The sequence below is a fragment of the Streptomyces sp. NPDC005808 genome (assembly GCF_042871385.1).
Taxonomy (GTDB): Bacteria; Actinomycetota; Actinomycetes; order Streptomycetales; family Streptomycetaceae; genus Streptomyces.
On the sequence record NZ_JBIAIK010000005.1, the window covers coordinates 56,163 to 283,583 of the forward strand.

Annotated in this window: 200 protein-coding genes, 5 tRNA genes and 3 pseudogenes (2 of these 208 running past the window's edge); 110 read left to right on the top strand and 98 right to left on the bottom strand. The window is 69.8% G+C overall.

The features are described from left to right. A protein-coding gene (locus ACFYPC_RS13080; RefSeq protein ID WP_388674444.1) for a helix-turn-helix domain-containing protein crosses the window boundary here: on the top strand, positions 1-816 show its 3' portion. Its footprint begins 336 nt before the window's first position; 816 of the gene's 1,152 nt are visible here — the last part of the coding sequence; its start codon lies off the left edge, out of view; the stop codon is at positions 814-816. A gap of 86 nt (positions 817-902) precedes the next feature. On the opposite strand, the gene ACFYPC_RS13085 is transcribed toward ACFYPC_RS13080, so the two are convergent. Both ACFYPC_RS13085 and ACFYPC_RS13090 read right to left on the bottom strand, forming a co-directional pair. Next, positions 903-1,877, bottom strand: a complete 975-nt coding sequence (locus ACFYPC_RS13085; RefSeq protein WP_388674446.1) for a tyrosine-type recombinase/integrase — start codon at positions 1,875-1,877, stop codon at positions 903-905. Positions 1,878-2,150: 273 nt separating this feature from the next. Beyond that, positions 2,151-2,223, bottom strand: a tRNA-Arg gene (locus ACFYPC_RS13090). A gap of 310 nt (positions 2,224-2,533) precedes the next feature. On the opposite strand from ACFYPC_RS13090, the gene ACFYPC_RS13095 reads away from it, so the two are divergent. The 4 genes from ACFYPC_RS13095 to ACFYPC_RS13110 all read left to right on the top strand — a co-directional run bounded on the left by ACFYPC_RS13095 (position 2,534) and on the right by ACFYPC_RS13110 (position 8,572). Continuing rightward, entirely contained in the window at positions 2,534-4,141 is a 1,608-nt protein-coding gene (locus ACFYPC_RS13095) for a dynamin family protein (protein ID WP_388674448.1), read from the top strand. 5 nt (positions 4,142-4,146) lie between these two features. Further along, on the top strand, positions 4,147-6,201 hold the full coding sequence (locus ACFYPC_RS13100) for a GTPase (RefSeq protein WP_388674450.1): 2,055 nt from the start codon (positions 4,147-4,149) through the stop codon (positions 6,199-6,201). Positions 6,202-6,450: 249 nt separating this feature from the next. Then, entirely contained in the window at positions 6,451-6,897 is a 447-nt protein-coding gene (locus ACFYPC_RS13105) for a single-stranded DNA-binding protein (protein ID WP_388674452.1), read from the top strand. 361 nt (positions 6,898-7,258) lie between these two features. Next, positions 7,259-8,572, top strand: coding sequence for a Cys-Gln thioester bond-forming surface protein (locus ACFYPC_RS13110; protein ID WP_388674454.1), 1,314 nt, complete (start codon positions 7,259-7,261; stop codon positions 8,570-8,572). Positions 8,573-8,737: 165 nt separating this feature from the next. Here the strand turns inward: ACFYPC_RS13110 and ACFYPC_RS13115 are convergent, their stop codons facing one another. Both ACFYPC_RS13115 and ACFYPC_RS13120 read right to left on the bottom strand, forming a co-directional pair. Next, positions 8,738-9,469: a YcnI family protein gene (locus ACFYPC_RS13115; protein WP_388674456.1), complete on the bottom strand. Its 732-nt coding sequence runs from the start codon at positions 9,467-9,469 to the stop codon at positions 8,738-8,740. A gap of 30 nt (positions 9,470-9,499) precedes the next feature. Next, positions 9,500-10,081, bottom strand: a complete 582-nt coding sequence (locus ACFYPC_RS13120) for a hypothetical protein (RefSeq protein WP_388674458.1) — start codon at positions 10,079-10,081, stop codon at positions 9,500-9,502. 127 nt (positions 10,082-10,208) lie between these two features. Between ACFYPC_RS13120 and ACFYPC_RS13125 the strand changes: the two genes are divergently transcribed. Then, positions 10,209-11,168: a D-2-hydroxyacid dehydrogenase family protein gene (locus ACFYPC_RS13125; RefSeq protein ID WP_388674460.1), complete on the top strand. Its 960-nt coding sequence runs from the start codon at positions 10,209-10,211 to the stop codon at positions 11,166-11,168. A gap of 29 nt (positions 11,169-11,197) precedes the next feature. Here ACFYPC_RS13125 and ACFYPC_RS13130 read toward each other — a convergent pair whose 3' ends face one another. Then, the gene (locus tag ACFYPC_RS13130) at positions 11,198-11,740 is read right to left on the bottom strand and encodes a DUF2087 domain-containing protein (RefSeq protein WP_388674462.1); all 543 of its coding nucleotides are present in this window, start codon (positions 11,738-11,740) and stop codon (positions 11,198-11,200) included. Positions 11,741-11,927: 187 nt separating this feature from the next. Here ACFYPC_RS13130 and ACFYPC_RS13135 point away from each other — a divergent pair, with 187 nt between their 5' ends. After that, complete coding sequence (locus ACFYPC_RS13135; protein ID WP_388674464.1) at positions 11,928-12,215, top strand: chaplin; 288 nt, start codon at positions 11,928-11,930, stop codon at positions 12,213-12,215. A 72-nt stretch (positions 12,216-12,287) separates the two neighbouring features. Here the strand turns inward: ACFYPC_RS13135 and ACFYPC_RS13140 are convergent, their stop codons facing one another. The 9 genes from ACFYPC_RS13140 to chpG form a co-directional block, all read right to left on the bottom strand. Then, on the bottom strand, positions 12,288-13,154 hold the full coding sequence (locus ACFYPC_RS13140) for a tyrosinase family protein (RefSeq protein WP_388674466.1): 867 nt from the start codon (positions 13,152-13,154) through the stop codon (positions 12,288-12,290). Then, the gene (locus ACFYPC_RS13145; protein ID WP_388674468.1) at positions 13,138-13,686 is read right to left on the bottom strand and encodes a tyrosinase family oxidase copper chaperone; all 549 of its coding nucleotides are present in this window, start codon (positions 13,684-13,686) and stop codon (positions 13,138-13,140) included. The genes ACFYPC_RS13140 and ACFYPC_RS13145 overlap by 17 nt, the downstream gene beginning before the upstream one ends. Before the next feature lie 124 nt (positions 13,687-13,810). Further along, on the bottom strand, positions 13,811-14,329 hold the full coding sequence (locus ACFYPC_RS13150; RefSeq protein ID WP_388674470.1) for a hypothetical protein: 519 nt from the start codon (positions 14,327-14,329) through the stop codon (positions 13,811-13,813). Between the two features lie 101 nt (positions 14,330-14,430). Further along, positions 14,431-15,015: a vitamin K epoxide reductase family protein gene (locus tag ACFYPC_RS13155; protein WP_388674472.1), complete on the bottom strand. Its 585-nt coding sequence runs from the start codon at positions 15,013-15,015 to the stop codon at positions 14,431-14,433. Positions 15,016-15,040: 25 nt separating this feature from the next. Beyond that, positions 15,041-15,538, bottom strand: a complete 498-nt coding sequence (locus ACFYPC_RS13160; protein WP_388674474.1) for a DUF5949 family protein — start codon at positions 15,536-15,538, stop codon at positions 15,041-15,043. Between the two features lie 311 nt (positions 15,539-15,849). Beyond that, on the bottom strand, positions 15,850-16,089 hold the full coding sequence (locus ACFYPC_RS13165) for a chaplin (RefSeq protein WP_385732572.1): 240 nt from the start codon (positions 16,087-16,089) through the stop codon (positions 15,850-15,852). Positions 16,090-16,184: 95 nt separating this feature from the next. Further along, complete coding sequence (locus tag ACFYPC_RS13170; protein WP_388674476.1) at positions 16,185-16,487, bottom strand: hypothetical protein; 303 nt, start codon at positions 16,485-16,487, stop codon at positions 16,185-16,187. 415 nt (positions 16,488-16,902) lie between these two features. After that, positions 16,903-17,670, bottom strand: a complete 768-nt coding sequence (locus ACFYPC_RS13175; RefSeq protein WP_388674478.1) for a hypothetical protein — start codon at positions 17,668-17,670, stop codon at positions 16,903-16,905. Between the two features lie 228 nt (positions 17,671-17,898). Next, entirely contained in the window at positions 17,899-18,138 is a 240-nt protein-coding gene (chpG, locus tag ACFYPC_RS13180; RefSeq protein ID WP_384373680.1) for a chaplin ChpG, read from the bottom strand. Between the two features lie 345 nt (positions 18,139-18,483). Here chpG and ACFYPC_RS13185 point away from each other — a divergent pair, with 345 nt between their 5' ends. From ACFYPC_RS13185 to ACFYPC_RS13225, 9 genes are read left to right on the top strand one after another with little or no spacing between them, the layout of a single operon-like run. Beyond that, positions 18,484-19,578 (top strand): DUF3344 domain-containing protein, encoded by a 1,095-nt coding sequence (locus ACFYPC_RS13185; RefSeq protein ID WP_388674480.1) that lies wholly within the window; start codon positions 18,484-18,486, stop codon positions 19,576-19,578. A gap of 40 nt (positions 19,579-19,618) precedes the next feature. Beyond that, complete coding sequence (locus ACFYPC_RS13190; RefSeq protein ID WP_388674482.1) at positions 19,619-20,815, top strand: glycosyltransferase family 4 protein; 1,197 nt, start codon at positions 19,619-19,621, stop codon at positions 20,813-20,815. Then, the gene (locus ACFYPC_RS13195) at positions 20,812-22,248 is read left to right on the top strand and encodes an exopolysaccharide biosynthesis polyprenyl glycosylphosphotransferase (RefSeq protein WP_388674484.1); all 1,437 of its coding nucleotides are present in this window, start codon (positions 20,812-20,814) and stop codon (positions 22,246-22,248) included. Before ACFYPC_RS13190 ends, ACFYPC_RS13195 begins: the two co-directional genes overlap by 4 nt. 40 nt (positions 22,249-22,288) lie before the next feature. Beyond that, positions 22,289-23,644 (top strand): O-antigen ligase family protein, encoded by a 1,356-nt coding sequence (locus tag ACFYPC_RS13200; RefSeq protein ID WP_388675226.1) that lies wholly within the window; start codon positions 22,289-22,291, stop codon positions 23,642-23,644. Continuing rightward, positions 23,641-25,395 carry a murein biosynthesis integral membrane protein MurJ gene (gene murJ, locus ACFYPC_RS13205; RefSeq protein WP_388674486.1) on the top strand — a complete coding sequence of 585 codons (1,755 nt, stop codon included), beginning with the start codon at positions 23,641-23,643 and terminating at the stop codon, positions 25,393-25,395. The genes ACFYPC_RS13200 and murJ overlap by 4 nt, the downstream gene beginning before the upstream one ends. Further along, positions 25,379-26,137 carry a polysaccharide deacetylase family protein gene (locus tag ACFYPC_RS13210; RefSeq protein ID WP_388674488.1) on the top strand — a complete coding sequence of 253 codons (759 nt, stop codon included), beginning with the start codon at positions 25,379-25,381 and terminating at the stop codon, positions 26,135-26,137. Before murJ ends, ACFYPC_RS13210 begins: the two co-directional genes overlap by 17 nt. Beyond that, positions 26,137-27,249: a glycosyltransferase gene (locus tag ACFYPC_RS13215; protein WP_388674490.1), complete on the top strand. Its 1,113-nt coding sequence runs from the start codon at positions 26,137-26,139 to the stop codon at positions 27,247-27,249. The genes ACFYPC_RS13210 and ACFYPC_RS13215 overlap by 1 nt, the downstream gene beginning before the upstream one ends. A gap of 17 nt (positions 27,250-27,266) precedes the next feature. Then, positions 27,267-27,923, top strand: coding sequence for a lipopolysaccharide biosynthesis protein (locus ACFYPC_RS13220; protein WP_388674492.1), 657 nt, complete (start codon positions 27,267-27,269; stop codon positions 27,921-27,923). Further along, positions 27,920-29,047 (top strand): GNAT family N-acetyltransferase, encoded by a 1,128-nt coding sequence (locus tag ACFYPC_RS13225; RefSeq protein ID WP_388674494.1) that lies wholly within the window; start codon positions 27,920-27,922, stop codon positions 29,045-29,047. Before ACFYPC_RS13220 ends, ACFYPC_RS13225 begins: the two co-directional genes overlap by 4 nt. Before the next feature lie 31 nt (positions 29,048-29,078). Here the strand turns inward: ACFYPC_RS13225 and ACFYPC_RS13230 are convergent, their stop codons facing one another. Then, positions 29,079-30,377, bottom strand: a complete 1,299-nt coding sequence (locus ACFYPC_RS13230) for a glycoside hydrolase family 26 protein (protein WP_388674496.1) — start codon at positions 30,375-30,377, stop codon at positions 29,079-29,081. A gap of 182 nt (positions 30,378-30,559) precedes the next feature. Here ACFYPC_RS13230 and ACFYPC_RS13235 point away from each other — a divergent pair, with 182 nt between their 5' ends. Both ACFYPC_RS13235 and ACFYPC_RS13240 read left to right on the top strand, forming a co-directional pair. Beyond that, positions 30,560-31,822, top strand: coding sequence for an ATP-grasp domain-containing protein (locus ACFYPC_RS13235; protein WP_388674498.1), 1,263 nt, complete (start codon positions 30,560-30,562; stop codon positions 31,820-31,822). Further along, positions 31,822-33,069 (top strand): NAD(P)/FAD-dependent oxidoreductase, encoded by a 1,248-nt coding sequence (locus tag ACFYPC_RS13240; protein WP_388674500.1) that lies wholly within the window; start codon positions 31,822-31,824, stop codon positions 33,067-33,069. Before ACFYPC_RS13235 ends, ACFYPC_RS13240 begins: the two co-directional genes overlap by 1 nt. A 49-nt stretch (positions 33,070-33,118) precedes the next feature. On the opposite strand, the gene ACFYPC_RS13245 is transcribed toward ACFYPC_RS13240, so the two are convergent. From ACFYPC_RS13245 to ACFYPC_RS13255, 3 genes are all read right to left on the bottom strand, one after another. Continuing rightward, positions 33,119-34,009: a chaplin gene (locus ACFYPC_RS13245; RefSeq protein WP_388674502.1), complete on the bottom strand. Its 891-nt coding sequence runs from the start codon at positions 34,007-34,009 to the stop codon at positions 33,119-33,121. Between the two features lie 105 nt (positions 34,010-34,114). Beyond that, the gene (locus ACFYPC_RS13250) at positions 34,115-34,372 is read right to left on the bottom strand and encodes a chaplin (RefSeq protein ID WP_388674504.1); all 258 of its coding nucleotides are present in this window, start codon (positions 34,370-34,372) and stop codon (positions 34,115-34,117) included. A gap of 215 nt (positions 34,373-34,587) precedes the next feature. Beyond that, the gene (locus ACFYPC_RS13255; RefSeq protein ID WP_388674506.1) at positions 34,588-35,001 is read right to left on the bottom strand and encodes a rodlin; all 414 of its coding nucleotides are present in this window, start codon (positions 34,999-35,001) and stop codon (positions 34,588-34,590) included. 255 nt (positions 35,002-35,256) lie between these two features. Between ACFYPC_RS13255 and ACFYPC_RS13260 the strand changes: the two genes are divergently transcribed. Next, the gene (locus ACFYPC_RS13260) at positions 35,257-35,670 is read left to right on the top strand and encodes a rodlin (protein ID WP_388674508.1); all 414 of its coding nucleotides are present in this window, start codon (positions 35,257-35,259) and stop codon (positions 35,668-35,670) included. Positions 35,671-35,866: 196 nt separating this feature from the next. After that, positions 35,867-36,277 (top strand): rodlin, encoded by a 411-nt coding sequence (locus tag ACFYPC_RS13265; protein ID WP_388674510.1) that lies wholly within the window; start codon positions 35,867-35,869, stop codon positions 36,275-36,277. A gap of 54 nt (positions 36,278-36,331) precedes the next feature. Here ACFYPC_RS13265 and ACFYPC_RS13270 read toward each other — a convergent pair whose 3' ends face one another. Together ACFYPC_RS13270 and ACFYPC_RS13275 are read right to left on the bottom strand one after the other, a co-directional pair. Next, positions 36,332-38,284 carry an AMP-dependent synthetase/ligase gene (locus ACFYPC_RS13270; RefSeq protein ID WP_388674512.1) on the bottom strand — a complete coding sequence of 651 codons (1,953 nt, stop codon included), beginning with the start codon at positions 38,282-38,284 and terminating at the stop codon, positions 36,332-36,334. 82 nt (positions 38,285-38,366) lie between these two features. After that, complete coding sequence (locus tag ACFYPC_RS13275; RefSeq protein ID WP_388674514.1) at positions 38,367-39,185, bottom strand: SDR family NAD(P)-dependent oxidoreductase; 819 nt, start codon at positions 39,183-39,185, stop codon at positions 38,367-38,369. Between the two features lie 179 nt (positions 39,186-39,364). Here ACFYPC_RS13275 and ACFYPC_RS13280 point away from each other — a divergent pair, with 179 nt between their 5' ends. After that, positions 39,365-39,940 (top strand): TetR/AcrR family transcriptional regulator, encoded by a 576-nt coding sequence (locus ACFYPC_RS13280; RefSeq protein WP_388674516.1) that lies wholly within the window; start codon positions 39,365-39,367, stop codon positions 39,938-39,940. A 1-nt stretch (position 39,941) separates the two neighbouring features. On the opposite strand, the gene ACFYPC_RS13285 is transcribed toward ACFYPC_RS13280, so the two are convergent. From ACFYPC_RS13285 to ACFYPC_RS13300, 4 genes are all read right to left on the bottom strand, one after another. After that, entirely contained in the window at positions 39,942-41,525 is a 1,584-nt protein-coding gene (locus ACFYPC_RS13285) for a von Willebrand factor type A domain-containing protein (protein WP_388674518.1), read from the bottom strand. A 153-nt stretch (positions 41,526-41,678) separates the two neighbouring features. Then, positions 41,679-42,542, bottom strand: a complete 864-nt coding sequence (locus ACFYPC_RS13290; protein WP_388674520.1) for an ABC transporter permease — start codon at positions 42,540-42,542, stop codon at positions 41,679-41,681. Beyond that, positions 42,539-45,196, bottom strand: a complete 2,658-nt coding sequence (locus ACFYPC_RS13295; RefSeq protein WP_388674522.1) for an alpha/beta fold hydrolase — start codon at positions 45,194-45,196, stop codon at positions 42,539-42,541. The genes ACFYPC_RS13290 and ACFYPC_RS13295 overlap by 4 nt, the downstream gene beginning before the upstream one ends. 130 nt (positions 45,197-45,326) lie before the next feature. Beyond that, positions 45,327-46,736 (bottom strand): APC family permease, encoded by a 1,410-nt coding sequence (locus ACFYPC_RS13300; RefSeq protein WP_388674524.1) that lies wholly within the window; start codon positions 46,734-46,736, stop codon positions 45,327-45,329. 412 nt (positions 46,737-47,148) lie between these two features. Here ACFYPC_RS13300 and ACFYPC_RS13305 point away from each other — a divergent pair, with 412 nt between their 5' ends. Further along, positions 47,149-47,988 carry a hypothetical protein gene (locus tag ACFYPC_RS13305; RefSeq protein ID WP_388674526.1) on the top strand — a complete coding sequence of 280 codons (840 nt, stop codon included), beginning with the start codon at positions 47,149-47,151 and terminating at the stop codon, positions 47,986-47,988. A 60-nt stretch (positions 47,989-48,048) separates the two neighbouring features. Here the strand turns inward: ACFYPC_RS13305 and mmsA are convergent, their stop codons facing one another. From mmsA to iolC, 5 genes are read right to left on the bottom strand one after another with little or no spacing between them, the layout of a single operon-like run. Further along, positions 48,049-49,551 (bottom strand): CoA-acylating methylmalonate-semialdehyde dehydrogenase, encoded by a 1,503-nt coding sequence (mmsA, locus tag ACFYPC_RS13310; RefSeq protein WP_388674528.1) that lies wholly within the window; start codon positions 49,549-49,551, stop codon positions 48,049-48,051. Positions 49,552-49,565: 14 nt separating this feature from the next. Beyond that, positions 49,566-51,500: a 3D-(3,5/4)-trihydroxycyclohexane-1,2-dione acylhydrolase (decyclizing) gene (gene iolD / locus ACFYPC_RS13315; RefSeq protein ID WP_388674530.1), complete on the bottom strand. Its 1,935-nt coding sequence runs from the start codon at positions 51,498-51,500 to the stop codon at positions 49,566-49,568. After that, the gene (iolB, locus tag ACFYPC_RS13320; protein ID WP_388674532.1) at positions 51,497-52,312 is read right to left on the bottom strand and encodes a 5-deoxy-glucuronate isomerase; all 816 of its coding nucleotides are present in this window, start codon (positions 52,310-52,312) and stop codon (positions 51,497-51,499) included. The genes iolD and iolB overlap by 4 nt, the downstream gene beginning before the upstream one ends. A gap of 7 nt (positions 52,313-52,319) precedes the next feature. Next, positions 52,320-53,282: a deoxyribose-phosphate aldolase gene (locus ACFYPC_RS13325; protein WP_388674534.1), complete on the bottom strand. Its 963-nt coding sequence runs from the start codon at positions 53,280-53,282 to the stop codon at positions 52,320-52,322. Further along, positions 53,279-54,244: a 5-dehydro-2-deoxygluconokinase gene (gene iolC / locus ACFYPC_RS13330; RefSeq protein ID WP_388674536.1), complete on the bottom strand. Its 966-nt coding sequence runs from the start codon at positions 54,242-54,244 to the stop codon at positions 53,279-53,281. Before iolC ends, ACFYPC_RS13325 begins: the two co-directional genes overlap by 4 nt. Before the next feature lie 124 nt (positions 54,245-54,368). Here iolC and ACFYPC_RS13335 point away from each other — a divergent pair, with 124 nt between their 5' ends. Together ACFYPC_RS13335 and ACFYPC_RS13340 are read left to right on the top strand one after the other, a co-directional pair. Then, entirely contained in the window at positions 54,369-55,298 is a 930-nt protein-coding gene (locus tag ACFYPC_RS13335; RefSeq protein ID WP_388674538.1) for a sugar phosphate isomerase/epimerase family protein, read from the top strand. Between the two features lie 295 nt (positions 55,299-55,593). Next, positions 55,594-55,794 (top strand): helix-turn-helix transcriptional regulator, encoded by a 201-nt coding sequence (locus ACFYPC_RS13340; RefSeq protein ID WP_388674540.1) that lies wholly within the window; start codon positions 55,594-55,596, stop codon positions 55,792-55,794. A gap of 127 nt (positions 55,795-55,921) precedes the next feature. Here the strand turns inward: ACFYPC_RS13340 and ACFYPC_RS13345 are convergent, their stop codons facing one another. The 3 genes from ACFYPC_RS13345 to ACFYPC_RS13355 all read right to left on the bottom strand — a co-directional run bounded on the left by ACFYPC_RS13345 (position 55,922) and on the right by ACFYPC_RS13355 (position 58,008). Beyond that, complete coding sequence (locus ACFYPC_RS13345; protein WP_388674542.1) at positions 55,922-56,956, bottom strand: zinc-dependent alcohol dehydrogenase family protein; 1,035 nt, start codon at positions 56,954-56,956, stop codon at positions 55,922-55,924. 30 nt (positions 56,957-56,986) lie between these two features. Next, positions 56,987-57,586: a hypothetical protein gene (locus tag ACFYPC_RS13350; protein ID WP_388674544.1), complete on the bottom strand. Its 600-nt coding sequence runs from the start codon at positions 57,584-57,586 to the stop codon at positions 56,987-56,989. Between the two features lie 272 nt (positions 57,587-57,858). Next, a complete protein-coding gene (locus ACFYPC_RS13355) occupies positions 57,859-58,008 on the bottom strand; it encodes a hypothetical protein (protein ID WP_388674546.1) in 150 nt (49 codons plus the stop codon). A gap of 45 nt (positions 58,009-58,053) precedes the next feature. Between ACFYPC_RS13355 and ACFYPC_RS13360 the strand changes: the two genes are divergently transcribed. Beyond that, positions 58,054-58,527 (top strand): hypothetical protein, encoded by a 474-nt coding sequence (locus ACFYPC_RS13360; protein WP_388674548.1) that lies wholly within the window; start codon positions 58,054-58,056, stop codon positions 58,525-58,527. Further along, the gene (locus ACFYPC_RS13365; protein ID WP_388674550.1) at positions 58,524-58,877 is read left to right on the top strand and encodes a hypothetical protein; all 354 of its coding nucleotides are present in this window, start codon (positions 58,524-58,526) and stop codon (positions 58,875-58,877) included. Before ACFYPC_RS13360 ends, ACFYPC_RS13365 begins: the two co-directional genes overlap by 4 nt. A 455-nt stretch (positions 58,878-59,332) precedes the next feature. Here ACFYPC_RS13365 and ACFYPC_RS13370 read toward each other — a convergent pair whose 3' ends face one another. The 3 genes from ACFYPC_RS13370 to ACFYPC_RS13380 all read right to left on the bottom strand — a co-directional run bounded on the left by ACFYPC_RS13370 (position 59,333) and on the right by ACFYPC_RS13380 (position 68,795). Beyond that, positions 59,333-60,118 (bottom strand): hypothetical protein, encoded by a 786-nt coding sequence (locus ACFYPC_RS13370; protein WP_388674552.1) that lies wholly within the window; start codon positions 60,116-60,118, stop codon positions 59,333-59,335. Positions 60,119-60,299: 181 nt separating this feature from the next. Beyond that, on the bottom strand, positions 60,300-60,758 hold the full coding sequence (locus ACFYPC_RS13375) for a hypothetical protein (RefSeq protein WP_388674554.1): 459 nt from the start codon (positions 60,756-60,758) through the stop codon (positions 60,300-60,302). Continuing rightward, a complete protein-coding gene (locus ACFYPC_RS13380; protein WP_388674556.1) occupies positions 60,759-68,795 on the bottom strand; it encodes a ricin-type beta-trefoil lectin domain protein in 8,037 nt (2,678 codons plus the stop codon). A 597-nt stretch (positions 68,796-69,392) separates the two neighbouring features. Here ACFYPC_RS13380 and ACFYPC_RS13385 point away from each other — a divergent pair. From ACFYPC_RS13385 to ACFYPC_RS13400, 4 genes are all read left to right on the top strand, one after another. Continuing rightward, complete coding sequence (locus ACFYPC_RS13385; RefSeq protein WP_388674558.1) at positions 69,393-72,959, top strand: DNRLRE domain-containing protein; 3,567 nt, start codon at positions 69,393-69,395, stop codon at positions 72,957-72,959. Positions 72,960-73,243: 284 nt separating this feature from the next. Further along, positions 73,244-74,194, top strand: a complete 951-nt coding sequence (locus tag ACFYPC_RS13390; protein ID WP_388674560.1) for a PrsW family intramembrane metalloprotease — start codon at positions 73,244-73,246, stop codon at positions 74,192-74,194. 97 nt (positions 74,195-74,291) lie between these two features. Beyond that, positions 74,292-74,531, top strand: a complete 240-nt coding sequence (locus tag ACFYPC_RS13395) for a heavy-metal-associated domain-containing protein (RefSeq protein ID WP_388674562.1) — start codon at positions 74,292-74,294, stop codon at positions 74,529-74,531. A 96-nt stretch (positions 74,532-74,627) separates the two neighbouring features. Continuing rightward, a complete protein-coding gene (locus tag ACFYPC_RS13400; RefSeq protein WP_388674564.1) occupies positions 74,628-76,901 on the top strand; it encodes a heavy metal translocating P-type ATPase in 2,274 nt (757 codons plus the stop codon). A 573-nt stretch (positions 76,902-77,474) separates the two neighbouring features. Here the strand turns inward: ACFYPC_RS13400 and ACFYPC_RS13405 are convergent. Beyond that, positions 77,475-78,764 carry a citrate synthase gene (locus tag ACFYPC_RS13405; RefSeq protein WP_388674566.1) on the bottom strand — a complete coding sequence of 430 codons (1,290 nt, stop codon included), beginning with the start codon at positions 78,762-78,764 and terminating at the stop codon, positions 77,475-77,477. A gap of 260 nt (positions 78,765-79,024) precedes the next feature. Next, a complete protein-coding gene (locus ACFYPC_RS13410; protein ID WP_388674568.1) occupies positions 79,025-81,253 on the bottom strand; it encodes an ATP-dependent RecD-like DNA helicase in 2,229 nt (742 codons plus the stop codon). A 169-nt stretch (positions 81,254-81,422) separates the two neighbouring features. Here ACFYPC_RS13410 and ACFYPC_RS13415 point away from each other — a divergent pair, with 169 nt between their 5' ends. The 5 genes and pseudogenes from ACFYPC_RS13415 to rbsD all read left to right on the top strand — a co-directional run bounded on the left by ACFYPC_RS13415 (position 81,423) and on the right by rbsD (position 87,295). After that, entirely contained in the window at positions 81,423-82,439 is a 1,017-nt protein-coding gene (locus ACFYPC_RS13415) for a LacI family DNA-binding transcriptional regulator (protein ID WP_388674570.1), read from the top strand. A gap of 107 nt (positions 82,440-82,546) precedes the next feature. After that, a pseudogene (locus ACFYPC_RS13420) lies at positions 82,547-84,039 on the top strand (sugar ABC transporter ATP-binding protein). After that, positions 84,029-85,972 (top strand): substrate-binding domain-containing protein, encoded by a 1,944-nt coding sequence (locus ACFYPC_RS13425; RefSeq protein WP_388674572.1) that lies wholly within the window; start codon positions 84,029-84,031, stop codon positions 85,970-85,972. Before ACFYPC_RS13420 ends, ACFYPC_RS13425 begins: the two are co-directional and overlap by 11 nt. Positions 85,973-86,006: 34 nt before the next feature. Continuing rightward, complete coding sequence (locus ACFYPC_RS13430; RefSeq protein ID WP_388674574.1) at positions 86,007-86,909, top strand: ribokinase; 903 nt, start codon at positions 86,007-86,009, stop codon at positions 86,907-86,909. Beyond that, on the top strand, positions 86,906-87,295 hold the full coding sequence (gene rbsD / locus ACFYPC_RS13435; RefSeq protein WP_388674576.1) for a D-ribose pyranase: 390 nt from the start codon (positions 86,906-86,908) through the stop codon (positions 87,293-87,295). Before ACFYPC_RS13430 ends, rbsD begins: the two co-directional genes overlap by 4 nt. Before the next feature lie 396 nt (positions 87,296-87,691). Here rbsD and ACFYPC_RS13440 read toward each other — a convergent pair whose 3' ends face one another. After that, a complete protein-coding gene (locus ACFYPC_RS13440; RefSeq protein WP_388674578.1) occupies positions 87,692-88,555 on the bottom strand; it encodes an aldo/keto reductase in 864 nt (287 codons plus the stop codon). A gap of 105 nt (positions 88,556-88,660) precedes the next feature. Here ACFYPC_RS13440 and ACFYPC_RS13445 point away from each other — a divergent pair, with 105 nt between their 5' ends. Continuing rightward, entirely contained in the window at positions 88,661-89,563 is a 903-nt protein-coding gene (locus ACFYPC_RS13445; RefSeq protein ID WP_388674580.1) for a LysR family transcriptional regulator, read from the top strand. Positions 89,564-89,650: 87 nt separating this feature from the next. Beyond that, a complete protein-coding gene (locus ACFYPC_RS13450) occupies positions 89,651-90,388 on the top strand; it encodes a dienelactone hydrolase family protein (protein WP_388674582.1) in 738 nt (245 codons plus the stop codon). Between the two features lie 326 nt (positions 90,389-90,714). Here the strand turns inward: ACFYPC_RS13450 and ACFYPC_RS13455 are convergent, their stop codons facing one another. Both ACFYPC_RS13455 and ACFYPC_RS13460 read right to left on the bottom strand, forming a co-directional pair. Next, entirely contained in the window at positions 90,715-91,074 is a 360-nt protein-coding gene (locus tag ACFYPC_RS13455; protein WP_388674584.1) for a DUF4369 domain-containing protein, read from the bottom strand. A gap of 311 nt (positions 91,075-91,385) precedes the next feature. Then, entirely contained in the window at positions 91,386-92,186 is an 801-nt protein-coding gene (locus ACFYPC_RS13460; protein ID WP_388674586.1) for a sugar phosphate isomerase/epimerase family protein, read from the bottom strand. On the opposite strand from ACFYPC_RS13460, the gene ACFYPC_RS13465 reads away from it, so the two are divergent. Beyond that, a complete protein-coding gene (locus tag ACFYPC_RS13465) occupies positions 92,176-92,370 on the top strand; it encodes a hypothetical protein (protein WP_388674588.1) in 195 nt (64 codons plus the stop codon). The two genes, ACFYPC_RS13460 and ACFYPC_RS13465, sit on opposite strands and share 11 nt — an antisense overlap. On the opposite strand, the gene ACFYPC_RS13470 is transcribed toward ACFYPC_RS13465, so the two are convergent. Together ACFYPC_RS13470 and ACFYPC_RS13475 are read right to left on the bottom strand one after the other, a co-directional pair. Beyond that, entirely contained in the window at positions 92,345-93,499 is a 1,155-nt protein-coding gene (locus ACFYPC_RS13470) for a dihydrodipicolinate synthase family protein (RefSeq protein ID WP_388674590.1), read from the bottom strand. The two genes, ACFYPC_RS13465 and ACFYPC_RS13470, sit on opposite strands and share 26 nt — an antisense overlap. Further along, positions 93,496-94,647, bottom strand: coding sequence for a Gfo/Idh/MocA family protein (locus ACFYPC_RS13475; RefSeq protein WP_388674592.1), 1,152 nt, complete (start codon positions 94,645-94,647; stop codon positions 93,496-93,498). Before ACFYPC_RS13475 ends, ACFYPC_RS13470 begins: the two co-directional genes overlap by 4 nt. 333 nt (positions 94,648-94,980) lie before the next feature. Here ACFYPC_RS13475 and ACFYPC_RS13480 point away from each other — a divergent pair, with 333 nt between their 5' ends. After that, positions 94,981-96,030 (top strand): LacI family DNA-binding transcriptional regulator, encoded by a 1,050-nt coding sequence (locus tag ACFYPC_RS13480; protein WP_388674594.1) that lies wholly within the window; start codon positions 94,981-94,983, stop codon positions 96,028-96,030. Between the two features lie 88 nt (positions 96,031-96,118). Here the strand turns inward: ACFYPC_RS13480 and ACFYPC_RS13485 are convergent, their stop codons facing one another. Beyond that, a complete protein-coding gene (locus tag ACFYPC_RS13485) occupies positions 96,119-96,709 on the bottom strand; it encodes a helix-turn-helix domain-containing protein (RefSeq protein WP_388674596.1) in 591 nt (196 codons plus the stop codon). A 76-nt stretch (positions 96,710-96,785) separates the two neighbouring features. Here ACFYPC_RS13485 and ACFYPC_RS13490 point away from each other — a divergent pair, with 76 nt between their 5' ends. From ACFYPC_RS13490 to ACFYPC_RS13505, 4 genes are all read left to right on the top strand, one after another. Next, a complete protein-coding gene (locus tag ACFYPC_RS13490) occupies positions 96,786-98,297 on the top strand; it encodes an MFS transporter (protein ID WP_388674598.1) in 1,512 nt (503 codons plus the stop codon). A 108-nt stretch (positions 98,298-98,405) separates the two neighbouring features. Next, on the top strand, positions 98,406-99,452 hold the full coding sequence (locus ACFYPC_RS13495) for an alpha/beta hydrolase family protein (RefSeq protein ID WP_388674600.1): 1,047 nt from the start codon (positions 98,406-98,408) through the stop codon (positions 99,450-99,452). A gap of 267 nt (positions 99,453-99,719) precedes the next feature. Continuing rightward, positions 99,720-100,658 carry a GNAT family N-acetyltransferase gene (locus tag ACFYPC_RS13500; RefSeq protein ID WP_388674602.1) on the top strand — a complete coding sequence of 313 codons (939 nt, stop codon included), beginning with the start codon at positions 99,720-99,722 and terminating at the stop codon, positions 100,656-100,658. A gap of 17 nt (positions 100,659-100,675) precedes the next feature. Next, on the top strand, positions 100,676-101,476 hold the full coding sequence (locus ACFYPC_RS13505; RefSeq protein WP_388674604.1) for a sugar phosphate isomerase/epimerase family protein: 801 nt from the start codon (positions 100,676-100,678) through the stop codon (positions 101,474-101,476). 170 nt (positions 101,477-101,646) lie between these two features. Here ACFYPC_RS13505 and ACFYPC_RS13510 read toward each other — a convergent pair whose 3' ends face one another. Then, on the bottom strand, positions 101,647-102,066 hold the full coding sequence (locus ACFYPC_RS13510; RefSeq protein WP_388674606.1) for an ATP-binding protein: 420 nt from the start codon (positions 102,064-102,066) through the stop codon (positions 101,647-101,649). 120 nt (positions 102,067-102,186) lie between these two features. Between ACFYPC_RS13510 and ACFYPC_RS13515 the strand changes: the two genes are divergently transcribed. Both ACFYPC_RS13515 and ACFYPC_RS13520 read left to right on the top strand, forming a co-directional pair. After that, positions 102,187-103,005 (top strand): Scr1 family TA system antitoxin-like transcriptional regulator, encoded by an 819-nt coding sequence (locus ACFYPC_RS13515; RefSeq protein WP_388674608.1) that lies wholly within the window; start codon positions 102,187-102,189, stop codon positions 103,003-103,005. Then, a complete protein-coding gene (locus ACFYPC_RS13520) occupies positions 103,002-103,235 on the top strand; it encodes a DUF397 domain-containing protein (protein WP_388674610.1) in 234 nt (77 codons plus the stop codon). The genes ACFYPC_RS13515 and ACFYPC_RS13520 overlap by 4 nt, the downstream gene beginning before the upstream one ends. Here the strand turns inward: ACFYPC_RS13520 and ACFYPC_RS13525 are convergent. Together ACFYPC_RS13525 and ACFYPC_RS13530 are read right to left on the bottom strand one after the other, a co-directional pair. Further along, the gene (locus ACFYPC_RS13525; RefSeq protein WP_388674612.1) at positions 103,216-103,857 is read right to left on the bottom strand and encodes a GNAT family N-acetyltransferase; all 642 of its coding nucleotides are present in this window, start codon (positions 103,855-103,857) and stop codon (positions 103,216-103,218) included. The genes ACFYPC_RS13520 and ACFYPC_RS13525 overlap by 20 nt on opposite strands. A gap of 114 nt (positions 103,858-103,971) precedes the next feature. Next, the gene (locus tag ACFYPC_RS13530) at positions 103,972-104,556 is read right to left on the bottom strand and encodes an RBBP9/YdeN family alpha/beta hydrolase (RefSeq protein ID WP_388674614.1); all 585 of its coding nucleotides are present in this window, start codon (positions 104,554-104,556) and stop codon (positions 103,972-103,974) included. A 50-nt stretch (positions 104,557-104,606) separates the two neighbouring features. Here ACFYPC_RS13530 and ACFYPC_RS13535 point away from each other — a divergent pair, with 50 nt between their 5' ends. Then, on the top strand, positions 104,607-105,608 hold the full coding sequence (locus ACFYPC_RS13535; RefSeq protein ID WP_388674616.1) for a LysR family transcriptional regulator: 1,002 nt from the start codon (positions 104,607-104,609) through the stop codon (positions 105,606-105,608). On the opposite strand, the gene ACFYPC_RS13540 is transcribed toward ACFYPC_RS13535, so the two are convergent. Next, entirely contained in the window at positions 105,583-106,104 is a 522-nt protein-coding gene (locus ACFYPC_RS13540) for an AAA family ATPase (protein ID WP_388675228.1), read from the bottom strand. The two genes, ACFYPC_RS13535 and ACFYPC_RS13540, sit on opposite strands and share 26 nt — an antisense overlap. 55 nt (positions 106,105-106,159) lie before the next feature. Between ACFYPC_RS13540 and hemC the strand changes: the two genes are divergently transcribed. The 4 genes from hemC to ACFYPC_RS13560 all read left to right on the top strand — a co-directional run bounded on the left by hemC (position 106,160) and on the right by ACFYPC_RS13560 (position 111,979). After that, positions 106,160-107,095 (top strand): hydroxymethylbilane synthase, encoded by a 936-nt coding sequence (gene hemC / locus ACFYPC_RS13545; RefSeq protein ID WP_388674618.1) that lies wholly within the window; start codon positions 106,160-106,162, stop codon positions 107,093-107,095. Positions 107,096-107,358: 263 nt separating this feature from the next. After that, on the top strand, positions 107,359-108,585 hold the full coding sequence (locus ACFYPC_RS13550; protein WP_388674620.1) for a glycoside hydrolase family 18 protein: 1,227 nt from the start codon (positions 107,359-107,361) through the stop codon (positions 108,583-108,585). Between the two features lie 709 nt (positions 108,586-109,294). Further along, a complete protein-coding gene (locus ACFYPC_RS13555) occupies positions 109,295-111,139 on the top strand; it encodes a glycoside hydrolase family 3 protein (RefSeq protein ID WP_388674622.1) in 1,845 nt (614 codons plus the stop codon). 171 nt (positions 111,140-111,310) lie between these two features. Then, a complete protein-coding gene (locus tag ACFYPC_RS13560) occupies positions 111,311-111,979 on the top strand; it encodes a hypothetical protein (RefSeq protein WP_388674624.1) in 669 nt (222 codons plus the stop codon). A gap of 46 nt (positions 111,980-112,025) precedes the next feature. On the opposite strand, the gene ACFYPC_RS13565 is transcribed toward ACFYPC_RS13560, so the two are convergent. The 5 genes from ACFYPC_RS13565 to ACFYPC_RS13585 form a co-directional block, all read right to left on the bottom strand. Beyond that, on the bottom strand, positions 112,026-113,486 hold the full coding sequence (locus ACFYPC_RS13565) for a S28 family serine protease (protein ID WP_388674626.1): 1,461 nt from the start codon (positions 113,484-113,486) through the stop codon (positions 112,026-112,028). A gap of 166 nt (positions 113,487-113,652) precedes the next feature. Beyond that, the gene (locus ACFYPC_RS13570) at positions 113,653-114,042 is read right to left on the bottom strand and encodes a hypothetical protein (RefSeq protein ID WP_388675231.1); all 390 of its coding nucleotides are present in this window, start codon (positions 114,040-114,042) and stop codon (positions 113,653-113,655) included. Between the two features lie 92 nt (positions 114,043-114,134). Next, positions 114,135-117,854: an ABC transporter ATP-binding protein gene (locus ACFYPC_RS13575; protein WP_388674629.1), complete on the bottom strand. Its 3,720-nt coding sequence runs from the start codon at positions 117,852-117,854 to the stop codon at positions 114,135-114,137. Positions 117,855-117,996: 142 nt separating this feature from the next. After that, positions 117,997-119,040 carry an esterase-like activity of phytase family protein gene (locus ACFYPC_RS13580; RefSeq protein ID WP_388674631.1) on the bottom strand — a complete coding sequence of 348 codons (1,044 nt, stop codon included), beginning with the start codon at positions 119,038-119,040 and terminating at the stop codon, positions 117,997-117,999. Positions 119,041-119,122: 82 nt separating this feature from the next. Continuing rightward, the gene (locus ACFYPC_RS13585; RefSeq protein WP_388674633.1) at positions 119,123-119,974 is read right to left on the bottom strand and encodes a serine hydrolase; all 852 of its coding nucleotides are present in this window, start codon (positions 119,972-119,974) and stop codon (positions 119,123-119,125) included. Between the two features lie 524 nt (positions 119,975-120,498). On the opposite strand from ACFYPC_RS13585, the gene ACFYPC_RS13590 reads away from it, so the two are divergent. The 5 genes from ACFYPC_RS13590 (at position 120,499) to ACFYPC_RS13610 (ending at position 126,060) form a co-directional block, all read left to right on the top strand. Continuing rightward, a complete protein-coding gene (locus ACFYPC_RS13590) occupies positions 120,499-121,008 on the top strand; it encodes a lytic polysaccharide monooxygenase auxiliary activity family 9 protein (RefSeq protein ID WP_388674635.1) in 510 nt (169 codons plus the stop codon). A gap of 146 nt (positions 121,009-121,154) precedes the next feature. Beyond that, positions 121,155-121,880: a chitinase gene (locus ACFYPC_RS13595; protein ID WP_388674637.1), complete on the top strand. Its 726-nt coding sequence runs from the start codon at positions 121,155-121,157 to the stop codon at positions 121,878-121,880. 379 nt (positions 121,881-122,259) lie between these two features. Beyond that, a complete protein-coding gene (locus ACFYPC_RS13600) occupies positions 122,260-124,509 on the top strand; it encodes an ArnT family glycosyltransferase (RefSeq protein WP_388674639.1) in 2,250 nt (749 codons plus the stop codon). Positions 124,510-124,748: 239 nt separating this feature from the next. Then, complete coding sequence (locus ACFYPC_RS13605) at positions 124,749-125,552, top strand: endonuclease I family protein (RefSeq protein WP_388674641.1); 804 nt, start codon at positions 124,749-124,751, stop codon at positions 125,550-125,552. Positions 125,553-125,637: 85 nt separating this feature from the next. Beyond that, complete coding sequence (locus tag ACFYPC_RS13610; RefSeq protein ID WP_388674643.1) at positions 125,638-126,060, top strand: ATP-binding protein; 423 nt, start codon at positions 125,638-125,640, stop codon at positions 126,058-126,060. Between the two features lie 75 nt (positions 126,061-126,135). Here ACFYPC_RS13610 and ACFYPC_RS13615 read toward each other — a convergent pair whose 3' ends face one another. From ACFYPC_RS13615 to ACFYPC_RS13625, 3 genes are all read right to left on the bottom strand, one after another. Then, positions 126,136-127,821, bottom strand: a complete 1,686-nt coding sequence (locus ACFYPC_RS13615; RefSeq protein WP_388674645.1) for a thiamine pyrophosphate-binding protein — start codon at positions 127,819-127,821, stop codon at positions 126,136-126,138. Positions 127,822-127,826: 5 nt separating this feature from the next. Then, a complete protein-coding gene (speB, locus tag ACFYPC_RS13620) occupies positions 127,827-128,798 on the bottom strand; it encodes an agmatinase (protein ID WP_388674647.1) in 972 nt (323 codons plus the stop codon). A gap of 63 nt (positions 128,799-128,861) precedes the next feature. Beyond that, positions 128,862-130,325, bottom strand: a complete 1,464-nt coding sequence (locus ACFYPC_RS13625) for a sodium:solute symporter (protein WP_388674649.1) — start codon at positions 130,323-130,325, stop codon at positions 128,862-128,864. A gap of 189 nt (positions 130,326-130,514) precedes the next feature. Here ACFYPC_RS13625 and ACFYPC_RS13630 point away from each other — a divergent pair, with 189 nt between their 5' ends. Then, positions 130,515-132,101 carry a helix-turn-helix domain-containing protein gene (locus tag ACFYPC_RS13630; RefSeq protein WP_388674651.1) on the top strand — a complete coding sequence of 529 codons (1,587 nt, stop codon included), beginning with the start codon at positions 130,515-130,517 and terminating at the stop codon, positions 132,099-132,101. A gap of 35 nt (positions 132,102-132,136) precedes the next feature. On the opposite strand, the gene ACFYPC_RS13635 is transcribed toward ACFYPC_RS13630, so the two are convergent. From ACFYPC_RS13635 to ACFYPC_RS13645, 3 genes are all read right to left on the bottom strand, one after another. Continuing rightward, positions 132,137-132,589 carry a type II toxin-antitoxin system VapC family toxin gene (locus ACFYPC_RS13635; RefSeq protein WP_388674653.1) on the bottom strand — a complete coding sequence of 151 codons (453 nt, stop codon included), beginning with the start codon at positions 132,587-132,589 and terminating at the stop codon, positions 132,137-132,139. Next, positions 132,586-132,885 carry a hypothetical protein gene (locus ACFYPC_RS13640; protein WP_388674655.1) on the bottom strand — a complete coding sequence of 100 codons (300 nt, stop codon included), beginning with the start codon at positions 132,883-132,885 and terminating at the stop codon, positions 132,586-132,588. Before ACFYPC_RS13640 ends, ACFYPC_RS13635 begins: the two co-directional genes overlap by 4 nt. Positions 132,886-133,171: 286 nt before the next feature. Next, positions 133,172-133,513: a DUF5713 family protein gene (locus ACFYPC_RS13645; RefSeq protein WP_388674657.1), complete on the bottom strand. Its 342-nt coding sequence runs from the start codon at positions 133,511-133,513 to the stop codon at positions 133,172-133,174. Between the two features lie 141 nt (positions 133,514-133,654). On the opposite strand from ACFYPC_RS13645, the gene ACFYPC_RS13650 reads away from it, so the two are divergent. Then, complete coding sequence (locus ACFYPC_RS13650; protein ID WP_388674659.1) at positions 133,655-134,443, top strand: phosphatase; 789 nt, start codon at positions 133,655-133,657, stop codon at positions 134,441-134,443. An 85-nt stretch (positions 134,444-134,528) separates the two neighbouring features. On the opposite strand, the gene ACFYPC_RS13655 is transcribed toward ACFYPC_RS13650, so the two are convergent. Continuing rightward, complete coding sequence (locus ACFYPC_RS13655) at positions 134,529-135,506, bottom strand: cation diffusion facilitator family transporter (protein WP_388674661.1); 978 nt, start codon at positions 135,504-135,506, stop codon at positions 134,529-134,531. Positions 135,507-135,531: 25 nt separating this feature from the next. Then, positions 135,532-135,624 (bottom strand): annotated as a pseudogene (locus tag ACFYPC_RS13660) (acyl-CoA thioesterase II); the annotation flags it as partial. A gap of 229 nt (positions 135,625-135,853) precedes the next feature. Here ACFYPC_RS13660 and ACFYPC_RS13665 point away from each other — a divergent pair. Continuing rightward, positions 135,854-136,396, top strand: a complete 543-nt coding sequence (locus ACFYPC_RS13665; RefSeq protein WP_388674663.1) for a hypothetical protein — start codon at positions 135,854-135,856, stop codon at positions 136,394-136,396. Between the two features lie 200 nt (positions 136,397-136,596). Here ACFYPC_RS13665 and ACFYPC_RS13670 read toward each other — a convergent pair whose 3' ends face one another. The 3 genes from ACFYPC_RS13670 to ACFYPC_RS13680 form a co-directional block, all read right to left on the bottom strand. After that, positions 136,597-137,037, bottom strand: a complete 441-nt coding sequence (locus tag ACFYPC_RS13670; protein WP_388674665.1) for an OsmC family protein — start codon at positions 137,035-137,037, stop codon at positions 136,597-136,599. Positions 137,038-137,235: 198 nt separating this feature from the next. Beyond that, positions 137,236-138,393: an acyl-CoA dehydrogenase family protein gene (locus tag ACFYPC_RS13675; protein WP_388674667.1), complete on the bottom strand. Its 1,158-nt coding sequence runs from the start codon at positions 138,391-138,393 to the stop codon at positions 137,236-137,238. 166 nt (positions 138,394-138,559) lie between these two features. Next, positions 138,560-139,216: a TetR/AcrR family transcriptional regulator gene (locus ACFYPC_RS13680; RefSeq protein WP_388674669.1), complete on the bottom strand. Its 657-nt coding sequence runs from the start codon at positions 139,214-139,216 to the stop codon at positions 138,560-138,562. Positions 139,217-139,302: 86 nt separating this feature from the next. Between ACFYPC_RS13680 and ACFYPC_RS13685 the strand changes: the two genes are divergently transcribed. The 4 genes from ACFYPC_RS13685 to ACFYPC_RS13700 are packed head-to-tail and all read left to right on the top strand — an operon-like array spanning position 139,303 to position 145,089. Next, positions 139,303-140,922 carry a carboxyl transferase domain-containing protein gene (locus ACFYPC_RS13685; protein WP_388674671.1) on the top strand — a complete coding sequence of 540 codons (1,620 nt, stop codon included), beginning with the start codon at positions 139,303-139,305 and terminating at the stop codon, positions 140,920-140,922. 8 nt (positions 140,923-140,930) lie between these two features. Further along, positions 140,931-142,973, top strand: a complete 2,043-nt coding sequence (locus ACFYPC_RS13690) for an acetyl/propionyl/methylcrotonyl-CoA carboxylase subunit alpha (RefSeq protein WP_388674673.1) — start codon at positions 140,931-140,933, stop codon at positions 142,971-142,973. Further along, positions 142,970-143,917 (top strand): hydroxymethylglutaryl-CoA lyase, encoded by a 948-nt coding sequence (locus ACFYPC_RS13695; RefSeq protein WP_388674675.1) that lies wholly within the window; start codon positions 142,970-142,972, stop codon positions 143,915-143,917. Before ACFYPC_RS13690 ends, ACFYPC_RS13695 begins: the two co-directional genes overlap by 4 nt. An 11-nt stretch (positions 143,918-143,928) precedes the next feature. Next, positions 143,929-145,089, top strand: a complete 1,161-nt coding sequence (locus tag ACFYPC_RS13700; protein WP_388675234.1) for an acyl-CoA dehydrogenase family protein — start codon at positions 143,929-143,931, stop codon at positions 145,087-145,089. Positions 145,090-145,143: 54 nt separating this feature from the next. On the opposite strand, the gene ACFYPC_RS13705 is transcribed toward ACFYPC_RS13700, so the two are convergent. Next, positions 145,144-145,566, bottom strand: a complete 423-nt coding sequence (locus ACFYPC_RS13705) for an ATP-binding protein (RefSeq protein ID WP_388674677.1) — start codon at positions 145,564-145,566, stop codon at positions 145,144-145,146. Positions 145,567-145,788: 222 nt separating this feature from the next. Between ACFYPC_RS13705 and ACFYPC_RS13710 the strand changes: the two genes are divergently transcribed. The 6 genes from ACFYPC_RS13710 to ACFYPC_RS13735 all read left to right on the top strand — a co-directional run bounded on the left by ACFYPC_RS13710 (position 145,789) and on the right by ACFYPC_RS13735 (position 148,861). Beyond that, positions 145,789-146,643 carry a helix-turn-helix domain-containing protein gene (locus ACFYPC_RS13710; protein ID WP_388674679.1) on the top strand — a complete coding sequence of 285 codons (855 nt, stop codon included), beginning with the start codon at positions 145,789-145,791 and terminating at the stop codon, positions 146,641-146,643. An 11-nt stretch (positions 146,644-146,654) separates the two neighbouring features. Further along, positions 146,655-146,840, top strand: coding sequence for a DUF397 domain-containing protein (locus tag ACFYPC_RS13715; protein WP_388674681.1), 186 nt, complete (start codon positions 146,655-146,657; stop codon positions 146,838-146,840). A gap of 108 nt (positions 146,841-146,948) precedes the next feature. After that, on the top strand, positions 146,949-147,224 hold the full coding sequence (locus tag ACFYPC_RS13720; RefSeq protein WP_388674683.1) for a hypothetical protein: 276 nt from the start codon (positions 146,949-146,951) through the stop codon (positions 147,222-147,224). After that, positions 147,205-147,723, top strand: coding sequence for a DUF6879 family protein (locus ACFYPC_RS13725; RefSeq protein WP_388674685.1), 519 nt, complete (start codon positions 147,205-147,207; stop codon positions 147,721-147,723). Before ACFYPC_RS13720 ends, ACFYPC_RS13725 begins: the two co-directional genes overlap by 20 nt. A 12-nt stretch (positions 147,724-147,735) precedes the next feature. Next, on the top strand, positions 147,736-148,584 hold the full coding sequence (locus ACFYPC_RS13730; protein ID WP_388674687.1) for a helix-turn-helix domain-containing protein: 849 nt from the start codon (positions 147,736-147,738) through the stop codon (positions 148,582-148,584). A 91-nt stretch (positions 148,585-148,675) separates the two neighbouring features. After that, positions 148,676-148,861 carry a hypothetical protein gene (locus ACFYPC_RS13735; RefSeq protein WP_388674689.1) on the top strand — a complete coding sequence of 62 codons (186 nt, stop codon included), beginning with the start codon at positions 148,676-148,678 and terminating at the stop codon, positions 148,859-148,861. Between the two features lie 92 nt (positions 148,862-148,953). On the opposite strand, the gene ACFYPC_RS13740 is transcribed toward ACFYPC_RS13735, so the two are convergent. Next, positions 148,954-149,100, bottom strand: coding sequence for a hypothetical protein (locus ACFYPC_RS13740; RefSeq protein WP_388674690.1), 147 nt, complete (start codon positions 149,098-149,100; stop codon positions 148,954-148,956). A gap of 124 nt (positions 149,101-149,224) precedes the next feature. On the opposite strand from ACFYPC_RS13740, the gene ACFYPC_RS13745 reads away from it, so the two are divergent. Further along, a complete protein-coding gene (locus tag ACFYPC_RS13745; RefSeq protein WP_388674692.1) occupies positions 149,225-149,449 on the top strand; it encodes a DUF397 domain-containing protein in 225 nt (74 codons plus the stop codon). Positions 149,450-149,539: 90 nt separating this feature from the next. Beyond that, the gene (locus ACFYPC_RS13750; protein WP_388674694.1) at positions 149,540-150,022 is read left to right on the top strand and encodes a hypothetical protein; all 483 of its coding nucleotides are present in this window, start codon (positions 149,540-149,542) and stop codon (positions 150,020-150,022) included. 78 nt (positions 150,023-150,100) lie between these two features. Here the strand turns inward: ACFYPC_RS13750 and ACFYPC_RS13755 are convergent, their stop codons facing one another. Beyond that, the gene (locus ACFYPC_RS13755) at positions 150,101-150,295 is read right to left on the bottom strand and encodes an acyl-CoA dehydrogenase family protein (RefSeq protein ID WP_388675236.1); all 195 of its coding nucleotides are present in this window, start codon (positions 150,293-150,295) and stop codon (positions 150,101-150,103) included. Positions 150,296-150,347: 52 nt separating this feature from the next. Between ACFYPC_RS13755 and ACFYPC_RS13760 the strand changes: the two genes are divergently transcribed. Beyond that, positions 150,348-150,713, top strand: a complete 366-nt coding sequence (locus tag ACFYPC_RS13760) for a DUF4440 domain-containing protein (protein ID WP_388674696.1) — start codon at positions 150,348-150,350, stop codon at positions 150,711-150,713. A 66-nt stretch (positions 150,714-150,779) separates the two neighbouring features. Here the strand turns inward: ACFYPC_RS13760 and ACFYPC_RS13765 are convergent, their stop codons facing one another. Then, on the bottom strand, positions 150,780-151,175 hold the full coding sequence (locus ACFYPC_RS13765; protein WP_388674698.1) for a hypothetical protein: 396 nt from the start codon (positions 151,173-151,175) through the stop codon (positions 150,780-150,782). A gap of 170 nt (positions 151,176-151,345) precedes the next feature. Beyond that, positions 151,346-152,794, bottom strand: coding sequence for an argininosuccinate synthase (argG, locus tag ACFYPC_RS13770; RefSeq protein WP_388674700.1), 1,449 nt, complete (start codon positions 152,792-152,794; stop codon positions 151,346-151,348). Between the two features lie 273 nt (positions 152,795-153,067). On the opposite strand from argG, the gene ACFYPC_RS13775 reads away from it, so the two are divergent. From ACFYPC_RS13775 to ACFYPC_RS13800, 6 genes are all read left to right on the top strand, one after another. Continuing rightward, positions 153,068-154,111 (top strand): ABC transporter substrate-binding protein, encoded by a 1,044-nt coding sequence (locus ACFYPC_RS13775; protein WP_388674702.1) that lies wholly within the window; start codon positions 153,068-153,070, stop codon positions 154,109-154,111. 42 nt (positions 154,112-154,153) lie between these two features. Next, the gene (locus ACFYPC_RS13780; protein ID WP_388674704.1) at positions 154,154-154,996 is read left to right on the top strand and encodes a siderophore-interacting protein; all 843 of its coding nucleotides are present in this window, start codon (positions 154,154-154,156) and stop codon (positions 154,994-154,996) included. A 252-nt stretch (positions 154,997-155,248) separates the two neighbouring features. Beyond that, a complete protein-coding gene (desA, locus tag ACFYPC_RS13785; protein WP_388674706.1) occupies positions 155,249-156,691 on the top strand; it encodes a lysine decarboxylase DesA in 1,443 nt (480 codons plus the stop codon). Then, positions 156,675-157,970, top strand: a complete 1,296-nt coding sequence (locus ACFYPC_RS13790; RefSeq protein WP_388674708.1) for a lysine N(6)-hydroxylase/L-ornithine N(5)-oxygenase family protein — start codon at positions 156,675-156,677, stop codon at positions 157,968-157,970. Before desA ends, ACFYPC_RS13790 begins: the two co-directional genes overlap by 17 nt. A gap of 32 nt (positions 157,971-158,002) precedes the next feature. Continuing rightward, the gene (locus tag ACFYPC_RS13795) at positions 158,003-158,581 is read left to right on the top strand and encodes a GNAT family N-acetyltransferase (protein ID WP_388675239.1); all 579 of its coding nucleotides are present in this window, start codon (positions 158,003-158,005) and stop codon (positions 158,579-158,581) included. Next, positions 158,578-160,350: an IucA/IucC family protein gene (locus ACFYPC_RS13800; RefSeq protein WP_388674710.1), complete on the top strand. Its 1,773-nt coding sequence runs from the start codon at positions 158,578-158,580 to the stop codon at positions 160,348-160,350. The genes ACFYPC_RS13795 and ACFYPC_RS13800 overlap by 4 nt, the downstream gene beginning before the upstream one ends. Before the next feature lie 53 nt (positions 160,351-160,403). Here the strand turns inward: ACFYPC_RS13800 and ACFYPC_RS13805 are convergent, their stop codons facing one another. Next, positions 160,404-161,996, bottom strand: coding sequence for a beta-N-acetylhexosaminidase (locus ACFYPC_RS13805; RefSeq protein WP_388674712.1), 1,593 nt, complete (start codon positions 161,994-161,996; stop codon positions 160,404-160,406). A 62-nt stretch (positions 161,997-162,058) separates the two neighbouring features. On the opposite strand from ACFYPC_RS13805, the gene ACFYPC_RS13810 reads away from it, so the two are divergent. Further along, positions 162,059-162,925 (top strand): DUF4429 domain-containing protein, encoded by an 867-nt coding sequence (locus tag ACFYPC_RS13810; protein WP_388674714.1) that lies wholly within the window; start codon positions 162,059-162,061, stop codon positions 162,923-162,925. A 129-nt stretch (positions 162,926-163,054) separates the two neighbouring features. On the opposite strand, the gene ACFYPC_RS13815 is transcribed toward ACFYPC_RS13810, so the two are convergent. Next, positions 163,055-164,629, bottom strand: a complete 1,575-nt coding sequence (locus ACFYPC_RS13815; protein WP_388675241.1) for a purple acid phosphatase family protein — start codon at positions 164,627-164,629, stop codon at positions 163,055-163,057. A gap of 164 nt (positions 164,630-164,793) precedes the next feature. On the opposite strand from ACFYPC_RS13815, the gene ACFYPC_RS13820 reads away from it, so the two are divergent. Together ACFYPC_RS13820 and glmS are read left to right on the top strand one after the other, a co-directional pair. Continuing rightward, a complete protein-coding gene (locus tag ACFYPC_RS13820; protein ID WP_266461726.1) occupies positions 164,794-165,051 on the top strand; it encodes a hypothetical protein in 258 nt (85 codons plus the stop codon). A 27-nt stretch (positions 165,052-165,078) separates the two neighbouring features. Continuing rightward, complete coding sequence (gene glmS / locus ACFYPC_RS13825; RefSeq protein WP_388674716.1) at positions 165,079-166,896, top strand: glutamine--fructose-6-phosphate transaminase (isomerizing); 1,818 nt, start codon at positions 165,079-165,081, stop codon at positions 166,894-166,896. Between the two features lie 173 nt (positions 166,897-167,069). Here the strand turns inward: glmS and ACFYPC_RS13830 are convergent, their stop codons facing one another. After that, entirely contained in the window at positions 167,070-167,639 is a 570-nt protein-coding gene (locus ACFYPC_RS13830; RefSeq protein ID WP_388674718.1) for a GPR1/FUN34/YaaH family transporter, read from the bottom strand. A 197-nt stretch (positions 167,640-167,836) separates the two neighbouring features. Further along, positions 167,837-168,364, bottom strand: coding sequence for a universal stress protein (locus tag ACFYPC_RS13835; protein ID WP_365436699.1), 528 nt, complete (start codon positions 168,362-168,364; stop codon positions 167,837-167,839). A gap of 325 nt (positions 168,365-168,689) precedes the next feature. Between ACFYPC_RS13835 and ACFYPC_RS13840 the strand changes: the two genes are divergently transcribed. From ACFYPC_RS13840 to ACFYPC_RS13855, 4 genes are all read left to right on the top strand, one after another. After that, positions 168,690-169,115: a hypothetical protein gene (locus tag ACFYPC_RS13840; RefSeq protein ID WP_388674720.1), complete on the top strand. Its 426-nt coding sequence runs from the start codon at positions 168,690-168,692 to the stop codon at positions 169,113-169,115. Positions 169,116-169,492: 377 nt separating this feature from the next. Beyond that, a complete protein-coding gene (locus ACFYPC_RS13845) occupies positions 169,493-170,731 on the top strand; it encodes a helix-turn-helix domain-containing protein (RefSeq protein WP_388674722.1) in 1,239 nt (412 codons plus the stop codon). A gap of 114 nt (positions 170,732-170,845) precedes the next feature. Next, positions 170,846-171,448 carry an oligoribonuclease gene (gene orn, locus ACFYPC_RS13850; RefSeq protein ID WP_388674724.1) on the top strand — a complete coding sequence of 201 codons (603 nt, stop codon included), beginning with the start codon at positions 170,846-170,848 and terminating at the stop codon, positions 171,446-171,448. Between the two features lie 160 nt (positions 171,449-171,608). Further along, positions 171,609-171,681 (top strand) — tRNA-His (locus tag ACFYPC_RS13855). 80 nt (positions 171,682-171,761) lie between these two features. Here the strand turns inward: ACFYPC_RS13855 and ACFYPC_RS13860 are convergent. Together ACFYPC_RS13860 and ACFYPC_RS13865 are read right to left on the bottom strand one after the other, a co-directional pair. Beyond that, positions 171,762-172,589, bottom strand: coding sequence for a serine/threonine protein kinase (locus ACFYPC_RS13860; RefSeq protein WP_388674726.1), 828 nt, complete (start codon positions 172,587-172,589; stop codon positions 171,762-171,764). Positions 172,590-172,677: 88 nt separating this feature from the next. Then, positions 172,678-173,733, bottom strand: a complete 1,056-nt coding sequence (locus tag ACFYPC_RS13865; RefSeq protein WP_388674728.1) for a LacI family DNA-binding transcriptional regulator — start codon at positions 173,731-173,733, stop codon at positions 172,678-172,680. Positions 173,734-174,112: 379 nt separating this feature from the next. Here ACFYPC_RS13865 and ACFYPC_RS13870 point away from each other — a divergent pair, with 379 nt between their 5' ends. The 4 genes from ACFYPC_RS13870 to ACFYPC_RS13885 all read left to right on the top strand — a co-directional run bounded on the left by ACFYPC_RS13870 (position 174,113) and on the right by ACFYPC_RS13885 (position 178,941). After that, positions 174,113-175,432, top strand: coding sequence for an extracellular solute-binding protein (locus tag ACFYPC_RS13870; protein ID WP_388674730.1), 1,320 nt, complete (start codon positions 174,113-174,115; stop codon positions 175,430-175,432). 5 nt (positions 175,433-175,437) lie between these two features. Continuing rightward, positions 175,438-176,454 carry a carbohydrate ABC transporter permease gene (locus tag ACFYPC_RS13875; protein WP_388675244.1) on the top strand — a complete coding sequence of 339 codons (1,017 nt, stop codon included), beginning with the start codon at positions 175,438-175,440 and terminating at the stop codon, positions 176,452-176,454. A gap of 35 nt (positions 176,455-176,489) precedes the next feature. Further along, a complete protein-coding gene (locus ACFYPC_RS13880; RefSeq protein WP_388674732.1) occupies positions 176,490-177,398 on the top strand; it encodes a carbohydrate ABC transporter permease in 909 nt (302 codons plus the stop codon). A 115-nt stretch (positions 177,399-177,513) separates the two neighbouring features. Continuing rightward, a complete protein-coding gene (locus ACFYPC_RS13885) occupies positions 177,514-178,941 on the top strand; it encodes a GH1 family beta-glucosidase (RefSeq protein WP_388674734.1) in 1,428 nt (475 codons plus the stop codon). Positions 178,942-179,267: 326 nt separating this feature from the next. On the opposite strand, the gene ACFYPC_RS13890 is transcribed toward ACFYPC_RS13885, so the two are convergent. The 3 genes from ACFYPC_RS13890 to ACFYPC_RS13900 form a co-directional block, all read right to left on the bottom strand. Then, on the bottom strand, positions 179,268-180,047 hold the full coding sequence (locus tag ACFYPC_RS13890; RefSeq protein WP_388674736.1) for an NAD(P)H-dependent oxidoreductase: 780 nt from the start codon (positions 180,045-180,047) through the stop codon (positions 179,268-179,270). Between the two features lie 206 nt (positions 180,048-180,253). After that, on the bottom strand, positions 180,254-181,648 hold the full coding sequence (locus tag ACFYPC_RS13895) for a sensor histidine kinase (RefSeq protein ID WP_388674738.1): 1,395 nt from the start codon (positions 181,646-181,648) through the stop codon (positions 180,254-180,256). A 28-nt stretch (positions 181,649-181,676) separates the two neighbouring features. Continuing rightward, positions 181,677-182,366: a response regulator transcription factor gene (locus tag ACFYPC_RS13900; RefSeq protein WP_388674740.1), complete on the bottom strand. Its 690-nt coding sequence runs from the start codon at positions 182,364-182,366 to the stop codon at positions 181,677-181,679. A 258-nt stretch (positions 182,367-182,624) separates the two neighbouring features. On the opposite strand from ACFYPC_RS13900, the gene ACFYPC_RS13905 reads away from it, so the two are divergent. Then, positions 182,625-183,140, top strand: a complete 516-nt coding sequence (locus ACFYPC_RS13905) for a hypothetical protein (protein WP_388674742.1) — start codon at positions 182,625-182,627, stop codon at positions 183,138-183,140. An 18-nt stretch (positions 183,141-183,158) separates the two neighbouring features. On the opposite strand, the gene ACFYPC_RS13910 is transcribed toward ACFYPC_RS13905, so the two are convergent. Next, complete coding sequence (locus ACFYPC_RS13910; protein WP_388674744.1) at positions 183,159-184,079, bottom strand: spermidine synthase; 921 nt, start codon at positions 184,077-184,079, stop codon at positions 183,159-183,161. Between the two features lie 166 nt (positions 184,080-184,245). Then, positions 184,246-184,683, bottom strand: coding sequence for a hypothetical protein (locus ACFYPC_RS13915; protein ID WP_385732836.1), 438 nt, complete (start codon positions 184,681-184,683; stop codon positions 184,246-184,248). 299 nt (positions 184,684-184,982) lie between these two features. On the opposite strand from ACFYPC_RS13915, the gene ACFYPC_RS13920 reads away from it, so the two are divergent. After that, positions 184,983-186,548 carry a hypothetical protein gene (locus ACFYPC_RS13920; RefSeq protein ID WP_388674746.1) on the top strand — a complete coding sequence of 522 codons (1,566 nt, stop codon included), beginning with the start codon at positions 184,983-184,985 and terminating at the stop codon, positions 186,546-186,548. 37 nt (positions 186,549-186,585) lie between these two features. Here the strand turns inward: ACFYPC_RS13920 and ACFYPC_RS13925 are convergent, their stop codons facing one another. Then, positions 186,586-187,182: a histidine phosphatase family protein gene (locus tag ACFYPC_RS13925; RefSeq protein WP_388674748.1), complete on the bottom strand. Its 597-nt coding sequence runs from the start codon at positions 187,180-187,182 to the stop codon at positions 186,586-186,588. Positions 187,183-187,470: 288 nt separating this feature from the next. Between ACFYPC_RS13925 and ACFYPC_RS13930 the strand changes: the two genes are divergently transcribed. The 7 genes from ACFYPC_RS13930 (at position 187,471) to ACFYPC_RS13960 (ending at position 194,132) form a co-directional block, all read left to right on the top strand. After that, positions 187,471-188,520 (top strand): phosphatase PAP2 family protein, encoded by a 1,050-nt coding sequence (locus ACFYPC_RS13930; RefSeq protein WP_388674750.1) that lies wholly within the window; start codon positions 187,471-187,473, stop codon positions 188,518-188,520. Beyond that, complete coding sequence (locus tag ACFYPC_RS13935) at positions 188,471-189,676, top strand: hypothetical protein (protein ID WP_388675246.1); 1,206 nt, start codon at positions 188,471-188,473, stop codon at positions 189,674-189,676. The genes ACFYPC_RS13930 and ACFYPC_RS13935 overlap by 50 nt, the downstream gene beginning before the upstream one ends. Continuing rightward, the gene (locus tag ACFYPC_RS13940) at positions 189,667-191,262 is read left to right on the top strand and encodes a hypothetical protein (protein WP_388674752.1); all 1,596 of its coding nucleotides are present in this window, start codon (positions 189,667-189,669) and stop codon (positions 191,260-191,262) included. Before ACFYPC_RS13935 ends, ACFYPC_RS13940 begins: the two co-directional genes overlap by 10 nt. 5 nt (positions 191,263-191,267) lie before the next feature. Continuing rightward, positions 191,268-192,605 carry an AAA domain-containing protein gene (locus tag ACFYPC_RS13945; protein ID WP_388675249.1) on the top strand — a complete coding sequence of 446 codons (1,338 nt, stop codon included), beginning with the start codon at positions 191,268-191,270 and terminating at the stop codon, positions 192,603-192,605. Positions 192,606-192,757: 152 nt separating this feature from the next. Then, the gene (locus ACFYPC_RS13950) at positions 192,758-193,147 is read left to right on the top strand and encodes a hypothetical protein (RefSeq protein ID WP_385732846.1); all 390 of its coding nucleotides are present in this window, start codon (positions 192,758-192,760) and stop codon (positions 193,145-193,147) included. Between the two features lie 303 nt (positions 193,148-193,450). Then, entirely contained in the window at positions 193,451-194,068 is a 618-nt protein-coding gene (locus ACFYPC_RS13955; RefSeq protein WP_388674754.1) for a bifunctional DNA primase/polymerase, read from the top strand. Continuing rightward, a tRNA-Lys gene (locus ACFYPC_RS13960) sits at positions 194,059-194,132 on the top strand. The genes ACFYPC_RS13955 and ACFYPC_RS13960 overlap by 10 nt, the downstream gene beginning before the upstream one ends. A 173-nt stretch (positions 194,133-194,305) precedes the next feature. Here ACFYPC_RS13960 and ACFYPC_RS13965 read toward each other — a convergent pair. Then, positions 194,306-195,742, bottom strand: coding sequence for a M6 family metalloprotease domain-containing protein (locus ACFYPC_RS13965; protein ID WP_388674756.1), 1,437 nt, complete (start codon positions 195,740-195,742; stop codon positions 194,306-194,308). Positions 195,743-196,096: 354 nt separating this feature from the next. On the opposite strand from ACFYPC_RS13965, the gene ACFYPC_RS13970 reads away from it, so the two are divergent. Next, the gene (locus ACFYPC_RS13970) at positions 196,097-198,073 is read left to right on the top strand and encodes an EAL domain-containing protein (RefSeq protein ID WP_388674758.1); all 1,977 of its coding nucleotides are present in this window, start codon (positions 196,097-196,099) and stop codon (positions 198,071-198,073) included. 9 nt (positions 198,074-198,082) lie between these two features. Here ACFYPC_RS13970 and ACFYPC_RS13975 read toward each other — a convergent pair whose 3' ends face one another. The 3 genes from ACFYPC_RS13975 to ACFYPC_RS13985 form a co-directional block, all read right to left on the bottom strand. Continuing rightward, the gene (locus ACFYPC_RS13975) at positions 198,083-199,174 is read right to left on the bottom strand and encodes an LLM class flavin-dependent oxidoreductase (RefSeq protein ID WP_388674760.1); all 1,092 of its coding nucleotides are present in this window, start codon (positions 199,172-199,174) and stop codon (positions 198,083-198,085) included. A gap of 241 nt (positions 199,175-199,415) precedes the next feature. Then, a complete protein-coding gene (locus ACFYPC_RS13980; protein ID WP_388674762.1) occupies positions 199,416-200,147 on the bottom strand; it encodes a decarboxylase in 732 nt (243 codons plus the stop codon). After that, positions 200,144-200,932, bottom strand: a complete 789-nt coding sequence (locus ACFYPC_RS13985; RefSeq protein ID WP_388674765.1) for an aspartate/glutamate racemase family protein — start codon at positions 200,930-200,932, stop codon at positions 200,144-200,146. The genes ACFYPC_RS13980 and ACFYPC_RS13985 overlap by 4 nt, the downstream gene beginning before the upstream one ends. Positions 200,933-201,221: 289 nt before the next feature. Between ACFYPC_RS13985 and ACFYPC_RS13990 the strand changes: the two genes are divergently transcribed. Continuing rightward, on the top strand, positions 201,222-202,169 hold the full coding sequence (locus ACFYPC_RS13990) for a D-2-hydroxyacid dehydrogenase (RefSeq protein ID WP_388674768.1): 948 nt from the start codon (positions 201,222-201,224) through the stop codon (positions 202,167-202,169). Between the two features lie 45 nt (positions 202,170-202,214). After that, positions 202,215-203,639, top strand: a complete 1,425-nt coding sequence (locus ACFYPC_RS13995) for an amidase (protein WP_388674770.1) — start codon at positions 202,215-202,217, stop codon at positions 203,637-203,639. On the opposite strand, the gene ACFYPC_RS14000 is transcribed toward ACFYPC_RS13995, so the two are convergent. Next, positions 203,614-204,126, bottom strand: a complete 513-nt coding sequence (locus ACFYPC_RS14000) for a DUF3830 family protein (protein ID WP_388674772.1) — start codon at positions 204,124-204,126, stop codon at positions 203,614-203,616. The genes ACFYPC_RS13995 and ACFYPC_RS14000 overlap by 26 nt on opposite strands. A 119-nt stretch (positions 204,127-204,245) precedes the next feature. Here ACFYPC_RS14000 and ehuB point away from each other — a divergent pair, with 119 nt between their 5' ends. The 6 genes from ehuB to ACFYPC_RS14030 all read left to right on the top strand — a co-directional run bounded on the left by ehuB (position 204,246) and on the right by ACFYPC_RS14030 (position 208,534). Next, on the top strand, positions 204,246-205,202 hold the full coding sequence (gene ehuB, locus ACFYPC_RS14005; protein ID WP_388674774.1) for an ectoine/hydroxyectoine ABC transporter substrate-binding protein EhuB: 957 nt from the start codon (positions 204,246-204,248) through the stop codon (positions 205,200-205,202). Then, entirely contained in the window at positions 205,199-205,918 is a 720-nt protein-coding gene (gene ehuC, locus ACFYPC_RS14010) for an ectoine/hydroxyectoine ABC transporter permease subunit EhuC (protein ID WP_388674777.1), read from the top strand. The genes ehuB and ehuC overlap by 4 nt, the downstream gene beginning before the upstream one ends. Continuing rightward, positions 205,915-206,565 (top strand): ectoine/hydroxyectoine ABC transporter permease subunit EhuD, encoded by a 651-nt coding sequence (gene ehuD, locus ACFYPC_RS14015; RefSeq protein WP_388674779.1) that lies wholly within the window; start codon positions 205,915-205,917, stop codon positions 206,563-206,565. Before ehuC ends, ehuD begins: the two co-directional genes overlap by 4 nt. Continuing rightward, entirely contained in the window at positions 206,555-207,379 is an 825-nt protein-coding gene (gene ehuA / locus ACFYPC_RS14020; protein WP_388674782.1) for an ectoine/hydroxyectoine ABC transporter ATP-binding protein EhuA, read from the top strand. Before ehuD ends, ehuA begins: the two co-directional genes overlap by 11 nt. Positions 207,380-207,602: 223 nt before the next feature. Then, the gene (locus ACFYPC_RS14025; protein ID WP_388674786.1) at positions 207,603-208,361 is read left to right on the top strand and encodes an IclR family transcriptional regulator; all 759 of its coding nucleotides are present in this window, start codon (positions 207,603-207,605) and stop codon (positions 208,359-208,361) included. Between the two features lie 99 nt (positions 208,362-208,460). Further along, a tRNA-Lys gene (locus ACFYPC_RS14030) sits at positions 208,461-208,534 on the top strand. Between the two features lie 142 nt (positions 208,535-208,676). Here the strand turns inward: ACFYPC_RS14030 and ACFYPC_RS14035 are convergent. The 7 genes and pseudogenes from ACFYPC_RS14035 to ACFYPC_RS14065 all read right to left on the bottom strand — a co-directional run bounded on the left by ACFYPC_RS14035 (position 208,677) and on the right by ACFYPC_RS14065 (position 215,495). Further along, a complete protein-coding gene (locus tag ACFYPC_RS14035) occupies positions 208,677-209,321 on the bottom strand; it encodes a response regulator (protein WP_388674789.1) in 645 nt (214 codons plus the stop codon). Next, the gene (locus ACFYPC_RS14040) at positions 209,315-210,505 is read right to left on the bottom strand and encodes a sensor histidine kinase (RefSeq protein ID WP_388674792.1); all 1,191 of its coding nucleotides are present in this window, start codon (positions 210,503-210,505) and stop codon (positions 209,315-209,317) included. The genes ACFYPC_RS14035 and ACFYPC_RS14040 overlap by 7 nt, the downstream gene beginning before the upstream one ends. Positions 210,506-210,576: 71 nt before the next feature. Beyond that, positions 210,577-211,038: pseudogene (locus tag ACFYPC_RS14045) on the bottom strand (acyl-CoA synthetase); the annotation flags it as partial. Between the two features lie 322 nt (positions 211,039-211,360). Further along, positions 211,361-211,831: a DUF3592 domain-containing protein gene (locus tag ACFYPC_RS14050; protein WP_388674795.1), complete on the bottom strand. Its 471-nt coding sequence runs from the start codon at positions 211,829-211,831 to the stop codon at positions 211,361-211,363. Positions 211,832-211,987: 156 nt separating this feature from the next. Beyond that, on the bottom strand, positions 211,988-212,605 hold the full coding sequence (locus tag ACFYPC_RS14055) for a lytic polysaccharide monooxygenase (protein WP_388674798.1): 618 nt from the start codon (positions 212,603-212,605) through the stop codon (positions 211,988-211,990). Positions 212,606-212,760: 155 nt separating this feature from the next. Further along, on the bottom strand, positions 212,761-213,972 hold the full coding sequence (locus tag ACFYPC_RS14060; protein WP_388674801.1) for an SPFH domain-containing protein: 1,212 nt from the start codon (positions 213,970-213,972) through the stop codon (positions 212,761-212,763). Positions 213,973-214,046: 74 nt separating this feature from the next. After that, the gene (locus tag ACFYPC_RS14065) at positions 214,047-215,495 is read right to left on the bottom strand and encodes a peptidoglycan-binding protein (RefSeq protein ID WP_388674804.1); all 1,449 of its coding nucleotides are present in this window, start codon (positions 215,493-215,495) and stop codon (positions 214,047-214,049) included. A 183-nt stretch (positions 215,496-215,678) separates the two neighbouring features. On the opposite strand from ACFYPC_RS14065, the gene ACFYPC_RS14070 reads away from it, so the two are divergent. The 3 genes from ACFYPC_RS14070 (at position 215,679) to ACFYPC_RS14080 (ending at position 220,042) form a co-directional block, all read left to right on the top strand. Continuing rightward, positions 215,679-215,752 (top strand) — tRNA-Lys (locus ACFYPC_RS14070). Positions 215,753-216,155: 403 nt separating this feature from the next. Further along, a complete protein-coding gene (locus ACFYPC_RS14075; RefSeq protein ID WP_388674807.1) occupies positions 216,156-218,108 on the top strand; it encodes a glycosyltransferase family 2 protein in 1,953 nt (650 codons plus the stop codon). Then, the gene (locus ACFYPC_RS14080; RefSeq protein ID WP_388674809.1) at positions 218,105-220,042 is read left to right on the top strand and encodes a galactose oxidase-like domain-containing protein; all 1,938 of its coding nucleotides are present in this window, start codon (positions 218,105-218,107) and stop codon (positions 220,040-220,042) included. Before ACFYPC_RS14075 ends, ACFYPC_RS14080 begins: the two co-directional genes overlap by 4 nt. A gap of 61 nt (positions 220,043-220,103) precedes the next feature. Here the strand turns inward: ACFYPC_RS14080 and ACFYPC_RS14085 are convergent, their stop codons facing one another. Then, positions 220,104-221,081 carry a glycoside hydrolase family 6 protein gene (locus ACFYPC_RS14085; RefSeq protein WP_388675252.1) on the bottom strand — a complete coding sequence of 326 codons (978 nt, stop codon included), beginning with the start codon at positions 221,079-221,081 and terminating at the stop codon, positions 220,104-220,106. A 319-nt stretch (positions 221,082-221,400) separates the two neighbouring features. On the opposite strand from ACFYPC_RS14085, the gene ACFYPC_RS14090 reads away from it, so the two are divergent. Then, positions 221,401-222,171, top strand: coding sequence for a GAF and ANTAR domain-containing protein (locus ACFYPC_RS14090; protein ID WP_388674812.1), 771 nt, complete (start codon positions 221,401-221,403; stop codon positions 222,169-222,171). A 394-nt stretch (positions 222,172-222,565) separates the two neighbouring features. Here the strand turns inward: ACFYPC_RS14090 and ACFYPC_RS14095 are convergent, their stop codons facing one another. The 5 genes from ACFYPC_RS14095 to ACFYPC_RS14115 all read right to left on the bottom strand — a co-directional run. Beyond that, complete coding sequence (locus ACFYPC_RS14095) at positions 222,566-223,231, bottom strand: class F sortase (RefSeq protein ID WP_388674815.1); 666 nt, start codon at positions 223,229-223,231, stop codon at positions 222,566-222,568. Between the two features lies 1 nt (position 223,232). After that, complete coding sequence (locus ACFYPC_RS14100; protein ID WP_388674817.1) at positions 223,233-223,823, bottom strand: hypothetical protein; 591 nt, start codon at positions 223,821-223,823, stop codon at positions 223,233-223,235. 160 nt (positions 223,824-223,983) lie between these two features. Beyond that, positions 223,984-224,763, bottom strand: a complete 780-nt coding sequence (locus ACFYPC_RS14105; protein ID WP_388674820.1) for an HAD-IIA family hydrolase — start codon at positions 224,761-224,763, stop codon at positions 223,984-223,986. Positions 224,764-225,182: 419 nt separating this feature from the next. After that, positions 225,183-226,010: a hypothetical protein gene (locus tag ACFYPC_RS14110; RefSeq protein WP_388674823.1), complete on the bottom strand. Its 828-nt coding sequence runs from the start codon at positions 226,008-226,010 to the stop codon at positions 225,183-225,185. Between the two features lie 326 nt (positions 226,011-226,336). Next, positions 226,337-227,421: the 3' portion of an ROK family protein gene (locus ACFYPC_RS14115; protein WP_388674825.1), read on the bottom strand. Its footprint extends 142 nt past the window's final position; only the last 1,085 of its 1,227 coding nucleotides appear in the window; its start codon lies beyond the right edge, outside the window; the stop codon is at positions 226,337-226,339.

A 227,421-nucleotide genomic window follows, 5' to 3' on the forward strand; every position in this document is an offset into this window, starting at 1 on the left:
TTGCGCCAGGTGCGGAAGCACTCCGCTTATGTGGTCAAGCTCCTGGATGCGAGGAAGACCCTGGCCGAGCACCGCCGTCTGCTGGTGATCGGCGGCTGGCTCTCTCTGCTGGGTGCCACGGTCCACATCGACCTCATGCAGGACGACGCCGCTACGGCTCGACTGGAGACAGCGGCCACGCTCGCCAGGGAAGCCGGGTATCCCGAGATTGAAGCCTGGTGTTACGAGACCGAGGCGTGGCGCGTGCTCACGGACGGGGACTACGTCCAGGCCGTTGACCTCTCCCGCGCCGCTCAGGAGATAGCTCCCGCTGGAACCTCTGCCCTGATCCAGGCAACCGCGCAAGAGGGCAGAGCACACGCGCGGCTGGGCAATGGGTCTGAGACCTACTCGGCCATCGAGCGGGTACAGGGTTTGTCGTCTGCACTCGGCACCCCTGACACCCCCGAGCACCACTACCGGTACGACCCCGCCAAGGCACTGTCCTACACGGCAACGACCCTCGCATGGCTCGGAGACGCGGCGGCCGAGCCGTACGCGCGGGAACTGATTAAGCGGATGAGCCCGAGCGAGGACGTCACCCAGTGGCCCCGCCGCGTGGCCTCCGCGAACATCGACCTGGCTTTAGTCCTCCTCAAGGGGAACCGGCTGGATGAAGCCTGCGACTCAGCGCAGAAGGCCATCCTGTCCGGGCGAGTGGTCCCGTCGAACCACTGGCGAGCCCTGGAAGTCGTCAAGGCCGTGGAGGCTCGACAACTCCCAGAGAGCGCGGATCTTCGCGAGGCGTACCAGGGACTCAAGGCCATCGAGCAATGACCAGACGACGGCGGCGGGTGTGGAACATGAGTCGGGACGTTCCACACCCACCGTGTGTCACTCAGGGTTCCGCCGGCTGTCGACGGTCAGTAACGGTCCCCCAGGTTGTGGACAGCGTTGACTGCCCGCTGGCTCGCTTGGTCGTGAGCGTAGCGGCGCAACATAGCCGCGCTCTTCCACCCGCGTACGGCCATGACGTTCTCGCCTGAGACGCCGCTGGAGAGTAGGTCGTCCGTCCACGTATGGCAGTAGGAGTGCGGCGACACCTCGGACGAGTCGTACCCGGCTTCCTCGGCTCGGCGCTTCACCATGCGGTACAGACCCGAGTAACGGAGACGGTTCCTGTTCCTCGTGCCGAGCCAGAGCCACGGGCCCTGAGAGAGGCTGTGCTCTTCCCGCGCCCGTAGATACCGCTGGAGAGCCTTCACCGTCTTGGGCTGGAGCGGGATGGTGCGGCCGTCCTGGCTGTTCCTGTCGCCCTTCAGAGGGACGACGACCAGGGTGTGACCGTGGAGGTCCAGGTCTTGGACCCGGAGGTTCAACAGTTCCTCGGCTCGTAGACCCTCCGTCAGAACCCTGATGATGGCGTGGTCTCGGGTCGTCTCGAAGTCTCGGACGCGAGGGTTGCCATTACCCGTGACTTTGAGACAGTCCGTCACGAACTCAGAGGAGAGGGTCTTTGGCTTCCCCTGCGGCGGCGCTGAGTAGCGGTGGAGCTTCTTGTCACGCCACGGGTTCGGATGCTCGTACTCCTCTTCCAGCCAGGCGAACAGCACGCGCACGTTCCGCTGGAGGGTGGACGTACCGCCTGTGTACCCGCCTTTCCCGTCCTGGCTCTTGGGCACGTCGTGGGTCTCGTAGTGATGGCGGAAGAACTGATTGAGGGCCTGCACGTCACAGGCGGTGAAGTCTTCTTCCACACCAGCCTGCGTCATCCATCGGTGCAGCGTGCGCGCGCCGGTCATGTACGCCCGGATGGTGCCCTGCTGATACGGGCGACCGAGTCGATTGGTGGTCGTGCTGAGATGTAGCTCTAGCTCATCGAGCATTGCAGCGCGCACGTCCTGAGCGTCCCTGAGGACGCGTACGGACGAGCCGGAGTGTGCCCCTGTGCTCTCGTGATCTGTCGGCGTAGACGTGCGCCGAGCGCTGCGCAGCGGGCTCCGTCGAATCGTCTCGCCCACTGTCTTGCGTGGTGATGCTGGCACGCTGTGTGACCCTCCTGCGGGAGGGAGCTAAGCAAGATCAATCTCCTGAGACTTCTTGCCTAGCTCCGCTGGACATGAGTGTCACAGCGGTATGGATCAGCGTTTGCGCAGCTCAGGCAGTGTTTGCGCCCCCGGCAGGACTCGAACCTGCGGCCAAGCGCTTAGAAGGCGCCTGCTCTATCCACTGAGCTACGGGGGCCGGGTGTGGTGGCCTGTGTCCTGGTGCCCGGATGTGGGCTGATCCCTGACCTTGCCGGGGACAAGGATAAAGCTCCTGAATCCCTGTCCCTCGCGCTTCGCCTCCGTGGCTCGATGTGGAGGTTCAGTGAAGCGGTCCTGATAATCGCAGGTAGGTACGAAACGTGCACCGCTTTTGGCGTCTCACGCATCGGGTGTTGTGCACTCGTTATGCCTGCGCCCCAGTCGTCCCTTCCGCCCCGTATGCCCTGTCGGCGCGCAGGCATACTCATATGCTTCAGAAATACTCCAAAATTGGGCATTCTTCGCATGTGGTGACCTTGGACGTACGGCCTCAGCTGCTCGACGCACTCTCCGCCCTGCGCGACCGTGTCGCCGCCGCACGCTTCCCGCTGCCCCTGGCGGGGGCTCCACGCGCGCGCGCCAACCGCGACGAACTACTCGCACAGCTCGACGACTATTTGGTGCCCCGGTTGAGAGAACCCGAAGCACCCCTTCTCGCCGTCATCGGAGGTTCGACCGGTGCCGGGAAGTCCACACTGGTCAACTCCCTTGTGGGGCGCCGGGTCAGCGAGGCGGGCGTGCTGCGGCCGACGACCCGTACTCCGGTCCTGGTGTGCCATCCGGAGGACCATCACTGGTTCAGCGGAATGCGGGTGCTGCCCGACCTCGCGCGTGTGTGGGTGCCCCACAAGGAGCCCGGTGACGAGCTGCCCGCGCTGGGCGAGCGCGGCGAACGGGTGCTGCGGATCGAGACCGCGGACACCCTCCCCCGCGGCCTCGCCCTCCTCGACGCGCCCGACATCGACTCCTTGGTCGCCGACAACCGGGTACTCGCCGCCGAACTGATCTGCTCGGCCGACATCTGGGTCATGGTCACCACCGCCGCCCGGTACGCCGACGCCGTGCCGTGGCATCTGCTGCGTACGGCCAAGGAGCACAAGGCGACCCTGGTCACCGTGCTCGACCGAGTGCCCCACCAGGTGGTGTCCGAGGTCTCGCGGCAGTACGGCGCCCTCCTCACCAAGGCGGGACTCGGCGAGGTGCCGCGCTTCACGGTGCCCGAGCTGCCGGAGTCCGCCTGGGGCGGCGGCCTGTTGCCCGCCACCGCCGTCGCTCCGCTGCGTACGTGGCTCACGCACCAGGTGCAGGACCCGGCAGCCCGGCATGACGCGATGGCCCGTACCGCCTACGGCGTCCTCGACTCACTGAAGTCGCGGATGCCGGAGCTGGCCGGCGCGGCCGCCGCGCAGTACGCAGCCGCGCTGCGGCTCACCGCGTCCGTCGACGGGGCGTACGACAGCGAGCACGCGCGCGTGAGGGGGCGTTTGCAGGCCGGGGCCGTACTCTCCGGGGACGCGCTCAAGCGGTGGCGCGCCTACCCGCTCGACTGCACCGCGGGCGAACTGCTCGACGCACTCGTCGAGAGCCTGGGCTCACTGCTGCTGTGCTCCGTGACCGCCGCCGACGAGCGCGTGGACGAGGCCTGGCGGCGTGAACCCGCTGCGGGCGCTCCCGGGCTGACCGACCGTGACCCGACGCTGGAGAGCGCCGAGCACCGGATCGGGATGGCCGTACGACGGTGGCGGCGCATCCTCGAGGAGTACGCCGAGGAGGAGGTGCGCGACCTCGACAGGAACGTCGCGCAGGACGCCGAGGTGGTCGCCGCGCTGGTCGCCACCGCGCTGCTGGGCGGCCGCAGGGCGCGGTCCGCGGGCGAGGGGCTCGCCGAACGGATCGGGGCACACAGCGCGCTGCGGCTGCGCGACCGTGGCGGACGACTGCTCATCGACTATCTCGACAAGGCCCTGTACACCGAACGCGAGCGCCGCCTCGCCCCGCTCGACGCACTCGACGTACGTCCAGAACCCCAGGCCGAACTCATCGCCGCGCTGTCCGTACTGCAGAAGGAGAGGTGACCGCGGTGACTGCCGTCACTGACCACACGGATCACGCCGACCGCCCAGACCAGCCCGGGGAGGAGCACCCCGCAAACGCCTCCCCCGAAGAGGCCACATCCGAGAACGACCTCCCCCGTCACACGAGTTCCGAGGACGAGAGGGAGGGGGAGGGGGAGAACGAGGGCAAGAAGCGCGCAGCCGAACAGAACAACCGCGACAGTGAACCCTCCAAGGACGAGCCCCCCAGGAACGCCCTCTCAGGGGATGCCCACGCGCGCGTGGAGCGTCATCAAGCGGGGCACACGCCCTTGGAGCGTGATGAAGCAGGGCACGCACGCGTGAAGGCCGACGACCCCTCCGCGCGCGCTGAGGGCGGCCCCGCCTGGGACGACGGGCTGATCGCCCGGCGCGTGTCCGAGACGGCCAACGCGCAGGCGGCGCCGGTGGTGGAGCCGAAGCCCGCCGTGCAGGCCCCGCCGGCCCCCCTCGCCTACGACGGACCGCTGCGCTCACGCCTCGACGCACTGCGCGAGCTGGTGGGACTGTCCCGCACCCGGCTCGACAGCCGGACACTCGCCGAGGCCGGCCGGGTCCTCGACGAGGCGGCGGCGCGGCGCAGGCTCTCCGGGCAGCACACCGTGGTCGCGATCGCCGGGGCCACCGGGAGCGGCAAGTCGCAGCTCTTCAACGCGCTCGCCGGGGTGGCCATTTCGGAGACCGGTGTGCGCAGGCCGACGACCGCCGCACCCATCGCGTGCAGTTGGAGCGACGGCGCGGCAACGCTCATCGACCGGCTCGGCATCCCCGGACGGCTGCGCAGACGCCCGTTGCAGAGCGCGGAGGCAGAGGCGCAGCTGCGCGGCCTCGTCCTGGTCGACCTGCCGGACCACGACTCCGCGGCGGTCCAGCACCGCGAACAGGTGGACCGCATCCTGGCACTCGTCGACGCGGTCATCTGGGTCGTGGACCCGGAGAAGTACGCGGACGCGATCATCCATGAGCGCTATCTGCGGCCCATGGCGGGGCACGCGGAGATCATGTTCGTCGTCCTCAACCAGGTGGACCGGCTGCCCGGTGAGGCCGCCGACCAGGTCCTCGACGACCTGCGACGGCTCCTGGACGAGGACGGGATCGCCCTCGGCGAGTACGGCGAACCGGGCGCGACCGTGCTCGCGGTGTCGGCGCTCACCGGGGACGGCGTCGGTGAACTGCGCGAGTCGCTCGGTCAGTTCGTGGCAGAGCGAGGCGCCGCCGCCCGCCGGATCTCGGCCGACGTGGCTGCCGCCGCGGCGCGACTGCGACCGGTCTACGCGACGGGGCGGCGGGCCGGCCTCAGCGAGGAGGCGCGCGACGAGTTCGCGGCCCGGCTCGCGGACGCGGTGGGCGCGGTCGCGGCCGGCGACGCGGCCGAGCGCGCGTGGCGCCGCAACGCCAACCGCGCCTGTGGCACGCCCTGGCTGCGGCTGTGGCGCTGGTACGAGGACCGGCGCGAACCCCCGACCGGACGGCTGACCGTACGGGCGCCCGAGGACGAGGAGGCCACCGCACGCCAGCGCGTCGAGCAGGCCGTACGTACGGTGGCGGACCGGGCGGCGTACGGGCTGCCCGCCCCCTGGGCGCAGGCGGTACGCGAGGCCGCCACCCGTGGGGCGCAGGGGCTGCCCGAGGCGCTGGACGAGATGGCGGCGCGCGCCACGGCACCGGTGGGCCGGCCGCCGCGGCCCGGCTGGTGGCCGGTCGCCGTGTTCGCGCAGGCTTCGATGACGATCCTGCAGGTCATCGGCGGACTGTGGCTGTTGGGGCAGATCATCGGCATCACCTCGCCGAATCTCGGGGTGCCGGTGCTGCTGATGGTGACCGGCATCATCGGCGGTCCGGCCGTCGAGTGGAGCAGCAGGATGGCAGCGCGCGGGCCCGCCCGGCGTTACGGACTCGAAGCGGAACGGAGGCTGCGGGAGGCCGCCGCAGGCTGCGGCAGAGCACGCGTACTCGATCCGGTGGCCGCGGAACTTCTGCGGTACCGGGAGGTCCGCGAGCAGTACGTACGGGTCATGGGGGCGGCGGCACCTGTCGGTTGACCCCGGCACAGCCCCGTCCGCTCGACCCGGCTCGATCGTGTTCGTGTTCCCTCGATGCGGCACCACCCCACCGGGTGAGGCGGTTGTCCACAACCAGCCGGTGACACACAGCGCTCAGCGGGCCCGGCCCGACGAAGGCAGTCTGAACTCGCGGCGATCGCAGCGCATGCGGTCGCCGGGACAGAATCGGCAGACGCGGCAGACGCGTCCAACGCATCAGACGCATTCGTACGGGAGAGGGGTTCGGGGATGAACGAGACGACGGTGTGCGCGGTGGGCAACGTGGCGACGCCACCTGTGTACCGGGACTTGGCCAACGGGGCATCGGCGAGGTTCCGGCTGGCGGTGACGGCACGGTACTGGGACCGCGAGAAGAGCGCGTGGACGGACGGGCACACCAACTTCTTCACGGTGTGGGCCAATCGAGCGCTCGCCACGAATGTGGGGGCATCGCTGTCGGTGGGTGATCCCGTCATCGTGCAGGGCAGGCTGAAGGTCCGTACCGAGCAACGCGACGGCCAGAGTCGGACGTCGGCCGACATCGACGCGGTGGCGATCGGACACGACCTTTCACGCGGTACGTCGGCCTTCCGACGTCCTTCCAAGGGGGACACGGGATCGAGCCCCGCCCCTCAGCCGGAACCCAGTTGGGAATCGGAGCCGGGAGCTCGGCCCGAGCCGGCCGGAGTGACGTGATGTCAGGGTCGGAGACGACCTGACCGAACTGCGGCTTATCGACAAGTACATTCACAGCAACTCCATGGATTTGTCGATAAGCGCAGCTCACAGGCGTGTTCAGCGATAACGATTCCGAGTCGGATCGGTTATCGGATGACATCACTGGGGAGTGCGGTGCGCCACGTCCTTAGGATGCCGGACATAGCTCATGGATCACTGGGCTTCTGATTCTGCTGGCGGGACCGTCCCCCCATGTCAACGGGTCCTGCTCGAAGGGGATTCTGTGTTTCTTTCGTTCTCTGCGTTGTCCGCGCGCAGGCGAGGAGCCGCTCGCCTCGCTGCCGCGACGTTGGTGTCAGGGCTCGTCGCCGCTGGGGCGATGGCCGCCGCGGGTACGGCCGTCGCCGACGAGACTCCGCAGAACCAGGGTGGTGCGACGGCCACCATAGGCGGCCTGAAGACCTACGGGTCCGCCGTGATACACGACAACGGCGAAGACCTGCAGGTGTCCGCCGGTCTGTTCGAGATGTCCGTCGACAACGGCGGCACCCTGCAGACCTACTGCATCGACCTCCACAATCCGACTCAGAAGGACGCCAAGTACCAGGAGACCTCCTGGAGCGGCACATCGCTTAACGGCAACGCTGATGCGGGCAAGATCCGCTGGATCCTGCAGAACTCCTATCCACAGGTGAACAACCTCGCGTCGCTGGCCGAGAAGGCCGGGGCAAGCGGTCTCACCGAGCAGGACGCGGCGGCCGGCACCCAGGTGGCCATCTGGCGGTACTCGGACGGCGCCGACGTGGACGCGGTGAACCCGCAGGCGGAGAAGCTCGCGGACTACCTGGAGAAGAACGCGCAGAACCTGGCGGAGCCCGCGGCCTCGCTGACCCTCGACTCGTCCGCGGTATCCGGCCACGCCGGCGAGAAGCTCGGCCCGGTCACGGTGCACACCAACGCGGACGGCGTGACGGTGGCGCCGCCCGCGGACGCCGCCACCAGCGGAGTGCGAATCGTGGACGCGGACGGCAAGGTGATCACCTCCGCGGTGGACGGCAGCCGGCTCTACTTCGACGTGCCGCAGGACAGCCCGGACGGTTCGGCCTCGCTGACCGTGCAGGCGTCGACGACCGTGCCCGTCGGGCGCGCCTTCGCCTCCGAGACCCGCAGCCAGACCCAGATACTCGCCGGCTCCAGTGAGTCGACGGTCTCCGCGACGGCGACCGCGAACTGGGCCAAGGAGGGTGCGATACCCGCGCTGTCCGCCGAGAAGAACTGCGCCAGGGGCGGCGTGGACATCACGGCGGCCAACCAGGGCGAGGAGGCCTTCACCTTCGAGCTGGTGGGGATCGAGCACACCATCCCGGCAGGCGAGTCCCGGACGGTGACCGTGACGCTCCAGGAGGACAAGGCGTACGACTTCACGGCCAAGGGCGACAACGGCTTCGAGCAACGGTTCACCGGCATGCTCGACTGCGAGACACAGGGCAGTTCGAGCGACGTCACGACCCAGACGGTCAGTGAGCCGAGCCCGGCCACGTCCGCCGGTACCTTCACTGACGGCACCGACCTCGCCGAAACCGGCAGCTCCAGCGCCACCCCGATCATCGGCGGCATAGCCATCGCCCTCGTCGTGATCGGCGGCGCGGCACTGGTCTTCGTCAACAAGAAGAACGCACCGGAGCAGCGCTGAGCGACACAGCACCTTGGCAACTCAACAGTGAGTGACCGCCGCGTCCGGGCTTCGCCGTCCGGGTCGCGGCGGTGGCGTACCGGCGGCCGGCCGAGGTGGAGCAGCAGTGGGCAGTCCGCCCCGCCGCCGGGAGTTGAGGCCGGCGGGGCGGCAGCCTTTCGCGGGCTAGGAGCGGGCGGCGCGGACGCGCACGAGGGCGAACCCTGCCGCGAGCAGGCCGAGGACACCCACGACCAGGCCGGCGATGCCCAGCCCACGCGCGGTCGAGTCACTGCTCGATGTCGAACTCTCGGCGGCGGAAGTCGACTCCGAGTCCGAGGTCGATGACGCCGTCTCTCCCGAGTCGGCCGCGGACTTGGCCGTGAGGGTCAGCACCGGCGCCGGGTTCTCCGGCTCCTCACCGCCCTGTTCCGCCTCCTCGATCCACCGGACGACATTGCCGTCCGAGTAGGTCTGCAGCGTCTTGAAGGTCAACTGGTCCGTGTCGTCCGGCAGTTGACCGAAGGCGACGTCGAAGTCCTGGTACTCGCCGTGGCGGATCCTGCCGCCGGTCCAGGTGATCTCCGAGACGGCCTCGGTGATCGAGCCGTCGTCCGTCTTGACGGGGGTCTTCAACTTGGTCGTCGTCACCTGCGCGGTCCAGCCCGCCTGCGGAGTGACCAGGACGCCCAGGACCGGATGGTCGGTGGGCAGGAAGACCTGCACCTTCGTGGTGCTGGCGGTGTCCTCCTCGTTGGGGACGCGGAAGGTCAGAACACCGTCCGTGGCTCCCTTGGCGTAGCTCTCGGGGTGGACCGTCACATGGGCGAAGGCCGCGCCGGCGGCGGCCAGGACCGCTGCCGAGGTGAGGCCGGCGACGAGTCCGGCCCGGCGCAGGGTGGTGCGTATCGGGGACATCAGGGAAGCTCCGTACTGGTGGGGATGAGGTCAGGGCGCGTGTGCGAGCCCTGCGGGCGGTCCCCGTCGGGAGACGGCGTGCCGCAACAGCACCTGCCGAAGTGGTCGCGGCTCGGCCGTGTTCCGGCCTACGGACTTCCAGTGCGCCGGGGCGCGGGAAGGCCCGGTCCGCACCCGCCACCAGGCGGCGAGCCCGGGCACGAGCGTCACCGCCCGGCGTAGCAGCGACCACAGTGCGGCCTCGCCGCGCCGCAGCCACCAGGTCGCGAGGAGAGCGGCCGCCAGGTGGGCGGCGGTGGCGTGGGACGTCATGGCGTGCTGGTGCGGCATGTGCGCGCCGTGCATGTGCATCGCCATGGGCGGCCGGGCGGCCTCGAATCCGAGATGCAAGCCGGCCTGCGCGGCCAGCATCCCGGCGCCGATCCCGACGAGCGACCGCTCCCGGCCGCTCAGCAGACAGCCCGCCGCGAAGAGAACGAGGACCCCGGCACCGTCCGCCCACAAGGGCGGCGCCTCCCCCGTGGCCAGCCCGTGCCCCCCGGCGGCCAGCAGGACGCACAGCACGGCGAACACCGCCGCGCGCAGGCTCCGTACCGCCAGGGACGCTCTCATGGGTGCACAGACTGCCATGGCGGGCGAGCGGCCGTCGCGCCTTCCGGAGGAGCCGCCTCCAGGGGCCCCGCCCCAGCGCCCTTCCCTCGCTCGGGTAGGGTCCGATTCAGCCTGGAAGGGACCTGACATGCGACTTCGCTGTGCCGTGCTGGACGACTATCAGGGTGCCGCAACCGAGGTCGCGGACTGGTCACCGGTCGCGGACGAGGTCGAGGTCGTCGGTTTCGCCCGGCACTTCGCCGACGAGGACGCGCTGGCCGCCGCGCTGGCGGACTTCGACATCGTCGTCACCTTGCGCGAGCGGGTGCCCTTCCCGGCGTCTCTGCTGGCCCGGCTCCCCCGCCTGAAGCTGCTGATCGCCTCCGGGATGCGCAACACGGTGATCGACTACGCGGCCGCCGAGGCGCACGGCGTGACCGTGTGCGGCACCCCGAGTTCCTCGGCTCCCCCGGTCGAGCTGACCTGGGCGCTGCTGCTCGGCCTCGCGCGGGGGCTCGTCACGGAGAACGAGGCGCTGCGTACGGGCGGTCCGTGGCAGAGCACCGTCGGCGCCGATCTGTACGGCCGGCGGCTCGGTCTGCTCGGGCTCGGGAAGATCGGCGGCAGGGTGGCGCAGGTGGGCCTCGCGTTCGGCATGCGGGTCGGCGCGTGGAGCCAGAATCTCACCAAGGAGCGTGCCGAGGAGGTCGGGGTGGAGCGGGCCGCCTCCAAGGAGGAGCTGCTCGCGGGCAGCGACTTCGTCTCCGTCCACCTCGCGCTCGGTGACCGCACCCGCGGCCTGATCGGCGCCGCTGAGCTGGCGCTCCTCAAGCCGACCGCCTACCTCGTCAACACCTCACGCGCGGCGATCGTCGACCAGGACGCACTGCTCGCCGCGCTGCACGAGGGCCGGATCGCCGGAGCGGGCGTCGACGTGTTCGACGTCGAGCCGCTCCCCACCGACCATCCGATGCGCTCGGCCCCACGCCTGCTCGCCACCCCGCACCTCGGCTATGTGTCACGCGCCAACTACGAGGCGTACTACGGCGGGGCGGTCGAGGACATCCAGGCCTTCCTCGCGGGCACACCCGTACGCCTCCTGGGCTGAGCGGCTTCACCCGTAACGCATGCCGGGCCTCACACCTCCGCAGGCCGCCAGTAGAAGCCGCGTTGCCGCCGCAGATGATGCAGGTCCACCAGATGCCGCCGGAGCGTCACATGGTCGACCGGCGCGTCCTCGCACCAGACGCGCAGTTTCTCGTTGACGGTCCGCTCCGGGTACTCGACGCCCGGCTCGAAGGTCCGTTCGGCGATGTGGCGGAGAACGACCAGTTTGCGCTGCCATTGGGCCGGCAGCCGCACCAGACGCCCGTCGCGTACGAAGGTCCGCAGGATCGCTTCGGTGCCCTCGTCCCCGGAGCCGTGGTCCTCGGTGGACGGCACCTGCGCGGAGCGCGCGAGTTCCCTGAAGCGGTCGTAGGCGACGCTCAGTCCCCCGTCGTCGGCCGCCGCGATCGCGCCCTGGTCCTGGAGCCGTCGCAGCGCCATGGTCGCGTCCTTCGGGGAGAGCCCCGCCTTCTCCATCACCTTCGCGGGGGTGTCCGCGCCGAGGACCACAGCGGCGAAGGCGCGGGCCCGGGTCTCTTCGGCGAGCAGGCCGATCAGCTGGTCGGTTGGCATGCCGGCAGGCTATGCGAGGGCGCCCCGCGGGCCGAAGCGATTTTCCGCCCGCGCCCACCGCACGCCCGGGAGCGATCGTTCGATGTACGCCACGACCGACCAACCGTGACCAGTGGTGAGTGAATGCGTTGAAGGGGAGTGCGGTCGCGATCGAGCGATCGCACTCCCCGAATCAAAGGAGAACGTGATGTCTCGCATCGCGAAGGTAGCCGGTGTCGCTCTCGGCACGGGTGCCGTGGTGCTCAGCGGGGCCGGTCTGGCCATGGCGGACGCCGGCGCTCAGGGCGAGGCCGTCGGCTCGCCCGGTGTCCTGTCGGGCAACGTCGTCCAGCTCCCGATCAACGTGCCGGTCAACGTGTGCGGGAACACGATCGACGTCATCGGTCTGCTGAACCCGGCCTTCGGCAACACCTGCGTGAACAACGGCGACCACGGCAAGGGCGGCCACCACGGCCCCAGCGGCTACGGCAGCTGACCCGAAGCGCGTACGAGAAGGCCCCCGGCGGTAGTCACCGCCGGGGGCCTTCTCACGCTTGCCGACAGATACTCAGGCGTACCGGTAGATCCGGCTGTGGTCTTCCAGCTCGTCCGGTGTCACGCCCCAGGGCGGCAGTTTCTCGTGCCGGGCGACGATCCGCTCGTACTGCTCGTCGCCCGGCCCCGGCGGCCGCGCCGGCAGATAGCGCGCGCCACGGTGCCGCTTCTGCCAGCGGGACCACTGAAGGTCCACGAAGGCGTGGTGCAGCCAGAAGACGGGGTCGTTGACGGAGGCGCCGCCCAGCATGTGCCCGCCAACCCAGCGGTGCACGCGGTTGTGGTTGCGCCAGGCCGTCGTCCCGGACCCCGAACCCCACCCTTCGAGCCGGTTACGGAACCCCTTGGAGGACGTGGAGTTCCAGGGCGCGGTGTCGTAGACGGGATCTGCCAGAGCGGAGTCCAGTTCACGCTTCGTGGGCAGCTCCATCGGCGCCTGCGGGCGGCCGAACTCGCGGGTGAGGAACTCGCCGTCGGTCACCGCCTCCCTGATCCGCCACTTGCCGTGCGCGTAGGCGAAGGGGCCGGTCATGACCTGCCTGTCGGAGCGCCGCCCGTTGCCTCCGAGCAGATCCGCGGTCCACGGCGCGGACGACGTCGTACGGTCGCGCGTCCAGTCCCAATACGGCACGCTCACCCCGGAGTCCACACGGCGCAGCGCCTGTTCCAGGTCCAGCAGGAACCGTCGGTGCCAGGGGAAGAAGGAAGGCGCCATATGGGCCGTGCGCAGTCCGCCCTCGCCGTCCGAGACGTAGTACTCGATGTGCATGCGCACGAACTCGTCGTACTCACCTCTGCGCTTGACCTCCAGCAGCGCGCCGACGAAGCGACGCCGCTCCGCTCGTGTCAGCGTGCTGACGTCCCTACGGGTGTACACCATGCGCGTGACCACCCCCCACCGCGCCGCTCCCCTTGGTGTCGCTCCCCTCCGCGTCCATGCCGCGCAACTGCTCGGAGGGGCCCAGCTCGTCGACGGCCGCGCGGGCGGCGGCCAGCGCAGTCGGATACGACCGGTAGTGGTCCACCATGCTCAGGTAGCCGCCGTCCGCGCGGCGCATCAGGTGCAGCGGCCGGCCGTCCACGGTGATCCGCCAGTCACCGCCGGCGACCGCGGCACGGCTGCCCGCACCGGTCTTCGCGCCGAGAAGGTGGCGCCCTCGGTACGTCTCGTCGAAGGAGAGGTCCTCGGAGCGAGGGGGCAGAGGAGGATGCGGGGGCCGCGAGGCCGCGACGACCGGGGTCAGCGCCACGGCGACGGCCGACGCGAGCAGGCCGCGCACGACGTCCCGCCGGCTCCCGCGCCGCGAGCCCACCGGGCGGCCCGGCTGCCCCGCGCTCCCCTGGACGACCGGCTCCACCGCCCTCACCGACACCGCGCTCGACACTCTGCTCGGCACTCTGTTGACGAACATGGTTCTCTCCTCGCCGGATCAGCCGGATCAGCCGGATCAACGGGTGCGCGTGCGGTCGGTGTCGGTCGCGGAGTGGTGCGGGCGGCAGATCCGGGCCGGCACCCGGACCTCGCCCCTATGTCCGTTACGCCCCGGGCCCCATGACCACGTTCGCGCCCGGCACCGTCTGCAGCAGCGGTGTCAGTACGGCGACCTGGGGGAGCTTCGGCTCCGGCAGGCCGAAGTTGTCGGAGTTCGGCGGGGTGAGCGGAGTGTCCAGGGACAGCCCCGGGGTCAGGGTCCGGAGGTCGGCGGCGGGCGCTCCGACTCCGAGGTGGTCGAAGCCGTCCCCGAGGACATGCGGAAGGGGCGTGTGTACGTCCGCCCCGGGCAACCCGGCACCCACCGGCAGCTGCGGCAGGGCACGCTCGGGAAGCAGCCGACCCTCGACGTACCGGGGGCCGTCCGGGCTGCCCGGCATGGGTACTGGCAGCTGCCCGGAGATCTTGGGCAGCTGCATGTTGAGGGCACTCTCCACACCGTCCAGTGGTACAGGGACAGGTACCGTCCCGGCCGCGGCGGCGGGGGTCGCGGCGGCGGCACCCACCGCTGCCGCGACGCCGGTCAGGACAGCGGCAAGAGTTCCTCGAGTGGTCGACTTCATTTCAGGTACGGTCCCTTTCAGGATTCGGGGGGTCAGCGTCCGTACCGCGTAACGATCCTGAGAAGCTCATCAGCGCAAGATTCCCCCAACGAGCCCAATAGTCAGCTCGTCCAGAAGTCCCACCATCGGGTCAGGATCAACATTCCGACGATGCCGATGTGCACCACCGGCAGCACCCAGGTGAATTCCGCGAGGAATGCCCTCAACCAGCCCGGCGCGGGCAGGAATTCATTCCTCACGTTGAATGACGTCACGTACCAGAACATGAGGATCGTGGCGACCCATGCCAGACAGCACCACAGGCACAGCGAGTTGATGCGGTAGAGCGACTGGAACTGCAGCCAGGTGCAGAACCCGACGCCGAACAACATGCCCGCGTCGAAGAGCAGCCAGTACCAGCGCGGAAAGACCGCTCCGGCGAGCAGGCTGACACCGACGCAGACGACGATGCCGTACGCCAGCAGCCCCAGCATCGGGTTGGGGAATCCGAAGGCCGAGGCCTGGTCGCTCTTCATGATGTTGCCGCAGGAGACGACCGGGTTCAGGCTGCAGCCGGGCACGAAGTCCGGGTTCTCCAGCAGCTTGAACTTGTCGATCGTGATGATCCAGGAGGCCAGCAGACCGGCTGCCCCCGTGACAACCAGCAGCAGGGCGAGCGAGCGGCCGCCACCCGCGGTCCGTGTCATCGGCCCGTGTCATCGCCCCGTGTCATCAGCCGCGCAGGCGGCGCGCGGGCAGCAGGACGTGCGCCGCGCTGTTCAAAGTCTCCTCGTCACCCGCGAAGGCGGCCAGGGTCTCCGGGGCCACGGGCTTGCCGGGCTCGGCGTCGGGCCAGGCGCGGGTGGCGAACAGGAAGTAGGCGTAGCCGCGTTCACCGACCGCCGCGGACCACTCGGGGGGAACGACGCACTGGGCGTTGAGGGACGGCATGGTGACGACGGCCTGGCCGGCCTCGACGAGGAGGGTGAGCGGCAGGCTCGGGTGCCGGGAACCGTCGAGGAGGGTGTCGCCGACGGGCAGACCGTTGTCGCTCAGCAGCCGTTCGATGGCGGCCGCGGTGGCCTCGGGGCCGCCCTCGCTGTCACCCAGGGAATAGGCGAGGAGATACGGCATGTCGCCGTCGGGAGCGTCACCGCTGAAGGCCATCACGGCGAGCGTGCCGAGATCGGCGGCCCGGAAAGGGCGCGTTTCGCTTGAGGTTGAGGTCACCGCGGAACCTTATCCACGCACCCGAACGGAGCCGCCCCTTTCTCACCCGACCGGGCGACAACCGCCCGCCCGACCACACGAACGAGGGACGCTTTCGAACAACCCGCAAGAGCCAACAGCCAACCCGCAACCGGCAACCGGCAACCGGCAATGGACGACCCACAGCAGACACCCCAGCACACACCCCCGGCAACCACCCACAGCAGGCAGCGCACACCCGACAACGACCGGCCGACAACGCGAAAGGGCCGATTCCGCGAGGTGCGGAATCGGCCCTTGGAGCCTGCGTACGACTCAGCCCGCGTACGACGTCACTTGTTGACGCAGGTGTTGCCGAACGCCGGGTTCAGCAGACCGATGACGTCGACCGTGTTCCCGCAGACATTCACGGGAACGTGCACGGGGACCTGAACGACGTTGCCCGACAGGACGCCCGGGGACTTGACCGCCGCACCCTGCGCACCGGCGTCGGCGAAGGCGCTGCCCGAAGCGGCACCAGCGGCCATTCCCGCAGTGGCGATAATCAGAGCGGCTTTCTTGGCAGTGTTCATCTTCAGCCCTTTCCTTGGAGATTTGGTCCAGCGTATGGAGGTGTCAGCAGGCCTCGCGGAAAAGACACGCGATGAAATGACCTGATTAGCTCTGATCAGCCCTGGAGGGGAAGTCCGCCGAGGAGCGCCGTGGGCCCGCCGACCGAGTTGAGCGCGTCCGCCGCCCTGTTCACGGCGCTGAGCGGCGAGCTCTCGTTCTCGGTGTTGAGCGCGTCCGACTGGTGCTGCAGGGGCTGTACGTCCTCCAGGCTGAGCGAGCGCTGGCTGGTGATGGTCTCCAGGGCGCCGTTGAGGCTGGTGGGGGTGACGTCGGAGGCCTCGTAGGCAAAGGCGGGCGCGGCGGCACCAGCGATGGCGATGGACCCGGCAACGACAGCGGCGGCCTTCAGGGACTTCATCGTGTTCCTTTCTTCGGCAACTCATGTCACCAGAGGGAATGCGTATACGCCCTGGCTAACGAGGACCGGACGCGACGGAAACCCCGTGTGCAGAAGTTTCCTGCACCCCACCCGAATGAACGGCGCGTCGCATTCTCATATAAGAGCGAATACAAAACAGCCGTGGGGGGGGGGGGGGGGGGGGGGGGGGGGGGGGGGGGGGGGGGGGGGGGGGGGGGGGGCCCGCCGGCCCCCCCCGGCGGGGGGGGGCGGGCCCGACCCCCCCCCCCCCCCCCCACCCCCACCCCCGCCCCCCCCCCCAAACCAAAAAAAACCACCACACCCCCCCCCCCCCCCCCCCCCCCCCCCCCCCCCCCCCCCCCCCCCCCCCACGGTGGGGTGGCGACTGCTTCGCCTCAGGCACCGCTCCCCGTACTCAGGAGGGCAGAAGACCGCCCGTCGGGAGGGCCGGAGCCGCAGGAACCGCGGGGAGAGCGGGGGCCGCCGGCAGCGAGGACAGGCTGGGCAGGCCGGGCAGGTTGGGCACGGGCAGGCCGCCACCGAGCACCACGGCGACGATGAGGTTGACGAGTCCCGTGACCACGGCCGTCGCCGCGGGGACCACTCCGGCGGGATCGCCGGAGGTGACCGCCGCGAGCAGCGTGTCGACCGCCTTCTGCAGCGCGGCAAGCGCGTCGGCCTTCAGGTCGGCGGGAGCCGCGGCACGCGGACCGTTCGCGCCGGGAGCCTTGTCGTCCTGGTCCTCGGCGCTCTTGGGGAGCGAGGGCAGCGCGGGCACGGCCGGCAGCGCCGGGGCCGCGGGCACGGCCGGGACCGCCGGCGCCGCGGGAACGGCCGGAACCGCCGCCGGCGGCGCCACCGGAGCCGCCGCGGTGAGCTTGGCGATCGCGTCCTTCACGGCCTGGCCGAGCGTGGCCGCCTGGTCGGCGGAGAGCTGTCCGTTGTCCGCCTTGAGCACGGCGTTGAGCAGATCGGTGACCGGGGTCAGAACGCCCCCGATGTCGGCCAGGGACTGGACCTGCGCCAGGAGCGCGTCCGCGCCGGGGACGGGCGCCGCCACCGCAGAGGTGCGGCCACGCGCCGAGTCGCTGTCCGCCGCTACGGCGGCGGGTGCGGCGATCCCGAGCAGAAGCGTGGCGCAGAGTGCGGAGGACGCGATGCGCCGTGCGGGCAGAGCACGCATGGATGGTTCCCTTCGATGGTTCGCTAGGACCTTGTGCTCACCGTGGAAGCGGTGATGGCCGTCTGCAACCGATCGAATGCCCTGTGTGGCGGCCCTGCGGGCTTGGCGCAGGCGTCCGCCCTGGTGAGGCGCCTGCCGGGAGAGAAGACCCGCTTCCCCCCATTCGAGGCAACGCGAACCGGCCGCCCTCCCGTTGGGAGGACGGCCGGCAGAAGGTCCGCGCTGACGTCAGTCGTTGACGCAGGTGTTGCCGAACGCGGGGTTCAGCAGACCGATGACGTTGATCGTGTTCCCGCAGACGTTGACCGGGACGTGGATCGGGACCTGCAGGACGTTGCCCGACAGGACGCCCGGGGAGTGGGCGGCCGCGCCGTGTGCGTCGCTGTCGGCGGCGGCGATGCCGGCGGTGCCCGCCACAGCGGCGGCGGCAACGGAGGTCAGGGCCAGGCCCTTCGCGATACGCGACATGGAGAAGTGCTCCTTGGAGTCGACACAACATCCGGGCGGGGATGCCCGGCTCTGGAATCAACGCGCGGCACACGCGCGGGTTGTGCCTCCGAAAGGGTGATCTCCCAAACCGCCCGACTTCACCATTCCGACACACTTGCCAGCTTTCACCGATAAATACGGATAGCGGCTAGTGTTGCGTTCCTCCCGAGGCTGCGTGGCAGCAGGCCTCACCAGACGTCGTAAACAGACGGGGAGTCAACGCGCACATAAGTGATCTGCAGATTTCCGTCGATCCGGAGTCCCCCGAGCGCTCCGGACGTCCGCTGGTCCAGAACCTTTTCCCCCGAAAGGGCACCGCCGGTCATGCGTAATTCCCCGGGTCCTCTGCTGCGCCGTGCGATGGTCGGCTGCTCTGTCCTCGCCACCCTCCTGGCACCGGGCTGCCCCGCGGCGGCCGCGCCGTCCGCCGCCGAGGCGGAGAGCGTCACCTTCACCCAGCGCTACCGCGCGCTGCAGCACGGCGGAATCGTCCGAGCGGCCAACTCCTCCATCAGCTGCCGTGCGACGCTCACCCGGCCGGCGCCGTCCTGTTCCGCCGCGCGTTCCGGCAAAACGGCCGTGAACAGCGATTTCGACATGTTCTACGTCGACATCGACAAGGACCCGAACACCTACAACTCCAGCCTCGGCGAGGTCCGTCTGCCGCAGGGCGCGCGCGTCACCTACGCGCGGCTGTACTGGGGCGGCAACCTCCGGGTCGGTGAGCAGAAGCCGGCGAAGGACAACGGGCGGGTACTGATCGCGGAGCCCGACGGGGAGTACAAGGCCGTGCTCGCGGACAGTGTGGTCGGGCACCGGGTGGCCCGCGGCGCCGACGCTTTCCAGGCCTCGGCGGACGTCACGAAGCTGGTGCGGGCGAGCGGCGCGGGGCTGTACACGGTGGCGCAGGTCAATGTGGCGATGGGCCGTTCCGCCGCGGGGGCCTGGGGCGGCTGGACGCTGATGGTGGCGTACGAGAAGAAGTCGGAGCCGCTGCGGCATCTGGCGATGTGGGACGGCTTCGACTCGCTCGGCCCGCGCGAGGACCAGGTGATCCGGCTGCGCGGGATGCGGTTCCCCGAGGGGGCCGGCGGGCGCGCGGGGCTTGTCGCTTACAACGGTGATCGCGGGAGCCGGGGCGACTCGCTGACCGTGTCGACCGGACGCGGTGCCCCGACCGCCCTGGGCGACAGGGCCAACCCCCGTGACGACGTGCTCAATTCGACGATCAGCGAGCCGGGTCCTGACGCGATGGAGCGGGTTCCCGCATATCCGAACACGCTCGGCTACGACTCGGACGTCCTCGAACTTGGTAAGGGGATCCGCCACGGGGGTGACCAGTTGACCTTCCGGCTCGTTTCGCAGCGGGACACGGCGTGGGTCGGGGCACTGTTCACCGCCGTCGACGCGAAGCAGTGACGCGCGCGCCCGCGCGCCGTCCGTGAGCGAGGAACCGCGCATGCAACTGTCAACCGACCCTCCGTCGCGGGTCCTGCACATCACCCAGCCGGTCGACGGCGGTGTCGCCCGGGTGGTGACGGACCTGGTGAAGGCGCAGCTCGCCGCCGGAACGCGCGTCAGCGTCGCATGCCCGGAGGGCAGCGGCCTCGCCCGGACGCTCCGGGCGCTCGGCGGCGACGTACGCGACTGGCCGGCGACACGTGCGCCGGGGCCATCGCTGCCTCAGGAGGTACGGCGGCTCGGGCGTGTCGTCGCGGATGTGCGGCCCGATCTGGTGCACGCGCACAGCGCCAAGGCCGGGCTGGCCGCCCGGATCGCCGTGCGCGGGCGGGTGCCGACCGTCTTCCAGCCGCATGCCTGGTCGTTCGAGGCGGTCGGCGGGGTCACCGCGGGGCTCGCGCTGAAGTGGGAGCGGTGGGGGGCGCGTTGGGCCTCGCGGGTGGTGTGTGTCAGTGAAGCGGAGCGCGATACCGGCGTACGCGCCGGGGTGCACGCCCCCTGGTGTGTGATCCCGAACGGGATCGATCCGGCGCGCTTCCACCCCGCGGCCGTGGACACCGTACGAGCCGGGATTCCGTTGCTCGCCGCAGCGGGGGTCGGACCGGTGACACCGCTGGTGGTCTGTGTGGGGCGGCTGTGCCGGCAGAAGGGACAGGACGTCCTGCTTCGGGCGTGGCCCGAGGTGGTCCGGCGGGTGCCCGCGGCCCGGCTCGTGCTGGTCGGGGACGGGCCGGACGCCGAGCGGCTGAGGGTTCAGGCGCCCGGCGGGGTGCTGTTCGCCGGGGCCGCCGAGGATGCCGTCCCCTGGTATCAGGCCGCCGATCTGGTGGTGCTGCCGTCCCGTTGGGAGGGCATGGCGCTGGCTCCGCTGGAGGCCATGGCCTGTGGGCGCCCGGTGGTCCTCACCGAAGTGGACGGCGCCCGGGAGAGCCTGCCGCCGGACCTCCGCGAGCGCTGTCTGGTGCCGTCGCAGGCGCCGGGTCCGCTCGCCCACACGATCTCCGAACTGCTGTCCGACCCGCTACAGCGCGAGTCCCTCGGCCATCAGGGCCGCCGCCACGTACTGACCACGCACGACGTCCGCCGTACGGCCGACGCGGTCGCGGACGTCTACCGCGACTTGCTCACTCCGAGGCTCGGCGTACACGCCGCGAGCGGGGAACCCACCGAGTGCAGGGAGTCCATCCACTCGTGACTGCGGAAAGCACCGTTCCCTCCCCGGGCGGACAGCCCCGGGAGTACGGATTCTCGCCCGTCTCGGTCATCCCTCCCCGCGAGGTCGCCGACGGCTTCAGATTCCCGGCCGGAAAACGGCCTTCCGTGCGTCGGCCCTCCCGGCTGCCGCTGCTCGCCGTGGACGGCGGTGCGGCGCTGCTGGCCGGTCTTGCGCTCACCCAGACCCAGCGCCAGCCGCTCCTCATCCTCGCGCTGGTGCTCGGAGTGGTCCGGCTGAACGCGCACGCGTCGCTGTACCGCGCCGAGCCCGTGCCCGCCCTGCTGGACGAACTGCCCGCCGTCTGCGCGCGGATCGCGGTGGCCTGGTGCGTGCCGGCGGCCCTGCTCGCGGCGCTCTTCCCTGCCGGCGCGCTGTCCGCGCGGACTCTCGCCGTGGGCTGCGCCCTGCAGTCGGCGATGAGCTGCGCGGGCCGCGGCGCGCTGCACTGGCGGCGGCGCAGGGCGCTCGTGCTGCGTCCCGGCGCCGCCCTGGTGATCGGTCCCGCCGCGACCGCTCAGCGGGTGGCCGCGGCCTTCCTGCGTCATCCGGCCTGCGGAGTACGGCCGGTGGGCGTCGTCGCCGACCAGGCGTCCGGAGGTGACGGGCTGCCGGTCCTCACCACCGGCGAGGAGGTGCAGCGGGCCCTCATCCAGAACAGTGTGCAGGTCGTGCTCGTGGTGAAGTCCGGCGGCGAACGCGGGCCGCTGCTGCGGGCGTTGGCCGAGGCGGGCTGCGTGGTGTGGGAGATCGACGCGGACTCGCCCTCGTACGACAGCGGACAGCGCGGGCAGCTCGCGGGGTTCTCCTGCCGACGGCTGTCCGCCCCCGGGCGCCATGGCAGCCTCGGCAAGCGGCTGCTCGATGTCGCGGTCTCCGGGACGCTGTTGCTGCTGGTCAGCCCGTTGCTGCTGGTGTGTGCGGTCGTGCTGCGGCTGAGCGACGGGCCCGGCGTGGTCTTCCGGCAGGAGCGCATCGGCAAGGACGGGCGCCCCTTCACACTGCTGAAGTTCCGCACCCATCGCCCGGTCGACGCCCACGAGGCCGCGACCCGCTGGAGTGTGGCGAACGAGCGTGAGATGAGCGGGTTCTGCCACTTCCTGCGACGCAGCTCACTGGACGAGCTGCTCCAGCTGTGGAACGTGTTCTGGGGCGACATGAGCCTGGTCGGGCCGCGCCCCGAACGCCCTTACTTCGTGGGGAAGTTCAGCCAGACCTACCCCGGTTACGCGGCCCGCCACCGGATGCAGACCGGCATCACGGGACTGGCCCAGATCCACGGGCTGCGCGGTGACACCTCCATCGAGGACCGCTGCCGGTTCGACAACGCGTACATCGACAACTGGTCGCTGTGGCAGGACATCTGCATCCTGCTGCGTACGGCCGCCTCGCTCGTACGTCCGACGGGGAGCTGAGCCGGTGAGCCAGGTCCTGCTTCTCCGGCCCCTGAACACGGTGACGTCCGCCCTCGGGCGGGCGCTGCCCGTGCTGCCGGTCGTCGCCGTGATCGCCCTGCTCGGGTTGCCGGTCGCGCCCGGCGGCGAAGGCGGCGCGACGGTGGCCGACGCGGTCTCCGGGCTCGTCGTGCTGTGCTGCGTGGTGCGTCTGGTACGACGCCGGCGGCGCCCCCTGTCCCGTACGGCGGCGGTGGTCATCGGGCTGCCCGTGGTCGGTATCGCGGTCGCGGCGGCCGGGGCGGCGAGCCCGGGGGCGGGGATCAGCGGTCTCGCCCGCTACCTCCAGGTGTTCGTGCTGGTCCCGGCGGCGGTGCTGCTGCTGGTGCGTGACCGGCGTGACTTCCGCCTGCTGGCCTGGTCGTTCGTCGGTCTCGCGCTCTGGCAGGGGGCGGTCGGGGTGAACCAGTACGTCACCGGGACCGGCGCCTCCTACCAGGGCGAGGACATCCGGGCGGTGGGGACGTTCGGGGCGTCGGACATCATGGGGATGGCGACCGTGGTGGCGTTCGGGCTGGTCTGTGCCGTGGGGCTGGCGCTGGGGTCGGGCGCCGCCCGGCAGCGGACGGCCGCCGTGGTGTGTTCGCTGCTGCTGCTGCTGCCGCTGGCACTGTCGTTCAGCCGGGGCGCGTGGATCGCCACGGCGGCGGCGTGCGGGGCGCAGTTGGTGTTGGCGGGGCTGCGGCGGGCGGTGCAGGTGGGCGCGGTGGTCACCGCCGCGGTGGTGATCCTCGTGGGCGGGTTCGGCGTCGGCTCCGCGATGCTCCAGGAGCGGATCAGCAGCATCACTCAGGTCGCCGACGCGCCGGACCAGTCGGTGACCGACCGGTACACGATGTGGGCGGCGGCCGCCGGCATGTGGCGTGAACACCCGCTGACCGGCGTCGGGTTGAAGGGCTTCCCCGACCACCGCGACGGCCACGCCTCCCTCGCGCTCTCCTCCGGCAGCGACACCGCCGGCGCCGGCGCCGCCTTCCGCAAGCAGCCGCTGCTCTCCCCGCACAACATGTACCTCCTCGTCCTCAGCGAACAGGGACTGATCGGACTGCTCGCCCTCGTGGGCAGTTGGCTGGCACTGCTGGCGTGCGCGCTGCGGGGGCTCGTACGGGCCCGGGCCGCCTCGGGGAACGGGGCAGCGACGGGCCTCGACTGCGCGCTGGTCGCGTGCGGGCTGCTCGGCTGGCAGTTGATCGACTTCATGTACGCGGACATCGGCGGACCTTCGACCGTACTGACCGCCGTCTGCTTCGGGCTCGTGGGCTGGTGGGCGCTGATGGACCCGGCTTCCTCGGCACCGGCGTCGCCGTCACGGTCGGTGACGGCGCCTGGATCGCTGGAGGAGGCCTCGGCGCGATGACAGTGACGCCGCCTCGGGCCGGGGCCGAGGGTGGGGCGGGTGGCGAGGTCGACGGCGCGTCCGGGCCTACCGTCAGCGGTACGGGCCGCAGCGCGGTGGCGAGCGGCGGCAGCGGGTCCCGGGGCCACGCGGCTTCGGTCCCCCTCCCCGCCGCCCGTACCGCGCCCCCGGCCGCCCCGAAGGCCGACGAACCGCCGTCCTCCAACCGCTTCCTCGCCAAGGCCGCCCTCGTCACCGTCGCCCTGTCCATCGCCGGAGCCCTGCTGGGTCTCGGCCGGGATCAGGCGCTGGCGCATCTCTTCGGGGCCGGGGCGGAGACGGACGCGTTCCTGGTGGCGTGGACGGTGCCGGAGTTCGCGTCGACGCTGCTGATCGAGGACGGGCTGGCCTTCATCCTCATCCCGGCGTTCAGCATGGCGGTCGCCCGGCGGGCGCAGGGAGCCGCGGGCGATCCGGTCCGTGCGCTGGTCGCCAGTACCCTGCCCCGGCTGTCGCTGGCCTTCGTGGCCGCCTGCGCGCTGCTGATCGTCGGGGCGCCCTACCTGGTCGAGGCGCTCGCGCCCGGTCTGCCCGATCCCCAACTGGCCGTGGACTGCACCCGGTTGACGGCCACCTGCGTCCTGGGCTTCGGTTTCGCCGGGTACTGCAGCGCGGTGCTGCGGGCGCACCGGCGGTTCGTCGCGCCCGCGGTCATCTACGTGGCGTACAACACCGGGATCATCACGGCGATGTTCGTCCTTGGCGGCCACTGGGGTGTGCGCTCGGCGGCCCTCGGGGTCGCGCTCGGCAGCGGGCTGATGGTGGCGGCTCAGGCGCCGTCGCTGTGGCGGCAGCTCCGGCGCAAGCAGGTGGCGGCGGCGGACCTGGGGGCCGTCGAGGAGGCGCGCCCGATGGACCTGAGTCTCGTCACGACGGTGCTGCTCTTCGCGCTGTGCCGCCAGTCCCAGATCCTCATCGAACGCTTCCTGGCCTCCTCGCTGCCCGCCGGCGCCATCTCGCATCTGAACTACGCCCAGAAAGTGGCCCAGATGCCGATGGTGCTCTCCCTGATGCTGTGCACCGTCACCTTCCCGGTGGTCGCGCAGGCGATCGCCGAGGGCGACACCGAGCGCGCCCGCAAGCGCGTGGAGCGCGACCTCGCACTGGTCTCCTGCACGGTGCTCCTGGGCGCGGCGGTGGTCGTCGCGTGCGCGCCCCAGATGATCCAACTGCTGTTCCAGCGAGGCGCGTTCACCGCACATGACACCGCGGCCACCGCGTCCGTCATGCGCGTGTACGCCCTCGGGCTGCTCGGCCACACCCTGGTCGGCGCGCTCGCCCGCTCGTACTTCTCGGGCGGCCGGCCCACCTGGTACCCGCTGTTCGCGATGACCGTGGGGATCGTCGCGACCGCCTGGATCGGCGCGCTGACCGTCGACTCCTGGGGGGTGCTCGGGATCGCCGCCGCCAACGCCCTCGGCATCACCATCAGCGCCGCGTTCCTGCTGTACGGCATGGGCCCGCGCAGTGTGCCGATCCACACCCGCGAGGTGCTCGTTGAGATCGGCAAACCGGTGCGCGCGGCCGTGGTCGCCGCCCTGGTGGGCGGTCTCTGCGCAAGCAGCGTGGACTCCCCCGTGCTCGCTCTCCTCGCCGGCGGCACAGCCGTGACCGTCGTCTTCGCCCTGCTCGCCTGGGCCCTGGGGGTCCAGGGCTTCGCACCCGCTCTCCGTTCGCTCACGAAAAGGCTCCCGCATGCCCGTTTCCGCTGACGCCTCCCCCGCCACCAGACGCCTCGACACGACGGCGCCGTGGGTGGCCATGTACCACTCGGTGGGCGACCCCTCCGACGACCCGTACCGCATCACGGTCTCCCCGGACCGCCTCGACCAGCAGCTGACCTGGCTGCGGCGGCGCGGCCTGCGCGGTGTGAGCATGAGCGACCTGCTCGCGGCCCGCGCCCGGGGCAAGGGGCGCGACCTCGTCGGTCTCACCTTCGACGACGGGTACGCCGACTTCGTCGAGAACGCCCTGCCGGTCCTGCAGCGGCACGACTGCGGCGCCACCCTCTTCGTCCTGCCCGGCCGGCTGAGCGGTGACAACGCCTGGGACCCGCTCGGCCCCCGCAAACCGCTGCTGACCAAGCAGGGCATCCGGCTCGCCGCAGCCTCCGTGGGCATCGAGATCGGCTCGCACGGACTCACCCACGTGGACCTCACCCAGGCCGACGACGCTCTCGTGTACGCCGAGGTCGCCGAGAGCAGAGCAGTGCTCTCGGAGTTGATCGGTGCTCACGTCGAGGGCTTCTGCTATCCGTACGGGACGATCGACCAGCGGGTCATGGACGCCGTACGGAACGCCGGATACACGTACGCCTGCGCGATCGACCCGGGCCCGCTGACCGGCCCGCACGCCCTCCCCCGCGTCCACATCGGCGAGAACGACAACGCCGTACGCCTGCTGCTGAAACTCAAGCTGCACCGCCTGCGCCGGCGTCCGGCAGAGGGGATCTGATGAAGGCCCTGCACATCATCACCGGCCTCGGCGTGGGCGGCGCCGAGCAGCAACTCAGGCTGTTGCTACGCCATTTGCCGGTCGACTGTGATGTCGTCACCCTCACCAACCCGGGCGCGGTCGCCGACGGGCTCACCGACGACGGTGTACGCGTCACCCACCTCGGCATGGCCGGCAACCGCGACCTCGCCGCGCTCCCCCGCCTGGTGAACCTGATCCGCGCGGGCCGGTACGACCTCGTGCACACCCACCTCTACCGGGCCTGCGTGTACGGCCGGCTCGCCGCCCGGCTGGCGGGAGTCAGGGCCGTCGTGGCCACCGAGCACTCCCTCGGCGACTCCCAGATGGAGGGGCGCAGGCTGAGCGCGGGGGTGCGGGCGCTGTACCTGGCCAGTGAGCGGCTCGGCCGGTCGACCGTCGCCGTCTCGCCGACCGTCGCCGACCGGCTGCGCCGCTGGGGCGTGCCCGCACCGCGCATCGAGGTCGTCCCGAACGGCATCGACCTGGCCCGCTTCCGCTTCGACCCGGAGCTGCGCGAGCGCACCCGGCGCCGGCTCGGACTGCCGGAAGGCGCGTACGTCGTCGGCGGCGTCGGCAGACTCACGGCCGGCAAGCGGTTCGACGTACTCATCCGCGCACTGGCCGAACTGCCCGCCGACTACTGGCTGTTGCTCGTCGGCGGCGGCGCGGAGGAAAGCGTGCTGCGGCGGGCGGCGCAGCAGGCCGGGATCGCGGACCGGGTGCTGTTCACCGGCGAGCGCCCCATCGGCGGCCTGCCCGGAGCGGACCTGCCGTCGCTGATAGCGGCCATGGACGTCCTCGCCTCGCCCTGCGCCGAGGAGGCGTTCGGCCTGGCCGTCGTGGAGGCGATGGCGGCCGGACTGCCCGTGCTGTACGTCTCCTGCCCGGCCGTCGAGGACCTGCCGCCCGGCTCCACCCGAGGCACCCGTCGGGTCCAGGGCGGCTCGGACTCCTTCGCGCGCGCTCTGCGGAAGGTCCGCGAGGAGGGTCCCGTGCCCCGCTCGGTACCGGACGCCGCCCATCACTACTGCATCACCCGCAGCGCCGCACAGCTCATGGACGTGTACGCGGCCGCTGTGTCCCGCACCTGACTGGGAGTGAGTTCCTGATGACCGAAAACCTCACCAGAGGCCTCCGCCCGAACGCAGCGGCCATCGCCCGCGCGAAGACCATGCCGCCCTGGTCGCTGCTCGTCGCCGGCGCCGTGCTCGGCGGGCTGCTCGGCGGCGCGTACGGGGTCGTGAAGGCGCCGACGTACACGGCCACGAGTTACGTCGTCGCCGTACCGACCGAGAAGTCGGACCCGGCGGCCGCCCTCGGCTTCGCGCAGGCCTACGGCCGGGTCGCCACCCAGCTCGCCGTGCTCGGCGACGCGCAGGTGTGGGCCGGTGTGCCGGTGAAGACGCTCCAGGAGAGCGTGCAGACCGCGACCTCCCCGGACGCCCCGATGGTCTCCGTCTCGGCCACCTCCTCGCGCCCCGACCTCGCCGCCGACATGGCCAACGCCGTCTCGCGCGCGCTGACCCGGCACGCGAACGACGCCAAGGCCGACACGAACGTCGAGCTCCAGCAGTTCGCCCGCGCCACGAAGCCCACCGAGGCGTCCTCGGCATCGCCGGTTGTGACCGGTCTGGTGGGCGCGAGCGCGGGCGGCCTGCTCGGCGGTCTGGTGCTGCTCGTCCGTCCCCGGCGCACCATGGAGGCCGCCCGCCCGGCCTCCGTGCCGAGCCCCGCCACGGCCGCCGACGTGCGCGGGCAGATGTGAGCGGCACGCTGCAGACCACCGCCGCCGGGACTTTGGTGGCCGAACTCGTCACCGACGAGCGTGAGTTCGCCGAGCTCGGCCCGGCCTGGGGCCGTCTGTTCCGGAGTTGTGCCACGGCCACCCCGTTCCAGAGTCACGCCTGGCTGCACTCCTGGTGGCTCTCGTACGGCACCCCTGGGCGATTGCGGCTGGTGCTCGTACGTGACGGCGACGAACTGCGGGCGGTGGCCCCGCTGATGCGCGTACGCCGTCCGCTGCCCGCGCTGGTGCCGCTCGGCGGGGCGATCTCCGACTACGGGGACGTCCTCATCGACGACGACCACGCCGACCGGGCGGCGGCCACGCTCACCGAGGGGCTGTCGGCGGCCGCCCGCACCGCGCTCATCGACTTCCGCGAAGTGCGGCCCGGCGGCGCGGCGGAGCGGATCTTCGAGCGCTGGCGCGGTCCGCGCAGCCGGGTGCGCGACTCGCTCTGCCTGGAGCTGCCGGGCACCTCGATGGACGAACTGGTCGGCCGGCTCCCCTCGTCGAAGGCCCAGCGGGTACGGGCCAAGCTGCGCAAGCTCAGCGCCCTCGGGGTCGAGCAGCGTGTCGTAGGCCATGACGAGGTGGACGCGGCGCTGCGGCGGTTGCTCGAACTGCATCAACTGCAGTGGCAGGGAAGGAAGGTGACGTCCGAACACCTTCAGGAGAGGTTCTCCGAGCATCTGGTCCGGTCCGTCGGTCCGATGGTGCGCTCGGGGGACGCGGTGGTCACCGAGTTCCGGCTCGACGACACCGTGATGGCCGTGGACCTCACACTGCTGTCGCGGCGCCTGGCGGGCGGCTATCTGTACGGCGCCCATCCGCAGCTGCGCGAGCGGAAGGCGGATGTCGCGGTGATACTGCTCAACGCCTGCGCCCAGCACACCGAGGCGGGCGGACGCGCGGTGCTGAGCCTGCTGCGCGGCGACGAGCCCTACAAGCACCACTGGCGCCCGGACCCCGTCGTCAACCAGCGACTGCTGCTCGCCCGGCGGCGAACGGCGCCGCTGATGTCGGCGGTCGTCTGCGACGTCGCCGCGCGCAGCCGGGGCAAGGAGCTGTTGCGACGCTGGAGGGAGCGCGGTGGCGGCAGTCCGTGAACGACCCGCCGCCACCGCTCTCATGCCCACCTCATCTGTCGCGCGACCACCAGTCGAAGCGGAGGCAGAGCTTTCCGCCGATCCAGTACTCGACCCAGTCGCCCAGGGCCACCGGCGAGCAGTTGGGCGGGGCCACCGGCTTGGGCGGCGGAGTCGGGTCGGGCGTGGGATCGGGTGTGGGATCGGGTGTGGGATCCGTCCGGCCGGACAGCGCCGAGCGGTAGATCTCGGACGCCTTCGGGTTGTCCGCGCACTGCCACACACCGTGCGGGCAGTAGTCGGTGACCGTGTTGTACAGCGGCTTGTGCTCGTCCATCCACGCGAGCATGCGCTTCATGTACGCCGCATTGTCGCCGTTGCGGAAGAGTCCCCATTCAGGATAGGAAATGGGCTTGCCATGGGATTTGGCGAAGTCCACATGCTCCTGAAGCCCGTACGGCTCTTTCACCTGCTCGTCGAATGACAGCCCGGACGGCTGGTCGTACGAATCCATGCCGATGATGTCGACCGTGTCGTCCCCCGGATAGCACTGCGTCCAGGGGATGGCGTCCCGGCCGCGGTTCGGGGTGAAGTCGAACCGGAATTTCTGTCCCGGCACCGACCGCATGGTGGTGACGATTCTGTTCCAGTACTTCTTCCAGGCCTCCGGGTCGGGACCGCAGCGATGGGTGTACGTGATGCCGTTCATTTCCCAGCCGAGCACGATGACGGTGTCCGGCACCTTCAGCTCGACAAGGCGCTCGGCGAGCGCGCGGAAGTGCTTGTCGAACGCCCCGGCGGCGGCCTGGCGCAGCAGCACCCGGACCTCGGCGTCGGAGACGTTCTCCTCGTTCCGCTCCATCATCGGCACGTTGAGGACGAGCATCCGGTCGTCCTGCTCGCGCCGCCAGTCCGCCCAGACGTCGAGGAAGCCGGGGGCGCCCTCGATGTTGCTCCAGCGGTCGCTGGGCAGATACGTGTGCCCGACGCGGAGTTCGGTGCCGCCCAGCCACTTGCTGAGCTCGGCGATCCGCGCGACACCGCGGGCGCCGTAGTCGAGGTAGGCGCCGAACGCGGGCGCTTTTTCGGCGGGCTTCGGTTCGGACGTGTCCGTGGGAGTCACGGCTGTCGGAGGTGCCGTAGGTGTCGCGGGTGGCGTGAGGGGTGCGGGCGTCACAGGTGTCGTCGCCGGGGTCACCGACGCCGGTGTCGGCGCCGGCGGATCGTCGACTCCCACCACCCCGGCGCCGACGGCGTATCCCGGACCCGACGCCAGGGCGACCGACGCGACGATGCCGGCCGCGACGCACACCAGCCGCCTGCTCCGGGGCCGTTGCTGCTGAGGGGCCATGCCTGCTCCTCTCTCCACACTGCTGTTCCGACGGCACATTCCGTCTTCCGGAACTCCGATTTGCCTTCTGACTGCTTCCGCCTACTGACACTCAGTCATATGAATACCCATTCCGCCAACCGAGGCTCCGGCCTTTGAGTGTGCCGATCACCCGCACGGGTGACCGACCCGAAGGAAATTCCGTGCCGTTTCTCGACACCCGCGTCCCCGCCGTTCTTCTACGGATCGACAGGAACCCCTTTCACCACGGAACGCTGGGCGCCGCACGCTCACTCGGCAGAGCGGGCGTGGAAGTGCATGTTGTCGCCGATTCGACGGGAAGTCCCGTCCGCAGATCGCGTTTTGTCTGCGAGATGCATCCCCCGCCACCGCCCGGCGCATCCACCGGAGAAATCGTCACCGCATTGCGCCGAGTGGCCGCGCGCGTATCCCGTCCCGCCGTACTCATCCCGATGGATGACGCGAGCGCCGTCGCGGTCGGCCACTGCCGTGAGCACCTCGCACCCTCCTTTCTGCTGCCGCAGCAGCCCGACGCGCTCGCCGAGCGCGTGGCCGACAAGGCGGAACTGGCCGCCGTGTGCGAGAACGCGGGCGTCCCGCACCCGGTGACGCTGATCCCGGACAGCCCTGCGCAGGCGGTCGCGGCGGCCTGGCAGTTGGGGCTGCCGGTGGTGGCGAAGTGGAGCCGCCCCTGGCTGGTGCCCGCCGGGTCGGGCCTGCGCAGCACAGTGGTGGTGCGCTCGCCGCAGGAGGCGCAGGCGCTGTATCTGCGCGCCGAGGAAGCGGGCAGCCGACTGCTGTTGCAGGCGTTCCTGCCGCCGGGGCCCGACCGCGACTGGTTCTTCCACGGGTACGCCGACCGGTCCGGAACGCTGTCCGGAGGCGGGCCCGGCCGCAAGCAGCGCGCCTGGCCGCGCGGCGCCGGACTGACCGCGGTCGGCCGCTGGACCCCCAATCCGCAGCTCCAGTCGCTCGTCGAACAGCTCATCGGGGCGCTGGGCTACCGAGGCGTCTTCGACCTCGACTTCCGCAGGGACGGCGCGAGCGGCCGCTACCACCTGCTCGACTTCAACCCCCGCCCCGGCGCCCAGTTCCGGCTCTTCGCCGACGGGGCCGGCCTGGATGTCGTACGCGCGCTGCACCTGGACCTGACGCACCGTCCGCTGCCGGATCCGGCGCCGCTGCCGGGCCGGGCGTTCGTGGTGGAGAACTACGCCCCGCTCAGCGCGATGCGCCCCCGGGCAGAGGGGTGCGAGCTGGCCTGGCACGCGCGGGACGACCTCGCGCCCGGGCTCACGATGTGGGCTCTGTGGGGCCGCCATGTGGTCCGGCGCCTGCTGTCCCGCGTACGGCGTTCGGCGCCTGTCGCCGCTCAGGCGCGGGTCGCACGACAGCCGGGCACCCCGACCGCTCTGACCGACGACGAGAAAGCGAGTAGCTGCTGATGTACGACCTCCTGGTGGTGGGAGCCGGCCCGTACGGCCTGTCCGTCGCCTCCCACGCCGCGGCGGCCGGGCTGAGCCTGCGCGTCCTCGGCCGGCCCATGGCGTCCTGGCGGGACCACATGCCCCGCGGCATGTTCCTGAAGTCGGAGCCGTGGGCGTCGAATCTCTCCGACCCCGCGGGCCGCTGGCGCCTCGACACGTACTGCGCCGGTCAGGGCGTCCAGGCCCGGCACGGCGAGCCCATCCCGGTCGAGATGTTCGCCGCGTACGGCCTGTGGTTCGCCCGCAACGCGGTGCCCGAGGTCGAGGAGCGCACGGTGGTCCGGGTGAGCTCCGTCCCCGGCGGCTTCGAGGCGGTCGTGGACGACGGCGAGATCCTGCACGCCCGCACGGTCGTCCTCGCCATCGGCGTCCTGCCCTTCATCGAGGTTCCGGCCGCCCTGCGCGAACTCGGCCCCTCGTACGTCTCGCACAGCAGTCACCACGGTGACCTCGACCGCTTCCGCGGCCAGGACGTCACCGTGATCGGCGGCGGCCAGGCCGCACTGGAGACGGCGGCCATCCTCGCCGAACAGGGCACCCGCGTCCGGGTCCTGGCCCGCGCCGACCAGCTGAACTGGAACGACGTGCCGCCCGCCTGGGAGCGCCCGTGGTGGGAGTCGGCCCGCACCCCGCACAGCGGCCTGGGCCCCGGCTGGCGCAACTGGTTCTACGCCGAGCGCCCCGGCCTGTTCCGCCGCCTCCCGGAGGCCACCCGCGCCCGGATCGCGGCCACGGCCCTGGGGCCGGCGGGCGCCTGGTGGGTACGCGACCGCGTCGAACCGAGGGTCGAACTGCTGCTTGGCCACCAGGTCGCGGCGGCCTACCCGGCCGGAGGCGGCGTACGCCTGGAGACAGTGGGCGACGGCGGGGAGCTGACCTCCCTGGAGACCGAACACGTCATCGCGGCAACGGGGTTCCGGGCGACCCGCGAACGGCTCGGTCTGCTCTCCGACGAACTGCGCGGGGACCTGACCGCGGTCGCCGACGGTTCCCCCGAGGTCGGCCGGGACTTCGAGTCCTCGGTGCCCGGCCTCTTCATGGCGGGCCTGGTGACGGCGTCCGGCTTCGGCCCGGCGATGCGCTTCGTGCACGGCGCCGCGTTCACGGCCCAGACGCTCGTACGAGGGGTACGGCGGCGGCTGCGCACGATGCCTGTGCCGGTACCGCAGCGGCGGCGCGAGGCACCGGACCCGGCTCGGCGGTGACCCGGTCCCGGGTGCCGGGCGCATGTGGCGCGCCCGGCACTCCGGAGTGCTACCGGCGGGACGCGGCTCGGCCTCGTCGGTACAGGACTGTTCCGCCCGCGAGGAGGGCGGCACTGGCGGCCGAGGTCGCGAGCAGTCCCTCACTGCCGGTGTGCGGCAGGGCGGGCGGGGTTCCGGGGGGAGTGTTGCGCGGGGCGCCCGGAACGGTAGGGGGAGGCGTGCTGGGCGGGGTGGTGCTGGTGGGGGGTGTCGGCGGCGGCGTTGTGGGAGGCGTCGTCGGCGGCTTGGTGGGAGGCGTTTTCGGGGGCGTGGTCGGCGGAGGCGTGGTGGGCGGGGGCGTGGTCGGCGGGGTGTCGCCGTAGCCCGCGGGGCCGTTGCCGCAGTCGTTGCCGAACGTGGGGTTGCCCACGCCGACCACGTCCGCCGTGTTGCCACACGCGTTCACCGGGACGTCCACCGGGACCTGGGCGTTGTTGCCCGACAGGATGCCGGGCGAACCGTGCGTCTCGCCGTACGCCGAGGAGCCGGAGCCGCCACCGGAGTCACCACCGGAGTCACCGCTGTGGCCACCATGGCCGCTGCCGTGGCCGCCCGGATGCCCGCCACCCGAGTGTCCGGAACCGGAGCCGTAACCCGACGAGCCGTCGGAGCCGGAGGAGCTGTGCGGTGCGCCGTGCGCACCGTGGGAACCCGAATCCCGGCCATTGGCACAGGAGTTGCCGAACACCGGGTTGAGCGCGCCGATCACGTCGACGGTGTTGCCGCAGGCGTTCACCGGTACGTTCACCGGAAGCTGGAGGTTGTTGCCCGACCCCACGCCGGGCGAGTCCTGGGCGCTTCCGTTCGCGTTCGAGTCGGCGAAGGCGGGCGTGCCGTACAGGGACAGGATGCTCGTCGCGGCCGCGGCCACGACCATTCCCTTGCTCAGGGTCTGTCGCAATCTCTTGCCTTCCTGCTCGATGAAGTGAGGAAAGCCGGCCCCGGAACCGAAAGGCGTTCCAAGGCCGGCTGTGACCCAGCCGAAGTGGCTGCTGTGTCTTCTGCGTCAGTCGTTGACGCAGGTGTTGCCGAACGCGGGGTTCAGCAGGGCGATGACGTTGATCGAGTTGCCGCACACGTTGACGGGAACGTGGATGGGAACCTGGACCACGTTGCCCGAGAGGACACCCGGCGAACCGATGGCCGCACCCTCGGCTCCGGCGTCCGCGAACGCGGGGGAGGCGAGTCCAAGAGCCATGATCGCGCCCGCGACGACAGCAGCGCTCTTCTTGAGCTTCACGTGCTTTCCCTTCTCTGCGGTCATGCCCCTATGTCGGCCGAAACCGAGCGAGCACAGTATGAACGGCTCGCACCATGACCTACGGGCTGTGAACGAGGGAAAGCCTGACGAAGAAACTACACAATGTGAGTGAATTGAGAATTCACTCGAATCGCCCTGCGCAAGGGGAAACCCGTAAAAGCCCGGGCCGACCGGCGTGTGAACACGACGGGCGGCCCGAGCCACTTCGGAGCGATGGATCAGCTGCCGCTGGCGCCGTTGCCCGAGAGAACGGGGATGTTGTCCAGGATGTGCGAGAGGGGCTCGTCGCCCTTGGCCTGGGTGGAGCCCTCGGCGCACTGCTGGTTCTGGTCGGCGGAGAGGATCGGCACGTCCTGCAGGACGGTGATGGGCACCAGGCCGACGATCGAGGCCAGGTTGGCCTTGACCGGCAGGCCGACACAGAGCTTGTTCAGAGAGCCCTGCACCAGCGAGAGGTGAGGGCTCTGCTTGCCCTTCGTCTTCGCGTTGCCGTACGACTGCACGGCGCCGTTGCCGTTCATGGTGGTGACGCCCTCGTCGTTCCCGATGGCAAGCGCCTGAGACGCGGAAGCCGCCGAGACGCCGACGACGGTAGCGGCGACCGCCGCCGTGGCCATTGCCTTCTTGAACATTTCTCCTGGTTCCTTTCGTGACCGAGATACACACGTACCTGCTCCGCCTCAACTGAAGGCAGGGCGATTGGTTTCTCAAGGTCACCCGATCGGCCCGTTCGCACCCCAGGAATTCGCGGAAATTCTCGCGCGCGTGCTACGTACCAGCAGGTTTCACAAATGGGCCATTGGGGTGAATCGCAGCAACTATGCGGCCCGGGGGCAGTTGTCCAGAGCGCTCCGGTGGACGGGGTTACTCCAGAAGGGACCATGCAAGTGATCAAGAAGGTTATGGCTGCCGCGGCGGTCGCCGCTTCCGTCGCCGGTATCTCGGCTGCCGCCGCGCCCCAGGCGCTGGCGATCGGCAACGACGACGGCGTCACCACCACCAACGGCAACCACGCCGCGCAGGTCTACGGCAACCAGGAGACCTACGGGAAGATGAGCCCGCAGATGGCGCTCGTCCAGGGCACCCTGAACAAGCCCTGCATCGGTCTGCCGGTCAAGGCCAACCTGGCCTCGCTCGTCGGCCTGGTGCCGGTCACCGTCCTGCAGGACGTGCCGATCCTCTCCGCCCCGCAGAACCAGCAGTGCACCGAGAACTCCACCCAGGCCAAGGGCGACGAGCCCCTCTCGCACATCCTGGACAACATCCCGGTCCTGTCCGGCAACGGCGCCAGCGGCAGCTGATCTCTCAGCATCGCGTGCGGCGGGCCGCTCCTGGGAGCAGCCCGCCGCTCCTCTCACATCAACGGCGACGCGTCAGCTCCGGTCCCGCGGAAACCCTCTGGGCCAAACGGGGCAGACCGCGCAACCACGCCGTCCACCGCACTGTTGATCATCACGCGGCTCCGCAAACGGAGTCCACTCTCCGAAGGGAACCAACATGAAGAAGCTTTGGGCAACCGCCGCCATCGCCGCCTCTGTCGCCGGTATCTCGGCCACCGCCGCGCCCCAGGCCCTCGCCATCGGGAACGACGAAGGCGTCACCACGACGAACGGCAACCACGCCCTGCAGTCGTACGGCAACCAGTCCACGCACGGCGACATGAGCCCCCAGCTCGCGCTGGTGCAGGGCTCCCTGAACAAGCCCTGTGTCGGCCTGCCGGCCAAGGCCAACCTGGCCTCGCTCGTCGGCCTGGTGCCGGTCACCGTCCTGCAGGACGTGCCGATCCTCTCCGCCCCGCAGAACCAGCAGTGCACCGAGAACTCCACCCAGGCCAAGGGCGACGAGCCGCTCTCGCACATCCTGGACAACATCCCGGTCCTGTCCGGCAACGGCGCCAGCGGCAGCTGATCTCAGCCACCGGGTAGAGCGGGCCGCCGAGCACCTCGGCGGCCCGCTCTCTTTTCATGTCCGGTGTTCCCGCTCGGCCCCCTGCGCCGCGCCCTCGTAGAGCGCCGCGATCTCATCCCCGTACGCCGCCGTCACCGCGTGGCGCCTGACCTTCAACGACGGGGTGAGCAGTCCGTTGGCCTCGGTGAACTCGCCTGCCACCAGGGTGAACCGGCGGATGGACTCGGCGCGCGAGACCGCCTCGTTCGCGTGGTCGACGGCTTTCTGGACCTCGGCGTGCATCCGGGGGTCGGCCGCGAGTTCGGACAGCGGGGTGTCCGCGGGCATGTCACGTACCGCGAGCCAGTGGGCGACGGACTCGGGGTCCAGGGTGATCAGGGCGGCGACGTAGGGGCGGTTGTCGCCGACGACGACGCACTGGGCTACGGGCGAGCGGCTGCGCAGACGGTCCTCCAGGACCGCGGGTGAGACGTTCTTGCCGCCGGAGGTGACAAGGAGGTCCTTCTTGCGGCCGGTGATGGTGAGGTAGCCGTCGTCGTCGAGGGCGCCGAGGTCACCGGTGGCGAACCAGTCGTCCCGCAGTACCGCGTCCGTGGCCGCCTGGTTGTTCCAGTAGGCGCCGAAGACGACACCGCCTTTGATGAGGACCTCTCCGTCGTCGGCGATGCGGATGGCGGTGCCGGGGACCGGGAGGCCGACGGTGCCCGGGCGGGGGCGCAGCGGCGGGACGATCGTCGCCGCCGCTGTGGTCTCGGTGAGGCCGTAGCCCTCGTAGACGATGATTCCGGCGGCGTGGAAGAAGAGGTTGAGGTCGCGGTCGAGCGGGGAGCCGCCGCTGATGGCGTAGCGTGCCCGGCCGCCGAGTTCCTTGCGGATGCGGCGGTAGACCAGCAGGTCGTAGAGCGCCCAGGCGGCGTACAGGCCCGGTCCTGGTCCCTTTCCGGTCCCCAGGAACTTGTTCAGGTATGCCTCGCCGAAGCGGACGCCGATGCGGTCGGCGCGGTCGAAGGAGGCGCTCCGGCCGATCTTCTCGGCGGTCGCGCGTCCGGTGTGGTGGATCTTCTCGAAGAGATAGGGCACGCCGACCAGGAACGTGGGCCTGAACTCCCGCAGGGCGGGGCGGAGTTCGTCGGGTTTGATGCTCGGGCTGTGGCCCACCTCGATTCGGGCCATCAGGCAGGCGATCTGGAGGGTGCGGCCCATGATGTGGGCGAGCGGGAGGAAGAGAAGGGTCGAGGCGGTCTGGCCGGTGACCTCCTCGAAGACGGGGTGCAGCAGCTCGACCGTGTTGGCGGCCTCGGCGTGCAGATTGGCGTGGGTGAGGACGCAGCCCTTGGGGCGGCCGGTGGTTCCGGAGGTGTAGCAGACGGTGGCGATGGTGTCGGGGGTGAGGGCGGCGCGGCGCTTGACCACTTCCTCGTCGGTGATGTCCCGGCCCAGGGTGGCGAGTTCGGCCATGGCGTGCGCGTCCAGCTGCCAGACGCGCGGGGGTTCGGGATGCCCGGCCACGGCGGTGCCCACGGTGTCCGCGTTCACCGGCGTCTCGACGATCGCGAAGCGTGCGCCCGAGTCCCTGACGATCCACTCCACTTGGGCGGCGGACGAGGTCGCGTAGACGGGGACGCTCTGGCCGCCCGCCGCCCAGATCGCGAAGTCGAGGACCGTCCACTCGTAGCGGGTACGGGACATCACCGCGACCCGCCCGCCCGGTTCCAGGCCGGCCGCGATCAACCCCTTGGCGGTGGCGGTGACTTCGCGGGCGAAGGCCGCCGCGGTGACCGGGTGCCAGGTGCCGTGTTCCTGGCGGCGCAGGACGACAGCTCCCGGGAACTCGGCCGCGTTGGTGAAGGGCAGGTCGGCGGTGCTGCCGGTGGTGGGGGCCGGGACCAGGCGTGGGGTGCGGGCCTCTCGGACGGTGCCGGTCGAGTCCCTGGTCAGCTCCACCTCCGTGCGGGACGCGAGGCCGGTGTGCTTCCCGGCCCGCTTCAGGTCCTTGCGTACGCCCATGACGGCTCCCGGTCGCAGGGTGCTGAACGGGGTCAACTTACCTGGGCGCAACGGAAATTGAATGGACTCCGTGGAGGTCGGCTCAGGTGGCCGCGGGTTCGGAGGGCTGCCGCTGCGGCTCCAGTACCTTGCGTGTGATGCGCTCGGCGATCGCCGCCACCAGGGTGCGCGGGCGGCGCGGGTTCAGGTGGGCGCCGAGTGCGTTGCCCAGCCCCGGGGTGACATACGCGCGATCGCGGTCGAGGGCGCGCAGAGCCGTGCGGACGACCGGTTCCGAGGTGGTGAAGGAGCCTGACAGCGCGGCCTTGCGGGTGCCGATCACCTCGAAGAAGTTCGTCTCGACCGGGCCCGGACACAGGGCCGTGACCCGGATGCCGCGGCCTCGGTACTCCTGGCGCAGCGCCAGCGAGAAGTTGAGGACGAAGACCTTGGTGGCGCTGTAGACCGCGAAGTACGGGCCCGGCTGGTAGCCCGCCGTGGAGCCGACGTTGAGGACGGCTCCGGAGCCGCGCTCCAGCATGCCGGGGAGCACCGCGTGGGTGAGATCGACGAGAGCGACGACGTTGACCATGATCTCGTCGTGCTCGCGTCGCGGGTCTATCTCCTCGAAGCGGCCGCAGGTGCCGAAGCCGGCGTTGTTGACCAGCAGGTCGACGGTGAGACCGCGGGCGGCGAGGGCCTCGGCCACGCGGTCGGCGGCGTCGGGCTCGGCGAGGTCCTGGGGCAGGACGTGCGCCTGGACGCCGTACGCCGTACGCAGCCGGTCGGCCAGTTCTTCGAGGCGGTCCCGGGAGCGGGCGAGAAGGATCACGTCGTGACCGCGGGCGGCGAGTTGGGTGGCGAACTCGGCGCCCAGTCCGGCGGAGGCGCCGGTGATGAGGGCGGTGGATGTGGTGGTCATGGCTGTTTCCCCTTCAAAGGTCGGGTCGGGGTGACGACAAGTCGAACGTCTAACTAAGACACCAATGTAGCGCTTAATTTATTAATTGCAACAGCCCTGATTCACTTATCAAGGGAACAGCAACCGCGACGTATCATCTATGTCCAGTGGGGTCAGGAGCCGACGGAGTGGAGGTGCCCATGGGACGAGCGCTGCGGGCCGATGCCGAGCGCAGTGTGCGCGCGATTCTGGAGGCGGCCGAGCGGGTGCTCGCCGCCGATCCGGGCGCGTCCATGGAGCAGATCGCCGAGGCCGCCGGGGTGGCCAGGACGACGGTCCACCGGCGCTTCGCCAGTCGGCAGGCACTGATCGAGGCGCTCGCCGAGTCAGCCGTACGGCAGCTCACGCAGGCCATCGAGGACGCGCGGCCGGACACCGCGCCGCCGCTGGTCGCGCTGCACCGCGTCACCGCCAACGTGCTGCGGATCAAGGGGGCTTGGAGCTATGCCCTGGGGCGGCCGGCCGACGAGGGCGGCGCCGCCGCGGCGAGCTGGGACCAGGTCGGGGCGCGCTGCGTCGAACTCCTGGGGCGGGCCAGGGACGAGGGCCTGCTCGACCCGGCGGCGGACCTGGAGTGGGTCCGCCGCGTCTACTACGCCCTGATCGGCGAGGCCCTGCACGGCGACGAGCGGCCGGACCCCGATCCCGAGGCCCTGGCGACACTCGTCGTCGACACGCTGCTGTACGGCGCCGGGCGGCGGCCCGGCGCCGTCTGACTCAGCGCCTCATGCCGGTCGCTGTTTCGATGGCGTCGGCGAGTTCGCGTACCGCCTTGTCCTCCGTGCTGGACGCCAACTCGTCGGCGCGGGACCTGAGTTCGCTCAGGGGAAGGCTGCCCGGGAGGCGCGTCCAGCGGTTGTCTCCCTGGCGCAGGGCGTCGGCGAAGTAGGCGGCGACCGCGGCGACCTGGAAGCGGTCGGAGGAGGTCCAGAGGTCGTCGTCGAGGTCACCGGCCTCCAATTGGCCCGACTCCTCGTGCGGGGAACGGGTTTCGGGGTCGAGCCAGCGGACGCTCGCCGTGGCGAGGTGGCCGGAGGCGCCCGGCTTGGTGCGGACCGCGTAGAGGGCGGTCACCGTGTGGCCGGGGCCGACCTCGCCGCCGTCCACGCGGTCGTCGCGGAAGTCCTCGTCGGCGACCTGGCGGTTGTCGTAGCCGATGAGCCGGAACTGCTCGACCGTCGCCGGGTCGAAGGCGACCTGTGCCTTGGCGTCGCGGGCGGTGAGGTCGATGTTCTGCGGAAGTTCCTCGCAGAAGACCTCTCGGGCGTCCTCGGTGTCCGAGACGTACGTCGTGTGGCCGTCTCCCTTGTCGGCGAGCTGCTCCATCAGGGCGTCGCCGTAGTCGCTGCCGACGCCGACGCCGAAGAGGGTGATGCCGTGCTCGCGGCGGTTGTCCGCGATGCGCTCCAGGATCGTGTCGGCGTCGGTGTCGCCGGTGTTGGCGAGGGCGTCGGAGACGAGGACGACGCGGTTGGTGGCGCCCTCGCGCAGGCCTTCGGTGGCTGTGGCGTAGCCGGTTTCGATGCCGGCGCCGAGGTTGGTCGAGGACTGGGGTTCCAGGCGGTCGACGGCGGCGTGGACACGGTCTCGGTGGTCGCCGAGCCGGGTCATGGGCAGGACGGTCTCGGCCTCGTCGCTGAAGGTGACCAGGGCCACCGAGTCGTCGTCGCGGAGGCGGTCCGTCATCACGTCCAGGGAGCCCTTGGCCAGGTCGAGGCGGCCCGGTTCGTCCATGGACCCGGAGACGTCGATGACGAACGTGAGGGCGGCGGGCGGGCGTTCGCTGTCCCCGTCCTCCGCTCGGGTGGCGAGGCCGACCCGGACGAGCGACCAGGCTCCGTCGTCGGTGCCGGTGCGGGCGCCGTCGACGGTGACGGAGAAGCCGTTGCCGTCGGGGCGTTCGTAGTTCTGGCGGAAGCTGTTGACGAACTCCTCGGGGCGGATCGTCGACGGGTCGGGCATCCGGCCGTCCGCGAGGGTGCGGCGGGCGTAGCCGTACGAGGCGGTGTCGACGTCCAGCGCGAAGGTGGAGAGGTAGTCGGGCGACGGGGCGAACTCGCGGCCCTCGTCGCCCTGTTGCTCACCGCTCTGTCCGCCTTGGGTGGCGCCCGAGGAGTAGGCGGGAGCGGGCAGTGGTCCGGTGCCGTCGTCGCGGTCCGACGAGTAGCCGTGATCGTTCTCGCCGCCCGCGCTGCATGCGGTGAGCAGCAGGGCGCCGGCGGTGGTCAGGGCGAGCAGTGTGCCGTGCAGTCGACGGCTGCGGGTGGTGGCAGCCTTCGCCCGTATGTGGTCCTTCCCCATCTGTGCCCCCTCGGTGAGCGGCCTGTGATTGGGCCGACGTCTGTGACTGTGACGTCCGAGGGGGCCGAGATGTGCGCTACGGAGCGTTGCGGATGGATCTCGAAGAGGCCACGGTGGGCGGCCGTCGAGACCGGTAGGAGATCCTCCGGAGACCTACGACACGATGTCCTTGCGCCGGAAACCCCGGAAGGCCAGGGCAAACAGGACGAGCGCGTACGTTACCGAAATCGCGGCGCCCTGGATCATGCCCGACCACTCCATTTGGGGCTGGACGGCGTCCGCCCAGGCGAACTGCCAGTGCGCCGGCAGGAAGTCGCGCCAGTGGCCAAGGGCGGTGACGGCGTCCAGTACATTCCCCACGATCGTCAGGCCGACCGCTCCGCCGACCGCGCCGAGGGGCGCGTCCGTCTTGGTCGACAGCCAGAACGCGAGCCCCGCGGTGACCAGTTGGGAGACGAAGATGTACGCCACCACGACCAGCAGGCGCTGCGCCGCGGTGCCCGCGGAGAGCGCGCCGCCGGTGGGGATCTCCAGGGGGCCCCAGCCGTAGGCGGCGGTGCCCACGATCACCGCGACGACCGGCAGCAGCACCATCGCGGCGAGGCTGAGGCCCAGCGCGACGGTCAGCTTGGACCACAGCAGGCGGGCCCGGGGCACGGGCGCCGCCAGCAGATAGCGCAGCGAGGACCAGCTCGCCTCGGAGGCGATGGTGTCGCCGCAGAACAGTGCGACGGGGATCACCAGCAGGAAGCCCGCGGAGACGAAGAGGTTCACCGCGGCGAAGTTCGCGCCCGACGCGGTGGCCGTGTCCATCAGCGAGATCTGGTTGCCGCGCCCGCCCGGCGTACCGCCGATCGCGAACGCCGCGACCAGCACGAAGGGCAGCACCGCGAGGATCGCCCCCATCACCAGGGTGCGGCGCCGCTTCAGCTGCCGGAGGAGCTCGACGCGCAGCGGCAGGGTCCGGCGCGCCCGGTATCCGTCGGCCGTCTCGGCCCGCTCGACGAGGGTGCTCATGCGTTGCCCCCGATCAGGGTGAGGAAGGCGTCTTCGAGTCGGCGGTGGGGGCCCACCGATTCCACGGGTACTTCGAGCCGTACGAGTTCCACGACCAGGCGCTGTGCGCTGCCGCCGGGTTCGAGCCGGACCAGGATCCCGTCGTCGGTGACGACGGCCGAGGCCACGCCCGGCAGCGCGCCGACCTTCTCGGCGATCGGCTCGTCCACCCGGGAACCCGTGCCGACGAGGAGGGTTTCGCCGGAGCCGACGATCTCGGACACCGGACCCGCCTGCATCAGCCGGCCACGGTCCATGACCACCAGGTGGGTACAGGTCTGCTCGACCTCGGCCAGCAGGTGGCTGGAGACGATGACCGTGCGGCCGGCGGCGGCGTAGCGGATCATCACCTCGCGCATCTCGCGGATCTGCGGCGGGTCGAGGCCGTTGGTGGGTTCGTCGAGGATCAGCAGGTCCGGGAGGCCGAGCATGGCCTGGGCGATGGCCAGGCGCTGGCGCATGCCCTGGGAGTAGGTGCGGACGGCGCGGGCCAGCGCGTCGCCGAGGCCCGCGATCTCCAGGGCCTCCTCCAGGTGGGCGTCCTCGGGCGGGCGGCCGGTGGCCTGCCAGTACAGGTCCAGATTGTCGCGGCCCGAGAGGTGCGGCAGGAAACCCGCGCCCTCGACGAAGGCGCCGACCCGGGAGAGGACCGGCGCGCCCGGCTGGATCTCGTGGCCGAAGACGCGGATCTCGCCGCCGTCCGGCTTGATCAGGCCCATCAGCATGCGCAGGGTGGTCGTCTTGCCCGCGCCGTTCGGCCCGAGGAGGCCCAGGACCTGGCCCTTCTCCACGCGGAACGACAGCTCCCGTACCGCGTAGCGGTCCGCCGACTTCGCGTACCGCTTGCTCAAGTCGGTGATCTGGAGCGGGACTTCGGCCAGCTCGGGGTCGGGCGGAGCGGCGGTCGTCCGGCGCCGGCCGGTCAGCAGCAGGGCCGCCGCGAGCAGTGCTCCGGCGAGCGGCAGCCACCAGACCCAGGAGGGGAGCGACGCGGCGGCCGTCGTCACGGCGGGGGCGGTGGGGATGTGCAGGTCGCTCTTCAGGGAGACCGTGTACGTCGCCGGGGCCGCCGGTGAGGCGTAGCCGAGGTCCGTCGAGGCCAGGACCAGACGGAGCCGGTGACCCTCCTGCACCTCGTGGTCGATGGCCGGCAGGGTGATCGTGACGTCCTTGCCCGCCTTGGCCCCCTCGACCCGGACGGGAGTCACCAACTGGGACGGGAGCACCTGTTGCCCGCCGCCGGGGCCGATGTCGTACACCTTCGCGAAGAGGACGGCCTCGTCGCTGCTAGACGTGACGTGCACGGTCACCGTGGGCGATCCGGTGATCCGCAGGTCGCTGCCGACGGGGGCGGACACGAACTGCGCGTACTGGCCCGGGAAGTCGAGCGACACCCCGACGCCGAAAGAGGAGAGCTGGGACAGGCCGGCCGCGCCGCCGAGGCCGGGGAGGGCCGAGATGGCGGGCGGGTTCGCGCCCGCCGGGTTCTCGAAGCTCTGCTCGCGTCCGGCCAGCTCCACGGCGTGCTCGCCGCTCTCCAGGCCGGGGTACGTGTCGCCGCTCGCGCCCCGGAGCAAGGCGGCGCCGTCGGTGGAGTCGACTCCTCCGGTGCGGGTCACGCGGAACGCGGGGCCGGTGTCGACGCCCGTCTCGTCCTTCAGATACCGGTCGAACCAGGAGCCGACCCGGGCCTGGACGCGGTCCGCCTCCAGGTCGCCGCCGTCGTGCCCGCCGGAGATCCAGTCGACGTCCACCGGTGCGCCGTTGGCGCGGATCTGCTGGGCCATGGCGTCGCCCTGGCCGAGCGGGAAGAGGGAGTCGGACTGGCCCTGCACGATGAGGGTGGGCACCTTGATGCGGTCGCCGACCGCGGAAGGGCTGCGTTCCTCAAGGAGCTTGGTGGCCGCCGCGTCCGGCTTTCCGGACTCAGCGACGCGGTTGTACATCTCGCACAGCTGGGCTTCGAGGTTCTCGCAGCCGCCGCCGGCGTTGACGAAGATGCCGGCCCAGAGCTTCTTGAAGACGCCGTTCGGGAAGAGGGCGTCCGACAGGTTCCAGTAGGTGATCTCCGGGGCGATCGCGTCCACCCGCGGGTCGTAGGCGGCGGCCTCCAGGGCGATCGCCCCGCCGTACGAGGCGCCGGTCATGCCCACGCGCGGGTCGCCGGCCTTGTCGAGCTGGACCTCCGGGCGCTTCGCCAGCCAGTCGATGAGCTTGGAGACGTCGGCGACCTCGCCGTCCGGGTCGTTCAGCCCGATCTTGCCGGTGGACTTGCCGAAGCCGCGCGCCGACCAGGTCAACACCGCGTATCCGTCCCGCGCGAGCTGCTCGGCCTGCGCCTTGACGTCGTCCTTGCTGCCGCCGAAGCCGTGCCCGAGGAGTACGGCGGGGCGGCGGTCCGCGCTCGGTCCCGCGGTGAAGTACGAGGTGTCGATGCTCACCCCGCCGCCCATGTCCATGAGGCGGTCGGCACGCTGTACGGACGGGGCGCCGTCGGAGGCGGCGGCCGTCCACGTCCCGGCGCCGGCGAGCACCACGACGGCGGCCGCGGCGGCGATCCACCGTCGCGGCCGCCGCAGTGCGGGCACCCGGGGTCGGGGCAGTCGAAGATCCATGCGTCAACGGTAAGGCCCGCTGCTGTCAACCGATGCCGCCGCCGGTCTGAACCCCCGCCCCTCCCACGGGAGTACGGGCCCACCCCGGCATACCGCGACCGTGGTACGAGCAGCCTGTCCGGATGTCCGATTATGTCCGGGCGTCCTCCGGGATCGACACCAGCCACCGGGTCCCGCGGCGCGGGCGCAGGTAGCAGGCCCAGTACAGGGTGGCGACGGCCACGATGCCGCCGGTCCACAGGAGGTACTCGGCCTCCTGCATGCTGAGGACGTACGCGAGGACGGCGATCAGCAGGACCGGCACGGCGGGCCACAGGGGCATGCGCCAGGCGGGCGTGTGGGCGTGCGGGCCGCGCCGGGCGAACAGGGCGGCGACCGCGACGAGCAGGTACATGCCGGTCACCGAGACGCCGGTGACGCCGTACAGGGTGTCCAGGTCGACGAAGCAGAGGGCCGCGCCGGGCACGCCCACCAGGAGTGTGGCGACCCACGGGGAGCCGAAGCGGCCGAGCCTGGACAGCACTCCGTTGACCGGCTCGGGCCAGGCCTTGTCACGGGCCGAGGCGAACAGGACGCGGGAGTTCTGGATGACCATGACGATGCCGGCGTTGATGATCGCGAGGGCCACGCAGAGGCTGACGAAGGTGCCGACGGCGGAGTTCGACCAGGCGGTGACCATGGTGCTGATGTCGCCGCCGGTCAGGGCCGCGAGGTCGGGTGCGCCCATGGTGATCGCGACCACCGGCACCAGGATGATCACCGTCGAGAGGGCGAGGGTGGTCAGGACGGTGCGCGCGACGTTGCGGCGCGGGTTCTCCAGCTCCTCGGAGAGGTAGACCGCGGTCGAGAAGCCCTGGGTGATGAAGAGCGCGATCGCGAGCCCGGAGACCACCAGCATTGCGGTCACGGTGTCGGTGTGGCCGCCGGATCCGGTCACCTGCATCGAGGTGAGGCTGCCGAGGCCGCGCTCGCTGTGCGAGAAGCCGAGGACCGCCACGACGGCCGCCGCGATGACTTCGAGGACCAGGAAGACGCCGGTGATCCAGGCGTTGGCGCGCAGGTCGAGCAGGCCCGCGAGGGTGGCGAGCAGCATGACGCCGGCGCCCGCCATCGAGGGGTTCAGATGCACGACCGGCGCCAGGTAGTCCGCCGTGCCCATGGCGATCACCGGCGGCACGATCATGACCACCAGGAGGGAGAGGACGAAGACCAGCCAGCCCGCGAGCCGTCCGGCCATCGTCGAGACCATGGCGTACTCACCGCCCGCGCTGGGGATGAGGGTGCCCAGCTCCGAGTAGCAGAACGCCACGGCTATACAGAGCAGCGAGCCGATCGCGATGGTGAGCGCGGTCGCCGTGCCGAGGGACGAGAAGAGGTCGGGTACGACGACGAAGAGCGTGGAGGCCGGCGTCACGCAGGACAGCGTCAGCAGGGTGCCGCCGACGACGCCGATGGAACGCTTGAGCTTGCGGGGGCCGTCGGACGCCGTGGGGGCGAGGTCCGGGACGGCGGTCTCGACAGGGCGGAGCGTGTCGGTCATGCGGCGGTTCCGATCGACTTGTCGTACGTCAGATGGCTCGGGCGGGAGCGTTATCGCCTCCGGCGGCTCGCGTCGTTCATCTCTTCGTCCGCTCCCGGCGTTGATGGAACCTTGACGGAAACCGTTGCGTCAATGGCCGTTTAGCTACGGAATCCGCAATATCGGGGCGACGTGGTTCACACCCGTTTCCCAGGTTTTGACATCCGAGGGAGGCAATCATCAAGAGTCAGGAGAATATGACCTTGCTTTCAAAGGACGTTCAGGGCAATCACCTCTGGCATCCGTTTCATCACTTGTCGACGGGAACCGCAGCCGCGAGGCGGAAACTCGCCTGGAATATTCCGCCGCTCCGGAAGCCTGCGGAACAGTAGAGTCCTGTTTCGCAGGGGAAGCACAAACAGGGGTGGGGAACATGAAGCACATACGCATGGCGGTCTGGGCCGGGGTGACCGCGGTGGCGCTGGCCGGTACCGCCGGATGCGGCGGGGCGAGCACGCAGGCGGCCGAGGCGGTCAGCCACGCCGATGCGATCCTCGCGGCGCTTGGGCGGGCGACAGACCGGACCGAGGCGCTCGGCTCCGCCGAGGTCAGGATGTCCACCGTTGTGGGCAACGGCAGCCCGATCGCCATGGAAGGCACGTACTCCTGGGGCGACGGCTTCGCCTACGACGTCGAGATGGACACCGCGGCCGCCCAGATGGAGACGCTCACCGACGACCCGACGATCCACTGTCTGCTCGTGGACGGCGCCTACTACTACGACACCGACCCGCAGCCCTCCGGCCCGCTCGAGGGCAAGGAGTGGATGAAGGTCGACGCGTCGGCGATGTTCGGCGAGCAGGGCGCCGAGGCGCTCAGCGGGAGCGGCGGCGGCAGCCCCGCGGCCTCCATGAGAAGCCTCAAGTACGCGAACGACGTCGAGGATCTCGGCACGGAGACGGTCAACGGGCAGAGCACGACCCACTACCGGGCCGAGATCGACGCCGCCCAGATGGACAAGTTCAGGGCGGCCGACGGCGAGGACAACGCCTTGGACGCGGTGACCGGCGGCAGCGGATCGACGACCACGGACATCTGGGTCGGCGCCGAGGACCTGCCCGTGCGCCTGAAGCAGCAGATCGGCACCATGACGGTCACCATGGACTTCGTGAAGTTCGGCGCCACCGCCGAGATCCAGGCCCCGCCGGCCGCGCAGACCGGCGACCTCACCGAAGCGGTCAAGGACGCCTACGCACAGCAGGGCACCGGCTGAGACGGACACGACGGTGCCCCGCCCCGAGCTCGAAGAGCTGGGGCGGGGCACCGTGGCGTTTCAGTGGTTGCGCGGGAAGCCCAGGTCCACGCCGGTCGGGGCCTCGGAGGGGTCCGGCCAGCGGGTGGTGACGACCTTGCCGCGGGTGTAGAAGTGCGTGCCGTCGTTGCCGTAGATGTGGTGGTCGCCGAAGAGGGAGTCCTTCCAGCCACCGAAGGAGTGGTAGCCGACGGGGACCGGGATCGGCACATTCACGCCGACCATGCCCGCCTCGACCTCCAGTTGGAAGCGCCGGGCCGCGCCGCCGTCCCGGGTGAAGATCGCGGTGCCGTTGCCGAACGGCGAGGCGTTGATGAGGGCGACGCCCTCCTCGTACGTCTCCACGCGCAGCACGCACAGCACCGGGCCGAAGATCTCGTCCTTGTACGCGTCCGAGGTGACCGGCACCCGGTCGAGCAGCGAGAGGCCGATCCAGTGGCCGTCCTCGAAGCCCTCCACCGTGTGACCCGTGCCGTCGAGGACGACCTCGGAGCCCTGGGCCGCCGCGCCCGTCACGTACGAGGCGACCTTGTCGCGGTGGGCGGCCGTGATCAGCGGGCCCATCTCGGAGGCCGGGTCGTTGCCGGGGCCGATCTTGATCTTCTCGGCGCGCTCGCGGATCTTCTGGACCAGCTCGTCGCCGATCGCACCGACCGCGACCACGGCCGAGATGGCCATGCAGCGCTCGCCCGCCGAGCCGTAGGCCGCGGACACGGCCGCGTCCGCCGCCGCGTCCAGGTCGGCGTCCGGGAGGACCAGCATGTGGTTCTTGGCGCCGCCCAGGGCCTGCACGCGCTTGTGGTTGGCCGCGGCGGTGGTGTGGATGTAGCGGGCGATCGGGGTCGAGCCGACGAAGGAGACGGCCTTGACGTCCGGGTGCTCCAGGAGGCGGTCGACGGCCACCTTGTCACCGTGTACGACGTTGAAGACGCCGTCGGGCAGACCGGCCTCCGCGAGCAGCTCGGCGATCTTCATCGCGGGCGACGGGTCCTTCTCCGACGGCTTCAGCACGAAGGTGTTGCCGCAGGCGATGGCGAGCGGGAACATCCACATCGGCACCATGGCCGGGAAGTTGAACGGCGTGATGCCCGCGACCACGCCCAGCGGCTGCCGGATCGAGGCCACGTCGACCCTCGACGCCACCTCGGTCGACAGCTCGCCCTTGAGCTGCACGGTGATCCCGCAGGCCAGGTCGACGATCTCCAGGCCGCGCGCCACCTCGCCGAGCGCGTCCGAGTGGACCTTGCCGTGCTCGGCGGTGATCAGCTCGGCGATCGCGTCACGGTTGGCATCCAGCAGCGCGCGGAACCTGAACAGGATCGTCGTCCGCCTGGCCAGCGAGGACTGGCCCCAGGTCGCGTAGGCGTCCTTCGCGGCGGCGACGGCGGCGTCCACCTCGTCGACGGTCGCGAAGGCGACCTGGGTGGTCACGGCGCCGGTCGCCGGGTCGGTGACCGGCCCGTACGTACCCGACGCACCCTCGACAGCCTTGCCACCGATCCAGTGGTTGACAGTCTTCGTCATGGCCAAGAACTCCTTCACAGATGGCGGCGTCGGGCGGCGACGTGCCTTTCGTACTCCTCGCGCGCCTTGACCGCCGACGATCGCGTCGCGGTCTCGGCCACAGGTACATCCCACCAGGCTTGGGCCGGAGGCGCGCCCGACACTGTGTCTGCCGTTTCGGTCTCCACGTAGACACAAGTGGGAGTGTCGGCGCTCCGTGCCTCGGCGAGGGCGGCGCGCAGGTCACGGACGGTTTTCGCGCGCAGGACGCGCATCCCCAGGCTGGCCGCGTTGGCGGCGAGATCCACCGGCAGCGGTGCCCCCGTGTAGGTGCGGTCCTCGGCCCGGTAGCGGTACGCGGTGCCGTACCGCTCGCCGCCCACCGACTCCGAGAGGCCGCCGATGGAGGCGTACCCGTGGTTCTGCAGGATGAGGACCTTGATCGCGATGCCCTCCTGCACGGCCGTGACGATCTCGGTCGGCATCATGAGGTACGTGCCGTCGCCGACCAGCGCCCAGACGGGGCGGTCGGGCGCCGCCATCCGTACGCCGATCGCGGCCGGGATCTCGTAGCCCATGCAGGAGTAGCCGTACTCGACGTGGTACTGGTCCCGCGACCGCGCCCGCCACAGCTTGTGCAGGTCGCCGGGGAGCGAACCGGCCGCGTTGATCAGGATGTCGTCCTCGGTGACCAACTCGTCGAGGACACCGAGGACTTGTGGCTGGGTGGGCCGGATGTCGATGTCCTCGGCCTCGTAGGCCGCGTCGACCCGGTACTCCCAGCGCTCCTTGTCGTCGCTGTACTCGGTGGCGTACGCCGGCTCGGTGCGGTGCTTGTGCAGCAGCAACGCCTCGGTGAGGGCTTCGAGTCCGGCGCGCGCGTCGGCGATCAGCGGGATCCCGGAGAGCTTGTGACCGTCGTACGGCGCGATGTTGAGGTTCAGGAAGCGGACACCCGTACCGGCGAAGAGGGTGCCGGAAGCGGTGGTGAAGTCGGTGTAGCGGGTGCCGACGCCGATCACCAGGTCGGCGGTGCGGGCGAGTTCGCAGGCGGTCGCCGTGCCGGTGTGGCCGATGCCGCCGACGTCCTGCGGGTGGTCGAAGCGCAGCGACCCCTTGCCGGCCTGCGTGGAGGCGACGGGAATGCGGGTGGCGGCGGCGAGTTCGGCGAGCGCCTCCTCGGCGCGGCTGTGGTGGACGCCGCCGCCCGCGACGATGAGGGGGCGGCGGGCCTCGCGGATCGCCCGTACGGCGGTGGCCAGTTCGGAGGCGTCGGCCGCCGGGCGGCGCACGGTCCAGGTCCGCTCCGCGAAGAACTCCTCGGGCCAGTCGTACGCCTCCGCCTGCACGTCCTGCGGCAGCGCGAGCGTCACCGCGCCCGTCTCGACGGGGTCGGTGAGCACCCGCATCGCCTGGAGGGCGGCGGGGATCAGGGCCTCGGGGCGGGTGATCCGGTCGAAGTACCTCGACACCGGGCGCAGACAGTCGTTGACCGACACATCGCCCGCGTAGGGGACTTCGAGCTGCTGGAGGACCGGATCGGCGGGGCGGGTCGCGAAGGTGTCGCCGGGGAGGAGCAGCACCGGGAGGTGGTTGATCGTCGCGAGGGCGGCGCCGGTCACCAGGTTCGTGGCACCGGGGCCGATGGAGGTGGTGACGGCGTGTGTGGCGAGCCGGTTGGACTGGCGCGCGAAGCCGACCGCCGCGTGCACCATGGACTGTTCGTTACGGCCCTGGTGGTACGGCATCTCGTCCGCGTACTCGACGAGCGCCTGGCCGAGCCCGGCGACGTTGCCGTGGCCGAAGATCCCCCAGGTGGCGCCGATCAACCGGCGCCGCTCGCCGTCCCGTTCCGTGTACTGCGCGGCCAGGAACCGCACCAGCGCCTGGGCGACCGTCAGCCTGGTCGTCGCGTCCGGCGTCCTCGACGCCTTCGTCGCCGTCGGCACCTTTGCCTTCGGATCCGTCATTGGTACCCCTCGGTGTGCTCTGGGTGGAAGCAGATCCGCCACTCCCGCCCCTCCCCCGGTCCCGCCATCACGTTCAGGTAGTACATCGCGTGGCCGGGCTGGGCGATGGACGGGCCGTGCCATCCGTCGGGGACGAGGACGGCATCGCCGGTACGGACCTCGGCGAGGACGTCGGATCCGCCCTCGTGCGAAGGGAATACGCGCTGATAGCCGAATCCGTTCGGTCCTTCGATCTCGAAGTAGTAGATCTCTTCGAGCTCCGACTCCAGGCCCGGCCGGTGTTCGTCGTGCTTGTGGGGCGGATACGAGGACCAGTTGCCGCCGGGCGTGATGACCTCGACGGCGATGAGCCTGTCGCACTCGAAGGCGTCGGCAGCGGCGAAATTGCGCACCTGGCGGGCGCAGTTGCCGCTGCCGCGCTCTTCGACGGGTACCTCCGGCGCGGGGCCGTAGCGGGCGGGGAGTAGGCGCTCGCACTTCGCTCCTGCCAGGGCGAAGCGGCCTCCCGCGCCGGAGGCGATCTGTGCCCGGGCGTCGCGGGGCAGGTACGCGAAGTCGCTGACCCCGCTGAACACACTGTCCCTGCCCAGGATTTCGAAGTGCAGGTCCTCGATGTCCACCGTGCAGCCGCCGCTGAGCGGCAGCACGATCCACTCGCTGTCACCGGTGGTGAAGGTGTGCGTGCCACCGGGGCCGAGCTCCACGACGCGCAGGCTGCTGTGGGTCCAGCCGGCCCGCTTGGGATCGATGTCGAGGACGTACTGTGCGCCCGCGGAGGCGCCCTTGGGGACGTACAAGCCGTTGCTGGTCATCGGGTCCTCACAACAGTCCGACGGCGGTGTCCACGGCCGCGGTCACATCGCCGTCCGCCGGGTAGAGCAGCGAACGGCCGACCACCAGGCCCTGGACAGTGGGCAGTTGAAGCGCGCCGCGCCACTTCTCGTACGCGCCCTCCTGGTCCTCGCCGACCTCGCCGCCTAGGAGCACGGCGGGCAGCGTGGACGTCTCCATGACGCGGGCCATGTCGTCGGGGTTCTCGGTGACGGGGACCTTCAGCCAGGTGTACGCCGAACTGCCGCCGAGGCCGCTCGCGATGGCGATGGACTTGGTGACCGCCTCGGCGCTGAGATCGTTTCGGAGGGTGCCGTCCGCGCGGCGACGGCAGAGGAACGGCTCGACGAACACCGGGAGTTGCCGCTGCGCCATCTCGTCGATGACACGGGCGGTGGATTCCAGGGTGCGCAGCGAGCCCGGGTCGTCGTAGTCGATGCGCAGCAGCAGCTTGCCCGCGTCGAAGCCGAGCCGCTCGATGTCCTGCGGGCGGTGCCCGGTGAACCGGTCGTCCAACTCGAAGGAGGCGCCGGCCAGTCCGCCCCGGTTCATCGACCCGAGCACGACCTTGTGGTCCAGGGCGCCGAGCAGGAGCAGGTCGTCGAGTATGTCGGCGGTGGCGAGGACGCCGTCGACTCCCGGGCGGGACAGCGCGATGCAGAGCCGCTCCAGGAGACCGGCACGGCTCGCCATCGCGAACTTGCGGTCACCGACGGCGAGGGCTCCGCGGGCCGGGTGGTCCGCGGCGACGATCATCAGACGGCCGCTGTCCTTGACGAGGGGGCGGCGGATCCGCCGGGCGGCGGCCTCCGCGATGGCTTCGGGGTGGCGGGCGCGGGTGCGGACGAGTTCGGCGACGTCGACTCGGCTGTACGGCGCGGGGGTGCCGGCTTCGTGCGCGGCCGGGTCGCCGCCTTCGTGTCTCGCGCCCCCGACCTGGCCGGCCCTCACAGCACCGCTCCCGCCGTGAGCGCGGCCTCGACCTCGTGCGGGGTCGGCATCGCGGAGGAGCACTCCAGGCGGGACGCGACGATGGCGCCCGCGGCGTTGGCGTACCGCATGATCCGCTCCAGGTCCCAGCCGGCGAGCAGGCCGTGGCAGAGGGAGCCGCCGAAGGCGTCGCCTGCGCCGAGACCGTTCAGGACGGTCACCGGGAGGGGCGGGACCTCGGCGGAGGTGCCGTCGCGGTGGACCGCGAGGACACCCTTGGGGCCCTGCTTGACGACGGCGAGCTCGACGCCGGCGTCCAGCAGGGCGCGGGCGGCGGCATGCGGTTCGCGCTCACCGGTGGCGATCTCGACCTCGTCGATGTTGCCGACGGCGACGGTGGTGTGGCGCAGGGCCTCGGCGTAGAAGGTGCGGGCGGAGTCGGGGTCCGTCCAGGCTGTGTCTTTCCAGAACATGGGGCGCCAGTCGAGGTCGAAGACCGTCGTACCGGCCTTGGCCCGGTGGGCCAGCGCCGCGAGCGTCGCCGTGCGGCTGGGCTCCTCGCTCAGGCCGGTGCCCGTCATCCAGAAGATGCGGGCCTCGTGAACGGCGTCGAGGTCCAGCTCATGGGCGTCGATCTCCAGGTCGGGGGCCTTGGGCTGCCGGTAGAAGTACAGCGGGAAGTCGTCCGGCGGGAAGACCTCGCAGAACGTGACCGGGGTGGGCAGGCCGGCAACCGGCGTGACCCAGCGGTCGTCGACGCCGAAGTCGCGCAGCGCCTCGTGGAGGTAGGCACCGAAGGGGTCGTCGCCCGTGCGTGTGATCACCGCGGTACGCCGCCCGAGCCGGGCCGCGGCCACCGCGACGTTCGTCGCCGACCCGCCGAGGAACTTCCCGAACGTGGTCACCCGCGCCAGCGGGACCCCCGTCTGCAACGGGTAGAGGTCCACGCCGATCCGCCCCATGGTGATCAGGTCGTACGCCATCGAGTTCCCTTCCCTTCGGCTGCACCCAAAGGTCTAGTCGGGTCCGGGGAGCCCTGTCAATGTTTTGTCCAGACATTCGGACGAGGTATTGACACGTCCTTTGCGCCGTCCGAAGCTGACGCCCATGACGTCGTTGTCACCGGAGGCATCGCCTCCGTCCTCACTGTCCCGTATCCGGATCGGTTCGGCTCCCGACTCCTGGGGCGTCTGGTTCCCGGACGACCCTCAGCAGGTCCCCTGGCAGCGTTTCCTCGACGAGGTCTCCGGGTCCGGCTACGAGTGGATCGAGCTGGGCCCGTACGGCTATCTCCCCACCGATCCGGCCGTTCTGAAGGCCGAGACCGCCGAGCGCGGGCTCACCGTCTCCGCGGGCACGGTCTTCACCGGACTGCATCGTGGCCCCGACGTGTGGGAGTCCACCTGGGCGCACGTCTCGGACATCGCGGCGCTCACCCAGGCGATGGGCGCCGAGCACCTGGTGGTCATCCCCGCGTTCTGGCGGGACGACAAGACGGGCGACGTGCTGGAGGACAGCACCCTGACGCCCGCACAATGGCGCGATCTGACCGCTCAGACCGAGCGGCTGGCACACGAGGTGCGTGAGCGGTACGGGCTGCGGATCGTCGTCCACCCGCATGCCGACACGCACATCGACAGCGAGGAGAACGTCACCCGTTTCCTCGACGCGACGGATTCCTCGCTGGTGTCGCTGTGCCTGGACACCGGGCACTACGCGTACTGCGGCGGCGACAGCGTCAAGCTCATCGAGACGTACGGGGAGCGCATCGGGTATCTGCATCTCAAGCAGGTGGATCCGCTGATCCTGGCCGAGGTGCGGGCGGACGAGGTGCCGTTCGGTCCGGCCGTGGCCCGTGGCGTGATGTGCGAACCGCCCTCCGGGGTACCGGCGCTCGAGCCCGTCCTGGCCGCCGCGCAGAAGCTGGACGTCGACCTCTTCGCGATCGTCGAGCAGGACATGTACCCGTGTCCGCCGGACAAGCCGCTGCCGATCGCGCAGCGGACGCGGGCGTTCCTGAGGTCCTGCGGGGCGTAGGTCCCTGTTGGGCGGCGTCGCGGGGTGGGTCCGCCGAGCGCTCGGGGCTCGGCGGGCCCACCCGGCTTTCCGGTAGCCATCTGCCAATTGCGTCGCTCGTGTCACAAATGACCCCTTCCCGTCACACATGTCACGTGTACGCGGGTCTTGGGTCACACCCGGTCCACAGGCACTTCCCGCCGCTCACTCTGTGTCGTTCACCGGGCACAGGCTTTGTTGATCGCCAGCGCAGTGCCCGGCTCCCCCGACGGCCGCCCCCGGCCGCCGCCGCGGCACGCTCAGGGAGGTGCCACTCATGACCGACCGCAGGCTTTGGTCGTACAAGGAGATCGCGGCGCACATCAAGGTGCAGCCGGACACCGTGAGGTCGTACCGCAAGCACGGGATGCTCCCCCCGCCCGACCACGTGGAGAGCGGCAAGCCCTACTGGTACGCGGACACCGTCCGGGCCTGGGTCGCCTCCCGGCCGGGAAACCGCGGCCGTAGAGACCTCTGACCCTTTCCTCCCCTGTGCCCCGCCAGTGTGCGGGGCACAGGCGTGTGCGGGGCACAGGCGTGTGCGGGGCACAGGCGTGTGCGGGGCACAGGCGTGTGCGGGGCGCGGTCTTCTGTGTGCCGGGCGCTCAGCTCCACGGTTCGATGACCGTGACGCCCGCCCCCGGCGCCGTCCCCATCGCCGCCAGCGCGGCCGGTGCCGCGTCCAGCGGGATGGTGGAGGTGACCAGGAGGTCGGGGCGGAGTACGCCGGCCCGGACCAGCTCCAGCATCCGGGGGTAGGCGTGCGCCGCCATCCCGTGGCTGCCGAGGAGTTCGAGTTCGAGGCCGATCACACGGGACATGGGGATCTCGGGGGCCATGGGCAGCAGCCCAACCTGGACGTGGCGGCCTCGGCGGCGCAGACCGTTTACCGAGGCCGAGCAGGTGACCGGGGACCCGAGGGCGTCCAGTGACAAGTGGGCGCCGCCGCCGGTGAGTTCACGTACCGCCTCCGCCGTGTCCGCCACCCCCGACGCGTCGAGGGCCTCCGCCGCCCCGAACTTCCGCGCCAGGTCCAGCGCGCGGGGCGATACGTCGACGGCGACGACCCGCGCCCCGGCGGCCGCCGCGATCATCACCGCGGACAGACCGACGCCCCCGCAGCCGTGTACGGCGACCCACTCCCCCGCGGCCACCCGGCCCTGCGCGACCACCGCCCGGTAGGCGGTGGCGAACCGGCAACCCAGCGAGGCCGCCGTCGCGTACGACAACTCCTCCGGCACCGCGACCAGGTTCACGTCGGCGTGCTCCAGGGCCACGTACTGCGCGAAGGAGCCCCAGTGGGTGAACCCCGGCTGGGTCTGGCGCTCGCACACCTGCTGGTCTCCCGCGGCGCAGGAGGGACAGCTTCCGCAGGCGCACACGAACGGCACGGTGACCCGGTCACCGGGGTGCCAGCCGGTGACGCGGGCGCCCACGGCTTCGACGACTCCGGCGAGTTCGTGACCCGGTACGTGCGGCAGCGTGATGTCCGGGTCATGGCCCATCCAGCCGTGCCAGTCGCTCCGGCACAGCCCGGTGGCCTCGACCCGCACCACGACCCCGTGCTCCGCGGGCGCCGGATCCGCCACCTCACGCACCTCGGCCGGCTCCCCGTACCGCTCGAACACCACTGCCCGCATCGGCTTCGCCCTTCGTTCTTCGTGCCGCGCTCAATCCACCTTGCCAAGCCGGGCGAGTTGAGCCTGGACCAGGGCGGCGGGCAGGTTAAAGGCCTCCCCGGTGGCCTGGGAGGCCAGATTCGTGGCGGGGAAGTAGCCGATCGTGCCGCCGTCCCGAACCACGACCACCTCCACCGGCCCACTCGCCCCGTCGAACGCGACGGTCAGGGTCGCCGCGATCACCTCGTCCGCACCGTCGGTACCGGCCGGCGCTTCCGTCTTCTCAGCCTTGACGGTATCCACCGGGTCCTCGCCCGCCACGGTGTACTCGAACCCCGACGCGCACTCCTTGACCGCCTGGCCGATGCCGGCCATCACCGCCTTTGCCGCCGCCTCCTGCTCGTACGAGGCCAGCGAAACGAAGGAAGTCGTCGCATCCAGCGCCACGGCCGCCAGCTCCTCGTCCGAGGGGTCCGCCCCCAGATCCGCCTCGGACGTCTCCTGCGGCCCGATCCACATCCGCCGCACCACCGACGCCGGCGCCCCCAGCACCGACCCGGCCTGCACCGTCGCCAGCGGCGTGCACACCGCGTTGTTCGCGACCACCGTCCCGGCATTGGGGAAGTCCAGGTCCGACACCTGCGCGGTCACCGTCCCCCCGGCCACTGCCTGCCCCTCCGCAAGCGCGACGGCTTCCAGCCCTTCCGCGGAGAGGGCCGCCCCCGCGCTCGCACCCGGGGCCGCCGCCACTGAAGCCGACGCCTCCGCGGAGGCAACCGACCCCGCGTCACCACTGTCGGGGTCACTCCCGGACCCCGAGCACCCTGTCAGCAACGCCACCGCCAACACTCCGGCCGCCGCAACCCCACAACGCCGCACAGCACGTCTTCGCATGATCCCTCTCCTCGCTCCCACTTCTCCCACTACTTCCCGCCCGACACATACGACCGCCCCGGCCCGCACCTGAGCCACCGCACGTCAACGTAATCCCCGCCGAACGGATCATCGTCGGCGACGGACTTCAACGCGACGGTGGCCTCGTCGGCGCTCGCGTAGGAGGCGAGGGTAGCCACGCTTTCCTCTATCGCTTGACCGATGTCCAAGCTACTGTGGATGTCATGACCGAGGGCTACGAGGACGTGTCTTTCAGTGAACTTCTCCATCACCCGGCCGCGACCACGCGGAGGCTCGACACCGTCCGCGCGCTGCGGCTGCGGCGGCGCGACGCCGGGGACCTCGCCCTGATGCGGGTCGAACAGATGGAGCGGGACGCCACAGTTGTGGACTTCACCTCACGTCTGCTCGCCGGGTTGGTCCGCACCGAGAACATCGAGGCGCTGCGCCAAGCCCTGCCCGAGGCCCTGCCGTGGAGCACCTTCCTGCCCGCCGAGGATGTGAACACGCTCCTCACAGAGCTGGTGGACACGGCACGCGGCGCGGTGGCCCTGGACAACCTCGCCCCGATCGCGCTCCTGCTGACCCAGTGGCGCCACAGCGCGGAGATCTACGCGGACCCCGCCCTGTTGGCCATCCTCACCCGCGAACCGGAAGGCGACCTCGGCCCCGTCCCCATGCCCCAGGTGAGCGAGTGAGCCCCAAACGCGGAGACCGGGCCGCGCCACCTCCGATCGGCGACGAGTACGACATCCGCTTCGCCAACACCGAAGCCGCCGACGGCTGGGTACACCTCTCCCACCACGCGGCGGGCAACCTGCGCCGCGCCTTCGAGAAAATCCGTGCCACCCCACGCGCCCTGGACAACCCCGACCGCCAACACCGCCTCAAAGGCAAGCTCGGGACCAGCACTTTCAAAGGCCACACCCTCGAACGCTGGCAGTACGAGGTCACCGGCGGCGGACGCATCTGGTACCTGCTGGACGACGCCAACCGCACCGCCTGGATCACCTACGCGGGCACCGGACACCCGAAAGCCACCGACTGAGCGACCCCGCACGCCCCACCCGACGGCCCCCCATCCATCACCCGGCCACCGCGCACCGACTCCCAGCCCAGCCTGCCGGTGCCGGGCTGATCATCCGAGGCGGGCCCACTACCAACGACGTGAGCGAGGCGGCCGAGGCAGCTCCGCCGGGAGCAGCACAGTAACCGCGGACGTAGTCGTGACGCCACGTCAGCATCTGTCCTGCGATGCGGGTTTCCCTGCCTGCCTGGTGGAGGGCTCGTCTTCGGTCAGTGCTTCAGCGACCTGGGAGAGTTCCTCGTCCTGGCAGAACCGGCAGCGTAGCCACGAGACTGTCTACGTCATCACGGCCCTGGCCAGGCGAGAAACCCCCTCCTTTAGAGGAGGCGCACATCCGATGCGCCCGGGAGTGTCATGGTGCACGCCATTGCCAGGCCGGTCTCCGGGTGCGCCGACCCGTACGGGGTGTGAGCAGCTCAGAGCAGCTTGTCGGCCTGGGCGGTCACGAGGTCTGTCGGGAAGGTGAAGTCCCCGCCGGAGGTCATGGCGGCCACGTTGGCCACCGTGAAGTGGGCGAGGGTGGCGCCGTCGCGGAAGACGACGACCTTCCAGGGGGTGTCGTTGCCGTCGACCGGGGTGACGGCGGTGAACGCGACCGCTTCTTCACCTGCCTTCGGCGCGGTGTCCTTGGTGACCTTGCTCGCGTCCAGCTGCTCGCCGTCGGCAGTCCACTGGAAGCCGCCCGCGCAGGCGGTGACCGCGTCGGCGACGGACTTCAACGCGGCGGTGGCCTCGTCGGCGCTCGCGTAGGAGGCGAGGGTCACCACGCCGGTGTTGATGTCCAATGGCGCCTCTGCGGAGGGAGTACTGGTCAGCCGCCGGTGAACGGTCGCCGCCGGCTCCCCCACCGCGGCCCCGGCCAGCGCACGCCCCAACGGCACGCATTCCTCCCCGCTCACCTTCACCGCATCCGCGGCAGTGTTCTCAGCCTTGTCGGGGGTGGTCACCTCGTAACCGGTCAGATCCGCCTTCACCAGCGCCGCCGTCTCCAACTCGGCGCTGCTCAGCGGCTTGGCGGCGGAGGCGGCAGCGGCGGCCCCCGCAGCGGACGCCGACGGAGAGACATCGGTGGCCGCGGAGTCACCGCTGTCGGAGCCGCCGCAGCCGGTGAGCGCCGCGAGGGACACCAGTGCGCAGGCAGCCAGGGCTCCCGTACGGGCGCGGGCGATTGAGCGGGGGTGGCGTATGCCGGAGTTCTTCACGATGTGCTTTGTTCACTTTCCCTGTCGTACTACCCATGACTGACACACCGCCAGCCAAACCTGTTCTCACGCCACGCCGCCCTTACGACAGCCTGGCCAAGTGTGCCTCTCCGACGGCGGCCGACACCACGAAACCTTTGCCTCGCTGCCCTCGGGTACGGCGCCGAAGTACCTGCCTGCGCTAAGCGGCCTTGACTACGTGCAACACGTGAGGCCGCCATCTCATACTGCAGACCGGACACGAAGCGACGAACTCGTGATCACGGAGTCGGGTTGAGATATCTCCCAGCAGTGGAATTCCGGCATCGGCCACGATCGCAACGAAATCTGTGCCGCAGTTCCGGCAGCGGAGATCCATGTCGCCTCCGGCGACTGCGCCGTCGAAGCATCTCCCCCAGGGATCGCCATCGGTGATCCTCTTGTCGAGATCCTCTAGGTCGGTGCCGTCGCTCCAGTGCAGGAACAGACGGTAGCGCCTACCGCCCGGCAGCGGCATGACGAGACGCCGCAATCGGTCGGATCGAACGAGAGACTGCTCCCGGCACTCGTCCTGGCCGGGGAGGAGATCCCCCTTCTCCAGAGGGCGCGACCGAGGGTAATAGCGCACGGGAAGGGGGCCGAGAACAATCTCTACGTACATTTACAGCCTCGTCACGGCGACCATGTGCGGAATAAGTACCTCTGCTTCGCCCGCACCTGACAATGTCTGCATGATCATTTGACTTCGCGGAATCCTCGCGGAATAGACGGTGCCACCAAAACTCCGCGCCACATTGATGTCTGTGGTGAACGACATCATCGAGCGGGGGCCGATCTCTGCCATCTCCGTACCGAATGAACCGTGCGCCTGAACGTAGTTGTCAAGAGAGCCCCAGGCGCCGAGCGCATCCACGTGAGCCTGCTGCGACGCCTTCATCGCGCCTTCCATCGAACCAGTCCCCGCATAAGTGCTCCGCGCAGCGTCACTCATAAGGTGCCCGGATTCCTCCGCAATCATATTCTCCAGCCCCATATCGGTGCCGCGATATACCGTGACCAGGTCATCGTCACCAGCCGATCCACAGTTGTGGACGAGGACCGGAGTCTGCCCCGCCACCACATAATACGTATGCAGGTCGCTGACGGTGAGGTTGTGGACCGTGGCGTCTGCGACCGTCCAGCGCTGGATCGCGGTGATCTGGACGAGCGTGCCGGCGCCGGTCCGGAGCCACTCGCCGGCCTGGAGGTCCGTCGCTTCGATCCACTCGCCGAGTTCGGGGACCCAGAAGGGGTGGCCGTCGGTGGCGGTGACGGAGGCGGTCGCGGTTCCCTGGTCGCCGTCGGTGTCGATGGTGACCTTGACGAGGTGCTTGAGACCCTGGCCGGTGATCTCGGCGGTGACGGTCTCGGTGGTGGTCTCGCCGGTCTCGGGATCGGTGGCCAGGACCTGGTCGCCGTTCTCGATGTCCTCGATGGGCTTGGTGGTTCCGTCGGCCATCAGGACGAGCGTGCCGGGGACGAAGCTGTTGCAGGTTTCGCCGACTTCACCGCCGCCGCTGTCGTCGGCGTCCGTGCTGTCGCCGCCGTCGGCGTGGTTGTCCTTGGCCGTCTTCGCGTCGTTGGACTTGGCGCCGGCGGATGCCTTGGTCTGTTCGGCCTTGCCCGCCGTGCCCTTGGAGCCGGTGTTCGTCTTCCTCTTGGCCGCGGCCTTGGCCGCCAGGGCTTTCTCCTTGGCCTTCTTCAGGGCTTCGGCGGCTTTTTGTTTCGCGATTACCTTGGCCCGCTGGACGGCGGCTTTCGCGGCCTTCAGGCTGGCGATGGTCTTGCGGGCGACGTCCTTGGCCTTGTTGAGGGCCTTGATGCCGCTGATGATGCGGTCGACGACCTTGGCGACCTTGTAGGCGAGCTTGAAGACCTTCGCCCAGGGGATGGCGTCCAGCAAGAGGGAACCGCAGGCCCACAGGTCGCCCTGGGTGAAGCAGCTGACGACGTCGTTCCAGCCGATGAACTCCTTGAACAGGGCCCATCCGTAAGTCCGCACGATGTCCGTGACGGACCCGGCCAGGATTTTCTCCTGGGCGGCGATCTGAGCGTCCAGAGAAGCCTCGGCGGCGTCGTAGTCCACCGCTGTGGAGGTCAGGCCGGTGGGGTCGGCGTGGGTGACCGGGTTGTTGTTGGAGTAGGTGTAGCCGTTGGCCTGGAGCGGGTCGGTGAGGTCGAGTACGGGGTCGGCGGAGAGGAAGCGGCCGGTGGCCGGGTCGTACTCGCGCGCTCCCAGGTGGGTCAGGCCGGTGGTGTTGTCGTCGGTGCCGCCGACGTAGCCCGTGTGACTGACCCAGTTGGCGTTCTCGACACGCTCGTTGCCGTACGGATCCAGGCGGGAGAAGCGGGTCTGGTTGCCGGTGGTGAGCCGGATCTCGGCCATCGGGGTGCCGTGGTGGTCGGTGACCAGGGCGTACAGGTTCGACTCACCCGCACCCCGGCGGATCACCGTGGGCGCGCCCGGCTGGGCGTAGGACCGCTCGACGTAGTTCACGGCACCCGTGGAGCGCAGCGAGAGGGTGGTGTCGTCCAGGTACAGGGTCCGGTCGTTGGCGGTGGTGGAGATGATCCGGTTGCCGAAGGCGTCGTACAGGTAGGACGTCTCGTCGGCCGGGGTCCAGGCCTGGGCGGTGCTGCTGTCACAGGCGCCCAGCACCAGGTCGACGCCGCTGGTGGTGGAGTTGGCCGGGGAGACGAGGCACATCGAGGTGGCCGCGTACTTCAGGGCACCGGTGGCGGTGACCGTCCACTGCTGGGCGGCGGTGTCGTCGCAGGCCGCGGCGACGACCGCGGTACCGGCCGCGACGGCCTTCCCCGCGGGCTGCACGCACACCCCGGACACCTGGAGCGCACCCGTGGTGGCGGTGTCGGTGGTGATCGCGTCCTCGACACGGAACTGCTGGGGCTTGGTGCTGTTGCACGGCCACATCTGGATCGCGGTCCCGGGGGTGGTGACCCCCGAGGCGAGGTCCATGCACATGCCCGCGCTCAGCCCCGAGGTGTAGGCGCCCTTGCCGGCGGCTCCGAAGCCCGAGACCGTCTGTGCCTTGCCGTCCCAGGTCCAGGAGATCTCCTGCTCGTTCCCGCCGATCGTCCGGGAGGTGGTCTGCCCCAGGTCGTCGGAGTCCAGCGTGGAAGCCGCGGTGACCTGCGCGCCCGCCGCGGTGGTGTAGCGGGACTCCATCGAGGTCAGGGTGTGCGGCTGGGCCACCCCCGAGCCCGAGGTGGCGTCCTCGGTTCCGTAGGCGTAGGAGGTGGTGGAGTCGGCCGCGGTGTTCACCGTTCGGTCCAGCAGGAACGACACATCGGTGTTGTGGGTGTTCAGGGTTTCGCGGTTGCCCAGCTCGTCGTAGGTGTAGGACTGCCAGTAGCCGGCGTTGTCCGCGGTCACGTTCACCGTGCCGTCGGCGGCGACCGGCACCGTGCACCCGGTTTGCTGGGTGGTCCAGGCCTCGGTGAGCTGGCCGATCCCGTCGTAGGTGAAGCACTGGCGGTCCACGACGGCCGCGTAGGTGTCGGAGGTGGAGGTGATGTTGCCCGACACGTCGTAGACGTAGCTACGGGCGTTGACCCGGTGCCCGGTCAGGCCCGAGGTCGCGTCCGAGGTCGACTCGCGGTCCACCAGGGTCTGTTCGGCCTGTCCGGTCGCCTCGTCGAACAGGTTGGTCGTCCACACCCGCGAGCCCTGCTCGCCGGTTGTGGTGCGCAGTACCTCCCCGTACACGCTGTAGGAGGTCTGGGAGGTGTACCAGTCGGTGCCCGAGGTGGAGACGGGCAGCCCGTCGGCGTTGTAGCGGACGATCACCTTCTCCTCGGGCAGGCCGCCCATCGCGGGGGTGGTGTACGAGGCCAGTTGCCCGGAGTCGGTGTACGCGTAGATGGTGGTGTAGGTGGTGCTGAAGCCCTCCGCCGTCGAGGGCAGCCCCGCAGCCACTGCGGGCAGGGTCAGGGTCTTGGCCGTCGGGTTGCCGTCCAGGGTGTAACCGCCGACCGAGGTGGTGTACGCCTTGCCGTCGGTGTAGCGGGTGGCCTTGGCCAGTTGGCCGACTCCGTTGGCGACCGTCGTAGCGTCGTAGGTGTACGACAGCAGGTCGGTGCCGGTGGTGTTGTCCTCGACCAGGACGGGCCGGTCCAGGACGTCGTAGCTCGTCTTGGTGGTGAACCCGGCCTGGTTCTTCGAGGTCGCGACCCGACCCAGGGTGTCGTAGGTGAGGGTGGTGGTGCCGGTGTCGGGGTCGGTGGAGGTGACCGGCTGGCCGATCGCGTTATAGGTCGTTGCCCAGGCGTTTCCGGCACTGTCGGTGACGCTGGTCTGGTCGCCGCGCGCGTCGTAGCCGTAGGTGGTGGAGGTGAAGTCGGAGGCCGTGAAGGAGTTGGACGCGGCGGCGGACTTTGAGGAGAAGGTGTCCATCCGGGTGGTGCGTCCCAGCGCGTCCACCCAGGTGCGGGAAGAGGCCGAGCCGGTCGGCTGGACGACGGTGGTGTAGTCCAGGCCGTAGAGGTAAGTGGTCGTGCGGTTCTCGGTCGCCGTGCCGTCGGCGGGGTCGGGGGCGCCGTTCTGGACGTGGGAGTTGTAGACGGGGGTGATGGTGGTGGTACGTCCCAGACCGTCGTACGTGTACTGAGTGGCGTTGGGGATGGTCGAGGTGGAAGCGGCGGCGAAGACCGAGGTGTCGGGGGCGCCGTCGGTGTAGTAGGCGTTGTTGGTGGAGCTGATCTGGCCGTTGCCGTTGTAGAGGGTGTCGGTGATCAGGCGGCCCTTGCCGCCCACCGCGCCGGTCTGCTCCTGCCGTACCCGGCCGAGGCCGTCGTAGATGACGGTCGTGTCCGTGTAGGTGCCGTCGTCCTTCAGGCCTGAGGTGACCACCGAGACGGGCTTGTTGGGGTCGGTGTTGTAGGCGAAGGTCGCGTTCGGCTTGCCGGTGGACTGCTCGTCCCAGGTCCTCGGGGTCTCGCCGTCGTCGCCGACCGGCAGGTCCTCCTCGCACACGGGCCCGTAGGTGGTGTTCGGGGTGGTCCCGGCCTCCCAGCCGGCGCACACCCGGCCCAGCGGGTCGTAGGCGACGTAAGAGGTGTTGTTGTTGGCGTCCTTCTCGGTCAGTCCCACCCCGCGGCCCGGCTCCAGGGTGGAGGTCGAGGACTGGGTCTTGGCGTTGGTCGAGGTGACCGAGTACACCTGCCCCGTGGCCGGGGTGAAGGTGATGCTGTCGGTGTTGCCCTGGTAGTCCTTGGAGGACGTCACCCGCCCGTAGGCGTCATAGACCGTGGTGGAGGCCGGGTTGGTGTACCAGTAGGTGCCGGCCTCGACCGGTTCCCACGCCTTGGTGACCTGTCCCTTGGTCAACGTCTGGGTGGTAGAGGCCTCGGCAGCTCCGTCGTAGGCCATCTTCGAGGCCGACAACAGGGTCGTCGCGGTAGCTGTGGACAGGCCGGACTTGCAGCTGGTCCCGGTCACCGTGACCGTGGAGGACACCAGGCCGATCAGGTTCCGTGTGGTGCCGTCGACGTAGGACGTGGAGGTGCAGGACTCGTCGCCGGTCACCCCGAGGTCGCCGTTGGAGACGACCTTGATGGGTAGGCCGTAGGAGTCGTAGTCGGTCTGGGTGGAGACCGTGCGCAGGACGGAGGAGTCGTTGCCCTTGCCCGAAGACCGGGTGATGGTCTTCGTGGTGTCGAGGGTGACCCGCCAGGCGTTGAGGTCGGGATCGTCGGTGATCACACGGCCGGTGTCGGTGTCGGCGACCCCGCGGACGCGGGTGGCGAGGATCGTCGGGTCGTCGGGGATGTTGACCGTCCGCGACACCCAGTCCGCGCCGGACGACCCGTCCGCGTACACGATCGCCTCCGCGACCATGCCCGCGTACGCCTCCTTGTCCGTCTTGATCGACACCGCGGAGGCATCGGTCAGAGAGTACGAACGGGTCTTCCACGCCGCGCTGTCCCCGCTGCCCGAGATGTACAGATCCTCGCTCATACCGCGGAAGTAGCGAGTGGCGGTCTTCGTTGCCTTCGAACCAATGATGTTCGAGCCGACCGTGACGGTGACCAGGGGGTAGCCACGCCACTGGTCCCAGGTGCGGGTCTTCTTCCGCGTGCCCTCGGCCCGGTTGTAGGCCCACAGCGCCCCGTCGACCGCATCGTCGAGGGTCTCGTAGGCATAGCTGGTGGTCTTGTTCTCGACACCGGTCAGGTTGGGCATCTCTTCGACCTTGGTGACCACGTACTTGTGGAACCAGGAGATCTTCTCGTCGGCCAGCTCGGGGTCGGCGTGCCAGTACACCGGATAGCAGAGCAGGTCGTTCTCGTCGGCTTCCGGGAAACCGGTGCCCGAGGCGCACGCACCCGTCGGGGTGGAGTAGGTGACCTTGGTTTCACCGCCGTACTCCGAAACCACAGTGTCGATGCGCAGCCGGCCGAAGGTCGGGCCGTCGTCGGAGGGACCGGTGGGTATCCGGTTGGGCAGGAGCTGTTTGCCGAAGGACACCGGGTTCAGGGTCTCGGTGGACCCGTCGACCCCGTATCCCGTTCTGGTGATCGACTCCAGCCACAGGGCGGTGTAGTGCCCGGTCTGGTCCCAGGGGAAGGACTGTTTCAGCGTCCACCGGTCCACGACGGCCAAGGGGGTGCTGGTCTGCCCCGACAGGGCGCAGGCGTGCGGGTCGCCGGTCCCGGTCTTCGAGTCGTACGGGGTCAGGGAGGCACCTTGGACCCGCTGGGTGCAGGAGGTCGCCTGGGTGATCATCTTGCGGGACCAGAAGGTCGGCGTGGGGGTCATGCAATCTCCCGCGGAGCCGCAGTACAGGTCGGCGGGGGTGTCGTACCAGATGTAGTTCTCCGACCAGTTGCCGGAGGTGAAGTGGTCCGAGGTGCACTTGGACTCGGACTCCAGGCACCGCTCGTCCGCGGTGAAGGTCATCCGGGCCAGCGGTTCGGCAGAGTAGATCGTGTCGGAGCGCTGTCCGTAGTCGATGCGCTTGAGGTAGCCGCCACGCTCGTAGGCGACCGGGTTGTCGAAGTCGAAGGCCTGGGCGTAGTAGTTGGTCTCGGCAGCCCACCACAGGGTCATGGCGTTGCCGTTGACGTCGACTACGTAGTCGAGGTTCCACTTCCAGGCCTGGTCCTGGAAGGAGTCCTTGAAGGTGGCGTTGTAGCCGGGCTCACCGCTGTGGTTGGAGGCGACCGGCACGGTGAACACCGAGTCGGTGGTCTCGTCCCCGGACACCCAGTCGTCGGTTACGTGGTTGCGCCCGTAGTAGTACTGGGTGCCCGCCGTGTCGGTGATGCGCCAGTACTCGCCGTCGTCGTCCCCGTTGGCCAGCGAGGTGTCCTTGAGCAGCTCGATCTTGGTGTTGTCGCCGTTCGCGGTCCGCCACCCTCCGGGCGCATAGACCAGTTCGGTGGTCGTTCCGTTCAGGGTGAGCGTCGCGTTCTGGGTGCCGTAGCACAGGTCGGCGGCCGTCTTGCCCTTGTTGTTCGCTCCCGTTGTCGCATCCAGCATGCACGAGGTGTACGTCCGGGTGATGCTGCCCGGATCCCAGGACCAGCCCTCTCCGATCCCGGACGCCTGGTTGTTCGTCGAGGAGGTCTTGCCGTCCACCGACTGCGAGTTGTACGAGAAGGCCACGTTCGGCGTCGGCCCGTTCGGCACCGTCGGACCGGCCAGCGGATACGAGTAGGTGAACGCACCCGCGGAGGACCCCGCCGACCACGAACCGGACGCGGGCAACGGGGTCGCGGCGAAGTCACCGCCCGCGCCGGACCCCGAAGAGGTGCCCACCAGCGCACCAGAACCCGCTGAGCCGCTCGCGATGGTGCGGATGCCGGTGTCATCGTTCGCGGGGGTGTAGCCGGCGTTGGACACCGACCCGGCACCGGTCGCAGTTGCCGTCGTCGCCGTGGTGGCGGTCGGATCGACCACCAACGCCGCCACGTCCACCGTGACGTGTACCGTCGGCGCGAGGTCGGTGCTCGCCTTCTCGGTGGTGGTGCTCTCCCCGGTTTCCTCGTCGACGGTCGTGACGGGGATGGTGGTGGCGACCTCCTCGTACACCACCTCGGTGGGCACCGCGGTCGGCTCCGAACAGCCCTCCACTGCGGGGGTGGTGAGGAAGCAGGACGGGTACATCCAGAAGTCCAGGCGGTCCATCCACTCCGCGCCGTAGTTCTGCGAGAAGTCCGCCGCGTCCAGCGCGATGACCGCGTCGCCCGTCGCCGTCGCCGGAGGCGCGACCTCCAGGACCACGCCCTCCACACCGGCCGCGTCCGCCTCCGCGTCCGAGGCCATCGCCACCGACCAGTCGCCCTCAAGGGCGGTCGCCTCCGCGGTGGTCGCGTCCTCCGGCGCGCCGATCTCAACCGGGACGGTGCCGTCCGTGGCGGTGACCTCCACCAGCTCACCGGCCTCCAGACCGGTCAGACTGGCCGCGGCCGAACCCCCCTCGATGGGATCGGTGTACAGGGCCTGGAAGTCCTCGACCGCGGTGGGGGTCACCGACTCCAAAGACTCCAGCTCAGTCGCCGTGGCGCTGTCCTCGGCCAGCGCATCGGCCTCTGGCAGGTCCACCAGGTCCACCCCGGTGCGAGCGTCATCCCCGCCCGGCAGGGCATAGGCCACCGGTGAGGCCCCCAGCATCAGCGCCAGGAACAGACCGGCCACAACCGCCGATCGAGCTCGCGTACGCCGCGCCCGCGTCACTCTCAACGCTCCGCGCCCTCGCCAGGAAGCACCCCGCACCGCCGACCCCGCCCTCTCGACCCACGCAATCCCGAATCCCTTCGACAGCACGGGAATCGGGCAGGCGGCGTCACAACACGACTTGTATGAGCGCGATTTCTACACGCTGTGAGGATCTTTGGTCAATATCAGGAATTTTTTGTATCGAATCGATCACGGTGCAATTGGCGCACAAAGCGGAGAAGAGCGTAACCATAAGCCGAGATAGGAAATTTAGTTACCACATACAACAACCCAAGAAAAACTATTTATTTGGTATATACAAAGCAAAAATCGGGTAACTCGACCTGCACGTCAACCCGGTTCGTCACCTTACGTACACCCTCTTCGCGGCACGGCGGGCATTAAACCCCTCCTCCGCACATTCCTTCCGCCCAATTGCAGGCACACAGGCTTCCCACAGCATTCGATATATCTTCAAAATCTGTCCTCAGGAAGGGCGATACTTCCCCCTCGATCCCCCTGCCCGTGGTGTGTCCGAAAACGGCCGGAGGGGAATTCGGGCGGAGCCGGAGAGACATGCGTGAGGGGACGGGAAACACCGTGGACGAGCAGCCGATCAAGAGACCGGGCCGCCGGCGAACCAAGCAACTCGCGGCGCTCGTCGCCGTGGTCACGGCGACCGCTCTGGGCCTGAGCCTGTTGGCATCGGACCTCGGCTTCGGCACTCCCGAGGCCGGACCCGACAAGCCCGCCGCCAAGGTGAAGCTGGTGGACGAGGACACCGCCCAGGACAAGGCCCGTGTCTCCGGTGCGAAGGTCGAAGTGACCGCGCTGCGCGACGAGTCGACCACCACCTACGCCAACCCCGATGGAACCTTCACCCTCACGACCCACGCCCAGCCCATACGCGCCAAGAACGCCGACGGGCAGTGGCAGAAAATCGACACCACGCTGGTCGCCACCGAACATGGATGGGCCGCCACCGCCTCTCCCAGCCCTGTCGTCTTCTCCCCTGGCAGCTCTGGCGACGGCCGCGGCGGTGACAGCGGCGGCGCGGTCAAGTCAGGCCTGCGCCAGGCCCTTTACGCCGCTCCACGGCCCGCCTCGTACACCACCGTCGACAAGGCAGGCACCGATTCCACCGAGGCGGACTCGGCGGCCCTCACCGAGGGCCCCCTCACCATCCCGACCACCTGGTCGGACCTGGTCACCCTCACCACCGGCGGGCACGAACTGACCGTGTCCTGGCCCGGCGTCCTGCCCGAACCCGTCATCACCGGCGCCCAGGCCCTCTACCAGGGCGTCCTTCCCGACGTGGACCTCCTGCTGACCGCCCGCGACACCGGCTTCTCCCACGTGCTGATCGTCCACACCCCCGAGGCAGCGGCCGACGAGACCCTGACCCAGCTCACCTACCGGCTCACCTCGCCCGACCTCACCTTCCAGATCGACCCAGCCACCGACACCGTCACCGCACACACCTCCGACGGCACCGAGGTCGCCGTCTCCCCCACCCCTCTGATGTGGGACTCCGCCGGAACCCCCGACACCACAATCGGCGACGACCCCGAGCCCACCGACGAGGGCACCGAGGCCGAACCCAGCGCCTCGGCATCGGAGGAGGCGGACGAGGAGACCATCACCGAGGGCGAGAACGACGAGGCCGTCATCCCGGAAGGACCCACCCCGGACAACGGATCAACGTCCGCCACCGCCTCCCCTGACACGGGGCCGGGCAACGACACGGCCACCGAGACCGCCGGCGCCGAGCCCGCAAGCTTGACCCACGCGGCCCCGGCCGGTCTGTCCGCAGCCGGCACCCTGGCCCTGCCGGGGCTGGCCGGCCCCGTCCCCGGCACTCACGCCACCACCGCCGAGGCCCTCCTGACCGACGGCGCCTACCTCACCGTCCAGGCGGACACCCGGCTCCTCGCCGCCCCCGACACCGCCTACCCGGTCTTCATCGACCCCTCCGTCTCCGGCGTCACCGATGCCTGGACCACCGCCTACAAGAGGTACCCCTCCTCCAGCTTCTTCGACGGCGCGAACTACAACACCGGCACCACCGAGGCCCGCGTCGGCTACGAGTCCGACACCTGGGGCACCGCCCGCTCCTTCTTCAAGCTCAAGCTCAAGAAGACGATCAAGGGCGCCACCGTCAAGTCCGCCACCGTCAAGGTCCGGGAAACCCATTCCTGGTCATGCTCGACCCGCCAGGTCGAGTTGTGGCACACCGGCTCCGTCTCCTCGGCCACCACCTGGAACAACCAGCCTTCCTGGAAGACCCTCATCTCCGAGCAGTCCTTCGCACACGGCTACTCCTCCAGCAGTTGCCCGGACGCCTACGTCAACTTCAGCGTCAAGTCCCTCGCCCAGTCCGCCGCCGACGGCGCCTGGACCACCTTCACCATCGGGCTGCGCGCCAATTCCGCCTCCGGCTCCACCGCCGAGACCGACGCCTACACCTGGAAGAAGTTCAAGGCCGAGGGCGCCGACGCTCCCGCCCTGTCCATCGTGTACGTCCGCGCCCCGAACACCCCCACCAACCTGGCCATCACCGCCGGCACCTGCGACACCTCGACCAGTCCCTACATCAACATCGGCAAGCAGACCACCATCACCCTGTCCGCCAAGGCCACCGACCCCGACGGCGACCTCGCGTCCCTCTACTTCGAGTACTGGCGGACCGGTTTCAGCACCACCACCAAGGTCACCGCCACAAGGCCCGCCGCCACCACTACCGGTGCCGCCTCGTGGCCGATCGCCGGCACCAAGTTCACCAACGGCTACGACTACTCCTGGCGTGTACGGGCCGAGGACGACGACGGAACCGACTCCGGGTTTGCCCCCACCTCCGGCGACGACGTCTGCCGCTTCACCTACAACACCTCCATCCCCACCACCCCCCAAGTCGTCTCCACCGTCTTCCCCGAGGACGTCGACGCCAAGGGCAACAGCGCGAACGGCACCATCTGGTCATCGGTCACCTTCGGCACCTCCGGCGCCTTCACCTTCTCGACCGCCGACACCGACGTGGTGAAGTTCGCGTACTCCTTCAACACCACCACGTACGCCAACTGGGTCTGCGCCTCCACCTCCGGCACCACCGGTGGCCCCACCGCCTCCTGCTCCACCGCCGTCACCTCGAAGACCGTCACCGGCAAGCCGACCCTGGCCGGACCCAACGTCCTCTATGTCAAGGCGTACGACGCCGCCGGCAACGCCTCCAACGCCTACAAGTACGTCTTCTACGTCACCCCCAAGGCCGTCGCCGACGGCGCCGCCGACTACACAGGCGACCAGATCCCCGACTTCGCCACCATCCGCACCACCGGCCAGCTCTTCATCGAGAACATCACCAACACCGGCACCCACGTCATCTCCACCCCCACCACCCACGACCAGGGCACCCTCCTCACCGACGCCACCTCCACCGGCCACTGGTGGAACGGCACCAGCACGTACGCCCTCATCACCCACAACGGCGACTACGCCCCCGGCGACGGCATCACCGACTTCATCGTCCGCACCCCGGACGGCGGCCTCTACCTCTACCCCGGCGACGGATACGGCGGCACCGACGTCTCCCAGCGCCAGGAGATCCAGCTCCCCGCGAACGCCCCGGACCCCGCCACCCTCACCGACATCAAGTCCATGGGCGACGCGAACGGCGACGAACAGCCGGAACTCCTCGCCGTGTCCGGCGACGCCCTGTGGATCTTCAGCGGATACAGCGGGGGCAGCTTCGCCACCGCCACCCAACTCTCCGCCACCGGCTGGTCGGGCCGCGACTTCGTCACCCTCGCCGACTTCAACTCCGACGGCACCATCGACCTGCTCTACCGCACCGCCGCCGGCAGCCTGATCCTGCGCCACTCCGCTGCCAGCGCCACCGGCACCGACTGGACCACCCTGGCCAGCCACGCCGCCAGCCTCAACGGAGACCAGCCCTACGCCACCAGTGGCTTCACCACCACCATCTATCCCTACCTGTACGGCAGCCCCGGCATGACCAGCACCGACCTCCCCGACATCTGGGCCCTCACCCCCGCCGGTCTCCTCTACCGCCTCGACGGCACCGCCACCGGCATCGGCGCCACCACCTCCACCGGAAAAACCCTCCCCGTCGGAGCCATCGGCTAGCCGCACGCACGTCTTCATCGCGTTCCGGTCCCGCCCACCTACGTACGAGGAGGAGCGGGACCGGTAGCCGTTTCCGTGGGAAAGCAGCGGGGCGAGCATGGCTATGGGCGTGATCAGGGCGAGCGTCCCGGACTGCGGCACAGCGGGCACTGATCATAGGATTCGGACAAATCGCCCCGCTCGGGCAGCGTCTGACTGAGCAGGGAGCCTCCGTCCGAACGGACAGGCGCAGTCTCCGTCCAGGCTGACGGGGACTGCGCCTGGCCACGCCCGAGGGATAAGCCGTGACCCAGTCTCCGTCGCCCGGTGCACCTCAAGCCCGCATTCCCGGACCCCAGCAGCCCCTGTCGTCGTACGTCCCGATCCGCGCCGGACTCTGGAAGCGCTGCCTGTGGGGCGGGCTCGCGCTCTGGATGCTGACCGGGATCGTCACGTACGCGACCAAGAACACCACCCTGCTGCCGACTTTGATCCTGCTCGGCAGCTTTCTGGTCCCCGTCACCTTCGTGCTGTGGGCGTACGAGCGGCACGGCCGCGACCTGGGCGTGAGCCTCATCCTCGGCTGCTTCCTGACCGGCGGGACGCTGGGCGTGCTGGGCGCGTCGGTCATGGAGTACTACCTGCTGCACCCCTCCTTGTGGATGTACGTCGGCGTCGGGCTGATCGAGGAGGCGGTGAAGCTCGCGGCGCTGATGTTCATGCTGCGTCGGTACCCCCGGATCCACGGGCTGCGGGCCGGGCTCGTGCTCGGCGCGACCGTCGGGTTCGGCTTCGCGGCCCTGGAGAGCGCGGGGTACGCGTTCAACGCCGCCGTCTCACTCAAGGGCGTCGACCTGCGCGCACTCCTGGAGACCGAGATCCTGCGCGGGGTGCTCGCCCCCTTCGGGCACGGCCTGTGGACCGCGATCGCGGGCGCGGTGCTGCTCGCCTACCGCCGCCCGAACGGGCGCTTCCAGTTCAACCGGCCCGTGCTCGGCACCTACCTCGGCGTCGCGCTCCTGCACGCGCTGTGGGACTCGACGCACGGCATCGCGCTGTGGCTGGTGGCGCGGCTGACCGACACCGGCCTGGAGAAGGCGCTGTTCGCGCAGGGCTACATCCCGCAGCCCACCGCCGAGCAGAAGCATCTGTTCACGCTGTTCTCGATCGGCGCCATGGTCATCGTCTCGCTCGCCGGCATCGGCTGGGTGCGCTCGCTGGCCCGCCGGGACCCCACTTGGAGAAGTACCCCCTAGGGGTATAGCCTGCGTATCAGGAGGAAACCCTGGAGACACAGGACTCCTCCCTCGTCTACGTACGCACGTCCGACCTGCCTCAATGAGGAGTAACGCCATGACCGCGCAGACCGACACCCAGGGTTTTGTCACGACCGTCTACCAGGTGAGCGGAATGAGCTGCGGGCACTGTGAGGGCTCCGTCTCCGGAGAGCTCTCCGGGATCGCCGGTGTCAGCTCGGTGAAGGCGGTGGCCTCCACCGGCGAGGTCACCGTGGTCTCCGCCGCCCCACTGGACGAGGACGCGGTGCGCGCCGCGGTCGACGAGGCGGGCTTCGAGCTCGTCGGCAAGGCCTGAGCGGACCTCCGCGTATCACCTAGCTCTCCCCACCGGGCCGTACCGACCAGCTGATACTGGCTCCGTACGGCCCGGATCTTTCCTTGGAGCCGGACCATGACCACCGCAGCACCCGAGACACCCGAGACGCCCATGACGGAGACCGCCGCCACATCGGAGGTCGAACTCGCCATCGGGGGCATGACCTGCGCCTCCTGCGCGGCTCGCGTCGAGAAGAAGCTCAACCGCATGGACGGCGTCACCGCCACCGTCAACTACGCGACGGAGAAGGCGAAGGTCTCCTACCCCGCCGAGGTGCGGGTCGCCGATCTGATCGCCACCGTGGTGAAGACCGGGTACACGGCCGAGGAGCCCGCACCGCCGGAGCCCGCGGCGGACGCCGTCGGCGAGCGCGACCCCGAACTGGCCTCCCTGCGCGAGCGGCTCGTCGTCTCCGTCCTCCTCGCCCTCCCCGTCGTCCTTCTGTCGATGATCCCGGCGCTGCAGTTCGACAACTGGCAGTGGCTGGCGCTGACGCTCGCCGCGCCCGTCGTCGTGTGGGGCGGACTCCCGTTCCACAAGGCCGCGTTCACCAACGCGCGGCACGGCGCGGCCACCATGGACACCCTCATCTCGATCGGCACGCTGGCCGCGTTCGGCTGGTCCCTGTGGGCGCTGTTCTTCGGCGACGCGGGCACGGAGGGCATGCACGGCATGCCGGGCATGGAGGAGAGTTACTCGTTCACCGTCTCCCGTACGGAGGGGACGTCGGCGATCTACCTCGAAGTCGCCGCCGGTGTCATCGCGTTCATCCTGCTCGGCCGCTATCTGGAGGCCCGCTCCAAGCGGCAGGCGGGTGCCGCGCTGCGGGCGTTGATGGAACTGGGCGCGAAGGACGTGTCCGTGCTGCGGGACGGCCGTGAAGTACGCGTTCCGGTGGACCTGTTGGCCGTCGGGGACCGTTTCGTCGTACGGCCCGGCGAGAAGATCGCCACGGACGGCACCGTCGTCGAGGGCGCTTCGGCCGTCGACGCCTCCATGCTGACCGGCGAGTCGGTGCCGGTCGACGTGTCGACCGGTGACGCGGTGACCGGCGCGACCGTGAACGCCGGGGGCCGGCTGGTCGTCGAGGCGAGCCGGGTCGGCGCGGACACCCAGCTCGCGCGCATGGCGCGGCTCGTCGAGGACGCGCAGAACGGCAAGGCCGAGGTGCAGCGGCTCGCCGACCGGATATCCGGGATCTTCGTGCCCGCGGTGCTGCTGATCGCGCTCGGCACCTTCGGGGTGTGGCTGGCGGTCACGGGTGACACGGTCGCCGCCTTCACCGCCTCCGTCGCGGTGCTGATCATCGCCTGCCCGTGCGCGCTGGGGCTCGCCACGCCGACCGCCCTGATGGTCGGCACGGGGCGCGGCGCGCAGCTCGGCATCCTCATCAAGGGGCCCGAGGTCCTGGAGTCCACCCGCCGCGTCGACACCGTCGTCCTGGACAAGACCGGGACCGTGACGACGGGACGGATGAAACTTCAAGAGGTCTACGTCGTCGGCGGCACCGCCGAGAACGACGTTCTGCGGCTCGCAGGCGCCCTGGAGCACGCCTCCGAGCATCCGATTGCCCGCGCGGTCGCCGCAGGCACTCAGGAGCGCGTTGGCGCGTTTTCGCCGCCGGAGCACTTCACGAACGTTCCGGGCCGGGGTGTGCGCGGGCGCGTGGAGGGTCACGAGGTCACGGTGGGCCGCTTCGAGGACGCGCTCCCCGCCGAGTTGGCCCGCGCCAAGTCCGCGGCCGAGGCGGAAGGGCGCAGCGCCGTCGTGGTCACCCGGGACGGTACGGCGATCGGTGTGCTGACCGTCGCCGACGAGGTCAAGGAGACCAGCGCCGAGGCCGTACGCGCACTGCGCGCCCTCGGGCTCACGCCGGTGCTGCTGACCGGTGACAGCCTGGCGGTCGCCCGGTCCGTGGCGCGGGCCGTCGGGATCGACGCCGGGGATGTGATCGCCGAAGTGCTGCCCGAGGGCAAGGTCGACGTCGTCAAACGGCTCCAGGGCGAGGGGCGGAGCGTCGCGATGGTGGGGGACGGGGTGAACGACGCGGCTGCCCTTGCCACCGCCGATCTGGGTCTCGCGATGGGCACGGGCACGGACGCGGCGATCGAGGCGAGCGATCTGACGCTCGTGCGCGGGGATCTGCGGGTGGCCGCGGACGCGATCCGGCTGTCGCGCCGGACCCTCGCCATCATCAAGGGCAATCTCGTCTGGGCGTTCGGATACAACGTGGCGGCGCTGCCGCTGGCGGCGGCCGGGCTGCTCAACCCCATGATCGCGGGAGCGGCGATGGCCTTCTCGTCGGTGTTCGTGGTGACGAACAGTCTCCGGCTCAAGGCATTCTCATGATGTTCGATCGGGAGCCCCCCTAGAGTCCGGAGAGCGCCTCACCTAAGCTCTTCACAAGGCTCGCGCATCTTCCTTACGCTAGGGCCCGATTCACAAATGGGTCTCTTGCCTATCTTCAGGACATATGCAAGAGACGCAGGTCACAGTGCTGTGAACGTAACCATCGAAGGGGTTCGTGAGTCTAAGTTGGCGATGTCAGAAGCGTCTTGGGGGGCGTGACTGACATCTGGGGATGTCTTGGGGGACGTCCCTGGAACTGCGTTGCCGGGGCACGTACACCGGGGAGCTTTGAGCGGCCCTCCCGGAGGTACGCGTCCCGGCCAACCGCACCGACGTGACCGAAGTTTTGCTCGTTTTGCTCGCAACCAGTTCGCAACCCGTTCGTAGCAAGATCACTTCGTAGCACGATCACAGCGATTCAGGCGCTGTCCATAGACGCCCGGCCGGATCCCGTGGGGGGAATCCGCACCGGGACAAGGAAAGCGCCCTGACTGCCGGCCCGTGGGGGGACCGGTAGCAGGGCGCTTTCCGTATTTCTGAGGCTCGGTTCGCCTCCGGGCGAAGAAGCCTGGGTCAGCGGCTCTCGACCGGGACGAAGTCGCGCAGGACCTCGCCCGTGTAGATCTGGCGGGGACGGCCGATGCGGGAGCCGGGCTCCTTGATCATCTCGTGCCACTGGGCGATCCAGCCCGGGAGGCGGCCGAGGGCGAAGAGGACCGTGAACATCTCGGTCGGGAAGCCCATGGCGCGGTAGATCAGGCCGGTGTAGAAGTCCACGTTCGGGTAGAGGTTGCGCGAGACGAAGTAGTCGTCGGAGAGCGCGTGCTCCTCCAGCTTGAGGGCGATGTCCAGCAGCTCGTCGGACTTGCCGAGGGCCGAGAGGACATCGTGCGCGGCGGCCTTGATGATCTTCGCGCGGGGGTCGAAGGACTTGTACACCCGGTGGCCGAAGCCCATCAGGCGGACGCCGTCCTCCTTGTTCTTCACCTTGCGGATGAAGGAGTCGACATCGCCGCCGTTGGCCTGGATGCCTTCCAGCATCTCCAGGACGGACTGGTTGGCACCGCCGTGCAGCGGGCCCCAGAGGGCGGAGATGCCGGCCGAGATCGAGGCGAACATGTTCGCCTGCGAGGACCCGACCAGGCGGACCGTGGAGGTCGAACAGTTCTGCTCGTGGTCCGCGTGCAGGATGAGCAGCTTGTCCAGCGCGGAGACGACGACCGGGTTGAGCTCGTACTCCTGCGCCGGGACCGAGAACGTCATACGGAGGAAGTTCTCGACGTACCCGAGGTCGTTGCGCGGGTAGACGAAGGGGTGGCCGATCGACTTCTTGTAGGCGTACGCCGCGATCGTCGGAAGCTTGGCGAGAAGGCGGATGGTCGAGAGGTGCCGCTGCTTCTCGTCGAACGGGTTGTGACTGTCCTGGTAGAACGTCGACAGGGCGCTGACCACCGACGACAGCATCGCCATCGGGTGGGCGTCGCGCGGGAAGCCCTGGTAGAAGCGCTTGACGTCCTCGTGCAGCAGGGTGTGCTGCGTGATCTCGTTCTTGAAGGTGGAGAGCTCGTCCACGTTCGGCAGCTCGCCGTTGATCAGCAGCGAGGCCACCTCAAGGAAGGTGGACTGCTCGGCCAGCTGCTCGATCGGATAGCCGCGGTACCGGAGGATGCCCTCCTCACCGTCGAGGTAGGTGATCGCGGATTTATATGCGGCGGTGTTCCCGTATCCGCTGTCCAGCGTCACCAGACCGGTCTGGGCGCGCAGCTTCCCGATGTCGAAGCCCTTGTCGCCGACGGTGCTGTCGATCACCGGGTAGGTGTACTCGCCATCGCCGTAACGCACTACTACAGAGTTGTCGCTCACGTCATCCCTCACCGACGTTGTCCCTCTTCTTCGAGGTGCCCTGACTGTCTCTACCATCCCCCATTTGGCCCTGGAGAGTGCACTCGGGGTCGACCATTGGGCCTATTGGCGGCACTGAGTGCCGCCAACCTACTCATCCTGCCCCCCTTCGCCCTGGTTCCGGAAGTGCTGTGTGACCTTTGCGACTCGTTTGATCGATCATTTTTACGGAGGGCGCGTACGGGGATCTCCGCGGAGGCTTCCGGGAGACCGAGGGGCCGTCAGAAACGGGCCTGCGCCAGGCGGAAGTCCAGCGCCGTGCACCGCCGTCCGGCGGACACCGTGCGGACCGCCTGGCCTATCGCCTTGCGGGAGCCGACCAGGACGACCAGCTTCTTCGCGCGGGTGACGGCCGTGTAGAGGAGGTTGCGCTGCAGCATCATCCACGCGCCCGTGGTCACCGGGATCACCACCGCCGGGTACTCGCTGCCCTGGGAGCGGTGGATGGTCACCGCGTACGCATGGGCCAGCTCGTCCAGTTCGTCGAAGTCGTACGGCACCTCCTCGTCCTCGTCCGTCAGCACTGTCAGACGCTGCTCCTCCTCGTCGAGGGAGGTGACGACGCCGACCGTGCCGTTGAAGACGCCGTTCGTGCCCTTCTCGTAATTGTTGCGAATCTGGGTGACCTTGTCGCCCACACGGAAGACCCGTCCGCCGAAGCGCTTTTCGGGAAGGTCCGGGCGGGCGGGTGTGATGGCCTGCTGGAGCAGGCCGTTCAGGGCTCCCGCTCCCGCCGGGCCCCGGTGCATCGGCGCGAGGACCTGCACGTCGCGGCGCGGATCGAGCCCGAACCTGGCCGGAATCCGCCGTGCCGCCACGTCCACCGTGAGCCGGCCGGTCTCCTCGGTGTCGTCCTCGACGAAGAGGAAGAAGTCCTTCATGTTCTCCGTGTGCGGGTGCTGCCCCGAGTTGATCCGGTGCGCGTTCGTCACCACCCCGGACTGCTGGGCCTGGCGGAAGACACGGGTGAGGCGGACCGCGGGGACCGGGCCGCCGTCGGCGAGCAGATCGCGCAGCACCTCTCCTGCGCCGACGCTGGGGAGCTGGTCGACGTCTCCCACGAAGAGGAGGTGGGCGCCCGGAGGCACCGCCTTGACCAGCTTGTTGGCAAGAAGGAGGTCGAGCATCGAGGCCTCGTCCACAACCACCAGGTCGGCATCCAGCGGCCGGTCCTTGTCGTACGCCGCGTCGCCGCCCGGCTTCAGCTCGAGGAGCCGGTGCACGGTGGAGGCGTCGGCCCCGGTCAGCTCGGCGAGACGCTTGGCGGCGCGGCCCGTGGGGGCGGCCAGGACGACCTTCGCCCGCTTGGCGCGCGCCAGTTCCACGATCGAGCGGACCGTGAACGACTTGCCGCAGCCGGGGCCGCCGGTGAGCACGGCGACCTTCTTGGTGAGCGCGAGCCGGACCGCCTCCTCCTGCTCGGGCGCCAACTCCGTGCCCGTACGCCCCTTCAGCCAGGTCAGTGCCTTGTCCCAGGCCACGTCCCGGAAGCCGGGCATCCGGTCCTGGTCGGTGCGCAGGAGGCGCAACAGCTGGGCGGACAGGGAGAGTTCGGCGCGGTGGAAGGGGACCAGGTAGATGGCCGTCACCGGCTCGCCACCGTCCGGGCCCGGCACCTTCTCCCGGACGACGCCGGGGTCCTCGCCCTCCTCGGCGGGTGCCGCCAGCTCCGCGAGGCACTCGATGACCAGGCCCGTGTCCACCTGGAGCAGCTTCACCGCGTCCGCGATCAGCCGCTCCTCGGGGAGGTAGCAGTGGCCCTGGTCGGTGGACTGCGAAAGGGCGTACTGGAGGCCGGCCTTGACGCGCTCCGGGCTGTCGTGCGGGATGCCGACGGACTGGGCGATCTTGTCGGCGGTGAGGAAGCCGATGCCCCAGACGTCGGAGGCGAGCCGGTAGGGCTGGTTCTTGACCACGGAGATCGACGCGTCCCCGTACTTCTTGTAGATGCGGACCGCGATGGACGTGGACACCTCGACGGTCTGGAGGAAGAGCATGACCTCCTTGATCGCCTTCTGCTCCTCCCAGGCATCGGCGATCTTCTTGGTGCGCTTGGGGCCGAGCCCGGGGACCTCGATGAGCCGCTTCGGCTCCTCCTCGATGACCTGCAGCGTGTCCAGGCCGAAGTGCTGGGTGATGCGGTCGGCGAAGACCGGGCCGATGCCCTTGACCAGGCCCGAGCCGAGATAACGGCGGATGCCCTGGACGGTGGCCGGGAGCACCGTCGTGTAGTTCTCCACCGTGAACTGCTTGCCGTACTGCGCGTGGGATCCCCAGCGGCCCTCCATACGGAGCGACTCCCCCACCTGCGCGCCGAGCAGCGAGCCCACGACGGTGAGCAGGTCGCCGCCGCCGCGGCCGGTGTCGACCCGCGCGACCGTGTACCCGTTCTCCTCGTTGGCGTACGTGATCCGTTCGAGCACGCCCTCCAGAACAGCCAGCTGAGACATGATCCGACGCTACCGCCCCGCTCCGACAGCCCGGGACGCCTGTGCACAACTCCGACGCCGCCTACACGTCGGGGCGTTTCATCACAATGTGGTCTCGGGGTCTTGTCATCGCGCGTGGAATCGATTCCAATCCTCCGTGTAATCGATTCCACAGGGAGGTGGAGCGACGATGGCGAGCATCAAGGACGTTGCCGCCGAGGCCGGCGTATCCGTCGCCACGGTCTCGCGGGTCCTGAACGACCATCCGTCGGTCAGCGCGGACGCACGCGTCCGTGTGCTGACCGCCGTTGAGGCCCTGGGCTATCGTCCCAACGCCGTCGCCCGCTCGCTGCGCACGGAACGGACCCACACCCTCGGCCTGGTCATCAGCGACGTGATGAACCCGTACTTCACCGAGCTGGCCCGCTCCGTCGAGCAGGAGGCCCGTACCCTCGGCTACAGCGTGATCATCGGAAACGCCGACGAGCGGCCCGACCTTCAGGATCACCACGTACGGACCCTGCTGGACCGGCGCATCGACGGCCTGCTCGTCTCCCCCACCGACGGCGGTTCCCCCGGGATGCTGGACGCCGCGCGCGCGGGGACCCCGATGGTGTTCGTGGACCGCTGGATCCCGGGTCTCGACGTGCCCGTCGTACGGGCGGACGGGCGGGCGGCGGTACGCGATCTCGTCGCCCATCTGCACGGGCTCGGGCACCGCAGGCTCGCCATCATCACGGGCCCGGCGGCGACCACGACCGGCAACGAACGGGTCGAGGCCTTCAGGGAGGCGCTGGCCGACTACGGACTGCCCCTCCCCGACGCCTACATCGGACAGGGCGATTTCCAGGCCGAGAGCGGGCGCCGGGCCACCGAGCGGTTCCTCGGACTCCCCGCGCCGCCCGAAGTCGTCTTCGCCGCCGACAACCTGATGGCGCTCGGCGCGCTGGACGCGGTCCGCGCGCGCGGGATGCGGATTCCGGACGACATCGCGCTCGCCGCGTTCGACGACATCCCGTGGTTCGTGCACACCGATCCGCCGCTCACCGCGATCGCCCAGCCGACGGGCGAGCTGGGCCGGACCGCCGTACGCGCCCTCATCGACCGCATCGAGGGGCGGCCACCGCAGTCGGTCACCCTCCCCGCCCGTCTCGTCGTACGCCGCTCGTGCGGCGAGGCCCCCGTCACAGAGAGGAGCAACCCGTGAGCCGCCGCCCAGACGAGTTGCCCGGTAGCGACTCGGACGAGTCACCTCGCACCGATTCCAACAAGTTGCCGCATGCCGAGTCAGGCGAACTGCTGCGTATCGAGGGCATGCGCAAGACCTTCCCCGGCGTCGTCGCGCTCGACAGCGTGGACTTCGATCTGCGTCGCGGTGAGGTGCACGTGCTGCTCGGCGAGAACGGCGCCGGCAAGAGCACCCTCATCAAGATGCTCTCCGGCGCCTACCACCCCGACGCCGGGCGGATCCTCGTAGACGGCAAGGAGGTCCGTATCCAGGGGGCGCAGGACTCCGAGCGTCTCGGGATCGCGACCATCTACCAGGAGTTCAATCTCGTCCCCGATCTGACGGTCGCCGAGAACATCTTCCTGGGGAGGCAGCCGCGCCGCTTCGGGATGATCGACCGGAAGACGATGGAGGCCAGGGCCGCCCTGCTCCTTGAGCGGGTCGGAGTAAACGTTTCCCCCCGCGCGCGGGTGCGTGAACTCGGTATCGCACGCCTGCAGATGGTCGAGATCGCGAAGGCGCTGAGCCTCGACGCGCGGGTCCTGATCATGGACGAGCCGACCGCGGTGCTCACCTCCGAGGAGGTCGAGAAGCTCTTCGCGATCGTGCGCAGGCTGCGCGAGGACGGTGTCGGCATCGTCTTCATCACGCACCACCTGGAGGAGATCGCCGCGATCGGAGACCGGGTCACGGTCATCCGGGACGGCAGGAGTGTCGGCCAGGTGCCCGCTTCCACGCCCCAGGACGAGCTCGTACGGCTCATGGTGGGCCGTTCCATCGAGCAGCAGTATCCGCGTGAACGGGCGAAGGCCGGGGCCGCGTTGCTGAACGTCGAGGGGCTCACCAGGGACGGCGTCTTCCACGACGTGAGCTTCGAGGTGCGGGCCGGTGAGGTAGTCGGTATCGCCGGGCTCGTGGGGGCCGGACGTACGGAGGTCGTCCGGGCCGTCTTCGGTGCCGATCCGTACGACAAGGGGGCTGTCAGGGTCTCCGGTGCCCCGGTTCCCAGGCACGACGTCGGCGCGGCGATGACCGCGGGCATCGGGCTGGTGCCCGAGGACCGCAAGGGCCAGGGCCTGGTGCTCGACCAGTCGGTGGAGGAGAACCTCGGGCTCGTGACCATGCGGGCCGCCACCAGGGGCGGGCTCGTGGACCTCAGGGGCAGCGCGAGGCCGCCGCCCGGATCGCCGGGCAGTTGGGCGTGCGGATGGCCGGACTCGGCCAGCATGTACGGACGTTGTCCGGCGGCAACCAGCAGAAGGTCGTCATCGGCAAGTGGCTGCTCGCCGACACCAAGGTGCTGATCCTCGACGAGCCGACGCGCGGCATCGACGTCGGCGCCAAGGTCGAGATCTACCAGTTGATCAACGAGTTGACGGCCGCCGGAGCCGCGGTGCTCATGATCTCCAGCGATCTGCCCGAGGTCCTCGGCATGAGCGACCGGGTGCTGGTGATGGCACAGGGCCGGATCGCGGGCGAGCTGTCCGCCGACGAGGCCACCCAGGACTCCGTGATGGCACTCGCCGTCAGCACACCAACCCAAGCAACTACCGCTGTGGAGGGCCACCGTGGCCACTGACACGCTGAAGAGCACGACGGGCGCGAGTGGCGTCTCGGGAATCCGCCGGCTCCTGCTCGACAACGGCGCGCTCACCGCGCTCATCGTCCTGGTCATCGCCATGTCGGCGCTGTCCGGCGACTTCCTGACCACCGACAACCTCCTGAACGTCGGCGTGCAGGCGGCCGTGACCGCCATCCTCGCCTTCGGCGTCACCTTCGTGATCGTCTCGGCGGGCATCGACCTGTCGGTCGGCTCGGTGGCGGCCCTGTCCGCCACGGTCCTTGCCTGGAGCGCCACTTCACATGGTGTGCCGGTCGTCCTGGCCGTTGTGCTGGCCATCGCCACCGGCATCGCGGCCGGCCTGGTCAACGGCTTCCTGATCGCCTACGGCAAGCTGCCGCCGTTCATCGCGACGCTGGCCATGCTGTCGGTGGCCCGCGGTCTGTCCCTGGTGATCTCGCAGGGCTCCCCGATCGCCTTCCCCGACTCGGTGTCGCACCTCGGCGACACCCTGGGCGGCTGGCTGCCGGTGCCGGTCCTCGTCATGATCGTGATGGGGCTCGTCGCGGCCTTCGTGCTCGGCCGGACGTACATCGGCCGGTCCATGTACGCGATCGGCGGCAACGAGGAGGCCGCTCGTCTGTCGGGTCTGCGCGTGTCCAGGCAGAAGCTCGCCATCTACGCCCTCTCCGGTGTCTTCGCCGCCGCCGCGGGCATCGTCCTCGCCTCCCGGCTCTCCTCCGCGCAGCCGCAGGCCGCCGACGGTTACGAACTGGACGCGATCGCCGCGGTCGTCATCGGCGGCGCCTCCCTCGCGGGCGGCACCGGCAAGGCGTCCGGGACGCTGATCGGCGCGCTGATCCTGGCGGTGCTGCGCAACGGGCTCAACCTCCTTTCCGTGTCCGCCTTCTGGCAGCAGGTCGTCATCGGTGTCGTGATCGCGCTCGCGGTGCTGCTCGACACCGTGCGCCGCAAGGCGGGTGCCACGCCGGTGGCCGCCGGCGCGGGCGGCGGCAAGGGCAAGCAGGCGACGACGTACGTGCTCGCGGCCGTGGTCACGGTGGCGATAGTCGGCGCGACCTCCTTCCTGCACAACGACTCCTCGGGCGCGAAGCCCAAGGTCGGCCTGTCCCTCTCCACGCTCAACAACCCGTTCTTCGTGCAGATCCGGGCGGGCGCCCAGGCCGAGGCGAAGAAGCTGGGCCTGGACCTGACGGTCACCGACGCCCAGAACGACGCCTCCCAGCAGGCCAACCAGCTGCAGAACTTCACCAGTTCGAACTACGGCGCGATCATCGTCAACCCCGTGGACTCGGACGCGGCGAGCAACTCGGTGAAGGCCGCGGACAAGGCGAAGATCCCCGTGATCGCCGTCGACCGAGGCGTCAACGAGGCGGCCGTGGACACGCTGGTCGCCTCCGACAACATCGCCGGTGGTGAACTCGCCGCCAAGACCATCGCGGAGAAGCTCGGCGGCACCGGCAAGATCGTGATCCTGCAGGGCCAGGCGGGCACCTCCGCGGCCCGCGAGCGCGCCCAGGGCTTCGCCGACGGTCTCAAGGCCTATCCCGGCATCCAGGTACTCGCCCAGCAGCCGGCCGACTTCGACCGCACCAAGGGCCTCGACGTGATGTCGAACCTGCTCCAGGCCCACCCCGACGTCCAGGGCGTCATCGCCGCCAACGACGAGATGGCGCTCGGCGCGATCAAGGCACTGGGCTCCAAGGCCGGCAAGTCGGTCTCGGTCGTCGGCTTCGACGGCACCCCCGACGGTCTGACGGCGGTCAAGCAGGGCAGCCTGTACGCGTCCGTGGCGCAGCAGCCGAGTCAGCTCGGCAGGATCGCCGTGGACAACGCGCTGCGCGCCGCCCAGGGCAAGAAGGTGGAGACGACGGTGAAGGTGCCGGTGAAGGTGGTCACGAAGGAGAACGTGGCCGGGTTCACCGGCTGACAGCGGTCAAGTCACCATTGTGGGGAGACACTTCATGTACGACTACGACCTGCTGGTCGTGGGTTCGGCCAACGCCGACCTGGTGATCGGTGTCGAGCGGCGGCCTGCTGCCGGGGAGACGGTGCTCGGCTCCGACCTGACCGTCCACCCCGGTGGCAAGGGTGCGAACCAGGCGGTCGCCGCCGCCCGACTCGGCGCCAGTACGGCCTTGTTGGCCCGCGTCGGCAACGACGCGCACGGTCGGCTGCTGCTGGACTCGCAGCGGGCGGCCGGTGTCGACACCGTGGGCGTCCTGGTCGGCGGAGCCCCCACCGGGGTCGCGCTGATCACGGTGGACCCGTCCGGGGACAACAGCATCGTGGTCTCGCCCGGCGCGAACGGGCGGCTGACGCCCGGAGACGTCCGCGCGGCCGGGAGCCTCTTCCAGGCCTCCCGGGTGGTCTCGGCGCAGCTGGAGATCCCGTTGGAGACGGTCGTGGAGGTCGTACGGAATCTCGCCGACGACAGCCGCTTCGTACTGAATCCCTCACCGCCCAGGCCGCTGCCCCGCGAGGTACTGGCGGCCTGCGACCCGCTGATCGTGAACGAGCACGAGGCGCGGGTGCTGATCGGCGCGGACACGGGTCCGGAGCCCGAGGACTGGGCGCGGAGCCTGCTTGCTCTCGGCCCGAGTTCCGTGGTCATCACGCTGGGCGAGCAGGGCGCGCTGGTCGCCCAGCGGGCCGGGGCCCGGGTGCGGGTGCCGTCCGTGCGGGTCGAGGCCGTGGACACGACCGGGGCGGGCGACGCGTTCACCGCGGCACTGGCCTGGCGGCTGGGGCGTGGGGAGTCGCTGGCAGAGGCCGCCGCGTACGCCGCCCGGGTCGGGGCCGTGGCGGTCACACGGGCCGGTGCGCAGGAGTCCTTCCCGACGGCGGAGGAGGTCGCTTCTCTGTGAAGAAGGCCGGGATTCTGAACCGTCATCTCGCGGGCGCACTGGCCGAGTTGGGCCATGGGGACGGGGTGCTGGTGTGCGACGCGGGGATGCCGATACCGGCGGGGCCGCGGGTCGTGGACCTGGCCTTCCGGGCCGGCGTACCGTCCTTCGCCGAGGTACTCGACGGGCTGCTGGACGAGCTGGTGGTGGAGGGTGCCACCGCCGCGCATGAGGTCAGGAAGGCCAACCCGGAGGCCACGGCGCTGCTGGAAGCGCGCTTCCCGGGGCTGTGGACGGTCTCGCACGAGGAGCTGAAGGCGTTGTCGGCGGGGGCGCGGTTGGTCGTGCGGACCGGGGAGGCCCGGCCGTACGCGAATGTGCTGCTGCGGTGCGGGGTGTTCTTCTGACCTTCTGACCAAGGCCCTCGAATCAGGCCTGGTCGGACGAGTCTTAGTCAGGCATGGTCAGACAAGTCTTCCGGACCCGGCCTTCTGGACCCGGTTCTCCGGACACGGTTTTCCGGACCAGAAAATGTTTCGAGGGGGACCCGGTCCGTCGACCGGGTCCCCCTCGGGTTCCCCTCCACATCAGAACCCCCGCGATCCCCCCAGATCCCCCTCCAGAAGTCCTGATGCCATGTACGACCCGCAGAGTGGCGAAAGGGTTGCACGGAGTTCCGAGATTCTTTTGGCGGACACCGGTGGCGGCGTCGGCCCCACGGTGGCATGCGGCGGCCGGCGGCGTCGGTCAGAGGGAGTTCCGGGCGCGCAGGGTCCGGGAGGGAACCGCTCGCGCTCCTCGGTTCATCCCGTGCTGTCGAGGCGGGCCAGTTCCTCGGCGGACAGCTTCAGGTCCACCGCGCCGACTGAATCGCGGATGGTCTCGGGGCGGGAGGAACCCGGAATCGGGATCACCACCGGCGCCTTGGCCAGCGTCCACGCAAGGGAGACCTGCTGCGGGCTCACTCCGTGCGCCTGCGCCACGTCGGTGAACACCGTGAACCGTGAGCCGAGGTCACCGGCGCGCGAGATCCCGCCCAGCGGGCTCCACGGCAGGAAGGCAATGCCCAGTTCCGCACACAGCTCCAACTCCGGCTCGCTGGACCGGAACGCGGGCGAGAACTGATTCTGTACGCTCACCAGCCGGCCGCCGAGGATCTCGTTGGCCAGCCGGATCTGGTCGGGATCGGCGTTGGAGACGCCCGCGAAACGGATCTTGCCGGCGTCCAGCAGATCGCGGATCGCCCCGACCGACTCCGCGTAGGGGACCGTCGGGTCCGGCCGGTGGAACTGGTAGAGGCCGATGGCCTCGACGCCAAGCCGCTTGAGCGAGGCGTCGCAGGCCGCCTTCAGGTACTCCGGCGAGCCGTTCAAGGTCCACGAGCCGTCGCCCGGACGCAGGTGACCGCCCTTCGTCGCGATCAGCACGTCCGATGTGTCGCCGCCGAAGCCGGCCACCGCGCGCGCGATCAGGGATTCGTTGTGGCCGACCTCGTCGGCGTCCCGGTGATAGGCGTCGGCGGTGTCGATCAGCGTCACGCCCGCCTCCAGGGCGGCGTGGATCGTTGCGACCGAACGCTGTTCGTCGGGCCGCCCCTCGATGGACATGGGCATACCGCCCAGACCGATCGTGCTGACCTGGACGTCTCCGATGGTGCGTGTCTGCATGGGAGGTTCCTCCTGGAAATCTTTCGGTATGTCTAGCTTCCACCGCACCGTTTAAGCTGTCCAACATAAGAATCTGATCCCTTTGAGCAGCGCTGGTGATGAATCATGGAACTCCGGCAACTCGAGTACTTCGTCGCCGTCGCGGAGGAGTGCCATTTCACGCGGGCGGCCAAACGCATGCATGTCGCGCAGTCCGGGCTGTCCGCCTCGATCCGCTCGCTCGAGCGGGAACTGGGTGCCTCGCTGTTCCTGCGCAGTACCCGGCAGGTCGAGCTGACCGCCGCCGGCCGGGCACTGCTGGTCGAGGCCCGGCGGGCGCTGTCGGCCACCGACGCCGCCAAGGACGCCGTAGCTGCCGTACAGGGTCTGCTGCGCGGCAGCCTGGCGATCGGCTCCCTGCAGTGCCTGCACGCGGTGCACCTTCCGAGCGTGCTCGCCCGCTTCCGAGCCTCGTACCCCGGCGTGGAGATCGGGCTGCGTCAGGGAGCCTCCGGTGAGCTGATCGACCACGTGCGCGCGGGCCGGCTGGACCTGGCGTTCGTCTCCCGCCCGGCCCGGTGCCCGGACGACGTCCTGGTGGAGCCGCTGGCCGGCGAGCCGATCGTGCTCGCCTGCGCGCTCGAGCATCCGTACGCCGGCCGGGCGCAGGTCGCTCTGGCCGAGTTGCGCGACGAGGAGTTCGTGGACTTCCACCCGGACTGGGGCACCCGGGACCTGGTGGACAGCCTGCTGGCCGCGGCGGACGTCGAGCGCCATGTCTCACTGGAGGTGACCGACACCCACTCCCTGCTGGACCTGGTCACGTGCGGGCTCGGCGTGGCACTCGTGCCGCAGTCCTTCGCGGTCAAGACCGATCGCGTGCGCTTCGTCGGGCTCGCGGGGGACCTGCCGGCGTGGGAGACGGTGACCGTCATGGGCAGTCCGACAAGTGCGGCTGCCGCCGCACTGCTGCGCGAGGTCCAGGCGGCGAAGAGCGGCCGCCCCTCTGCCGCCGCCATCGCGGACTGATCGGCACCCTCAAGGGACTCGCGCACTGTTCTGCCAGCGGCAGAACACCGGCCGGACCGGGCTCGACGATCACTACAGTCCAGTCTCATGACGACCATCACGACGCTTACGGTCGAGTATCCGGCCGACGGTTTGACGATGATCGGGCACCTCGCGCTCCCGGCCGGTGTCGACCGCAGGCCCGCGGTGCTGCTCGGACCAGAGGGCGTGGGGCTCAGCGACGTCGATCGCCGCCGGGCCGATGCTCTCGCCGAGCTGGGATACGTAGCGCTGGCCTTCGACCTTCACGGCGGGCGCTATTTGGCCGACCCCGAGGAGATGCTGGCCCGTTGCCTGCCGCTGCTCGCTGATCCCGACCGGATGCGGGGCATCGGCCATGCGGCGCTCGACGTGTTGCGCACCGAATCGCGGGCCGACCTCGACCGGATCGCCGCCATCGGCTACGGCACCGGAGGCGCCGTCGGGCTGGAACTCGGGCGCGACGGCGTCAACCTGCGCGCGATCGGGACTGTCAACGCGGTGACCACGGGCCGACCGGGCGAGGCGGCGCGCATTCGCTGCCCGGTGTGGGTCGGCGTCGGGTCGGAAGACCCGATCATGGCGCCCGCACAACGGGACGCGTTCACCGCCGAGATGCAGGCCGCAGGCGTCGATTGGCGCCTCACGGTCTACGGCGGCGCCTTGCACGCCTTCCACCACCCGCCGGTCGACCACCCCACGGTCCCCGGCGTCGGCTACCACCAACAGCACGCGCGGCGAGCCTGGCGCGACGTCGTCGACCTGCTCGCCGAGTGTCTGCCCGTGACGGAAGATCTGCGGGCATGACCCGGGCACAGGACCTGGCGCCAGGCCTGGTCCGTGCCTGGCACTCACAGTCCCCACGAGCGGGGCCCGGGACGAACAGAGCCCTGCCCCACCCCGCGACGGCGGAGGTGGGGCAGGGGGAGGGGGAGGGGGAGGGGCAGAGGCAGGGGCAAGGGCGCGGGCACGGTGTCACCGGCCGTTGCGCCTCCCCCGCTGCAAGAGCGTTCGGCGGACCCCGCTGCAAGAGCGTTCGGCGGACGAGGCCGGCCACCGAACAGTCATGGCCACGGCCACCGAACAGTCACGGCCACCGAACAGTCCCGTTCACGGCCACCGAACAGTCACGGTCACCGAACGGTGACGGTCACCGACTTCGAGACCGTCTTGCCGTCGACGACGCGCAGGGTCTCCGTCCCCTTGGTCTTGACCTTGTCGGTGATCTTGTAGGTGCCCTTCTTGACGGTGGTGCTCTCCAGGGTGACCCACTTGCCGTTGACCTTCTCCTGCAGCGTCACCTTGCTGCCGTCCTTCAGGCCGGTGACACGGCCGGTGATGGCTATCGACTGGCCCGTCTTCGCCTTGGTGGTGCTGGCCGAGACGGTGATGGCGGGAGCCTTCGCCGTCGGTACGGCGGCGTTGGCGGCCGTGGCGCCCCCGGCGACGAGTGCGGCGGTGGCGAGGGAAACAGCGGCGATTCGAACGTTCACAGCGAACTCCTTGGTCAATTACCACTTCTTGGGATATTCGCCGCACACCCCTTGCGGCGAACTTGACCATAGAGACACGGCCTACGTAATTGCGGTTCCCGCCATTCGCAAGAAAGGCCAGGTCAACAGTGAAACCACAGGAAACGTGTCAGGTGAAACAACCTTGAACTGCGCGTATTTGAAGGGCCTGTGGAATTGGGCCGGAAAAAACTTCTGAAACCGACCGTGCCCCTCTGCCGGATCACCCGCCGGATCACCCGCCGGCCTTCACGCGACCGACACACTCACTGGCTGTCACCTGCCCCTGCGGCTCAACGGATCACGTGCTGCACGAACCGCGCCGCCGTCTCGGCGAGGACCTCGCGCCCGTCCCGCGCCCACAGCGTCTCGTTGAACAGCTCCACCTCGATGGGGCCCGCGTAGCCCGCCGCCTCGACGTACGAGCGCCACTGGCGCATGTCGATCGAACCGTCGCCGATCTGGCCCCGGCCGTTCAGGACTCCCGCCGGCAACGGAGTCGTCCAGTCGGCGAGCTGGAAGGTGTGGATACGCCCGCCCGCGCCCGCGCGAGCGATCTGCGCCGGGGCGTTGTCGTCCCACCAGATGTGGTACGTGTCGACGGTCACGCCCACCTGGTCCGCGGGGAAGCGTTCTGCGAGGTCCAGGGCCTGGGCGAGGGTGGAGACCACGCAGCGGTCGGAGGCGTACATGGGGTGGAGGGGCTCGATGGCCAGCCGCACGCCCTGCCCGGCGGCGTACGGACCCAGCTCTCCCAGCGCGTCGGCGATGCGCTCACGCGCCCCGTACAGATCCTTGTTGCCGACGGGCAGACCGCCGGAGACGAGCACCAGGGTGTCCGTACCCAGCGTCGCCGCCTCCTCGACCGCCGCCCTGTTGTCGGCGAGGGCCCGCGCACGCTCATCCCGGTCGATCGCCGTGAGGAATCCGCCCCGGCAGAGCGTCGTCACCGACAGGCCCGCGTCGCGGACCAGCTTGGCAGTGGCCTCGACTCCGTACGACCGGACGGGGTCACGCCAGAGACCGACGCCCGGCACGCCCAACTCCAGGCAGGCTTCGACGAGTTCCGGCAGGGACAGCTGCTTGACCGTCATCTGGTTGATACTGAAACGCTCGAGGGAATTACTCGGGGAACTCGTCCGCGGCCCGCTCAAGGAACTCGGCCCGCTCAAGGAACTCGTCCCGCTCAAGGAACTCGTCCCGCTCAAGGAACTCGTCCCGCTCGGAGAACTCGGCCCGCTCGGGGAATTACTCATTGGGGCACTCCGTACTGTGTGAGCAAGTTCTTCATCCGGGTTTCCGCGAGGGCCGGGTCCGGGAACAGGCCGAGTGTGTCGGCGAGTTCGTAGGCGCGCGCAAAATGCGGAAGTGAGCGCGCCGACTGAAGTCCGCCCACCATCGTGAAATGGGACTGGTGGCCGGCCAGCCACGCCAGGAAGACAACTCCCGTCTTGTAGAAGCGGGTCGGGGGCTGGAAAAGGTGGCGGGACAGCTCCACGGTCGGGTCGAGGAGTTCGCGGAAGCCCTTCACATCACCTGTGTCCAGCACCCGTACGGCGTCCGCGGCCAGCGGCCCCAGCGGGTCGAAGATGCCCAACAGCGCGTGACTGAAGCCCTGTTCGTCGCCCGCGATCAGCTCGGGGTAGTTGAAGTCGTCGCCGGTGTAGCAGCGCACGCCCTTCGGGAGACGGCGGCGCAGCTCGATCTCTCGCCGGGCGTCCAGGAGGGAGACCTTGATGCCGTCGACCTTGTCGGGGTGGGCCGCGATGACGTCCAGGAAGGTGTCGGTGGCGGCGTCGAGGTCGGAGGAACCCCAGTAGCCCTCCAGCGCCGGGTCGAACATCGGGCCGAGCCAGTGCAGGATCACCGGGTCGGTGGCCTGCCGGAGCAGGTGCCCGTACACCTCCAGGTAGTCCTCGGGGCCCTCGGCGGCCGCGGCGAGCGACCTCGACGCCATGAGGATCGCCTGCGCTCCCGTCCCCTCCACGAGGGCGAACTGCTCCTCGTACGCCGCCCGGACCTCTCCCGGGGAGCCGGCGGCGATCTGGTCGGTCCCCACCCCGCAGGCGATCCGCCCGCCGACGGCCCTGGCCTCGGCGGCCGACCGGCGGATGAGTTCCGCCGCGCCCGCCCAGTCGAGCCCCATCCCGCGTTGCGCGGTGTCCATCGCCTCGGCGACTCCGAGCCCGTGGGACCACAGGTGGCGGCGGAAGGCGAGGGTCGCGTCCCAGTCGACGGCGGCGGGCGAGTCGGGGGACACGTCCGCGTACGGATCGGCGACGACGTGCGCCGCCGAGAAGACCGTACGGGAGGTGAAGGGCACGCCGGTGGCAGGGACGAGGGATTCGGAGCGCGGTGTATAGGCACGCAACTCCCCTCCTACGCCGGGTAGTTGGATGGTGCTCACAGTGCGATCTCCGGTACGTCGAGACGGCGGCCCTCGGCCGAGGACTTCAGGCCCAGTTCGGCGAGCTGGACGCCCCGGGCGCCGGCGAGGAGGTCCCAGTGGTAGGGCGCGTCGGCGTACACGTGCCGGAGGAACAGCTCCCACTGGGCCTTGAAGCCGTTGTCGAACTCGGCGTTGTCGGGGACCTCCTGCCACTGGTCGCGGAAGGAGTAGGTGGCCGGGACATCAGGGTTCCAGACCGGCTTGGGAGTAGAACTCCGGTGCTGCACACGGCAGTTGCGCAGCCCGGCAACCGCCGATCCCTCCGTCCCGTCGACCTGGAACTCCACGAGCTCGTCGCGATCGACGCGTACGGCCCACGACGAGTTGATCTGGGCGACCGCGCCACCCTCCAACTCGAAGATGCCGTACGCGGAATCGTCGGCCGTGGCGTCGTAGGGCTTGTCCTGCTCGTCCCAGCGCTGCGGGATGTGGGTGGCGGTGAGTGCCTGGACGGAGGTGACCCGCCCGAAGAGCTCATGCAGCACGTACTCCCAGTGCGGGAACATGTCGACGACGATGCCGCCGCCGTCCGCGGCGCGGTAGTTCCAGGAGGGCCGCTGGGCGGACTGCCAGTCGCCCTCGAAGACCCAGTAGCCGAACTCGCCGCGGACGGACAGGATCCGGCCGAAGAAGCCGCCGTCGATGAGCCGCTTGAGCTTGAGCAGGCCGGGGAGGAAGAGCTTGTCCTGGACGACGCCGTGTTTGATGCCCTTGTCATGGGCGAGGCGGGCCAGTTCCAGGGCGCCGTCGAGGCCGGTCGAGGTCGGCTTTTCGGTGTAGATGTGCTTGCCCGCCGCGATCGCCTTCCTGAGCGCCTCCTCGCGGGCGGAGGTGACCTGCGCGTCGAAGTAGAGGTCGATGGTGGGGTCGGCCAGGACGGCGTCCAGATCCGTGGACCACTCCTCCAGGCCGTGCCGCTCGGCGAGTGCTTTCAGGGCGTGCTCGCGGCGGCCGACGAGGACGGGTTCGGGCCACAGCACGGTGCCGTCGCCCAGGTCGAGGCCGCCCTGTTCGCGCAGGGCGAGGATCGTACGGACAAGGTGCTGGCGGTAGCCCATGCGCCCTGTCACACCGTTCATGGCGATACGCACCGTCTTGCGTGTCACGTCATTCCCTTTCGCACGTGCGTTCCGCGCCCCGCGCGCCCCATCGAGGAACTGGTGAGCGTGCCAGCAAGCGCTTTCTATATGGAGAGAAGCTAGCCTCTGTCGAGTCCGTGGGACAAGACCACAGGGGGACGAGATGTTCGATCGGTCGGACGGCTGGACGCGGGGTGTGTGGTCAGGGTCGGATGTACCCGGATATGGGGGCCGTCCGAACCCCCTGCTCGCGGGAGCCCAGGACCGGCCTCCGGGAACCATGGGGGCGCACGTTTTTCACGAGGACGACAACGAGTTTCACGAGGACGACAACGAGTTGCGTGACCGGAGGACGACGAGATGACCGTGACCCTGGCGGACGTGGCGGCGCGTGCGCAGGTCTCGCCCGCGACCGTGTCCCGGGTGCTGAACGGGAACTATCCCGTCGCGGAGGCCACGCGCGAGCGAGTACTGCACGCGGTGAACGAGCTGGACTACGTGCTCAACGGGCCCGCGAGTTCCCTAGCCGCGGCGACGTCCGACCTCGTCGGGATCCTCGTCAACGACATCGCCGACCCCTTCTTCGGCATCATGGCGGCCGCGATCCAGTCGGAGATCGGCGGCCCCGGGGGCCGTGCGGGCGGGGAGCGGCTGGGGGTCGTGTGCAACACGGGCGGCTCCCCGGAGCGCGAACTGACCTACCTCACGCTCCTTCAGCGCCAACGCGCCGCCGCTGTCGTCCTCACCGGCGGCGCCGTCGAGGACCCCACGCACGCCACCGCCGTCGCCGCGAAGCTGCGCAGGCTGGCGGAGGCCGGGACCAAGGTCGTCCTCTGCGGACGCCCGCCCTCGCCCGAGGCCGCCGAGGCGATCGCCCTCACCTTCGACAACCGTGGCGGCGGTCAGGAGCTCACCGAGCATCTGATCGGCCTCGGCCACCGAAGGCTCGGCTACATCGCCGGCCCCGAGGAGCGGACGACGACCCGGCACCGCATCGAGGGCCACCGGGCCGCACTCGCCGCGCACGGAATCAAGGACGACCCGCTGAACACCGTGCACGGCCGCTACGACCGTCGCTCCGGCTACGAGGCGACCCTCGAACTCCTGCGCCGCGACCCGTCGTTGACCGCCGTCCTCGCCGCGAACGACACCGTGGCACTGGGTGCGTGTGCCGCCCTGCGGGACTCGGGACTGCGGATTCCGGACGACGTGTCCGTAGCGGGCTTCGACGACCTCCCGTTCAGCATCGATGCGGTGCCCGCGCTGACGACGGTGCGACTGCCGCTGACCGAGGCGGGGGCCCGCGCGGGCCGGATCGCCATGGGGCGCGAGGAACCGCCGCCCGGGGGGATCGCCACGGTGCGGGGGGAGTTGACGGTGCGGGGGTCGACGGGGGTTCCGCGGGCCTGAGGGTCCGGGCCCGGATTTCCTCCGTCGATGACGAGGTGGGGCGGGGCGGGGCGAGGTCACCCAGCCCACGCGGGAGGCACCCCGTCACTCACCCGTTCTCGCCTGTCGTGGCACGGACATGCATACGTTCGCCTTCGCGGCTGAACAGACTGAGAACCTCGGCCGGTTCGCTGCCGGTGCTGCCGAACCAGTGGTTGACCTGCGTGGTGAACTCGGCGACCTCGCCCGGGCCCATGACGATGTCGAGCTCGCCGAGGACCAGGCGCATGCGCCCCGAGATCACGTAGAGCCATTCGTGCCCCCCGTGCGCTCGGGGAGTCGGTGTGGCGACCTCGGCGGGGATGATGATCTTCCAGGCCTGCATGCCCGTCGGGTGCCGGGTGAGCGGCACGACCGTCCTTCCGTTGACCCTGCGTGGCTTCAGCCGTATACGGGGGTCGCCGAGTTGTGGGGCACCCACCAGATCGTCCAGAGGCACACCGTAGGCGTGCGCGAGGTGGAGCAACAGATCGAGGCTGGGACGGCGTTGGCCGGTTTCGAGCCGGGAGAGGGTGCTCTTGGAGACTCCGGTCATCTCCGCCAGCGCGGTGAGCGTGATGCCTCGCAGCGTCCGCAGCCGTTTCAGCCGCGCGCCCACCCGGTCCAGCGTCGTCGCGATGTCGGTCGAGGATGTGCTCACCCGGTGATTTCATCACCGCGTCCCAGTATCAGCAACGTTCGTTGCTTGCCCGGGGATGCCTCGTGACGCTGACCCCATGAGTGATCTCGATGAGGGAAACGATGAATCCGGCGAGCGGACATCTTCGGTTCGGTGGGCCGTAGGCAGCCTCGCGCTGTCGATGTTGTTGTCGTCACTCGGCACCAGCATCGCGAACGTCGCCCTGCCTACGTTGACCAATGCGTTCGCGGTCTCGTTCCAAGAAGTCCAATGGGTGGTCCTGTCCTACCTCCTCGCCATCACCGTCCTGATCGTCAGTGCCGGACGGCTGGGTGACGTCCTCGGCCATCGGCGGGTGCTGCTGGCTGGAATCGCCGTCTTCACGGTGGCCTCGATTCTCTGTGGTGTCGCGCCGACGCTCTGGATGCTCATCGCCGCCCGCATATTGCAGGGTGTCGGAGCAGCCGTCCTGATGGCGCTCACGATGGCACTGGTCCGCGAGACGGTTCCCGCAGCAAGGACCGGTCGCGCCATGGGGCTGCTCGGAACGATGTCCGCGGCGGGCACCGCTCTCGGCCCATCGCTCGGCGGCATCCTGATCGCCGGACCCGGCTGGCAGGCGATCTTTCTCGTCATGGCGCCACTGGGCATCGTCAATTTCCTGCTCGCTCACCGCCACCTGCCCGTCGACAGGCAGAAGCCGAAGCTCGACAGACAGAAGGCGAAGGTCGGCAGGAGCGGCAGAAGCGGCTGGAGGCGCAGGAGCGGCAGAAGCAGCTGGAGCGGCTTCGACGGCTTGGGCACACTGCTGCTCGGCCTGACGCTCGCTTCCTACGCACTCGCCGTGACGGTCGGGGGAGGTCGATTCGACCGGCTCAACGTGGCCCTGCTGTCGGCCGCCGCAGTCGGTGTGTGCCTCTTCGTACGCGCGGAGGCGAGAGCGGCATCGCCGTTGATCCGCTTGGCCGCGTTCCGCAATGTGGTGCTGAGCACCGGCCTGGCGATGAACGTGCTCGTGGCGACGGTGATGATGACGACGCTGGTGGTCGGGCCGTTCTACCTCTCCGGCGGGCTGGGGCTCAACGAAGCCCTGGTCGGAATCGTCATGTCGAGCGGCCCGGTCATCTCCGCACTGAGCGGTGTCCCCGCCGGCCGCGTTGTCGACCGCCTGGGCGCGCCATTCATGGTGGTCGCCGGACTCGTCGCGATGGCGGCCGGTTGCGTGGCCCTCTCCACGCTTCCGGCAATATGGGGACTCGTCGGCTATGTTGCCGCCCTGGCCGTCCTGACCCCCGGCTACCAGCTGTTTCTGGCAACGAACAACACTGCCGTCATGATGGACGTCCACCCGGACCAGCGGGGCGTCATCTCCGGGATTCTCGGTCTGTCGCGCAACCTGGGGCTCATTACCGGCGCGTCCGTCATGGGTGCCGTGTTCGCGTTCGCCTCGGCTGCGGGCGACATCACGACGGCGGGTTCCGAGGCCGTCGCCACGGGAATGCGGATCACCTTCGCCGTCTCGGCGGTTCTGATTGTCGTCGCGGTTGTTCTCTCCGTGGGAAGTCGCGCCTTCTCAACCCGTCCTTCGCCCGTCGGTGAGCCATCGTGACGCGTCACGGAGCCCGTGCAGCGTCACTGAGCCCGTGCAGCGTCACGGAGCCGTGAACAACGGTCCGACGACTCCCTCGCCAGGACTCGGCCGGGGATACTGGGCAGCATGCGATTGCTTCGGAGGACGGCCGGTGTCGCCGCCGGGCTGACGCTCGTGGCGGTGGCCGGGTGTACCGGGGGTGATGGTGCCGACGCCGGGAATACGGACGCGTCGGCGTCGGCGTCGACCAGCGCCGCGCCCGCCGCCCCCACCAGGACTCCCACCCCGACCCCGAAGGTCTCCGCGGACCCGGTGTCGATCCCAGGCCTGATCGAACGCAAGCACACGGGCTCGGACCTCCGGCTCGGCAACGTACTCGCCCGCACCGACGCCTACACCCGCTACGCGGTGACGTACGAGGCCAACGGGCTGACGATCTCGGGAATCATGAACATCCCCGAGGGCAAGGGCCCCTTCCCCTCCCTCGTGCTGGCGCACGGATACATCGACCCGGACGTCTACACCACCGGCCGCGGCCTGGCCCGGGAACAGGACCTCCTCGCCCGCAACGGCTACGTCGTCCTGCACACCGACTACCGCAACCACGCCACCTCGGACAACGACCCGAAGAACGACGTCAACCTCCGCCTCGGATACACCGAGGACGTCATCGGCGCCGTACTGGCCCTGCGCTCGTCCACCCGCCCGGAGATCGACGGCGACCGGATCGGCCTCCTTGGCCGGTCGATGGGCGGCGGCGTCACGTACAACACCCTGGTCGTGGCACCCGGCCTGGTCGACGCCGCCGTGGTGTTCGCACCGGTGAGCTCCCGCCCCGCCGAGAACATCGACCAGTTCCAGCGCCCTGACGACGACCCGATCGTCACCGAGATCGAGGCGGCCCACGGCACACCCGAGGAGAACCCCAAGTTCTGGCGGGAGGTCTCCCCCATCACGTACGCCGACCGCCTGAGCGAGCCGCTGCTGATCCACCACGGCACGGCCGACGACACCTGCCCCATCACCTGGTCGCGCCGGACCACCGCCGCCTTCAAGGCAGCGGGCAAGGACGTACAACTCAAGGTGTACGAGGGCGAAGGCCACACTTTCGGCCCCCGGTGGCCGGCCTCCATGGACACGACGATGGCCTTCTTCGCCCAGCACCTGCGCTGACCGGGCAAGGTTCTTGGCGCGATGTATCGGGCGGGACGGGACGAAACTGTGGACGGCGGTCAGGCCACCCCTTACGCTCGAAGGACATCTCTGACTGAGTCAACCATCCAGAGCCATCCAGAGCCGCTTCGAGAACCGCCCCGGAGCAGCCTCCAGAGCTTCCTTCGAAGGCCGTCTGTGGAGGCGTCTGCGGGGGCCGTCCGCGGGGGCCGTCCGCGGGGGCCCGTCCGCGGGGCCGCACCCAGAGCCGACCACCCGGGACCGATCATGACCGTCCAGGACATCCGCTCCTTCAACCGCTTCTACACGAACGTCATCGGCGCGCTCGACTACGGCCGCCACCTGTACGCCCCCTACACCCTCACGGAGTCCCGCGTCCTGTACGAACTCGCGCACTCCCCTCGTACGGACGCCGCCGACCTCCGCCGCGAACTCTCCCTGGACGCGGGGTACTTGAGCCGCATCCTGAACAAGTTCGAGCAGGACGGACTGGTCGAGCGAGCACCGTCCGAGAAGGACTCGCGGCGCCGTCGTGTCACGCTCACCGCGCGAGGCAGGGAGGCGGCCGGTCTGCTGGACGAGCGGGCGCGCGAGACGGTCGGTTCGCTGCTCGCCGCGGTGGCCCCGCCCGACCGGCCGCGGCTCGCGGAGGCGATGCGGACGGTACGGACGCTCCTGGGCGACGGACGGAGTGGGGCTCCCCGCCGCGAGGATGTCGTGCTGCACGAGCCGGGACCCGGCGACCTCGGCTGGATCGTGCAGCGCAACGCCGCGCTGTACGCGGCGGAGTACGGCTGGAACACCGACTACGAGGGCCTGGTGGCGAGGATCGTCGCCGACTTCGCCGAGGATCACGATCCGCACCTGGAGCGGGTGTGGATCGCCGAGCTCGACGGCCGGCGGGTGGGCTGCGTGATGTGCGTACGGGACGACGCCCCCGCGGCGGCCCGCCTCCGCCTCCTCCTGGTCGAACCGGACGCGCGCGGCCTCGGCATCGGCGATCAACTCGTCACGGCCGTCAGGGACTTCGCACGCGGCGTCGGCTACCACGACCTGGTCCTGTGGACCAACGACGTCCTCACCGCCGCCCGCCGCGTCTACCAGCGCCACGGTTTCGTCCTCGTCTCCGAGAAACCGCACCGTTCCTTCGGCGCGGATCTGGTCGGCCAGGACTGGCGCCTGGACCTGCGCGGCAACGCTGAGTGACGAGTAAAATCCGACTCATGAAGCTGGCCTTCTCCACCCTCGGTGTCCCAGGACTCCCCATCCCCGAAGTCGTACGTCTGGCCGCCACGCACGGCTACCACGGCGTGGAACTGCGCGCGCATCCGGAGGAGCCCGTGCATCCGGGCATCGGCCCGGCCGAACGGGCGGATGTGTCCGCCGAGTTCAAGGCGTCCGGCATCGAGATCCTCGGCCTGGCGGGGTACGCGCGCGTCGCCGCGCCGGGCGACGACACCGCCGTACTCGCGGAGATCCATGAACTCCTCGACCTGGCAAGGGACTTGGGTGCTCCTTTCGTGCGCGTCTTCCCGGGGGCGGGGCCCGACCAGCGCCCCGAGGAGGGGGACGCGACGGCTGCCCGGCGCCTGGGCACCGCGGCGGAGTACGCCGCCGAGGTGGGCGTACGGATCCTGCTGGAGACCCATGACTCGCACCGCACCGGCGCAGCCGCAATCCGCGTCCTCGGCCCGGTCGGCCATCGGCAGGTGGGCTCGCTGTGGGACGTCATGCACACCTGGCTGGGCGGCGAGCAGCCGCAGGCGACCTACGCGGCGCTGGCCCCCCACCTCGGCTACGTCCAGGTCAAGGACATCGCGTCCGCCGACAACACCACCCCGCTGCCGCTCGGAGCGGGCGTACTCCCGCTCACCGAGTGCGTGGAACTGCTCTCCCGCGAGGGCTGGGACGGCTGGCTGTGCTGGGAGTACGAGAAGCGGTGGTACGAGGAGGCCGCCCCGCTCGCGGACCTGCTGGGCGCGGGCCGACAGCACCTCGCCCGCCTGCTGAACGAGTCGGCGTAGGCGGGGGTGTCGCGCGGCCGCGCGGCTGATTCGGCGTAGGCGGGGGTGTCGCGCGGCTGCGCGGCTGATTCGGCGTAGGCGGGGGTGTCGCGCGGCTGCGCGGCTGATTCGGCGTAGCCGGGAGCAGGCAGATCGTGGGCCGGGCCATACGCCTAGGCCGTGCCCCGGCCTCAGCCAAGGACTCGGACCCAGACGGTCTTGCCGAACTCGCGGTCGCGGACCTCCCAGGCGTCGGACAGGGCCTCGACGAGGAGCAGGCCGCGGCCCGATGTCTCGTCGGGGTCGAAGGGCCTCACGACCGGGTGGTGGGGTGATCCGTCGGAGACCTCGACCTCGACCGCCTTCCCGCCGTCGTCGTAGGTGAGTGCCACGTCGAAGGTGCGGTCGGGGAGACGGGCGTGCCGGACCGCGTTCGTCGCCAGTTCCGAGACGATCAGAACGACGGTCTCGCAGGCGTCGTCCGGGACCGCCCAGCCGGCCAGCACGATCCGGGCACCTTGCCGGACCTCGGCGATGTTGCCGGCCACCGGCATGAACCTCCGCCCCCAGGTGCGAAGTCGGGGGTTTACGCCGTCACTTTCTGTGTTCATGCAACCACTGTCGGCCCTGGTCGCTACCGTCACCAGTGACCGAGCGTCGACCGTCGCGTCCGGCAACTGGTGTGGTGCGCGCGTTGATCGGCGTAGAACCGTGTAGAGGGGGTGGCTGCGATGGGGCAGCCCAGGAAGAACTCGTCCTCGCCTGCCGCGCAGTACTTCGCGGAGGTGCTGCGCGTACTGCGTACGAAGGCGGGGCTCTCGCAGAACGAGTTGGGTGAGCGGATGGCGTACTCGGGGGCCGCGGTGAGCGCCGTCGAAACATGCGCCAAGCCCGCGACCGACGAGTTCATCGAGGCGGCGGAGAAGGCGTTGGAGGCGGGGGGTCTTGTTTCGGCCGCCTCGCGGTATCTACGGCTGGAGCGGTATCCGGCGCATTTCCAGGGCATGGTCCAGCTGGAGCAGGACGCGCTGAGCGTCTCCTCGTACTCCGTGCAACTGGTCCACGGGCTTCTGCAGACCGAGAGCTACGCCCACGCGCTGTACGACCACGCGGTTCCGCCGATAGACCCCGAGGAGACCGAGGAGCATGTTGCGGCTCGCATGGAGCGCAAGGCGCTGTTCGACCGCAAGCCGGTGGCAATGATCAGCATGGTGCTGGAAGAGGCTGGGCTCAGGAGGATGATCGGCGGATCAAGCGTGATGCGCCGTCAGTACGAATACCTCGTCGAGTGCGCGGCACGCCCCAACCTCGCACTCCAGGTGATGCCTATGAGCCGCGCAGGGCACGCGTGTCTGGCAGGTCCGATGACGGTCATCGAGACCCCCGAGGAAACCACCTTGGTCTACTTGGAAGGCCAGGGAAACAGCCACCTTGTCTCCAGACCGGACGAGGTGGGAGTGCTCGCGCGACGCTATGCGATGATCCGCACACAGGCCCTCGACCCCGAGGAGTCCGTGAATCTGATCGAGCAGTTGGCGGGTGAACTATGAGCAACTTGGCCTGGTTCAAGAGCAGTTACAGCGACAACACGGGCGGAGAATGCCTGGAGGCCGCCTTCACTTGGCGCAAGAGCAGCTACAGCGACTCGGGCGGCGGTGATTGCGTCGAGATAGCCACCACCTCCACCATCCACATCCGCGACTCCAAGGCGCCGGCCCTCCCCCACCTCACCGTCTCCCCCGCCACCTGGACCGCGTTCCTCACGTACGCCGCGAAGTGATCGTGGAGGCCGCCCGCACCCGCTCCTCCAGGCGTGCCCGGCACTGGGGCCACTCCGCCGCCGTAACCGAGTAGATCGCGGAGTCGCGGAGGCAACCGTCCTCGCCCGGCGCCCAGGAGCGGGACCAGTTGCGCAGGACGCCCTCGAAGCGGGCGCCGGTGCGTTCGATCGCCGCGCGTGAACGGCTGTTGCGCGCGTCCGTCTTGAGGTCGACGCGCGCCACGCCCCACTCCTCGAAGGCGTGCCGGAACAGCAGGAGCTTGGCCTCGGTGTTCACGCCCGTTCCCTGGGCGGACGCGGACAGCCAGGTGAACCCGACCTCGATGGCGTCGAGTTGATCGTCCGTGCGCCAACTCCGGGGTTCCCAGAACGAGGTCGCGCCGACGGCCCGCCCGGAGGCCCGGTCGACCTGCGCGTACGGCGCGAGCTTCCCCGTCGCGGCGCGACCGAGCTGCGCGTCGATGTACGCGCTGACCTCGTCGGCCCTCGGTACCCACGTGAACGCGTACGAGCCGCGGTCCTCCTCCGCCGCGACGGCGAGGTCGGCCGCGTGACGCCGGTCCAGCGGCTCCAGTCGTACGAGGGCGCCTTCGAGAACCGGCCCCTCCAGCTTGAAACTCAACTTCCGTTACCCCTTCGCCCACAGCTCCGCGCACGCTCACGATGTCCGGGGAGAGTCTTCCCTGCCCGCCTGGAGCCGTCCAACGGGATTCCCGGCACCGGAGTCCCGCGGCGCCTACGCCGGGCGCGCCGTGAACTTCACCAAATCGTCGAGGCACCAGTCCAGCACCGCCGGCCAGGACCCGTACCCGGCATCCAGGTCAAGGTGACCCGCGCCCGGGATGATCTCGGTGGGGATGCCGAGGGGGTCGCCGTAGGCGACGAGGGCGCCCTCCGTGCAGTACGAGTCGTTGTCGCCCGCGACCAGGTGGGTCGGCCCCGGCAGGGCGAGTGGGAAGGCGGGCGGGGCGAAGGCCGCGACCTCCGGAAGCCCAAGGAGTGTGGACGCGGACGGGGGGCCCACGAGCAGCACCCGGTCGACGTCGAGGCCCGTGGTACCGCGGGCGACCGCGTGCAGCCACAGCAGAACGGACAGACTGTGGGCGATCACGACGCGCTCGGCCCCGCGCGGCAAGCCTTCGAGGTACCGGGACAACTCCGCCAGCCACACGTCCAGGTCCGGGTCGTCGGGCTGCGGCAGCTGGGGGTAGACGACGAGGTGCCCCAGATCGGTCAGTCGGTCGGCCAGCCAGTGCTGCCAGTGGCCGGGCGGCCGGTGATTCTGCCAGCCGTGGAGGACGAGGAAGCTGCGGGAGGTCATGGAGTGATGGTTTCCGATCACCGGTACGCCGGTCCAGTTAATCTTTCCGGGTGGAACAGGTAAGCGAGACCTTCACTGTCGACCTCCGCCGGCTGACCGTCCTGCGCGAGCTCCAGCGACGCGGCAGCCTCGCCCGGGCTGCGGAAGCCCTGCACCTCACGCCGTCGGCGGTCTCCCAGCAGATCGCCGCCCTCGCCCGTGAGGCAGGCGTGCCGCTGACCGAGCGCGACGGCAGGGGCGTACGGCTGACCGGTCAGGCCCGGGTACTGCTGACGCACGCCGATCTCATCGCCGCTCAACTGGAGCGTGCTCGCGCCGACTTGGCCTCCTACGGCGAGGGCGGCGGGCGCGCGTCCGTTACCGTCGGCGCCCTTTCCAGCGGCATCCTCGGCCTGCTGCCCGGCGCGCTCGCCGCTCTGGCCGAGCGGCTGCCCCACGTCCGTATCGACGTCGTCGAGTCCCAGCCGCCCGACCTGTTCACCGCCCTGGACGCGGGGCAGGTCGACGTCGCCGTCGCCGTGGATTTCCCGGCAACGCCCCCGCACACCGACCGCCGCTACGCCCGCACCGATCTGCTGACCGACGTCCTGGACCTCGCCGTACCGGCCGACCACCGCCTCGCCGACCGCGACCGGGTCGCGCTCCGCGAACTCGCCACCGATCCCTGGATCGTCGGCGACGCCGACAGCTGCTGCGGCGCGGTCACCCGCACGGTCTGCGCGGCGGCCGGTTTCACCCCCGACATCCGCCACGCCGTCAACGACTGGGGCGCACTAGCGGCCCTGATCGAGGCGGGCCAGGGAGTAGCCCTGATCCCCCGCATGGTCCAGCCCCTGTACGCCCACCGCCGACTCACCCTACTGACCCCCGACGGCACTCCACCGACCCGCAACGTCTTCATGGCCGTACGCACGGGCTCGGAGTCCGACCCCGTACTGACCGCCGTACAGGAACAACTACTAGCCGCGGCAACCGAGTTGAGCAACCGTCAATTGACCAACCGCCAGGCGCGGCCCTCGACCGGGGTCAGGCGTTCCCCACGCTCGCCATGACGAGCTCCGCGACCCGCGACGGCGGGATCCCCGTCGTATCGACGGTCTCCGCCTCCTCGCGGAGCCAGGGCAGGGCGCGTTGGTAGTCGGCGAGGTGGTCGAGGCGCCACTGGCGGGCGCCGGCGCTCTCGGGGTCGGTGTCGGTCTCGATGCGGTGGACGAGGGTGTCGTGGTCGGTGTGGAGGAGGTAGTGGCGTACGGGGATGCCTGCCTTGGCGAGGCCGGCGCTGATCTCGTGCCAGTACCGCTCGTTGAGGACCGTCTGCGGGACGACGAGCGTTCCGCCCACGTGGTCCAGGACCTGACGTGCCGTCTCGACCACCAGCCCGCGCCAGGGCGGGAAGTCCTGGAACTCCCGGGGCTTACCCAGGACGTGCCAGAGCATGTACCCCACCTGTTCGGGGTCGAAGAGCCTGGACTCCGGTATGCGGGAGGCGAGTTCCTTCGCGGTGGTGGTCTTGCCCGCGCCGAAGGTGCCGTTAAGCCAGAGGATCATGGCGTACGACCCTACGCGGGCGTCCGTCCCCCCGCAGGCCGCTATCGTGAACGTCATGTCCGCTCCGGAAATCCTCCGTATCGTCTCCCGTGACTCGCCCATGGCGCTGGCCCAAGTGGAGCGCGTTCGCGCCGAGTTGGGCGTACTGCACCCGGGGATCCGTACCGAGGTGGTCCCTGTGAAGACGACCGGGGACAAATGGATGGGGGATCTGGCACAGGTCGAGGGCAAGGGGGCCTTCACCAAGGAGGTCGACGCCGCGCTGCTGGCGGGCGAGGCGGATCTCGCGGTGCACTGCGTCAAGGACATCCCGGCTGACCGGCCGCTGCCGGCCGGGACGATGTTCGCCGCGTTCCTCGCGCGGGACGACATCCGTGACGCGCTGATCCACCCCGGCGGGCTCACCCTCGACGAACTGCCGCCGGGCACCCGGGTCGGCACCTCCTCCGTACGCCGCGTCGCACAGCTCGCCGCCTCCCATCCGCACCTGGACTGCGTGCCGTTCCGGGGGAACGCCAACCGGCGTCTGGAGAAGCTGGCGGCCGGCGAGGCCGACGCGCTGCTGCTCGCGGCGTCCGGCCTGGAGCGCATCGGGCGAATGGACGTGATCACCGAGATCCTGTCGCCGGAGACGCTGATGCCGCCTATCGGCGCGGGCATTCTGGCCTTGCAGTGCCGCGAGGGCGACACGGCCGTGATCGACACCGTCAGCGGCATCGGCGATCCGGCGACGCACCGTGAGGCCACCGCCGAGCGGATGTTCCTGCACGTCCTGCAGGGACACTGCAACTCACCGATCGCCGGCTACGCGAAGTCCGAGCGCAGCGGCGAACTCTCCCTGCGGGCCTGCGTGTTCACCCCTGACGGCAAGACCGTACTCAACGCCCACGAGTGGGCGGGCCGCCTCGATCCCGCGACCCTGGGCACCTCCGTCGCTGTCGCCCTGCTGCGCCAGGGCGCCCGCGAACTCATCGACGGCATCCCGCACTGAGCCTGCCCTGGCCTGCCCTGTCGTCCCCTGCCCTGGCCTGCCCTCCGGGCAGGCCCCGCCCCACACTTACCGAAGCAGTGGGCCTGCGGCTGGAAATGATGTATTTCCCACCGACAGGCACGCTAATGCCTGAAATCGGGAGGCGGACTCAATGCGACAGGCACCTCATAGGCTTCCCGCTTATCGGCCCTCAAGGAGCTGCCTGTCCGCTCGGCCCGCTACCGTGATCGCTATCAACTATCAGCTCTTCACGGAGGTAGTGAATGTTGCGATTCCGCCGTATGCGGGCCCTATTGCTGGCATGTCTGGCGTCGGCGGCGTGCCTGGTGGGGGCCGATACAGCCGTCGCCGCAGCACCCGCCACAGCCCTCGCCACAGCACCCACAGAGCAACGTCCGGTAATCGGCGCGTACTACGCGGGATGGAACAGCGAGGCGTATCCCGTTTCGCAGATTCCCGCCGACCAAATAACCCATCTATTCTACGCATTCTCGACGATCGACCAGGGAAAGTGCACGATTCTGCCGAATGCCGCGCAGGATTTCGCGGATCTGGCAGAGCTGAAGCGTGAACACCCCCAGCTCCGCACGCTGATCTCCATCGGCGGCTGGGGCACAGCCGGGTTCTCCGACGCCGCGCTCACCGCCGCTTCCCGGCAGACGTTCGTGAGTTCGTGCCTGGATATGTTCTTCTCCACCTACCGGGGCAGCTTCGACGGAGTAGACCTCGACTGGGAGTTCCCGGTCTACGGCGGCCCGACGGAGATCACCGACCGGCCCGAGGACCGCAGGAACATGACCCTGCTGGCGCAGGAGTTCCGCACTGAGATCGACAAGCGCGGCCAGGAGGACGGCAAGCGGTACGAGGTGACGGCCGCGCTTCCCACGGGACGGCTGCAGACCGACGGGGCCTACGACCCGGCGAAGAGCTTCGAACTCGGCAAGCTGGCCAAGATCCTGGACTTCATCAACCTCATGACCTACGACATGGGCACCGGATTCTCGCCCGTGTCCACCTTCAACGCCCCGATGGGGCCGGTGTCCGCCGACCCGACGGCGCAGCCGGACAAGACCTGGAACAACGTGACCGGCGCGGTGGCCTACTACCGGCTGCACGGCGTCCCCGCCAACCGTCTCGTGCTGGGCACCCCGTTCTACGGCCGCGGCTTCGTGGTGAACGAGGAGGGCGACAACCACGGTCTGTACCAGCCGTACGAGTCCACGTTCTGGGTCAGCGGCTGGCGCTCGATCGAGCCGTTGCTCGACGACCCGGCCTGGCAGCGGTACTGGAATCCGCAGGCACAGTCCCCGTGGCTGTACAACGCCGCCGAGCGAAGGTTCGTGAGCTACGAGGATCCGACGTCGATCGCCATCAGGGCCCGTTACGCCAAGCAGAGCGGGCTGTTGGGCACCTTCATGTGGGAACTGTCCGACGACGACGCCGAACACAGCATGCTGACGGCAATGTCGGCGCCGTTCCAGCTGAAGTAACCCTGCCAAGCAGGAACGAGCAGGAACAAGCAGGAACAAGTGGGAGCGGAAAAAGCCCGCCGGTCGTGACGCCTTCCGTCCCCGACTGGCACCACCGAGACCGGCGGCGACCCGGCAGATCCGCTCCCACTTCGGCTTCACGTCGGGTCTCCAGCCCGGCGCTTGCGGGGTGCCGCTCCTTTGGGACAGGTGCCGCCGCTGGCAGCACACATGCCCACAGCTACGGCGACAGCGACAGCGACAGCGCTGTACGGGCGCCGCTCCCCTGGGACGGGCGCCGACCCCTTGGGACAGGCGCGCCGCTCCCTTGGGACAGGCGCCGCCCCTCGCGGCACGTACGCCCAAGCCGCCTCCCCCGTACCGACTTTCAGGCATCCCCGGGAGATTGGGGAACCCTGTCCTCGCCCCCTCCGTCCAATCCCCATGCTGTCGGATGAGTCTCCGCAGAGCGGTGTCGGCCTCGCTGCTGGCTGCGAAAGCTGACTTACCCTCTCCGCCGCTTGCGGCCGACAGCACGCCGTCACCGGCGCGCCCCCCTCCAACAGCGCCGGTGACGGCCCCACCACGGCCTCACCGCGGGCCCACCGCGGGCCCACCGCGGGCCCACCACAATCCCGCCGCGCGGCAACGTGCGCACCCTTGACTGGAAGAAACTTCCCGGATATTCGTGACTCCTCGGAAGTTTCCTTCACGAGGGAAGGGGCGCCACGTGCGCGAGTCCAGCACGGGAAGCACGAGAAGCACCGCACGACCGTCCAGACGTACCGTTCTCGCCGCCACCGCGGGCGTCACCGCCGCCCTCGCCGGCGGCACCGGCGCGTACGCCGACGCCGGCACCGGCCCACACGACGACACCGAACTCCGCGCCCTCATCTCCCGTATGACGCTGGAGGAGAAGGTCGGCCAGCTCTTCGTGATGCGGGTGTACGGGCACTCGGCGACCGCGCCCGACCAGGTCGACATCGACGCCAATCTCAAGGAGATCGGCGTCAGGACGGCGGCCGAGCTGATCGCCAAGTACCGCGTCGGCGGGATCATCTACTTCGCCTGGGCGCACAACACCCGGGATCCGCACCAGATCGCGAGCCTGTCGAACGGCATCCAGCGGGCCTCCCTGGAACAGCCTCGCGGGTTGCCCGTCCTCATCTCCACCGACCAGGAGCACGGGATAGTGGCACGGGTGGGCAAGCCCGCGACGCTGCTCCCGGGCGCGATGGCCCTGGGGGCGGGAGGAGCGACGGCGGGCGCCCGCACGGCCGGCCGGATCGCCGGCGCCGAACTGCACGCGCTCGGCATCCGCCAGGACTACGCCCCGGTCGCCGACGTGAACGTCAACCCGGCCAACCCGGTGATCGGCGTACGTTCCTTCGGCGCCGGCCCGGACGCCGTGGCGGAGCTGGTCGCCGCCCAGGTGAAGGGGTATCAGGGCGCCGGGGTCGCGGCCACGGCCAAGCACTTCCCGGGGCACGGGGACACCGCCGTCGACAGCCACTACGGCTTCCCCGTCATCACGCACAGCCGGGAGCTGTGGGAGACCCTGGACGCCACGCCCTTCCGGGCGGCCATCCGCGCCGGCATCGACTCGATCATGACCGCGCACATCATGGTCCCGGCACTGGACGACTCCGGTGACCCGGCCACCCTCTCGCCGACGATCCTCACCGGCATCCTGCGCGGCGAACTCGGCTACGACGGGCTCGTGGTGACCGACTCGCTCGGCATGCAGGGCGTCCGCACGAAGTACGGCGACGACCGCGTCCCCGTACTGGCCCTCAAGGCCGGTGTCGACCAGCTCCTCAACCCGCCCTCGCTCGACATCGCCTGGAACGCCGTCCTCGGTGCCGTGCGGGGCGGCGAGCTGACCGAGGCGCGCCTCGACGAGTCGATCCTGCGCGTCCTGCGTCTCAAGTCGAAGCTGGGGCTGCTCAAGGACCCGTACGTGACCGATGCCGGCGTCGACAGCGCCGTCGGCACGGCGGCGCACCTCAGGGCCGCGGACCGGATCGCCGAGCGCACGACCACCCTGCTCGTCAACAAGGAGGACCTGCTGCCGCTCTCCCGGCGGCGCTCCCCCAAGGTGCTGGTCGTCGGCGCCGACCCGGCCTCCCCGTCCGGCACCGACGGACCGCCCACCAAGGTCCTCGCCACCGCCCTCACCGAACTGGGCTTCTCCGCGACGGCACTGTCCACCGGTACCGCGCCCTCGGCCGCGACGATCAGCCGCGCGGTCGCGGCGGCCGGCGAGGCGGACGCCGTGGTCGTCGGGACGTACAACGTGACGGCGACCAGCTCCCAGAAAACCCTGGTCACCCAACTCCTCGCCACCGGCGTCCCGGTGATCGCGGTCGCCATCCGCAACCCGTACGACGTGGCCCAACTCCCGGATGTTCCGGCCTACTTGGCGGCGTACTCCTGGACCGACGTCGAACTGCGCGCGGCGGCACGGGTGATCGCGGGCCGCGCCGAGCCGCGGGGCGAGCTTCCGGTGCCGGTACAGCGGGCGGACGATCCGGCGCGGGTGCTGTATCCGATCGGGTACGGGCTGCGGTACTAGTCGGACGTCCGGACAGGGGATGTCGTACGAGCGGGTCATCCGACGTACGGCGCGTACGCCGCACACCCGGCGGACCGCCCCCAAGTGGCGCAAAGCGCCCGGTACGCCTGGCGTGGCCCGCTGTCGCGGGTCACGCTGGGCTTCGGTACCGGGGGGATTGCCATGCGAACCATGCGGACTGCACGTGCCGTGCTGGGCACATTGCGGGCGGGGGTGCTGACGTGTGCCCTGGTGTGCGTGCTGGCGGTGTCGGGGCTCACCGGCTGTGACGCGTTGTCGACCTCGTCCGGGCCGTCCGAGCCGTCCGCGTCCGGACCCTCCGGGGGTACGGCGTCGACAAGGCCCGCGGGCTACGGCGCGGTGTTCCTCGGCGTCGACGAGTGCAGTTCCTTCGGGACGACCAGTTTCACCGAGGTGCTCTGCACCAGCGAACGGGCAGCCGCGCGGGTCGTCGCCCGCTACGACGGCAAGGTGGCGGACGGCCCCTCCTGCCCCGCGAACACGGACTTCGTGCTGCACATCAGCGAGATGCGGCCGTCCTCCGACGAGGACGGCGACGGCGCGATCCCGCAGGGCTACGCCTGTATGCGGGGGCTCCAGCCCCCGCACCCCGGCGACCCGGGCGGCGGCGGAGGCCCCCGCACCGTCGTCGGCGACTGCGTCTACAGCTCCGGCAGCGGTCAGGTCCGCGAGACCGCGTGCGACGGGAAGGGCAGGAAACCCCCGGAGCACAAGGTGATGTCGGCGGTCGAGGACCGCTCCCAGTGCCCGGCCTCCACGGACCTGTACGTCCAGCTCGGCGGCACCAGGCCGGTGGGCTGCGCCCGCCCGGTGCAGTGAACGGGCGGGCGCAGCAAGGACGTTGCCTATCGGCGCGGTCCGGGAGTTACGGGCGCAACGCGGGCTCGCGCTCCACGTCACGCTGATCCAGCTTCGCGTCGAACTTCGCGAGCGGCTTGGCCGCCGACGGGTCCGCCTGGACCGTGGCCGAGGCGACGCCCGCCCACTTCAGGATGCTGGCCGTGGCGAGGGCCTTCTCGTCGGCGACGAGGCCCGCGACGTTGGCGCCGTGGTTCAGGCCGGGTGCCGTGAAGACGTAACTGTCACGCGCGCCCTTGCCGAGGCGGAAGCGCTCGGCGCCCCACGGGTCGTTCTCGCCGTAGACGTACAGCATGTGGTTGGCGTTGTTCTTGACCCAGGTGTCCACGTCACGCATGGCGGACGGCTGGAACTTCATGGAGATGTCCCGCGGCACGAAGTTCCGCGGCGGCTGGTAGCCGTAGCGGATCAGGCTCGACTCGATGTGCGGGAAGTCGATGGTGGGCGCGCCGAGCTGGGTGCCCGCCTGGTAGTAGTACGGCGTGTACGGCTCCAGGCCCTGGTCCGTGTAGAAGGAGAAGCCGGAGATCGTGTCGATGGAGGTCCAGATCTCCTCGTCCGTGGCGTTGGCCGCGTCCGCCGGGATCGTGTCGCAGTCAGCGAGCAGGCTGTACTGCCAGAAGCCCCAGACGTAGTCGAGGACGACCGCCTCGTACGCCCTGTCGAGGCTGCCGATCGTGGTGAAGGTGTACCCGTTCTCGGCGGCGTAGGCCGCGTACGTCTTCTCCAGCGGCTCCCGGCGTACGAGCGCCTCGCGCTGCACGGCGTTCAGCCTGTCGCGGCACTCCTCGGTGCCGACGTTCGCGAAGAAGGTGTCGTACGCCGAGTCCTCGTTGTTCACCACGTCGTTGGGCGCGACGTACGCGACGACGCCGTCCATGTCACGCGGGTAGAAGCGCTCGTAGTACGTGGCGGTCATGCCGCCCTTCGAGCCGCCCGTGGAGATCCACTTCTTGTCGTAGATCGGCTTGAGGGCCTGGAAGATACGGTGCTGGTCGCTGGCCGCCTGCCAGATGTCGAGCTTGGACCAGTCGGCCGGGTCGGGCCGGGACGGGGTGAAGAAGCGGTACTCCATCGAGACCTGGTTGCCGTCCACGATCTGGGTGGGCTCGCGGCGGCTCGGGGTCGTGGAGACGAAGTAGCCGCCGGTGTAGAAGACCGTCGGGCGCGCGGTGTCCTTGTGCAGCACGGTGATGCGCTGCTGGAACGTGCCCTTGGACGGGTTCCGGTGGTCGATCGGCTGGGTGTAGTTGAGGACGAAGAAGCGGTAGCCGGTGTACGGCTTCTCCTGGACGAGGCTCATCCCGGGTATCGCGAGAAGCCGGTCCAGTATGTCTGTGCTTGTCGTACTCGCCGTACCTGTGGTGCCGGTGGTGGCCTCCGGCTGAGCGGCGGTGGCCGCTCCGGCCGTGCTCAACGTGCCTATGAGCACCGTGAGCGCCAGCAGCCATCTGAGCGCCTTGCGCATGCACCCTCCCCTGGAGTAACGCAGATGTCCGCCGGAACCTAGCGGAGCAACTCGCGTGACACCAGGGGCAATTGCGCAAACCCTGTGGGTATGCGGTGAATCGGCCGAGAATCCAGATCATTCAGCGGAGGATCTGGGTCATACATCTCCGGAGAACTCGGGTCATTCAGCAGAGGATCCAGCCCGAGCTCACCGAGCCCCTGCCGACGGAGCCCTTGATCCACACGCAGCGCCGCCCCGCGTGGACGGTCACCGGACCCGCGTGGTGCGAGAAGAGCCCGTCGTCGACCACCGGCCGGCTGCCGCGTGCCTGCACGCTGACGGACATCTTCTTGCGGGGCCCCGGCGTCTTGGGGAGGGTCATGGCGCAGATGTAGCCGCCGCGCTTGTAGACCTGCACGGACCCGGTCGAGAAGGGCAGCGTGCGGACCTTGCGCCCCGCGCAGGACGAGGCCGTGGCCTGCGCGCTGCCGGGGCTCACCAGCGCGAGCAGCCCGGCCGCGGTCAGCACGGCCACGCCGAGCGCCGTCCGTCGGCGTACCGCAGCACTGTCCACCACTGTCGTCCCTCCCCCGTACCGCAGGCCCATGTGCGTACTGGAGTACGGACGCACGGCGCATGTCGATTGGTTGCGCGAGTGCGTCAGGGTCAGGCCGGGTGGCCGACGGGCTCTCCCGGCTCGGGCGCCCCGACGAAGGTCCGCCACAGCTCGGCGTACTGGCCGCCCAGCGCGAGCAGCTCCTCGTGGGTGCCGTCCTCGGCGACCCGGCCGTGGTCCATGAGCACGACCCGGTCCGCACGTGCGGCCGTGGTCAGGCGGTGGGCGACGACGAGGGTCGTACGGCGGCCGGCGATCCGGTCGGTGGCCTGGTTGACCAGTGCCTCCGACGCCAGGTCCAGGGCGGCGGTGGCCTCGTCGAGGAGCAGGATGTCGGGGTCGACGAGTTCGGCGCGGGCCAGTGCGATCAGCTGACGCTGGCCGGCGGACAGGTTGCGCCCGCGCTCGGCGACTTCGTGGAGGTAGCCGCCGTCGAGGGTGGCGATCATGTCGTGCGCGCCGACCGCGCGGGCGGCGGCCTCCACCTGGGCGTCGGTCGCGTCGGGACGCCCGTACGCGATGGCGTCCCGGACCGTCCCCTGGAAGAGGTAGGCCTCCTGGGGGACGACGCCCAGCCGGTGCCGGTAGGCGGTCAGGTCCAGTGACCTCAGATCCGTGCCGTCGACGGTCACCCGCCCGCCGGTCGGGTCGTAGAAGCGCGCGACCAGCTTGACGAGCGTCGACTTGCCCGCGCCGGTCTCCCCGACGAAGGCGACGGTCTGCCCGGCGGCAATGGTCAACGACACCTCGCTGAGGGCCTCTTCGTCGTCCCCGTACGCGAAGTCGACGTCCTCGAAGGCGATTTCGCCCCGCAGGGAGGGCACCTTGAGCGGCTTGTCCGCGGCCTTCGTCGAGGTCGGCTCCTGGAGCAGCTCCTGGATCCTGCCCAGCGACACGGTCGCCTGCTGGTAGCCGTCGAAGACCTGCGAGAGCTGCTGCACGGGCGCGAAGAACAGGTCGATGTAGAGGAGGTACGCCACCAGCGCGCCGGTCGTGAGCGTCCCGGCCCCGACGCGCTGAGCGCCCACCACGAGCACCGCCGCCCCGGCGACCGACGACAGCAGCTGTACGAAGGGGAAGTACACGGAGATGAGCCACTGCCCGCGCCTGCGCGCCCGGCGGTAGTTGTCACTGCCCTCCGTGAACCGCCGCACGCCCGAGTCCTCGCGCCGGAACGCCTGCAGGATCCGCAGCCCGGAGACCGACTCCTGAAGTTCGGCGTTGACCAACGACACGCGCTCGCGGGCGAGTTCGTACGCCTTCACACTCGCCCGGCGGAAGAAGAAGGTGCCGACGATCAGCGGCGGCAGCGTCACGAAGACGACCAGCGCCAGCTGTACGTCGATCACCAGGAGTGCGGCCAGGATGCCGAAGAAGGTGACGACGGAGACGAAGGCGGTGACGAGACCCGTCTGCAAAAACGTGGACAGCGCGTCCACGTCCGTCGTCATCCGGGTCATGATCCGCCCGGTCAACTCCCGCTCGTAGTAGTCGAGTCCGAGGCGTTGCAGCTGCGCGAAGATCTTCAGACGGAGTGAGTAGAGAACCCGCTCCCCCGTCCGGCCGGTCATCCGCGTCTCGCCGATCTGCGCCGCCCACTGGACGAGCACCGTGACCAGCGCAAGACCGGACGCCGCCCACACCGCGCCGAGCGCGACCTCGGAGACGCCCTGGTCGATGCCGTGCCGGATCAGCACTGGCAGCAGCAGACTCATGCCGGCGTCGACGGCGACAAGCCCGAGGCTGATCAGCAGCGGCGCCCCGAAGCCGCGCAGCAACCGCCGCAGTCCGTACGAGTCCTCGGGCGTGACTGCCCGTGCCTCGTCGATGCCGGGAGTGTCGGTGGCCGGGGGCAACGCCTCGACCTGGGTGAGGAGTTCGGGGGTGACCGGCATCCCGGCGAGCGCGTTGTCCTTGGGCTCGCGGTCGCCGGTCCAGAGCCGGGGAGTGACCCCGCGCTCGGCGTCGAACTCGGCGTCCAGTTCGTCGCGTACGGAGGTGTCCTCCGGCGGCGCGGCGGGCAGGGCGTGTCCCGGGGAGACACCGCCCAGCTCGTCCGGGTCCGTCAGCAGCCGCCGGTACAGCGGGGAGCGCCGCTGAAGTTCGTCGTGCGTGCCGATGTCGGACAGCCGCCCGTCTTCGAGTACGGCGATGCGGTCGGCGAGGTTGAGCGTGGAGCGGCGGTGCGCGATGAGGAGGGTCGTGCGGCCCTGCATCACCTGGCTGAGCGCCTCATGGATCTCGTGCTCCACCCGGGCGTCCACGGCGGAGGTGGCGTCGTCCAGGACGAGCAGGCGCGGGTCGGTGAGGATGGCGCGGGCGAGTGCGACGCGCTGACGCTGGCCGCCGGAGAGGGTGAGGCCGTGCTCGCCGACCGTGGTGTCGTAGCCGTTCGGCAGTTCGACGATGAAGCGGTCGGCCTGGGCGGCGCGGGCGGCGCTCTCGATCTCCTCGTCACTCGCATCCGGGCGGCCGTACGCGATGTTGGCGCGGACGGTGTCGGAGAAGAGGAAGGAGTCCTCGGGCACGAGCCCGATCGCGGCCCGCAGCGACTGGGCCGTCAGCTCGCGGACATCATGGCCGCCGACGAGAACGGCGCCGTGCGTCACGTCGTAGAAGCGCGGCAGCAGCAGCGAGACGGTCGACTTGCCGGAGCCGGAGGAGCCGACGACGGCGAGGGTCTCGCCGGGCCGGATCTCGAAGCTCAGCCCGTTAAGGACCGGCCGCCCCTCCTCGTATCCGAACGACACGTCGTCGAACTCGACGGTCGCGGGCGCGTCGGCCGGCAGCGTCTTCGTCCCGTCCTTGATCGACGGCTCGGTGTCGATGAGTTCGAGCACGCGCTCGGCGCCGGCCCGGGCCTGCTGTCCCACGGTCAGTACCACGGCGAGCATGCGCACGGGCCCGACGAGCTGCGAGAGGTACGAGGAGAACGCGACGAACGTACCCAGCGTGACCTGCCCGCGCACCGCGAGCCAGCCGCCAAGCGCGAGCATCGCGACCTGGCCGAGGGCGGGGACGGCCTGGAGGGCGGGGGTGTACTTCGAGTTCAGCCGGATCGTCCGAAGCCGCCCCGCGAAGAGCCTGCGCCCGACCTCCCGGAGCTTGCCGGTCTCCTGCTCCTCCTGCCCGAAGCCCTTCACCACCCGTACGCCGCTCACCGCGCCGTCGACCACACCCGCGACGGCGGCCGCCTGGGCCTGCGCGTACCAGGTGGCCGGGTGCAGCCGGGAGCGGCTCCGCTTGGCGACGACCCACAGGGCGGGCGCGACGGCGAGCGCGACGAGGGTGAGGGGGAGGGAGAGCCAGGCCATGATCGCGAGCGAGATCAGGAAGAGGAGCACGTTGCCGATGGTCATCGGCAGCATGAAAAGAAGACCCTGGATCAGCTGGAGGTCGCTGGTGGCGCGCCCGACGACCTGTCCGGTGGACAGTTCGTCCTGGCGGCGCCCGTCGAGCCGGGTGATCGTCGCGTACATCTCGGTGCGGAGGTCGTGCTGGACGTCGAGGGCGAGGCGGCCGCCGTAGTAGCGGCGGATGTAGGTGAGGACGTACACGAGGGAGGCGGCGCCGATGAGCGCACCCGCCCAGGGGGCCATGTCTCTGGTGTGGTTCCCGACCACGTCGTCGATGATCACCTTGGTGATCAGCGGGACGAGCGCCATGACAGCCATACCTGCCAGCGAGGAACCGAGCGCCAGTACGACTTCCCTCGGGTGCCGCCACGCGTACCCGGCGAGTCGCCGTGCCCATCCCCCTTGCGCTGCCACGCGAGTGCCTTCCGTAGATCCGAGTCCGCCGGAAGGCACCAACGCTCAGAGAAGCGGATTTCATCCCTCCGCAACAATTGGAGCCCTGAGACAGCCACTACCCAAGCCTTGTGGCAGCCGCTACGGAAGCCCTGCGGGGCCTCTACAGCAGGCGGACCCGGAGGGAGTAGAAGCGGGTGATCTGGGCCGCGTTCTGGTTGTCGTCGCTGACCAGGAGGAGGTTCAGGCGGCCCTGGGCGGAGCCGGTGATCGTCAGCCCCTCGATGTTGTCGAGGAGCGGGTTGGGCTGCGGCTGCCTGGCCGTGGCGCCCAGTGAAGGACAGTTCACCAGGTCGGCGAGGAGGGTCTTCCTGACCAGCCGTACGCCGTCCTGCCCGGTGAGCGTCGCCTCGCCGCTCGTGTCCGTGGCGTGCCGCGGGTCCGCCAGGTACAGGCGGACGGTGTTGCCGACGCCGGCGGTGAAACCACGCTCCAGGACGAGGAGGCGGCCGTCGGGGGTGGCGGTGGTCTCGGAGACGCCGAGACCGGTGTCGGTGCGGTAGCCGTACTGGTCGGCGAGCCGGAAGGCCTTGCCGGGGGCCTTCCGGTCCCAGGTCTGGAAGCGGACGATGCCGGTGGTGTCGCCGGACAGCGAGCCCTCCATCGCGGCGAGCAGAGTGCGCCCGCCGGGCAGCAGGGTCAGCCCCTCGAAGGTCTGGTTCGTGGTGGCGCGGCCCGCGGGGGCGACCTTGAGGGCGTCCGGGACGGGGAGGCGGTCGAGGATCTCGCCGTCGCGGGAGTAGCGGCGTACGGAGGGCTCGGTCTCGGAGGAGATGAGCCGCGTGCCGTCGCGGTCGACGACCAGGCCCTCGGAGTCGAGCGCGGCGCCGTTCTCGTCTGCGAGCGCCACAACACCTGTCGGCTGCAGGGTCTTCAGGGTCTTCGCGTCGAGGGTGAAGAGCGAGGACCGGTCGGAGAGGGCGACGATCCGGCCGTTCCGGTCCGTGGCGAGCGCGGAGAAGTTGCCGACGAAGGTGCCTTCGTATGTCGTCTTGTCGAGCGCGTCGGAGAAGCCGGCGATGGAGACGGAGGGCGAGCAGGCGTGGGCGCCGGTGCTCGCAGCGGCGGTTGCGGACCCGGCGGCGGCTAGGGGGGTGACCGCCGCCAGGCCGGCGGTGACGGTGGCGAGTACGGTTCGCAGGCGCATGACGCCACGGTAGGCGGCGGCTGGTTCAGCGCAGGCGTACTGGCCGTGAATTCCGGGGAACCGAGAGCCTGTTGCCCGAGGGTCAGCTCGCCGCCAGATCCCTGTGGATGACCTTGGCCACCGCCTGGATGGTGTTGATGCCGTACTGCATGGTGCTGTTGCCGTGCGTCAGGACCGTGATCGTGTAGTCGTGGCCGCCGCCCTTGAAGGTGCCGACACTGTGCACCCGCCAGCCGTGCGTGGCCCGCGACAGCCAGCCGTTCTTGACGTGCACGGCGACACCGGAGGGCGCACCCGCCGGCGTACCCCAGCGCTGGGAGGAGATGACCTGGCCCATCAGCTTGAGGATGTACGCGCGGGCGTTGTCGCTCAGCACCGAGTTCTTCGCCGTGGTGAGCGCGAGGAGCTTCTGCTCGTCGCGCACGGTGATCTGGGTCAGGCCCCAGTAGCCGTCCGCGCCCGGCTTGGTCTGGGTCATTCCGGCGGCGGCGAGGAAGCCCTTGATCTTCGTCAGACCGAGCTGCCTCCACAGGGTGCTGGTCGCCGTGTTGTCCGACTTGGTGATCATCGCCTTGGCGAGGTCGGCCTCACGCTGTGTGAGATAGCGGTTGTGCTTCTTGGCGTCCCAGAGGAGCGTGGCGAGGACGGTGACCTTGACGACGCTGGCCGAGTCGTAGGCGGTGCTGTTCCGCAGGGTGCAGGTCGTCTTCGTCGTACGGTCGTACAGCCCGACCGCGATGGTCCCCGAACGGTTCGCGAGCGCGGCGGTGATGTCCCTCTGCAGCTTCGTGGCCAGACCCGCTTTCGCCGAGCTACAGGCGACCGTAGGTGCCGCAGCGGCGGCGGGCGTGGCCGCGGCCACGAGCGGCATGAGCATCCCGGCGCCGATCCCCGCGCCGAGCACACGGGTACGCCGCGATATTCGGTGAGTCATTGAGGCTTCCCATCCCCTAGAAGCGATACGAGCGCGCCCCCGGCACGCTCGCATCTCTTGACGCACAGGATGGGGGGAATGGTTGTACGAAGGTACCCTCGAAGGCTGTGAGTTCGCCAACATCGCGCCGACTCTTGCCGGGTTGAACCCGAGCGCCTACCCACTACAGCGCGGTCCAAGCCGGCCTTCAAAAAGACTTCGCGATCGCCATGCCGATCTCCACAGTTCACCACTGCGTACGGCGATGTACGGCGATTCGATGAAGCCCGCCAACCACTGATGAGCCGCTGCCCCCTGCTGCGACATCGCACTACACCCTTGACGTGAACACCTTCACAGGTATGGTCTAGTCCACGTAGCAAATCCCGCCTGGCGGGCGCACACCATTGCGTCTGCACAGTCGACATGTGCTGCCGGCCTTCGCACTCCTGGCCCCCCACCCACGAGAAGCCGACCCGCGTACCGGGTTCCCCACAACCCGGTACATCCGCGGGAAGACACGCAGTGAAGGAGAGAACCCAACCATGAGGAAGACAGCCGTACTCATCGGCGCAGCCCTTGCCCCGGTGATCGCCGTGAGCCTGCCCGCAGCCTCCGCGAGCGCACACGGATACATCTCCAACCCGCCCAGCAGGCAGGCGCAGTGCGCCGCCGGGACGGTCGCCTGCGGCGCCATCACGTACGAGCCGCAGAGCGTCGAGGGCCCGAAGGGGCTGACGAGCTGCAGCGGTGGCAACTCCGCCTTCGCCGAGCTCGACGACGACAGCAAGGGCTGGCAGGTCACTCCGGTGAGCAGCAGCACTCAGTTCCAGTGGAACCTGACGGCCAGTCACGCCACCAGCACCTGGCAGTACTTCGCGGGCGGGCAGAAGATCGCCGAGTTCGACGACAAGGGCGCGCAGCCCGGCTCGACCGTCACCCACCAGGTGAGCTTCGGCGGCCTCACAGGCCCGCAGAAGGTGCTCGCCGTGTGGAACATCGCCGACACCACCAATGCCTTCTACGCCTGCATCGACGTCAACGTCGGCGGCTGAAGCGGCAGTTGACTGACCCGGAGGGCGCCGCTGCCGGTTAGCCCGCCCGGACGGCCACGCCTCCCATGTGGCCGGCCTTACCCCCCACCGCTCCCCTTCGAGGGGAAGCGCGCGCTCTTTTCGCGCCTGATCCATGGAGTGATCCCATGCGTCGACGTACGCTCGGACTGCTGACCGCGACCTGTTCGGCGGCCCTGCTGTCCTTCATGACCCTTGCCGTGCCGGCGGAGGCAAAACCGACGACGGCCGCGGCCAATTTCCTCGTCAGTGAAAGCCAGTTCAACCAGATGTTCCCGAGCAGGAACTCGTTCTACACGTACAGCGGTCTCACGGCCGCGCTGAGCGCCTACCCCGGCTTCACGACCACCGGCAGCGAAACGGTCCAGAAGCAGGAGGCCGCAGCCTTCCTGGCCAATGTCGGCCATGAGACCGGCGGCCTCGTCTACGTGGTCGAGCAGAACACGGCCAACTACCCGCACTACTGCGACGCGGCACAGTCGTACGGCTGTCCCGCGGGCAACGACAAGTACTACGGCCGTGGCCCGATCCAGTTGAGCTGGAACTTCAACTACAAGGCGGCGGGCGACGCCCTGGGCATCGATCTGCTCAACAACCCCGACCTGGTGCAGAACGACTCCGCGGTGTCCTGGAAGACCGGACTCTGGTACTGGAACACGCAGACCGGCCCGGGGACCATGACTCCGCACAACGCCATGGTCAACAGCGCCGGATTCGGCGAGACCATCCGCAGCATCAACGGCAGCATCGAGTGCAACGGCGGCAACCCGTCGCAGGTACAGAGCCGCATAGACAAATACCAGCAGTTCGCGCAGATCCTGGGCGTGGACCCGGGCGCCAACCTGAGCTGCTGACTCGACACCCACACCACTGCGCCGGAATTCGTCGCGGCGTGGAAGCCGGCTGCTGTCGGTGAAGGAGCGGTCGACGCCCCTTCACCGACAGCAGCCGGTTCGGGTAACCGGGTGTCGCCGGATGGCAGGCCCCCGCCCGCGTGGCTTCACAGCTCTGGCTGGTGTTCCAGCGCCTTGCGAGTAGCGCCTGGTGAGTAGCGCCTGGTGAGTTCGGACGGGTACGCCGGACGAGTTGCGCACGGCCCTGACCCCCCGCCCCCGGCCACTCGTACACCTCCGCCGGGGAGGCGTTTGTTCTCTTACCTGTATCTCATTCATCCATAGCCTGCCCCCAGGCAAAGCACAGCTCGTGCCCATCGCACGTATGCAAGGTGCACTGGTGACATCTGCCACCGATCCACTCCCCCACGCCCCCGTGACCTCCCCCGACTCGCCCACCCCCACTCCGCCCGGCCCACCCGGGCCACCGGAGAAGGCGCCTCGCTGGTCGCTCCCCGCACTGATCGCGATCATGCTGGTCGCCGCGATCCTGTACTCCTGGAATCTCTCCTCGTCCAACCTCAACGGCTTCTACAGCGCGGCCGTGCTGAGCGGTACGCAGAGCTGGAAGGCCTGGTTCTTCGGCTCGCTGGACGCGGGCAACTTCATGACCGTCGACAAGCCGCCGTTCGTCCTGATGGTGATGGGCCTGTCCTGCCGCGTCTTCGGATACGGCACCTGGCAGATGATGGCGCCGCTGATCGCGTCCGCCGTCGGCACCATCTGGGTCCTGCACTCCTCCGTGAAGCGGGTCTTCGGACACGCGGCGGCGACCGTGGCCGCGCTGGTCCTGGCGCTGACCCCCATCACGGTGGCCATCAACCGGGACAACAACCCCGACTCACTCCTCGTCTTCCTGATGGTGGCGGGCGCGGCACTTGCCCTGCGCGCCACACGGGACGACAGGTTGCTGCCGCTCATCGGCTCGGCGGTGTGCTTCGGGCTCGCGTTCAACACGAAGATGCTGCAGGGCTACATCGCGCTGCCCGCCGTGTTCGCCGTGTACCTGTACGCGTCCCGGCTCGGCCTCGTGAAGCGGATCGTGAACCTGCTGATCGCGGGCGTGGCCCTGGCGGCCGCCAGCCTCTGGTGGGCGATCGCCGTGTCGCTGGTGCCCGCCGCCGACCGGCCGTACATCGGCGGCTCGACGGACGGCACCGCCTGGAACCTGATCATGGGCTACAACGGCTTCGGCCGCGTCTTCGGCGGCGACGACAACATGGGCGGCGGAGCGGGCGGCGGCTTCTCCGGGACCGCCGGCATCGGCCGGATGTTCAACGACATCCTGGGCGGCCAGATCTCATGGCTGCTGCCCTTCGCGGGCATCGCGCTGGTCGGCGGCCTGGTGCTGTGCGGGCGCGCGCCGCGCACGGACCTGACGCGCGCCGCGCTGGTGCTGTGGGGCGGCTGGACCGCGCTCCACTTCCTCACCTTCAGCATGGCCGAGGGCACGATGCACCCGTACTACACGACCGCACTCGCGCCGGGCATCGCGGCACTGTGCGGGGGCGGCGGCGTCATGCTGCTGCGCGCTTTCCGCGCCGACAAGCGGTGGGCATGGGTGCTGCCGGCAGCCCTGGCGGTCACCGGCATCTGGGCCGTCGTGCTGCTGCGCCGGGCCTCCGACTGGAACACCTGGCTGTGGCCGGCGATCGCGCTGGTCATGGCGCTGGCGATCGCGGGTCTGCTCGTCTTCCGCTCCGGTCACCGGGCACGGTTCCTCGCGGCGTCCCTGGCCGCGGCGGTCGTCGCGTCGCTCGCGGGTCCGGCCGCGTACGCGGCCGCGGTGCCCACTGCCGCGCAGGCCATGGGTGGCACCAACCCGACGGCCGGGCCCTCGACGGGCGGTCGCGGCTTCGGCGGAGGCGGCGGAGGCGGCGGCCAGGCGGGCGGCGGTGCGGCCGCGGCCGGTGGCCAGCGTCCCGGTGGGGCACAAGGCGGCCAGGGCGGCCAGGCAGGCCAGACCGGTCGCACGGGTACGCCGCCGAGTGGCATGCCCAGCGGGGCGGCGGGCGGCGGCTTCGCCGGAGGCCGACAGGGTGGTGCCCAGCAGCAGGACGGTACGGGCACGCCTCCCGGCGGCGCGGGCGGCACCGGCGCGGCAGGGGCCGGCGGCGCAGCAGCCGGCGGCATGGGCGGTGGCATGGGCGGTGGCATGGGCGGTGGCGGTATGCGTGGTGGCACCGACACCGCGCTGATCACCTACCTGGAGAAGAACCGTGACGGCGCCGAGTGGCTGATCGCCGTGTCCGGTTCGCAGGCCGCCTCGCAGCTGATCGTGACCACCGGGCAGCCCGTCATCTCCATGTGGGGCTGGACCGGCACCGACAAGGCGATGACGGTCGACAAGCTCAAGGAACTGGTGGAGAAGGGCGAGTTGCACTACATCCAGCTCGGCGGCGGCATGGGCGGCGGCCAGGGCGGAACCGACAGCGTCAGCGCTGAGGTGACGGCCTGGGTGGAGAAGAACGGTACGGCGGTCAAGGCGAGCGAGTACAGCGGCACCACCGCGTCCTCCGATGCCGGGACCGAGACCGGTACTCAGGAAACCGCGTCGCTCTACCGGCTCGACCCGTCGGACGTCAACTAGGGGAAACCCTCGGCCAGTTGGGGTAAACCCTCGACGAAAGCAACCCCTGACCCTTTCTACGGTCAGGGGTTGCTCTCTATTCCGGAACGTCACACAAACGCCTCCCACTGGTTACACGACCGACCCCCAGGACATGCCACGCTCCCGATTACCGAAAAAGTCAACACGCGTAGATCGCAGCCTCGTTCAGCCGGGCGCCGCGATCGCGAGCGTGCCGATTACGGGAAAGGGCACCCCCCATGTCCGTTGCGCAGATAGGCAGATGGAAGGCGCTTGCGGTGGCCACGTCCGCCGTGCTCGTCGGCCTCACCCTCCCCACCGTGGCCGCGACCCCCGCCGCCGCCACAACCACCGCGTACGACACCACGTACTACAAGAACGCGATCGGCAAGACCGGCACGAGCCTGAAGTCCTCGCTGCACACGATCATCGCCCCCCAGACCAAGATCTCGTACGACGCGGTCTGGAACGCGCTCATGGTCACCGACCAGGACCCGAACAACAGCAACAACGTGATCCTGCTGTACAGCGGCACCTCGCGCGCCAAGTCCCTCAACGGCGGCGACGTGGGCGACTGGAACCGCGAACACGTGTGGGCCAAGTCCCACGGCAACTTCGGCGAGGCGACCGGTCCCGGCACCGACCTGCACCACCTGCGTCCCGCCGACGTCCAGGTCAACAGCATCCGCGGCAACAAGGACTTCGACAACGGCGGCAGCGCCGTCAGCGGCGCGACGGGCAGTTACACGGACACCGACTCGTTCGAGCCCCGCGCCGCCGACAAGGGCGATGTCGCCCGCATGATCCTCTACATGGCCGTCCGCTACGAAGGCGACGACGGCTGGGCCAACCTCGAGCCCAACCAGCTGGTGAACAACGGCAGCAACCCCTACATGGGCAAGCTCTCCGTCCTCAAGGCGTGGAACGAGGCGGACCCGCCCAGCGCCTTCGAGGAGAAGCGCAACCAGGTCATCTACGACACCTACCAGCACAACCGCAACCCGTTCATCGACCACCCCGAATGGGTCGAGGCGATCTGGTAGCCACGGACTGAGCTGACTGGTTGAACTCCCCGTACCCAACGGGGAGTTCAACTTCCACTACCTGCTCGGCCAGGAGGGGATCTCCATGCCCGAAGCCGCCGCGAACTCCGATGTCAACGACGCCACCTGGCAGCTCCCCCGCACCCCGCGCAGCGCTCCGCACGCCCGGCGACTGCTCCGCACCCAGCTCACCGACTGGCAGATCGACGGCGAAGTGGCCGAAACCGCCGAGCTGTTGCTCTCGGAGCTGATCAGCAACTCCCTCAAGCACGCGTGCACCCCGCCCGGTCACGAACTCGGCCTGCGCCTGGCGACGTACGACGGACTGCTGCGCGTGGAGGTCGCCGACGCGGACGACCGCCGACCGGTTCCCCGTCAGGCGGCTCCCGGAGAGGAGGGTGGCCGAGGGCTCACCCTCATCCAGGCGCTGGCCGAACGCTGGGGCTTCTGCCCCCGGCAGCACGGCACCGGAAAGGCGACCTGGGCGGAGCTGGCGCTGCCCGGGTGAGCCCCGGCTCCTGACGGTTAGTCAAGGCGCGTGGGCGTCCTGCCGGTTAGTCAAGGCGCGTGGGCATCCTGCCGGTCAGTCAAGATGCGTGGGCGCGAACATCCGCAGTACCGCAGGGAGCAGCACCACCGAAGGGCCGGGCGCCGCCAGGGCCTTCGCCAGGTCCGTCTCCAGGGTCTCGGGCGTCGTGCGGACGCCCGGCACCCCGAAGGACTCGGCGAGGGCCACGTAGTCCGGGCGCGTCAGCTCGGTCGCCGTGGACCGGCCGAAGGCGTCCGTCATGTACTCGCGGAGGATGCCGTAGCCGCCGTCGTCGACGATCAGCCAGGTGACGTTCAGGTCGTACTGCCTGGCCGTGGCCAGTTCGGCGATCGAATACAACGCGCCGCCGTCGCCCGAGACCGCGAGGACCGGGCGGGTCGGGTCGGCGGTCGCCGCGCCCAGTGCGGCGGGGAAGCCGTAGCCGAGGCCGCCCGCGCCCTGGGCGGAGTGCATGGCGTTCGCGCCGCGCGGGTCGAAGGCGGACCAGGCCCAGTAGGCGAGGATCGTCATGTCCCAGAAGGACGGGGAGCCGGCCGGGAGTGCCCGGCGGACGGCCGCCAACACGTCCTGTTCCAGGGTGAGTTCCTGGGCGGCGATGCGCTCCCCGACACGGGCGAGCACCGTACGCACCCGCTCCGCCGCCGTGTCGTCCGCGCGGTCGGACACCGTCTCCAGAAGCGCCGACAGTGCCAGGCGCGCGTCCGCGTGGATGCCCAGCGCCGGGTGGTTGGACTCCAGTTTGCCGAGGTCCGCCTCGATCTGGATGACCCGGCCCCGGGGCTTGAACGTGTGGTAGTTGGAGGACAGTTCACCCAGACCCGAGCCCACCACCAGCAGGACGTCCGCGTCTTCGAGGAAGTCGGTCGTGTGGCGGTCCTCCAGCCAGGACTGGAGGGAGAGCGGGTGTTCCCAGGGGAAGGCGCCCTTGCCGCCGAAGGTGGTGACGACGGGGGCGTTCAGTCGCTCGGCGAGCCGCCGGAGCTTGCCGGACGCGTCGGCTCGTACGACACCGCCGCCCGCGATGATCGCCGGGCGGGCCGCATGCGACAGCAAGTGGGCCGCCACCGCGGTGAGTTCGGGGCGTGGGACGACGTCCTCGGGGGTCGCGTCCATCGCCGTCACCACCGGCAGGGCCGTCTCGGCGAGCAGGACGTCCTGCGGGATCTCCACCCACACCGGGCCGTGCGGAACCGTCAGGGCCGACTCCCACGCCGCGGCGATCGCCGACGGGATCTGGGACTGGCTGCGGACCGTGTGGACGGACTTCACCACTCCCCTGAACGACGCCTGCTGGTCCGGGAGTTCGTGCAGATAGCCGTGGCGTCCGCCGCCGAGCCCCGCGGTGGGGACCTGGCTGCTGATGGCGAGGACCGGGGAGGAAGCCGCGGCCGCCTCCTGGAGCGCGGCCAGCGAGGTCAGCGCGCCCGGGCCGGTCGACAGCAGCAGGGGGGCCGCCTCGCCGGTGATACGGCCGTACGCGTCCGCCGCGAACCCCGCGTTGTTCTCGACGCGCAGGCCCACGTACTGGAGGGACGAGCGGCGCAGCGCGTCGAACATGCCAAGGGCGTGCTGCCCGGGCAGGCCGAAGACGGTCGTCGCGCCGAGGCCGGTGAGAGTCTCCACGACCAGGTCCCCGCCGTTGCGCCCGGCGGGCGGGTTCAGAGCGGCTGAGGTCTGGGCGGCCGTGGGGCGGAGCACCAGGTCGTGGTCGTGGGTCACTTGGGTCAGGCCTCCTGACGGGCTGCGGCGATCTGGCGGGACATGATCGTGGTGAGTTCGTACGCCGTGTGGGACGCCGCCACCGCGGTGATCTCGGCGTGATCGTACGCGGGCGCGACCTCCACCACGTCCGCCGAGACCAGGTTGCAGGACGACAACCCGCGCAGGATCTCCAGGAGTTCGCGGGAGGTCATGCCGCCCGCCTCCGGCGTCCCGGTACCGGGCGCGTGCGCCGGGTCGAGGCAGTCGATGTCGATGGAGATGTAGAGGGGCCGGTCGCCGATCCGCCGGCGGAGCTGGTCGGCGACCTCGTCGGCGCCGCGACGGTAGATGTCGGCGGAGGTGACGATGCCGAAGCCCATCTTCTCGTCGTCGGTGAGGTCCTGCTTGCCGTACAGCGGGCCGCGGGTACCGACGTGCGAGAGCGCCTCGGTGTCCAGGATGCCCTCCTCCACCGCGCGGCGGAACGGGGTGCCGTGCGTGTACTCGGCGCCGAAGTACGTGTCCCAGGTGTCGAGATGCGCGTCGAAGTGGAGCAGCGCGACGGGGCCGTGCTTCTTGGCGACGGAACGCAGGAGTGGCAGCGCGATGGTGTGGTCGCCGCCCAGCGTCATCAACCGGGCGCCGGTGCCGAGCAGTTCGTCGGCCGCCGCCTCGATCGTCTCCACGGCCTCGTTGATGTTGAACGGGTTCGCCGCGATGTCACCGGCGTCCGCGACCTGCGTGAGGGCGAAGGGCGAGGCGTCCTGGGCGGGGTTGTAGGGGCGCAGCAGCCGGGACGCCTCGCGGATCGCGTTGCCGCCGAAGCGGGCGCCCGGCCGGTACGAGACGCCCGAGTCGAAGGGCACCCCGACCACGGCGACATCGGCGGTGCCGACCTCGTCGAGGCGCGGCAGCCGGGCGAAGGTCGCGGGGCCCGCGTACCGCGGGATGCGGGACGAGTCGACGGGCCCGCGGGGCGTCTCGTTGCCACTCATACTGGAATGCCTTCTTTCTTACGCAACATCGCGTATGTACAACTAAGTACTACTGTGACGACTCTACCGGTGGGCCGGGACGGGTTCGGACAAGGGTTCGGCGGCCCGGCCCGCGAGGCGCTCGCGCCAGGCGGCCAGTACGGCGGGATCGGTCGCGGGTGTGGCCAGCGAGACGATCACGTACACGGCGAGCGAGGAGAGCAGCCCGTAGTAGATGGGCTCGTTCGCGAGGATGCCGTAGGTCGCCATCAGGCCGATGACCGCGCCGCCGCCGACCACGACGGCGGCGAGCGCGCCCTGTGCGGTGCCGCGCTTCCACAGCAGTCCGCCGAGGATCGGGACGAGGAGCCCGCCGACCAGCAGGTTGTACGCGACGGTCAGCGCCTCGACGACGTTGTTGAGCGCGATCGCCGTACAGATCACCGCGATGCCCATGATCAGGATGAAGGCGCGGTTGCCCCTGACCTCGTCGTGCTCGTCGCCGTCCTTGCCGGGGGCGGCTCCCCGCAGCCGCGACCAGATGTCGTTGTTGGCGACGGTGGCGCAGGCGATGAGTGCGCCGGAGGACGTCGACATCACTGCGGCGAGGGCGGCGGCGAGCACCAACCCCCGAACCCCGACCGGGAGTTCGTCCTTCACGATGGTCGCGAAGGCGGTGTCGGCGCTGGGCAGCGTCGGGTACATGACCTTGGCCGCCGTGCCGATGACGGCGCCCGCGACGGCGTACACCAGGCAGTACGTACCGGCGACCGTGCCGCCCCACTTCGCCGTGGTGTCGCTGCGCGCGGTGAACACGCGCTGCCAGATGTCCTGCCCGATCAGCATGCCGAACGTGTAGATGAGCACGTACGTGAAGATCGTCTCGCCGCCGATGCCCAGCGGGTCGAAGTACTCGGTGGGCAGCGCGGCCTTCATCTCGCTGAACCCGCCGGCCTTCACGACGGCGATGGGCAGCAGCAGGAGCAGCACACCGATGGTCTTGACGACGAACTGCACCATGTCGGTGAGCGTGATCGACCACATGCCGCCGAGCGTCGAGTACGCGACGACGATCGAGCCGCCGAGGACGATCGCGAGCGTCCGGTTCATGTCGAAGAGGACGTCGAAGATCGTGGCGTACGCGATGGTCGAGGTGACGGCGAGCATGAGGGTGTACGCCCACATCACGACGCCGGAGATGACCCCGGCGCGGCCGCCGTAGCGGAGGTCGAGCATCTCGGAGACGGTGTAGACCTTCAGGCGGGCGATGCGGGCGGAGAAGAAGACGGACAGCGCGAGGAGTCCGAGCCCGATGGTGATCACCATCCAGGCGCCGGAGAGCCCGTACTGGTAGCCGAGGCCGACCCCGCCGATGGTGGACGCGCCGCCGAGGACGATCGCCGCCATGGTTCCCGAGTACATGGCAGGACCGAGGCGCCGCCCGGCGACGAGGAAGTCGCTCTTCGACTTGGCGCGGCGCATGCCCCACCAGCCCATCGCCAGCATGCCTGCCAGGTAGACGACGATCACTGTGTAGTCGACGGCCATGGGGGTCTCCTCCGCGCACTCGGTGGCGTGTCGTGCAGGTGATGTGGGGGGGCTGGCCGGTGGCTGTTCGCGGGGACATCCGCCCGTACCCGCGGCTGCCGGCGGTCACGACACTAGGTGGCCGGAAAGCGACACTGAAGTGTACGTTTCATCCATTGCCGCTGATTTGGATGGAGGAAACATCCACTCATGCCGGACGCATCCACCCCACCTGCCTCACCTGCCTCACCTGCCTCACCTGCCAAATCTGTCCTACCTATCCCTCCCGTCCCGCCGACCCCGCCGGTGCCGCTCTCCGCACTTCTGGCCCGGGAGGATCTCGGCCTGCAGCAGATCGCCGGCTCCGTCGACCCGGACGCGGTGATCCACTGGGCGCACACATCGGAGATGGCGGACCCGTACCCGTATCTGCTGGGCGGGGAGCTGCTCCTCACCGCCGGCGTCCACATCCCGGAGGCGGCGGGCTCCGGCACCTACTTCGACGACTACGTCGCCCGCATCGTCGCCGCGGGCGGCGCGGCCCTCGGCTTCGGCGTGGCCCCGGTCCACGACACGGTCCCGCGCGCGCTGGTCGCGGCCTGCGACACGTACGGCCTCCCGCTCCTGGAGGTCCCGCCCCGCACCACCTTCTCCGGCGTGGCCCGCGCGGTCTGGCAGCTCATGGCCCAGGCCCGCCACACGGAACTCCGCCGCGTGACAGAGGCCCAGCAGAGCCTCGCCGCGGCAGCAGCCCGCCCGGATCCGGTTCCGGCGGTACTGCGGCAGCTCGCCCAACGGGTGAGCGGCTGGGCTGTGCTGTACGGGCCGGAGGGGGCGGAGCTGGCGCGGGCGGGGAGGGGTGCGGGGGAAGTGGGGAGGGGCGCGGCAGACGTGAGGAATGGCGCAGGGGAAGACGCGGTGCAGGCTCTCGCCGAGCTGGCCCGGGTCGTACGACCCGGAGAGGCCCACAGCGGCCCCACCCCCTCCTCCGCAACCGACACCGCAGGCGGCATCCACCTCGCCGCCTACGCCCTCGGGGCCGGGCGGGGCTTCGTCCTCGGGGTCGGGGCGGCGCGTCGTGAGCCCGGGGATCACACCATCGCCTCCGTGGCGGCCGTGCTGCTCTCCCTCCTCACCGGCGAGCACCGGAGCGGGAGCGGGTCGGCGCGGTCGGCGGCGCTCGTGCGGCTGCTGCTGGGGGCCTCGCCGGAGGCGGTGGCGCCACTGCTGGGCGGCGGAGAGCGATGGCTCGTCGTCCACGCGCGGCCCGTCGGGGACGGCCCCACGCCGGACACCTTGGCCGCGTCCGCGCTGGGCGCAGCACTGGGCTCCGCGCTGGTCGACGCGGACGGTGACGTCGTACGGGTTCTCGTGCCCGGCGACTGTGAACCCGCCCCGCAGGCGGGCTGGACCTGTGGGGTCAGCGCGCCCGCCGGCCCGCACGCGTGGGCGGCGGCCGACACACAGGCCGCCCGTGCGCTGGCCCGCGCCCGCGCCACCCGTACGCCGCTGGTCCGCCACGGCGAGCGCCCGGCCCTCGCCGACCTGGTCCCCGCGTCCGACGCCGAGGCCCACGCCCGCACCCTCCTCGCCCCCATCGCCGCGAACCCCGCCCTCACCGAAACCCTCCGCACCTGGCTCTCCCTGCACGGCAGTTGGGACCGCACAGCGGTGGCCCTGTCCGTCCACCGCAACACCGTCCGCCAACGCGTCGCGCGGTGCGCGCAGTTGCTCGGCACCGACCTCGACGATCCGGACGTACGGATGGAGTTGTGGTTCGCGTTGCGGGACGAGTGAGTTTTGAAGCACACATACCGCTTGGCGGATGTGTACTACTCGGAGTCCGGAATCACGTGCAGCGGCCTCTCGGTCGCCGTCCGGGGTGCGATGACGTCTCGGTAGTGGTGATCGAGCGACAGGATGACGGGCTGCGGCAGCGTCCACGTCAGGATGGCGTTGACCGCGTCGGTCATACCGATGGCGTCGTGATCCGCGTACGTACGCATGAGAAGCTCGGCCTGGCTCAAGAGCGGCCACCCTACGGTGGCGAGCTTGAGTCGATCCGTGCCCGCCCAAGCACGCATGCTGGCCAGAGCGTCTGCTGCCGCCTTGCCGCTGATCTTCGTCGTGAGGTGATAGTCCAGCTCGGCCAGGACCATCGGGGACACCACCAGTCGGTCGACCAGTGAGAGAGCTCGTACAGAGGTCTCGTGGTGATCGTCCTTGCGGTTGTAGACGGCGAGGAGGACCGACGTGTCCGCAACCGCGAACAGGTGACGCTTCAACGGTCGCCCTCCCGGAAAAGTTCATCGCCGGACCGGGCGGCCAAGTCGGTGGGCCCGTCGAACATCGCCCGCGCCAGCGCGGCCATCGCCTCTGAGTCCTCTCCCACTGAGGAGGAGAAGGACAGCGGGACGCCACGTGCGATGTGGTCCAGTGCCACTTCCTCCGGGGTGCGCCCCTCCAGGAGGGCCAGCGTGCGCAGCACTTCGGCCTGACTGCCGGTGTAGGTGAGGGTGACCGTGACGGCATCGTCGGGCGAGGCGGAGTGGTCCGGTGGGGGGACGGGCGCATCGGCCACGGGGAGCTCCTCATGAGTGCCGTTCGGTGTGATGTGTGGCGGTTCCGACAGTACCGCCGTGTTGGCAGCACTCATCGTGGCAGCGGCACCTCCACCCATGTCACCTTCCCGATGACACGCAGGCGCGGGCGGCAACCCCAGCGCTCGAACAGTGCCCCTACGCGAAGGGGTGGGTCGTCGAAGTGAACGACATGCTGACGGTCGCGTCCGCCTACATCCTGGAGTACGGCTTCGAGGCCTGAGCCTTCCACTCGCGTTCCGTTCCGGTGCCCCCGTCGACCGTGTCTCACCACTCCCGAGCAGCGATCAGTTCCTCCGCATCGGCGTCCGCGAACCCATAAGCGGACGCCACGAACGAGAAGTCCTCCGCTATCTCCTCGCGCGCGACGGTCTCGATCTCGCTGCCCGCCGCGTCGAACTCGGCCTCCAGAGTGTTGAACTCCTCCGTCGCCGCCTCCGTGAGCACGTACAGCGCGGCCAGGTCCGAGGGCCGCTCCGCCTCGATCCGCTCGCACAGCCCCAGGAGGATCGCCTTGCCCTTGTCGAGGACGTGATCCGGGTAGTGGTCGTCGCCGTACAGTCCGCTCAGAAACGCGTGCTCCCGCATCCGCTGGTTCGTGATCGACACAGTGATCCCCCCACATTCCTCGAAGAGTCGACGTGCTGATCCTGCACCACAGCACTGACAAGCCCGTCTTTCCCAAGTGACCCGCATCCCAGGCTTCGGGACATCCACGTCGTGCACCGGGAGCGACGGCACAATGGGCCTATGCCGATACCCGGGATCCCCAGCCGCCAAGAGCTCGTCGACCACCTCGTCAAGACGCGTATCGCGGGCGACGTAGCCACTCCCCGCGAGAACAACCTCTCCCACTACCGCAAGCTGGCGAACGGCGAGCGCAACTGGTGGCTCGGGCTCGAACTCGGGGACCGCTGGACCGACGAGCAGGACGTGCTCGCGGTGATGGCGGAGCGCTGCGGCGTGAACGACGACCCGGAGTACCGCTACGGACAGGACACCATCGACCCGGAGCTGACGGTCGCCGCCCTGGACCGGGCGGCGGCGCGACTGCGCAAGGCGGCCGACGGCACCCAGAGCGTGCTGTTCGCGACCGGGCACCCGGGCGGCCTGCTCGACGTGCACCGCGCGACCGCCGCCGCCCTGCGCGCCGCCGGCTGCGAGATCGTGGTCATCCCGGACGGGCTGCAGACGGACGAGGGGTACGTGATGCAGTTCGCGGACGTCGCGATGCTGGAGCACGGCGCCACCCTCTGGCACACCCATTCCGGTGAGCCGATGCGCGCGATCCTGGGCGGCCTGGAGCGCGAGGGCCGGCCGCTGCCCGACCTGGTCGTCGCCGACCACGGCTGGGCCGGCTTCGCGGGCCAGCAGGGCATCGACTCCGTGGGGTACGCCGACTGCAACGACCCCGCCCTGTTCCTCGCCGAGTCCGAGGGCACCCTCCAGGTGGTGATCCCGCTGGACGACCACGTCACCAGCCCGCGGTACTACGACCCGATGACGGCGTACCTGCTGAACGCGGCAGGCCTGGTCTGACCCACCCGGTCGACCCGGGCGGCGGACCCCACGGGAACGTTCACCGTCCCGTGCCGCCGCCCGTCGCCGGGACCCGCGTCCGTGGTCACGGCCACGGGTTGAGCCCCTCCTCCCGCCGCTGCGCGAACCCCGGCGTCGGATCCAGGTACACCCGGCTCACCGCCGGGAACACCTCCCGCAGCCGCTGCTCCGCCTGCTCGCAGGCCCACTCGATCTGCGCGGCGGTCGACGCGTCCCGGAAGTCGACCTTCGCGGCGACCAGCGCCTCGTGCGGCCCCTGCACCAGAGTCGTCAACTCCAGTACGGCGTCCACGTGCTCCAGCGCGAGCAGTTCGGCCCGGATCCGCTCCCGCATCGGCTTGGGCAGCGGGCGCCCGATGAGCAGTTCCGCGTTGGAGCGGCCGAGGACCCAGGCGACGTACAGCAGGAGTGCGCCGATGCACAGGGACGCGATGCCGTCCCAGACCCCGGACCCGGTGAGCTGTCCGCCGAGCAGACCGCCGGCGGCGAGCAGCAGGCCCGCCAGCGCGGCCGTGTCCTCCAGGACGACCGCCTTCACGGCGGTGTCGGGGGTGTGCCGGAGGTAGAGCTTGAAGGACGCCCCGAAGCGCTCCGCCTCCCCGCGCGCCTGGCGGACACCGGTGCGCAGGGAGTAGCCCTCCAGGAGGAAGGCGACGGCGAGCACGATGTACGAGATGAGCGGGTCGCCCAGTTCCTCGCCGGCGACGAGGGTGTGGATGCCGTCGTAGAGCGAGAACACCGCGCCGCCGACGAAGGTCGCGACGGCCGCGAGGAGTGCCCAGATGTAGCGCTCGGGGCCGTAGCCGAGCGGGTGTTCCTCGTCCGCCGGTTTCTCGCTGCGCTTCAGCGCGGCCAGCAGCATCACCTCGGTGACCGTGTCCGCCACCGAGTGGGCTGCCTCGGACAGCATCGCGCTGGACCCGCTGATCACCCCGGCGACAGCCTTGGCGAGCGCGATGCCCAGATTGGCCGCGGCGGCCACGAGCACCGTGGAGGTGCTCTCGCCGCCGCCGCTTTCCTGCTCAGAAAAAACCTCAGCCATGTCCCAAGTCATACCCGGGAGACGCTCACCGCGGGACACGGACCACGCCCTCCTGGATCCCCGTGACGGCCAGTTGCCCGACTTGGGGGTGAATACCGGCCTGACCCAGGCCCCGCCCGCATTCGTGTCCCTCCTCAGCCGCTGACGGCGTTCGCCTGTGGCGCGGGGCCGGTGGCCAGTTGCCAGTTGTCGAGGAACCGGAAAACTCGAAACAACGCGGGTACCCGCCCCGCCGTGTGACCGGGCTCCTCGGGGTACCCGGGGTATTCGGCCGCCTTCGGACGTCGCCCGGGTACTCGGCCGACTTCGGACGTCGCCGGCACGCCACCGATCGCAAGGGAGAGCCCATGGACGACCGCCCGAACCGAACCGACACGGACCTGCTCGGCATCTATCTGAACGACCACCTCGCCGGAGCCACCCTCGGCGTGGACCGGGTACGGTCACTGGCCGAGGCCGAGGCCGAGCGGGATCCGGCGCTCGCCGACGCCGTGCGGCCGATCGCCGAGGAGATCGCCCAGGACCGGGCGGACCTGCTGCGGATCATGCGGGGACTCGACGTTCCCGTACGCCGCTACAAGATCGTCGCGGGACGACTGGCCGAGCGGGCGGGCCGGCTCAAGGCCAACGGCCGCCTCGTCCAGCGTTCGCCGCTCACTCCCATGCTGGAACTGGAGCTGCTGCGCCTGGGCGTGGAGGGGAAGGCCGCCGGCTGGCGGACACTGCGCCGGCTGGCCGACCGCGACGAACGCCTCGATCCCGCCCACCTCGACGGCCTTCTCGATCGCGCCCAACGGCAGCTGGACACGCTGGAACAACTGCGCATGCGCCAGGTCACGGAAACCTTCCAGCAGACCCACGGCCAGACCGCACTCCAGGAGTCACACTGATGAGCGACCACACCCCCTCCCAGGCCGAGGGAGACCGCGACGACATACCCGACGACGACACCGACGCCGGGTCCTGACAGCTGCCGCTCCAGGGCAGGCGGACGCACGATCTCGGCCGCGCCCGCCCTGGAGTGGGCCGGCTGTTCTGCCGGGAGAGCAGCGTCAGCCCGTACGGGCTTCCTTGGTCGCCACAGGTACGGTCAGGCGTCCTCGACCGTCACGGTGACGGGCGTGCCGATCTCGACCGTGCGGCTGACCGTGCAGAGCCGGTCGTGGGAGGTCTTGACCGCGCGGGGAAGAATCGCCCGGGCACGATCCGCACCCTCGCCGTCCGGGAATGCCACGGAAAACGTGACGGTGAGGTCGGTCATCCGGTTGCCGAGCCCGTCGCTGATCTTGTCGCCGGTCACCGCGACGGAGAACCTGGCGGGCTCCGCGTGACGGCTGGTGGCGACATCGACGTCCACCGCCGTGCAGCCTCCGATCGCGGCGAGCAACAGCTCGACCGGGGTGAACTCGGCGTCCGCGCCCGCATCGGAACCGGTGCCGAAACTGATCGTGCCGCCGCGCGCGTTCGTCGCGGTGAAGTGGCCGGTGCTGGTTCGCTCGACGGTGACGGAGCGCAGGGAGTTCGCGGTCATACCAACGACACTAAAGGCCAAGTCAGTCGGGCGCCGGGGCGTGGCCCGTGCGGGCCACGCCCGCGTCGCCGGTGCGCACTGGATTACTGGCCAGTAGAAATGGCTCCAGGAGTCAGGCACTTCGGTCTCTCCCCGATCTGCTCCACCTTGAGCAGATCGAGGAGAACCATGTCCGTGACTACAGGCCCACGTCCCTGACTACAGGCCCATGTCCTTGGCGATGATCGACTTCATGATCTCGCTGGTGCCGCCGTAGATCCTGTTCACGCGGTTGTCCGCGTACAGGCGGGCGATCGGGTACTCGTTCATGAAACCGTAGCCACCGTGCAGCTGGAGGCAGCGGTCGATGACGCGGTGCGCGACCTCGGTGCAGAACAGCTTGGCGCTCGCGGCCTCGGCCGGCGACAGCTCGCCCGCGTCGAGGGCCTCCAGGGCGCGGTCGGCGACGGCCTGAGCCGCGTCCACCTCGGCCTGGCAGGCGGCCAGCTCGAACTTGGTGTTCTGGAAGTGGGCGACCGTCTTGCCGAAGACCGTGCGCTCCTGGACGTACTCCTTGGCGAACCGGACGGCCGCCGCGGCCTGCGCGTACGCGCCGAACGCGATGCCCCAGCGCTCGGAGGGCAGGTTGCCGCCGAGGTAGTAGAAGCCCTTGTTCTCCTCGCCGAGCAGGTCCTCGACCGGCACCTTCACGTCGACGAACGCCAGCTCGGCGGTGTCGGAGGTCTTCAGGCCGAGCTTGTCCAGCTTGCGGCCGACCGAGTAGCCCTCGGACTTGGTGTCCACGGCGAACAGCGAGATGCCGAAGCGGCGGTCCTCGGCCGTGGGCGCGGCGGTGCGGGCGCAGACGATGACCTTGTCGGCGTGCACACCACCGGTGATGAAGGTCTTGGCGCCGTTGAGGACGTAGTGCGTGCCGTCCTCGGAGAGCTTCGCTGTGGTCTTCATGCCCGCGAGGTCGGAGCCGGTGCCCGGCTCGGTCATCGCCAGGGCCCACATCTCCTCGCCGGAGACGAACTTCGGCAGGAAGCGCTTCTTCTGCTCGTCGGTGGCGAGCGCCTTGATGTACGGCAGGCCGAGCAGCACGTGCACACCGGAGCCGCCGAAGGAGACACCCGCGCGCGAGGTCTCCTCGTAGATCACGGCCTCGAACTTGTACGAGTCGATGCCCGCGCCGCCGTACTCCTCGTCCACGCGGATACCGAAGACGCCGAGCTCGGCCAGCTTGTAGTAGAAGTCGCGCGGTGCCTGGCCCGCGGCGAACCACTCGTCGTAGACGGGGACGACCTCGGCCTCGATGAAGGCCCGGAGGGTCTCCCGGAACGCCTCGTGGTCCTCGTTGAACACAGTACGGCGCACCGCCGGCACCTTTCTGCGCCTAAGCCGGCGCCGCTCTCGCGTATGGGGTTGCTCGCCGCAGGGGTTCCTCGATGATGGTCGCGCCCCCCATGGCTAAGCGCTTGCTCAGGTATAGGTTACCGGGCAGTCACGACCGTCGTCCAGAGCAGGTACCCCGAGACGCTCGTCACGCCCCCGCCGCCTCGAAGGCACCCCTCGCCATTCGCCGCAGGAGTGCGGCGGTGGTGGCGCGGCCCGGCAGTGAACCCGGGCGGCCCAGGTGGGGCGTGGAGTTGAGCAGGCCGAAGACGGAGTGCACGGCGGAGCGGGCGGTGGACTCGGCCAGGGACGGATAGACCTTGCACACGACCTCCACCCACAGCTCGACGTACTGCCGCTGGAGCTGTCGTACGAGCTTGCGGTCGCTGTCGCGGAGGCGGTCCAGCTCGCGGTCATGCAGGGTGATCAGCGGGCGGTCGTCGAGCGCGAAGTCGATGTGACCCTCGATGAGCGAGTCGAGGACCCGCTCCGAAGGGTTCCCGTCGGGGTCCGCAGACCTCCCATCGACGTCCGCGGACCTCCCGTCGGCGCTCGAAGACTTCCCGTCGGCGTCCGCGACCCGCCGCTTGGCGCCGGTCAGCAGCTGCCCGCTGATCCCCACCAGCAGCTCGGCGAGCATCGCGTCCTTGCCGGGGAAGTGCCGGTACAGACCGGGGCCGCTGATGCCGACCGCGGCCCCTATCTCATCCACTCCCACGCCGTGGAAGCCGCGCTCGGCGAACAGCCGGGCGGCCTCCTTGAGGATCTGCTCGCGACGGGTGGGGGCGTCGGTTCTCGTGGCCATGGAAGCAATTCTAGACAGGGAGGTTAGCGGTCGTTAACCTGGAGGAAACGCGTTAACGCTCATTAACAAGGTGAGGGGTCCGCGCAATGCACCACGAGGCACCGGAGCTGACGAGCGCGGCCGACCCCGCGTCCGAGGCCTGGCGCGCCAATGAGGCGGCCCATCACGCGCTGGGCGAGGAGCTGCGCCAGAAGCTCGCCGCGGCCCGGCTCGGTGGCGGCCAACGGGCCCGCGACCGGCACACCGCGCGCGGAAAGCTGCTGCCGCGCGATCGCGTGGACGCCCTCCTCGATCCGGGCTCGCCCTTCCTGGAGCTGGCCCCGCTCGCCGCGGACGGGCTGTACGACGGACAGGCCCCGGCCGCCGGAGTGATCGCCGGGATCGGCCGGGTGAGTGGCCGCGAGTGCGTGATCGTCGCCAATGACGCGACCGTCAAGGGCGGCACGTACTACCCGATGACGGTGAAGAAGCACCTCCGCGCCCAAGAGGTGGCGCTCGAAAACCGTCTCCCCTGCCTCTACCTCGTCGACTCCGGAGGGGCTTTCCTGCCCATGCAGGACGAGGTCTTCCCCGACCGCGAGCACTTCGGCCGGATCTTCTACAACCAGGCGCGGATGTCGGGCGCCGGCATCCCGCAGATCGCCGCCGTCCTCGGCTCCTGCACGGCGGGCGGCGCCTATGTGCCCGCGATGAGCGACGAGGCCGTGATCGTGCGCAATCAGGGCACGATCTTCCTCGGCGGCCCTCCCCTGGTGAAGGCAGCCACGGGCGAGGTCGTCACCGCCGAGGAGCTGGGCGGCGGCGATGTCCACGCGCGCGTGTCGGGCGTCACCGACCACCTCGCCGAGGACGACGCGCACGCGCTGCGGATCGTCCGGAACATCGTCGCCACCCTCCCCGCGCGCGGACCCCTGCCATGGGCGGTCACCTCTCCCTCGGAGCCCAAGGTCGACCCGTACGGGATGTACGGCGCCGTACCGGTCGACTCCCGCACCCCGTACGACGTACGTGAGGTCATCGCGCGCGTGGTCGACGGTTCGCGTTTCGCGGAGTTCAAGGCGGAGTTCGGGCAGACCCTGGTCACCGGGTTCGCGCACATCCACGGCCACCCGGTCGGGATCGTCGCCAACAACGGCATCCTGTTCTCCGAATCGGCCCAGAAGGGCGCCCACTTCATCGAGCTGTGCGACCAGCGCGGCATCCCGCTGGTCTTCCTGCAGAACATCTCGGGGTTCATGGTGGGGCGGCAGTACGAGGCCGGTGGCATCGCCAAGCACGGCGCCAAGATGGTCACGGCCGTCGCCTGCACCCGCGTGCCCAAGCTGACGGTGGTGGTGGGCGGGTCGTACGGCGCGGGGAACTACTCGATGTGCGGCCGGGCGTACTCGCCGCGGTTCCTGTGGATGTGGCCGAACGCCAAGATCTCCGTGATGGGCGGCGAGCAGGCCGCCTCCGTCCTCGCGACCGTCAAGCGCGATCAGTTGGAGGGGCGCGGGGAGTCCTGGCCGGCCGAGGACGAAGAGGCCTTCAAGGACCCGGTCCGCGAGCAGTACGAGCGCCAGGGCAGCGCCTACTACGCGACGGCCCGCCTCTGGGACGACGGTGTGATCGACCCGATGGAGACCCGGCAGGTGCTGGGGCTCGCCTTGACCGCTTGCGCCAACGCGCCCCTGGGTGAACCCCAGTTCGGCGTCTTCCGGATGTGAGGCTGGGAATGTTCGACACGGTACTTGTGGCCAACCGGGGAGAGATCGCCGTCCGGGTCATCCGTACGCTGCGCTCGCTCGGCGTGCGCTCGGTGGCCGTCTTCTCCGACGCCGACGCCGACGCCCGGCATGTGCGCGAGGCGGACACGGCGGTACGGATCGGTCCGGCGCCGGCCGCCGAGAGCTATCTGTCGGCCGACCGGCTGCTGGAGGCCGCCGCGCGGACGGGCGCCCAGGCCGTCCACCCCGGGTACGGCTTCCTCGCGGAGAACGCCTCCTTCGCGCGGGCCTGCGCGGACGCCGGACTGGTCTTCATCGGACCGCCCGCGGGCGCGATCGCGCTGATGGGCGACAAGATCCGCGCCAAGGAGACCGTGCGGGCGGCCGGCGTCCCGGTGGTCCCGGGCTCATCCGGCAGCGGACTCACCGACGCGGAACTGGCCGGCGCCGCCCGCGATATCGGGATGCCGGTACTGCTGAAGCCCAGCGCGGGCGGCGGCGGCAAGGGCATGCGGCTGGTGCGGGACGCCTCGACACTGGCCGAGGAGATCGCGGCCGCCCGGCGCGAGGCACGCGCCTCCTTCGGCGACGACACCCTCCTCGTGGAGCGGTGGATCGACCGCCCCCGGCACATCGAGATCCAGGTCCTGGCGGACGCCCACGGGCACGTGGTCCACCTCGGCGAGCGCGAGTGTTCCCTCCAGCGCCGCCACCAGAAGATCATCGAAGAGGCGCCGAGCGTGTTCCTCGACGCCGCCACCCGTGCCGCGATGGGCGAGGCGGCAGTCCAGGCCGCCAGGTCGTGCGGCTACGAGGGCGCGGGCACGGTGGAGTTCATCGTGCCGGGCAGCGACCCCTCCTCGTACTTCTTCATGGAGATGAACACCCGCCTCCAGGTGGAACACCCGGTCACCGAGCTGGTCACGGGCCTGGACCTGGTGGAGTGGCAGCTCCGGGTGGCCGCGGGCGAGCAACTGCCGTACGGGCAGGCGGACATCACGCTCACGGGACACGCGGTCGAGGCCCGGGTGTGTGCCGAGACTGTGTCCATTAAAGAGGGCGCGCGCGGATTCCTCCCCTCGGGCGGCACGGTGCTGGCGCTGCACGAGCCGCAGGGCGACGGCGTACGCACCGACTCCGGGCTGAGTGAGGGCAGCGAGGTCGGTTCGCTCTACGACCCGATGCTGTCCAAGGTCATCGCGTACGGTCCGGACCGCGCGACCGCGCTCCGCAAGCTCCGGGCCGCGCTGGCGGAGACGGTGACGCTGGGGGTGCAGACGAACGCCGGGTTCCTGCGGCGGCTGCTCGCCCACCCCGCGGTGGTGGCCGGTGAGCTGGACACGGGGCTGGTGGAGCGGGAGGCGGATTCACTGGTCCCGGCGGAGGTGCCGCAGGAGGTGTACGCGGCGGCGGCGCTGCTGCGCCAGGCCGCCCTCGGCCCCCAGGACTCCTCCGGCTGGGTCGATCCGTTCTCCGTACCGGACGGCTGGCGCCTGGGCGGCGAACGCGCCTGGACGGCACACCACTTGCAGGTGCCGGGGCACGACCCGGTGACCGTCCGCGTGCGCGGCACGGCGGGCGGCGCCACCGAGGTCCTCCTCGACACCGGGAAACCACCCCTGCTGGGGTCCACCCCCAGGGCCCGAGGGGGAGCCTCACCCGGGTTCACCTGCCGGCTCGACGGCGTCACCCACACCTTCGCCGCCCTGCCGGACGGCACCTGGCTGGGCCGCGACGGCGACGCCTGGCACGTCCGCGACCACGACCCGGTCGCCGCGTCCCTCACCGGCGCCGCGCACGCGGGCGCCGAGTCGCTCACCGCTCCCATGCCGGGGACGGTGACCGTGGTGAAGGTCGCCGTCGGTGACGAAGTGGCCGCCGGGCAGAGCCTGTTGGTCGTCGAGGCGATGAAGATGGAGCACGTCATCTCCGCGCCGCACGCCGGAACGGTGAGCGAGCTGGACGTCACGCCGGGCACGACGGTCGCCATGGACCAGGTCCTGGCGGTCATCACACCGGCGGAACCAGTGGAAGGGGAGCCGACGGCATGAGCACCCCCGAACTCGGCCTCCCCATGGTCGTACCAGCCCAGGATCTTCCCGCCCGGGTGCGGATCCACGAGGTCGGCGCGCGCGACGGTCTGCAGAACGAGAACGCGACGGTCCCGACGGAGATCAAGGCGGAGTTCATCCGCCGCCTGGCCGACGCGGGCCTCACCACCATCGAGGCCACCAGCTTCGTACACCCGAAGTGGGTGCCCCAACTCGCGGACGCGGAGCAGCTGTTCCCCCTCGTACGGGATCTGCCGGGCGTCCGCCTGCCCGTCCTCGTACCGAACGCACGCGGTCTCGACCGGGCCCTCGCCCTGGGCGCCACCCGCGTGGCCGTCTTCGCCAGCGTCACGGAGTCCTTCGCGAAGGCCAACCTCAACAGGACGGTCGACGAGGCCCTGGCCATGTTCGAGCCGGTGGTGACCCGCGCACGGCAGGAGAAGCTGCAGGTCCGCGGCTACCTGTCCATGTGCTTCGGCGACCCCTGGGAGGGCGCCGTCCCCATCCACCAGGTGGTCCGCGTCTGCAAGGCACTGCTCGACATGGGCTGCGACGAGCTGAGCCTCGGCGACACCATCGGCGTGGCGACGCCCGGTCATGTGCAGAGCCTGCTCGCCGAGCTCAACGAAGAGGGCGTGCCGACCAGTTCGATCGGCGTGCACTTCCACGACACGTACGGCCAGGCGCTCGCCAACACCCTGGCCGCGCTGCAGCACGGCGTCACGACCGTCGACGCCTCGGCGGGCGGCCTCGGCGGCTGCCCGTTCGCCAAGTCCGCCACCGGGAACCTCGCCACCGAAGACCTCGTGTGGATGCTCCAGGGCCTCGGTGTCGACACCGGGGTGGACCTCGGCCGTCTCACCGCCACCAGCGTGTGGATGGCCGGCCAACTGGGCCGACCCAGCCCCTCTCGCACCGTCCGCGCCCTCTCCCACCAGGAGTGATCCCCATGTCCCTGGACCACCGGCTCTCCCCCGAACTCGACGAACTCCGCCGTACGGTCGAGGAGTTCGCCCACGATGTCGTCGCGCCGAAGATCGGTGACTTCTACGAGCGGCACGAGTTCCCGTACGAGATCGTGCGCGAGATGGGCCGCATGGGCTTGTTCGGGCTGCCGTTCCCGGAGGAGTACGGCGGCATGGGCGGCGACTACCTGGCCCTCGGCGTCGCGCTGGAGGAACTGGCCCGCGTCGACTCCTCCGTGGCGATCACCCTGGAGGCGGGCGTCTCGCTGGGCGCGATGCCGATCCACCTGTTCGGCACCGAGGCCCAGAAGGCGGAGTGGCTCCCCCGCCTCTGCTCGGGCGAGATCCTCGGCGCCTTCGGCCTGACCGAGCCGGACGGCGGCTCGGACGCGGGCGCAACACGTACGACGGCCCGGCTCGACTCGGACACGAACGAGTGGGTGATCAACGGCACCAAGTGCTTCATCACCAACTCGGGCACCGACATCACGGGCCTGGTCACGGTCACCGCGGTCACGGGCCGCAAGCCCGACGGCAAGCCGCGCATCTCCGCGATCATCGTCCCGTCCGGAACCCCCGGCTTCACGGTGGCCGCCCCCTACTCGAAGGTCGGCTGGAACGCCTCGGACACCCGCGAGCTCTCCTTCTCGGACGTCCGGGTACCCGCCGCCAACCTCCTCGGCGAGGAAGGCCGCGGCTACGCCCAGTTCCTCCGCATCCTGGACGAGGGCCGCATCGCGATCGCGGCCCTGGCCACCGGGCTCGCACAGGGCTGCGTGGACGAGTCGGTGAAGTACGCGAAGGAGCGCCACGCCTTCGGCCGGAACATCGGCTCCTACCAGGCCATCCAGTTCAAGATCGCCGACATGGAGATGAAGGCGCACATGGCCCGCGTCGGCTGGCGTGACGCCGCCTCGCGCCTGGTCGCCGGAGAGCCCTTCAAGAAGGAGGCGGCGATCGCCAAGCTCTACTCCTCCACCATCGCCGTCGACAACGCCCGCGACGCCACCCAGATCCACGGCGGCTACGGCTTCATGAACGAGTACCCGGTGGCCCGCATGTGGCGCGACTCCAAGATCCTGGAGATCGGGGAGGGTACGAGCGAGGTGCAGCGGATGCTGATCGCGCGGGAGTTGGGACTCACGGGCTGAGCCGGCCGGTCTGAGGACCGACACCTCCAACTCGGCGAAGCCATGCGGTTAGAGCTAGCCACTGGCGCCCTGTCCGCGGAGCTCGAACCAGACGTGCTTCCGGCTGAAAGGGTGGGCCGGCGTGACACCCCACGTCTCGGCCAGGGCTTGGACCAGGAGTAACCCTCGTCCGCACTCGCCGTCCCAGGTGGTGTCGATTGGCACCAGGTGTGCGGCCGGGCTGTCGTCGTACACCGCGATCCGCACGCCGTCGAGCAGCACGGCGGTCTCCATGTCGATGGTCGGTGACGTGGTGTGGAGTACGGCGTTGGTGACGATCTCGGACACCAGATTGCGGGCAGTGTCGGCGAGGTCGGGGGTATGGCCGTGGGTGGCGAGGAGTATGGCGACGGTGTCGCGGCAGATCTTTGGAGTGAGGGGCGAGTTGGGGGTGGTGAGGTAGTAGGTCTGCAGGGCGCTGGAAATGTCGTGAGCCATGGCTTCAACTCCGTTGGTAGGACGTAAGGGTGTCGCGCGGTTAGCCACCGTGGCTTGGTCTGGGGTGACTGCTCTGCGGGTTCACTGGCGGGCCGCGCGGTGACCGTTTTGAAGGTAGGGGCAACCTTGCATCGGGGCAAGGTTGCCTCCTCGGATTCACTCGAGTGAGTGGACCGGTTCCTCGCAAAACGGCAGACTCGGACGCCGAGAGGAACGGAACCCATGCCACTGAGAGACAACCCGTCCGCACGCCAGGCCCGACTCGGCTCGGAACTAAGGAAGTTGAGGGAGGCTGCGGGGAAGACCGCACGGGAGGCGGCAGGTCTGCTGTCGACCGACCAAGCCAAGATCAGCCACATCGAGGCCGGACGCCTCGGCGTCAGCGAGGAGCGGATCCGGCGGCTGGCGGTGTTCTATTCGTGTGACGACGCTGCGCTGGTCGACGCGCTGTGCGCCATCGCGCGGGAGTCCAGGGGGCAGGGCTGGTGGGACGCATACCGAGGGATTCTGGCCCCCAGTTTCCTGGACATTGCGGAACTGGAGCACCACGCAACGTACTTGCGAGCGCTTCAGCCCATGACACTGCCCGGCCTCTTCCAGACCGAGGACTACATGCGGGCGCTCTACGGCGGCCACATCCCGCCTCTCCCCGCCAATGAGGTGGATGTTCGTGTGGAGTTCAGGCTGAAGCGCCGCCAGCTCTTCGAGCGCGAGGTGGTGCCGTCTTTCACCGTGGTCATCCACGAAGCGGCTTTGCGGATGCGCATCGGGGGACGCGGGGTGGCGCGGGAGCAACTCGGTCATCTGCTGGAGATGTCCGAGCGGCCCGCCGTCGTCCTGAAGGTGATCCCCTTCACCAGCGAAGAGTTCGTAGAGGCCACACAGCCGGTGTTCTACGCCGGAGGAGTCGTCCCCCAACTGGACACCGTCCAAGTGGACAGCGCGGTTGGCGGTGTCTTCCTCGGCATGGGCACTCAGACCAAGAGGTACGGAACACTGCTGGACCTCGCGGAGCGAGCGGCTCTCGAAGCCGAGCACTCCCGCGAACTCATCCACGACATCGCAAAAGAAATGTGAAGGCCCACACCATGTCTGTGCAGTGGCAGAAGTCGTCCTTCTCCGGAGCCGGCGGCGAGAACTGTGTAGAAGTGGCCCACGCCGAATCCCATCTCTTTCTCCGCGAGAGCGACGCTCCCGGCGAGGTGCTCGCCCTGGCACCCGGCGGATTGCTGGCCCTGATACGGCACTTCGGTTCCGAGCGTCGGTCCCCGTGACGACGAAGAGCCGTGCTCCCGTGCGCCGTACCAGCCTCCCTTGACGCTGATGAGCCTGACGTCGAGGCTCGTGCACGCTGGTGCAACCACTCGACAGCGGGAGCGACCGTGACCGTGAAGTTCCTTGGGATCATCCCCAACACGCCGACCGACGAGTCTCCGACGATCTGGCTTCATGAGGAGACGGGAGACCTTCTGATCCAGTCGTACAAGGCGACTGAGGACGAGGTGAAGCAGTGCCAGGAAGTCGGTTCGATCCCTGGCCACTCCACGGACGTTCCAGACCACGAGACGATCGTCAGGCTTCCGGCGGTCATGCTGAAGTACATCCCCCGCCCGGACGACGGCAACGGAGAAACGGCAAGTGCAACCACCCGCGCGTAACGCCCTGGCGAAGGCCCAACAATCAGCCGTGCACCTTGAGATGCGGGACAGTTACATGCTGGACGATCCCGAGTTCATCGCGTGGCAGCAGGGCAGGCGGCTTAATCCCGGTGACCGCTCCTCGTGGTGGGGTGGATGGCACGACGTTGTGCGCGACGCGGTCGACCGTGGCGTTGTGGTCCGGCGTGCCCGCATCGTCTCCGAGCCGATCAGCGACTATGCGCGGTACGAATACGACGGCACGTTCACCAACATCGCTGCGGGTGAACTGGTGCGATGGCTGCCGAGGCGGGAGACGACCGATCTTGCGTTGCCCGGTACGGACTTCTGGGTGTTCGACGGCGCGCAGGCGCTCTTCCATCACTTCACCGGAGAGGGACAGTTGGACGAGGACGGCCGGGAGTACACGGACGATCCCACGCGGGTGAAACCGTGCGTCGATGCCTTCGAGGCAGTGTGGCAACGAGCGACCCCTCATGAGGAGTACCGGCCCCGCTGACCTGTCGCGACCATGGCTGTCTCCCCTTCCTCAAGCGCTCAGCAGGCCCGGCAGGCTCTGGCTGACCGTCTCGCCGAGCTGTGCCGGGACGCGGGGCTGTCCGGGCGCGATGTAGCCGGACGCTGCGGCTGGCATCCGTCCAAGTCGTCCCGGATCATGAACGCCCGCACGCCTCCATCTGCCGACGACATCCGGGCATGGTGTCGGGCGTGCGGGGCCGAAGATCACACGGCCGATCTCATCGCCTCGCTGCGGACGGCCGAGGGCATGTGGGTCGGCTGGCGGCGCATGGAGCGCGCCGGGCTCAAACAGGCGCAGGAAGCACGCTTGCCGTTGTTCGAGCGCACCCACCGTTTCCGCGCCTATTCGTCTTGGCTCGTGCCGGGCTTGATCCAGACGTACAGCTACACCGAAGCCGTGTTGCGGGCTGTTCAGCGCCGCAGGGTCGATGTGGATGACGTGTCCGAAGCGGTGGCAGTCCGCATGGAACGTCAGCGTGTGCTGTACGAGGGGGACCGGCGGTTCGCGTTCCTGGTCGAGGAATCGGTCCTGCGCAACGGACTCTGCGGGGCGGAGGCGCTGATCGGACAGCTCGGTCACCTGTTCACAGTCGGCTCACTGCCCAACGTCAGCCTGGGTGTGGTGCCCATGGGACCTGACCGGTCTCGGATGCCCGTAGAGGGGTTCTGGATCTTCGATGCGGAACAGGTCAACGTCGAGTTGGTCTCGGGCCATCTCACGATCACGCAGCCCAGCGAGGTGGGCGCGTACGCCGACAGCTTCGCGGAGCTGGCAGACCTGGCCGTTTACGGTGCGAGCGCTCGTGCGCTGATCACGGCGGCAATGGACTCTCTCGGGTGATTGCCATGCAATCCCATGCAACATCGTGGCTTGGCAACTTCCCTCCTCCCTACGGTCATTCCATCGAGCCAATAAACCGGGGAGGCCACCCATGGAGACCCAGAAACCGCAGCACTACCGCCTGACCGAGTCACCGGCCGAGCTCTCCGCCGAGCCAGGGTGTGCCGCCTGTCTGTCCCTCGTGGTCGCCAGACGGAACGCGCGCTCCAACGGTGACTACAGCGGTGTGTCCGACCGCAACGTGGAGCTGCGCCAGCATCAGGCGGAGGTGCACTGATGGACATGCGAACGTGGCGGGAAAGCCGTAGCCGGGCGGTCGATGCCACCGCGGTGCTTCGCGAAGGTCTGGTCGCACTCGGTGTTCCGGAGTCAGTCCAGCAGCGTCTGCGGCCGCTGGTCACCCACTCCGGAACAGCGCTGGTGCATGTGGGGACGATCCGCGCGGAGGACGCGGAGCGGATAGCGGAAGTGCTCCGCGGCGCGGCCGGTGCGCTGCGTCTGAGACCGACCGGCCATGAAACAGGGTCATAGTTCCGGGCGTCACCCGTCACGCATGCCGCTTCCTCCTCCGTGAACTCCCGTCCGGCAAGGGCGGCGACGGTCGTCCACGACCGTGACAGTTGAGCAGGAAGGTGTGGCGATGCAGAACGGAAATGACCTGTACGCGCTCAACATCGGCGGGGCCGCGTTCGTGAAAGCGTGTGGCGGTCCCTGTACTGAGGGGTGCGTGACCCTGGCCCGGATCGGTGACGACTCCTGGGCCCTCGGTGACAGCAAGCGGCCGGACGCGGAACCGCTGCGGTTCACCACGGAGGAGTTGGACGCGGCCGGTATCGACCCGACGCGGTTCGGCCTGTCGGCCTGATCCTCCCGAGCGGTCGGTCCCATCCCTCCCCTTCTTCACCGGGGTGGGGCCGACTGGCCCCACCCGCATCCGACCCCAACGGGACGACTGTTGCACCACCATGGCTATCTGTGGACGGGGCCGAAACAGCGATTCGACCAGGAGGCACTGCGGCGGCCTCCGCATACTGACCCGCCGCCGGCGGGGAGCAGACCGGAACTGATTCAGCGATACCGCGAGGTGGTCGCGGAATTCCCCACCTCTGATCTGCCGCCCCTGGAAACGGCGCTCTGGCTGATGAAACCGGGTTCTGTGGTCCGTGGCACGTGGGATGAGGCGAAGGAGGCCGCGGATTGGCTTGGAGAGCGGTTGGCCGAGTACGCGCCGCGCTTCGACTCCGACGCGGAGCGTGACTCCCTCCGCGTGACGCAACTCGTGAACTCGGCAGCAAGGCAATTGAGTTGGGGCGGCGATGTGTCCTTGGGCTTCTACCTCGAACGCCCTTCGTACCTCTCCCTGGCCCTGGTCACCTGCTCACCGAACCGTGCGGCGCCCGATCTGCCCTGTCCGTCGCCCGGAGGAGAGGTGAAGTGATGGACGAACCTCGCGATCGGCCCTCATCCGACCCGATGAGAGCCGTCGTACCTATCCGGCCGATCCGAACCCGCCGAATCAGCCCCCCAACCCCAACTCCCGCGCGATCAACATCCGTTGTACCTCGCTCGCCCCCTCCCCGATCTCCAGGATCTTGGAGTCGCGCCACATGCGGGCCACCGGGTACTCGTTCGTGAAGCCGTAGCCGCCGTGGATCTGGGTGGCGTCTCTGCACGCCTGGCTCCTGGCGTCCGCCGAACCACACTGATTCAGCGGAGCTAAATACTCGTTGTACCTGGGCTACGGGTGTTCGTAGAGTCCGAGCATGATGGACGAGGGCGAGCGGGCAGTGCAAGCGGCCATCGATGGGGAGTTTCGCCTGCAGGATCCTGGGGTGCGTGCTTCTCCGGCTCTTGTTCTGGAGCTTCTGGATCCGGAGTTCACAGAGATCGGAGCGTCTGGACGCTGGTGGGATGCCGAGTCGATCCTCACGGTGACGAGCGCGGGAACGGTGTCCCCGGAGTCGCCCGTCAAAGTCAGCAATATGTCTGGGCTCGTGCTGGCTCCCGGGATCGTTCACCTGACGTACTTCTCCGACAATCAGGGGCGCCGGGCATGGCGAAGCTCCCTTTGGCGTCTGACGGAGACGGGCTGGCGCCTGTATTTTCACCAGGGCACTTTGGCTGACTGAAGGATGAGCGCCAGCCAGCATCACCAAGAGCCCGCAGCAGCCCTGCTCACATCAAGCCGCACGTCATCATCGCCATGTGGATCCCTGCTCGTCAGTGCGCCTGCGCCCGTCAGTGAACTCGTGGACAAGCTGGATCTCGCCGACGATATGGGCGTTGAACTCGTCGAGTTCCTCGGCTGGAACCCACAGTTCGAGGATCGTCCGTCCGCCGGCCTGCTGGATGGGATACCGGCTGAGGAACTCCGACTCGACTTCGAAGCGCGTGACGAAGCCGGCGCCGTCGTGTTTCACGTTCCAGTCCCTCGCGATCCTGACCGCGTAGTCCTCGTTGAGGACCGGATAGAAGATCGGCTGCTCGGGGAGGCGGGGCGGCCAGGCACGCCAGTTCAGTTCCCGGACAAGGTCCAGTTCCTTGGGGCCGGTCGGGCGCCACAGGGTCGTCGTTGCTTGCTGTCCGGTCACGGGCTCGCTCTCTGAAGTCACTCTGTTCGGGTCACTGAGCGCGAGGTTATGGGATACCCCAAGACCGGCGGGCCCCAGCGGAATGAATCCGCCGGAGCCCGCAGCCCAAGTACCAACCACCGAACCCGGTGACCGATCCCGGGGACTGGCCCCGGCGACCGACCCCCGTCTCAGTCCGTCCCCGCCTCCATAGCCGCCCGATCCAGCATCGTCTCCTCGTCCGGGGCCTCGCCGCGGGAGGCGATCGCCTCGGCGCCGCCCTCGTCCATGGCGCCGATCAGGCCGGTCGAGGCGGCCTGCGCGGCGCCGATCGGTGTCGGGTGGGCGGTGCCGACGAGGCCGAGGCTCACGTACTGTTCGAGCCGCGCACGCGAGTCCGCGATGTCCAAGTTGCGCATGGTGAGCTGGCCGATGCGGTCGACCGGGCCGAACGCCGAGTCCTCGGTCCGCTCCATGGAGAGCTTGTCCGGGTGGTAACTGAGCGCCGGGCCCCGGGTGTCGAGGACCGAGTAGTCCTCGCCGCGCCGCAGCCGCACGGTCACCTCGCCGGTGATCGCCGCGCCGACCCAGCGCTGCAGCGACTCACGCACCATCAGCGCCTGCGGGTCCAGCCAGCGGCCCTCGTAGAGCAGCCGGCCGAGCTGGCGGCCCTGGTTGTGGTACGCGGCCACGGTGTCCTCGTTGTGGATCGCGTTGACCAGGCGCTCGTAGGCGATGTGCAGCAGCGCCATGCCGGGCGCCTCGTAGATACCGCGGCTCTTGGCCTCGATGATCCGGTTCTCGATCTGGTCGGACATGCCCAGACCGTGCCGGCCGCCAATCGCGTTGGCCTCCATGACGAGGTCGACCGAGGAGGCGAACTCCTTGCCGTTGATCGTGACCGGCCGGCCCTGGTCGAAGCCGATCGTCACGTCCTCCGTGGCGATCTCCACCGACGGGTCCCAGAACCGCACGCCCATGATCGGGTCGACCGTCTCGATGCCGGTGTCGAGGTGCTCCAGGGTCTTGGCCTCGTGCGTGGCGCCCCAGATGTTGGCGTCCGTGGAGTACGCCTTCTCCGTCGAGTCCCGGTACGGCAGCTCGTGCGCGAGCAGCCACTCCGACATCTCCTTGCGGCCGCCGAGTTCCGTGACGAAGTCGGCGTCCAGCCAGGGCTTGTAGATCCGCAGGTGCGGGTTGGCGAGCAGCCCGTAGCGGTAGAACCGCTCGATGTCGTTGCCCTTGAACGTGGAGCCGTCGCCCCAGATCTGTACCCCGTCCTCGAGCATGGCCCGCACCAGCAGCGTGCCCGTCACCGCGCGCCCCAGCGGAGTGGTGTTGAAGTACGGGCGCCCGCCCGACCTGACGTGGAAGGCGCCGCAGGCGAGGGCGGCCAGGCCTTCCTCGACCAGCGCGGCACGGCAGTCGACGAGCCGGGCGATCTCGGCGCCGTACGCGAAGGCACGGTCGGGCACGGACGCGATGTCGGGCTCGTCGTACTGACCGATGTCGGCTGTGTACGTGCAGGGGACGGCGCCCTTGTCACGCATCCAGGCGACGGCGACCGACGTGTCGAGGCCGCCGGAGAAGGCAATGCCGACGCGCTCGCCGGTGGGGAGGGAGGTGAGAACCTTGGACATGGCAAGATTATGCAATAGAACGCATGATCATGCAAGGCCGAGCCGCAAGCGCCGGGCAGCAGAAAAACAGGTGGGTGAACTCGCAGAAGGTGAATGAGAGTTGAGGCGTCACGCCCGACCGGCTCGGTGGCGCACGGACGCACGCGCACCTTCACGGACAACTCACAGCCCAAGGGGAGGAAGCCCCAACCCTGGACATCTTATGAGGTTAGGCTAACCTACCTTCGAACCTGTCAGGCGGGCGCTCCCGCCCCGTGTCGAAAGCAGCCGCACATGTCCAACGCCCGTGCCACCCACCTCACCCGTCGCGGCATCCTCGCCGCCGGCGGCGCCCTCGGCCTCGGTGCCGTTCTCGCCGCCTGCGGAGACGACGACCCGACCAGCAGTGGCTCGGCGGACGAGACGAAGGCCGCATCCGGTCCCTGGACGTTCAAGGACGACCGCGGCACGACGGTGAAGCTGGACGCGATACCGGCGAACATCGTCGCGTTCACCGGCGTCGCCGCCGCGCTGTTCGACTACGGCATCGAGGTCAAGGGCGTCTTCGGCCCGACCAAGACCGCGGACGGCAAGGCCGATGTCCAGGCCGGCGACATCGACATCAGCAAGGTGACGATCCTCGGCAACGAGTGGGGCCAGTTCAACATCGAGAAGTACGCCGCTCTCGCCCCGGACGTGCTGATCTCCACGCTCTTCGACGACGCGGGCACCCTCTGGTACGTCCCCGAGGAGTCCAAGGACAAGATCCTCAAGCTCGCCCCGAGCGTCGGCATCTCCGTCTACGACCGTCAGCTGCCCGTGTCGCTGGAGCGCATGTACGCGCTCGCCGAGTCGCTCGGCGCCGATGTGCAGGCCGCCGAGGTCGTCGACGCGAAGAAGAAGTTCGAGACGGCCGCCGAGCGACTGCGCGCCGCCGCCAAGGCGCACCCCGACATCAAGGTGCTCGCCGGTTCCGCGAGCCAGGACATCTTCTACGTCTCCGGCTCGAACCTCTCCATCGACCTGGAGTACTTCAAGGCGCTCGGCGTGAACCTCGTCGAGCCCGACCCCAAGGTCCTCAAGGCCAGCGGCGGCTGGTACGAGAACCTGAGCTGGGAGAACGTCGACAAGTACCCGGCCGACATCATCATGATGGACGACCGCACCGGGACCATCCAGCCGGCCGACATCACCGAGGCGACCTGGAAGCAGCTGCCCGCCGTCAAGGCCGGCCAGGTCATCCCACGCTCCCCCGAACCGATCATCTCGTACGACAAGTGCACCCCTCTTCTCGACAACCTCGCCGAGGCCATCGAGAACGCCAAGAAGGTCGCCTGACCTTCCCGGACAGCGCACCCTGACCGCACCTCAGGAGCACTCATGCCGACGGCCGTCGTCGCCCCGTTCCGTTTCTTCTCCCTCCAGGTCGTAGCGACGAGACGGCTCGGCCCGTCGCTGACCCGGGTGACCTTCGCGGGCCCCGACCTGCGCGCGTTCGCCTCCGGCGGCCAGGACCAGAGCCTTTCCCTCTTCCTGCCGCACCCGGGCCAGTCCGAGCCCCGCGTCCCGATCGAGCTGGGCGAGGACTGGTGGCGGGGCTGGCGCGAACTCCCGGACGACGTACGGGCGGTGATGCGCTCGTACACGCTGCGGGCGCTGCGGCGCGACCCCGACGAGATCGACATCGACTTCGTGCTGCACGGCGTGGAACCGGGGGCCGCGACACCCGCCGGCCCCGCCTCCCGCTGGGCGTACGAAGCGGCCCCCGGGGACCGAGTCCTACTGCTCGGCCCGGCGGTCGAGGACAACAGAGCGATCCGCTTCCGGCCGCCCGAGGACACCGACCTGGTGGTCATCTGGGCCGACGAGACCGCCGTGCCCGCCGCCTCCGCCATCCTCGAGGCGCTCCCGGTCGGCACCCGCGCCCGGGCCTGGCTGGAGGTCGAGCACGCCGAGGACGTCCAGGACCTGGTGACCGCGGCTGACGCGGACATCGTCTGGCTGGTACGGGACGAGAGCTCCCCCATGGCCGTCGACGCCGTGCGAGCCGCTCAACTCCCGCCCGCCGAACGGCCGTACGTCTGGATCGCGGGTGAGTCCGGCCAGGTGAAGGAGTTGCGGCGCCATCTCGTACGCGAACGCGGGATCGACCGCAGACGCATCACCTTCGTCGGCTACTGGCGCCGCGGGCTGACCGAGGAACAACTGCGCGAGCAGGAGTAACCCCCAGCCCTCAGCCACGCCCGGCCCGGCCCGGCCCACGAGCAACCCATTGCTCTTGGGCCGGAGTGGCTGAGGGGTGCCCCTCAGCCACTCCGGCCCATCCCCTCGGACGAGGCGTTTGTCACCCACCGGACAGAAAGACGTCACCGGGACGGGGTGATTCGGTCGAGTTAGGTTAGGCTAACCTAAGTTGAAGACATGGTTCCGCTCCCTCATGTCCCGCCCGGACACTCCCCGCACGGAGGACCCCACATGCGCTCGCACCTGCTCAATGACACGACCGCGGAGCGGTACCGCCGTTCCGCGACCGAAGGTATAGAGCGGGTGGCGGCCAAACTCGCCACCACCGACCGTCCGTTCACCGGCGTCACGGTCGACGCCCTGGCCCCCCGTATCGAGCAGATCGACCTGGACCGCCCGCTGCACGACATCACGGCGGCCCTCGACGAACTCGAAGAGGTCTACCTCCGGGACGCGATCTACTTCCATCACCCGCGCTATCTCGCGCACCTCAACTGCCCGGTCGTCATCCCGGCCGTGGTCGGCGAGGCGGTCCTCTCGGCCGTCAACTCCTCCCTGGACACCTGGGACCAGTCGGCCGGCGGCACCCTCATCGAGCGCAAGCTCGTCGACTGGACCAACGAGCGCATCGGCTTCGGCCCGGCCGCCGACGGCGTCTTCACCTCCGGTGGCTCGCAGTCCAACCTCCAGGCGCTGCTGCTCGCCCGTGAGGAAACCAAGTCCGACGGTCTCGCCAAACTGCGCATCTTCGCCTCCGAGGCCAGCCACTTCAGCGTCAAGAAGTCGGCCAAACTCCTCGGCCTGAACGCGGAGTCCGTCGTCTCGATCCCCGTCGACCACGACAAGCGCATGCAGACGGTCGCACTCGCCCGCGAACTGGAACGCTGCAAGAGCGCCGGACTCGTCCCCATGGCCGTCGTCGCCACCGCCGGCACGACCGACTTCGGCTCCATCGACCCGCTGCCCGAAATCGCCGAACTGTGCTCGCAGTTCGGTACCTGGATGCACGTCGACGCCGCCTACGGCTGCGGACTGCTCGCCTCCCTGAAGAACCGGGACCGCATCGAAGGCATCGAGCGCGCCGACTCCGTCACCGTCGACTACCACAAGTCCTTCTTCCAGCCGGTGAGTTCATCCGCCCTGCTCGTCCGGGACGCCGCCACCCTGCGCCACGCCACCTATCACGCGGAGTACCTCAACCCGGTCCGCGCAGTGCAGGAACGTATCCCCAACCAGGTGGACAAGTCCCTCCAGACCACCCGCCGCTTCGACGCGCTCAAGCTCTGGATGACGCTCCGGGTGATGGGCGCCGACGGGATCGGCGAACTCTTCGACGAGGTCTGCGATCTGGCCGCCGAGGGCTGGAAACTGCTGGCCGCCGACCCGCGCTTCGACGTCGTGGTCGCGCCGTCCCTCTCCACCCTGGTCTTCCGCTTCATCCCGTCGGCGGTCACCGATCCCGCCGAGATCGACCGCGCCAACCTGTATGCCCGCAAGGCACTGTTCGCCTCCGGTGACGCCGTCGTCGCGGGTACGAAGGTCGGCGGGCGGCACTACCTGAAGTTCACCCTGCTCAATCCCGAGACCACGACGGACGACATCACCGCCGTACTCGATCTGATCGCCGGCCATGCCGAGCAGTACCTTGGAGAGTCCCTTGACCGCGCTTCCTGAATCCGCGCTTCCTGAATCCGCCGTGAAAACGCACGACTTCATCGGCATCGGACTGGGCCCCTTCAACCTCGGCCTCGCCTGCCTGACCGAGCCGATCGCCGAACTGGACGGCGTCTTCCTCGACTCCAAGCCCCACTTCGAGTGGCACTCCGGGATGTTCCTGGACGGCGCGCACCTCCAGACGCCGTTCATGTCGGACCTGGTCACACTGGCCGACCCGACGTCCCCGTACTCCTTCCTCAACTACCTCAAAGAGTCGGGCCGTCTGTACTCGTTCTACATCCGCGAGAACTTCTATCCCCTCCGGGTCGAGTACGACGACTACTGCCGCTGGGCGGCCTCCAAACTCTCCAGTGTCCGCTTCGACACGACGGTCACCGAGGTCAGTCACGAGGACGAGGTGTACGTCGTCCGCACACAGGCCGGTGAGGAGTTCCGCGCCCGGCATCTGGTCCTGGGCACCGGCACCCCGCCGTACATCCCCGACGCCTGCGCCGGACTCGGCGGCGACTTCATCCACAACTCCCGCTATGTGCAGCACAAGCAGGAGTTGCAGCGGAAGGAGTCGATCACGCTGGTCGGCAGCGGTCAGTCGGCCGCCGAGATCTACTACGACCTGCTGAGCGAGATCGACGTCCACGGCTACCAGCTCAACTGGGTCACGCGCTCCCCGCGTTTCTTCCCCCTCGAATACACCAAGCTCACGCTGGAGATGACCTCCCCGGAATACATCGACTACTTCCACGCGCTGCCCGAGCCGACCCGCTACCGCCTCCAGACGGAGCAGAAGGGCCTGTTCAAGGGCATCGACGGCGAGCTGATCGACTCGATCTTCGACCTGCTCTACCAGAAGAAGGTCGGCGGCGGCCCGGTCCCCACCCGGCTGCTCACCAACTCCTCGCTCGACACGGCGACTTACCGGGACGGGAGGTACACCCTCGGCCTGCGCCAGGAGGAGCAGGGCAAGGAGTACGAGCTGAGCTCCCAGGGTCTGATCCTCGCGACCGGTTACAAGTACACCGAGCCCGAGTTCCTCAAGCCGGTCAGCGACCGGCTGCGCTACGACTCGCGGGGCAACTTCGACGTGGCCCGCAACTACGCCATCGACACGACCGGGCGCGGGATCTTCCTCCAGAACGCCGGCGTCCACACCCACTCGATCACCTCTCCGGACCTCGGCATGGGCGCGTACCGCAACGCGTACATCATCCGCGAGCTGCTCGGCACCGAGTACTACCCGGTCGAGAAGACGATCGCGTTCCAGGAGTTCGCCGTATGAGCCGTCTCAGCCGAACAGGTCGTACGGGCCGTATGACCGCCACCGACATCGGCACGTTCACCATCCGCGCCCTCGACCCATTGCAGGACGCCGAGCTGCTGCACAGCTGGGTCACCCACCCCAAGTCCGCCTTCTGGATGATGCAGGACGCCAGGCTCCAGGACGTGGAGCGGGAGTACATGGCCATCGCGGCGGCCGAGCACCACCACGCCTTCCTCGGTCTGCTGGACGGCGAGCCCGTCTTCCTGATGGAGAGCTACGACCCCCGGTACGTCGAACTCGTCGGCCTGTACGAGCCCGAGCCCGGCGACGTCGGCATGCACTTCCTGGTCGCGCCGACGGACACGCCCGTGCACGGTTTCACGCGGGCCGTGATCACCGCGGTCATGGCGGAGCTGTTCGCCGACCCGGCGACCCACCGGGTCGTCGTCGAGCCCGACGTGCGCAACAAGGCGGTGCACGCCCTCAACGAAGCCGTCGGTTTCGTCCCCGAGCGCGAGATCGACAAGCCCGAGAAGCGCGCGCTGCTGAGCTTCTGCACGCGTGAACAGTTCGACGTCGCGATACGAGAAGACGCCGCGATACGAGAAGTACGGAGTATGGCGAAATGACCTTGTCCGACGCTGTGGCGCACCTCTCCCCCGAGCGCTGGGACCGCGCCAACCGGCTGCTCGTCCGCAAGGCGCTCGCCGAGTTCGCGCACGAACGGCTGATCACGCCGGAGGCCGAGGGCGAGGACCGGTACGTCGTCCGCGGCGACGACGGGCTGACCCACTACCGCTTCACCGCCCGCCTCCGCGCACTCGACCACTGGCTGGTCGACGCCGACTCGATCACCCGCCACCGCGACGGCGCTGAACTCCCGCTCGCCGCACTGGACTTCTTCATCGAGCTGAAGAAGACGCTCGGCCTGAACGACGAGGTCCTGCCCGTCTATCTGGAGGAGATCTCCTCCACCCTCTCGGGCACCTGCTTCAAGCTCACCAAGCCGCAGATCCCGGTCGCCGAGCTCGCCAGGAGTAGCTTCCAGGAGATCGAGACCGGCATGACCGAGGGCCACCCCTGCTTCGTCGCCAACAACGGCCGGCTCGGCTTCGGCGTGCACGACTATCTGTCGTACGCCCCCGAGACCGCGAGCCCGGTCCGGCTGGTGTGGCTGGGCGCGCACCGCTCACGGGCGGCGTTCACGGCGGGGGTCGGAATCGAGTACGAGTCGTTCCTGCGTGAGGAGCTGGGCGCGGAGACCGTCGAGCGGTTCGCGAAGACCCTCACCGGGCAGGGCCTCGACGCCGACGACTACCTCCTCATCCCCGTCCACCCCTGGCAGTGGTGGAACAAGCTGTCGGTGACGTTCGCGGCCGAGGTCGCCCAGCGGCACCTGGTCTGCCTCGGCGAGGGTGCCGACGAGTACCTGGCCCAGCAGTCGATCCGGACGTTCTTCAACCGGTCGCACCCCGAGAAGCACTACGTCAAAACGGCACTCTCGGTCCTCAACATGGGCTTCATGCGCGGGCTTTCGGCCGCGTACATGGAGGCGACTCCGGCGATCAACGACTGGCTCGCCCAACTTGTCGAGAACGACCCGGTGTTGAGGTCCACCGGCCTCTCGGTCATCCGTGAACGGGCCGCCGTCGGCTACCGCCACCTGGAGTACGAGGCCGCCACCGACCGCTACTCCCCGTACCGCAAGATGCTTGCCGCGCTGTGGCGCGAGAGCCCGGTGCCCGCTCTCCAGGAGGGCGAGACCCTGGCGACGATGGCCTCACTCGCCCATGTCGACCACGAGGGCCGGTCCTTCGCGGGCGCGCTGATCGAGCGGTCGGGGCTGAACCCTGTGGAGTGGCTGCGCCGCTATCTGAACGCCTACCTCACCCCCCTGCTGCACAGCTTCTACGCCTACGACCTGGTGTACATGCCGCACGGCGAGAACGTCATCCTGGTCCTCAAGGACGGCGTTGTGCAGCGCGCGGTCTTCAAGGACATCGCCGAGGAGATCGCCGTCCTGGACCCGCAGGCGGTACTGCCCCCGGCCGTCGAGCGGATCCGCGTCGATGTTCCCGAGGACAAGAAGCTCCTGTCGATCTTCACGGACGTCTTCGACTGCTTCTTCCGCTTCCTGGCGGCGGATCTGGACGCCGAGGGAATCCTCGACGAGGACCGCTTCTGGCGGACGGTCGCCGAGTCGGCACGCGCCTACCAGGAGGCGAACCCCGAGCTCGCCGACAAGTTCCGGCAGTACGACCTGTTCGCGCCGGAGTTCGCGCTGTCCTGCCTCAACCGTCTCCAACTGCGCGACAACAGGCAGATGGTGGACCTCGCCGACCCGTCCGGAGCCCTCCAGCTCGTCGGCAGCCTGAAGAACCCGATCTCGGGTCTCTGAGACGGGTGGGGCTCAGGAGACGGTCCCCTCCTGAGCCCCACCTCTACCACCGACTACTCGGTGGTCCAGGGAACCTGGGGTGACTTGTAGTAGCCGACCCCCAGCGCGTCCCAGCGCGGCGCCTGCGCCGCGAGCCGCACCTTGTACGTGTCCCAGTCATGCGTGGACGCGGGCGACCAGCCGAGCTCCGCCACGCCGGGCAGCCGCGGAAACACCATGTAGTCGATGTCCGCCGAGGTCACCAGCGTCTCGCTCCACAGCGGCGCCTCGACACCCTTCACCGCCGAACCGGGCACTCCGGCAAGGTAGTTGCCGGGATCCCAGTCGTAGGCCCGCTGCACCTCCACAAAGCCCGCCCAGTCCTGCCCCAGCGGGGTGTCCTTGTCGTACTTCATGTCGAGGTAGGTCCGGTCGGCCGGCGACAGGATCACCCCGGCGCCGTCCTGTGCCGCCGCCGCGACCTGCTCCTTCTCCGCCGGGTCGGTGCCGTCGAGGCCCCAGTACTGGAGCAGGGCACCAGGTGCCGGAGACGCGCCGGCCAGCTGATGCCAACCGACCACCGTCTTGCCGTACTTGGCGACGATGGGCTGCACCCGCTCCATGAAGGCCAGGTAGTCGGCGTGCGGCGTGGAGTGGGCCTCGTCGCCGCCGATGTGGATGTACTCGCCCGGCGTGATCGCCGCCAGCTCGCGGATCACGTCGTCCGCGAAGTCGTACGTGACGTCCTTCGACACGCACAGTGAACTGAACCCGACGTCTGTGCCGGTGTAGAGCGGCGGGGCGACCCCGTCGCAGTTCAGTTCTGGGTACGAGGCGAGCGCGGCGTTGGTGTGCCCCGGCATGTCGATCTCGGGGACGACCTCCAGGTGGCGCGAGGAGGCGTACCGGACGATCTCCTTGTACTGGGCCTTGGTGTAGTAGCCGCCCTGTCCCCCGCCGACCTGCGTCGAACCGCCGTAGGTGGCGAGCTGCGGCCAGGAGTCGATGGCGATGCGCCAGCCCTGGTCGTCGCTGAGGTGCAGGTGCAGCTCGTTGACCTTGTAGAGCGCCATCTCGTCGATGAAGCGCTTGACCTGGTCGACGGTGAAGAAGTGCCGGGCCACGTCGAGCATCACGCCACGGTAGGCATAACGCGGGCTGTCCTCGATGGTGCCGCCCGCGACGAGCCAGGGGCCGGGCTGCGTGGAGTCCTCCTCCACGGAGGCCGGGAGCAGTTGGCGCAGGGTCTGCACGCCGTAGAAGAGGCCGGCCGGCTCGGCCGCGGTGATGGTGATGCCGGACCTGCCGCTGTCGAGGCGGTAGCCCTCGGCGCCCAGCCCCTTCGCTCCGAGCCGGAGTTGGATGCCGCCTTGGCCGTGTGCCGACGGTGTGACCGGCAGCCGGTAGCCCGTGGAGGGCCGCAGGATGTCCGCGAGGTACTCGCCGACCTTGCGGACCTCGCTCGAGTCCTCCACGCGGATGCGGGTGTCAGTGCTGATGCGGTACGGGGTGCCGTGTGCCTGGACGGATGCGGGGGCCGGGATCACCTGACCGAGCGGCGTGACGGTCTTGTCGGCAGTGGGGGGTGCCGCGCCGACTACGGAGATGGACGCTGCCGCCACAAGCAGCAGCGTACAGAGCAGACGGGGCGTTCTGTGCTGTCTCACAAGGGCTCCCTTCTAATAGGTATAGACCACTCTCCCCTACAGCCGATGAAAGAATCCTTGGTATGGCGGAAATCATCCAGAGGGAAGGCACCTGGATCTTCGACGGTGAGGCGCTGCGCCTGACTCCCGGGCGCGACAAGAACGTCAGCCTGCTCCGCAGGACTTTGGGTGAACTGACCGTCCCACTAGGTGCGTTGGCGGGCATCTCCTTCGAACAGGGCAGGAAGACCGGGCGGTTGAGGCTCAGACTGCGCGACGGCGCCGACCCCCTGCTCCAGGCGACGGGCGGCAAACTCACGGAGCCGAACGACCCGTACCAGCTCACCGTCGAGTCCGACCGCTACGGCGTCGCCGAGTACCTCGTGGACGAGGTCCGCAACGCCCTGCTTCTGGACGAGGTGCCGTCCGGCCCCGTCGACGCCTATCTGCTGCCGGGCCCCGCCCTGCCACTGTCCGTCTCCGCCGGGGACGGCACCGCGAGCTTCGACGGCGAACACGTACGCCTGGAGTGGAACTGGAAGACGGAGGACGCGAAGGCTGCCGCCGGGGGCCGGTCACTGGCCCTCGGGGACATCACCGGCGTCGAATGGCATCCGTCGGCCGGGCTGGAGAACGGCTGCCTGCGCTTCACCGTGCGCGGCGCGCAGACGAAGGCACCGCCCAAGTACGACCCCAACTCCGTGGAGCTGTGGGGCTTCAAGAAGGATCCGCTGATGGCGCTCGTCGCGGCGGCGGTGCAGGCGCGGTTGCCGCACCCCGCGTCGGCGCAGGCCGTGAAAGAGGTGACTCCCGGCCCGGAGCCCGCCACCGAGGCCGATCATGACGCCCTGCTCCGGCGGTTGCGCGAACTCGGCGAGCTGCACAGGTCAGGCGTCCTGACGGCCGAGGAGTTCGCCATGGCCAAGCAGGCGGTCCTCAAACGGATGTGAGGACCGCCTGCCTGGGATGTACGCCCCGCCTTCCGGGCGTACGAACACTGGTTGTCTACGGGCCGTATGTGGCTGGTCGCGCCCATGCGGCGGAGCCGCAATGCCACAGCCCCGCGCCCCTAAAAGCGCTTACCTGACCCGGCGCGCCACCGTGAAGTTGTCCACCTCTTCGCCCGTCTCGGCGATGCCCCGCACCTTCAGCGTGGCCAGGCGGCCCTTCGCCGCCGGCGTCACATCCACCCGCAGGAAGGAGTAGTTGAGGTAGCGCACGCGGGACCAGGCGACCGTCTCGGCCACGTGCACGTTGCCCTTCTGGGCGACGAAGGAAGCCACGGACTCGACGTCCTTCACGTGGCCCTCGTAGGACTCCTCGGCGCTGAACGCGTACAGGCTGCGGCCGGCCGCGCCCGCGGTGACGTACACGATGCCGTCGGTCTCCGGGTAGGCGGTGGCACCGATCGGCAGGTCCTTGGCGACCTTGTTGCCCTTGATGACGTCGGTGCGCTCGTAGACGTGGTTGTGGCCGTTGATCACCAGGTCGACGGTGTACTTCTCGAAGAGCGGCACCCACTCCTGGCGCACGCCGCCCTCGGAGGCGTGGGAGGTCGATGTGCAGTAGGCGCAGTGGTGGAAGAAGACCACGATGAAGTCGATGGCGTCGGCGGCCCGGTACTTCTTGAGCTGAGCCTCCAGCCACTTGGTCTGGGTGCCGCCGGAGATGCCGAGGTTGGCCGGAATCTCCCAGGAGATGTCGTTGGCGTCCAGCGAGATGACCGCCGTGTTGCCGTGCGTGAAGGAGTACACGCCGGGGAGGTTCTTCTGGTCGGGCCCGTTGTCCGGAAGCTGCCAGCGGGCCTCCTCGCCGCCGTAGCCGTTGGGCGAGTACCAGGCCTCCATGTCGTGGTTGCCGTACGCCACCATCCACGGCACCTGCTTGGCGACCGACTCGGTCTGGTACAGGAACTGGTCCCACACGCGCGAGTCGAAGCTGCCGTCGTCAGTCTTGCCCGCGCCGGTCGGGTCGGCGTACGCGATGTCGCCCGCGTGCAGGTGGAAAGCAGGGTTCTGGGCCAGGATCAGGCTGTCGTTGGCGAGACCGTGGTAGCTGACGCCCTGGTCGCCGAAGGCCGTGAAGGTGAACGGCTCGGACTTGGCGGGCGCGGTGGTGAAGGTGCCCAGGGTGCCCGCGAGGTGCGCGGCCGCCGGGTCGAAGCCGTCGTGGCCGACGCCGTAGTAGTACGTCTGGCCGGGGCGCAGGTGGGTGAGCTGTGCGTGCACGTAGTACTGCGTGTGGTCCGCGCTCGCGCCGACGCCGGCCGGGGTGTAGAGGCTGCGCACCTCGGCCCCGATCTTGCGGGAGAGGTCCCAGGGGTGGGCGCCGATGCGGATGTACGGCTTGCTGACGGCGGCCGGGACCTGCCAGGAGACCGTCATCTCCGTCTGCGGGTCGGCGCCGTAGGCGAGGTGACGGCCGAAGGGCGCGACGAGCGCCCCGTCGACCTTCTCGGTGCTGGTGCTGGCGCTGATGCTCTGCGTCGGTACAGCGGCCTGTGCGGTCGCGCCCGTCACGAAGGCGCCGCCCGCGACGGCGCCCACGGTCACGGCGCCGCCTCTGATCATCGTGCGCCGCGAGAATTTGGCGCGGAGATATTCGTGCTGCTCGGCCATGCTCATGCGCGCGGCGAGCTTCTCCGGTACGCCCATGCGAGGAGTGTCCATGGCTGAAAAAGGTGCCCTTGGCAGCCATCGTTACGCGGGACACAGCATGAACAGCCTCCGAACAAGGTCCCATAAGAGTTTCAACAGTCACTTGCCCGATATCGGGCAGGATTCTTGCGATTGCCAGCGCTTTACCTCAGGATCGACGGGTGCACGACGAACTTGTTGATCACCTGACGCGCTCCTCGCCCCTCAACCGGGGCGAGGCGCTGCGTGTGGTCCAGGACGTGCTCGCCTACTTCGACGAGACGACCGAGGAGTACGTCCGTCGCCGCCACCGCGAGCTCCAGGCGCAGGGCCTGGTGAACGCGTCGATCTTCGAACGGATCGAGGCGGACCTGAAATACCGCGCGGTCGCACCGCCGGAGCTCACGCTCAGGCAGCTGCGCCGCATCGTCTACGGCTAGATCGTCTACGGCTAGGAATCGCAATCCATGTGCGGAATCGTCGGATACATCGGCAGGCGTGACGTCGCTCCCCTCCTGCTCGAGGGCCTCCAGCGGCTGGAGTACCGCGGCTACGACTCGGCTGGGATCGTCGTGACGACGCCCAAGACGTCCGGCCTGAAGATGGTCAAGGCCAAGGGCCGGGTGCGCGATCTGGAGGCCAAGGTCCCCAAGCGCTTCGCCGGCACCACCGGTATCGCCCACACCCGCTGGGCCACCCACGGCGCCCCTTCCGACGTGAACGCCCACCCGCACCTGTCGGCCGACGGCAAGGTCGCCGTCGTCCACAACGGCATCATCGACAACGCCTCCGACCTGCGGAAGAAGCTGGAAGCCGACGGCGTCGAGTTCCTCTCGGAGACCGACACCGAGGTGCTCACCCACCTGATCGCCCGCTCCCAGCAGGAGAAGCTGGAGGACCGGGTCCGCGACGCGCTGCGCGTGATCGAGGGCACGTACGGCATCGCGGTGCTGCACGCCGACTTTCCCGAGCGCATCGTGGTCGCCCGCAACGGCTCCCCGGTCGTCCTCGGCATCGGCGAGAAGGAGATGTTCGTCGCCTCGGACATCGCCGCCCTGGTCACCCACACGCGCCAGATCGTGACCCTGGACGACGGCGAGATGGCCACGCTCAAGGCCGACGACTTCCGCACGTACACCACCGAGGGCACCCGTACGACGTCCGAGCCGACCACCGTCGAGTGGGAGGCCGCCTCCTACGACATGGGCGGCCACGACACGTACATGCACAAGGAGATCTTCGAGCAGGCCGAGGCGGTGGACCGCGTGCTGCGCGGCCGCATCGACGACCGTTTCTCCACCGTGCACCTCGGTGGCCTGAACCTGGACGCCCGCGAGGCGCGCCAGATCCGCCGGGTGAAGATCCTCGGCTGCGGCACCTCCTACCACGCGGGCATGATCGGCGCCCAGATGATCGAGGAGCTGGCCCGTATCCCCGCGGACGCCGAGCCGGCCTCGGAGTTCCGCTACCGCAACGCCGTGGTCGACCCCGACACGCTGTACGTCGCGGTCTCCCAGTCCGGTGAGACGTACGACGTCCTCGCCGCCGTCCAGGAGCTGAAGCGCAAGGGCGCACGGGTCCTCGGCGTGGTGAACGTGGTGGGCAGCGCCATCGCCCGCGAGGCCGACGGCGGTATGTACGTCCACGCGGGACCCGAGGTCTGTGTCGTCTCCACCAAGTGCTTCACCAACACCACGGTCGCCTTCGCGCTGCTCGCGCTGCACCTGGGCCGCACCCGTGACCTGTCGGTGCGCGACGGCAAGCGGATCATCGACGGCCTGCGCAGGCTGCCCGGCCAGATCTCCGAGATCCTCGACCGGGAGGACGAGATCAAGAAGCTGGCCGAGCAGTACGCCGAGGCCCGCTCGATGCTCTTCATCGGCCGTGTCCGGGGCTACCCGGTGGCCCGTGAGGCCTCTCTGAAGCTCAAGGAGGTCTCCTACATCCACGCCGAGGCGTACCCGGCCTCCGAGCTGAAGCACGGCCCGCTGGCGCTCATCGAGCCCGCCCTCCCGACGGTCGCCATCGTCCCGAACGACGACCTCCTGGAGAAGAACCGCGCCGCCCTGGAGGAGATCAAGGCCCGCAGCGGCAGGATCCTCGCGGTCGCCCACCAGGAGCAGGAGAAGGCCGACCAGACGATCGTCGTCCCGAAGAACGAGGACGAGCTGGACCCGATCCTCATGGGCATCCCCCTCCAACTCCTCGCCTATCACACGGCGTTGGCCCTGGGGCGGGACATCGACAAGCCGCGGAACCTGGCGAAGTCGGTCACGGTGGAGTAGCCCCTTCGGGGGCGCGGGGCTGTGACATCGCGCGGTTCCGCCGCGGGGCGCGAGCAACCTGCACGACCCGCTGCCGAAGAGCACACAGAACGGGTCCCTGCGCGTGCCACCAGCACGCAGGGACCCGTTCTTCGATGAGCCGGGGTCGCCCATTACCCCAGCTCGCGCCGGCTTCAGCCGGTGGCCGTCACGCCCCGGCCGGCGGCGCGTCGGGGAAGGGCGGTGGGCCAGTGGGCGAGCGCAGCCGTCGCCCCGTACCAGGCCAGCAGGCCGCCGGCCGCGGCGAACCAGCCGCCGACCTTGGCGAGCCCGTCGGAGTCACCGAACTGCCCGATGGCGAGGAGCAGCATCGCCACAAAGAGCAAGCCGTATGCCCCGCGGGTGAGTTGATAGGCGCCGGACGCCCCGAGCGTCAGGCTGAGCGCGACCAGCGCGAACAGCAGCAGGAAGAGACCCGCCGCGTTCGCGGAGACAGCCGCGTCGGCCGAGACACCCCAGGTGAACCAGAGCGCGCCGAGCGCGGAGAACGCCGTACCGGTGAAGGCGTCATGGTCGCGGAAGGCGAACAGCCCCGCGACGAAGAGCGCGATGCCTCCGACGTAGGTGGCGAGGGAGACGGAGTCGGCGGCACTCACGCCGTCGATGACGCCGGTGTGCCCGAGGCCGAAGGCCAACAGGGTCAGTCCGAGCGCGAGTTGGCCGAGGATGGAGGTGGTGTTTCCCGCGGAGACGTCATTGTCCACGGCGGGCTCCCTTCGTGCATGTGCGGTTGTGCGGTGACCGGTATATGCCCTTCACAAGCGCACAAACACATCTACGCATGAGTAAATTCGCGGGGCTTTCCACCCGGCGTCAAAAGGGAGTTGACCGCGCCTGCGGCTCATCCCACGTGGGACAACGCCGAGTTGCGGAACGAGCAGTGACAGGGGTCGTCCGACACTCAGGGGATGACGACAACCGGACGCTGCGCGCGCTTGGCGAGCCGGCCCGCGACCGAGCCGAAGATGCGCCCGACGATGCCGTGCGTGGAGCCGACGACGATCGCGTCCGCCTCGTACTCCCGTCCCACCTCTTCGAGTTCGTGGCAGATGTCGCCACCGCGCTCGACGAGGATCCACGGGACTTCGGCCAGATACTCGGCGCAGGCGAGTTCGAGGCCGAGCAACTCGGTGCGGTGGTCCGGCACATCGACGAAGACCGGAGGCTCGCAGCCCGCCCACACCGTGGTGGGCAGCCGGTTGGCGACGTGGACGATGATCAGGCCGGAGCCGGAGCGGTGAGCCATGCCGATCGCGTAGGCGAGGGCACGCTCGCTGGACGTCGAGCCGTCGAAACCGACGACGACGCCGTGCTTGAAGGCGGGATCGCAGGACTGGCGGAGTTCTTCCGCCGCCAGGGGCTCGGCCGCCGTGGGATCGGCGAGCGGGCGCTGGCGGTCCGCGGGATCGAAGTATTCGTGACCGGCCATGGGTATCTCGGCGTTTGGATCCTCGTGGTGGGACGACGACAACGTGCGGCAGAGCTGTGTCCGGGAATCATCTTCCCAACCCCATACCCCCAAGGGTACGGCGGCACGCCTCCTCTGCCCAGATCCCGCGTGCGCTACGCGGCGTTCATCGGAGCATGCATGAGGAGGCGCCGGTAACGCAATGGTCGCTGCCCCGTACAGGCGGTTTCCACAGGGTTCACCCAGGTATGCCGCCACAGTGACCTGCCGGTCGACCACGCGTTGAACCCTTCGACCGCCGCCAGGGGGAGCAATGGAGCACCAGGTACGTACGAGGGAGCACACTGTGCCCGGACCCGAGACCTCCTCCCGCCCCGGCCCCCGGGCGCATGCCGCGGCATCCGCCGCCTCGGACACGGCGAGCGATGTGGTGCGCTGGGCGGCCTTCAGCTGCGTGTTGGTCCCCGTGGTTCTCGTCTGGTACGGCACTTCACTCGCCGGCGCGGCCGGTACGGCCCTGGGCCTGGCGGCCGTGACCGCGGCCTGCCGGGTGCTGATGCGCCAGTCCGAGCGGGGCGCGGCGCTACTGCTCGCCCAGGAGCGCGCCCCGGCCCGCGGCCGGCACGGGGTTCCGGCCTCTCGTGGAACGGCGGTCCCGAACGGAGTGCCGGCCTCCCGTGGCCCGCAGGGCGTGGGTGCCCCGCAGGGCAGGGGCGGGGTGGGGGCGCGCAGGGGCGGTCGGCACGGCGGGGGAAACAAGCCGGTCGACTGACCGGTTTACGCGCACGCACCCACTTCTTTTCAGCCAACTTCTACGTATGGCTCGTTCCTTGGTCGAACGACCCCCCACCCCCCGTGCGACCTGCGCTGAAAGGACCGCAGAGGGCTCGCGCACCCTACGTGGATTGGCCACTGGCACGAGGCGTACTTCCCTGCACGGCCCACGAGTGCAACGCTTCGTGATCGAATGCTTCACGCCAAGTTGCCTTGTCGACATTCTGTTGAGTATCGAACTGGTCACCTTGGCGCCACGGGACACAGTAGATTCGATCTTGACGTCTTACGGCGGGGGACTCGTGCAGGACCGAGGGGAAACGTGCAGGAGCGACACAACCGAGGAGCCGCGACCACCGAGGGGGGCTTAGCAGGATGAGCCACGACTCCACTGCCGCGCCGGAAGCCGCGGCCCGGAAACTTTCCGGGCGACGCCGCAAGGAGATCGTCGCGGTGCTGCTGTTCAGCGGCGGCCCCATCTTCGAGAGTTCCATACCGCTGTCGGTGTTCGGGATTGACCGCCAGGACGCCGGCGTACCGCGCTATCGCCTTTTGGTGAGCGCGGGCGAGGAAGGCCCGCTGCGGACCACAGGGGGCCTGGAACTCACCGCGCCACATGGCCTGGAAGCGATCTCGCGGGCAGGCACGGTGGTCGTGCCCGCCTGGCGGTCGATCACCTCGCCGCCACCGGAGGAGGCGCTCGACGCACTGCGCCGAGCGCACGAGGAGGGCGCCCGCATAGTCGGACTGTGCACCGGCGCCTTCGTACTGGCCGCGGCGGGTCTGCTGGACGGCCGTCCGGCGACCACCCACTGGATGTACGCGCCGACGCTCGCCAAGCGCTACCCGTCCGTCCACGTCGACCCACGAGAACTCTTCGTGGACGACGGAGACGTACTGACATCAGCGGGTACGGCGGCCGGAATCGACCTCTGTCTCCACATCGTGCGGACGGACCACGGCAACGAAGCGGCTGGCGCGCTGGCCCGTCGCCTGGTGGTTCCCCCGCGCCGCAGCGGCGGCCAGGAACGCTACCTCGACCGGTCCCTGCCGGAGGAGATCGGCGCCGACCCCCTCGCGGAGGTCGTCGCCTGGGCGCTGGAGCATCTGCACGAGCAGTTCGACGTGGAGACGCTGGCGGCACGTGCGTACATGAGCCGGCGGACCTTCGACCGCCGTTTCCGGTCGCTCACCGGGAGCGCTCCCCTGCAGTGGCTGATCACTCAGCGGGTGCTCCAGGCGCAGCGTCTCCTGGAGACGTCGGACTACTCGGTCGACGAGGTGGCGGGCCGTTGCGGCTTCCGTTCGCCGGTCGCGTTGCGGGGTCACTTCCGGCGCCAGCTCGGCTCGTCGCCGGCCGCGTACCGGGCCGCGTACCGGGCCCGTCGTCCGCAGGGCGCCGACCGGCCCTCGGACACGGACAGCGGCGCGGGGCCGGTGGGACCGCCACCGTCCATCCACCATGAGAGCTCGGTTCCGTCGCAGACCCGCCGTACGGCGGCCGCGGGCGTCGTCGGTGCGTCGGCGTCCATGTCGACGGACGCGGGCAAGGTGGGCCCGGAGCTGTACGCGGCGGGACGGGCGAGCCTTCCGGGACAGCGCAGCGTCCAGTAGTCCCACCATTCCCACCATTCGCGCCGTTCTCAGCGGGCGGGGGCCCTCGGGTCCCCGCCCGTGCCGTATACGCGAGCGGTTCACCTGGGCGTAGTGGGCCGTAGGGTGAGGCACATGAACGATCGCATGGTGTGGATCGACTGCGAGATGACCGGTCTCTCGCTGTCGGATGACGCGCTCATCGAGGTGGCCGCGCTGGTCACCGACTCTGAGCTGAACGTACTCGGTGAAGGCGTGGACATCGTCATCAAGCCGCCTGACAGGGCGCTGGAGACGATGCCGGACGTGGTGCGCGCCATGCACACGAAGTCCGGTCTCCTCACCGAGCTGGCCGCGGGCACGACCTTGGCGGACGCCGAGGCGCGGGTCCTCGCCTACGTACGTGAGCACGTCAAGGAACCGGGCAAGGCCCCGCTGTGCGGAAACTCGGTGGGCACGGACCGGGGGTTCCTCCTCCGTGACATGGCGGCGCTGGAGGAGTACCTCCACTACCGCATCGTGGACGTCTCCTCCGTCAAGGAGCTGGCCCGCCGCTGGTACCCCCGGGCGTACTTCAACAGCCCGGCCAAGAACGGCAACCACCGCGCCCTCGCCGACATCCGCGAGTCCATCGCCGAGCTCCGCTACTACCGCGAGGCGATCTTCGTCCCGCAGCCCGGCCCCGACTCGGAGACCGCCCGCGCCATCGCCTCGAAGCACGTCCTGCCCGTCGAATAGAACCGTCCAAGGCCTTCGGAACCTGCCGAGTCCCTGCGGAGCCGGACAGTCCATTCTTTTGTCGGGGCCCTGATGGGCCCCCACAAAAGCCGGGCGCGAGCACCCCTTCGGACCCTGTACACTTTTTCTCGGCCGGTCGGAGAAACTCAGACCGGGCATGGTGGGTGTAGCTCAGCTGGTAGAGCACCTGGTTGTGGTCCAGGATGCCGCGGGTTCAAGTCCCGTCACTCACCCTGAACGATCAAGGCCCGACCTGGAAACAGGCCGGGCCTTGTTCGTGTTCGCACCCGCACCCGCACCCGCCCCCTCGGCTTCACGCGCCCCGGGGTGTGTTGGCGGCGCGCCACGCGGCGGCGAAGGTGTGGACGTTCTCGAAACGGGCGCCGGGGTCGGCCTCGGTGGCGAGTTCGACGACCGCCAGCTGCTGGGGTGTGCCGCGCCAGGCGCGTTCCTCGTCACCGGCGTCGAGGAGGAGGCGGGCCGCTCGACCCAGGGTGAACACGGTCGTACGGGTGTCGATCACGGACCCGCGTACGAACTCCTCGGGTGCCATGAACCGCCGGGAGCCCGGCAGCCGGTCCTCCTCCAGCACGAAGGGACCCGGCCGGTACTCGTCGAGGTCGACCAGGTGGGTCACGTCGCCCGCGAAGTCGTGGAGCAGCGCGCCGTCGTAGAAGTCGACCGCGATCTGGCCGGCGGACTCGACCGCGAGGTGCGCGTCGAGGACCCGGTCGAAGGCGCGCAGGACGCGGTCGGTCGGGAGGGCGCGGAAGCGGGCCATCGGGCTGTCCGGGCTGGTGCGGTCCCGCGGTCCGTCGAGAGTGGGGTGGTACAGCACCTCGCCGTCCCGCCAGGGCATGACCACCGCCCAGCTCTGCCGTACGGCGATCCGGTGGACCTGCGGCACGATCGCCCGGTGTCGCACCGTCCGGTGGAACGCCCAGCCGCGCTCCAGTGACCGCCGCGCGTCGTCGGTGACCGCCTCCTTGACGAACCAGCGCGAGCCGTCGAGCAGTTGCACCCCGTAGGACACGCACCCCGAGTCCTGCTCGCGGTATCCCTTGAACACCTCTCCCAGCCGGCCCAGATAGGGCTCCACAGCAGGTACCTCGTCGACTCCGAGCAGGGGATGCAGAACCATGCCGCCACCCTGCCTCACCGGACCGCGCCCCCGCTGCCCTTCGGCGGCGACCACGCCGACGGGTACCGACCCCGGCCCAGCGGCCGCGTCACGAGGACGCCCGGGCCACCAGCTCCGTGGGCAGGACGACCTGCCGCTTCTCCAGCTCCCGGGATACCGCCGGGCGGCGGTCCGCGATCTCGTCGAGAAGGAGGTCGATCATCGCGCGGCCCATCAGTTCGATGGGCTGGCGCACGCTGGTGAGAGGAGGGTCCATATGGCGGGCGATGGCGGAGTCGTCGTACCCGACGAGGGCCACGTCGTCCGGTATACGGCGGCCCTGTTCGCGCAGGACCTGGCGGGCGCCGGCGGCCATGACGTCGGAGCCTGCGAAGACCGCGTCGAGGGAGGGGCAGCGGGAGAGGAGTTCCGTCATCGCTCGGCGGCCGCCCTCCTCGGTGAAGTCGCCGGGGACGATCAGCCGGTCGTCGGGCTCCCGGCCGGCCTCGCGCAGGCCCTCGCGGTAGCCGTCCACGCGGCGCTGGGCGCCGAAGACGTCCAGCCGGCCGGCGAGGTGGACTATCGTGCGGCGGCCCCTGGCGACCAGGTGCTCGACGGCCGCGCGGCCTCCGGCGTAGTTGTCCGAGTCGACGGACGGCAGGATCTCCTCCGCCGAGCGACGGCCGCTGATCACCGCCGGGATCTGCAGCTCGGAGAGGAGATCGGGGAGCGGGTCGTCCGCGTGGACCGAGACCAGGAGGACGCCGTCCACCCGGTGCGCGGCCAGGTACTGGGCCAGGCGTTGGCGCTTGCGGTCGCTGCCCGCGAAGATCAGCAGGAGCTGCATCTCGGTGTCGGACAGCGCCGCTCCGACCCCCCGCAGCATGTCGGAGAAGTACGGCTCCGCGAAGAATCGGGTCTCGGGCTCGGGGACGACGAGGGCGATCGCGTCGGTGCGGTTGGCCGCGAGGGCGCGGGCCGCGGTGTTGGGGACGTAGCCGAGCTCCGCGACCGCGGCCTCGACGGCCGCGCGGGTCGCGTCGCTGACCCGTGGGGAGCCGTTGATCACCCGGGACACCGTCCCGCGGCCCACTCCGGCCAGCACGGCGACCTCCTCGATGGTCGGCCGCCCGCCGCTCCGGCCCCGCGCTCCGTGGCCTGCCATCGTGGTCGCCTCCCGTCACACCGCGGATCACTCCGCGACTGGCCTGGAATCTAACAGCCCTGTTCATGAACCCGAGCCCGCAGGTGCCGTCCGTACCGCACCCCCGTACCGGATCGGAAAGGCGCCGACGTCAGCCGAATTCGTAGCATCTCCTGCCGTTCGCTAACGGCCCGATAACCGAAGGCAGTTCTCCGCGTCAGCTCCCTTGACACCCCTGCGCGAACCGACGACTCTTCAACACATCACTTATGGGAGCGCTCCCATGGTACCTGACACATACACATCCCGCACGTTCCCCGCCCGAGCCGCAGCGTGAACACACGGGCCCAACAATGCAGTTGGCCGGGGGGTCGGCACGTCAGGGCAACAGGAGGACGCAATGCGAGCACGTAACGGGACCGCCCGCAGGGTGGTAGTCCTCGCGACGATCGCGTCGCTGGGCACCGGGCTGCTGGCCGGCTGTGCCGACGACGGCAAGGACGAGGACTCCAACTCGGCGGCAGGCGGTGGCGGCGGCAAGACCAAGATCACGCTCGGCCTCTTCGGCACCGCGGGCTTCGAGGAGTCCGGCCTGTACAAGGAGTACGAGAAGCTCCACCCGGACATCGACATCCAGCAGACCGTGGTGGAGCGCAACGAGAACTACTACCCGGCGCTCATCAACCACCTCACCACCGGCAGCGGTCTCCAGGACATCCAGATGGTCGAAGTCGGCAACATCGCCGAGATCGTCGAGACCCAGGCGTCCAAACTGCTCGACCTGTCGGAGTACGGCAAGGAGAGCGACTACCTCGACTGGAAGTGGAAGCAGGCCACCACCAAGGACGGGCAGACGATCGGGGTCGGCACGGACATCGGTCCGATGGCGATCTGCTACCGCAAGGACCTGTTCGAGGCGGCCGGCCTGCCCAGCGAGCGCGAGGAAGTCGGCAAGCTGTGGACGGGCAGCTGGGACAAGTTCGTGGACGTCGGCAAGCAGTACCAGTCGAAGGCGCCCGAGGGCACCACCTTCCTGGACTCCCCCGGCGGTCTGCTCCAGGCGATCCTGAGCGGTGAGACCGAGCGGTTCTACGACTCCGCCGGCGAGGTCATCTACAAGACGAACCCGGCGGTGAAGTCCGCGTTCGACCTCACCGCGCGGGCCGCCGAGGACGGACTGATCGGCAACCAGACGCAGTTCCAGCCCGCCTGGGACACGACGATCGCCAACAGCAAGTTCGCCGCGATGTCCTGCCCGCCGTGGATGCTCGGCTACATCAAGGGCAAGTCGAAGGCCGACGCGGCCGGCAAGTGGGAGATCGCCCAGGCTCCCAAGTCCGGCAACTGGGGCGGCTCTTTCCTGACCGTGCCCAAGGCCGGCAAGAACACCGAGGAGGCCGCGAAACTGGCCGCCTGGCTGACGGCGCCCGAGCAGCAGGCCAAGCTGTTCGCCGTGCAGGGCAGCTTCCCGAGCACCCCGGCGGCGTACGACTCGGCCGCGGTGAAGGACGCGAAGAACGACATGACCGGTACGGCGCCGATCGGCACGATCTTCGCCGAGGCCGCCAAGAACATCCCGGTCCAGACGATCGGCCCGAAGGACCAGATCATCCAGCAGGGGCTGACCGACAACGGCGTGGTTCTCGTGACCCAGGGCAAGTCTCCCGAAGAGGCCTGGAACAACGCCGTGAAGACCATCGACAACAACCTGGAGCAGTGACCGGTATGGCCGCCCGGCACGACATCGCCGCGCCCCCCGAGCAGGAGGGGGGCGCGGCCCCGGCCGACCGGATCCCGTCAACTGCGCCCACGGAGACGGACGTTCGACGCCGGGCGCGGCTCTCCCGCCGATGGCAGCGGGACATGCGCTGGAGCCCGTACGCCTTCGTCTCTCCGTTCTTCCTGCTCTTCCTCGCCTTCGGTCTCTTCCCGCTGATCTACACGGGCTGGGCCTCGCTGCACACGGTGGAGCTGACGGCGCCCACCGACATGGACTGGGTGGGCCTGCGCAACTACACCCGGATCTTCGACGACGACTTCTTCTGGAACGCGGCGAAGAACACCCTGACCATCGGGATCATCTCCACCGTCCCGCAGTTGATGATGGCGATGGGTCTCGCCCACATCCTCAACTACAGGCTGCGCGGCTCGACTTTCTACCGGGTCGCGATGCTCGCGCCGTACGCCACGTCGATCGCCGCGGCCTCGCTCGTGTTCGTGCTGCTCTTCGGCCGCGACTACGGCATGATCAACTGGGCGCTGAACGCCGTCGGGTTCGACCACATCGACTGGCAGAACGACAAGTGGCCCTCGCAGATAGCCGTTTCGACGATCATCATCTGGCGCTGGACGGGCTACAACGCGCTGATCTATCTGGCCGCGATGCAGGCCATCCCGCAGGACCTGTACGAGTCGGCGGCCCTGGACGGCGCCTCGCGCTGGAAGCAGTTCCTGCACGTCACCCTGCCGTCGCTGCGTCCGACGATCCTGTTCACCGTCGTCGTCTCGACGATCGGGGCGAGCCAGGTCTTCGGCGAGCCGCTCCTCTTCGACGCCAACAAGGGCGCCTCCGGCGGCGCCCAGCACCAGTTCCAGACGCTCGGCCTCTATCTGTACGAGCAGGGCTGGGTGAACCAGCACCTGGGCCGGGCCTCCGCCATCGCCTGGACCATGTTCTTGATCCTCATCGTGATCGGGATCGTCAACTACGTCATCTCGCGCCGGCTGCGCGCCAGTAGCTGAGCCGGCGGGTAAGCCAGCAGACAGGAGAACCGGCCGTGACGACGACCCTGACACCCCCGTCCGACCCCGTACAAGAACCGCCGCCCAAGCGTGTCCGGCGTCCCAAGTCGGCCCGCGCGGGAGGGCAGTTGCACGGCGGCCCGATCGCGTACGCCGTGCTCGTGCTGTTCACCATCGGCTCGCTCTTCCCGCTGGTGTGGACGGCGATCGCCGCCTCGCGCGACAACAACCGGCTGGCGCAGACGCCGCCGCCGCTCTGGTTCGGCTCGGGCCTGTTCGACAAGCTCGAACTCGCCTGGAAGGACGCCAATCTGGGCGAGGCGATGCTCAACACCACGATCGTGTCCGGGATTTCGGCGGTCACCGTCGTCGTGCTGTCCACGATCGCCGGGTTCGCCTTCGCCAAGCTGCGCTTCAGGGGCCGTAACGCCATGATGCTGATCATCATCGGCACCATGATGATTCCGCCTCAACTCAGTGTGATCCCGCTGTACATGATGGTCGCCGAGCTCGACTGGACCGACCAGCTCCAGGCGGTGATCTTTCCGTCGCTTGTGAGCGCCTTCGGTGTCTTCTTCATGCGGCAGTACCTGATCCAGGCGCTGCCGAACGAGCTGATCGAGGCGGCCCGGGTGGACGGCGCGAGCAGCTGGCGGGTGATCTGGCACGTGGTGTTCCCGGCGGCGCGCCCCGCGATGGCCGTCCTCGGCATGCTCATCTTCGTGCAGACGTGGAACGACTTCCTGTGGCCGTTCCTCGTGCTGACCCAGATGGGCAACCCGACCGTGCAGGTCGCGGTCGCGGGCCTCGGCCGCGGCTTCACCCCCGACCAGTCCCTGATCATGGCCGGCGCACTGCTCGGCACTCTGCCGCTCCTGCTGGTCTTCGCGGTCTTCGGCAAGCAGATCGTGGGCGGCATCATGCAGGGCGCCGTCAAGGGCTGACACCCTGGTGGGGCCGAGCCACCGCCGTCTCGGCCCCATTCCCCCCTTCTCCCACCACCCCTCCCTCTCCCCCCTCTTACTGTCGGTCTCCACGACCTCCTATGGGAGCGCTTCCATGCCTGAGCCTGTGATGCCCGTGACCTTTCCTCCCGCCTTCCTCTGGGGGGCGGCGACCTCCGCGTACCAGATCGAGGGGGCGGTACGGGAGGACGGCCGCACGCCCTCGATCTGGGACACCTTCAGCCATACGCCGGGCAGGACAGCGGGCGGCGACACCGGTGACCTGGCCGTCGACCACTACCACCGCTACCGCGACGACGTGGCCCTGATGGCGGACCTGGGCCTGACCGCGTACCGCTTCTCGGTCTCCTGGTCCCGGGTGCAGCCGACCGGCCGCGGCCCCGCGGTCCAGCGCGGCCTCGACTTCTACCGCCGCCTGGTGGACGAGTTGCTCGCGCACGGCATCAAGCCGGCCCTCACCCTCTACCACTGGGACCTCCCGCAGGAGCTGGAGGACGCCGGCGGCTGGCCCGCGCGCGACACCGCGCTGCGCTTCGCCGAGTACGCGCAGATCGTGGGCGCCGCACTGGGTGACCGCGTCGAGCAGTGGATCACCCTCAACGAGCCCTGGTGCAGCGCCTTTCTGGGGTACGGCTCCGGGGTGCACGCTCCCGGACGTACGGACCCGGCGGCGTCGCTGAAGGCCGCGCACCACCTGAATCTGGCGCACGGCCTGGGCACTTCGGCGCTGCGAGCCGTGATGCCGCACCGCAACACGATCGCGGTGAGCCTCAACTCCTCGGTTGTCAGGCCGGTTTCACAGCACCCGGCGGACCTGTCGGCGGCGCGCCGCATCGACGACCTCGCCAACGGAGTCTTCCACGGGCCGATACTGCACGGCGCGTACCCGCAGAGCCTGCTCACGGCGACGGCGTCCGTCACAGACTGGTCGTACGTCCTGGACGGCGATCTCGCCCTGATCAAACAGCCGTTGGACGCGCTCGGCCTCAACTACTACACCCCGACGCTGGTTTCGGCCGCGACAACCCTGCCGGACGGCCGGCGAGCCGACGGTCACGGCGCGAGTTCGCACTCCCCCTGGCCGGGCGCGGACGACGTCGCCTTCCACCAGACGCCGGGCGAGCGTACGGAGATGGGCTGGACGATCGACCCGACGGGCCTGCACGACCTGATCATGCGCTACGTCCGCGAGGCCCCCGGCCTGCCGCTGTACATCACCGAGAACGGCGCCGCCTACGACGACAAGCCGGACCCGGACGGCCGCGTCCACGACCCCGAGCGGATCGCCTATCTGCACGGTCATCTGTCGGCCGTACGCCGCGCCATCTCCGACGGCGCCGACGTCCGCGGCTACTACCTCTGGTCCCTGATGGACAACTTCGAGTGGGCGTACGGCTACGGGAAACGATTCGGGGCGGTGTACGTGGACTACGCGACGTTGGCGCGCACGCCGAAGTCGAGCGCGCGGTGGTACGGGGAGGCGGCGCGGACGGGAGTACTGCCGGGGGTGGCCATCGAGTAGGCCTGCCCGGGAAAGCGGGGGGAATGGGGGAACGGGGGACGGGGCGCGGCGCTGTGAGGGGAGTGCCGCGCCCCTTGACTGCGGCTTACCGGGCCCGGGCCGGTCGGGGCGGCGCGGTGGGCCCACGACGATCCCGGACGCCGGACCAGACCGGCGCGCCGCCCTGAGCAGCATGAACACCGTGTCTTCATGGGTGTGCGTGGCGCTCGGACGCGCACGTGCAGCGTGCCAAGCGGTCAGGCGCGTACGTGCAGCCTGCGTGGCGGTCAGGCGCGCATGTGCAGCCTGCCTGGCGGTCAGCCGCGCACGTGCAGCCTGCCTGGCGGTCAGCCGCGTACGTGCAGCCCGAAACCCGTGCGGCCCGCGGGCTCCAGTCCCTCCTTCAGGTGCAGCGAGGGGATCTCGTAGTCACCGAAGTTCTGCCGCCGGAACGCGATCGGCTCGGTCGCCTCCAGGGTGAGCAGCCGCTGCTCCCAGGCCTTGGCGACGTCCGGGAAGTCCTCGGCCGTCATCCGGTCGGCGCCGTACAGCACGAAGGGCGGCAGCACCTCCATGCCCGGGAAGTAGAGGACGCCGTGGTGGATCGGGAACAGCAGATCGTCGATGGGACCGTTGATCCCGCGAGCGGCGTAGTGCGACTCCGGGCCGCCGACGGTCACCGACAGCAGAGCCTTTCTGCCCGCGAGGGTGCCTTCGCCGAAGCGCTCGCCGTAGCTGGTGTCGCTGTGCTCGCCCACGCCGTAGGCGAAGTGATGGATGAACACCCGGTCCACCCAGCCCTTGAGGATCGCCGGCATCGTGTACCACCACAGCGGGAACTGGAAGATGACCGTGTCGGCCCACAGCAGCTTCTCCTGCTCGGCGAGGACGTCCGGGGTGAGTGTCCCGGCGTCGAAGGCCCGGCCCGAGTCCAGGGCAACCTTCAGCGGATGTGAGGCGTCGGGGCCGTAGTCCGCGGCGTCCACCACCGCCTTCCAGTTCATCGCGTACAGATCGCTCACCCGTACCTCGTGCCCGGCGGTCTGCAGTGTCGACACCGCGAGGTCCTTCAGCGAGCTGTTGAGCGACTTCGGCTCCGGGTGGGCGTGGACGATCAGCGTCTTCATGGGAACTCCTTCGGATGGGTTGCCCTCGATACTGGGCGCCGCGGCGCCCGGCGTTCAGGGGCGCCTCTTCCGTAGGACGGGGCTTCCTGGTACTGGCAGGACCCCCTTCACGGGCCACCACCGAAGTCGCAAGCGAACACGTTCGCCCTGTTCGGCACGGTCGGCCCACCCACTCGGCCGGTCGCCTCGGACCGCCCAACCGAGCCTCAGCCCACGCCCACCCCCCGCCGACGACGCCGTACAGACCCCCGGTGCCCGCGCCGGACCGGCGCGCGACCGTCGAGCTGGATCCAGATCCGCACCTCCGTCCCCCCGAGCACGGACGAACCGATCCGCACATCCCCGCCCGTCGACTCCGCGAGCCGGCGCACGATGTCCAGGCCGAGCCCCGTCGAGCCGTCGCTCCCTGATCCGCGCCCGCGTGCCATCGCCGCCTCCGGGTCCATGATCCCCGGACCCGCGTCCGACACCAGCACGATCACGGCGTCCTCGCTGTTGTGCACGTCGACCGCGAAGGCGGTGCCCTCCGGGGTGTGCCGGAAGACGTTGCCGAGCAGCGCGTCGATGCAGGCCACGAGGTCGGCGCGGGCGACCGGTATGCGTACCGGACGGTCCACGCCCGCGACCCGCACCTTGCGGCCCTCGTCCTCCGCGAGCGCCGACCAGAAGTCCATCCGCTCGCGCACCACCTCGGACGCGTCGCACCCGGCGACGACACCTGTCGCGGCCGTCTGCGGCTTGGCCTCCCGGGCCGTCCGGATGATCGTGTCGACCTCGCGCTCCAACTGCGCGACGGCCGCCCGGGTCTGCTCGGCGGCCGGTCCGTCGCCCAGCGAAGCGGTGTTGAGCCGCAGCACGGTCAGCGGGGTTCGCAGCCGGTGCGAGAGGTCGGCCGCCAACTCCCTTTCATTGGCCAGCAGTTGTACGACCTGATCAGCCATCGAGTTGAACGCGACCGCAGCGAGGCGCAGTTCGGTCGGCCCCTCCTCGGGCACCCGCGCCCCCAGCCTGCCCTCGCCCAACTCGTGCGCGCCCTCGGCCAGTCGCTGCGCGGGCTGCACCATCCGCACGCCCAGCCGGTCGGCGACCGCGACCGAACCGACGATGAGCGTGACGCCGACCGCGGCAAGAACCGCCCAGGCCGTGCCTATGCCGTTGCTGACCTCCGACTCGGGGACGTACACCTCGACGACGGCGATCTCGCCGGAGCTCAGCGCGACGGGCTGGAGGAGGGTGGAACCGCCGGGGACCTCGGTGGTGGAGGCGCGGCCCAGCTTCCGGGTCGTGGTGATGTCGTCGTCGGTGGCGCGCTGCTTGCCGATCTCGATCTCGACCGCGGCGTCGGCGTCGGCGGCGGCGGCGGCGGCCGGTATGTGCACGGCCATGCCCTGGTCCGAACCCGCGGAGGCGACGACCCGCTCCAACTGGTCCCGGTCGGTGGTGATGGAGAGCGCGGGCGCGATCGCCGCGGCCTCCCGCTCGGCGTTCGAGAACGCCCGGTCCCTGGCCATCTCCTTGATGACAAGGCCGAGCGGCACCGCGAAGGCCACCACGACCATCGTGGTCACCGCGACACACACCTTGACCAGCGCCCACCTCATGGCGCCCACCCCCCGGCCGGCATTCCGCTCATAGCGGTGGCTCCAGCTTCACGCCGACACCCCGCAGGGTGTGCAGATAGCGCGGCCGGGCCGCCGTCTCGCCCAACTTCCGCCGCAGCCAGGACAGATGGACGTCGATGGTCTGATCGTCCCCATAGGCCTGCTGCCACACCTCGGCCAGCAGTTCCCTGCGTGCCACGACAACACCGGGCCGCCCGGCCAGGAAAGCGAGCAGATCGAACTCACGCCGAGTGAGATCCAGCCGTGTGCCGTCCAGTTCGGCCTGGCGGCGCAGCGGGTCGATGGCGAGCCCGCCGACCCGGATGACCGACGACGGGGGCGTGTCCCCCGCAGGTACCCGGGAGCGGCGCAGGACGGCCGCCATCCGCGCCGCCAGGTGCTCGACCGAGAACGGCTTGGTCAGGTAGTCGTCCGCGCCGTCGTTCAACAGGCGGACGATTTCCGCCTCGTCGTCCCGTGCGGTGGCGATGATCACCGGGACGTCGGTGATTCCGCGCAGCATCTTCAGCGCCTCGGCCCCGTCCAGATCGGGCAGACCGAGGTCGAGGATCACGACGTCGAAGGAGAAATGGGCGACCTCGCGCAGCGCCTCAAGGGCGGTGCCGACACTGCGCACGGTGTGCGCGGCATCGGTCAGATGCCGGATGAGGGCCGAGCGTACGAACTGGTCGTCCTCGACCACGAGCACACTTGCCATGGGCAGGACCGTACGCCATCCGTGCGAGCCGCTCCGGTGCCTGTGGACAACTCGGTACGAGTACGCGCGAGACCGGTTGCGGGCAACAGGACCGGTCTCGTGCGGACTCGTACCGGCCGGTTGTGGACAACGGGACAACGGGACAAAGAGGCAAAGAGGCAAAGAGGCAAAGGGGCAACGCGACCGAGGCCCAGCCGGGCGCGAAGATCCGAGGGACCCCTGGGACGCGTGAGGCGGTCGTGAGGCAGTATGGCCGCGATGCGCAGCGGACTCGTACACGTACTCGCTTGGTCGCTCGCCACGGGCGCGGCGGTCACGCTGTCGTGGTGGGGTGTCCACTCGGTGATGACGGGGACGGCGTACGACCCGCCGCGCGCGCTGCCCATCACGGCGGGCGAGGCGACGGCGCCGCAGGCGAAGCCGCTCGCCACCTCGACGGAGCGGGCCGAGCCCTCGAACAGCCCCTCGGACAAGGCGACGCGGAGCCCCCGGCCGAGCCCGACCCTCTCGAAGTCTCCCGGCGCAAGCTCCTCACCGTCCTCGTCCGGCACCTCGTCGGACCAGGTCAAGAGTTACGACACCGATGGCGGCCGGGCGGTCTTCGCGCTCGGCAGGACGTCCGCGACGCTCGTCTCGGCGACCCCGGGCTCGGGCTGGTCGATGCAGGTGTGGAAGACGGAGACGTGGATCCGGGTGGAATTCAGCTCAGGGGTGGACCGGGTGACGGTGTTCTGCACGTGGCACGACAGCGCCCCGCGGGTGCAGGTGTACTGAGCCTCGGCCGGGGACGGCTCAGCGGAAGACCGATGGGGGCGGCGCGGGTGACGCCACCGCCGCCGCGTCCGTGACCGGCATCGCTCCGCCGGTGAAGTCGGCGAGATCCTTGCCGTGTTCGACCCGTCCGGGATGCGGGTCCGAGGCCGCCCGGCGGGTCAGCTCGGCCAGTGGGAGCGGCTGGGCGGAGCCGACGAGGACGGCGTTCCCGAAGCGTTTGCCGCGCAGCACCGTCGGGTCGGCGATCAGCGCGAGTTCCGGGAAGACGGCCGCGGCGGTGGCGATCTGGCCGCGCAGATGCGCGAGCGGCGGGCCGTCGGCGAGGTTGGCTGCGTACAGGCCGTCGGGTTTGAGGGCCCTGCGGACGTCGGTGAGGAATTCGCCCGAGGTGAGGTGCGCGGGAGTGCGTGCCCCGCTGAACACGTCCGCGATCACCAGGTCCGCCCAGCCGTCCGGCACCTTCGCGAGTCCTTCACGGGCGTCCATGGAGCGCACCCGGATGCGGGCGCCGGGATCCAACGGCAGCTCGCGTCGGACCAGTTGGACGAGGGGCTCGTCGCGTTCGATGACCTGCTGGGTGGAGCGGGGGCGGGTCGCGGCGGTGTAGCGGGCGAGGGTGAGGGCTCCGCCGCCGAGGTGCACGGCGTGTACGGGCTTGCCTGGCGGGGCGACGAGGTCGATGACATGGCCGAGGCGGCGCTGGTACTCGAAGTTCAGATACCTGGGGTCGTCGAGGTCGACGTGCGACTGCGGGGCGCCGTCGATCAGCAGGGTCCAGGCGCGCGCCCGGTCCCGGTCGGGCATCAGCTCGGCGAGCCCGCCGTCGACCGCCTCTACGACGGCTTCGGCGGCGGCCACCTGCCCGCGCCGCGAGCCACGCCCGGCCGCACGACCCGCGTCGCGCCCGTCGTCGGACCGTTTGTTCCTCACCCTTGCCATCCCGCCATTATCGGGGCGTACGGGCGGGTCGGCTCAGCGGCGGGTCCGGTGACAGCCCCGTGGGCGCCTCAGCGGATTCAGTGGCTGCCCTCTGGGGCGCCTCAGCGGATTCGGTGGCTGCCCTCTGGGGCGCCTCAGCGGATTCGGTGGCGCCCCTTTCGGCGCCTCAGCGGCAGTTGTCCGCGGCTTCGATGAGCCGCGCCGCCTCTCCGAGGGCCGCGCGCAGCACCGCCGGGTCGGTCGCGAGGTCCGCGTCGCCCGGCGGAAGAAGCCAGTCCGAGCCCTCGACCGGGGGCTCGGGGGCAAGTCTGAGGCCGCGGCCGTTGGTGTGTGTACAGGTACTGCCGGGCATGTCCCAGGCGTCCGCGGTGCCGGGCGGCACCAGGAAGCCGAGGGTGTCGCACCCGTCGTCGTGCAGCACGGGTCCGACGGCGTCGCCCGAGCCACGGCGCAGGATGTCGACCGCCTCCAGGCCCTGCCGCGTGGGCACCGTCACCAGGTCGCAGTCGGCGCCCGGCTCAGGTGGAGCGCTGGACTCCGGCGACGGCCGGTGCTGCGCGGTCGACAGCGACGTACGGAACTCGGTGGTCTGCCTGGTCTCCATCCCGGCCTCCAACACGGAACCCCTCCTCCTGACGAGTGGGTCGGGAGTTCGGGTTGCTCCCGGTCCACAGAGTTCAACGCACCAGAACGTCAACGGCTACGGCGTAACACCGCCGCAAAGGATGGCAGTTCATGGCAGATCGTGGATGAGATATCCGGTTTGTAGCCAAACCCAGCGTAGGGACACCGTCACAGCAGGTACGTTCTTGCCCCGTCGGACACAGGGCACCCATCGGGCACAACCCGGGTAACTCGCCTTGAATCCGGCACGGTTCGACGGTTCGCAGAGAGGGCCCGACCATGGCGTCGTCAACGGTGACCTCGTCCCAGCCCCCCAGGCCATCGCGGCCGAACCTCGCCTTCCGGCGGCTGCGCGCGCAGCGCTCGCCCGGCGAGTTCGCCGCGGCGGTGCGGCGGGCCGCGCGTGAGATCGGCGAGCGGGTGAGCTGCGACGCGCGCTACATCGGGCGCGTCGAGGCGGGCGAGATCCGGTGTCCCAACTACGCGTACGAGCGGGTGTTCCTGCACATGTTCCCCGGCCGCACGCTCACCGAGCTGGGCTTCGCGCCCCGCTCGTCGGTACGCGGGCGCGGGGCGCGCGACACGGACGAAGCGCTCCCTCCGCACACTGCACGCTCTTCGCACGCCTCACCTGAGACGGAGGGGGCGCGCGAGACGTATGAGATGTACGAGGCACAGGACCGGACGTACGAAGCGCAGGACCTTCGACACCGCGCGCATAACCCGCACGATCCGTGCCACTCGTACGACCCACACGATCCGTGCCACTCGTACGACCCTCACGATCCGTACGAGAACCACGAACAGAACCACGAGGAGAGCGACGTGCAGCGTCGCGCATTCATGACGGGAGGCACCGCCACCGTGGCGGCCGCCTCACTGGCGCCCTTCGGGGTCGCGTTCGGCTCCCCCGCCGCGGCGGCGGACCGGCGTGTTCACCGGGCGGGCACGTCCGAGGCCGGCGCCCTCGAAGAGGCCGTACGCAAGATCCGGCTGCTCGACGACCGGCACGGGGCCGACGGTCTCTACCGGCGGGCGGCGGCGCCGCTGCGGACGGCGTACGAGTTGCTCGACGCCGGCACCACCCGGCAGGCTACCGCCGACCGGCTGTACGCGGGCGCGGGTGAACTGGCCATCTCGGTGGGGTGGCTGGCGCACGACTCCGGGCGCTTCGACGACGCGCGCTCGCACTACGCGGAGGCGCTCGCGACCTCACGGATGTCCGGCGACCCGGCTCTGGAGGCGCACGCCTTCTGCAACACGGCGTTCCTCGCGCGCGACGCGGGGCGCCCGCGCGAGGCCGTGCGCGCGGCGCAGGCAGCGCAGCGGGCCGCGCGCCCGCTGGGCTCCCCACGCCTGCTGTCGCTGCTCGCGCTCCGTGAGGCGGGCGGCTGGGCGGGGCTCGCCGACCGGGCGGGATGCGAGCAGGCGCTGGCCCGCGCGCAGGCCCTCTACGAACGGGGTCCTTCGGAGACGGACCCCGAGTGGATGACCTTCTACGGAGAGGCCGAACTGGAGGGTCTGGAGGCGCAGTGCTGGTCGACGCTGGGCGACTGGCCGCGCGCCGCCCGGCACGCACGCAGGGCCGCGGCCCTTCAGGACCCGCACTTCACCCGCAATCTGGCTCTCTACACCGCCGAACTCGCCGACGACCTCGCGCGCGGTGGCCGCCCCGACGAGGCCGCCGTCGCGGGGCTGCGTGTCCTGGACCTCCTCACCGAGGTCCAGTCCTCCCGCATCCAGACCATGCTGGCGGGAACGGCGCGGGTACTGCTGCCGCACCGGAGGGCGTCCGGCGTCGGGGCGTTCCTGGACCGGCACGCGTCGCTGCCGCGCACGGCGTGAGGACCGTCGCCGACGCCGAGGAGGACCGCGGCAGCGCTTACGCGGTCAGGTGTCCGCAGTCGTTCCACGACTCGATCGCAGGTTCGCCATAGGCCCACCCGAGCATCGACAGCGAGGTCGGATTGAGGCGGACGCGAGCCGCGAAGTCGATCGGGAGGCCCAGCCAGCGGGCACCTATGGAGCGCAGGATGTGTCCGTGGGCGAAGATCAGGACGTCACGGTCGGCGGCGCGGGCCCAGGTGACGACCTCGTCCGCGCGCGCGGAGACCTGTTCCAGGGTCTCGCCCTCGGGGACACCGTCACGCCAGATGAGCCAGCCCGGCCGGACCGCCTGGATCGCGGCCGGGGTCATGCCCTCGTACGCGCCGTAGTCCCACTCCATGAGCGTGTCCCAGGCGGTCGCGCGGTCCCCGAACCCGGCGAGTTCGCATGTCTCACGCGCGCGTGCCAGCGGGCTGGTGCGCACCTCCACCCCGTCCAGGCCGTCGAAGGGCGTCCGGTGCAGCCGCTCGCCGAGCAGCTTGGCGCCACGCCTGCCCTCGTCCAGGAGCGGGACGTCGGTCCTGCCGGTGTGCTTGCCGGACAGCGACCATTCCGTCTGTCCGTGCCGGGCCAGCAGGATGCGCGGTGCCATGGGAGAGATGCCTTTCCGATAGGTGTGGGGAGAGGGTCATTCAGGTGTGCGGAGAGGGTCGTCCGGGTGTGCGGGATCGGTTGTTCCATCATCGCGCACCCTCCCGCCGGGCAACCCGGCGGGAGATCTCTGCGTCTTTGACGACCGAGGGCGCCCGTTCAGGGAGTTCGCATACACCGTAAAATCGAATGTGGCCACGGATCTTCGTGTGCAGACTGTGCAGACCTCGCTGTCGGCGGACCGTGCAGACTGTCGGGTCACCGCAAGCAGATGGGGGAGGGCGATCGGATGCCGCAGGCCGACGCACCGCATGCCGAGGCGGCACCACGCGCCCGGCTTCGCCGGTGGACGGAGCTGCGTACCTCCGGGGCATCGCAGGGCCGGCTTCGCTGGTGGACCGAGCTCCCGCTGATCCTGATGGTGTACGCGTCGTACTCGGCAGGCCGGCTGCTCGCCCGGGGCGATGAGGCCGGCGCGGTCGACCACGGCCTGGAGATCCTGCGCATCGAGAAGGCGCTCCGCCTGAACGCCGAGCACCCGTTGAACCGCCTCTTCACCCGCGAGCCCTGGCTCGGCATACCCGCCGACTTCTGGTACGCGTCCCTGCACTACCTGGTCACGCCCGCGATCCTGATCTGGCTCTTCCGGTCCCGCGCCGTGCGCTACCGCGCGGCCCGCACCTGGCTCATGACCTCCACGTTCATCGGCCTGATCGGCTTCACGCTGCTGCCCACCTGCCCCCCACGGCTGCTCGCCGCGAGCCACGGCTTCATCGACACGATGGCCCAGTACAGCGACTACGGCTGGTGGGCCGGCGACGCGAGCGCCCCGCGCGGCCTGGGCGGCATGACGAACCAGTACGCGGCGATGCCGAGCCTGCACGTGGGCTGGGCGCTGTGGTGCGGAGTGATCCTGTGGAAGTACGGCCGTACGCCGGTGGCCAAGGCCGCGGCCGTGGCGTATCCGCTGATCACCACGATCGTCGTGATGGGCACCGCGAACCACTACTTCCTGGACGCGGTCGCGGGTGCCGTGGTGATGGGGGCCGGGCTGCTGCTGACCCCCTTCGTGATGCGGGTCGCGGACCGCTCGAGGACCACGCTGAGCGCGCGTTTCGCGCAGGTCGTGGGCACGCGTTTCTCCCAGGCCCCGGGCGCCTTGATCGCACGGGCCTCGGCGACCTCGCGCGGCGCGGGTTCCTCAGTTGTCAGTGCGGGGTGCCAGACTTCCGCGGGTGAACGATTTCCCCGACAGCGCGAGTCCCGAAGCGGGCCCGGAGCCGAGCCGGGTGCCGCCCCCACGGACGCGGGGGACGGCGCTGCGGCAGCGGCTCGCTGAGCTGCGCGGCCCGGCAGTACCTCCCAAGGCCCTGGACGCGCGCGCCCTCGCGGCGCTCGCCGCCAACCCCGGGTGTGACCGGCGGGCCCTCCTGGATGGCGCGGGGGTCGACAAGGCGAAGCTGGCGGAGGGGCTGGGCTCGCCGTCGGCCTTCGGGCAGTCGCAGTTCGCCTTCATGCGGGGCAACGCGTTCGAGGCCCGGGTCAAGGCCGACGGCGGCGCGGAGCTGCTCCGCCTCGTGCACGAGAAGCTGGACCCGGGTGCCGAGCCGCCCGCGTCGGGGCGCGTGCCCGACCTCTCGGCGATCGGCCCCGAAGGGCGCGCGGCCCGTACGGCCCTCGCCCTGCGCGAGGCCACCGAAGCCGGCGCCTGGACCCTGCTCGACCACCCCATGGTCGCCCTCGACGTCGCCGGCTCCCCCGCCTTCCTGGAGCCCGACGCGGTGGTCGTGCACCCCGACGGCGGCTGGACCGTCGTCGAGATCAAGTCCTTTCCCATGCTGGACGGTTCGGCGGATCCGGCGAAGGTGGGTGCGGCCGCCCGCCAGTCCGCTGTCTACGTACTGGCGCTGGAGGAGATCGCCGCCCGCCTGGATCAGGCGGGCGAGGTCCGCCACCGGATCCTCCTGGTCTGCCCCAAGGACTTCTCCAACCTCCCGACCGCGTCCGCGGTCGACGTCCGCAAGCAGCGCGCGGTCACCCGCCGCCAGCTCACCCGCCTCACCCGGGTCGAGGACATCGCCGACGCCCTCCCCGAAGGCACCTGCTTCTCCCCCGACCTCCCCGCCGACTCCCTCACGGCCGCGGTCGAGTCCGTCCCGGCGACGTACGCCCCGGAGTGCCTGGCAGCCTGCGAGCTGGCCTTCCACTGCCGCGGCCACTCCCGCGCGGAAGGCGCGGTGACGTCCTTGGGGCGCTCGCTGCGCGCCGAGCTGGGCGGACTGACAACGGTGGACGACGTGTTGGCGGCAGCCCACGGCAAGGCTGGGGATCCGGCTGATCCGGCGGTCGCGGCACTGCGCAGGGCGGCGGAGCTGCGGGCCGAGGCGCTGACAGCCCGGCCGCCGGGCTCCCGGCCGTCCGCAGTCCGGCAACCATCAGTCCGGCAAGCATCAGTCCAGTCCTCGGATGTCCAAGGAGGGGCCGCATGTCGCTGATCGCGACCCTCGCCCGCCTAGAAGCCGTCGACAGCGGCCGGGCCCAGCCCACCGCCACCGTGCGGCACCGGCATCTCACCGAGCGGCCCCTCGTGTTCGTGCCGCTGATCACCGCCGGTGAGGCCGGGGCGCCGCTCGGGGCACTCGTCGGGACCGACCGGGATGCGCCACGCCTGCTCGCCGTACCGCAGCCACGGGACCGCGACCTGCGATTCGCGTTCCTCGCCGAGCTCGCGGACGTCGTACTGCCGTACATCGACTCGTACGCGGACGTGGTGGAGGCCGCCGAGCGCAACGAGACCGACCCGGAGACCGGCAAACGCGTCAAGGTCGAGGTCGAACTGTGCGCGGACGCACCGCAGTTGATCGTGCCGAGCCGCTCGGGCGTCGAGTTCGTACGACTCCTCGGGCGCTCCATGCGTTTTCGGCGCACCGCCGAGGAGGAGCCGGAGGCGCCCCATCCGGCGCCGCCCCGGGTGCCGTTGCTCGGGCGGTGGATGACGCACTACGGGGAGCGGGCCCGGGTGCCCGGATCCGCGCTGCTGCTCGCCCTCACCGACGTGCTGTCGCGGCACTGGGCCACCGGGCAGAGCAGTCTGGAGGACCAGCACCTGGGAGCGCTGCTCGCCTGGATCGACCCGGCGGACGGCGCGTCGGGCGCGGAGGCCGCGCTGCGGGCCGAGCTGCTGCGGGACTCCCGGGGGCAGCTCGTGTGTCCGCCCGCCGGACCCGCCACCGACCCGGCCTTCGACAACAGGCTGCTGGCCCCCGCCATCGAGCGCTTCGACCGGGCGCGCACCGCACTCGCCGCCGCCGAGGACGGCATCGAGGCGGACGACCGGCTCGGTGACCTCGTCGCCGCCGAGCGGGAGATCCACGCCCTCGTCGAGAGTGTCACGCGGCCCACCTGGGACGCCGTGTGGCGCGGCCTGGACCTGCTGCGGGAGCTGCCCGAGGGCGCACACGCGGCCGACCGGTGGACCCGCGACCGCTGGTCGTTCACCAGTCACCGGGACCGGATCACCGCGGGCGAACCCCCGCAGCCGCGCCGCGACGACGCGGTCACCGCGGCCAACAAGCTCGCCACACGCGAGCGCGAACAGGCCCGCCTGGAAGCCCAGGAGGCCCTGGACGACACCCTCGTCATGGCCGGACGCCGGCTCGGCGGTGAGGCCTTCGCGGGCGAGGTCACCGATGTCGTCATGGCGTACAGCGAGGGCAAGCGGCCGAGCCCGCGCCCACTGGTCACCGTGCGGACGGACGACCGGCCGCATCTGGGGCAACGGACGAAGGTGTACAGGTCGCTGGGCGGGAAACCGCAGGCGGCGGAGTTCGTCGCGGCTGAGGAGGACGGCGCTCTGATCGTCCTGCGGGTGGTCGACAAGATGGGGCGCGGCAAGGAGCCCGAGGCCGGGTCCGTGCCGGAGAAGGGGGACCTCGTCTGCTTCACGCTCTTCGAGCACGAGCAGCGTGGCGGGGCGAAGCTGCCCGACCCCGAGGAGACGCCCTGGACGCACGGCGGGCCGCCGGGTGAGGCCGACGCCGTACCCCGTCCCGACCCGGTGACGGAGGAGGACGTCCTGTGACATCCGTGACGACAGCCGACTTCGAGCCGGGGGCCGCCGCCACCCGGGCCACCGACGCGATCCTCCACGACACCCTGCACGGCACCCACCGCGGAGTCGTGGTCGACTCCCCGCCCGGCGCCGGCAAGTCCACCCTCGTCGTCCGGGCCGCACTCGAACTGGCCTCCGCGGGACGCCCGTTGATGGTCATCGCGCAGACCAACGCCCAGGTCGACGATCTCGTGCTGCGGCTCGCCGAGAAGGACTCCGAGCTGCCGGTCGGGCGGCTGCACAGCAGCGACCCCGACCCGTACGACAAGGCGCTCGATGGCCTGGCGAACGTACGCAAGTCCACCAAGGCCGCCGATCTGGCGGGCCTCGACGTCGTCATCTCGACCGCCGCCAAGTGGGCGCACGTCAAGGGCGTCGAGCCGTGGCGGCACGCGATCGTCGACGAGGCCTACCAGATGCGTTCGGACGCGCTGCTGGCCGTCGCGGGTCTCTTCGAGCGGGCGCTGTTCGTGGGCGACCCGGGGCAGTTGGACCCGTTCGCAATCGTGGGATCCGAGCAGTGGGCGGGCCTGTCGTACGACCCGTCGGCGTCCGCGGTGACGACGCTGCTCGCCCACAACCCCGAGCTGCCCCAGCACCGCCTGCCGGTGTCGTGGCGGCTGCCCGCGTCGGCGGCGCCGCTCGTCTCGGACGCGTTCTACCCGTACACGCCGTTCCGCAGCGGTACGGACCACGGTGACCGGCGGCTCGACTTCGGTGTCCCGTCGGACGGTTCGGGTCCCGACCGGGTCATCGACGAGGCGGCGGAGGCGGGTTGGGGGCTACTGGAACTCCCGGCCCGGCACACACCCCGTACGGATCCCGAAGCGGTACGGGCCGTGGCCCAGGTCGTACGCCGGCTCCTGGACCGGGGTGGGGCGGCCACGTCGGAGCGGTCCGCCGAGCCGGTGCCGCTGACCGCCGAGCGGATCGCCGTCGGCACGGCCCACCGGGACCAGGCCGCCGCGGTGCGGGCCGCGCTGGCCGAGCTCGGCGTCGCGGACGTCACCGTCGACACGGCGAACCGGCTCCAGGGGCGGGAGTTCGATGTGACGGTGGTCCTGCATCCGCTCTCCGGGCGGCCCGACGCGACGGCGTTCCATCTGGAGACGGGGCGGTTGTGCGTGCTCGCGTCCCGGCACCGGCACGCGTGCATCGTGGTGTGCCGGGCGGGGGTGACGGACCTCCTCGACGACCATCCGTCCACGGAACCCGTTCAGCTGGGGGTCACGGTCAAGTTTCCTGATGGTTGGGAGGCGAACCATTCGGTGTTGTCCCACCTGGGGGAGCATCGGGTGGCTTGGCGGCCCTAGCTCCGGCACGGCGGGGGTAACGGCAGCTCCGGCACGGCGGGCAACCGCCAGGTTCGAGCGCGGTTCCCCGGGCCCTCTTGCGCCGCCGGGGGACAATAGACGGTGGCCCGCCCGCAAGGCGTGCCCTGAGACCCGTACGAGGAGGAGAAGACATGGCGGAGCCCACGCCGCGTCGGAACGAACCGCGGCTACGCCCCGCGCCCCTGCTCTTCGAGCCGGCGGAGGCCGCCGGCGATCCGGAGCATTTCTTCGACCTGGAATCGATAGACGATCCGCGGGCGCTGCTGGCGCGGGCCACGGAGCTGACTCAGGCGTTTCGCGCCGCGGCTGACCGGGCCGTCGAGTTCCAAGCGATCGCCGCCGCTCAGCTCGCTGATCCGCGGCGCTTCGACCGGCTCACCGCGGCTGCGGTCGCGGAGCGGGCCGAGTGGACCGAGGACTACGCGAAGAAGATGATCGAGTTCGGCCGCGATCTGCTTCGGGGGGTGGAGGGGAGCGGGCGGGCGCATGGGCTTGGCCATGGGGTTGGCGATCATGCGTGATGGCGGGGGCGGGGGCGTCCGGGTGGGGTGAGGTGGTGTTTTTTCGCCCCCTCCGCCCCTGCCCGTCCCTTGTTCCTGGGGGGGGCTGCCGCCCCCCAGACCCCCGCATCGGCCTGGACGGCCTCGTCCTCAAACGCCGGACGGGCTGAAAGATCTCCCCGGCCCGGGGCTGAACGCCGGGCCGGCTGAAACAGCTCACCTGGCATATGCCGAGGCGCGAAGATACTCCACCCCACCTTCCCCTGTCCCGGTTTCAGGCAACTCTCGGAGATCGCGCACTCACTCCCGGTAGATGTTGTTGCCATGAGCAGCGCACCGAACTCAGCAGGCAAGCTCGACATCTCGGGCGTCACGTCCGAGGGGGTCGCCTGGCTCGCCTCGGCAGGAACGTATCCGCGCAGCACCCTCGCACTCTGGGAGGAACAGCCGAACGCCCCGGTCGTCCTGCCCTGTGGAAGCACCTTCGACGTGGTGAACGTCCCGGCGGTCTTCGGGCGGTGGATGCTCGACCGGCTGTGGGACGAGGGCCCCGGCTCGGGCCCGGTGGCCGCGTACCGGGGGCGGATGCTGTTGTTCGCCGCGCCAGGTACCGCGCAGCGACTGCCCTCGCTTCTCGAATGGGAGGAGTGGGGCTCCCGGAGCGACGGGATTCCGCCTTTCCTCTGCCACGGCACCGGCGACGCGGTCACCGTCCCCGCGCCGAGCGCCCACGACTGCGGCGGGCCGAGCCCCGCCACCCGCCTGGAGTCCCGCTGGCTCGTCGCCCCCGACACCCGGCACCCTTGGCTCCCCGGCCCCGAAATCCTGCTCTGGGCGGCCGTCCGGGCAGCCCGCGCGGCCGCCTCCACGGCGGTGCGGATATCGATTTTTCCTCCCCAGGACTTGGATGCTAAGGTCTACGACGTCAGCAGGCGCCGCTAGCTCAGTTGGTTAGAGCAGCTGACTCTTAATCAGCGGGTCCGGGGTTCGAGTCCCTGGCGGCGCACGCTGGCGATGGCGAGGCTTGTTCGCGGAAAACGCGACCTGTCTCGCCATCGTCGTTTTTGCGCGGCTTCGCCGCGCGTTGCGGGGCTTCGCCACCCCAACGCCAGTCGCCCCACGCCAGTCGCCCCACGCCAGTCGAGGGCGGGCGGCCGCAGTGACCGCCCGCACGAAAGCTCACCCCGTCGCGATCTTGATCGTCCACGCTCCCGAGGCCGTCCGGCCCTCCACCTCGATCCGTACGTCCTCGCCGGGCACCGTGAAGGTCTCGCCGAGCGCCACCGGGGCGTCCGCGAGCGGAGGGTAGACCGAGTCCTCCCAGCAGGACTCGGAGTGGGGGTGCGCGTCGAGGACCTCGATGGGGCCGCGGCCGGACCGGGCCTCGCTGCGGACGCGGTAGACGAGGACACCCTGGGTGCACGACGAACCGTCGTTGCCCGCCGAGCCGCGCGCCTCGAAGGCGAGCACACTGCCGGGACCCGTCCGGGCCACCGCCAGTTTCGTGCCCCGTCCAGAACCGAAGGTCCGCGCGCCGGATGCGCCGGAATCCCCGGAGTCGCCGTGATCGCCGGAATCACCGTGATCGCCGGAATCACGGGAATCACCGGGATCTCTGATATCAGCCGGATCTCCGATATCACCGGAATCTCCCGGATCGCTGAGGGCACCCGCCGCGCCGACCGTCTCCGGACCCGCCCCCAGCGGCTCCAGTGTCAGCCGCGTACTCCCCCGGCCGCGCACGCACGCGACCTGGCGCGGTTCCAGCCAGCCCAGCTTCCACTTGTGCCAGCCGAACAGATCGGGCGCGAGGCCGAACTGGCTGCCCATGAGGTCCCAGTCGCCGACATAGGTGTCCCAGTCGCCCTTGCCGTCGACGGGGCGGTGGTAGAGGTCGGGGAGGTCGAAGATGTGGCCCGTCTCGTGGGCGAGGACGAGTCGGTCCGGCGGGTGCTTCTCGAAGACGGTGACGACCCGGTGGATGTCCTTGCCGTCGGCCCGCACGGGGGTGTCGAGGTTGACGACCTTCGTCGCGTCCGAGTCGACGCCCGGCGCGTCCGGGTCGGCCACGAAGTAGACGATGTCGTAGCGCGAGAAGTCGATCTGCCCGTCGGCCACGGCGATCGCGTCGCGCAGATAGGCGGCGCGGTGCGCGGAGTTCCAGTCGCGCTGTATGGCGTACGCCGTGGCGGCGTGCGGCATCCGGATCCAGTCACGCTGCGGGTGCGGGCGAAGCGTGAACTTGCCGTACGAGGCACGCTCGAAGAAGTGACTGGTGGCCGGGAAGTAGTCGGCGGTCAGTTCGGCGGGCGTGGTCTGCGGCTCCGAGCCGGGGAAGGACAGGAAGACCATCAGCGCGTCGAGAGCGCGGGTCGGGCGGGTGTAGGCGGCGTTCCAGGTGTCGAGGCCTTCCGAGTGGTGTGCCTCGGTCCGCTTCAGTGCGCACAGGTCCGAGCGGGGTTCAGCGAGCGCGGGCCCCGGCAGCAGTGAGGTCGCGGCCAGTGCCGACATCGAGGTGAACAGGGCCGCGGTGCTGCGCCAACGAGGCGCCCCGTCACGGGCGAAGGCCCGCAGAGCCTCACGGGTGAGCTCCTTGAGGGGGAGCGGACGCGGCACATCGACCTCCGGATGCGGATTTCAGAACACCGCACCCAGCTTGTGATGATTCGTCACACTTTGACCTGTTTGTCTACACCAGAAGGGTGAGAGGCCAGGGGAGGGCGACACCCCGAACACTCACGGAACGTCACATGCGATCGGAGGGGGAAGGAACCCGTCCAGATGCAGGCAGAAACGATCTGTCAGAACGGGTGGTTGCTCCAGGACACTGGACAGTGGCTGCGACTTCCCGGGGCCAGCCTCTATGATCGGCACACTTTCCTGCACGGACACGGCATGTGCGGCCGTCCATCACCGGCCGACCACCCCGAGAGACCCATACGAAGAACGAGTGCACTGCGGGAGCGAGCGGTGAGCGGAACGTCCGAAGGGCCGGCGCCCGCGGCAGACTTCGCCCGGTCGGCCGTCACAGAGCGTCACATCGACCCATCTTCCCGTACGCCCGTCGGGTTGCCTCCCGGCCCGTCCGTATCCTCCGGGCCATCTCCAGGCACATCCGGCCCTACCGGCACATCTCCCGGTCCATCCGTCTCCACCGAAACGTCTCACGACGCGTCCATCCCCTCCGAGACACCTCCTGACGCGGCGTCACCCCGTGCCTTCCAGGCCGCGTTCGCCACCGCGCCCCTCGCGATGGCCGTCGTCGACCGCGAGGGCCTGATCGTCACCGCGAACGAGTCGCTGGGCACACTGCTCGGCAGCGACTCCGACACCCTCGCCGGGCAGATCGCCTCCGATCTGGTGGATCTGGCGTCCGACGCCCGCACCTGGCACGCGTACCGCGAGGTGCTGCGCGGCCGGCAGGCCAGGCTGCGCTGCACACGTCGGCTCAAGCACCCCGACGGGCACTCGCTCTGGGTCCAGGTGACGGTCTCCCCGCTGCCCGCCCAGGAGCGGGCGGTCCTGCTCTCGGTCTCCGACGTCAGCGCCCGGCGTGAACTCCAGGCACGGCTGCGGCACTTGCAGATGCACGACGCGGTGACCCGGCTGCCCAACCGCACCCTGTTCTTCGAGCGCCTGACGGCCGCCCTGGAGGCGGAGGCGTACGAGGAGGGCGGCACCGGCCGGATCGGGCTCTGCTATCTGGATCTGGACGGGTTCAAGGCGGTCAACGACACCCTCGGCCACCGGGTCGGGGACCGGCTCCTCGCGGCCGTCGCGGAACGCCTCACGCGCTGCGCCGACGAGGCGGGCCAGGCACGGGCGACCACTCCCCTGGTGGCGAGACTGGGAGGTGACGAGTTCGCACTGCTCGTCGAGGACTCCACGGGGACGGAGCAGTTGGCCGACCTCGCCGAGTCCGTCCTCAAGTCGCTTCAGGCGCCCTTCGACCTCTCCGGTCAGCGGCTCTCCGTCTCCGCGTCCATCGGAGTCGTCGAGCGCCGGGCCGCCGGGACCTCCGCGACAGGGCTGATGCAGGCCGCGGACACCACGTTGTACTGGGCGAAGGCGGACGGCAAGGGCCGCTGGACCCTCTTCGACCCGGAGCGCAACGCCCACCGGATGACCCGTCAGGCCCTCTCCTCCACCCTTCGCGCAGCCGTCGAACGCGGTGAATTCACCCTGGAATACCAGCCGTTGGTGGGCATGGAGGACGGCAGCGTGCGCGGAGTCGAGGCACTCGTCCGCTGGAATCACCCCCAGTTCGGAATGCTCACGCCGAATCGGTTCATCGGACTGGCCGAGGAGGACGGCTCGATCGTGCAGCTCGGCCGCTGGGTCCTGGCCACCGCCTGCCGGCAGGCCCGCCGCTGGCAGTTGGACCACCCGGACGCCGTACCGATCTTCGTCAGTGTGAATGTGGCGGTGCGCCAGGTCTGGGACTCCGACCTGGTCGCGGACGTCGCGGAGATCCTCTCGGAGACCGGACTCCCGCCGCATCTCCTCCAGTTGGAGCTCACCGAGTCCGCGGTGATGGGCTCGGCGGGCCGTCCCCTCCAGGCCCTGCAGGCCCTCAGCGACATGGGCGTGCGCATCGCCATCGACGACTTCGGCACCGGCTACTCGAACCTGGCGTATCTGAGTCGCCTGCCGGTGTCCGTCCTCAAACTGGACGGCTCCTTCGTACGGGGCTTCCAGTACGAGACACGCGACGGCACCGACGCCCACCCCAACCCCGCCGACGAGGTCATCGTCGAGGCCCTCATCCAACTTGCCCACCGGCTTGGCCTGACGGTCACCGCCGAATGCGTGGAGACCGCCTCCCAGGCCTCCCGCCTGCGCGGCATCGGCTGCGACACCGGGCAGGGGTGGCTGTACTCACGGCCGGTGGCGCCGGATCGTATCTCCGCGCTGCTGGAGTCGGCGGCGACCTGCGGTCAGGTCTGAGCAGCGGGTTCAGGCCGCGGGCAAACCGTAAGCGTCCGCGATCAGTTCGTACGAGCGCAGGCGTACGTCACCGGTGTGGGCGTGGGACGTGAGCATCAACTCGTCCGCGCCCGTGCGCTTCTGGAGGTCGTCAAGGCCGGCGCGGACCTCGTCGGCGGTGCCGTGGATGACGTTGGAGTTCCAGGAGGTGATGAACTCCTGTTCCATGGGGCTGAATTCGTACGCCGCCGCCTCTTCCGGCGTCGGGACCAGGCCGGGGCGGCCGGTGCGCAGGCGGACCATGTTCAGTGCGGCGGCCAGGACCTGGCGGCGGGCCTCCTGCTCGTCGTCCGTGGCGAGGGCGGAGACGCCGATGAGCGCGTACGGGGCGTCCAGGACGGCGCTCGGGCGGAAGGACTCGCGGTAGAGGTCCAGGGCCGGGATCGTGTTCTGGGCGGAGAAGTGGTGCGCGAAGGCGAAGGGGAGGCCGAGGGTGCCGGCCAGCCGGGCGCTGAAGCCGGAGGATCCGAGGAGCCAGACCGGGGGACGGTGGGGGGACTGGACCCCACCGGGGGAGGTCGACTGGATCGGGCCCGGGACCGCGTGGATGCGGGCGTAGGGGTGACCGGAGGGGAAGCTGTCGTCCAGGAAGCGGATCAGCTCCGCGAGCTGTTCGGGGAAGTCGTCGGCGCCTTCGTGCAGGCGTTCGGTGCGGCGGAGGGCCGCGGCGGTCGCGCCGTCCGTGCCGGGGGCCCTGCCCAGGCCCAGGTCCACTCGGCCCGGGGCCATCGCCTCCAGCGTGCCGAACTGTTCCGCGATGACCAAGGGGGCGTGGTTGGGAAGCATGACGCCGCCCGAGCCCAGGCGGATGCGGGTCGTGTGGGCTGCCAGGTGGGCGAGGATCACGGCCGGGGAGGAGGACGCCACGCCCGGCATGGAGTGGTGTTCGGCCACCCAGTAGCGGTGGTAGCCGCGGGTTTCCGCGAGGCGGGAGATCCTGACGCTGGTCTGGAGGGCTTCGGTCGCCGTGTGGCCTGCGCCGACTGTGACCAGGTCCAGTACGGAGAGGGGGACCGGGGCGGTGCCCTGTGCCGTGCCGCGGATCTCGTCCGTCTCGTTCACCGGGGGTGCCTCCTGCTGCGTGTGCGTGCCGCTGTCCGCGGTCGTAACAGGAGGGTGTCTCCGCTTTATTCCCGGGCGGGCCGGGGGGTGGGCGGGGGTGTGGGCTGGGTCGGGCAGTTTTTCGCCCCCTCCGCCCCTTCCCGTCCCTTGTTTCTGGGGGCTGCCGCCCCCAGACCCCCGCTTCGGCCTGAACGGCCTCGTCCTCAAACGCCGGACGGGCTGAAATCCCCAGCCCCAGCCCTCACACCTGCACCCGCCGCTCCCTGCTGAACAGCTCCCCCAGCTCGGGGGCGTTCACTCGGCGGTCGGCCAGGCGCAACGCCTCCCAGACGGTGACCTGGTTCGCGGTGAGGACCGGTTTGCCGAGTTCTTTTTCGAGGGCCGGGATGAAGGACGCGGTGTGCAGGGCCGTGTCGGGGAGGAGGACCGCTTCCGCGTCGGGGTGATCGGACGCGCGGGCGAGGGCGAGGGTCTCGGCCTCGCCCCAGGTGCCGACCTCCGCGGCGGTGACGATCCCGGAAGCGCTCACCGCGACCACATCGACCCCGGCGTCCTTCAGGAACGCGGCGAAGAGCGCGGCCACGTCGTCCGGGTAGGTCGCCGCGACCGCGACCCGCCGAGCCTCCAGCTCCCGCACCGCGTGCGTGAAGGCGAAGGACGTGGAGGAGGCGGGCAGGCCGGCCGCGCGGGCGAGGGCGCGGACCTGCTCGTGGGCGCCCTCCCAGCCGTACACGAAGCTGCCGCTGGTGCACGCCCACACCACCGCTTCGGCGCCCGAAAGACGCAGCTCCTCGACGCCCGCCGCGAGCCGTTCCTGCGAGCCCATCTCCAGGAGCGCGTCCACGCGGTGCGCGTCCTCGCCGATGTCGGTGTGGACGAGGGACAGCCGGATGTCGCTGCCGAGCAGTTGCTCCATGCGCGGGTAGTCGTCCTCGGCCGAATGGCCCGGGTAGAGGAATCCCAGTGCGGTCATGCCCAACCTTCCTGCGGGTTCTGTTCCGGCAGTACGGGGCCGCCCCGGCGAGCCGACTCGTCCAGCAGCGCCTGATAGGGGCCCACAGCCCGGGTACCCAGTTGCCGCAGGGCTGCCCACATCGTGACCTGGTTTGCCGAGATCACCGGGATCCGCAGTTCCGCCTCCAGCTGGGGGATGACGTCGTACGTCGGAAGATTGGTGCAGCTGATGAAGAGCGCCTCGGCGGAGTCCCGGACGCTGCTCCGGGCCATTTCCACCACCTCGCGGTACGGGACCTTCCAGATATGGCTGGTCAGGCCCATGTAGGAGCGGCCGGTGACGGTGATGCCCGCTTCCGCGAGGTACTCCTCCAGGGACTGGGTGACCGAGACGGTGTAGGGCGTGACGAGCGCGATACGGCGGGCGCCCAGCTCCTCCAGCGCTTCGAGCAGGGCGCCCGAGGTGGTGAGCGAGGGGACCGCGCCCGCCCGTGTCATCGCCTCGCACATCGCCCGCTCGCCCGCGACGCCCCCGACGAAACTGCCCGAGGTGCACGCGTACGCGACGATCTCGGGCGCGACCGCGTTCAGCGCGCGCACCGCGTCGCCGAGCGTCTCGTGCTCGGAGACCAGGCGGGCCAGGTCGAGGCTGACCTCGACCGGCACGAACGGGGTGCGGGTGAGGTGCAGCGAGACGTCGTCCGGGACCCAGCGCCACAGCTCGCGGTCGAGGGCGAAGTCGAAGGGGGCTACGACGCCGACACCGCGTTGCGGACGGGGTCCGCCGAGAAAGGAGACGTCCATGGCAGGCACCGGCCTCACGAAGGGAAACGGGCGAGCAACGGACCGTGGGCGGGGTCCGTGTTGACGAAGGTAGGTTCGGGTGCGAGCGTGGTCAATCCGCGCATCTCAGACGGCTACCGCCCACCTTCACTCTTCAGCAGAGCAACTCCTCAGCGAAGCAACTGCTCAGCGATGCAACGTCTCGGAGACGAACCCGGAGAAGAACCCGGAGAAGAATCAAGAGAAGCGCCTCTGCGGAGGAGCACCCCTTCAGAGAAGCGGACGCGTATTGCGAAACGGTTTCCCGACGATGCCCGATACGACTCTGCTTGTCCTCGACGCCGACCCGCTCCCCCGCCTCGGGAAGCTCACCGGGCGGGTGCGGATCGAGCACGCCGACGCGTCCACGCTGGCCGACCGGCTGCCGGCGGCCGATGTGCTGCTCGTCTGGGACTTCAGCTCGCACGCCGTGCGCCGCGCCTGGCCCGGCGCGGGTCCGCGGCCGCGCTGGGTGCACACGGCCAGTGCGGGGGTCGACCATCTGATGTGCCCCGAACTCGCCGCGTCCGACACGGTGGTGACCAACGCGCGCGGAGTCTTCGACCAGCCGATCGCCGAGTACGTCGCCGCGCTGGTCCTCGCGATGGCCAAGGATCTGCCGAGGACCTGGGACCTGCAAGGGCGGCGGGAGTGGCGGCACCGGGAGTCGCAGCGGGTGGCGGGCACCCGTGCGTGCGTGGTGGGTTCCGGACCGATCGGGCGGGCGATCGTCAAGTCTCTCAAGGCACTTGGCATCACCACGGCCCTGGTGGGGCGCACCCCGCGCACCGGTGTCCACGGCCCCGAGGAGCTGGACCGGCTGATGGCGCGCGCCGACTGGGTGGTGTCCGCGGCGCCGCTCACCGAGGCCACGCACGGCATGTTCGACGCGCGGCGCTTCGGGATGATGCAGCCGTCGGCACGCTTCATCAACGTCGGACGCGGGCAGCTGGTCGTCGAGGACGCGCTGGTCGAGGCGCTGTCGAAGCGGTGGATCGCCGGGGCCGCACTGGATGTCTTCGAGCACGAACCGCTGGGTCCCGACAGTCAGTTGTGGGAGGTTCCGGGTTTGATCGTGTCGCCCCACATGAGCGGGGACACGATCGGCTGGCGGGATGAACTCGGCACGCAGTTCGTGGAGTTGTTCGAGCGCTGGGAAGCGGGGAAGCCATTGGCGAACGTCGTCGACAAGAAGCGCGGGTACGTGCCCGGTCACTGAACTCCCGTCACCACCCACCATGATGAACTCCCTTTGGAGGGGCCGATGTCGGAACTCACCGAGCTGACCGCCGTGCAACTCGTCGACGGCTACCGCAAGGGCGAATTCAGCCCCGTGGACGCCACCCGCGCGACCCTCGACCGGGCCGGCCGGATCCAGCCCGCGGTGAACGCGTTCGTACGACTCGACACGGACGAAGCCCTCGCCCAGGCAGGGGAGTCGGCGGAACGCTGGCAGCGGGGTGAGCCCGCGGGCCTCCTCGACGGCGTCCCGGTCACGGTCAAGGACGTCCTCCTGCTGCGCGGCGCGCCGACCCTGCGTGGCTCCAAGAACACGGATCCGCAGGGAAGTTGGGACGAGGACGCGCCGTCCGTCGCCCGCCTGCGGGAACACGGCGCCGTGTTCCTCGGCAAGACCACGACACCCGAGTTCGGCTGGAAGGGCGTCACGGACTCGCCGCTCTCCGGCGTGACGCGCAATCCGTACGACGTCTCACGCACCGCGGGCGGCTCCAGCGGCGGAAGTGCGGCGGCCGTGGCGCTCGGCGCGGGCCCGCTGTCCCTCGGCACCGACGGGGGCGGCAGTGTCCGTATCCCGGCGGCCTTCTGCGGGATCTTCTCGCTGAAACCGACGTACGGCAGGGTGCCGCTGTATCCGGCGAGCGCGTTCGGGACGCTGGCGCATGTGGGGCCGTTGACCCGGGACGCCGCCGACGCCGCGCTGATGATGGACGTGATCAGCGGGCCCGACGCGCGTGACTGGTCGGCGCTCGGGCCGGTGCACGGCTCCTTCGTGGACGCGTTGGAGGGCGGGGTGCGGGGGCTGCGGGTCGCGTACTCGCCCTCGCTCGGCGGGCAGGTCGCGGTCCGGCCGGCCGTCGCGGCGGCGGTACGGCGGGCGGTGGAGCGGCTCGCGGGGCTCGGCGCCCATGTCACGGAGACCGACCCGGACTTCACCGATCCGGTGGACGCCTTCCACACGCTGTGGTTCTCCGGCGCGGCCCGCGTGACCCAGCGATTCGGGCCCCACCAAAGGGAGTTGCTCGACCCCGGTCTCCGCGAGATCCGCGATCTCGGCGCCCGCTACAACGCGCTGGAGTACCTCGCCGCGGTCGACGCCCGCATGGAACTGGGCCGGCGCATGGGCCTCTTCCACGAGTCGTACGACATCCTGGTCACGCCGACGCTCCCGCTGACCGCCTTCGAGGCGGGCGTCGAGGTCCCCGCACACTCGGGTCACCGCCGCTGGACGGGCTGGACTCCCTTCACGTACCCCTTCAACCTCACCCAGCAGCCCGCGGCCACGGTCCCGGTCGGCGTGGACGGGGACGGGCTCCCGGTGGGCCTGCAGATCGTGGCCGCCCGCCACCGCGACGACCTCGTCCTGCGGACGGCGCACGCGCTGTACACGGCGGGGGCCGCGGGAGTCCCGGCCCCGAGCTCACCTAGTGCCGGGCCCGCCGGAAGCTGAGCGTCTCCCCCAGCGCCCCCGAGCGCCACAGGTCGTTGCAGGCCTCGGCCATCGCGTCCAGGCCCTCGGTCACCTGGCCCCAGACGATGCCCGGCACCCAGCCGACATCCCCGTTGAGCAGCAGGTTGTTGCGCTCGTAGAAGAGGGCGAGGTCGACGACGGTGGTGCCGGGGCGTACGTCGGTGTCGTAGCCGTACGACTTGGTGCCCAGCTCCGTGCCCGCGAAAGCGAAATAGCACAGATCACCCGGTATCGGAGTGACTGTCGGGTTCTCCAGGGGTGGCTCGGTGGGCGCGAAGGGCGGGAAAAGGGCGTAGATCTCGTTGCGCGCGTACTTCGCGTGGTAGACGTCGCCGCTCAGCGGGAGGGCGTCCCACACCGCCGCGCAGGTGATCGGCGCGCGCTCGTCGAGCAGTTTCGCCGTGCAGTGGACTCCCCGCTTGACCAGGGAGATTTCGATGTGCCGTGCGGTATCGCGGTCGGTCATGCGTTCCATGGTTGCGCTTGCGGTCCCGCCGCGGTCAAGGGGGCGTCAGGGACGCAAGGAGTGATACGGGGCTGAAATCGATCCGCATAAGTCGCATCGACGCGGGTAGCGGCGCCGCCATGGCTCCACCACTTGCGAGAGACACGAAGGACGCGCAGGACGCGCAGGACGCGGACGCGCAGGACAGACACGGACGACGGCCGAGCCGGCGGGCGCTGCTCGCCGGTGCTTCCGCGCTCGGTGCCGTCGGGGCGCTGGGCGCGGCCGGCTGCAGCCGGGTCGCCACGGCCTCCGGCGCGGGCGGCGGCGATCTGCTCGACCGGCTGAGGGCGCAGGGTGTCGTACGACTGGGTATCGCCGGTGAGATCCCGTTCGGCTACATAGACACCGACGGCGAGCTGACCGGTGAGGGGCCGGAGGTCGCGAAGGTCATCTTCAAGCGGCTGGGGGTGGATCGCGTCCAGCCGGTTCCGATGGAGTTCGGCTCGCTGATCCCGGGACTGCAGTCGCAGAACTTCGATGTCGTGTCCGCCGGGATGTACATCAACCCCGAGCGCTGTGCGCAGGTCATCTTCTCCGACCCGGACTACCAGATGCTCGACGCGTTCATCGTGCGCAAGGGCAACCCGAAGAACCTGCACGGTTACAAGGACGTCGTCGAGTCCGGGGCCAAGTTCGCGACCGGCACCGGTTACGCCGATATCCAGTTCGCGGTCGAGGCCGGGTACAAGGAGAGCGACATCCTGATCGTGCCGGACCAGGTCGCCGGGCTGAACGCGGTGGAGGCGGGGCGCGCCGACGTGTTCGCGGGGACCGCGCTGGCCGGGCGTGAAGTGGTGAAGAAGTCCTCCAAGGCCGAGATCACCGAGGCCTTCGCGCCGCTCGTGGACGGCAAGCCGCATGTGGACGGCGGCGGCTTCGCGTTCCGGCCGACCGAGACGAAGCTGCGGGACGCCTTCAACGTGGAGCTGAAGAAGCTGAAGGACAGCGGCGAGGTGTTCCGCATCCTCCAGCCCTTCGGATTCACCAAGGCCGAGATGACCGACCTGACCGCGAAGGAGTTGTGCCGCGGATGACCTCGGGACTCTGGGAACTCGTACTCCAAGGAGTCTGGGTCACCGTCCAACTGCTGTTCTTCAGCGCCCTGTTGGCCGGGGCCGCCTCCTTCGTCGTGGGCATCGCGCGCACGCACCGACGGTGGATCGTCCGCTTCCTGGCGGGCTTCTACACCGAGGTGTTCCGTGGTACCTCCGCCCTGATCATGATCTTCTGGGTGTACTTCGTGCTGCCGCCGGCCTTCGGCTGGCAGCTCGTGCCGATGTGGGCGGGCACCCTCGCACTGGGGCTGACGTACGGGGCGTACGGCAGTGAGATCGTGCGCGGCGCGCTGAACGCGGTCGACCCCGCGCAGCGCGAGGGCGGGGTCGCGCTCAGCTTCACGCCCTGGCAGCGGCTGCGGCTGATCCTGCTGCCGCAGGCGATACCCGAGACGATCCCCTCCTTCTGCAATCTGCTGATCGAGCTCCTCAAGGGCACGGCCCTGGTCTCGATCATGGGGATGGGCGACCTGGCGTTCAGCGGCAACCTGGTGCGGCTGGCCCTGCAGGAGAGCGCGGAGATCTACTCGTACATCCTGCTGATCTATTTCGTGATCGCCTTCCTCCTCACGCGGGTCATGCGCGGTCTGGAGAAGCGGCTGAAGGCCGGGGTCGGGAAGGCGCCGGAGCGCGGTGTGTCCCGGCGTGAGCTGCGCCGGGCCGAGGCCACCGGAGTCGGCGGAGGTGTCGTATGACCTGGGACTGGAGCGCTGTCGGCGAGTTCATGCCGCAGTTCTGGGACGGGCTGCTGGTCACCCTGCAGGCACTTGCCCTGGGTTCGGTGATCTCCTTCGCGCTCGGCCTGGTGTGGGCACTGCTGATACGGATCCCGAGTCGGCTGGTGCGCTGGCCGGTCGGTGTCGTCACGGAGTTCATCCGCAACACCCCGCTGCTGGTGCAGCTGTTCTTCCTCTTCTACGTGCTGCCCGAGTGGGACGTCACGTTCTCCGCGCTGACCACGGGTGTCGTCGCGATCGGGCTGCACTACTCGACGTACACGATGCAGGTCTACCGGGCCGGCATCGAGGGCGTACCCGCAGGCCAGTGGGAGGCGGCCACGGCGCTCAGCCTGCCGCCGTCGCGCACCTGGACGGCGGTGATCCTGCCGCAGGCCATCCGGCGGGTGGTCCCGGCACTGGGCAACTACGTCATCTCGATGCTCAAGGACACGCCGCTGCTGATGGCGATCACCGTGCTGGACATGCTCGGTGAGGCGCGGCTGTTCTCGCAGCAGCACTTCCAGTTCACCGAGCCGCTCACGGTCATCGGTGTGGCCTTCGTTCTCATTTCCTATCCGGCCTCCCTTCTCCTGCGAGCTTTGGAGCGACGTCTTGTCCGCTGACACGAATCCGACGAAGGACACCGACCACACCGACCTCGCGGGTGCCGCGGTGCGTGCGGCGAATCCGGCGGTGGACGGCAGCGAGCTGATCCGTTTCGACCACGTCACCAAGCGCTTCGGGGACAACACCGTCCTCGACGGGCTGGACTTCTCCGTCGCCTCCGGCAAGCACGTCACGCTGATCGGGCCCTCCGGCTCCGGCAAGACGACGATCCTGCGGATGCTGATGACGCTCACCCGGCCCGACGAGGGCACGATCACGGTGGCCGGGAAGCGGCTCTTCCCGGCCGGGGAGAAGGAGATCCGCGAGGTCCGCAAGAAGATCGGGATGGTCTTCCAGCAGTTCAACCTCTTCCCGAACATGACGGTGGGCAGGAACATCACGGAGGCGCCCGTCACCGTCCTCGGTCTGTCCAAGGACGAGGCCGAGGCGCGCGCCCGCGAGCTGCTCGACCTGGTCGGTCTCGCCGACAAGTGGGATGCGTACCCGAGTCAGCTGTCCGGTGGACAGCAGCAGCGCGTCGCGATCGCGCGGGCGCTGGCCATGCGCCCGCAGGTGCTGCTGCTTGACGAGGTGACGTCCGCGCTCGACCCGGAGCTGGTCGCAGGAGTCCTCGATGTCCTCCGTGACATCGCGCACACCACGGACATCACGATGCTCTGTGTGACGCACGAGATGAATTTCGCCCGGGACATCTCGGATCAGGTCCTTATGTTCGATTCCGGCCGGGTCATCGAGTCCGGCCCGCCCGAGAAGATCTTCAGCGATCCCGGCCAGGAAAGGACCAGGGAATTCCTCAGTGCGGTCCTCTGATTGCGGGGAGTGAACGCGGCCGTGCGGGAGAAGCCGCGAGGTCCGGGTCCTGGGGCATGCCCTAGGTGTCATGACCTGGGCATATGCCAGCGTGGCGCGTTCCTGCTGAGGGGCCGGGCGCACGCCACAATCTCGTCAACGGACGCTCACAGCAAGGACTTTGAGGGCTATCGTGGTGGAAGCTCAGCTGTCCGAAATACGGCCCAGAAGCCAGGGGGAAACCGTGGCGCTGAAGCACGAGCCGACCGCGCCGTACCACTCGGCCCAGGACGCCCTCCGCGTCCTGGAGACGGTGTCACGGCACTCCGCCGGCGTCCTGGACGCCGAGATCGCCCGCCGGACCGGACTCAGCGCTGACTGCCTGCCCGCACTCCTCCTGATGCTGCGCCGGGAGGGATACGTCGAGCAGGTCGCCGACGGCGCATACATCAGCGGGGCCGCTCTCGGCCGCCTCGCCTCCGCCCATGGCCGCGACCAGGCTCTGCGCGAGCAGCTCCAGCGGACCATGGACAGGCTGCGCGACACGGTCGGCGCCGCGATCTACCTCAGCCGGTACGTCGACGGTGAGATCCACATCTCCCAGTACGCCGACGGCCCGGCGACCCCCGCGGTCAACGAATGGGTCGACTTCCGTTCCTCCGCGCACGCCACCGCGATCGGCAAGAGCCTGCTCGGCCAGCTCGACCACGACGGCCGCCGCGACCATCTCTCCCGTCACAGGATGGCCCGCCTCACCTCGCGCACCATCACGGACGAACGGCTGCTGCTGTCCCGGCTCGGCGCCCAGCCGCCCACGGTCCCGGTCCTGGACCTCCAGGAATACGCGATCGGCACGGTCTGTGCGGCGGTCCCGGTCACGGCGGGCTCCTCCGTCGGCTGCCTCGCCCTGTCGCTGCCCGTCGAGCACGCGCACCGACTCCGCCAGGCGGCGGACTCGCTGAACCGCGGGGCGGCCCCGGTACTCCTTTCCATGGCCTTCTAGGGCTTGCGGCGGGCGGCCGGAGCGTGGTCGGAAGCACCCGCACGGACCAGGTAGTATTTCTTTTGTCGCCGCCCGCCGAGCGCGGGAGGCGAGAGTCATGCGCCGCTAGCTCAGTTGGTTAGAGCAGCTGACTCTTAATCAGCGGGTCCGGGGTTCGAGTCCCTGGCGGCGCACAACTGATGAAGGCCCTCCACGATGTGGGGGGCCTTTCACGCGTGTCCAGCGTCTGCCGGGTGCGGGCTCAGCCGACTGCCCTCAGCCAGCCGTTGTCGGTGGTCCGACAGGCGTTGTCGGTGGTCCGAACGACAGACACCCTCAGCCCCGTAGATACGCCAGTACGGCCAGCACCCGCCGGTGGGTGTCCTGCGCAGGGGGCAGATCCAGCTTCCCCAGGATGTTGCCGATGTGTTTGCCCACGGCCGCCTCGGTGACGACCAGTTGGCGGGCGATCGCACCGTTGGACTTCCCCTCGGCCACCAGGCCGAGGACCTCGCGCTCGCGCGGAGTCAGCGCCTGCAGCGGATCGCGCCGACGGCGCAGCAACTGCCGTACGACCTCGGGGTCCACGACCGTGCCGCCCTCGGCGACCCGCCGCACCGCCTCCGCGAACTGCTCGACCTGGCCGATGCGGTCCTTGAGGAGATAGCCGACGCCCGTGCCGTCCCCGGTGTCGAGGAGTTCGGCGGCGTACGCGCGCTGGACGTACTGGCTGAGGACGAGCACCGGCAGCCGTGGGTCCGCCGCGCGAAGGGCGAGCGCCACGCGAAGGCCCTCGTCCTGGAAGCCGGGGGGCATCCGTACGTCGGTGATGACGAGGTCGGGGGCGTGCGCCGAGGCGGCGTCGCGCAGTGCGTCCGCGTCGCCGACCGCCGCGACGACCTCGTGCCCGAAGCGGTTCAGCAGACCCACCAGCCCCTCGCGCAACAACACGCTGTCCTCGGCGAGTACCACTCTCAGCAAGGGATCTCCATCGTCAGGACGGTCGGCCCACCGGGCGGGCTGTCAATGGCCAGTGTCCCATCGAGGACCGCCAGCCGGTCGGCGAGCCCGGTGAGTCCGGAACCCGCTCCGAGGTCGGCTCCCCCGCATCCGTCGTCCCGCACCTCGATCCTCAACCGCCCTTCCCCGTAATGCCCTTGGATCCACGCCCGCTCCGCTCCGCTGTGCCTGCCCACGTTGGCGAGCGCCTCGCGCACCGCGAAGTACGCGGCGGACTCGACAGGTTCGGCGAACCTCGGCAGTTCCACGTCCACCTCCACGGGTACGGCGGACCGGTCGGCGGCGTCGGCGATCGCGTCGCCGAGTCCGTAGTCGGCGAGCACCTGTGGATGGATGCCGTGGATCAACTCCCGTAGTTCGACGAGGACTTGATCCGCCTCCGTGTGGGCTTCCGCGAGGCGCGCCGCCAGCGCGGGCGGGGCGTCAAGGCGGGCAAGGCCCAGCCGCATGCTCAGCGCCACCAGCCGCTGCTGCGCCCCGTCGTGCAGATCCCGCTCGATCCGCCTCCTCTCGGCCTCGAACGCCGCCACCAGGCGCGCCCGGGACTTCGTCACCTCGGTGAGCCGTCCCTCGGCCCGGCGCGGCGCGAGCAGCAGCCGAGTGAGCGCGGCGCGGGCACCGGCGTACCGGGCGAGAGGCCGCAGGAGTACGAGGACTAGGGCGGCGCCGGCCGCGGCGCACAGGAACGCCTGCCCGTACGTGTCGATCAGCCACAGCTTGACGGCCCGGGTTTCGCCGCCCGCGACGGCGAGTTGCACCGGCGTCCCGATCATCGCGCCGGGGATCGCGAGGGCGACGGTCAGCACCACCGTGTCCAACGGCCACAGCACCGCCGCGAGGAGCACGGCGTACGCCAGTTCGCGCCAGGTCGCCTGCTCGGTGAAACGGAGCCTGGCCCAGGCGGCCGGACCGGGCTCGTCCGGGGTCCGGTGGGGGGTGGGCACCCGCGCCGGGTCGACGAGCCGCAGCCGCCACCGCTCCAGCGCCCCGACGGGTACGCCGGTCAGCGCGAGCAGCGCGAGGAGCGGCAGCCCGACGAGCAGGGGGGTCAGCGCGGCTCCGGCGATGCCGAGCAGCAGCATCCCGGCGAGCAGCGGGGCGCCGACCAGAACGCCGCTGATGAGGTACCGCACCGAACGGATCACGCGCTCACGTTAGGTGGCGCGTGACTGCGCGGACCATGGCGGCGGTGGGTGTATCGGCGGTAGGGCAGGACCTACCTGGTCAGCAACTCCTCGCGCCCGCGCGCCCGGTACTCGGCGACCAGGTCCCCGACCTCCTCCCCGGTCAGCCTGCGGTACGCACACTCCCCCGGCGGCCGCCACCAGACCGGGTCCGGACATCTGAAGCCCTCGCGTCGCAGCCCGACCCGGTGGACCTTGTTCGTCGCCGTGACGGGCATCCGCGGCACGATCCGTACGAAGCGGGGGGGCCATCTTGGTCCCCAGGTCGGGCTGGGACAACAGGAACTCACCGAAGGCGAGCGGATCGAAGGAGGCCGCGGAGCGCAGCGCCACGGCAGCCATGACCTGGTCCCCGCGACCGCGTCCGGCACGGCGTACACGGCCACGGCGGCGGCGTCCTCGTACCGGGCGAGGATGTTCTCGATGACGGCGGCGGCGAGGTTCTCGCTGTCGACGCGCAACCGGTCGTCGGTGCGCCCCGCGAAGTACAGGAACCGGCCGGCGACGGCGGCCCCGCGAGGGCCGCCGCGCTCAGCCACATCGGGTACTCGGGCGTGTTGTCGAGCAGCACGCCGAGGTGCGGTGGGTCGGCCTTCGGCGGCAGCAGGTCGGCGAGCAGCGCCGCCCGGGACGCCGCGCCCGCCGCCACCGGGTGGTGGGTCAGGACCCGCCCTTCGAACCACAGCCCCGGCCGGTGGTCGTTCCAGCGTTCCTGTACGAGCTCCTCGACGGTACGCCTCAGGGATCCCATGGAGGCGCACCATAATTGACGTACCGTCAGATGGGGAGACTCGCGAGTGCGAGGACTCCTGGGGGCTACGGCATGCCCGCGAAGGGATCGTCCGACGCGAAGGCCGTGTGGTAACTGACCATGAAGCCGACGCAGAAGGCGACGACCACTCCGAGGAGGACCAGGACGCCGATCGTGCGGGCGGCGGCCTTGCCCGGGCTCGGCGCGTGGGCGGTGGCCTTCTCGGGGCGCTCGGCCGTGTAGTGGACCGTGACGATGTCGCCTTCGAGGACCGTCGAGTGACCGCCGCTCTCCTCGAAGCGGACCGCCCGGCCCTCGCGCGTCCGGAACTCGAAGACGTGGTGCAGCGTCGTGGTCACCGAACTGTCGCCGGCGCCGCCGCTGGTCGTGGTGTACGAGCGCAGACAGCGCGCTTCGGCGGTCAGCCCGCTGTTCCAGGCGCGCCGCAAATCCAGCGAGCGGCTGATGACCCTGGCTGCCACGACTGCCACCGCGACGATGAACAACCCTGGTACGGCATAGAAAAACACGTCCATCACGAGCCCCCGGCGTTCGGTGCGGTTCCGCGCACGCCGACACGGTCATGTCGGCGTGCGGGGAACCTACCCGCCAGGGAGGGGGGTGCAGCTCAAGGGAGCCTCAGAGAACAAGGCTCCCTTCGTAACACCCTGGAACCTGACGCCCAGCAGGCTTCAGAACGTGACGTCCGAGCAGGAGTAGAACGCGTTCGCCGTGTCGGCGATCGTCCACACCGCGACGATGACGTGGTGCCCGGTGCGGCCCGTGGGGATCGTGCCACTGTGCGAGATCGTGGACGGCGGGCGCGCGTTGTTGTAGGGGACGGTGAGGAAGGGCGTGGTGTTCAGGTCCGAGCGCGCGAGCGCGTGGCTCTGGTTCCAGCCCTGCTTGGTCAGGTAGTACTTGAAGTCGGTCGTGGCGTGCGAGGCGGTGAACTGCCAGCGGAACGTGTAGCTGCCCCCGCCCGTGACCTTGGTCGTCGGCCAGGCGCCACCCGACGGCGTCGTCGGGCTGTTGAGCTGACCGAACTCGGGGTGGTTCGCCGAGCAGATCTGGCCGTCGGCCGCGCCTGCCGCGGGGAAGCCCTTGGGGCCCTCCACGCTCTGCGGCTCCCACTGGATGTTGCCGCAGTTGGCCACAGAGCCGTTCTGACACAGCTTCTGACGGCTGAGAGGAAGGTCCGTGTAGCCGTGGCCACTGGCACCGCCGCTGGAGAGCACGAGCGCTCCCGTCGTGGCGAGGCCGACCATGCCCGCGTACCACTTCGCTTTTCTGGTCGCACGTATGCGCATCCTGCTGCTCCTGAGGACGTGGGGGAAGTTCACCTGAGCTGTGCGCGCTGCCTTGCAGGTCTAGACCAAGTCTCAGAATATTGCCAGTTGTTGAACATGTCCATACCAATCATCAAGTCGTTTACCCGTCACTCATGAAGACCTACCCCGAACTCTCATGAAGACGATTCCCGGCGGCCCGTGTAGAACGCCACCGTCAAGTCCTTGACCAGCGCCTTGCGTTCGTAGTCGTCGAGTTCGACGAGCCCCCGGACGGTCAGCCGGGTCACCGTGTCCTCGACCGAGTCGACGACGGAGGTGAGCACGGTGTCGCGGTGCTGGGCGTCCAGCGCGGCGATCCGGCGGCGCTGCATCACGGCGGCGACCTCGGGCGCGTAGTCGATCTTCGTCGGCTGAGCCGAGAACACCTCGAGGCCGACCGGCGCGGTGTCCGCGGCCACCAGCCGGGTCAGCGCCTCGCCGACCGCCTCGGTGTTGCGCAGGGTCGCGTCCCTGACGACGGCGGGCGGCAGTTCGGCCGGGAGCCGCGAGAGCACCCGTGAGAGCGCCGCCTCCACGCACTCGCGCAGATACGTCTCGTGGTCCTCCACCCCGAGCGTGGCGCGCGCGGTGTCCCTGACCCTCCAGACGACCAGCACGACCACCCGCAGCGCGACCCCGTTCGTGTCGACCACGGACATCGGCTCGCTGCGCCAGTGCCGCAGCCGTACGTCGACGCGGCGGCGCAGCACCAGCGGGTTGACCCACATGAGCCCGGTGCGCCGGACCGTGCCGCGGTAGCGCCCGAACAGTCCGAGCACCCAGGCCCGCCCGGTCCGCCCCCGGGCGAGACCGCCGAAGCCGAACAGACCGAGTGCGCCCGCCCCCGCGTACGCCGCCCACTGCGCCGGCCCGAGTCCGGCGCCGCCGTGCCCCGGCAGGTCGAGCGCCTGCGCGACCGAGTGGGGCAGGGCGCCCGCCCACCACGAGGTGAGTACACATCCGGCCAGCCCACAGGCACCGGCCAGCACTCCCACCGCTCCGGGCAGCACCCGTGCGGGGCGCTCCACCAGTTCGGGGTCGATCTCCGGCACCGGGCGCGGGGCCGCGCCGGGCGCCGGGCGCCGGATGCGCGGCTGCTCCCCCGTACCGCGCCGCCGCCCCACGACGGCGGGCCCGAGCGGGACGGACACCGGCTCGGGATCGTCCCTGAACAGCAGATGGACGGGGATCTCGGTGGTCACCTCGTTGTGAATGAGCCGGGTGGAGCGCGCGCCACCCTCGCGCGCGCCACCCTCGCGCGCGCCACCATCCGGTGCCGGTTCCGTCCCGGGCGCCCTGGAGCACGGCCCCTCGGACTCCGGGGTGTGTGAAGTCGTCGTACTCATATCTGCCTCCATGCCTCCGCGCCTGGAAGATCCGCCTGGAAGGTGCACGAGGAGTGCACGAGAAGTCGAAAGGGTCAGGAGAAGAGCCGCCGCCAGGTCTCCGGTCCCGGGTAGCCGTCCGCAGCGCCGCCGCGCCAGCCCTGTGCCCGTTGGAACGCCTCGACGTTGCGTCGGTCCGCCTCGCCCCAGCGCGGCCCCGGGCCCGACGTGTAGTACTTGCCGAACCTCTTCTTGACCAGCTGCCTTCCGAGCTTGGTGACATACGTGTTGCTCGCGCCGGGGCGGAACATCCCGCGCCCCGGATAGCCGGGCACCCCGTGCGAGGAGGCACCCGGGCCGTGCGCCCCGCTCACTCCGGAACCGTTCAGCCCGGAACCGTTTCCGCCGGAACCCTCGGCCCCTGGTCCGTTCGGCTCCTTCGGCCCGGTGCTGCCCTCCGGGGGGATGTCCTTGCCCTTCTTCCCCAGCAGGTACGACCACGTCAGCGGCCCCGGCAGGCCGTCCGCGTCCGCCCCCGTCCAGCCCTGCGCGCGCTGGAACGCCCGGGTGGCCCGCCCGTCCGCGGCCGACCAGCGAGGGCCCGGACCCGAGGTGTAGAAACGGCCCGCGCCGCGCGCCACGAGGAGCCGGCCCAGCTGGGTGACGTACTTGTTGTTCGCGCCGGGCCCGAAGTACGCGGCCCCCGGGAAGCGGCCGGCCCCCTTCCCCGCCGCCGGCTTCGCCCCGCTCGCGCTCTCCGCCAGGCCCTTGTACCGATAGGCCAGATAGCGGTCCGAGTTCTTCCAGTACGCGTACGGAGTGCCCTGCTTCCGCGCGTGCGGGGGTGTCGCCTCGTAAGCGATGTAATAGGTGTGCGTGTAGTCCGTCCAGCCGCCGAAAATGACGACGTGCGAACCCTTCTCGGGGTTCGCCGGATTGTGGAAGAGGAGGATGTCGCCGGGCTGGAGCTGGTCGCGGGTAATACGGTCGCTGACGGTGTCGAGGCTGCCGGTCCATTCGTTGCCCGGAAGGTTCCAGGCCATCGAGACAAAGCCGGAGCAGTCCTGGCGGTAACCGTCCGACCAGTACTCGCTCATGCTGTACGGCACTTCCGCGTCGATCCATGTCTTGGCCCGGTTGATGATCTCGGCCCGCGTGGTCGCGGGTGCCTTGGAGAGGGTGCCGGGCTTGGTGGCGGGGGCCGGTTTTCCCGCAGGGCCGTGCAGCGGGGCCTTGCCGCCTTGCGGGGTACCGGGCTCGTCACCTGCGGGAATGCCAGGCCGGGCAGGTCCGTGGGTGGCCGCGACCGCCGTCATCGAGGGGCCCGCGCCAAGGACCGTACTCGCCGCCGCGGCCAGGACGAGCGCCCTGCGGACCGCCGGACGGCCCACGGCCCCGGACACACAGGAAAAGGAAGGGGAAGGGGAAGGGGCAGGGGAAAAGGAAGGGGATGAGGAACAGGGCATGATGCGTCGCCACTGCGCGCATCCGGGGCAGTCGCAGTCACTCGCGGCATCGAATTCCTCGAATACCGGAGCCTTCATGCGAATCCCCTCACACTCCAGGTCGAAATCTCCGCGCTTCTGCACAGGCGCCAGTTTCTCAACTGTCATCCGGTGTCGCATGTTGACGGTCCGAATGATGTACAAGGGCGCGCCGGGGCCGCCCACGCCCGGGCACGGGTTCGGGGCACCCTTCCCGGTCGGGTAGAGTTCCCGCGTCAGCACGCGCCGCTAGCTCAGTTGGTTAGAGCAGCTGACTCTTAATCAGCGGGTCCGGGGTTCGAGTCCCTGGCGGCGCACCGATCGGAAGGCCCTCCGCAGCGGCGGGGGGTCTTCCGGCATGTGCCACTACAACCCCTTCGTCGTACACGCGTCTCAATTAGCGCGTATGACCGGTTAACACCGCGTTTCGCATCTTGCGATCATGATGTAAGGCGTAGAACCCTGGGCTTCAAGGGACTGTCGATACCTGACAGTTGGGGGCAAGGCCGGTTGCGCGTGTGACGGGGACGGGGGCCCCAGTTCATGAACCGATGCCGAGGGGGGCATCATGCAACCGGAAGGTCGTCGTTCCATGTCTCTGTGGTGGAGATGATGTGGTGACGCTGGCCTGCCAGTGATGCGTCCGGGACGGTCGAGGGGGACCCGAGCGGACGACTGAACCGACGAACACGCGGACATCCGCGTGCGGGGGGATGACTCATGACGTCGACGCCGACGGGCGCCCGGCAGGAACTCGACCCGTCAGAGACGACACAGCTCCGGGTGCCATCGCACCGGACGGGCGGATTCCGAAGAATCAAGAAGACGCTGCCGAGATACGACTACGAGCACTACAGCCGGCTCGCGGGGCCCCTCACACAGCCCGATCCGACCAAGCCGTACAAGGTGCAGTACCGCTCGCTGCTGTCGCAGGAGCCGCACCGCATACGTGCGGCGCTGATGCTGGGTGCCGCTCCGCTGCTCTCGCTGGTCCTGCTCGTCTGGCTGCTCCAGCCCGCGCACTGGACCGAACGCGACTATCCCGCCTACGACTTCCTGCCGGCCCTCGACATCGTGATGCTGGTCTCGATCGGCCTGATCGAGACCTTCCGCTGCCTGAACGTCCTGTCGAACGCGCACGCCACCCTGGTCGCCCGCGACCCGGTCCCGGTGGTGCCCGAGACCGGCACCAGAGTCGCCTTCCTCACCTCGTTCGTACCCGGCAAGGAACCCCTCGCCATGGTGACGAAGACCCTGGAGGCGGCCGTCAAGCTGCGCCACCGGGGTCTTCTGCACATCTGGCTCCTCGACGAGGGCGACGACCCGGAGGTGAAGGAGGTCTGCGCGCGCCTGGGCGTGCACCACTTCTCCCGCAAGGGCATCGCGAAGTGGAACATGCCCAAGGGACCGCACCGCGCCAAGACCAAGCACGGCAACTACAACGCCTGGCTGGACGCGCGCGGCGGCGACTACGACTACTTCGCCTCGGTCGACACCGACCATGTGCCGCTGCCCAACTACCTGGAGCGGATGCTCGGCTTCTTCCGCGACCCGGACGTCGGCTTCGTCATCGGCCCGCAGGTGTACGGCAACTACGACAACGTCATCACCAAGGCCGCCGAGTCCCAGCAGTTCCTCTTCCACGCCCTGATCCAGCGCGCCGGCAACGCCTACGGCTCCCCTATGTTCGTGGGCACCTCCAACGCCGTACGCATCAAGGCGCTGAAGCAGATCGGCGGTCTGTACGACTCGATCACCGAGGACATGGCGACCGGCTTCGAGATCCACCGCGCCAAGAACCCGGCCACCGGCAGGAAGTGGCGCTCGGTCTACACGCCGGACGTGCTCGCGGTCGGTGAGGGTCCCAACGCCTGGACGGACTTCTTCACCCAGCAGCTGCGCTGGTCGCGTGGCACCTACGAGACGATCCTCAAGCAGTACTGGAAGGGCTGGTACTCGCTGCCGCCGAGCAAGCTCTTCAACTACACGATGATGATCATCTTCTACCCGATGTCGGCCCTCAACTGGATCCTCGCGGCGCTGAGTTGCTGCCTGTTCCTGGGCCTGGGCGCCTCGGGTGTGAACATCGACCCGACGGTCTGGCTGATGCTGTACGGCAACGCGTCCGCGCTGCAGATCGGGCTCTACATCTGGAACCGCCGCCACAACGTCTCGCCGCACGAGCCCGAGGGCAGCGGCGGCGTGGCGGGCATGATGATGTCCGCGCTCTCCGCGCCGATCTACGCCCGCTCGCTCATGGACGCCGTGCTGCGCCGCAAGAGCAAGTTCGTGGTGACACCCAAGGGCGATTCGGCGAGCCCCGACACACTGTTCGGGACCTTCCGCATCCACCTGTTCTTCATTCTGGTCTTCGCCGGCTCGATCACCGCCGGTTTCGTGCTCGGGCACTCCCACCCAGCGATGATCATCTGGGCCACCTTCGCCCTGCTGATCACCGCCTCGCCGATCTTCGCCTGGCGCTGGGCGATGCGGCAGGACAGGAAGAAGCCCAAGCCGGTTGAGGCCGAGGCCGTCCCGCTGCCACCGCAGGCGTCGGTGCCGCAGCAGGAACAGCACGCCCCGCACGCACCGCAGCACAAGCCTCAGTGGGCCGCCGCGAACAGCGGGAACGACCAGACCATGCAGATTTCCCTTGGGGGACATAAGAAATGAAAGACGGTGCCAGCCGCCGCCGTGCCCGTCGTCTTGCGATAGGCACGGCGGTGGTCCTCGCGCTGGCCGGGATGAACGGCCCGTGGCTCTATCGCTTCGGGACGGAGCAGTACCACCAGTACAAGATCAACAAGCCGGAGTACAAGGCGGAGAACGGCCACTGGGACGTCATCGACTTCCCCGAGGAGTTCCGCCAGAACACCATCCACGCGGCCCTGCTGCACACCGGCAAGATCCTGTTGATCGCGGGCTCCGGCAACGACCAGGACAACTTCGACGCGAAGAAGTTCGACACCCGGATCTGGGACCCGGTCAAGGGCACCATCAAGAAGGTGCCGACGCCGGCCGACCTCTTCTGCACGGGCCACACCCAGCTCGCCAACGGCAATCTGCTGATCGCGGGCGGCACCAAGCGCTACGAGAAGATGAAGGGTGACGTCACCAAGGCCGGCGGTCTGATGGTGGTGCACAACGAGAACCCGGACAAGCCGATCACCCTGCCCGCGGGCACCAAGTTCACGGGCAAGGAGAACGGCAAGACCTTCGTCTCGAAGGACCCGGTGCTCGTCCCGCGCGCCAAGAAGGTCTTCGACCCGGACACCGGCGCCTTCCTGGGCAACGACCCCGGCCTCGGCCGCATCTACGTCGAGGCGCAGCAGAGCGGCACCGAGTACGAGACGGGCACCCAGGACAACTACCGCGTCCAGGGCCTCACCGGCACCGACGCCCGCAACACGTACGGCATCGCGGAGAAGCTCGCCCTGGACAAGAAGGACTTCCAGGGAATCAGGGACGCCTACGAGTTCGATCCGGTCGCCGAGCGGTACATCAAGGTCGACCCGATGAACGAGGCCCGCTGGTACCCGACGCTGACCACCCTCTCGGACGGCAAGGTCCTCAGCCTCTCCGGTCTGGACGAGATCGGCCAGCTGGTACCGGGCAAGAACGAGGTCTACGACCCGAAGACCAAGAAGTGGACGTACACCGAAGGCGTCCGGCAGTTCCCGACCTACCCGGCGATCTCCCTGATGCAGTCCGGCGAGCTCTTCTACTCCGGCTCGAACGCGGGCTACGGCCCCGACGACGTCGGCCGCGACCCCGGTATCTGGGACCTGGACACCAACAAGTTCACCAAGCTGCCCGGCATGAGCGACCCGGACCTCCTGGAGACCTCCGGGACGGTGCTGCTGCCGCCCGCGCAGGACGAGAAGTACATGGTGATCGGCGGCGGCGGGGTCGGCGAGTCGAACAAGTCCAGCGAGAAGACCCGGATCATCGACCTGCTGGCGGACGACCCGGCGTTCGTGGACGGGCCGTCACTGGAGAAGGGCACCCGCTACCCGCAGTCCTCGGTCCTCCCCGACGACACCGTGCTGATCTCGGGCGGCTCGGAGGACTACCGCGGGCGCGGCGACTCCAACATCCTCCAGGCGCGGATCTACGACGCGAAGTCCGGCAAGCTGGACCAGGTCGCCGACCCGCTGGTGGGCCGCAACTACCACTCGGGCTCGATCCTGCTGCCCGACGGCCGCGTGATGTTCTTCGGCTCCGACTCGCTCTACGCCGACGCGGCCAACACCAAACCCGGCGTGTTCGAGCAGCGCATCGAGATCTACACGCCGCCGTACCTGTTCCACGGCTCGCAGCCCACCCTCTCCGGCGGCCCGGAGACGATCGCCCGCGGCGACTCGGCCACCTTCAAGACGCAGCACGCCTCGTCCATCGAGACGGCCCGGCTGATCCGGCCGAGCGCGTCCACCCACGTCACCGACACCGACCAGCGTTCCATCGCGCTGGACCTGAAGAAGACGAAGGACGGGATCACGGTGACGGTTCCCAAGAACCGGAACCTGGTCGAATCCGGGTGGTACATGCTGTTCGTCACGGATGACGAGGGGACGCCGAGCAAGGCGCAGTGGGTGGAGGTTCCTTAGCCCGTACGTGACCGGGGGCGCCGTCCGCTGTTCGCGGAGGGCGCCCCCAGTTGCGTACCGACTAGCTCGAAGCCTTGGCGAGCTTCAGGGCGTAATCCGCCCACCACTCACCGGCCTTGGGGCCGCCCTTGCACTCGCCGTCCGACTCACCGGGCCGCTTGACCCAGAGATACGCGTCGACGAGCGGATCGGCGGTCTTGGTCGTCGGCGTCTCGCCCAGCGCGCGGCCCGGCGGGTTGCACCAGTTCTCGCCGGGCTCGCCCTCCGTGTAAGGGCCGTTGCCGTTGCGGCTGGTGTCGATGACGAAGGGCTTGCCGCCGACCTTCGCCGAGAGCTGCTTCCCGTACGCGATGGAGTCCACGGTCGTGTAGAAGTTGGAGACGTTGACCGAGAAGCCGTCCGCCGACTCGATGCCCGCCCACTGGAGGGGCTCGAAGATCTGGTCGGGCCGCCCCCAGCCCGCGTTGCCCGCGTCCACGTACACCTTCGTGTTCTTCAGCGCCTTGAGCGTGGTGATGGCGCCCTTGAGAAGGTCGTAGCGCTCCTCGTGGAACTCCTCCGGCGTGCACTGGTCGACCAGGTGCAGGACGGCGTCCGGCTCCAGGATCACCGTGGCGGGCCGGTCCGCGATGCCCTTGGCGACCCCGTCGATCCAGGCCCGGTAGGCGTTGCCGTCCGCGGCGCCGCCCTGCGAGAACTGGCCGCAGTCGCGGTGCGGGATGTTGTAGAGGACCAGGATCGCGTCCCGGTCGGCCTTCTCGGCGGCCTCCGTGAAGCCGCGCGCCTCCTGTTCCGGGTTCTCCGGGCCGATCCACTCGCCCGTCGGCTGCTCGGCGATCTTCCGGATCTGCTCGGCTTCCTCGTCCTTGCCTGCCTTCACGTACGCGGCGACCTGCGCGGCCGCGTTCCCGTCCGGGTTGACCCAGAACGGGTCCGAGTTCTTGGGCTGTTGGGTGACGCCGGCGCCGGAACCGTTGTCCTCGTCGCCGTCGCCCCCCGACGAGAAACACCCCGCGAGCAGCAGTGCCGCCCCCGCCATCGCCACGGACGCCCGTGCAACCGCCAAAGGGGCGCGCGGGTGTCGAGAATCCGAATGCGCGGAGGCCCGAGGGGTTGAGTACGATCGGGCTCTCGACACCGGCTTGAGCGCCCCGGCGGCACGAAAAAGCACCGCGTGCATGCTGCCGTACATCCAACTCCCCCTTGGGTGCACTGTCCGAAAGGGCAATCCTGACATAGGTCCCGCCTCGCCCACGAGATCACCCGAGCCTTGGTGGAGAGCTGTTACAGCCCCGGGTCACCGGGTAGGCGCGGGCCGAGCCGGGGAGGCGGGGAACAACGGAATCGGAGTAGGCCACATGCACCTCAGTAGCCGGGAAACGCTGCTTGCATCTGCCCTGCTGGAGGCCTCGGACACACTGACCGACAGTTTCGACGCCAGGCGCTATCTGCAGCGCCTGTCCGACCACTGCGTGGAGCTCCTGGGCGCGCGGGCCGCCGGGGTCATGCTGATCGACGGCGGCGAGGCGGTGTCACTTGCCGGGAGCAGTCGCCGGCACGAGGTCGCGCTCGATCTGCTGGCCGTCCAGCACCAGGGCGGACCCTGCCTGGACAGCTACGGCACCGGGCGGCCGGTCGCGCCCGTCTCGATCAGCGTCGCCCATGCCGCCGCCCGCTGGCCCCACTTCACCGAACGGGCGCTGCGCCACGACATCGCCGCGACCTTCGCGGTCCCGCTGCGCCGCCGCGAGACGCTGCTCGGCGCGCTCAACGTCTTCGTGCCCACTCTGCCCGAGCACACCACCCCGCCCGAGGACCACTGGAGCGTGCACCTGGCCCAGGCCCTCGCCGACGCGGCGGCCGTCGGGCTGCAGAACCACCGGGTTTACGCCCAGTACCGCAGCCTGGCAGGTCAGTTGCAGGGGGCCCTGTCCAGCCGCGTGCGCATAGAGCAGGCGAAGGGCATACTCGCCGAGCGCTGGAACACCGGGGTCGACCAGGCCTTCCTCACGCTGCGGCAGCACGCGCGCCGGCACCGGCTGCCGCTCGACGAGGTCGCCACGGGGGTGATCGACCGCTCGGTGGACCTGGAAAAACCGGGCGGAGGGCCGGGCGGGCCACCCTCGTAGTGTCCCTGGAGTGGTCCGCAAAGCGCGCTCCACCTGCGCGAACCGTACGGGGTGAGCGCTGTCGACTTGGCCGCGAAAGACCCTAGGCCGAATCGCTGATCCGCTCTACAGTTGCCTCACACGGCCCCAGCCCCCGGCCAGTTGGCCGGACCGCGATATCCGCGGGCCGGCCCCCCTTACCTCCCGCGTCGGACGCCGGGTTTCTCCCGCAGCCCGAGCGCGCGCGGTCGAGGACCAGCCCGGTCGACGGCTCCGGGGGGAGCGGGTCGTCGACCGGGCCAGGTGACCCGGCGGAGCGCGACTCGGCGACGGGCGCAGTGCCGTGTCGGCGGATGGCCTCCCGTGCGGTTCGGCCATCAGCGCGGCGAACGGCGGTCCTGTACGACGCGCGCGATCAGACTCCGCTGCCCGTGAGGTACGCCGACACGATCACGTTCGCCGTATAGGTGCGGCTCGTCGCATCGAAGGTGCCGCCGCAGGTGATGAGCCGTAGCTCGGCCCGCCCCGACTGCCGTGTGCCATAGGCCTGTCGGGCGTCGAAGTGGTCGCGTTGGAGGACCTGTACGTCGTCCACGGTGAACTCGGCGACGGTCCCGTCGTCGCGGACGACCCGGACGGTCTCGCCGGGCCGTACCGTGCTGAGCCGGTAGAAGACCGCGGGCCTGGTCTCGGTGTCGACGTGCCCCACGAGCAGCGCGGTCCCGGCCGCCCCCGGTGTCGCCCCGGCGCCGTACCAGCCGACCACGCCCGGCTGGTCGAAGGGCGGCGGATCGATCGCGCCCTGCGGATCGAGCCCGCGGGCCACGACGGGTGCCTGCACGCCCATGGCGGGGATGTCGACGCGCTGCGGCTTTGCGTTCCCCAACGGCGGCCTCGCTGGCGGCAGTTGCACCTCCGGCGGCCGTCCGACCGCGGCCATGTCCCCCGTGGTCGGCGCCGATGTCCCGGGCCGTACGTCCGTCACCTCACGACCCCACAGCCACAGCCCGAGCAGCAGTACCGCCCAGGCTGCACCCGTCAGCAGGCGCCCGGCAGTGGAGGAGCGTTCCTGTCCTGACACGTCAGTCGCGGGCGCCGCCGCGCCGGCTCCGGCGGGCGCTGCGTACCGCCACCGCCACGGCTGCGACGCTCGCGAGGACGAGGCCGATCACCGCGTGCCAGGTGCCGGGGCCCGTCTGCCGGGCATCCACCATGGCGAGCTGCGTCGCGGCGCCACCGCCGCCCGCGTGCACGGGGGCTACCGGCGAGGCGGGAGCGGTGGAGGGACTGACCCTGCCGCTGGAGGCGACGGTGACGGTGACCGAGCCCTTGATCCTCTTGTCGTAGCCGTCGCAGCTGACCTTGATGTCATAGGTGCCGGGCTGGAGGGAGGTCGGTACGCGGCTCTCGCCGGTGAGTGTGCCGTCCCTGCCGGTGAGCTGCGCGTCCGCGACGAACGCGGCCGATTTCGCGGTACCCGTCTGCCCCGCGCAGCCCGTGGCCCGCAGCTGGATGTCGCTACCAGGGGCCGGGGAGGCGGGCGTCACCCGGACGCCCGCGTCGGCCGCCGAGGTAGACGTCACCGGGACGCCCGCGTCGGCCGCGTGGGCGGTGGGGGTGAACGCGGCCGCCAACACCGCCCCGACACAGAGAGTGATTCGCAGTGAGCACATCGTGAACCTCCAGATACCTGGAGACTCCTCCTCGGGTCGCCGGGGCGCATCTCCAGGAGGGGGACGATTACTCCGTCCGGGTCCTGTAGAGGTCCTGACCGGTTTAGATCACGGTCCACTCACTGCGTGATCACCGTGTGCCCATGCTCTGGCCGGTGCCTCAGACGCGGTCGACGAGGTCCGCGATCGAGTTCACGATCTTCGAGGGGCGGAAGGGATACTGCTCGATCTCGGCGGGCGTGGTCACCCCGGTGAGCACCAGGAACGTCTCCATGCCCGCCTCGAGACCGGCCAGCACGTCGGTGTCCATCCGGTCACCGATCATCGCGCTGGTCTCGGAGTGCGCCCCGATGGCGTTCAGGCCGGTCCGCATCATCAGCGGGTTCGGCTTGCCGGCGAAGTACGGCTGCTTGCCGGTCGCCTTGGTGATCAGCGCGGCGACCGCGCCGGTGGCGGGCAGCGGGCCCTCCGTGGACGGGCCGGTCTCGTCCGGGTTCGTGGCGATGAAACGGGCGCCGCCCTTGATCAGCCGCACCGCCTTGGTCATGGCCTCGAAGGAGTACGTACGGGTCTCGCCCAGAACGACGTAGTCGGGCTCGTGGTCGGTGAGCACGTACCCGATGTCGTGCAGCGCCGTGGTCAGGCCCGCCTCACCGATGACGTACGCGGTCCCGCCGGGCCGCTGGTCGTCGAGGAACTTGGCGGTGGCGAGGGCGGAGGTCCAGATGTTCTCGACCGGCACGTCCAGGCCCATCCGCTGAAGCCTGGCGTGCAGGTCACGAGCGGTGTAGATCGAGTTGTTGGTGAGGACGAGGAAAGGCTTCCCGGACTCCCGCAGCCGTTTGACGAAGGCGTCGGCGCCGGGGATCGGCACACCCTCGTGAATGAGCACACCGTCCATGTCGGTGAGCCACGATTCGGTGGGCTTGCGCTCTGCCATGTGCCGATCTCCTGACGTACGCCGTACTGCGCGACTTGCGCGATGCCGTGCTGCGTACGCCCAGCCTAGCGAGCGGTTGCGATCAGCTGCGGTGGCGGACTTGCTGTCGTCGGTCGGCTGCGGTGGGGGACCCGCCGTCGTCAGTCAGCGCGGTGGCGGACCCGCCGTCGTCGGTCAGCTGCGGTGGCGGACCCGCCGTCGTCAGTCAGCTGCGCTGGCGGACCCGCCGTCGTCAGTCAGCGCGGTGGCGGACCCGCCGTCGTCGGTCAGCTGCGGTGGGCTTGCTCAGGACCTGAATTCATCGAGCAGGGAGGGCAGCTAGGCGACGGCGACGGACCCGAGGACGGATGTGGCCCCCGCCGCCCGCAGCGCCGATTCCCCGTGCGCTCCGGTGAGCCCTCCGGCGACGACCCCCGACGTCACCCGCGCGACCGCACCCGGCGGGCCACGGCGAGGAGGACGCCCCCGGTGACGGACAATCCGAGCGCGGCGGCCGCGCCGAACCAGTGCCAGGCACGCGGACCGGTACTGGCCAGCTCCCCAGCGGCCGACACACCTTCGTCCCGTACGACTCCACTGTCGCCGTCGCCGTCGCCGTCGCCGTCACTGTCGCCGGTTCCGGTCCCGGTGCCGCCGTCGCTGTTACTCCCCTCGTCCTCACCGCCGCCCTCGTCCTCGTCCTCGATGCGGAAGCTGTAGTCGTTCGACTCCCCCACCCAGTCCCCGTCGTCCTCGTGCCGCTGCACGACGGCGGCGTTCGCGACGACGTCGTTAGGGGCGGCCGCGTCGGAGGTGACGGAGAGGCGGACCTTCACGGTGAGCGTCCGGCCCGGGCCCACCGTGAACCCCGGGAACCCGCCGTCGAAAGCCCCCACGTTCTCGTCCTCGTCACTCTTCTCGAACTCCACCGGATGCGGAATCCCGCTCCCGCCGGCGTAGAACTCCAACCGCGCCTGCTCGGGCCGCAACGCCCGCTTCTCGTCGACGAGGACGACGATCGGGTGGATGTTGCCGCAGGTGTGCGCGGTGGTGTTGGTGAGGTCGATGTACCAGGTCCGGTAGTCACCCCCGACGTCGTACGTCGTCGGGCCGCCGTGGATCCGGGTCTGCACCGGAAAGGCGCGGGTCTCGGGGGCGGCGCAGGTGGGGCGGGGGTTCGCCAGGGCCGTGCCGGGCGTGGCGAGGGTGAGAGGGAGGGCGGCGGCCGCAGCAGTAACGGAGAGGGGCAGGGACGTGCGCAGTCTCAATCGCGTTCGCGTTCGCATGAAGAGCCTTTGCCGATCGGGAGCGTAAGCGGTACCGGGCAGCGGCCCGTGACCTTGCCACACGCGATCGGCGACAACGGGCCGCCACGCCCACCGGCCCCTTCGATCGGCGGAGCCCGTTTAACCCGTCCGGCCCTGGAAACCTTTCAGCCCGTCCGGCGCTGGAGATCTTTCAGCCCGTCCGGCGCTGGAGATCTTTCAGCCCGTCCGGCGTTTGAGGACGAGGCCGTCCAGGCCGAACGGGGGTCTGGGGCGGAGCCCCAGGAACGGGACGGGAAGGGGCGGAGGGGGCGAAAACACGCCACTCGTCACCCCACCCCCCACCCGAACAACGGCGCCAACAGCAACTGCGCAGCCCCCTCGGCGACCCCCCGCGCCCCGCCGGGAGCGACCCGCACGGGAATCGCCGCCTCCGCGCCCTCTCGTCGCGCCCGGTCATTCAGCACGGCGCCGACACCTCGTACGAAGGACTCCCGATGGGCCTCGACGGTGCGTCCACCGAGCAGCACCAGGTCGATGTCCAGCAGCCCCACCAGATTCGCCGCCCCCACCCCCAGCACCCGCGCCGCCTCCCCCACCGCGCCCCGAGCCACTGCCCCCAGGCACAGCACCTCGAGACACCCCCGGTCGCCGCAGCCGCACAAGGGCCCGTCCAGCTGAATGACCTGGTGCCCGAATTCCCCGGCGCCGGTACGGGCGCCCCGATGCACGGCCCCACCGATCACGAGCCCGGCCCCCAGCCCCGTACCAAGGTGGAGATAGGCGAAGGACCCGGAGCCGCTGCCACCCCCCGCCGCCAGACCCAACGCGGCGGCGTTCGTGTCCTTGTCGACCACCACCGGCACCCCGAGCCGCTCCGCCAACGCGTCCCTCAGCGGAAACCCGTCCCACTCCGGAAACCCGGTGACCCGGTGCAGCACGCCCCGCCTGTGGTCGAGGGGACCGGGCAGCGCGACCCCCACTCCCAGCACGGCCCCCACGCCCGCGAGCAGCACCTCCGCCTCCGCCCCCACGCCCGCGAGCAGCATTTCGACCTCCGCGCCCGCGGCCTCGACGACCGCGTCCGCCCCGCCCCCCAGATCCAGCGGAGCCCGCCGCTCGCCCACCACCGCTCCGGTGAGATCGCAGAGCACCGCCCTCAGCTCGTCCCGGTCGAGGTGCAGCCCGACCGCGTGGCCGGCCTCCGGGACGAGCCGGAGAACGGTGCGCGGCTTGCCGCCCGTGGAGGCGCGGCGGCCCGCCTCCGCCACGAACCCGTCGGCCCGGAGCCGGGCCGTGATCTTGCTGACGGCCTGCGGGGTCAGCCCGGTGCGCTCGGCGAGTTCGAGGCGGCTGATGCCGGCCGGGCCCGCCGTGCGCAGCAGATCGAGCACGAGCGCGGCATTGTGACTGC

What these genes read in the sequence shown, in the direction of transcription:
- ehuC (WP_388674777.1), top strand. Translation starts at nt 205,199, where the DNA reads ATGACCTCGGGACTCTGGGAACTCGTACTCCAAGGAGTCTGGGTCACC.
- ACFYPC_RS13450 (WP_388674582.1), top strand. Translation starts at nt 89,651, where the DNA reads ATGACGACCATCACGACGCTTACGGTCGAGTATCCGGCCGACGGTTTG.
- iolB (WP_388674532.1), bottom strand. Translation starts at nt 52,312, where the DNA reads ATGACCAGCAACGGCTTGTACGTCCCCAAGGGCGCCTCCGCGGGCGCA.
- ACFYPC_RS13415 (WP_388674570.1), top strand. Translation starts at nt 81,423, where the DNA reads ATGGCGAGCATCAAGGACGTTGCCGCCGAGGCCGGCGTATCCGTCGCC.
- ACFYPC_RS13430 (WP_388674574.1), top strand. Translation starts at nt 86,007, where the DNA reads ATGTACGACTACGACCTGCTGGTCGTGGGTTCGGCCAACGCCGACCTG.
- ACFYPC_RS14080 (WP_388674809.1), top strand. Translation starts at nt 218,105, where the DNA reads ATGAAAGACGGTGCCAGCCGCCGCCGTGCCCGTCGTCTTGCGATAGGC.
- ACFYPC_RS13815 (WP_388675241.1), bottom strand. Translation starts at nt 164,629, where the DNA reads ATGGGCGTACCGGAGAAGCTCGCCGCGCGCATGAGCATGGCCGAGCAG.
- ACFYPC_RS14090 (WP_388674812.1), top strand. Translation starts at nt 221,401, where the DNA reads ATGCACCTCAGTAGCCGGGAAACGCTGCTTGCATCTGCCCTGCTGGAG.
- ACFYPC_RS13665 (WP_388674663.1), top strand. Translation starts at nt 135,854, where the DNA reads ATGGACGACCGCCCGAACCGAACCGACACGGACCTGCTCGGCATCTAT.
- ACFYPC_RS13190 (WP_388674482.1), top strand. Translation starts at nt 19,619, where the DNA reads ATGCAACTGTCAACCGACCCTCCGTCGCGGGTCCTGCACATCACCCAG.
- ACFYPC_RS13170 (WP_388674476.1), bottom strand. Translation starts at nt 16,487, where the DNA reads ATGAAGTCCCTGAAGGCCGCCGCTGTCGTTGCCGGGTCCATCGCCATC.
- ACFYPC_RS13695 (WP_388674675.1), top strand. Translation starts at nt 142,970, where the DNA reads ATGAGCACCCCCGAACTCGGCCTCCCCATGGTCGTACCAGCCCAGGAT.
- ACFYPC_RS13930 (WP_388674750.1), top strand. Translation starts at nt 187,471, where the DNA reads ATGCCGCAGGCCGACGCACCGCATGCCGAGGCGGCACCACGCGCCCGG.
- mmsA (WP_388674528.1), bottom strand. Translation starts at nt 49,551, where the DNA reads ATGACGAAGACTGTCAACCACTGGATCGGTGGCAAGGCTGTCGAGGGT.
- ACFYPC_RS13505 (WP_388674604.1), top strand. Translation starts at nt 100,676, where the DNA reads ATGAAGCTGGCCTTCTCCACCCTCGGTGTCCCAGGACTCCCCATCCCC.
- ACFYPC_RS13670 (WP_388674665.1), bottom strand. Translation starts at nt 137,037, where the DNA reads ATGACCGCGAACTCCCTGCGCTCCGTCACCGTCGAGCGAACCAGCACC.
- ACFYPC_RS13870 (WP_388674730.1), top strand. Translation starts at nt 174,113, where the DNA reads ATGCGAGCACGTAACGGGACCGCCCGCAGGGTGGTAGTCCTCGCGACG.
- ACFYPC_RS13560 (WP_388674624.1), top strand. Translation starts at nt 111,311, where the DNA reads ATGCGGACTGCACGTGCCGTGCTGGGCACATTGCGGGCGGGGGTGCTG.
- ehuB (WP_388674774.1), top strand. Translation starts at nt 204,246, where the DNA reads ATGGCTCCACCACTTGCGAGAGACACGAAGGACGCGCAGGACGCGCAG.
- ACFYPC_RS13990 (WP_388674768.1), top strand. Translation starts at nt 201,222, where the DNA reads ATGCCCGATACGACTCTGCTTGTCCTCGACGCCGACCCGCTCCCCCGC.
- ACFYPC_RS13440 (WP_388674578.1), bottom strand. Translation starts at nt 88,555, where the DNA reads ATGCAGACACGCACCATCGGAGACGTCCAGGTCAGCACGATCGGTCTG.
- ACFYPC_RS13185 (WP_388674480.1), top strand. Translation starts at nt 18,484, where the DNA reads ATGCGTAATTCCCCGGGTCCTCTGCTGCGCCGTGCGATGGTCGGCTGC.
- ACFYPC_RS13890 (WP_388674736.1), bottom strand. Translation starts at nt 180,047, where the DNA reads ATGAAGACGCTGATCGTCCACGCCCACCCGGAGCCGAAGTCGCTCAAC.
- ACFYPC_RS14055 (WP_388674798.1), bottom strand. Translation starts at nt 212,605, where the DNA reads ATGCGCATACGTGCGACCAGAAAAGCGAAGTGGTACGCGGGCATGGTC.
- ACFYPC_RS13295 (WP_388674522.1), bottom strand. Translation starts at nt 45,196, where the DNA reads ATGGATCTTCGACTGCCCCGACCCCGGGTGCCCGCACTGCGGCGGCCG.
- ACFYPC_RS13300 (WP_388674524.1), bottom strand. Translation starts at nt 46,736, where the DNA reads ATGACCGACACGCTCCGCCCTGTCGAGACCGCCGTCCCGGACCTCGCC.
- ACFYPC_RS13985 (WP_388674765.1), bottom strand. Translation starts at nt 200,932, where the DNA reads ATGGACGTCTCCTTTCTCGGCGGACCCCGTCCGCAACGCGGTGTCGGC.
- ACFYPC_RS13655 (WP_388674661.1), bottom strand. Translation starts at nt 135,506, where the DNA reads ATGGCTGAGGTTTTTTCTGAGCAGGAAAGCGGCGGCGGCGAGAGCACC.
- ACFYPC_RS13875 (WP_388675244.1), top strand. Translation starts at nt 175,438, where the DNA reads ATGGCCGCCCGGCACGACATCGCCGCGCCCCCCGAGCAGGAGGGGGGC.
- ACFYPC_RS13305 (WP_388674526.1), top strand. Translation starts at nt 47,149, where the DNA reads ATGAAGCACATACGCATGGCGGTCTGGGCCGGGGTGACCGCGGTGGCG.
- ACFYPC_RS13730 (WP_388674687.1), top strand. Translation starts at nt 147,736, where the DNA reads ATGGCTGTCTCCCCTTCCTCAAGCGCTCAGCAGGCCCGGCAGGCTCTG.
- ACFYPC_RS13540 (WP_388675228.1), bottom strand. Translation starts at nt 106,104, where the DNA reads ATGATCCTCTGGCTTAACGGCACCTTCGGCGCGGGCAAGACCACCACC.
- ACFYPC_RS13140 (WP_388674466.1), bottom strand. Translation starts at nt 13,154, where the DNA reads ATGGTGTACACCCGTAGGGACGTCAGCACGCTGACACGAGCGGAGCGG.
- ACFYPC_RS13460 (WP_388674586.1), bottom strand. Translation starts at nt 92,186, where the DNA reads ATGACGGTCAAGCAGCTGTCCCTGCCGGAACTCGTCGAAGCCTGCCTG.
- ACFYPC_RS13105 (WP_388674452.1), top strand. Translation starts at nt 6,451, where the DNA reads ATGAACGAGACGACGGTGTGCGCGGTGGGCAACGTGGCGACGCCACCT.
- ACFYPC_RS13980 (WP_388674762.1), bottom strand. Translation starts at nt 200,147, where the DNA reads ATGACCGCACTGGGATTCCTCTACCCGGGCCATTCGGCCGAGGACGAC.
- ACFYPC_RS13925 (WP_388674748.1), bottom strand. Translation starts at nt 187,182, where the DNA reads ATGGCACCGCGCATCCTGCTGGCCCGGCACGGACAGACGGAATGGTCG.
- ACFYPC_RS13155 (WP_388674472.1), bottom strand. Translation starts at nt 15,015, where the DNA reads ATGACACGGACCGCGGGTGGCGGCCGCTCGCTCGCCCTGCTGCTGGTT.
- ACFYPC_RS14065 (WP_388674804.1), bottom strand. Translation starts at nt 215,495, where the DNA reads ATGAAGGCTCCGGTATTCGAGGAATTCGATGCCGCGAGTGACTGCGAC.
- ACFYPC_RS14050 (WP_388674795.1), bottom strand. Translation starts at nt 211,831, where the DNA reads ATGGACGTGTTTTTCTATGCCGTACCAGGGTTGTTCATCGTCGCGGTG.
- ACFYPC_RS13585 (WP_388674633.1), bottom strand. Translation starts at nt 119,974, where the DNA reads ATGACTCACCGAATATCGCGGCGTACCCGTGTGCTCGGCGCGGGGATC.
- ACFYPC_RS13265 (WP_388674510.1), top strand. Translation starts at nt 35,867, where the DNA reads ATGAAGAAGCTTTGGGCAACCGCCGCCATCGCCGCCTCTGTCGCCGGT.
- ACFYPC_RS13215 (WP_388674490.1), top strand. Translation starts at nt 26,137, where the DNA reads ATGAAGGCCCTGCACATCATCACCGGCCTCGGCGTGGGCGGCGCCGAG.
- ACFYPC_RS13270 (WP_388674512.1), bottom strand. Translation starts at nt 38,284, where the DNA reads ATGGGCGTACGCAAGGACCTGAAGCGGGCCGGGAAGCACACCGGCCTC.
- ACFYPC_RS13800 (WP_388674710.1), top strand. Translation starts at nt 158,578, where the DNA reads ATGACCTTGTCCGACGCTGTGGCGCACCTCTCCCCCGAGCGCTGGGAC.
- ACFYPC_RS13735 (WP_388674689.1), top strand. Translation starts at nt 148,676, where the DNA reads ATGGAGACCCAGAAACCGCAGCACTACCGCCTGACCGAGTCACCGGCC.
- ACFYPC_RS13955 (WP_388674754.1), top strand. Translation starts at nt 193,451, where the DNA reads ATGAGCAGCGCACCGAACTCAGCAGGCAAGCTCGACATCTCGGGCGTC.
- ACFYPC_RS13115 (WP_388674456.1), bottom strand. Translation starts at nt 9,469, where the DNA reads ATGTCCCCGATACGCACCACCCTGCGCCGGGCCGGACTCGTCGCCGGC.
- ACFYPC_RS13940 (WP_388674752.1), top strand. Translation starts at nt 189,667, where the DNA reads ATGTCGCTGATCGCGACCCTCGCCCGCCTAGAAGCCGTCGACAGCGGC.
- ACFYPC_RS13240 (WP_388674500.1), top strand. Translation starts at nt 31,822, where the DNA reads ATGTACGACCTCCTGGTGGTGGGAGCCGGCCCGTACGGCCTGTCCGTC.
- ACFYPC_RS13395 (WP_388674562.1), top strand. Translation starts at nt 74,292, where the DNA reads ATGACCGCGCAGACCGACACCCAGGGTTTTGTCACGACCGTCTACCAG.
- ACFYPC_RS13710 (WP_388674679.1), top strand. Translation starts at nt 145,789, where the DNA reads ATGCCACTGAGAGACAACCCGTCCGCACGCCAGGCCCGACTCGGCTCG.
- ACFYPC_RS13580 (WP_388674631.1), bottom strand. Translation starts at nt 119,040, where the DNA reads ATGCGCCTGCGAACCGTACTCGCCACCGTCACCGCCGGCCTGGCGGCG.
- ACFYPC_RS13780 (WP_388674704.1), top strand. Translation starts at nt 154,154, where the DNA reads ATGCCGACGGCCGTCGTCGCCCCGTTCCGTTTCTTCTCCCTCCAGGTC.
- glmS (WP_388674716.1), top strand. Translation starts at nt 165,079, where the DNA reads ATGTGCGGAATCGTCGGATACATCGGCAGGCGTGACGTCGCTCCCCTC.
- speB (WP_388674647.1), bottom strand. Translation starts at nt 128,798, where the DNA reads ATGAGTGGCAACGAGACGCCCCGCGGGCCCGTCGACTCGTCCCGCATC.
- ACFYPC_RS13605 (WP_388674641.1), top strand. Translation starts at nt 124,749, where the DNA reads ATGTCCGTTGCGCAGATAGGCAGATGGAAGGCGCTTGCGGTGGCCACG.
- ACFYPC_RS13130 (WP_388674462.1), bottom strand. Translation starts at nt 11,740, where the DNA reads ATGCCAACCGACCAGCTGATCGGCCTGCTCGCCGAAGAGACCCGGGCC.
- ACFYPC_RS13760 (WP_388674696.1), top strand. Translation starts at nt 150,348, where the DNA reads ATGATGGACGAGGGCGAGCGGGCAGTGCAAGCGGCCATCGATGGGGAG.
- ACFYPC_RS13950 (WP_385732846.1), top strand. Translation starts at nt 192,758, where the DNA reads ATGGCGGAGCCCACGCCGCGTCGGAACGAACCGCGGCTACGCCCCGCG.
- ACFYPC_RS13280 (WP_388674516.1), top strand. Translation starts at nt 39,365, where the DNA reads ATGGGACGAGCGCTGCGGGCCGATGCCGAGCGCAGTGTGCGCGCGATT.
- ACFYPC_RS13210 (WP_388674488.1), top strand. Translation starts at nt 25,379, where the DNA reads ATGCCCGTTTCCGCTGACGCCTCCCCCGCCACCAGACGCCTCGACACG.
- ACFYPC_RS13230 (WP_388674496.1), bottom strand. Translation starts at nt 30,377, where the DNA reads ATGGCCCCTCAGCAGCAACGGCCCCGGAGCAGGCGGCTGGTGTGCGTC.
- ACFYPC_RS13445 (WP_388674580.1), top strand. Translation starts at nt 88,661, where the DNA reads ATGGAACTCCGGCAACTCGAGTACTTCGTCGCCGTCGCGGAGGAGTGC.
- ACFYPC_RS13900 (WP_388674740.1), bottom strand. Translation starts at nt 182,366, where the DNA reads ATGGCAAGTGTGCTCGTGGTCGAGGACGACCAGTTCGTACGCTCGGCC.
- ACFYPC_RS14105 (WP_388674820.1), bottom strand. Translation starts at nt 224,763, where the DNA reads ATGGCAGAGCGCAAGCCCACCGAATCGTGGCTCACCGACATGGACGGT.
- ACFYPC_RS13905 (WP_388674742.1), top strand. Translation starts at nt 182,625, where the DNA reads ATGCGCAGCGGACTCGTACACGTACTCGCTTGGTCGCTCGCCACGGGC.
- ACFYPC_RS13175 (WP_388674478.1), bottom strand. Translation starts at nt 17,670, where the DNA reads ATGCGTGCTCTGCCCGCACGGCGCATCGCGTCCTCCGCACTCTGCGCC.
- ACFYPC_RS13135 (WP_388674464.1), top strand. Translation starts at nt 11,928, where the DNA reads ATGTCTCGCATCGCGAAGGTAGCCGGTGTCGCTCTCGGCACGGGTGCC.
- ACFYPC_RS13400 (WP_388674564.1), top strand. Translation starts at nt 74,628, where the DNA reads ATGACCACCGCAGCACCCGAGACACCCGAGACGCCCATGACGGAGACC.
- ACFYPC_RS13690 (WP_388674673.1), top strand. Translation starts at nt 140,931, where the DNA reads ATGTTCGACACGGTACTTGTGGCCAACCGGGGAGAGATCGCCGTCCGG.
- ACFYPC_RS14100 (WP_388674817.1), bottom strand. Translation starts at nt 223,823, where the DNA reads ATGTGCTCACTGCGAATCACTCTCTGTGTCGGGGCGGTGTTGGCGGCC.
- ACFYPC_RS13375 (WP_388674554.1), bottom strand. Translation starts at nt 60,758, where the DNA reads ATGTACGTAGAGATTGTTCTCGGCCCCCTTCCCGTGCGCTATTACCCT.
- ACFYPC_RS13285 (WP_388674518.1), bottom strand. Translation starts at nt 41,525, where the DNA reads ATGGGGAAGGACCACATACGGGCGAAGGCTGCCACCACCCGCAGCCGT.
- ACFYPC_RS13145 (WP_388674468.1), bottom strand. Translation starts at nt 13,686, where the DNA reads ATGTTCGTCAACAGAGTGCCGAGCAGAGTGTCGAGCGCGGTGTCGGTG.
- ACFYPC_RS13530 (WP_388674614.1), bottom strand. Translation starts at nt 104,556, where the DNA reads ATGACCTCCCGCAGCTTCCTCGTCCTCCACGGCTGGCAGAATCACCGG.
- ACFYPC_RS13125 (WP_388674460.1), top strand. Translation starts at nt 10,209, where the DNA reads ATGCGACTTCGCTGTGCCGTGCTGGACGACTATCAGGGTGCCGCAACC.
- desA (WP_388674706.1), top strand. Translation starts at nt 155,249, where the DNA reads ATGCGCTCGCACCTGCTCAATGACACGACCGCGGAGCGGTACCGCCGT.
- murJ (WP_388674486.1), top strand. Translation starts at nt 23,641, where the DNA reads ATGACAGTGACGCCGCCTCGGGCCGGGGCCGAGGGTGGGGCGGGTGGC.
- ACFYPC_RS13495 (WP_388674600.1), top strand. Translation starts at nt 98,406, where the DNA reads ATGCGATTGCTTCGGAGGACGGCCGGTGTCGCCGCCGGGCTGACGCTC.
- chpG (WP_384373680.1), bottom strand. Translation starts at nt 18,138, where the DNA reads ATGTCGCGTATCGCGAAGGGCCTGGCCCTGACCTCCGTTGCCGCCGCC.
- ACFYPC_RS13860 (WP_388674726.1), bottom strand. Translation starts at nt 172,589, where the DNA reads ATGGTTCTGCATCCCCTGCTCGGAGTCGACGAGGTACCTGCTGTGGAG.
- ACFYPC_RS13480 (WP_388674594.1), top strand. Translation starts at nt 94,981, where the DNA reads ATGACCGTGACCCTGGCGGACGTGGCGGCGCGTGCGCAGGTCTCGCCC.
- ACFYPC_RS13345 (WP_388674542.1), bottom strand. Translation starts at nt 56,956, where the DNA reads ATGCGGGCAGTGGTGTTCGAGCGGTACGGGGAGCCGGCCGAGGTGCGT.
- hemC (WP_388674618.1), top strand. Translation starts at nt 106,160, where the DNA reads ATGTCCGCTCCGGAAATCCTCCGTATCGTCTCCCGTGACTCGCCCATG.
- ACFYPC_RS13510 (WP_388674606.1), bottom strand. Translation starts at nt 102,066, where the DNA reads ATGAACACAGAAAGTGACGGCGTAAACCCCCGACTTCGCACCTGGGGG.
- ACFYPC_RS13340 (WP_388674540.1), top strand. Translation starts at nt 55,594, where the DNA reads ATGACCGACCGCAGGCTTTGGTCGTACAAGGAGATCGCGGCGCACATC.
- ACFYPC_RS13595 (WP_388674637.1), top strand. Translation starts at nt 121,155, where the DNA reads ATGCGTCGACGTACGCTCGGACTGCTGACCGCGACCTGTTCGGCGGCC.
- ACFYPC_RS13385 (WP_388674558.1), top strand. Translation starts at nt 69,393, where the DNA reads ATGCGTGAGGGGACGGGAAACACCGTGGACGAGCAGCCGATCAAGAGA.
- ACFYPC_RS13120 (WP_388674458.1), bottom strand. Translation starts at nt 10,081, where the DNA reads ATGAGAGCGTCCCTGGCGGTACGGAGCCTGCGCGCGGCGGTGTTCGCC.
- iolD (WP_388674530.1), bottom strand. Translation starts at nt 51,500, where the DNA reads ATGACGGATCCGAAGGCAAAGGTGCCGACGGCGACGAAGGCGTCGAGG.
- ACFYPC_RS13995 (WP_388674770.1), top strand. Translation starts at nt 202,215, where the DNA reads ATGTCGGAACTCACCGAGCTGACCGCCGTGCAACTCGTCGACGGCTAC.
- ACFYPC_RS13845 (WP_388674722.1), top strand. Translation starts at nt 169,493, where the DNA reads ATGAGCCACGACTCCACTGCCGCGCCGGAAGCCGCGGCCCGGAAACTT.
- ACFYPC_RS13290 (WP_388674520.1), bottom strand. Translation starts at nt 42,542, where the DNA reads ATGAGCACCCTCGTCGAGCGGGCCGAGACGGCCGACGGATACCGGGCG.
- ACFYPC_RS13920 (WP_388674746.1), top strand. Translation starts at nt 184,983, where the DNA reads ATGGCGTCGTCAACGGTGACCTCGTCCCAGCCCCCCAGGCCATCGCGG.
- ACFYPC_RS13610 (WP_388674643.1), top strand. Translation starts at nt 125,638, where the DNA reads ATGCCCGAAGCCGCCGCGAACTCCGATGTCAACGACGCCACCTGGCAG.
- ACFYPC_RS13775 (WP_388674702.1), top strand. Translation starts at nt 153,068, where the DNA reads ATGTCCAACGCCCGTGCCACCCACCTCACCCGTCGCGGCATCCTCGCC.
- ACFYPC_RS13685 (WP_388674671.1), top strand. Translation starts at nt 139,303, where the DNA reads ATGCACCACGAGGCACCGGAGCTGACGAGCGCGGCCGACCCCGCGTCC.
- ACFYPC_RS13550 (WP_388674620.1), top strand. Translation starts at nt 107,359, where the DNA reads ATGTTGCGATTCCGCCGTATGCGGGCCCTATTGCTGGCATGTCTGGCG.
- ACFYPC_RS14075 (WP_388674807.1), top strand. Translation starts at nt 216,156, where the DNA reads ATGACGTCGACGCCGACGGGCGCCCGGCAGGAACTCGACCCGTCAGAG.
- ACFYPC_RS13275 (WP_388674514.1), bottom strand. Translation starts at nt 39,185, where the DNA reads ATGACCACCACATCCACCGCCCTCATCACCGGCGCCTCCGCCGGACTG.
- ACFYPC_RS13810 (WP_388674714.1), top strand. Translation starts at nt 162,059, where the DNA reads ATGGCGGAAATCATCCAGAGGGAAGGCACCTGGATCTTCGACGGTGAG.
- ACFYPC_RS14085 (WP_388675252.1), bottom strand. Translation starts at nt 221,081, where the DNA reads ATGGCGGGGGCGGCACTGCTGCTCGCGGGGTGTTTCTCGTCGGGGGGC.
- ACFYPC_RS13865 (WP_388674728.1), bottom strand. Translation starts at nt 173,733, where the DNA reads ATGGCAGGCCACGGAGCGCGGGGCCGGAGCGGCGGGCGGCCGACCATC.
- ACFYPC_RS13220 (WP_388674492.1), top strand. Translation starts at nt 27,267, where the DNA reads ATGACCGAAAACCTCACCAGAGGCCTCCGCCCGAACGCAGCGGCCATC.
- ACFYPC_RS13795 (WP_388675239.1), top strand. Translation starts at nt 158,003, where the DNA reads ATGACCGCCACCGACATCGGCACGTTCACCATCCGCGCCCTCGACCCA.
- ACFYPC_RS13680 (WP_388674669.1), bottom strand. Translation starts at nt 139,216, where the DNA reads ATGGCCACGAGAACCGACGCCCCCACCCGTCGCGAGCAGATCCTCAAG.
- ACFYPC_RS13500 (WP_388674602.1), top strand. Translation starts at nt 99,720, where the DNA reads ATGACCGTCCAGGACATCCGCTCCTTCAACCGCTTCTACACGAACGTC.
- ACFYPC_RS13885 (WP_388674734.1), top strand. Translation starts at nt 177,514, where the DNA reads ATGCCTGAGCCTGTGATGCCCGTGACCTTTCCTCCCGCCTTCCTCTGG.
- ACFYPC_RS13650 (WP_388674659.1), top strand. Translation starts at nt 133,655, where the DNA reads ATGCCGATACCCGGGATCCCCAGCCGCCAAGAGCTCGTCGACCACCTC.
- ehuD (WP_388674779.1), top strand. Translation starts at nt 205,915, where the DNA reads ATGACCTGGGACTGGAGCGCTGTCGGCGAGTTCATGCCGCAGTTCTGG.
- ACFYPC_RS13335 (WP_388674538.1), top strand. Translation starts at nt 54,369, where the DNA reads ATGACGTCGTTGTCACCGGAGGCATCGCCTCCGTCCTCACTGTCCCGT.
- ACFYPC_RS13715 (WP_388674681.1), top strand. Translation starts at nt 146,655, where the DNA reads ATGTCTGTGCAGTGGCAGAAGTCGTCCTTCTCCGGAGCCGGCGGCGAG.
- iolC (WP_388674536.1), bottom strand. Translation starts at nt 54,244, where the DNA reads ATGGCGTACGACCTGATCACCATGGGGCGGATCGGCGTGGACCTCTAC.
- ACFYPC_RS13515 (WP_388674608.1), top strand. Translation starts at nt 102,187, where the DNA reads ATGGGGCAGCCCAGGAAGAACTCGTCCTCGCCTGCCGCGCAGTACTTC.
- ACFYPC_RS13565 (WP_388674626.1), bottom strand. Translation starts at nt 113,486, where the DNA reads ATGCGCAAGGCGCTCAGATGGCTGCTGGCGCTCACGGTGCTCATAGGC.
- ACFYPC_RS13630 (WP_388674651.1), top strand. Translation starts at nt 130,515, where the DNA reads ATGCCGGACGCATCCACCCCACCTGCCTCACCTGCCTCACCTGCCTCA.
- ACFYPC_RS13520 (WP_388674610.1), top strand. Translation starts at nt 103,002, where the DNA reads ATGAGCAACTTGGCCTGGTTCAAGAGCAGTTACAGCGACAACACGGGC.
- ACFYPC_RS13895 (WP_388674738.1), bottom strand. Translation starts at nt 181,648, where the DNA reads ATGAGGTGGGCGCTGGTCAAGGTGTGTGTCGCGGTGACCACGATGGTC.
- ACFYPC_RS13915 (WP_385732836.1), bottom strand. Translation starts at nt 184,683, where the DNA reads ATGGAGACCAGGCAGACCACCGAGTTCCGTACGTCGCTGTCGACCGCG.
- ACFYPC_RS13590 (WP_388674635.1), top strand. Translation starts at nt 120,499, where the DNA reads ATGAGGAAGACAGCCGTACTCATCGGCGCAGCCCTTGCCCCGGTGATC.
- ACFYPC_RS13250 (WP_388674504.1), bottom strand. Translation starts at nt 34,372, where the DNA reads ATGACCGCAGAGAAGGGAAAGCACGTGAAGCTCAAGAAGAGCGCTGCT.
- ACFYPC_RS13150 (WP_388674470.1), bottom strand. Translation starts at nt 14,329, where the DNA reads ATGAAGTCGACCACTCGAGGAACTCTTGCCGCTGTCCTGACCGGCGTC.
- ACFYPC_RS13835 (WP_365436699.1), bottom strand. Translation starts at nt 168,364, where the DNA reads ATGGCCGGTCACGAATACTTCGATCCCGCGGACCGCCAGCGCCCGCTC.
- ACFYPC_RS13410 (WP_388674568.1), bottom strand. Translation starts at nt 81,253, where the DNA reads ATGTCTCAGCTGGCTGTTCTGGAGGGCGTGCTCGAACGGATCACGTAC.
- ACFYPC_RS13705 (WP_388674677.1), bottom strand. Translation starts at nt 145,566, where the DNA reads ATGGCTCACGACATTTCCAGCGCCCTGCAGACCTACTACCTCACCACC.
- ACFYPC_RS13490 (WP_388674598.1), top strand. Translation starts at nt 96,786, where the DNA reads ATGAGTGATCTCGATGAGGGAAACGATGAATCCGGCGAGCGGACATCT.
- ACFYPC_RS13255 (WP_388674506.1), bottom strand. Translation starts at nt 35,001, where the DNA reads ATGTTCAAGAAGGCAATGGCCACGGCGGCGGTCGCCGCTACCGTCGTC.
- ACFYPC_RS13625 (WP_388674649.1), bottom strand. Translation starts at nt 130,325, where the DNA reads ATGGCCGTCGACTACACAGTGATCGTCGTCTACCTGGCAGGCATGCTG.
- ACFYPC_RS13910 (WP_388674744.1), bottom strand. Translation starts at nt 184,079, where the DNA reads ATGGCAAGGGTGAGGAACAAACGGTCCGACGACGGGCGCGACGCGGGT.
- ACFYPC_RS13740 (WP_388674690.1), bottom strand. Translation starts at nt 149,100, where the DNA reads ATGGCCGGTCGGTCTCAGACGCAGCGCACCGGCCGCGCCGCGGAGCAC.
- argG (WP_388674700.1), bottom strand. Translation starts at nt 152,794, where the DNA reads ATGTCCAAGGTTCTCACCTCCCTCCCCACCGGCGAGCGCGTCGGCATT.
- ACFYPC_RS13745 (WP_388674692.1), top strand. Translation starts at nt 149,225, where the DNA reads ATGCAGAACGGAAATGACCTGTACGCGCTCAACATCGGCGGGGCCGCG.
- ACFYPC_RS13110 (WP_388674454.1), top strand. Translation starts at nt 7,259, where the DNA reads ATGGCCGCCGCGGGTACGGCCGTCGCCGACGAGACTCCGCAGAACCAG.
- ACFYPC_RS14000 (WP_388674772.1), bottom strand. Translation starts at nt 204,126, where the DNA reads ATGACCGACCGCGATACCGCACGGCACATCGAAATCTCCCTGGTCAAG.
- ACFYPC_RS14060 (WP_388674801.1), bottom strand. Translation starts at nt 213,972, where the DNA reads ATGAGTACGACGACTTCACACACCCCGGAGTCCGAGGGGCCGTGCTCC.
- orn (WP_388674724.1), top strand. Translation starts at nt 170,846, where the DNA reads ATGAACGATCGCATGGTGTGGATCGACTGCGAGATGACCGGTCTCTCG.
- ACFYPC_RS13360 (WP_388674548.1), top strand. Translation starts at nt 58,054, where the DNA reads ATGACCGAGGGCTACGAGGACGTGTCTTTCAGTGAACTTCTCCATCAC.
- ACFYPC_RS13165 (WP_385732572.1), bottom strand. Translation starts at nt 16,089, where the DNA reads ATGAACACTGCCAAGAAAGCCGCTCTGATTATCGCCACTGCGGGAATG.